Source organism: Bacillus sp. FJAT-49736, from assembly GCF_018343615.1.
GTDB lineage: Bacteria > Bacillota > Bacilli > Bacillales > Bacillaceae_C > Margalitia.
Genome location: NZ_JAGYPI010000001.1, coordinates 631,788 through 862,473 on the forward strand (window position 1 = coordinate 631,788; position 230,686 = coordinate 862,473).

Genomic DNA, 230,686 nt, shown 5'->3' on the forward strand with positions numbered 1-230,686 from the left:
TACAAAAGTACCATTATTCCTTCTAATCTATTTTGGGAGCAAGTAATGAATGAATGGCAGGCGTCCCCTTGGATTGATAAATTGCAACGAAACCTTTTGCTGTTGCTTCAACTGTTGATTTTATTCTGTTTAATGCTTTCTCTAATAAAGCCGTTTTGGCTAGTTAAAGGGGTAGAAGGGGATCATATTATTTTTATTGTTGATACTTCGGCATCCATGTCAGCCCAAGAAGATGGAATAACAAGATTTGATCAGGCAAAACAGGAAATGAATGATATTGTAAACAAGTTAACCGGCCAGGATGTTACCATTATCACGGCTGGAAATACTCCGGTTGTTACTCTAAAAAAAGAGGACTCAAAATCAATCATTAAGTCTCGGTTGAAAAAGCTTCAACTTTCCTATCAATCCGATAATTTAGAGAAAGCAATTCACATGGCTGAATCTCTTGCTAAAAATAATAATACCTCTATCCATATTTATTCTGATTCTGTTAAGAAAAAGGAAATATCGAATTTTGCTTCCTCCATTCCGATTCAAGTACACAACATCGGTCAATCAGGCACTAATGTATCACTTCAGTCGTTTGGGGTTGCAGAACGTAACGGAAAATTAATAGGGATTGCTGTGATTGAAAATCAAGGAAATAAGAAACAGAGCTTTCATTTAAAGATCCGGTTTGAGAAAGAGGAATTATCCAAGCAAAGAGTAGCGATTGGCGCAAATTCACAAAAAATTATCCAAATTCCATCCTTACCCAAAAGAGACTACTATACAGCAAATATTACAGCAAAAGATAATTATCCTGTTGATAACGTAAGGACAGCAGTGTTTAGCCCTACTTACAACAAAATATATGCAATTGGAGAGGTAAACCCTTTTATTATTAAAGGATTTGAAACTGTAGGGGTAAATGTAATTCAACTATCCGAAAAAGATTGGGAAAAAGAATCAAAAGATGGCATCATTTTAACAGAAAGTATCCCAACTGAAAAATGGCATACATCACTGCCAATCTTCGCTGTAAATCCAAATAAAGAAAATCATGTTCTAGTGCAAAAAGAAATTGAAACCAAAAATGACTCATTATTGCAATATGTTAATTTTTCAAAAACATATGTGAAATCAGCAGCAAGTATCAATCCATCGAAAACCATGGATATTATTGCACAAAGCGGATCCGTACCACTGCTGGAAAAGGGAGAAATAAATGGTGTTAGGGTCATTGCATTAAATTTTCGGATTGAAGATACGGATTGGCCATTGCATCCCGGATTTCCCATTTTTTTATACCAATCGTATCAATGGCTTTCTGAAAAACGTAATTTCCAAGGGTTCTTTCAGCCTGGTGAAAGGAAATGGATGAATACGGATACAGAGGCGGAATGGAAAATGTTTGATGCTAATGGAAAATATATTCGTTCCTTCCAGCTTCAAAAGGAAAGCTTTATTGCTCCGAACAAGCCTGGTCTTTATGAAATATTGTCAAATAAAAAAAGCAAATATTTAACCGTACTATTAAATGATTCAGAGAATAATATAGAGGTTTCTCCATCCTTTGCGATTAATCAGACCAAACTGAAAGCTTCAAAGCAAAGCCATGTTCAATCTTTTAGCAATACATGGTACTGGTTTGCAACAGCAGCACTTCTTCTATTATTCATAGAGTGGGAGGTGTATCGACGTGGTAATAGATATTAAGTATCCTATTCTTTTTTTGTTAGTACTTCCGGCAGCATACGTATTGTACCTATTCTATAGAAGAAGTCGCCTACATAATAGATTGGAGAAAAACATTATTACGATCTTGCGGGCTATTATTTTCTTTTTATTTATTTTCGCATTAACCGTTCCGCAAATGCTGCTGCCTGTAAAAGGGGAAAACGTTATCTTTTTAGTGGATCGCTCTGCCAGTATGAGGGGTTCGGATGAAAAAATATTAGCATGGATAGAGAAAAGCATAAAATCAAAGAAACACGCTGACTCTTATTCTATTATTTCTTTAGGAAAAACAGCTGCCATTGAACAGAGTTTGAACAAAAAGTCCGACCTAATACAACAGTTTTCTACAAAGTTGGATGAGGGAGAGACGAATATAGAAGAAGGTATTCAGCTGGCCTCTTCCTTAATTCCTGAAAATCAAAAGGGGAGAATCGTTCTTTTTTCAGATGGAAATGAAACAGCTGGGAATGCAGTAGAGGCTGCACGGCAATTAATTGGCGAAAACACTATACTTTCCTACGTTCCAATGCAAGGAGAAATGGGAGAGGATATGGCATTAACTGAATTTCATGTTCCTTCCTCCATGTATAAAGGTGAAAGGGCAGAGTTAAAGGTTAAAATAGTCAGTGACTATCAAAAGGAAGCGGTTATTCGCATCTCCTTGAATAATCAAGAAATTATCAAGAAAAAGGTGCTGGTAAAGGAAGGGGATAACCTGTTTACCTTCTCCCATCTAGCAAATGAAACCGGAATGTTTGTATACAAGGCAGAAGTAACTGCTTCGGGTGAAACATTTCTTGAAAATAACGAGCTTAATGGAGTCTCCAATGTATCTGGAACACCAAAAATTCTAGTAGTTCAAAATAAGAAGGATAATACATTTTCAAGAATATTAAAATCTTCAAAATTACAAGTGGAAACGATTTTTCCAGAGCAGTTACCGAGTTCCATATCCGGATACTTACCATATCAATCTATTATATTTAATAATGTCCCTGCCACAGCGATTACCGAAAAAAAGATGGAAATGATTGAAAAAACGGTAAAGGACTTTGGAACAGGCTTCATCATGACAGGTGGTGATAATAGCTTCGGCTTAGGCGGTTACTTCAAAACGCCGATTGAAAGGATTCTTCCTGTTGATATGGACATAAAAGGGAAGAAAAAGATGCCATCTCTTGGCTTAGTGATTGTATTGGATAGATCCGGAAGTATGGAAGGTCAAAAATTGAGATTGGCAAAGGAAGCTGCTGCACGCTCGGTCGAACTTTTGCGGGATGAAGATACTCTTGGACTCGTTGCCTTTGATGACCGACCGTGGGAAATTGTTAAAACAGGTCCAATAAAAGACAAGAAAAGTGTCATAAAGAAAATTCGTTCCATAACAGCCGATGGAGGAACAGAAATCTATACTTCCTTGAAATTGGCTTATGAGAAACTGAAGCCATTGAAGCTTCAGCGCAAGCATATAATTTTATTAACTGATGGACAGTCTTCTACGAATTCCAGCTATGAAAGCTTAGTAGAGGCTGGAAAAAAGAATAATATTACAGTCTCCACCGTTGCATTAGGGGAAGATGCAGACCGAAATTTGCTTGAGAGTATAGCAAATTACGGATCCGGCCGTTTTTACTATGTATCTGATTCAACGGTTATCCCAAGTATTTTATCTAGAGAAACAGTAATGGCAACACGAACATATATCGAGGACGATCCGTTTTATCCCAAAATACAGCCTTACCCAGGATGGGGAAATTTGTTTGCAGGTGGCGTACCGAAAATGAATGCCTATATCGCTGTTACCTCTAAATCAGCCGCGCAGGTTTCGATTTTAAGTAAAAAGGATGATCCGGTTCTAGCAGAATGGCAATATGGATTAGGAAGAACAGCGGCTTTTACCTCTGATACCTCTGGAAAATGGTCCGGAGATTGGGCAAGATGGGAAGGTTGGCCAAGCTTTTGGAGCAAGCTGGTAACTCAAACATTCCCGTCCTATGAAAATACCCCATATGAGATAAATGCACAAAGGGATAATGGCGGTACGAAGATAATGCTAAAGTCCGACAAGCTTGAGCTATTACCACTTGAAGCGGTAATTGTTTCACAGGCCGGAGAGGAAATGAAGGTCCAATCGAAGATGACAGCACCAGGTCAGTATGAATTAAATATGGAAGATAAACCTGGAATGTACTTTCTGCGGTTAAAACAGCAAACAGAGGAGGGCAATAGCAAGCTTTATCAAACTGGTTTTTCTGTTCCCTACTCGGATGAGTATTTATTAAATGGCCTTAATAAGTCATTTTTAAAGAAATTAGCCTCTATTACAAATGGCGAGCAATTAAAGAAGGAAAAAGAAGCCTTCGCACCAATAGACAAATCTTCCTTTCAAAAGCAACCATTTAGTGAAGTTTTGCTGCTTATTGCTTTTTTCCTGTTTTTTGTAGAAATCGCCATTCGTCGATTTGGAATACGAAGAATATTATCCTTACTGCCAAAGAAGAAACAAAGGCAGACCAAAGGTAAAGAGGAGATTACACATGTTAACAAGCTTATCCAAACGAAAAATCGGAGTACGAAACCGAAGATGGAGATGACGAAGGAGAAAAAAGAATCATCACCAGATTGGAGAAAGACAGAAAAGTACACTCCTAACGTTTCTTCGGACAAGAAAATAGAAAAAAAACAAGGGAATGAAGACCGCTTGCAACGCTTAATGGACGCAAAAAAGCGAAGAAATCGGTAATATGCTAAAACCCATAGGTGCCTGGCACCTATGGGTTCTTTGTTTTTATGAAGGACAATATAAGCAGATATTCACAGGAAATGTCTTTCATCGCCTGGATGAAGGACAAAACAAGCATGATTTTACAGGAAAATGTCTTTCATCGCCTGGATGAAGGACAAAACAAGCATGTATTCTCAGGAAAATGTCTTTCATCGCCTGGATGAAGGACAAAACAAGCATGTTTTCATAGGAAAATGTCTTTCATCGCCTGGATGAAGGACAAAATAAGCATGTTTTCACAGGAAATGTCTTTCATCGCCTGGATGAAGGACAAAACAAGCATGATTTTACAGGAAAATGTCTTTCATCGCCTGGATGAAGGACAAAACAAGCATGTTTTCATAGGAAAATGTCTTTCATCGCCTGGATGAAGGACAAAATAAGCATGTTTTCACAGGAAAATGTCTTTCATCGCCTGGATGAAGGACAAAACAAGCATGTTTTCACAGGAAAATGTCTTTCATCGCCTGGATGAAGGACAAAACAAGCATGTTTTCACAGGAAAATGTCTTTCATCGCCTGGATGAAGGACAAAACAAGCATGTTTTCACAGGAAAATGTCTTTCATCGCCTGGATGAAGGACAAAACAAGCATGTTTTCACAGGAAAATGTCTTTCATCGCCTGGATGAAGGACAAAACAAGCATGTTTTCACAGGAAAATGTCTTTCATCGCCTGGATGAAGGACAAAACAAGCATGTTTTCACAGGAAAATGTCTTTCATCGCCTGGATGAAGGACAAAACAAGCATGTTTTCACAGGAAAATGTCTTTCATCGCCTGGATGAAGGACAAAACAAGCATGTTTTCACAGGAAAATGTCTTTCATCGCCTGGATGAAGGACAAAACAAGCATGTTTTCACAGGAAAATGTCTTTCATCGCCTGGATGAAGGACAAAATAAGCATGTTTTCACAGGAAAATGTCTTTCATCGCCTGGATGAAGGACAAAACAAGCATGTTTTCACAGGAAAATGTCTTTCATCGCCTGGATGAAGGACAAAACAAGCATGTTTTCATAGGAAAATGTCTTATAAGTAGATTCTACAAGACATTTCTGTTAAAAAGGCAATTAAATTTCCAATAGAAACAGCTTAAACGATTCCGTAAGAGTGCCAGACCATGAGTCACATCTATTCTCTATAATAAATTTACACTCGGAATTAATTTTTTCATCTCCTTCGCCCCATTATCAGTAACCTTAATAGCACGTGTTTTCGGATGGCGTTCGATCCACTTCAATTCCAGCATCCTATTCAAAATAGCATTTCCTAGAGCTCCTCCTAAATGATAGTGTCGCTCGCTCCAATCAATACATTTTAATGAAAATTTTCTTTTTTTGGTTTTTAGTAGCTCTAGGTCTATTTGAAAATCAGAAAAAAATTGTTCCCCTTTTACTGTTACCGCAAACTCCTTATCCCACGCCTCAATGTACCCAATATCAATTAAGCCCTTTGTAAGCTCCACTCCTAATTTTCCTGCCAGATGATCGTAGCAAGTCCTTGCATATTTCAACGCTTTCATTTCTGTGGACTGTTTTAAAGACTTAATCTCAACTGGCGGTGAAAGAGCTAAGAGCGATTCCAGTACTTCCGCAATTTCTGAATTTGCGAGCCGATAATAACGATGCCGGCCTTGATGTTCTATTATAACCATATTTAATTCTGCCAGCTTTGCTAAATGAAAGCTTGCTGTTTGCTGTTTAATTCCAGCTTGATAAGCGAGTTCACTCGCTGTGTGGAAGCGATCGTCAAGTAAAGTAGTTAGGATTGCAGCTCTTGAGGGTTCACTAACAAGTGATGCAACCTTTGCGATATTAGGATTCGTGTTCATACCATCATCCCCTCTAAATATTTCATATTTCGATGATAATGGAAATATTCACGTTTTACAATAATGTTGAAAAGGAGAGGATGGAATTGAATCAAATGGCAACGAAATTAAAGCATAGAACAATTTCCCCAAAAATCTTATATTATGGGACGCCTGTTATTTTACTTAATACGTTAAATGAAGATGGAACAACAAATATCAGCCCTATTTCCTCGTCCTGGGCTTTAGGGGACTGTATTGTATTAGGGATTGGTTTAGGCGGGAAGGCGATGGAGAATCTAAGGCGCCATAAAGAATGTGTATTAAACATTCCGGACTTTTCCTTGTGGAAGCGTGTAGAGGATATTGCTCCTTATACGGGGAAGAATCCGGTTCCAGAGGAAAAACAAAAGCTGGGTTTTTCATATAAAAAGAATAAGTTTCATGCCGGAACATTCACAGAACAACCATCTGAAATGGTTCAGCCATCTAGAATTAATGAATGTTCCATTCAAATTGAAGCAGAAGTGAAAAACATACAAATACCAGAGCACACGCCTTTCTTTTGCATAGTTGAAACCAAGGCATTAAAAATTCATGTTCGAGAGGATCTGGTAGTTGGAGGACATCATATTGACCCTGAAAAGTGGAACCCATTAATTTATAATTTTCGCCATTATTTTGGCTTAGGTGATCCATTAGGAAGAACTTATCGGGCAGAGGTGTAAATAGAAATCACCCTTTCCAAAAATATAGATTGATATATAAATAGAGATTGTTTAATATATTCTATAAATTCATTTGGAGGGGTATATATGATTAAAAAGCTAACATCATCGCACCATGAACAAGTAATGGAATTCTTAATGGAAGAACCATCAATGAATTTATTTATTATTGGTGATATAGAATCTTTCGGATATGATAGTGAGTTTCAAGAATTATGGGGAGATTTTTCTCCCGCGGGGGAATTAAGAGGTGTATTGCTCCGATACTATCATTCTTATATTCCGTACGGAAAAGCCGATTTTGATCTGGAAGGATTTATTGAAATTCTGAAAAAAGATCCTGATTTTAAGCTTTCGGGAATAGAAAAGATTGTGGGGAAATTTGAAGAAGCAATCCAAGATAATCTTGGCAAAAAGCAGGTGACGTATTTTTGTGAATGTACAAAAGAACATTTTTCAGGAGTAAGTGCAGATCTGGCTGCTGTTAAGAAGGCTAAAATCAACGACATTGATAGAATTCTGGAATTACGGGCTGGGATTCAAGAATTTGTTCCAAATCCTCATGCAAAAGAAATGATGGAAAAAGGGATGGAAATTGGGACAGCTCGAACCTATTTTATGGAGGTAAACGGAGAGATGGTAGCTTCGGCATCCACAACTGCCGAAAATTCTTTATCCGCTATGATTGTTGGAGTATGTACTGCTGTAGGTCATCGCAAGAAAGGTTATGCAAGCGTCGTAATGGAAAAATTAATGGAAGACATTTTTACAGAAGGAAAAACCTTATGTTTATTCTATGATAATCCGGAAGCCGGCCGCATATATAAACGACTAGGTTTTAAAGATATTGGAATGTGGACAATGTATCGGTAATGCCGGTTTAGACTGTTAAAATCCAAAGGTCGATTTTAATTTGGTGTTTTTCTTGTCTTGTTATGTATCCAAATATAGAATAGGTTAAGGATATTTGTATTAAGAAGATAATCTAATCTTTCAAGTTATTACAAATATATTCGTTTGCAATAGTAAGTTTCGCTCAATATAAAAACTGTAAATAGATTTCGGATAGTTTTCCGGAGTCTATTTTTATTTGTAAAAAAGACACTATAAAATATGTCTAACTTGTTGGACATTAAATTAAAAAAGTGGTAATTTAACTATATAAATCTATTTGATGGTGAAGGCTATGAAAAATAAAATTAAAGAGCTGAGGCAAAGGCTAGGAATGACACAAGAGGCATTGGCATATCAATGTGGAGTTGTAAGACAAACCATTAATTGCGTGGAAAATGATAAATACGATCCGACGTTAGATTTAGCTTTTAAGATAGCTCAAAACTTACAAGTAAAGGTAGATGAATTATTTATTTATGAGTAAATTTAATGAGACTTATACTATTACAATGAAGGATATTGTCCGGGAAGGCGATCCAATATTACGCCAAGCGACGGAAGAGGTAGCTGTTCCGCCAACAAAGGAAGACCAGGAAACATTAAAATGTATGTTGCAGTATTTGAAAAATAGCCAAGATCCTGAACTACAAACAAAATATAAATTAAGATCCGGAGTCGGGTTATCTGCAAACCAAATAGGTTTGAATAAGAGGATGTTTGCTGCTTATTTTCATGATGAGAAGGGGAATCTTCATGAGTATGCATGGATAAATCCGAAGATTATCAGCCATTCCGTCTCAATGATTTATATTACAAATGGAGAAGGATGCCTGTCAGTGGATAGGGATGTGCCAGGATATGTTCCAAGATATGAACGGATAAAGGTTAAGGCAGTTGATCTGAATGGGGAAGAGGTTACCATAAAACTAAGTGGTTTCGCGGCAATTGTTGCACAGCATGAAATTGATCATTTGAACGGTATTATGTTTTATGATCATATTAACAAGGAAAATCCATTCCAACTTCCTAATAATGTAGAAATTAAAAGCCTATTTTAAAGACGAAACGAAGCTTCCTGCTTCGTTTATTTTTTTTGAATATATTTATTTAGGAAGAACTTTTTGAATAGATTTAGCATAATATCATAATATTTGAGATTGTTTCAAAATGGATATAGAAAATTGAAATTATCTCCTATATGCTGATAAATAAGAAAATGAATAAAATGGAGGTACCGCTTGTGGTAGGTTCTTTTATACCTGCAATATTATCGTTTGCATCTGTTTCTATTCTTTGCCCATTTTTTATTGTATTTTTAAAGAAATTTGGACTGACACAACCTATTAGAAAGGAGCTTCCTGCCGATCATCAATTAAAAAAAGGGACTCCGTTGATGACGGGAAGTATATTTATTTTAGGGGTGTTTATCGCCTTACTTTTTAGCCGTACGCCACTAATGGTGTTTTTATCAACAACTTATATCTTATTTGGTCTTATCGGTTTTTGGGACGATTTTTGGAAGGCATCACGCCAAGATCCAGGTGGAATTTCTGGAAAAACAAAATTAGTTTTTCAATTTCTATTCACAGGTGTGCTGCTTTATTATTTGGTTTCTGTTGCTGGGATTGATACCAATATTCGAATCACAGATTCTTTCGTCATATCGCTACCGATTTTAATTTATATTGCAATCATCGGATTATTTGTGGTAGGGTCTGCAAATGCCATTAATTTTACTGACGGAATGGATGGCCTTTTGGGAATTGTTTGCATACCAACTTATTTTTTCTTTTATTGCATATCAGAAAGTACAGAGGTTCAAGTTTTTTGCCTTATCATGATCGCTTGTGTACTTGCGTTTCTTATTTATAATATTTATCCGGCAAAGGCATTTATGGGGGATACAGGTTCCTTAGCAATCGGAGGTTCTCTTGCCTTTCTCGCTGTGTATGAAAAAGTGGAAATTATCATTCCAATTTTATTTTTTGTTTATTTTGCAGAACAATTAGCTGTGATTATGCAAGTTAGCTATTTTAAGCTTACAGGAAAGAGAATCTTCCGAATGACGCCAATTCATTTTCATTTTGGATTAAAGTATGGATGGTCGGAAAATATGATTGTCATTGTATTTGGTCTAGTCTCTTGGATTTGTACGTTTATATGTTTGCTTTATTGGAGATTTTTTTTACATCAATAAAAGCTGACAACATGGTTCCTAAAAAGAAAAAAGGCAGCCATGCGATACATACAATGGCAAATAGCTTCCACGGATGAAAATCAGCAATTATCATAAGCAGTCCACTGATAACGAAACCAAACAATAAATATATGGTTATGATCTCCATTACACACACCCCTTTTTGATATTATAAGGAGCTGTGGTTAAATTGTTTGGGCGAATGTGGAAAAAGGACTGGGCATATTACCTTGCCCAGTCCTTTTGATTAATTTTCTACCACTGCGACATGTTTATCCAGTGTTTCTTTAATAATTTTCCTTAGCTTTCTTTCCACCTCTGATTGTTTACCATTCTTTGTTTTTGCAATGACACGGAGAACAACAGCAGTTTGGCTAAAGGATTGAACCCCTAATACATTCGGGCCATCCACAATATTTTCATCATCCTGTTTAATAGTGTCGCATGCTTTTTGAATGATATTGATTGCATCATCAATATTAGGGCAGTCATTAATGGAGATATCTACGAGTGCCTGCATATTCCCTCGGGAATGATTACTTAAGCTAGTAATGAGTCGGTTTGGAATATAATGCAGTGTTCCATCCATCGATCGTAATTTCATAGTGCGTAAGCCTACTTGTTCAACTACTCCGGTAAAACTTCCGGTCGTTACATAATCATCGACCTCTACCTGTCTTTCCAGCAATAAAAAGAAACCTGTAACAACATCACTTACTAGTCCTTGTGCACCAAATCCAATCGCCAATCCGGCAATTCCCGCACCGGCAAGTAGCGCAGTAACTTTAATGTCAAATTGTTGTAGCACCGTTACAAAGAAGATGAAAAACAATACATAGGAAAAGATATTTTCACATAAACTTTCCAAAGTTTTCGATCTGCTTGTCGAAACAAGAGGGTTTTTTGCATGATTTACAAAAGCTGTATGAATAATCTTCTTTCCTACTATCTTTATAATGATGTAAATAACATAAGTGACAATTACTTTTAGTAACAGGGTTCCGAGTTTGATCGATAACTCGAGCCAATCAAAGTTCATTATCTTATCTGTAATATAATCCATCCATTTCTTCCTTTCCTTGCTGTACTATAAAGTGATAAAAGAAACTTGTACCTTATTTCATTCCCTTATCTTACACGATAAACCTCTCCATAATTAAATTTTAATCATCATTTAATAAAATTGTTTATTTTTTAATAAAAACGGGAAAAACAAAAAGGGTTGAGTTTAAAGAATATAATTATTTTTTATTTAAATTGATTATTATCAGATTTGACTATAAAATTTTGTGTTACTATAATTAAAGATGTGATATTCAAGAAGTAATTGAGAAAATCCTCATTGCTTTATCAATTATAATACATATGGAGGGATTCTTTATGGCAGAACGCATGGTTGCAAAGCAAGCTCCACGTTTTGAAATGGAAGCAGTATTACCAAACAAAGAATTTGGCAAGGTTAGTTTAGAAGAAAATATGAAAAATGATAAATGGACAGTGTTATTTTTCTATCCAATGGATTTTACATTTGTATGTCCTACTGAAATCACTGCACTATCCGATCGTTATGATGAATTTGAAGACCTTGATGCGGAAGTAATTGGTGTATCAACAGATACGATTCATACTCATTTAGCGTGGATTAAAACAGACCGTAAAGATAATGGTCTTGGTGATTTGAACTATCCGCTTGCTGCTGATACGAATCATACTGTTTCTCGTGAATACGGTGTTTTAATTGAAGAAGAAGGTGTCGCACTTCGCGGGTTATTCATTATTAATCCAGAAGGCGAATTAATGTACCAAGTGGTAAATCACAATAATATTGGACGTTCTGTAGATGAAACTCTTCGTGTTCTTCAAGCTCTACAAACTGGTGGATTATGCCCAGCAAACTGGAAGCCTGGACAAGCTACTTTAAACGCTTAATAGTATTTGAAAAAAGACCTAACAAAGGCTGTTAGGTCTTTTATACAGGTTCTTTCATTAATACTAGCTGCTTTTGTTAACGAAAATATTATACAAACATTCGATCCGAAAAACAGCCTTCATAAATAAAGGAGGAATTAAACATGAAGCTTCGTGAACCAATACCAGAATTAAGCGGTGCAACAGCATGGATTAATGGAGAAGTAACTCGCTCTGACCTTGTTGGGGAAAAACCAACGCTAATTCATTTCTGGTCTATTAGTTGTCATTTATGTAAAGAAGCAATGCCCCAAGTGAATCAATTTCGGGATGAATATAAGGATAAACTAAATGTAGTTGCTGTTCATATGCCGAGGTCAGAGGATGATTTGAATTTGGATGAGATTAAGCGAGTTGCGGAAGAGCATGGCATTTCACAGCCAATTTTTGTTGACAGCGAGCATAAACTAACGGATTCATTTGAAAATCAATATGTACCTGCATATTATGTTTTTGATAAAGACGGAAATCTTCGTCATTTCCAAGCAGGCGGCAGCGGAATGAAGATGCTAGAGAAACGCGTAAACCGGGTCTTGGATGAAATGGAAGCAGCAAAATAACGAACTTAAAAAGACAGATACAGTTTTGTATCTGTCTTTTCTTCTTTCCAGAATCATAATTTTTATTTTCCTGCATAAGGATAGATGTGGTTCCTTTTTGAATTCATTTTAATAAGGATTCATTTTTACTATATTAATTGGAGAACTTGTTTACTGTCGAAAAGGGCTTATCTAATAGCTCTTTTTTCTTTTGGAAAAGCTGGTTAGACTTAAGCAATTAGTACCAAAAGATATTATAATAAACGAAACATAAAAATATCTTATAAATTTTAAAAAATTGGGATAAAAGAGTGGAAAAATATTTCGAAACCCGATATATTTATAATTACGTTCAAATAATTTTTACAGGCAGGGGGGAATTATGTGGAGACATTTAAAAAGCTGAAACAGTTTTATATGCCATATAAGCATTTGTTTATTACGTCCATGGTTTTTTTACTGTTAGTTAATGCTATTACAATTGTTTATCCCATTATTCTGCAAATAACTATCGACGAAGGTGTCATGGGAAAAAAATATAACTGGATACCTTATTTGGCTCTTGGATTTATTGGTATTATGGCCATAAAAGGCGTGGCAACTTTTATCCAGCAATATACAGGTGATATGTTTGGAATTACATCTGTTTACCGCTTACGGAACGAACTGTATAAAAAGCTGCAGTTTTTGCCGTTTAAGTATTATGACAATGCCAAAACCGGTGACTTAATGTCCAGGCTGACTTCTGATGTAGAAGGATTTCGTTTCTTTTTATCTTTTGGATTCAGCGAGTTGCTAAGATTTATTTTTACATTAGCTATTTGTTTTGGTGTTATGTTCTATTACTCTGTTTCTTTAACTCTAATGACCATGATTACGTTACCGTTTCTAGCCGTATCAGTTTATCGCTTCGATAAGCTAATTCATCCAGCTTTCCGTGGAATCAGAAGATCATTTGGCCGTTTGAACACAAATGTTCAAGAAAATATCAGCGGAATCAATACGGTTAAGTCATTATCTCGCGAAGAGTTCCAAAATTCAAAATTCAATGTTTCAAATGAAGACTTTAAGGATAGACAAATTCATACTTCCAATGTTTGGGCAAAATTCTTTCCTCTAATGGAGTTAATCGGGAATGCCTGCATCATTATAATCCTTGCATATGGCGGATATTTGGTTATCCATGAGGATCTAACTCCAGGTAAGCTCGTTGCCTTTTATAGTCTTGTAGGATTTATTATCGAGCCTATCATCAACCTTGGATTTACCATTAATATGTTTTCACAGTCTAAGGCTTCTGGAGAGCGATTATTAGAGATTTTAGAAGCAGACGATGAGATTTTTGATAAGGATAATGCTGTAACAGTGGATCGTCTTAATGGTGATGTTGAGTTTCAGCATGTAACACTTAAATATTTTGGTGATGAAAATGCTGCTATTAGAGACGTAAGCTTTAAAGCAGAAAAAGGAAAAGTTATTGGCCTGATTGGGGCAACAGGTTCAGGAAAGACAAGTATCACACAGCTTATGACACGTTTTTATGAGCCTGTCGAGGGAAAGGTTTTAATAGATGGCCGACCAGTTTCCGAGTATACATTGCAATCCTTACGAAATAATATCGGTTTTGTACTGCAGGAATCCTTTTTATTTTCATCCACTATTCGAGCTAATATTGCTTATGGCCGTCCTGATGCAACAATGGAAGAAATTATTCACGCTGCCAAGCTTGCACAAGCCCATGATTTTATTATGGAATTGCCAGATGGATATGATACGATGCTTGGCGAGCGCGGGCTCGGACTTTCCGGTGGTCAAAAGCAAAGAATTGCCATTGCAAGAGCTATTTGTTTGAATCCAAGTATATTAATCTTGGATGATGCTACCAGTGCGGTGGATATGGATACAGAATTTAAGATTCAAGAGGGTTTTAGGCAGTTAATGAAGGATCGTACTACCTTTATTATTGCCCATCGGATTTCCTCTTTGAAGCATGCGGATGAAATTCTCGTATTCGAGGATGGAAAAATTGTCGAAAGAGGTAAGCATGAAGAACTGCTGTCTAATGGTGGACCATATGAAAGAATCTATACGATTCAGTACAAGGACCAGCAAGCAATACTTCAAGCACAGACAGGGTGAGGTGATATAGATGGAAAATACAAAAAAGCTTAACCCAAAGGTGATGGAAAGATTTCACTATTCATCTGAACAAGTAATAGATAAACCTTTTAACTGGAAGCAAATGATTCGCCTTTTGGGTTATGTCAAACCATATTTAAAAAATTTAGTACTTAAATCGTTTATAACCGTTTTATTAAATACCATAATCCGTCTAATTATTCCTACCTTAATTGGTGTATACGCAATTGGAAAGGGAATTGAAAAAAAGGATGGGTCATTTTTATTCACAATCATAACCATTATCTCTATCTTATTTATTATGTCCTATATAGCAGGTATATTGCGTATTCGCTGGCTAAATAAGCTCGGACAAAATGTTATATTCGATATTCGAAAAGACTTGTTTACTCATGTGCAACGCTTATCCCATAACTTTTTTGATCAGCGCTCTGCTGGGTCCATCCTTGTTCGAATCATGAATGATACAGGCTCGTTACAGGATTTATTTACAAATGGGGTTATCAATCTTTTAATGGATATGCTGATGCTGCTAGGGGTAATTGTCATACTATTTACCCTCAGTCCACAAATGACATTAGCCATTATTATCATTTTGCCAATCATGTTCTTGATTTCTACGAAGCTAAGGAAAAAAATCCGCATGGGCTGGCAATATATGCGCTTAAAGCAATCTAAGCTAAATTCACATTTGAATGAGAGTATTCAAGGGATTCGAGTAACACAAGCATTTACGCAAGAACATGAAAACATGGCATTTTTTGATGGGGTAAATTTGGAGAATTATCACGCATGGAAAGATGCGACAAGAAGATCAGCTATGTTCCGCCCAATGGTAGATTTAACGAATGCAGTAGGATCTGCCATCCTTATTTGGTATGGGGTTCATTTAATTCAAGGTGATCATTTGAAATTGGGAGAATTCGTTTCTTTTGCTTTTTATTTAGGGATGTTTTGGCAGCCGATTTCAAGGATGGGGATGGTATATAACCAGCTTTTACAAGCGATGGCTTCCTCTGAAAGAATCTTTGAATACATGGATGAAACTCCTCTTGTCAACGAAAAAGGAAATGCGGCTACTATTTCAGATATAAAGGGACATATCGTATTTGAAAATGTTGAATTTGCATACGATACAAGACGTAAAGCGTTAAATGGTATTAATCTTGAGATGAAGGCAGGTCAAACTATAGCACTTGTAGGGCATACTGGATCAGGTAAAACAACCATTGCCAATTTAATCAGTCGTTTCTATGATCCAACTAGCGGTTCCGTAAAAATCGATGGCCATGATTTGCGTGATATCACATTAAGAAGCCTTCGGAATCAGATTAGTGTGGTTCTGCAGGATACATTTATCTTTTCAGGTACCATTATGGAAAATATTAAGTTCGGGAGACCGGATGCGACAGACGATGAGGCGATTAGCGCCGCCAAGGCAATTGGTGCCCATCATTTCATTGAAAGGCTGCCTAGCGGCTATGAGACGCAGGTAGAAGAACGTGGAAATATTCTTTCCGTTGGAGAACGTCAATTATTATCGTTTGCTCGGGCCTTACTCGCAGACCCTAAGATTATTATTTTGGATGAAGCAACGGCAAGTATTGATACAGAAACAGAAGTTCAAATTCAAGGAGCGCTTAGGACCTTATTAAAAGGAAGAACATCTGTAATCATCGCTCACCGACTTTCAACGATTCGGGAAGCGGATAAGATCTTTGTACTTGATCATGGTAACATTATTGAAGAAGGAAATCATGATGAGTTGATGAAGCATCAAGGAGAGTACTTCCGACTTGTTAAAGCACAATTTAAAGTATTAGAAGAAAAGTAGTATATGAAAAGAGAATGACTTCGGTTATTCTCTTTTTTCATTTTCCTTATTTTTTAGATACGTCTTAAGTCCTATAAAAAAATAAAGCTTGCGATTGTTATGGATGGAGAGGAATTTTTTTATGATAAGTATATCGAAAGGAGGTAATATCATGAAAAAGGTATTGATATTCGGTTTGGCGGTGATTTTAGCAATAGTGGCACTAGCAAGCTTAGGGCATATTATTGGACTCGCGATTAGCTTAATTGTCGTGTATTTCTCTTTTAAGCAATTTTTAAAATCCCATTCGTTTTGTGGGAAATTGCTGTGGGCGCTTGTCGGAATAGCTGGATTAAGTGCTGTAGTAGCCAGCCTACCAGCATTAGCCGGCATAATAGCAATCTATTTGCTCTATGTTGGTTATAAACATTGGACAGAAGATGAAAAAACAGCTTCAGCTGCAACTAGCAGCAACCCATTTGATAATTTTGATCAACAATGGAATGAAATGAAGAAAAATTTCCATTAATAACGCAGGAGGAGTGAAGAAAATGACTAACTTTTTTGAACGAGTGAAAAATACGGTAATGGCAGATTTGCATGAGGCATTAGATAAGAAGGAACAAAAAAATCCTATATCTCTTTTAAACCAGTATTTAAGAGAAAGTGAAAATGAAACAAAAAAGGTTGCCGGATTAATTGAACGCCAATATATGTTGAAGGAAGAATTCCTTCGTGAATGGAAACAAGCACAATATTTAGCGGATAAACGTAAAAAACAAGCAGAGATAGCGAAACTAGCAAATGAAGAAAACTTGCTTGAGGTTGCTCTAGAAGAGGAAGGACAATACAGAGAACAAGCCAATAATCTTCAGCTGGCATATGAGCAAGCTGTAAAGAACCTGGAAGAATTAGAACGTAAGCATCGCGAAATGAAATTAAGATTAAAGGACATGAACATTAAAAGAATGGAGCTTATGGGGCGTGAAAACGTAATGAAGGCGAATCAGAAAATTCATCATGTTCTGGATGATTCCATCTTAAACGGTGCTGTAACAAGATTCGAGGATACGGAAAGATATATGGAGCATCTGGAAGCTCAAATGAGTACCGGTTATGAGAAAAGCATGTTTGATGCTAAATTAGTCCAATTAGAAAAACAGTTGAAAAACCAAGAAATTGTTGTTAATGAGTAGAACTTACATGGTAAAATAAAAGGTATACATGCTTTAATCCATTATCTCCCTTTACTTAAAGGGAGATTTACGCATATTTTCGATGTACTATTATTTAGCTGTTATAGGCAAAAGGAGGGCAGCATGAGAAATCTATTTGAGCATACATCCATTTCATGGGTTTTCATTGTTGCTATAATTGGAATATTATTTGAAATTTCATTTAGACCAGAATCGTTATTTACTCTTGCTTTTGCTGCGATTTTAATCTATTACGGTAGGAAAAAAGGCAGATCAACATCTGCTATGATTTTCCTGATAATCGGTATTTCTATCGCTGCCATTATCGTTATCTCAACCTTCTTTTTTAAGTTTATCTTATTGTGCTTGTTCATCTATTATTTGTTTCAATATCGCAAAAAGAAAAAGTCATCTAAAACGATTCGCGTTGAGACAGTAGAGCCAGCTTCAGACAAAAAAGCATATAAGAAACAGCCATTCCTCACCAACAAGCTTTTTGGCAATCAGAAATTGATGAATCATATATATGAATGGGACGATATCAATATACAAACCGGTATTGGAGACACCATCATTGATTTGAGTATGACGATGCTTCCTCCTGGTGAATCAGTTATTATGGTACGTGGCCTTGTAGGGAATATACAGCTTCTTGTACCTTATGATATTGGATTTTCCATTAATCATTCATCCCTGTCTGGTTCTCTAATACTTTTTGGCAATAAAGAGAAGTTATTGAATCAAAATGTAATTTGCTATTCTGATAATTATCATGAAGCAACGAGAAAAATAAAAATTATCACTTCTATATCACTTGGAAATATTGAGGTGAAGTATATATGAGTATACAAAGAACATTTTTATTTTACTTTTGCTTCTGTTCTATTATAATAGCCGCTTTTGTAACAACGGTATATTGTATTTCGGTTCAAACGGATTGGTATCATGCCCTTTTTTTTACCCAAATATTCTTAATTCCTGTCGTTGTGTTTATTCTATTAACAAGTTTAATAGTAGGGGGAATTTTCGGGCTTGTGATTGGATATTTTGTAAAAAAGAAAATGGAGGAAGTAGAGACCCATTTAGTGGAATTGCAAACAGGAGAATTTCAGCTACACAAACTTCCAAGAGAGAAAGTAAAGGAAATTTCGGTTTTATACGAACATTTCTCGATTATACAAAACCGGTTTGAAAAACAGGTGAAGGCATCACAAAAATTGGCGAATGAAAAAGCTGATTGGAGTGAGAAATTAAAGCAGGAGGTGCTCTCGCAAGAAAGAAATCGGCTTGCAAGAGAGCTGCACGATTCTGTCAGTCAGCAATTGTTTGCCGCCAATATGCTATTATCTGCCATTAATCAAAATCCTGACCCAGAATCAGCTGTGGCAAGAAAACAATTAAAATTAGTGGAAGAAATTATAAATGATTCACAGTCGGAAATGAGAGCACTTCTATTGCATTTAAGACCTATTCAACTGGAAGGAAAATCATTAAGAGTTGGAATGGAGGAACTTCTGCACGAATTGACGGCAAAGCTTCCTATGAAGGTAACCTGGAAAATTGAAGATGTGAAGCTTGATAAAGGTGTAGAGGACCATCTGTTTAGAATCGTTCAAGAATCCATTTCCAATACGCTTCGTCACGCAAAGGCTAAATTGTTGGAGCTTCATTTGCTTCATCTCGGGCAATTTGTATTGTTAAAAATTATTGATGATGGGATTGGCTTTGAGTTAGAAAAAGAAAAAGCTGGCTCTTATGGATTGCAAAATATCCGTGAAAGAGCAGCTGAAATTGGTGGAACAGTGAAAATGATTAGCTTCCCTCAGAAAGGAACAAGTATAGAAGTTAAGGTACCAATTATGAATATAAAGGATGAGACAGATGATTAAAGTTTTATTAGTGGATGACCATGAAATGGTAAGGATAGGGGTTTCCGCCTTTTTGTCAATTCAGCAGGATATTGAAGTGGTTGGGGAGGCAGAAAGTGGGGAAAAGGGTGTTGAATTAGCATTGTCCTTACGACCGGACATTATCTTAATGGACTTAGTTATGAGCGGAATGGATGGAATTGAGGCAACCAAGGAGATCATTAGGGAGTGGCCAGAAGCTAAAATTATTATTGTTACTAGTTTTCTTGATGATGAAAAAGTATATCCGGCTTTAGAAGCAGGTGCTACGAGTTATATGCTAAAAACCTCTAAAGCAAGCGAAATTGCTGAAGCGGTGCGCTCTACGTATAAGGGGCAATCAGTATTGGAACCACAGGTTACTGGAAAAATGATGATGCGGATGAAACAAGGGAATAAACGACCGCTTCATGAGGATTTAACGAATCGTGAGCTTGAAATATTGCTGTTAATGGCTGAAGGAAAATCAAATCAAGAGATTGCAGATGAATTATTTATTGCTTTAAAAACCGTCAAAACGCATGTTAGTAACATACTAAGTAAGCTGGAAGTTCAGGATAGGACACAAGCTGTTATTTATGCATTTAAACACCAATTAATAAAAGAATCATAACGTACGAGCGGCCATCAACTGGTGCCGAATCTGAATTAGTTCTGCCATTATGCTTACACTTATTTCATCTGGACCTTCTGCCTGAATTTTTAAGCCAATAGGATAATGTATTTTATTTTTAATAGAATCAGGAATGTTAATAAGTAATTTTTCTGCCCTTGTTTTGGAACTTAAGATACCGATATAAGCTGACTGCTCATAGAGTAATTTCTCTAGTATTTGTTTATCTCTTTGGAAATGATGATTCATGATGACAATGTAGGCAGAGTTTTTCAACTTATGGTGTTGAAAGAATGCATCTGGATGCTGGGTAATAAGGATTTCAGCTGTAGGAAAAAAATCTCGATTACAGCGGTTTTCACGAGGATCTACTACAATAACGGAAAAATCCAGACTGGAAGCTAGCCTAACTAAGCTTTCGGCATCATTCCCGGCTCCAAAAACATATAGATAGCTTTTAGGTTCATATTTTTCAATTACATATTTTTCTCCTTTAATATCAGCTACTTTTAATTTTTCACAGGTATGAATTAATTCATGGACCTTTTCCTTCACATCAAATGGAAGCTCAGCTTCCGTTTCCCTATCTAAAGGATTCCCGCTCAAAGTAAAAAGATAATTTTCTGGTAGGTTTCCAGGCTTTATAGGCTTAACCGAGAGTAATGGATTGCCGCTGAATAAATGCTCCTTTAGTTTTAATAGAGTTGGATTAAAAGTTACAGATTCTATTAATACATCAATGGTACCGTTACAACCAACCCCCCATTCGATATCTTCTTCATCTCGTAAATCATAAGTAACAATCTTGCTTATATTATTTTTGATTACATCTATGGAATGAATGAATAAGTCATCCTCTAAACAGCCTGCGCTAATAGTTCCATACCTTTGGCCATTTTCCCAAAATAGCATTTTTGCTCCGGTCTTTCGATAGGATGAGCCATTTATTCGGATTATAGTTGCAAGGGCCATCCTTTGTTTTCTATCTCTGTTTATTTGTTCTAATATTCTACAAATATCGTTCAATCCGTTCACCCCTTAATTTGTTCAAACTTTGTCTTTATCCAGGGATAGCAGTCAGTTGCTGATGGAAGAGCAGGATGCTTTTGCTTTACTTATTAATTATGAATATGCAAGAATGGAAAAGATTATTTTCTTTGGTAAAATAGATATAAATCAAAAAATTTTTTTAGGTACATATATCGCTTTAAGCAGTTGATTTTGGGAAGAGGTGTAAGGCATGAGTCTGGAAGTGATAGGTATTACCGTTCTTTGGATATTTTTATATGGATATTTGATGGTCGCCTCCATTGATTTTGGGGCAGGATTTTTTGCTTTTTATGGGAAACTAACGAAAAAGGATCATATTATGAATTATTTAATCCGCAGGTATATTTCTCCTGTTTGGGAAGTGACAAATGTATTTTTCGTCTTTTTCCTAGTTGGATTAGTTGGCTTTTTTCCGGATACTGCCTATTACTTTGGAACTGCTCTGTTAATTCCGGGAAGCATGGCATTAATATTAATTGTTATTCGCGGTTCTTTTTATGCTTTTGGAAATTATGGATCCAAAGATAATATCGTTTATTTATTTTTGTATGGAGCTACAGGATTATTAATTCCAGCATCTTTATCAACAGCATTAACCATTTCAGAGGGGGGATTCCTAGCTCAAAAAGGTGCAAAAGTGGTATTTTTGGCAGAGAAATTGTTTTGGAGTCCATATTCATGGAGTGTCGTATTGCTAGCAATTGTATCGGTTTTGTTCATTAGCGCTGGTTTTCTTACTTTCTATGCTAACAGAGCAAATGATATCCCATCACGGGAAATATTACGGAAGTTTGCTTTGTTTTGGAGTGCTCCCACCATTATAACAAGTTTGCTTGTATTTATTGCTTTACGGGGACATAACAGCCTCCATTTCGAGAAAGCAATAAATCTATGGTGGATGTTCGGTCTTTCCCTTGTGTTTTTTCTAATAGCTGTTTTTTTAATTTATAAAAGGAAGTTTTTTGGAAAGGCTTTTATCATGATAATGCTCCAATTCTTTTTTGCATTCTTTGGATATGGAGCATCCCATATGCCATATATTCTTTATCCATACGTAACGATTCACACAAGTGTAACAAATCCTTCGATGGGGACTGCTCTTGTTTTTGCGTTTATTGCCAGTCTATGTTTGCTTATTCCATCATTGTATATGTTAATAAAGCTTTTTATTATTGATGCAGATAACACTAAAAGTAAACGGTGAATACAACCAAAGAATATTAGAAGACGGAGTTATAGGATATGTATCCTGTTCTCCGCTTTTCCTTATTAAGGTATGTTTATTTTTTTCAGAATGCTGCATTATGCTAGAATAATAGAAAGAATCTAGGTTGGGGGAATGGTTGTGAAGAAGGAATTTGTCGTCATTGGTTTAGGACGGTTTGGGGGGAGCATTTGTAAAACCTTAATTGAACAAGGCATGGAAGTGTTGGTAATCGACCAGGATGAAGCCAGGATAGATGAGTTTGCCTCGATTGCAACTCATGCCGTAATAGCAGATTCCACCGATGAAACTGTGTTAAAAAGCTTGGGAATTCGTAACTTTGATCATGTCATTGTAGCAATCGGTGCAGATATACAGGCAAGTATTCTAACAACTTTAATATTAAAGGAAATGGGAGTAAAGCGGGTCACTGTTAAGGCACAGAACGATTATCATGCAAAAGTATTACGAAAAATTGGCGCTGACAGTGTTGTCCATCCGGAAAGGGATATGGGGAAAAGGATTGCACATAACATTGTTTCCAATAGTATTCTTGATTATATTGAGCTTTCAGAAAAATATAGTATTGTAGAAATTGCTTCTAATCAGCTTTTAGCAGGAAATTCGATTATCGACCTCAATATTCGCGCAAAATACGGTATAACCATTGTTGCGATTAGAAGAGGTTCATCCATCATCGTATCACCTCAAGCGCGGGATGTTATAGAAAAAGAGGATATACTAATTGTAATTGGAGTTGTAGAGGATATTACACGTTTTGAGAAAGATTTTTTAAATAAATAATATTCTAGAAATCGTTTAGCCGATATTAAACATTTGACTTTTCTTTATATAAAAAAAATTGACCACTTTGGGTCAATTTTTTTTTATATATTATACTTCCATAATAATAGGCATGATCATTGGACGGCGTTTTGTTTTTTCATATAAAAATGGAGCTAGTGTATCCGTGATTTCATTCTTAATTTCCGTCCACTGAGTAGTTTTACGCTCCATAACCTTATTCAAATGCTTCGTGATAAGATGTTGTGCTTCATTGATTAAATCTCCAGATTCACGCATATACACAAAGCCTCTTGAAATAATATCCGGACCTGAGGCAATTTTAAACTCACTCATATTGATTGAGACAACCACAACCACTAGACCTTCTTCAGAAAGAATTCTGCGATCACGTAAAACAATATTACCAATATCTCCTATTCCATTACCATCTATATATACATTGCCTGATGGGATTTTTCCAGCAACCTGCGCAACATCACTGCCAAGTGCTAGAACTTCACCATTATCCATAATGAAGCAATTTTCTTCTGGAACACCGCAATCTACTGCAAGTTGAGTATGCATTCTTTGCATACGATATTCTCCGTGAATAGGCATAAAGAATTTAGGCTTTATTAGTCTAAGCATTAGCTTTTGTTCTTGTTGTCCTCCATGACCGGATGTATGAATATCGTTTAATGGTCCATATATTACATCCGCACCTGCACGATAGAGTAAATTAATCGTTCTATTTACACTGATTGTGTTTCCAGGAATAGGCGATGATGAAAAGACAACCGTATCACCTGGCTGTATTTGAATTTGCCGATGTGTTCCACTGGCAATTCGAGATAAAGCAGCCATCGGCTCTCCTTGACTACCTGTACAAAGAATCGTTACTTTATTTGCTGGCATTCGGTTAATTTGCCCTGCATCAATAAAAGTATCTTTTGGACATTGGATATATCCTAAATCACGACCGATTTCAATCGCAGCTTCCATACTACGTCCAAATACCGCGATTTTTCGGCCATTTGCAACGGCCGCTTCCGCAACCTGCTGCAGACGATGGATATTGGAAGCAAAGGTAGCAAAAATGATTCGTCCATCAACCTTGCGAAAAATATCGTGAATACTTTCGCCAACACGTCTTTCAGACATTGTAAAGTTGGGTACCTCACTATTGGTACTGTCGGATAAAAGGCATAGAACACCTTCTTTTCCGATCTCTGCCATTTTCGTTAAATTGGCAGGCTCACCTACAGGAGTAAAATCAAATTTGAAATCTCCTGTATGGACTATATTTCCTGGCGGAGTTTTTACGACAATCCCGTAGGAATCAGGAATGCTATGAGTGGTTCTGAAAAAAGTTACAGAAGTCTTCCTGAATTTGATAATATCGTCCTCTTTTATTTCATGCAGCGTTGTTTGACGTAATAAACCGTGCTCTTCTAATTTATTTTTCAAGAGGCCAAGGGCTAGCTTTCCGCCATATATAGGGATGTTTACCTGGCGCAGTAGATAAGGAATACCACCGATATGGTCTTCATGACCATGCGTGATAAATAATCCCTTTATTTTTTCTACATTTTTCACTAAGTACGTATAATCAGGTATTACATAATCAATCCCTAATAATTCATCCTCCGGAAATTTAATACCGGCATCAATTAAGATTATTTCATCCTGGAACTGAACGCCATAAGTGTTTTTTCCGATTTCCCCCAAACCGCCAAGGGCGAAAACCGCTGTCTGATCATTTTTTACAAATTTCATATAATTATCTAGTCTCCGTTAATTTAAAGTATTCTTGCTGCTTCTCATATTCTAAATATGGGCCTTTTACAAGCTGTACATATTCAATATTGATTTGGCGGTCTTTTAATAATTGGCGTGCTTCACGCTCCGATTCTGCATCCAAAAAGATTGTTTTCGTCTTTTCTCTCACAGGTACTTCATATTTGTTTTCTTGATAATATACCTTATACATCATCTTTTCTCTCTCCTAACTCCGTTGGTCGATAGTAACTTTTTCTATTATATAAAAAGTTAGCAAGATTTTCATGTTATTTTCTTCATAACTTTTTATATGAACAGTATTTTATAAATAATAATCCCTCCTGTAAGAGGGACAATTTTTATCCGTCTTTATGCGATTTGTTTTTGTCTTAGTAAATCCTTCCATTGTTTAGCAAGCTTTTTTCTAAGCTTCTTTAACAAACGATTCACTCCTACCTTTTATTTTAATGAATTCTCCAGGAAAGTAAAGGCGATCAAAAATTTCTTATAACTAGTATATGTATTTAAACATGCTTCTTACTTGGGTTTTTCTGGATTTAACTAGAAACAAATTCTCAACATCCACCAGTATTTTTTCATACTTAACGACTCTATGATAAACATGTTGCAATTCTATTAAAAAGTCATATCCGATTATATCCTGCATAAATATTAATAGAATCAATTTCACTAATCAAATAAGTTTCCTACTATTGCCAAAGTATTGGTGTACTATTATAGTAAAAATTGCGAGAGGATAAGGGGGATAAATTGTGACAATGTTTCGGTTATTATTCTTATGTATAGGTATGTGCGTTTTGTTGGCAGGTTGTGGGGCAAAGCCAGAAGAAAAAATATATCAAATCCTTGAAGAAACTGTTTCAAAAGAAAAAGGATTTCAAAGTCAACAGTCACCTTTGACAAAACTGGAATCGGAAGAAACGCATATTTTTGAACAAATAATGGGTTTAGGGATGAAAGATTATGAAAAGGTAGTGAAACTTTCTGACAAAGCCCTGTTAAATATAAAGGAAAGAAAAGAAAGAATGGATAAAGAACAAGAATCAATGCTTGCCTCTAAAAATGTCTTTTTAAAAATGCAATCAATAATGCCTGATCTAAAGGATCCGAGCTTGAAGAAAGAGGCAAATGAATTATTTAATCTTATGGAAAAACGGTATGAAACCCATCAAAAACTCTATACTTCATATATGAGTGGATTGGAAGCAGATCAAAAACTTTATGAGCTATTTCAAAAGCAAAACGTTCCAATAAATGATTTGGAATCCCAAATTAATGCAACGAATGAATCGTTTAGTAAGGTAATGGATGCAAATAAAGAATTTAATAAGGATACGAAAACATATAACGAAAAGAAATTAGATTTTTATAAGCATGCAGGGATTAAAAGTCAATCAAAATAGAGGAAGCAGGGATTATTATTATCCCTGTTTTTATTATTTTTAAAATTAGAAGCATTATTATAGTACAGATATGTTATTTGTACTGATACAGATTTCCGTCAATAAAAACGCAAAATCTAAATGTTATGGTAGAAAAGTATTGTTTCTATGGTTTAATTAATTGACTGGCAAAATAAATTGATGTAATCTAATTAATGAATTAATTGTTTGTATTAATGAAAAATGAACCAGCATTAATACAGTTATAAAAATGTAAAGGTTTACTTCTATTATACGTTTTTGTCATAAAAAAGGTTGATTCAAAACATTATTTATAATTGTTTTTGGGTAACCTATTTTTGTATGTTGTCTCCAATAATCGACATAGGATACTCTCTCGGTTTTAACGGGAATTGTAGAAAAACGTAATAATGGAAGGGTTAAAATCAAAAATATTTTTTATAAGAAAGGAAGAGGTGACTTAAAATGGCTTCTACTAAAAAAGCGCCATTAGACCCGACAAAGACGCTTGAAAACATTGAAGGGCAATTTGAAATGTTTCAGATCTTGAATGAAAATGGTGAAGTTGTAAACGAATCAGCAGTGCCTGATTTAACAGACGAACAGCTTCAAGAATTGATGCGCCGCATGGTGTATACTCGTATCCTTGATCAAAGATCCATTTCCCTAAACAGACAAGGACGCCTTGGATTCGTAGCACCTACTGCAGGTCAAGAAGCTTCACAAATAGCATCACATTTTGCATTAGAGCAAGAGGATTTTATTCTTCCAGGATATCGTGATGTACCGCAAATTGTATGGCATGGATTGCCTTTATACCAAGCATTCCTATGGTCTCGCGGTCATTTTGCCGGTATGCAAATACCTGAAGGAGTAAACATTCTTCCTCCACAAATTATCATTGGTGCTCAATATATTCAGGCAGCCGGTGTTGCATTAGGTATTAAAAAACGCGGTAAAAAAGCAGTTGCAATTACATATACAGGTGACGGTGGATCATCTCAAGGTGATTTCTATGAAGGAATCAACTTTGCTGGTGCATACAAGGCTCCTGCTATATTTGTTGTTCAAAATAACCAATTTGCTATTTCCACACCACGTGAAAAGCAAACTTCCGCTAAGACAATTGCTCAAAAAGCAGTTGCGGCTGGTATTCCTGGACAATTAGTAGATGGTATGGATCCATTAGCTGTCTATGTAGCAGTAAGAGAAGCTCGCGTACGTGCAATTAATGGTGAGGGACCAACTTTAATTGAAACTTTATGTTACCGTTATGGGCCACATACAATGGCAGGTGACGACCCTACTCGTTATCGTACTTCAGAGATGGATAATGAATGGGAAAAGAAAGATCCTTTGGTTCGTTTCCGCAAGTATTTAGAAAATAAAGGCTTATGGAATGAAGAAAAGGAAAATGAAATTATTGAACAAGCAAAAGAGGATATTAAAGCAGCGATTAAACAAGCTGATGATACACCTAAACAAAAGGTTACAGATTTAATCAACATTATGTTTGAAGAACTTCCTGCTAACCTTAAAGAACAGAACGATATTTATAAAGCAAAGGAGTCGAAATAAGCCATGGCGCAAATGACAATGATTCAAGCAATTACCGATGCATTACGCACAGAGCTGCGAAATGATGAGAATGTATTGGTATTCGGTGAAGACGTTGGCGTTAACGGCGGCGTATTCCGTGCGACTGAAGGTCTTCAAAAGGAATTTGGGGAAGAAAGAGTATTTGATACACCACTTGCAGAATCCGGAATTGGCGGACTTGCAATCGGATTGACTTTACAAGGTTATCGACCAGTACCAGAAATTCAATTCTTCGGTTTTTTATATGAAGTTATTGATTCTGTAAATGGTCAAATGGCTCGTTGGAGATATCGTACTGGTGGTACTTTGAACGCTCCAATTACCATCCGTTCTCCTTTCGGTGGCGGCGTTCATACTCCTGAGCTTCATGCTGATAGTTTAGAAGGACTAGTTACTTCTCAACCTGGGTTAAAAGTAGTTATTCCTTCTACACCATATGATGCAAAGGGACTATTAATTTCTGCAATACGTGATAACGATCCGGTTATATTCTTAGAGCACATGAAGCTTTATCGTTCCTTCCGTCAAGAAGTGCCAGAAGGAGAGTACACTATTCCAATTGGTAAAGCAGAAGTGAAACGTGAAGGAAAGGATCTATCCATCATTACTTATGGTGCAATGGTTCACGAATCTATTAAAGCTGCTGAAGAGCTTGAAAAAGAAGGATATTCAGTTGAAGTTGTAGATTTACGTACAGTTAGCCCGTTGGATGTTGAAACAATTATTGCTTCTGTAGAGAAGACAAATCGTGCTATCGTAGTTCAAGAAGCTCAAAAACAAGCTGGTATTGCAGCGAATGTAGTAGCTGAAATCAATGAAAGAGCGATTTTAAGTCTAGAAGCACCAGTATTGCGTGTGACAGCACCTGATACAGTCTATCCATTCTCACAAGCAGAATCTGTTTGGCTTCCTAATTATAAAGATATTATGGAAACTGCAAAAAAAGTACTTACTTTCTAATCAATGTCCCTTCTAAACAATGAAGGGCTGGGATATTAAGAATCTAACAATAGGAGGGTGAACAACATTGTCATTTGAATTCAGATTACCAGACATTGGTGAAGGTATTCATGAAGGTGAAATCGTTAAATGGTTTGTTAAGCCTGGCGATAAAGTGAATGAAGATGATGTACTTTGTGAAGTACAAAACGACAAAGCAGTAGTTGAAATTCCATCACCGGTTGCGGGAACAGTGGAAGAGGTTCTTGTAGAAGAGGGAACAGTTGCTATTGTTGGCGATGTTTTAATTAAATTTGATGCCCCAGGCTATGAGGATCTAAAGTTCAAAGGAGATCATGGGGAAGAAGAAAAGAAAGAAGAAGTAAAAGCTGAGGTAAAACCAGAAGCTAAGCAAGCAGAAGCACCTGCTGCAGCGGCTGCTGCTGAGCCTACAAAATCAGCTGATGCTGATCCAAACCGACGGGTTATCGCGATGCCTTCCGTTCGTAAATATGCTCGTGAAAAAGGCGTTGATATTCGACTAGTTACTGGATCGGGAAATAATGGCCGTGTTCAAAAAGAAGATATTGATGTGTATGCAAATGGCGGAAACAAAGCAGCAGTTAGTGAGCAAGTTGAACCTGTTGTTGAAGAAACAAAAGTAGCGGCACAAGTTGTTATCCCTGAAGGTGAATTCCCTGAAACTCGCGAAAAAATGAGCGGAATTCGCAAAGCTATTGCTAAAGCAATGGTTAACTCCAAGCATACAGCTCCACATGTTACATTGATGGATGAAGTAGATGTAACTAAGCTTGTAGCTCATCGTAAGAAATTTAAAGAAGTTGCGGCTGAAAAAGGAATTAAGCTTACTTTCTTGCCTTATGTAGTGAAGGCTCTTGTAAGCGCATTACGTGAATTCCCTACACTCAACACTTCAATTGATGATGAAGCAGGAGAAATTATTCAAAAGCATTATTTTAACATCGGAATCGCTGCAGATACGGAAAAAGGTTTATTAGTTCCTGTTGTTAAAAATGCAGACCGCAAAAGCGTATTTGCTATTTCAGGCGAAATTAATGAGCTAGCTACAAAAGCACGTGAAGGCAAATTAGCACCAAATGAAATGAAGGGCGCTTCTTGTACGATTACTAATATTGGCTCTGCTGGCGGTCAATGGTTTACTCCGGTAATCAATCACCCAGAGGTTGCTATTCTAGGAATTGGTCGTATTGCAGAAAAACCTGTAGTAAAAAATGGTGAAATTGTAGCTGCACCTGTGTTAGCATTATCATTGAGCTTTGATCATCGTATTATCGATGGTGCTACCGCTCAACATGCCCTTAACCAAATTAAGCGCTTGTTGAACGATCCAGAATTATTATTAATGGAGGCGTAATCAAATGGTAGTTGGAGATTTTCCTATTGAAACAGAAACGATAGTAATTGGTGCAGGCCCTGGTGGTTATGTAGCAGCAATTCGTGCTGCTCAGCTAGGACAAAAAGTAACAATCGTTGAAAAAGCAAATCTTGGCGGTGTTTGTTTAAATATCGGCTGTATTCCTTCTAAAGCATTAATTAATGCTGCACATCGTTATGAAAATGCAAAACACTCTGATGATATTGGTATTTCAGCAGAAAACGTTACTGTGGACTTTTCAAAGGTACAAGACTGGAAAGGTTCAGTAGTGAATAAATTAACTAGTGGTGTAGAGGGCTTATTAAAAGGAAACAAAGTAAGCATCGTAAAAGGTGAGGCTTATTTTGTGGATGCAAATACATTACGAGTTATGGATGAAAATTCCGCGCAAACTTATACATTTAAAAATGCTATTATTGCAACTGGTTCTCGTCCAATTGAGATTCCAACATTTAAATATTCTAAGCGCGTAATTGATTCTACTGGTGCGCTAGATCTTCCTGAAATTCCTAAGAAATTAGTAATCATCGGTGGCGGTGTTATCGGTGTCGAGCTAGGTACTGCTTATGCTAATTTTGGAACAGAAGTAACTATTCTAGAAGGTAGCGGAGAACTATTTGCAGGTGCATTTGAAAAACAAATGACAGCAATTGTTTCTAAAAACTTAAAGAAAAAAGGCGCTGAAATTGTTACAAACGCTATGGCAAAAGGCGTTGTAGAAAACGAAGATGGTGTTGTAGTAACATATGAGGCTAAAGGTGAAGAAAAATCAATTGAAGCTGATTATGTATTAGTTACAGTTGGTCGTCGTCCAAATACAGACGAAATGGGTCTTGAGCAAGTTGGTATTGAAATGGCTGAAAGAGGTCTTATTAAAATTGATAAGCAATGCCGTACTAATGTACCAAACATCTATGCTATTGGGGATGTTGTTGCAGGACCTGCTCTAGCACATAAAGCTTCTTATGAGGCAAAAATTGCTGCTGAAGCAATTGCTGGACATCCTTCTGAAATTGATTATCTTGGATTACCTGCGGTTGTATTCTCTGAACCGGAATTGGCAACAGTGGGTTATACAGAAAAACAAGCTAAAGATGAAGGTATTGAAGTTGTAGCTGCTAAATTCCCATTTGCTGCAAATGGTCGTGCACTAGCTTTAAATAGTACAGACGGTTTCTTAAAGCTTGTAACACGTAAGGAAGATGGGTTAGTGATTGGTGGTCAAGTTGCCGGACCTAGCGCATCTGATATGATTGCAGAAATCGGCCTTGCTATTGAAGCAGGTATGACTGCAGAAGATATTGCTATGACTATTCATGCCCATCCAACACTAGGCGAAATCACGATGGAAGCTGCAGAAGTAGCCCTTGGTACGCCTATACACATTATTAAGTAATATAAAAATAAAAGCATCCTTTTGGGTGCTTTTATTTTTTATATGTAAAGATAAATCTTTCTTAAGTTTTAAAATAACCCACTTAGTGCATATAATAGGAATAATAGTAGAATAAACCAATCCTAATGGTGATATTATGAAGAATTATGTAGCCTTTTTATTTCAACTAATCGTGTGGAGCTGCTTTACTTTTGCTGAATGGCTTTCTAACAGGGATCATTTAGTATATAAAGTCCTTATGTTTCTTGTGTTTTTGTATTTGGCATTTTTATTAACAAGAATTATTGTAAAGTCAAATCGTGTTACTATTATTATTACCGTTGCGAGCCTTTCCGCTTATTTTTTGCTTCAGTTTTTCCTACATCAAATGTTACCTTCAAGAATTGCCTTTTTATAATGAAAATCTTCTTTAATAAGAATATCTAATTGTTAAAATGTGTTATACAATTTAGCCTTGAAATCTCCAATGTGATATATTATTATATTCTTAAGAAATAAAGCGTTTTCAAAAGCAACAATCTATATGAATATAGCTTCAAAAAATTCTTGAGAGGAAGAATAATATATGGGGACAATCGTTTGTCAATCTTGTAATACAATAATTGATCATTTTGAAGATGAAAAAGTAAGTATTCTTTACTCAAATTGTTGCGAATGCTGCCACCACGAAGAAAATATTCAGGAATCATAATATAAATCAAAGAGAGTGCATAATGCACTCTCTTATTTTGTAAAGTGTGAGGTATAGTTACCGAATAGCTTTATGCTCTTTTATGACTCTCAATGTTTTTAACTCAAAGTCCTCTGGACCTTGAACTGGCAGGCCAACCTCTATATTTTTTTGAATATATTTTAAATTGTCTTCTGTGATGATTTCTCCTGGAATGAATATTGGTATTCCGGGAGGATAAACCATTATAAATTCAGCACTAATTCTTCCTACAGATTCATCAAAAGGGACAATCTCTGTTTCGGCGTAGAAAGCTTCTCTTGGTGATAATGCAAGTAAAGGAATATCAGGTAACAAAACTTCAATATGAACAGTTCCAGAAAGATGCGAAAATTGCTTGGATAGCTCCTTTAAGGCAGAAACTAATATATTCGCTTCTTTTTCTGTGTCACCTGGGGTAACAAGGCAAAGTATATTGTATAAATCGGATAATTCTACCTCGATGTTATATACCTCACGTAGCCATTTTTCTGCGTCAAAGCCTGTAATTCCTAGATCCTTAACGGAAATAATAAGCTTAGTTGGATCATAATCAAAAGTTGCTTTTGTTCCTAATATTTCTTTTCCAACACAATATAGATGATCAATTTCATTTATTTGATCACGAATAGAGTTTGCCAAACGAATTGTACGGTCGATTAATTCCTTACCTTCTGTGGCTAACCTTCTTCTGGCAACATCTAATGAAGCTAGCAGCAAATAAGATGTGGAGGTTGTTGTTAGCATGCTTAGAATTGTTTGGACTCTATTTGCCGAAACAAGCCCTTCACGTACGTTTAAAACGGAGCTTTGGGTTAAGGAGCCTCCAAGCTTATGTACGCTCGTTGCGGCCATATCTGCCCCAGCTTCCATAGCAGAAATCGGCAAGTCTTCATGAAAATGAATATGAACACCATGTGCCTCATCAACTAATACAGGAACTTGGTATGAATGGGCGATTTCCACTATCTTTTTGAGATCTGCTGCAACACCAAAATAAGTTGGGTTAATAACTAATACTCCTTTTGCATCAGGGTTTTGCTGAAGCGCCTTAGAAACTGACTCCGTTGTAATTCCGTGCGATATTCCTAGCCTTGGATCAATTTCAGGGTGAATAAATACGGGAGTTGCCCCTGAAAAAACAATTGCGGACATTACGGATTTATGAACATTTCTAGGTACAATGATTTTTTCACCTGGTCCACAAACTGCCATTACCATTGTCATAATTGCGCCACTCGTTCCTTGTACAGAGAAAAAAGTATGGTCGGCGCCAAATGCTTCTGCGGCTAACTTTTGCGCTTTTGCAATCATTCCCTTTGGCTGATGTAAATCATCCAGAGGAGTTATATTTATCAAGTCTATGGATAAAGCATTATCACCAATAAATTGCCTAAATTGTGGGTCTATACCATTTCCTTTTTTATGACCTGGTATGTGAAATTGTACCGGGTTCTTTTTGGCATGCTCGACCAGCCCGGTAAATAAAGGAGTTTCCTGTTGTGACAATGTATTCTACACCTCTTTATTAATATTTCTGTTTATTTGTTATTTATAGTTGCAAAGTTTATGAATTGCCTGGACAAATGACATAAAACAAATGAATTATAGCATTTTACTACCTCTTTGCAAATAGTAAAGGTATCATTAAATTTAGATTGTACATTAGCTAAAGCTATTTTCGCAAAGAGAGGTGTTTTTCGTATAAGTTCATTAACGCGTATAACTGGATACCTCCTGGCATCTTTTCGTATCCATTTGCAAAAAACGCCTACAACTTCATTAGACCACTTTATTATGCCCCAAGCGTAACATAGTTTACGAAAAGAGCCTTATCTATGGCTATTTTCGCAAAGAGTGTTGTGCTTTGTATAAGCTCAGGCACCTGTATAACGAAATGCTTGTGGTATTTTTGCGTAACACCATTTGGGAAAATCGCCAACAAACTTCGTTAAACCACTAAATTAAGCCTCAAGCGTAACATAGTTTACGAAAAGAGCCTTATCTATGGCTATTTTCGCAAAGAGTGTTGTGCTTTGTATAAGCTCAGGCACCTGTATAACGAAATGCTTGTGGTATTTTTGCGTAACACCATTTGCGAAAATCGCCAACAAACTTCGTTAAACCAATAAATTAAGCCCCAAGCGTAACATAGTTTACGAAAAGAGCCTTATCTATGGCTATTTTCGCAAAGAGTGTTGTGCTTTGTATAAGCTCAGGCACCTGTATAACGAAATGCTTGTGGTATTTTTGCGTAACACCATTTGCGAAAATCGCCAACAAACTTCGTTAAACCAATAAATTAAGCCCCAAGCGTAACATAGTTTACGAAAAGAGCCTTATCTATGGCTATTTTCGCAAAGAGTGTTGTGCTTTGTATAAGCTCAGGCACCTGTATAACGAAATGCTTGTGGTATTTTTGCGTAACACCATTTGCGAAAATCGCCAACAAACTTCGTTAAACCACTAAAATTAGGCCATAAACGTACATAGTTTAAGAAAATAAACTTATATAAAAGGAATTCATTATTATAATAGAGAAGTAAAAAGTGGAAGGGAGAGGGAAATATGAATTGGGAAACAAGAATTACTAAATTACTTCATATTAAGTTCCCGATAATCCAAGGGGGATTGGCATATCTTGCATACGCAGAGCTTGCAGCCGCAGTTTCAAATGCTGGGGGTCTTGGGCAAATTACAGCAATGTCATTAGAAAGTCCGGAAAAACTGAGAGAAGAAATAAAAAAAGTCAGATCCTTAACCAATAAACCTTTTGGGGTTAATTTTGCTATTGGCCAACACGGTAGACCATTTTCTCATTTCGTAGATGTAGCGATAGAAGAAAAGGTTCCTGTCGTTTCTATCACTGGGGGTAATCCAACTCCTTTTTTTCAGCAACTGGAAGGTGTTAATGTTAAGAAACTGGTTTTAGTAGCGGCGAAAAAACAAGCACAAAAAGCGGAAAGCCTTGGAGCAGATGCAGTAATGGTGGTTGGAAATGAAGGGGGTGGACATTTAGGTAAGGACGAAGTAGGTACCATGGTTCTCATTCCACAAGTGGTGGATTCAGTAAATATACCTGTTATAGCATCAGGCGGTATTGGGGACGGCAGAGGGCTTATGGCAGCACTTAGTTTGGGAGCTGAAGGGGTAGAAATGGGAACTCGATTCATAGCTACAAAAGAATGTGTCCATGCCTCGGATGTATACAAACAGGCATTAATAAATGGAGATGAAACTAGTACAATTGTCATTAAAAAGTCACTAGGAATGCCTGCGCGCGCAATTATGAATAAATGGACAGACCACATTATAAATATCGAGAAGCAAAATGGCGGATATGAGGCATTGAAAAATTACATAAGCGGGACAGCGAATAAAAATTATATCTATAATGGTAATGTTGAAGAAGGCTTTGCTTGGGCTGGCCAAGTAATGGGGCTTATTAAGGATATACCAACGGTAGAGGAGCTAATCAATAGAATGATAAAAGATGCAGAAATAATCTGTGATAATTGGTCAAAATAAATTATGAAGAGTATATCTTTTAAATAAATATACGAAAACAGCTTAGAGTAAAAAGAAGGTTGGTGAAGAAATGGAATATCAATATCCATTTGATACGGATTGGAGCACGAAAGAGGTTGTAGATGTTATTCAGTTTTTTGAAGCAATTGAATTGGCATATGAAAAGGGAATTGAACGGGAAAAATTAATGGAAAAGTATAGGCGCTTCAAGGAAATTGTACCTGGTAAAGCGGAAGAGAAGAAATATTGCAATGAATTTGAGAAGGAAAGCGGCTATTCCTCTTATCAAGTGGTAAAGAAAATGAAAGATTTGGAGCCTGGAAAAATAGTGAAAATGTAAACCGCAGACGAATCTGCGGTTTTTTATATGCCCATTTTAATTAATTTTTGTTTTCTACATTGTATAAAGGGGTACTAACGTACTAAAGGTATCTTGAATATGTTGCAAAAGCTCTTCGCCGGTCCATTTTACAACTTGTTCCCTAGGAATATTAATTCCGCATAGTACCTCTGCTTTTTTAACGGTTTGAACTCTTTTGAAAAGTTGAAGCAGGTCATTCTTACTCATCGATTTTGCATCTGGCTTCATGTGATCACCAGACCAAACGAAAGTGGATGGGATAATACGAACTATTTTATCAATATTTTTTTCGAATTTCTTGCCGTATTCTACTTTAGTCGGTGATTCATATATAATGGCAAACCACACAAATAGATGTGTGTGCCATAATCCGATTTGAAAATGAGGGAGCATTTTGTATCCGCGTTTATTATTTGCAAAAGCAACCCATGAATCATTTGGAGGATTTATAGTTCTTCGGGCATGTTTGGCAACATGCGGGAAGATTTCTTCACCTGCTAATACACTTAAAGTTGGAGCAAAATGATCACCGAGAAATTCTAATTTTGGTCTTAATGTGGAAATGAGCTTATCCATTCTTGCTTCTAGGCCATCTATTAAAAATAAATCAAAATCTTCATTCGTAAGTCCATCAAACTTCATTGTTGCACCTCTCTTCTGTCCACTTTTCATATTTTATCAATATTTGGGAGGACATCAAACAAATTTGCTTATGAAGCAACATTTCTGGGTAATTACACATTTTAGTTGCATCCTTTTAATTAAAACATACTATATCATAAGGTGGCATCACAATATTTTAGGAAATCATAAAATGCATATTAACTTGGAAGTTAAAAAACATTCGATGAGCGAAAATGAAATTAGGAAAGGGAGTGAATAGGATGAAACAAGTAATGAATTCAGCTAAAAAGAAAAAGCATGATCTTGAAAGAATTGCCGTATTGCGATTAGAGCTTGATTATGAATTGGCAGTATTATATGAAGCTATTCAAAATAAAAATGAAGCAGCTAAAACAAAGGCAAAAATCCGATTAGAGAAAATTAGAGATGAATTGCTTAAAATGAAAGCTATTTAAATTAGAGAAGAGTAAAGAGTATTCTTTTCCTCATCTAAGTGGATGGGGTTCGTTTTTGTGAGTTTATTAACCTCGTATCTGAATGAAGAAATGCAGTAAACTTGAAATAGAAATAATTTTCCTTTAAGCTAAATTTACATTTAGGTAAGGCAATATACTTATCCATTTAAAAGATGTAATGTTTATGGTAATAGATGTCTGGAGGATGCAGATGTGATAAATTGGGAGAAGGTAAACTCAGATGTAATGAAGTGGTTAAGAGAAGCGGGTAAGGATATAGTGAACTCGTTTTCGGAAACATTACAAATTCAAACAAAATCTGATAGAAATGATTTAGTTACAAATATCGATAAGCAAACAGAGATGTTCTTTATCGATAAGATTCGTAATACATACCCGGAGCACCATATCTTAGGCGAGGAAGGCTATGGTGAAACATTACATAATACGGATGGAGTTATTTGGATTATTGACCCAATTGATGGGACTGTGAATTTTGTACACCAACAACGTAATTTCTCTATTTCCATTGGAATTTACGAAAATGGCGTAGGAAGGTTAGGGTATATTTATGATGTGGTGCATAATGAGCTATATCACGCTATTGCTGGGGAAGGTGCATATTTTAATGGGAAAAAATTGCCTATGCTTGAGGAACCAGAAGTTTCCGACTCCATTGTAGGGATTAATGCTACTTGGCTTATTTCCAATAGGCATGTACCAGTAGAGAATTTGCATAAGCTAGTGAGGGATGTCCGCTCCACTAGATCCCTAGGCTCTGCGGCTCTAGAGATGGCCTACATTGCAACTGGCCGGTTTGATGCCTATATTGCTATGAGACTGTCCCCGTGGGATTTTGCTGCCGGTAAAATCTTGGTCGAGGAACTAGGTGGAAGCTTGACAACTGTTAAAGGTGAACCGTTGAATATTTTGAAGGGCAGTACTGTTTTTGTTAGTAAACCTGGCCTCCATCATAAAATTTTAGAAGGTTATTTAATAAAGGAAAAGGAGGAAGATTAAATCCCCTCCTTTTTATAATTTGCCCTCTTCACGCCATTTTTTCTTCGTTTTAAAACCAATCCCAAGAATAAATATCAATATGACGATACAAATAAGAAAGCCAAGAATGCTTTGCTCTCCAATTGCTACTCCTATGCCCGCCATTGAGAAAGCAGCGATTATTGCATATATTAGAAATATCCATTTAACATTTTTCACCTATATTGCCTCCGTCATCTTCGTCTCACTCATATCTATTTTACCGAAAATGTTTCTGCTTTTCTAGTCATTGTGATATAATACGTAAGTTGGAGATATACTAAGGCTGTTCTCGTATAAATTGTAGCTTTTCGTAATTTGTTTTAAATCCAAAGTAGGATTTAGCTTTGGGGCATCTTTTCTTAAAAAGGATACCTTTTCTTCAGGTGAATGGAGAAGTTTATAACACTTTATTTTACAAAAGCAACAAGGTTTAAGAAAAGAGCCTTAACTAAATTTGATCGTTTTAAGGTCAGGAGGAACAACTTTGAATAGAAGAGATGATATAAGAAATATAGCCATTATTGCCCACGTTGACCATGGAAAAACTACTCTTGTGGATCAACTGTTAAAGCAATCAGGTACTTTTCGTACAAATGAACAAGTGGCTGAACGTGCAATGGATTCAAATGATTTAGAACGTGAAAGAGGAATTACGATCCTTGCCAAAAATACAGCCATTCAATATAAAGATAAAAAAATTAATATTATGGATACACCGGGACACGCGGACTTCGGCGGTGAAGTAGAGCGTATTATGAAAATGGTTGACGGTGTATTGCTAGTCGTGGATGCATACGAGGGCTGTATGCCGCAAACTCGCTTTGTATTAAAGAAAGCTCTGGAACAAAATTTAACACCAATAGTTGTTGTAAACAAAATTGACCGCGATTTTGCCCGTCCAGAGGAAGTAGTGGATGAAGTGCTTGAATTATTCATTGAGTTGGATGCAAATGAGGATCAATTAGAATTCCCAGTGATCTATGCTTCTGGTATTAATGGAACAGCAAGCAGTACACCTGATAAGCAAGATGAGAATATGGAGGTCCTATTCGATACGATTGTGGAACATATTCCTGCTCCACTCGATAATCGTGACGAGCCATTACAATATCAAGTGGCACTTTTGGATTACAATGATTATGTTGGTCGTATTGGAATTGGTCGTGTTTTCCGTGGAACGATGAAAGTTGGAGAACAAGTTGCATTAATGAAATTGGACGGTTCAGTAAAACAATTTCGTGTAACTAAATTGTTTGGTTTCTTCGGATTAAAGCGTCTAGAAATTGAAGAAGCATATGCAGGAGATCTTGTCGCGGTATCTGGGATGGAGGATATCAATGTAGGTGAAACAGTTTGTCCTGTCGATCATCAAGATGCACTTCCACCATTAAGAATTGATGAACCAACATTACAGATGACTTTCATTGTGAATAATAGTCCATTTGCAGGAAGAGAAGGTAAATACGTAACTGCACGTAAAATTGAAGAAAGACTACAAGCTCAGTTACAGACAGATGTGAGTTTAAAGGTTGAAAATACTGATACACCAGATGCATGGGTAGTATCTGGACGCGGGGAATTACATCTTTCCATCTTGATTGAAAATATGCGACGCGAAGGATTTGAGCTTCAAGTTTCTAAACCTGAAGTTATTGTAAGGGAAATTGATGGAGTCCGCTGTGAACCAATTGAACGTGTTCAAATTGATATTCCTGAGGAAAATACAGGGGCTATTATTGAATCAATGGGAACCCGTAAAGGTGAAATGCTTGACATGATTAATAACGGAAGTGGTCAAGTACGGTTAATTTTTAATGTACCTGCCCGCGGTTTAATCGGATATTCGACAGAATTTATGACTTTAACACGTGGATACGGAATCTTAAATCATACTTTCGACAGCTATCAACCAATGCAACCAGGAAAAGTTGGAGGCCGCCATCAAGGAGTGCTAGTTTCAATGGAAACTGGTAAGGCAACCACTTATGGAATTATGCAGATAGAAGATAGAGGAACTATTTTTGTTGAACCTGGTACGGAAATTTATGAGGGTATGATTGTTGGTGAAAACACCCGTGAAAACGATATTACTGTTAATATTACGAAGGTTAAACATGCAACAAACGTACGTTCAGCAACTAAAGATCAAACTTCTGTTATTAAGAAACCTCGAATTATGTCATTAGAAGAAGCATTAGAGTATCTTAATGATGATGAGTATTGCGAAGTGACACCTGAATCTATTCGCTTACGTAAGAAAATCCTCAACAAGAATGAGCGCGAAAAAGTTGCGAAAAAACAAAAGTTTGCAGAAATGAAATAAATTCAAGGAAATAATAAAACAATAAATGTTATGCTTAGGATGTGAGAAATTTTTCTCACATCTCTATTAGTATGGAAAATACTGTTTCTAACACTATAAACCAATAGGTGGAAAGGAGTAGGGATAATTGCCAAGTACAGATCCTCATGAAAGACTTTCATTCTTTGCTTCCCTTTTTAAAGTAGATCAGCATCCAGAGCTGGGCATGTGGTTACTTTATTTAACCATCATTGCTTTATGTATTTTGGTTTTTAAACTCGGATTTGCCAAGAAACTACCATTACTAAAATCAGCAGTTATTTATATTTTTTTGATTTTAGGATGCACAGTATTAACTTTTTTTGCAATATTTTTGCCAATCGCAGAAGGATTAGTTGTAGCAAGCTTAATATTAATTATTTATAAAATTCGTCGAGTCAATCAAAAGAAAGCTGAAGCACAAGAGGAAATATAAAAGCCCGCCACTGTATTTGGCGGGCTTTTATATTTCCTCTGCTGTTTTCTTAGCAGCTTGATTAGCCAATGTTTTCTCCGAAATTCTATCATGACACTCATCACACATATATGTATGAATAGGCCGGTTTTTTAACCGCTTCGCTATTAAGGAGTCATCATCAATCGTTTCTATTTTATCGCATAATATGCATTGTACTTTCATTCCTGATACACCCCAAGTACTTTTTTCTTAATTTTTACTCCTTTCAGTATAACATGATTATCCATTGTGAATTACTTATTTTTTATGATTTGATTGATTCTCCTGTTGTTTTTCTAAATTACGGTCATTATGCTTGTTTAATTGATCCTTAGGTGCATTTGGTGCTTTATCAGGATTTTTTGCAGGGATAATATTTTTAGGGATTTCAGGCATTAATCTACCAGCAATATCTGCTAATTCTCGGATTATTCCTTGCCCCGGCTTTCCAGCTCGGATATCCGCGGCAATTTCCTTCAACCTGTCATTGATATCTGGGTCTGCGACAACAATTGCCTCTGCTCCATATGGATCATGCTTTAGACTCTCTGCAACAGAGTATTTAATGGTGCCAACTTCTGAGCGTTCTAGGTCACCATTAATATCGATACCAACAATCGCGTATTTTCCAAATACAACGGCAGTGGCCTCATTAACACCCGGTACATCCGTTGCTAATTGAACCAGCCTCTTAGAAATTTCCTGCCCTGATTTTCGGTCGGTATTACCATTATTATTATTTTTCATTGCTACAGGCTGCGGATTATAATTATTGCGGTTATTTTCAGCCACACCATTTCTTTGTGAACAAGAAGTTAACAATAGAAAAAGACCTATGAATAAAAATATTCTTTGCAAATTCAATACCTCCTACGGATATGGCTCCCTACATTTATATATATTGTGCAATTTTCTTCTATCTTTATTCGTTCATTCATATATTTTAGCAATGTCCGTCCACTTCTAATGAACCGGATGATGAGAAAAATCATAAGATAAATTAATCCATGAGGAGCAGGAGGCATCAATTTGAAAAAAATATATGTGTTAGATACGAATGTCTTGTTACAGGACCCATATGCTATTTTTTCCTTTGAGGATAATCAAATTGTTATTCCGGCAGTCGTTCTCGAAGAAGTTGATTCAAAGAAAAGGTATATGGATGAAATTGGACGTAATGCAAGGCAGGTATCCAAATTGATAGACAGCTTTAGACAAGCAGGTAAGCTCCATGAAAAAATACCGCTTGAAAACGGCGGCGAGCTTCGAATTGAATTAAATCATCGCTCGTTTCATCAGCTACAAGATATATTTGTTGAGAAAACTAATGATAATCGAATTTTAGCGGTAGCCAAAAATTTAGCATTAGAAGAAGGTACAAAGGAAAAAGGAAAGCAAGTAATTCTAGTAAGCAAAGATGCTTTGGTGAGAGTGAAAGCGGACGCACTAGGGCTGCAAGCGGAGGATTTCTTGAATGATCGTGTTGTTGAAATAGATCACATATATACAGGCTTTTTAGCAATTCATATAAACATTGAATTGCTTAATCAATTTTATGAAAAAGGTGAAGTGAATTTATCTGAAATAACGAATCATCCGTTCTATCCAAATCAGTTTTTAATTATGAAGGATGCTTTAGGAAGCTCAGCTTCAGCAATCGGAATAGTGGACAAATCGGGCAAAATTGTTAAAAAACTGGTTCACACCTTTGATTCTGTTTGGGGAATAAAGCCGAGAAATGTCCAGCAAACAATGGCGATGGAATTGTTATTTCGTACTGATATACCTCTTGTTACAATGATCGGTAAGGCGGGAACAGGAAAAACTTTGCTGGCACTTGCGGCAGGATTAATGCAAACGGAAGATTTACACACCTTTAAAAAGCTTTTAGTTGCAAGACCAATTGTTCCGGTAGGAAAGGATTTGGGTTATCTTCCAGGTGAGAAACAAGAAAAGCTTCGCCCTTGGATGCAGCCGATTTATGATAACCTAGAGTTTTTATTTAACACAAAAAAACCAGGAGAATTAGATGCAATTCTTGCAGGGATGGGCTCCATTGAAGTAGAAGCTTTGACCTATATAAGGGGGCGCAGTATTCCGGATCAGTTTATTATTATTGATGAAGCTCAAAACTTAACAAAGCATGAGGTTAAGACAATATTAACGAGAGTTGGAGAGAGAAGCAAAATTGTCTTGATGGGGGATCCTGAGCAAATTGACCATCCGTATTTGGATGAATATAACAACGGTTTGACATATGTATTGGAAAAATTTAAAGATGTTACTGTTGCCGGACATATAAAATTGATGAAGGGGGAAAGATCCGGATTAGCACAGCTGGCTGCGGACATTTTGTAAACCCGATACACAGTGTATGAAAATAGCATGAAGGATGTTCATATTTTTTAAAATAAAAAATTATATAACATAACAAAAGCAAAAAGGTATTAGCCTTTTTGCTTTTGTTTAAATGTTATTTATTCGATGCGAAATGCTTTTACATGTTTGATTGGGTTGTCTTTATTGGATCCATCTTCATACAGGATATGAATTGGACCATCTTCTTTTAAAGGTTTGCCTTCCTTTGAAAAGGCAGCAATTAATGTATAAGCCTCTTCTAATGGAATACTTACATCGCCATCTGAAGTTTCAATGACAAATTGGGTGCCAAATGGCTCTGCGTTCTTAATGAATGGTTCTAATTTCATGCCAAATGTTCCAGTTAATAAAATTTCTTTTAAATATCTTTTTGGTTTGGTGGCTGGGGGTGGAGCAGCCCCTTCTTTCAATCCACGATTAAAGGTTTCGGCCATTTTATTCTTATAGATTTCCAATTCATCTGATTCCTCTTGTTTTGCATCAAAATATGTATTTAAATCAATTTTTCGATCATCAAAAATCCATACACCAGCATCAAGTGTAATAGGAAATTTTACTTTACCTTTAAATGGAATTATCATTTTGTTTCCTCCTAACTACTATATTAAAATTATACCTTTTTACAAATTAAATGTCACATTTTGACGAACCTTTGAAAAAACCTAGAACTTCAAGGCAACTAAGTATTTCTTACTTGCATTTAGGGTGATTTCTTAGTAAAATTTTTAAATAGGATTGTCTATTGTAAGGATCGGGGGGATCAATTTGGCGTCTGATATAAAAGTGGACTACCGGGAAAAAGCCTATAATCTATTGAAAATAGACGCGGATAAGATATTGCGTTTAATAAAGGTGCAAATGGATAATTTGACGATGCCCCAATGTCCTTTATATGAAGAGGTGTTGGATACACAAATGTTTGGCCTTTCCCGTGAAATAGATTTCGCAGTAAGATTAGGATTAGTGGATGAAAAGGACGGCAAGGAAATGCTTGATTCTTTAGAGAGAGAACTTACTGCTTTACATGATGCATTCACTAAAAAATAGGCATTTTAAAAACTCAAACAAGTTATCGAATTTGTTTGGGTTTTTTTGATATATAACCCTAATCATATTTTTTACCATTAAAATGACCGTTTTTTAAAGAAGGAAATTTATCATTTTTGAAGAATATCTTTTGTAGACTAAAGGATTGGAAGGTTATTATGTTTAAAAAAATCTTAAAGTCGTTTGACTACTCCATTATCACCGTGTACATACTGCTTTGTTTATTTGGATTAGTAATGGTTTATAGTGCGAGCATGGTAACTGCCATTAGAATAGGACAAAGCAGTGATTTTTTCTATATGAAGCAATTAAAGAATCTTATTCTATCTATAGTTGCATTTGGATTTGCTGCTTTTTTGCCATACAAACTCTACAAATCCAATCGATTTTTAGGGACGATGATGCTTGTATCGATTTTCGGTTTATTAGCTATCTTTGCATGGGGAAGTATTTATAACAATGCAAATAGTTGGTTATCGTTCGGTTCAAGCTCAATACAACCGTCCGAATTTGTTAAATTAAGCGTCATCATATACTTATCAGCAGTATATTCGAAAAAACAAACTTATATCGACCATTTTAATAAAGGGGTCGTTCCACCCATTGCTTTTCTCATCTTTGTTTGTTTCCTAATTGCAATTCAGCCTGATACTGGAACTGCAGGAATAATCTTTTTAATAGGATTGACGATCATTATGTGTTCGGGTATGAAGTTTAAAACATTAATGAAACTATTTGGATTTGGTCTCATTATTATTGGCATACTTTCTCCATTTGTAATCTTAGAAAAAGATAAGATATTTTCACCAACAAAAATGGGGCGCATCACTGGATTTACGGAGCCATTTAAATACGCACAAAAAGAGGGCCATCAGCTGGTTAATTCTTACTTTGCGATTGGTGCAGGCGGATTAAAAGGCCAAGGTCTTGGTCAAAGTATTGAAAAGCTTGGATATCTCCCAGAGCCTCAGACAGACTTTATTATTGCGGTAATTTCAGAGGAGCTTGGAATATTTGGAGTAGCATTTGTCATTGTTGGATTGGCATATTTAGTGTTAAGAGGTATTTACTTAGGACTCAAATGTCAGGATACTTTTGGAAGTCTTTTGTGTATTGGGATATCCAGCATGATTGCAATACAAACGTTTATTAATTTAGGCGGAGCTGTAGGGCTGATTCCAATAACGGGTGTACCACTTCCATTCATTAGTTACGGGGGATCCTCGCTTTTACTATTATCTATTTCTATGGGAATACTAGTAAATATATCGATGTTTATCAATTATGAAGAGAAATATAAAAAGAAAAAGGAAAAACCAGTAACTAGTAAATCAATGAAATATAAAACCTTCAAGGTACAAGGATAAGAAAATTACATCGGAATAATCATGGCAAAGGGGAGAGACATAATGAAAAGAATTGAGAAGATATTGGTAGCGAATCGTGGAGAAATTGCGATACGTGTATTCCGCGCTTGTACGGAGTTAAATATTCGTACAGTTGCTATCTATTCTAAAGAGGATTTGGGCTCTTTCCACCGTTATAAGGCGGATGAGGCTTATTTAGTCGGTGAAGGGAAAAAACCAATTGAGGCTTATTTAGATATAGAAGGTATTATTGAGATTGCTAAACGATCTAATTCAGATGCTATTCATCCGGGATATGGTTTTTTATCAGAGAACATAGAGTTTGCTCGCCGATGTGAAGAGGAAGGAATAATTTTTATTGGGCCAAAAACAGCTCATTTAGATATGTTTGGAGATAAAGTAAAAGCGAAGGAACAAGCTAAATTAGCTAAAATCCCTGTAATTCCTGGGAGTGATGGTCCAGTACAAGATGTGTTGGAAGTACAGGCATTTGCTAATCAGCATGGTTTCCCAATTATTATCAAAGCTTCATTAGGTGGCGGCGGTAGGGGAATGAGAATTGTAAATAGCCTCCAAGAGATAGAAGAAGCTTACCATCGTGCCAAATCAGAGGCTAAAGCAGCTTTTGGGAATGATGAAGTATATGTAGAAAAGTTTGTGCAAAATCCAAAGCATATTGAAGTCCAAATATTAGGAGATAGCGAAGGAACGATTATACATTTATTCGAGCGCGACTGCTCCGTTCAGCGCCGTCATCAAAAAGTCGTTGAAGTAGCACCTTGTGTATCACTATCAGATGACCTTCGCCAAAATATATGTAATGCAGCAGTAAGTTTAATGAAAAATGTTCAATACGTTAATGCGGGTACAGTAGAATTTTTAGTGTCAGAAAATGATTTTTACTTTATTGAAGTAAATCCACGTGTGCAGGTGGAGCATACAATTACGGAAATGATTACAGGTGTGGATATTGTTCAATCTCAAATATTAATTGCTGAGGGGCATCCATTACATGGTGATGTAATTGGGATCCCTGAACAATCCAAACTAACTATTAATGGTTTTGCCATTCAATCGCGTGTTACAACAGAAGATCCTTTAAATAATTTTATGCCGGATACTGGAAAGATCATGGCATATCGTTCTGGGGGCGGGTTTGGGGTACGGCTAGATGCAGGAAATGGATTTCAAGGTGCTGAAATTACACCGTACTATGATTCATTATTAGTGAAGCTGTCGACATGGGGGTTATCTTTTAACCAAGCTGCATCTAAAATGGTCAGAAACTTGCAAGAGTTTCGAATAAGAGGAATCAAAACGAATATCCCATTCCTAATCAATGTTGTAAAGCATGAAAAGTTTATCAATGGACAATATGATACTTCATTTATAGATACAACACCGGAATTATTTAATTTCCCAATCAGCAGAGACCGCGGGACAAAAATGTTGTCTTATATCGGCACTGTAACTATTAATGGTTTCCCGGGCATTGCAAAAAAAGAAAAGCCTATCTTTACAAAGCCCCGCATACCTAAGATTTCCTATTCATCCAGTATTCCGTACGGAACTAAACAGTTATTAGATGAAAAAGGACCATCTGGTGTATTGGATTGGATTAGATCACAGGAACAAGTGTTATTAACCGATACTACTTTTCGAGATGCACATCAATCATTGCTTGCAACGAGAGTCAGAACACATGACCTTAAAAAAATAGCAGAACCAACTTCAAGGCTCATGCCAGAACTTTTTTCGTTAGAAATGTGGGGAGGGGCAACCTTTGATGTTGCATACCGCTTTCTAAAAGAAGATCCGTGGGAGCGATTGGCAGAGCTTAGGGAACGTGTTCCCAATATATTATTTCAAATGCTGTTAAGAGCATCTAATGCAGTAGGATATAAAAACTATCCTGATAATGTCATAAAGGAATTTGTGAGGGAATCGGCATCGAATGGAATCGATGTGTTTCGGATTTTTGACAGCTTAAACTGGGTCAAGGGTATGGAAATCGCCATTGATGCTGTACGGGAAACGGGTAAAATAGCGGAAGCGTCTATCTGTTATACAGGTGATATCGAGGATCCAGCAAGAATAAAATATAATATTCAATACTATAAGGAAATGGCGAAGGAATTAGAGCTTCAAGGTGCACATATTTTAGGCATTAAGGATATGGCAGGGTTATTGAAACCGCAAGCTGCGTACCGTTTAATATCCGAATTAAAAGAAGTTGTTCAAATTCCTATACATCTACACACCCACGACACGAGTGGAAATGGTATATATACATATGCAAAAGCGATTGAAGCCGGTGTCGATATTGTAGATGTTGCTCTGAGCTCTATGGCGGGGCATACATCACAACCAAGCATGAATTCACTTTATTATGCTCTTGAGGGTACAGAAAAAGTCCCGAATATTAATATTCAGGATGTAGAGGAATTATCTCATTACTGGGAAGATGTTAGAAAGTACTATCATGACTTTGAAAGCGGAATGAATGCACCGCATACGGAAATATATCAGCATGAAATGCCTGGTGGCCAATATAGTAATTTGCAGCAACAAGCTAAGGCAGTTGGTCTAGGAGACCGCTGGGAAGAAGTAAAAAATATGTACCGTAGGGTAAACCTTATGTTTGGTGACATTGTGAAAGTAACGCCATCTTCCAAGGTGGTTGGAGATATGGCATTATTCATGGTTCAAAATGATTTGAGCGAGGACGATGTCATTGCGAAAGGATCAAAAATCGATTTTCCAGACTCTGTTATAGAATTATTCGAAGGCTACCTAGGTCAGCCTCATGGCGGTTTTCCGGACAAATTGCAAAAAGCAATATTAAAAGATAAGGAACCAATTACAGTAAGACCTGGAGAATTATTAGCTAATGTCGATTTTAATAGTTTGAGTAATACCTTGAAAAGAGAAACAAATAATAATGAAATTACCATGTTGGACACACTTTCATATGCACTATATCCAAAAGTGTTTTTGGATTATACGAAAACTATAGAACAATATGGAAATGTTTCTGTTATTGATACACCAACCTTCTTCTATGGAATGAATATTGGGGAGATTATAGAAGTAGAGATTGAAACAGGTAAAACCCTTATTGTTCAATTACTTTCTATTGGTCAACCACGTCCGGATGGTACACGAATTATTTATTTTGAACTTAATGGCCAGCCCCGAGAAGTTATTATCCGTGATGAAAGCCTTAAGTCATCGGTTGTCCAGAAGGTAAAAGCGGATCCGAAAAAGGAAGAGCAAATAGGAGCAACTATGCCTGGTACAGTAATAAAAGTGATGGTGAATAAAGGGGATAACATTAAACAGGGTGATCATTTGATGATTACCGAAGCAATGAAAATGGAAACGACGGTGCAAGCACCATTCTCCGGAACTGTAAAAGACATTTATGTCATAAACGGCGATTCCATTCAAACAGGTGATTTATTAATAGAATTGGGAAAAGCATAAAAAAGATGCAGACAATGAAAGTTGTCTGCATCTTTTTACGTTGTTTTGTTAATGTAATTTTGATGTTTAATGTAATAATGATTTCTGTTTACAAGTAAAAGGAAATAACTTAAAAGGCCAAAGAGGCAGGAAATAAATAAAGCATGAAGTAATTCAATATATAGATTTCCTCTGGAAAAAATAATCGATGCACCTGCGATAACCTGAAGTAATACTAGAATAAATGCGATTATTGATCCCCAATATATAACAGGATATTGCTTATAATTTTTTATTGCTATCAGCATGATATATCCAATCCATACGAAAATGAGTGCTGCTGCACAGCGGTGACCCATTTGAATCCATTGATGTATATTCGTTGGGAGCACTGGAGAATTATTAAAGCATAATGGCCAATCTAAACAGGTCATACTTGAATTGGTATGGCGCACAAGTGCACCAGTATAAACAACAAGATAACTATAGATTGTTACTCCAATAAGATGAAACTTCATTCTTCGATCAATGATTAGTGCAGCAGCATTGAATTTTTGATCCACTTCAAAGATTAACAATGTCAATAACAGTACCGAAGCAAAAGATATTAAGGATATTCCGAAATGCAATGCCAGTACGAAACTATTTTGTCCCCAAACAACAGCTGCGGCACCGATTAATGCTTGTAAGATAAGGAAAAACAATGATAGTACTACTAAAAACTTTGTTTCCCTTTTTCCACCGATCGCTTTCCATGACCAAATGGATAAAATTAATAATAGAATTCCAACACTGCCAGAAACAAAACGGTGTGCTAACTCGATGATTGTTTTTATTGTTAGCTGACTAGGGATGATTTCACCGTGGCACAGCGGCCAGGATCTTCCACATCCCATCCCGGAATCCGTTTTTGTCACTAAAGCTCCTCCGATTAATACGAACAGCATTCCGAGCGTTGTTAAGATTGCCAGCCATTTTAAACCTCGATGCAATCTATTCACCTTCTTTTTCTAGAATAATAAAATACTTTAAAGAATGTATATTCTTAACCTTTAGTTTTCTAATAGTAGAAATAAGTACACTTATTGATAGTACATAATCAAGGTGGAAAAAACAAACGAAAATTTTGTTACAGCCTTTTAATTATACGATTTTCATATTTTGTCATTCTCATTTTCATAATGTAGACAAGTAATGGAAAAAATAACAAACAAAACATATCTACAGACACAATATCGACATAATTATGTCAAAAAATATTCACAATAATAATTGCAGTTATGTTTTAATATGAAATTGATGCTTTTTTTGTGAAACCATTGAATATTACAGTCTATTTGTGTTTGTTTTGTGGTAAACTTTAAATGTTGGTTTTTAGGGAGGCACTATTTTCCACTAGAATAACGTTAAAAATGAACAATTAGCGACAATTTGTGGAATTATAGAAATTATATAAGATTTGTTTTATAGTAAATCTATATGTGTATTTAACATGAGGGGAGGGAAAAAAATGTCTAATAGTCGAGTTATCGCAAGTGTTGAAAAAACAGATATTCCGGAGACTACCGCATTAAAAGATTTTTTATCACTAATAAAAATTGGGATTGTTAACTCTAACCTAATTACAACATTTACCGGATTATGGTTAGCGATCGTTTTTACAGAAAAACATTTTTTTCAATCTCTTGATATTGTCCTTCTTACATTAATAGGTTCTGGTTTAATAATTGCTGGTTCGTGTGCATTAAATAATTATATTGATCGAGATATTGATCAAATAATGCATAGTAAGAGATCACGCCCTACTGTAACAGGTAAGATTAGTGCCGGAAAAGTATTGGCACTTGGACTTTTCTTTGTTGTTTTAGGATTGATTTTATTATTTATGACTACGATAACCGCTGGTGTAATTGGAATTATCGGTGTGTTTAGTTATGTAGTTTTATATACTATGTGGTCAAAGCGTCAATTCGTAAGCAATACGGTAATTGGCAGTGTTCCAGGTGCAGTACCTCCGTTAATCGGTTGGGCTGCAGTAGATTCACATTTACATACAGTAGCCTGGATTTTATTCTTATTAATGTTTATATGGCAACCGCCGCATTTCTACGCATTGGCAATGAAACGATGTGAAGAATATCGGGCAGCAGGAATTCCTATGCTTCCGGTTGTAAAAGGATTTAAAACCACGAAAGTTCATATGGTTGTATGGGTAGCATGCTTACTTCCTCTTCCATTTTTCTTATTTTCATTAGGAATCCCTTTTGTTGTTTTGGCAACTGTCTTTAATGTTGGTTGGCTTGCTTTAGGGTTATATGGATATAAGATGAAGGATGATTTAAAATGGGCGAAGCTAATGTTCGTCTACTCGTTAAATTATTTAACAATATTATTCGTGGCAATGGTTATCCTAACTCTTATTAAATAGGGAATTCTTTCTTTAAAGAGAAATCCAAATATATTTTTTGTCCTTGTAAACTTATAAGACATAATAGAAAGAGGGGTTCGAAAAGGCTATGAAACAATGGCTGAAAAACGCGCGTTTAATATCAGTGTTTGCTATGTTTGCTGTATTAGCGCTTGCTCTTTCTGGCTGTGGAAAACCATATTTATCAACATTGGATCCAGCCGGTGAAGTTGCTAAAAAACAATATCATCTGATGCTTCTAAGCACAGGTATCATGGTAATTGTTATTGCAGTAGTTGTAATAATTTATGTTACTGCATTAATTCGTTTCCGTCGCAAAAAAGGAAAGGAAGATTTTATTCCGAAACAAGTTGAAGGAAACCATGTTTTAGAAATTGTTTGGACTGTTATTCCGATTATTTTACTGGTCATTTTAGCAATTCCAGTTGTCGCTACTACCTTTAACTTAGGTGATACGAAGGCGATGGATAAAAAAGATAAAAACGGACATTCCAAAGTGCTTGTTGTAAATGTTCGTGCCAGCCTATACTGGTGGGAATTTGAATATCCGGATGAAGGTATTGTAACAAGTCAAACACTGGTATTGCCGGAAGACCAAAAGGTCTATTTCAATGTGAAAGCATCTGATGTAAAGCACTCTTTCTGGATTCCAGCAGTTGGAGGCAAGATTGACGCAAACGTTGATAATGTCAACAAATTCTGGCTAGAAGTAGACAGCAAAAAAGCAAAGGATGCAAACAATTTATTCTACGGAAAATGTGCGGAGCTTTGCGGTCCGTCCCATGGTTTAATGGATTTCAAAGTGAAAACAATGTCCCAAGCAGATTTTGCTAGCTGGATCGACAAAATGAAAGCTGATACAAATCCTAAACCGACAACAGCATTAGCTACTGATGGTGAAAATGTTTTCAAACAATCATGTGCTGGCTGCCATGCTGTATCTCCAGTAGACAAAAGACCTGAAGCAGCTCGTCAAGCACCTAACTTAGCAACATTCGGTGAGCGTGAGCGAATCGCAGGTATATTAGATCACAATAAAGAAAACTTAAAGAAATGGATTAAAAATCCACAAGCCTATAAACCAGGTAATGAAATGCCTGCTTTTGAAAAATCGTTATCTGATCAAGATTTAGATGCATTAGCAGATTACCTAATGGGCTTAAAAGTGGAATAAATTAATAGTTTTTAGGCACAAAAGGGAGGTTTAACTGTGAGTACTAAAGCTCAAAAGAAAGGTTTTGGTGCTACCATTTGGGATTACTTAACTACAGTAGACCATAAAAAGATCGCCATCTTATACCTTATTGCAGGTGGTCTGTTCTTTTTAATCGGTGGTATTGAAGCCATGATGATTCGTATTCAGCTTGCAATTCCTGACAATAACTTTGTTAGTGCAGGTCTATATAATGAAGTGCTTACTATGCACGGTACGACAATGATCTTCTTAGCGGCAATGCCTTTGGTATTTGCATTTATGAATGCTGTAATGCCGCTACAAATTGGAGCGCGTGATGTTGCATTTCCATTTGTCAATTCTTTAGGTTTTTGGCTCTTCTTTTTCGGAGGGGTTTTCCTAAACTTATCATGGTTCTTAGGTGGAGCACCTGATGCAGGATGGACTTCTTATGCATCGTTGTCAATTGAGTCACCAGGACATGGAATTGATTTCTATTCATTAGGCTTACAGCTATCAGGTTTTGGTACCTTAATGGGAGGGATTAATTTCCTAGTAACCATTATTAATATGCGTGCACCTGGTATGACCTATATGCGTATGCCAATGTTTACTTGGACTACTTTTGTTACATCAGCATTAATTTTATTTGCATTCCCTCCACTTACAGTTGGGTTGTTCTTAATGACATTTGACCGTATGTTCGGAGCACAATTCTTTGATGTTGCCGGCGGAGGAAATACAATTATTTGGGAACACTTATTCTGGATCTTCGGACATCCAGAAGTTTATATCTTGATTTTGCCGGCATTCGGTATTTTTTCAGAAATTATTCCAGTATTCTCAAGAAAAAGACTTTTTGGATATTCATCGATGGTTTTCGCAACCGTATTAATCGGATTTTTAGGTTTCATGGTATGGGCACACCATATGTTTACAGTAGGACTAGGGAATGTTGCTAACGCTATTTTTGCGGTAGCTACTATGACAATTGCTATTCCAACAGGTATGAAGATTTTCAACTGGTTACTTAGTATGTGGGGCGGAAATATTAAATTTACAACTCCAATGCTATGGTCTGCTGCTTTTATCCCATCATTCCTTATGGGTGGTGTAACAGGGGTAATGCTTGCCGCAGCACCAGCTGATTATCAATATCACGATTCCTATTTCGTAGTTGCACACTTCCACTATGTAATTGTTGGTGGGGTTGTATTTGCACTAATTGCAGGAACTCAATTTTATTGGCCAAAAATGTTCGGTACAATGCTGAACGAAACATTAGGAAAGATTACATTCTGGACTTTCTTGATTGGCTTCCATTTAACATTCTTTATTCAGCATTTCCTAGGTCTTTTAGGTATGCCACGTCGTGTATGGAAGTTCTTGCCAAACCAAGGTTGGGATTCTGCGAACTTAATAAGCTCTATCGGGGCAGCGTTCATGGCATTCGGTGTTATTGTCATGTTAATCAATATCGTTATTACAACTGTGAAAAACAAACGTGTTGGAAATGACCCGTGGGGAGACGGACGTACTCTTGAATGGGCATTACCATCACCGCCTCCATTCTATAATTTCAAACAGCTTCCACTTGTTCGCGGTGTCGATACTTGGTGGATTGAAAAAATGGAAGGCAAAAAAGAATTAACGCCAGCGGAGCCACTTGGTGATATACATATGCCAGATGCATCTATATTACCAGTAGTAATTTCAGGAGGCTTATTTATTGCAGCCTTTGGTGCACTTTATCATGGAGATAAAGGTAATACTTGGGGTGTACCAGTACTTATTATCGGAATTGGTATTGCACTATTGGGTATGTTAATTCGTTCCGTAAAAGATTATCATGGATTTCATATTCATAAAGAAGATCTTTTGAAAGAAGATAATGATAAGGGGGTTAAGGCATAATGCATGTAGAAGAACAATTCACGCCTAAAACCTGGCCTGAATCGCCTGAAAAAGCAACCCTCGAAGGAAAAAATAAATTTTTAGGCTTTTGGTTTTTCCTTGGTGGCGAAACAGTACTGTTTGCTTCTCTTTTTGCGACTTATATTGCCTTGAAGGATAAGGTTCCAAATCCTTCAATGGCTCATGCAAAAGACTTGTTTGAATTGCCGCTATCGTTTTTAGCAACGATGCTGCTTTTAACTAGTTCGATTACAAGCGTGTACGCAATGTACCATATGAAAAACTTTGCATTTAAAAAGATGCAAGCTTGGTTACTAATTACCGTTTTATTAGGAGCAGGTTTCCTTGGAACAGAAGTTTATGAATTCCATCATTATGTAACCGAGTTTAATCATACTTTTACTAGTAGTGCTTTCGGTTCTGCATTCTATACATTAGTTGGTTTTCATGGAGGTCACGTTGCTTTTGGACTTCTTTGGATTCTTTCACTAATGCTGAGAAATGCTGGTCGTGGATTAAACCTATATAATGCACCAAAGTTTTATGTTGCAAGCTTGTACTGGCATTTCATCGACGTTGTATGGGTTTTCATTTTCACAGTCGTATACTTAATGGGAATGGTGGGATAAGAATATGACAAATGAACAAGTAAAAACTGGCAACCCAAGAGTTGATTATGAATATCGTCGAAGAAAAAGTGCGGAGGAAATGAAGTATCAAATTGTTTCTTTTGCATTAATGATCTTCTTAACGCTTATTGCATTTGGAGCTGTATATGCTGATTTTTCAAAATGGTTTACAATTCCAATTATTTTATTGCTTGCAATTGTGCAGGTAATCTTTCAATTGTATTATTTCATGCATATGAGTCATAAAGGCCATGAGGCTCCACAATTGTTCATGTATTCGGGAGTTTTCGTAGCATTCCTTACCATCTTGACCTTTAGCACAATTATTTGGTGGTAAGCAAAAAATCCAGTCATTTTTTGGCTGGATTTTTTTTATATAGGAAAAGTTTATGAAACTGTCACGAACTACTCCCTCATCACATTGAAGTCTGGAATGAACAAAAGTATAATGTAAGTTGAGCGTTTAACTAAGTGAGGTGAAAATAGATGGGAGCAATTAGTATTTTTGGCTTTCGCGCGCTATGGAGCCCATTCTTTTTATTAACATTGTTATTTATAACTGCTTTATATTTTCTAATAACAACAGTTTGGAGAAAAGATATTAAAGATAGTGAACCATTACAAATACGTCAGGCATTATATTTTGTCAGTTCGATGGTATTATTATATGCGGTTAAGGGCTCACCAATTGATTTGCTTGGGCATATTATGTTTACAATGCATATGGTTCAGATGTCATTTTTAGTTATGATTATTGCACCATTATTCATATTAGGTATCCCAAACTGGCTCTGGCTCTCCGTGTTGAAGTTACCGGTCATAAAACAACTATTCGGTTTATTTACTAAACCAGTGCTATCCGTTGTTTTATTTAATGTTTTCTTTTCTTTATATCATTTGCCTTTAGTATTTGATACGATAAAGAAAAGTGAAGCCATGCATGGATTGTATACATTATTCTTATTTATCCTGGCTGTTTTTCTATGGTGGCCAATGATTAATAAGGTTCCTGGTCAAAATAAATTATCTGGTGTCAAAAAGGTAGCGTATTTAATTACAAGCGCTATATTACTAACACCAGCCTGTGGTATCATCATATTTGCCAGTCATCCAATTTATCAAACGTATTACAACAGCACAAGCTGGCTGCAGGCGATGTCTCTATGTGTACCGTCAGATACATTGGCAAACTTAAATTTAAGTGGCCCAGAGCTTTTTTCATGGCTCCCTATATTGGAGGATCAGCAATTAGGCGGGGTTATTATGAAAATCGTTCAAGAAATAGTCGATATTATTGTTCTTGGAACCATCCTCTTTGAATGGTTTAAAAAGGATCAAGAGGAAGCAGATAAGATTACAGAAATAATGCTTGCTAATAAACCGGAACCAATAAAATAACTTATAGAAGGAGTTCTTCCTTCTTCATACATACTATTAAAATAATTATTTGAGAGGACGAAATTATGTCAGTACCTATTTTGCCAACTATCAGTACTTCCTGTATCGTTATTAGTGCAATTTTTGTTGCAATCGGTTGGTCATTTATTAAAAAGAAAAAAACAGATCAACATATGAGAATGATGGTATGCGCTGCTATTTTTGCCGTTACGTTTTTTATTATTTATGCAACAAGAACCATTTTTATAGGAAACACCTCATTTGGAGGTCCTGAAAATATAAAGATTTTTTATACCGTTTTTCTTATTTTCCACATCACGTTAGCGACTGTTGGAGCCGTGTTAGGTATTATTTCTTTATGGACGGGCTATAAAAAGAAATATCAATTTCATCGTAAATTAGGTCCAGTTACCAGCAATATTTGGTTTTTTACAGCCATTACAGGTGTAATTGTTTATTTGCTATTATATGTCTTTTATCATGGCGGAGAAACTACTTCAGTGATTAAGGCGATATTGGGCACATAAAAAAAACAGTTCAGGATTCTCACCTGAACTGTTTTTTTTTACTCTGCAAATTCAGCAGCATCTGCTTTAATATCTGCAAGAAGTTTTTCACATTGTTTCACTAAATGTTGTGGATACACTTCATCTTCGCCATATTCCACTCCGTGAGGGTAATAATGTTTTCCTAAGATTGGAACCATTAATTGAATAACTGCGTCGAATGTATCTACATCACCTTCAATAGCATATCCTTGAACTCGAAGATAATAGATGCCTTCTTTGATTTGTAATTTACGGTCATACGATACACGTTCATAATCCCATTGACCAGCACGTACCATCCCATGTCTTGCCATCACATCATCTAATCGATTTAAATCGATTTTTAATGACTGAATACCTGTATTTTCAAATTTCATACTTTTACCTCCTAATCACAGTAAAGCATTTCTATTATTAAAATGCACAATTTGTCTCATGTTTAATAATAGTCCATAATTTACTAACTTTCAATGTATACATTGTGAAAAAAATAAGAAACGAGCACAATGATTTTTAAATAATTTTGTTGAAATTCAAATACGCTTATACTTGATATAAAAATAGGATGAAAGTATGAAATGTATTAAAATAGTGCGGTTTTCTTGATATGACTGAATATTATAGTATAAACTCCTATAAATTCAATGCTATAATAAATTTATTAGCTTTGATAATAAAACAGTATATTTAAAAATATAATCTAATGACAAAGGAGGAACGAAACTGCGAACCGTACTAAAAGTTTTTGTCATACTAGTTATTATATTTGTTATAAGTTTATACTTTCATTTGCGACCGGAAAATAGCAGCGGTATTTTGAATGGAGATAATAGCTCTCAGCAGCCCAAACTAGATCAGAAAAATATATTAAAAAAACAAGAAGATGATAAAAACTATAAACGCCCGTCAATAGGAATATCTACTTTAATAGGAAAAAGTACAAGCGTACTTGTGAAGGAGTTTGGGAAGCCTGCAAGAATTGATCCTTCGGCATATGATTATGACTGGTGGATTTACAATCAAAACGGCCATACATATTTTCAGGCGGGAGTAGAAAACGGCAGAGTAGTTACGATATTTGCTATTGGTAATCAGCTTGATATTAGTCCGTTCAAGCTAGGGGAAAAAATTGAGGATATATATAAATCCATTTTACTAAATACCGAAGTGCTTGTTAATTATAAAAAAGGCTATTATCGGTTTGAATTATCGGAGGAAGATTTAAATATACGACCTCTTGTTAAATTAGGTGATATATTTGCACAGCTTTCACTAGATAAATTTACTGGTACTTTATCTAGTATCCGATTTATGGATAAAGAAACACTTATTAAACAAAGGCAATATGAAATGGTTTATCGTGGAGAGCTCATTAAACCCCAAGATCCTGATGAAGCACAATGGAAGTCCATTGAAAAAGGTAGTGAGCAGCAAATATTTGACTTAACGAATATTATTCGTGAAAGATTTAAATTAAATGAGCTGGAATGGGATAATGATGTAGCGGAAGTTGCTTACCAACATAGTGAGGATATGTTCAAGGAGCAATATTTTTCCCATGAGTCTCCAAAGTATGGGGATTTAGCGAAAAGATTAGAATCTGCACATGTATTTTATCAATTAGCAGGCGAAAACATTGCTGCTCAATATTTGGACGGGCCTGCCGCGGTAGAAGGCTGGTTAAACTCCGAGGGCCATAGAAAATCCTTGTTGGAAAAAAACTTTACACATCTTGGGGTAGGAGTATATCAAAAGTATTATACACAAAACTTTATTGAAAAGAGTTGGAAATAAAAATCCGAGCGAATCTGCTCGGATTTTATTTATGATAGGAGGTTATCCTTTTTTTATAATAAAAAAGGTACCAGTGCAATGTGCAATTTTTTTTCCACCATCACAAAATGCTGAACCTTCCATTACTATGGTTTTGGATCCTTTATGGATAATCTTTGCTGTTGTCTCCAGTATTTCCCCTTTTCCGGGTGCAATATAATGTATCGCCAAATTAGAAGTAACAGCTCCATAGCCTTCAGGCAATACTAAATTAGCTAATGTTCCCATGGCAGTATCTAAAACAGTAGCGGTAATTCCACCGTGTACGATCCCGAGAGAATTATCCGATAACTTATTTATAGGGATAGTAATTTTGTATTCATTATCCAATTCAAGCTTATTCATATTTAGAATGGCAGAAATATAGGAATCATAATTTTGTTGTTTTTTGCTAATTACTCCGCCTAATAATTGATGGATGACTTTTAGGTCCTCATCAGTTGCATCTTTCATGCATTGATCAAATAATTTTTCAACCTCTTGCTTATCCATTTTTGTTAATCCCTCTTGTTCATTAGTTTTCACCTCTACCATGATAGCAAAAAAAACCTTCCATGAAAACTTTTTCACCTTTTCTATGCGCTTATCATATTTTGGTATTAATTACGAATAAAAGTGTGCTTATTTCACATAAGCCTTGACTGATAGAGGTGAAAAAATATGGCTACCAAAAAACTTCACCCTTCTGTTGAAAAATTTAAATCATTTGTGAAAGAACATCCCGGGCTTATTAAGGAAGTTCGCAAGGGTGAACAAACTTGGCAGGATTTATTTGAAGATTGGTACTTACTAGGTGAAGATGATCCACGTTGGGAATCGTATCAAAACGAAAATGCAGAAGGCACGCAAGCAAAAGAAGCAAAATCAAAAAGCTCGTCAAAATCGGAGAAAGGCTGGATGAATCAGATAGGCACTGTCCTGCAAAAAATGGATCCTGACCAAATGCAGCATCATATAAATAATTTAAGTCAGGCAATAGCAGCGGTTCAAGGGGTGTTGGCCCAGTTTCAAAGTCCTTCTTCAAATCAAGTACAAAATCCAGCATCTCCTGAGGCAAAGAATCCATTTTCTTTCCGAAAAGATTAAGAATGGAGCGTTAGTATGCGTTTAGAAATAATAGAATATATCCAGTCTAATAATGAATTAAAACAATTTATTCGTGAACAGCCAATGTGGTATCGTACTCTATGCAGACATCCAGAGGAGATTGAGCGATTTGAAATCGCCTCATTACATTATTATAAAAGGACGATACCACATCGTATGGAGAAATTTTCAAATGGGGTTCAAATGGCCTCCATGATGATGAATATGGTTCAGGCAATGTATACTCAAGGTTAAAAACACATTTTTTAAATGTGTTTTTCTTTTTATCTTTTTTGTGTCCGGAAGCAGATTTTATATTGCTGCATTCGTATATTGTTCTAGGTCCAGATAGACATGAGCTTGGGAATCTTTACTAAGGTAGCTTATTGAATTTTTATGCAAAGTTAGGATTATTATAATGTTTTCCTCATCAAATGCAGAAACATGAATAAATATCATAAAAAAGTTGAGTAAAATTCCTTGATTTGAAGAATTATAAAATCAAGGAGTGATTAGAGATGAGAAAGTTGATAGGACTAGCCATAATATTAGTTATTTTAAGCGGCTGCAGACAAAATATACCGAAACCGGAAACGATAAATGCAAAGGCATCAACAGCCAATTATATAAGTCAAATGAAGCAGGAAGCAACGATTCGTCATTTTGTTAGAGGAAATGATTTATTTGTGGAATGTTTTGTACCATATGTTTCATTTTCAGGACTTAATAAAGGACAGCCAGCAAAAATAAAGGTTTATGTCGACGGTGAGCTAAAGGGAGAATACAACACAGCGGCATTTATCATGAAGGATCTAAAAAATGGTATTCATTATATTAAGGTTGATATTGTAAAACCAAATAATAAGAGTCTAGGGTTGAGCAAGAAGTTTTATATCACTATATAAGCATGTAATTTAAATTCGCTTGCCTAATAAAAACATGGTAATATAGTTTATGGAGGTGAGCTCTTTTGCTTGCAACTATTGAAAGATTGGAAGTAGTGTCAGAGGCAGAAATTTTAGCAAGAATGGTTTTGCAATCAGACACCGCTATAAAATATAGAAAAGCATATTATAGTTTAAAAAATGATCCTGAAACACAAAGAAAGATTGCCGAATTTGTGCGAATGAAGGATCTGTATGAGGATGTACAAAGATTTGGGAGATACCATCCAGATTATAAATATATAAATCAAAAAACACGGGAAGCTAAGCGGGAAATGGATCTAGATGAAAATGTTGCACAGTTTCGGAAAGCCGAGAACGAGCTCCAACAAATCTTAGATGAAATTAGTGTGATTGTTGGTAAATCTGTTTCCGAGTATATCAAGGTACCAACAGGTAATCCTTTCTTTGATTCCGGTTCTTCCTGTTCCGGCGGCTGTGGCTCCGGTGGTGCTTGCGGCTGTTCAGCATAACATACAAATTGGTTATTATAATAATATCGTTTTATTCTACAAGGGATGCATATGTATTCCCTTGTATTTTTATCTTATGAATATTGCTCATATATAATTTTATATGGTAAACTTATGAGAATAAATTAAGGGGATATAGAATATGCGTTCAGATAGACAAGGGCTAATCATTTGGTTAAATAATTTAAAGCATGCTAAATCACTAAGGCGGTTTGGAAATATACATTACTTATCCAAAAAAATGAAATACATTGTTTTATATTGTGATCGGGATGAAATTGAGATGCTGGAGGAAAAAATCGGGTCTCTTCCTTTTGTACGCAAGGTGGAGCAATCATACAAGCCATTTTTGAAGACGGAATTTGAAAATTCAAAACCAGATAAAGCAAAAGAATATGACTATAAAATCGGAATATAAAAACAGGCGGATATTATCCACCTGTTATTTTTCTGTAAAGCATTACTGTAGAGGCTTGATAAAATGGTTCATTCTTAATATTCCAATTAAATATTGATAATATAATTCCTTCTCAGCAAACAGAGTAGAAGGCTTTACATCTAATTCAATAATATTTTTGTTTAATTGTTCTGCAGCTATGTGGAATAGTTCGTATCTTTTGTTCGGCAAAACAGTCGGATTTGGAATTCCCTCCCGGCAAATGTATAAAGCTTGAAAGTCTCCTGGATCCGTTGGTTGCAGAACAGCTACCAAAGATGTGACTTCCTTTCCATTTATAGTGGTATTTAATGCTAGTAAATGTGCTAGCCGATGACGGTTACTTTTTGCTAGTTCTATTAATTCATATATATCGGAAAATCCTTCACCAAGCTCGATAAATCGCTGTATCATTTATGTCCCACACTTTCCATATTCTTATTTTAAATAACTCAATAATCAAGTAGCAAACGAGTTCATTATTAATGTATCATTGAACTATAAAAAAGAGAAGAATTACTACCATATAATTTCTGTAAAAAATGAGGTAAGATAATGCGGAAAACTGGAAACTGGAAACTGTCTGTTTTTATATTAACAGCCGTTTTAGTTAGTGTGATATTTTTTCAATGGAGAAGTTTTTCATCGGAAGAAAACAAAGAAGAACTTCCAAAAGTGGATATCGATTCTTCCATAAAACATCAAAATAATTATTTTACTATTTACCAAACTATACATCAATTATCGCCGAATACTTATGAAGTAATATTTCCGAAGAATATAAAAAATGTAAAATGTTCAAGTGATTCAGGAAAAAAATGTACCTGGTCAGATGCAAAAAAATCAAAAATCAAAATTAATGGCAGAAGTGTAACATTTTCTTATACCATTGATAGAAAAGCCAGCACTGATTTTTATCTTTTGAAAGATTGGTCTATTCAATTAAAAAATGTACAAATGGATAAAGTAAAGATACAACTATCAGAAAGCCAGTTCCAATATGGTACCTGGATAGCAGGTGGTCATACTGTCGCAGTAAAACATCTTGATTTTATCGATTACTACGTTTTTGATAGCAAAGGCGATATTCCGGCATTGCTCTGGAGGAATAAAAAGCTAATGAAAATGGAAGTAAATAATTGGTTCACTATATACCATAGTAAAGACACGAAGATCCCGGATTTTGATTTAAACGTGCTTCAAAAAATGAAAGAATTGCCCGCACAGTTTATTTTTTATACGGATAAATATCCAACGGAACAAATTGGGTCTCTTATCATTTTAAATAAAAGGGATACAGAAAATCTGAATGCTATGATTGTTCAATCCCAAATTAAGAATCAATATCACTTTCCAAAGGGTGAGGAATGGTTTAGAGAGGTTATTGCCGCATGTATTCTGGAAAGACCAATCGGGAGCGAAAAAGCTCAACAAATGTATGAGCAATTAGTGAAAACATTAAGCCAGGAAGAATTAAAGAGGTTGTCAAATGAAATAGTTGGCTGGAGCAAAGCTACATTAAATGATCAGGATCTGGATCTCTTATTACAAAGAATCACCGGATACCGAACAAATTTTTTTCATGAGAATAATAATGAAAAAAGCCCTTTACAAAATTTACTATTACTTGATCCACATTTAGTAAAATGGAAAGACCAAGAGATGGATGATATTAATATTATTCTCCAAAACGGAAAAAGAATGTATCCTCTTGAAAAGATGCTGACTGTACTTGGCTATACTGTCAAACAAAATGGTTCTTTTATTGAAGTTGAAAAACCGAATCAACTTTTTCAATTCCGTCTCAATAGTCATATATTTTATTATAATAATGAAAAATATGGAGTGTTAACGAATCCAATCTCAAGCTTAAATCAACAATATTATATAGAAGAGAACTGGTTAACTCAGCTATTTAACATAAAAATAAAGGTCAGTGACAAAGAAATTCATGTATTGGAATAACAAAATAAAAAACCCTGCAGAATTACTGCAGGGTCCTTCTATATCCTATGTAAAGGACAGAAGGCAAAGGGAGAGGAGAAACCGGAGGAAGAACTTATGGGGAAACGTAAGTCTTCTCCGCGGTTGGCAACAACATCTAAAATGATGTCGCTAATAAAAGTATCACCAACCGCGGTAAAATTATACATCATCGATTAATGGGTTTTTATAGAAGTTTTGCTTTTCCATCTATATTGCATTATGGTAGGATAATAAGGAAAAAAATAAATAAATTATTGTGGTGAATAGCATGAGGGTAATATCGGGAACCCGTAAAGGAAAATCGTTAAAATCAGTGCCTGGCACCCAAACAAGACCGACAACAGATAAAGTGAAGGAAGCCATATTTAACATGATTGGTCCTTATTTTTCCGGCGGGATTGGTTTGGATTTATTTGCAGGTAGTGGCGGACTTGGGATCGAAGGAATAAGCAGGGGATTGGACAAGGTTATTTTTGTTGATCGTGATATCCAAGCCTATCAGACTGTTAAGTCAAATATTAAAGAATGCGGATTTGAGGAGCAAAGCGAAATATTTAGAAATGACTCTGAACGTGCCTTAAAGGCTTTAATAAAGAGAAATATCACTTTTGATGTCATTTTTTTAGATCCTCCATATAAAAAACAAAAGCTAATCAATTTATTACAAATGATTAATGATGCAAACATGTTAAATGAAAACGGTTCCATCGTATGCGAGCATAGCTCTGATTTAGAATTGCCAAATGCGATCGGAAATTTTGCATTAATCAAAAAAGTGAAATATGGAATCATTGGTCTTTCTATTTTTCAAATTGATACATATGAGGGAGAGGAATAAGAATGACAAGTATTGCAGTTTGTCCTGGTAGCTTTGACCCAGTTACAAATGGTCATTTAGATATCATCAAAAGGGGAGCAAGAGTTTTCGACAAGGTATTTGTAGTAATACTAAATAATTCATCTAAAAACCCACTTTTTTCAGTCGAAGAAAGGAAACAATTAATCGAGGAAGTAACAAAGAGTATTCCGAATGTTGTTGTGGATACTTTTCAGGGGCTATTAGTCGATTACGCAGCAAGTGTCAATGCGAACGCTATTATTCGCGGCTTGAGAGCGGTTTCTGACTTTGAATATGAGATGCAAATTACGTCAATGAATAGAGTTCTAGATGAAAAAATTGAAACATTTTTCATCATGACAAATAATCAATACTCTTTTTTAAGCTCCAGTATTGTAAAAGAAGCAGCTAAATATAATGGCCGTATTTCTGATTTAGTTCCGCCGGAAGTGGAGAAGGCTCTCTTATTAAAATACAAAAAATAAATTTTTAAATGCTGCGCATATAGGAAATGCTGCAGCATTTTTTACAATGAAATATGTTTTAACGAAAACTTCTTTTATAATTAATGAAAATGTATAAAATAAGAGCACTAATGGTAATAAGTGGACCATAATGTAAACCCCACTGGTACATTTCCTGTAAATAAGGGTGGTGAAATCCATTTAAAAATACCGGTAGATCTGTCTTCCGATCAGGAGAGAAAAACCTTATATATATCGGCCTCCAAATGAAAAATGTTATGATAGCAGCCGTAAAGCCGTGTAAAATTCTTGCAATAAAGAATGGTTTAAAGCGGATATCTGTTTGAGCAAGAATACTAGCTACTTGTGCTTGGATGCTGAAACCACTAAATCCAAGAATAAAACTCGTCATAATAGCTTGCTGTAAAAGCGTCGAATGGAGAACCTCACTAATTAATTTACTTCCGAGAGTAATTTCAAATAATCCTGCAATATACGGGATGCTCAATGAAGTTGGAAAATGGATCGATAATAAGACGTTTCCTATAATACTTGCTAGAAAAGATGTAATATGAAGATGATATAATAGCCGATTGATAACGGAAAAAAGTATGATAAAACCACCAATCATTAATAGAGTCTGAATGGAGGAATTAACAGCATCTCCTAGCAGCTTACCAATTGGACGCTTGTCTTCTATTCTTGTTTTATGTAAGGCCCTTAAAGCTTCTCTAACTGGTATCCTTCTCATTTCATTCTTCACTTTTTCTTCCCGCGAATACCCATAAAACCTCATGAATAATCCAACCATAATATTACCCGTATAATGTGCAATGGCGAAAATAATACCTAAATCCTTGTTGTGAAAAAAACCAACTGAGACTGCTACGAAAATAAACAAGGGGCTAGAGTAATTTGTAAAGGAAACAAGTCTTTCTGCTTCAATCTGAGAAATTTGTTTTTCTTGGCGAAGACGAGCTGTTATTTTTGCACCTGCCGGATTACCAGAAGCCATCCCCATTGCTAAAGCAAATCCGCCTACACCAGGAACTCGAAACAGCGGTCTCATTAACGGTTCAAGAATTACACCGATAAATTTAACAACTCCAAACCCTATTAGCAATTCCGATATAACGAAAAAGGGAAATAAGGATGGGAACACAACTCCCCACCAAATATTTAATCCGTCCACCGATGCTTCAGATGTAACCTTCGGAAGAACAATCATAGAAATGGCTAATAATGTAGCACTCGATGCTAAAAATACGGTTTTTAATTTTGATTTAAACAAGCATTGTCCCTCCTAATAATGATGATTCAAAATTAATATATTTATAGTTTGCCTATCCAGTCATTGGAACCGAATTTGTCCAATTTTATATTTACTTAATAATAGATTAGCGGATAGATAAAAGTTCAGCTTGATTACTTGTCCCCATATTTATCAATATACTCATAGTTAAATATTTTAGACCATATTATGTATTAAGTTTGAAATTCCAATTTCCAGTAATGAAGGCAGATCTTCTGTTGAAAGGGGTATGAGAATGGACAAACCGAAAATTGGTTTGGCTTTAGGGTCCGGAGGGGCAAGAGGATTTGCACACTTAGGTGTACTTAAGGTATTGGAGGAAAACAACATATCCATTGATTACATAGCTGGGAGCAGTATGGGAGCACTCGTTGCATCTTTTTATGGAATGGGGCATAGTATTGAACAGCTAATCAAGCTTTCTCTTGCTTTTAAAAGAAAGTTTTATTTGGATTTCACTGTTCCGAAGCTTGGATTTATAAATGGAAATCGTATAAAGGAGTTTATTAAGCTTTTTACACATGGAAAAAATATAGAGGATTTGAAAATTCCAATTGCTATTATTGCTACAGATCTTGTTAAGGGGGAGGAGGTTGTCTTCACTAAAGGATCAATCTCTGATGCAGTTCGTGCAAGCATCTCTATTCCGGGTATTTTTGTTCCTGTACATATGAATGGAAAAATACTAGTGGATGGTGGGGTTATTGATCGAATTCCTTCCGCTATTGTTAGGAAAATGGGCGCTGATATTGTTATCGGAGTAGATGTTACTTTCAGTAAAAAAGAGACGGAAATTAACAATATATATGACGTAATTATGAAGAGTATAGATATTTTGCATATGGAGGCAATTTCCAGCAGACAGTTAGGTGCAGATATATTAATTCAACCAGATGTATCGCAATACAGCTCCACTGCATTTACAAATACAGAAGAGATTATCAAGATTGGGGAAGAAGAGACATGGAGGAATTTACAGGGGATAGTAGATTTGCTGGACCAGTGGAAGGAAGGGGAATAATAAAAATGGATCTCAGTAATACCTTCAAGGAAAAAAAATTAATATGATAAAACAGGTGAAAAAATTTCACCTGCTTTTGAATTAAATTCTATAACAAATATAGTTTCAAGCATCTTTTTAGTCATCTATTTTAAACTGTGCAAAGTGAGAAGTCTTTTATAAAAGGATTGGCGGCTGGGAAAATTCCATTTTCATAAGTCTATGTCTTTCCGGCTCCTTTAAGCCTAATGCATATGTCCTTGCTGCTTTAATATCTAAATCCAATGCAGCATTATCGAAAGAAGAAAGCTTTGAAATAATCGGCAAAGAAATATCTTTTTTACGTTCATTTAGATATTTTCTTCCACCTTGACTCATTCCTAGAAGTCTAATATATTCCGGGAGGTTTTTAGCGTTTTTCATGTCTATTTTCTTAGTATTTGTTAAAATATGCACGCACATTCTTTGAATTCTTGTCCATGTGTATCTTTTGGTTTTTACCCTTTTCATAAAATCATAAAAACTGATTGCCTTTTCGGCTTCCCGTAATAGCCTATGCTCAATACCTTCTTCTACCTCATAATAACGAGCAATTTCTTCCGGTTTTGAAGTAAGGAGCTTATATTGCAAAAACGGCCAGTACATTTCCCAGTGATGGAGATCACCAAAATGCTCTTTATAATTAATTAGCCCATTATAAGTAGAGACAGGTACATATTGTTGAATAGCCCCTGTATCCTTTTGCTCAAATATTGCTTTTCGAATCGCGGTAGCGCTCGCAATAGTAGAGGATGAGAAATCTTCATCATGATAATTGGCATTTTTCCTCGGAATTGTTTTAGCTTTCATGTCCGAGTGGATTTGATTGCGCATCTTTATGTATTGGTAGCCCAGAATATTGTTTGGCTTGGAAAGATCCAATAAATCATCTTCAAAAAACAAATCCTGAAAGCTTTTGGATAATGCAGATGGGTAGCTATTACCCTCTTGCATATATTTTTTTATATTTTCATTATAATGCTCCTGATTTCTATCTAAAAAACGAATAGTCTTTTCGAATACTTCTATATTCCCCGACTCACTTCCAAAGCAAAACGATTTACAGCCAAGTGCATCTAAAATAGCAACGGAGCCAAGTGCAAAAATTTCTGCTTGCTGTACAGCAAACTTATATGGTAACTCTACTACTAGATCTACTCCTGCCTCAAGTGCCATTTTTGTACGTGCCCATTTAGAGACAATTGCTGGTTCACCACGCTGCAAAAAGTTACCGCTCATCACCGCGATGACAATATCTGCTCTTGCAGCTTCTTTAGATTGAAGAAAATGGTATAAATGCCCATTATGAAATGGATTGTATTCCACTATAATCCCCGTACTGTTCATAATGTTCCTCCCCATATAGATAACAATAAGGGCTGTTATCAAATTGTTAAAAAAAATCCGATTTTAACTTGTTGCTTTTCGTATATTATAATAGACCCTGATATAGACTTAACTCGGAGCTCTTTTGCTTAAAAAAATATTCATTCATAACAAAAGATTAGGGTGTTACGAAGATTTTAGTCTGAAAAGCAACAAAGTATAAGAAAGAAAAGAGCCATATTAAATATTTTACCATCATTCTTAACAATATTTTTTAAATAATTTCCTCTGTACTCTGATATTTGCATTTTCTGCTAAACAGTATACAATACTAAGAATAGCTCATATATGAAGAATAGAGATTATTAAAGAAATAATAAGCAATTGGATTGGAATAGTTAACTTATAGTATCGGCATTTACGCTTTTGAAATTGTAAAGATAAAATATTGACAAAAGGTATGATGAAAGCTATAATTACCTTTGTTGCCTTGGGGTGATTTACATGAAATGGTCTACCATTCAGTTGCAGAAATATCGTGGTCAAAACATAGAGTTAGATGAAATGGTTGATATTACCGATGATCTTGTCAAAAGAGATCCACAGGTTCGCGGATGTTCTCCGATTCATGTTACGGGGTATGCGAATGTTACATCGGAAAAAGTAACCTTTCAGCTTCACATGACTGGAAATTTAATACTTCCTTGTTCTAGAACACTTAAGGATGTTAATTTACCAATTGATATTGATTCTACTGAAATATTTTTACTGAAGCCGACAGACATATATGAAGATGATGAGGCAGAAGTACATCAACCAATCGGTGAGGTTATTGACTTGAAACCAATTATCACTGAGTTGCTACTGTTGGAAATTCCGATGCAAATATTTAGCGAGGAAGCTCTTGACACGCAGCTCCCATCCGGAAGTGACTGGGAAGTAGTGATAGAAAACCAAGACAATCCAATGGATGGCAAGAAGGAAGAAAAGATTGATCCACGTCTTGCCGAACTAGCAAAATTCTTTGATAAAGAAGAATCTTAAAATTTGGAAGAACCAGCTTTCTGGATCTTATAAAACAGTGATCTCTTTAAGGAGGTGGGAAGAATGGCTGTACCTTTTAGAAGAACATCCAAAACAGCAAAAAGAAAACGCCGTACACACTTTAAATTACAAGTACCTGGCATGGTTCCATGCCCAAGCTGTAATGAAATGAAGCTTGCTCACCGTGTATGTAAAAATTGTGGAACATACAAAGGCAAGGATGTAGTTAATAACTAATATTTGTGTTCGAGCTTTTCTCTGATGTCATAATGACAGTCAGGTGAAAATATTACGCAAAAAAGGTGAAGAGACCATGGCTCTTCACCTTTTTTGTGTTCAAAATTAATTTTTAGAATCATTTTTGATTTTTAATGCTAGAAGAATGCAAAACATATGAGAAAAAAATCTCTCCAATTAAAATAAAATGTGATTTTTGAAATAGTCTATCTTTTCTATCAGTTGCATATGTATGAATAAAGGAATCTTCCTGTAGTAGAGGTTTATGCATAATTATTTTATTTATTAATATTATTGTTTTACTCAAGTGTAGGTCACAACTACTTAAGGGAGTTTATTAGCTTTGCAAAACTGTCGTATGAAGTGAAATTGCAAATGTATACGGTATTTGTATATCGTATGTGCTTATTACTGCTGTTTTTCTTATTATCTGCGACAGTTAGCAAAAATAAAAATGCTAAGGAGGGATAGAGTTGTCATCTACTCGACAAGATGCTTGGTCACATGATGAAGACTTATTATTGGCAGAGGTTGTTTTAAGACACATTCGCGAAGGAAGCACACAGCTTCAAGCATTTGAGGAAGTTGGTAAACAAATGAATCGTACGGCGGCTGCCTGTGGATTTCGCTGGAACTCATATGTTAGAAAACAGTATAAATCTGGAATAGAATTGGCTAAGAAACAAAGAAAAGAAAGAAAAAACAAACAAACGGATCATAGTGAACAGCCCGCACAAGTCCCTCAAGTTGAGGTTAACGATACCCAAGAGAATTTCGCTCCAAAAATCTCTTTACAGGATGTAATTGAGTACTTAAAAGAAATTCAATTATCACATGAACAAGTTCAAAAGGATAGAGTAGCACTATTCAAGGAGACAGATGAGCTTCGCCAAAAGTTGCATCAATTACAGCAAGTATATGATGAACAAAAAAAGGAATACAATGAGCTAGAAAACGAATATGCATCCATGCTTGCTATTATGGAAAAAGCCAGGAAAATGGCCTTAAAATGATAAGCAAGTTGCATCATCTGTTATGTTACATTTATTTTCCATAACAAAAAAACAAACAGCTGCTCAGCTGTTTGTTTTTTGTAGGAGAACACCTTCTGGGCACCATACTAATGGATTTTGGCCTAAATCTCTATCCATATCATAATCCACTGTTTGGAATCCCATCTTTTCCCAGAATTCCTTTGACTTCATTCTTGAATTTGTTTTAATAGGTAGCCCGTAGCCTTTTGCAAAATCTACCAAAGCTTTCCCGAAGCCTTTAAATTGATAATTCGGTAATACTTCTAATTTCCATAATTCCAAAAATGTTTGCTGTGGGTTAAAATATAAATCATATTTTGCATCTCTTTGATACAGGCTCATGCGAGCGACAAGTTTGTCAGCGAAATAAATTCCGTAGAATGGTGATTCAGAATTATCCTCTATAATATTTTCTTGGAGGTCTTCTAGCATGGATAATTCTTGAATTCCATATTCTTTAAACTTTTTAAATTCCTCTAATGTTTTATAGTTAACTTTTAATCTTTCTATTTTCATGGTTGCTTTCCTCCTTATTTTATCTAAATCCTAATCGGATAAATTGACTTTATTGATCTCAAATATATGTGATTATTAGCATATATTATTATTATATAACAAAAGAATAAAAAATTCTGCTTTTACATTCGAAAGCGTTTACAAAAAATGCAGGAAAAAATAATTTTTTGTAGAAATTTATTACTGTGATGCATTTTGTATGTTCAAAAGAGGCAAAAGCATTTCGTTTTCGATTTCACAACTATTGAAAGGGGTTTTGCTATGAAAAAGATTTTGATAGCAAATCGCGGAGAAATTGCATCTCGCATTATTAGAACGTGCAAGCTAATGGGGATCGAAACAGTAGCTATATACTCAGAAGCAGATGCGGACCTTCCATATGTTAAAGAAGCTGATAAAGCTTATTGCATCGGCGCACCGCCCGTGAACCAATCCTATTTAAATATGGATTTAATTATCGATACTGCAATAAAGGAAGGGGTTCAAGGGATTCATCCTGGGTATGGATTGCTTTCCGAAAATAGTACCTTCGCACGTAAGGTAATGGAAAAGGGTATTAAGTTTATCGGTCCAAATCCAGAAACAGTGGAATTAATGGGGGATAAAATTAGTGCACGCAATATCATGACTAAAGCGGGTGTCCCGGTTGTTCCTGGCAGTGTAAATGGTTTAAAAAGTATAGAGGAAGCGTTGGCTTTCGCTGCTACTATTGGCTATCCGGTCATGCTTAAGGCAAGCGGTGGAGGCGGTGGAATCGGAATGATTCGCTGTGAAAATGAGCAAGCGCTCAATCAACATTTTGAATCAACTAAAAATCGTGCAAAAGCTTATTTCGGTTCCGACGGAGTCTTTATAGAAAAATGCATCGACAATGCACGGCATATTGAGGTGCAAATATTTGCTGATCAGCATGATCAAGTAATTCATTTATTTGAAAGAAACTGTTCCGTTCAACGCAGAAATCAAAAGGTAATAGAGGAGGCGGGATCTCCTGCACTATCTGATGCAACAAAAGAAAAAATGTATGAAGCAGCTATTAAAGCCGCTAGAGCAGTAAATTATGAAAATGCGGGAACGGTAGAGTTCATTGTTGATGAGGATGAGAATTTTTACTTTTTAGAAATGAATACACGTTTGCAAGTGGAGCATCCTGTAACTGAAATGATTACATCTCTTGATCTTGTTAAGTGGCAGATAATCGTTGCCAGCGGCGAAAGATTACCGTTATCTCAGAATGAGGTTTTGCATAGGGGGCATGCAATCGAATTACGAATCTATGCGGAAGACCCTAAGACATTTTATCCTTCCCCGGGAACCATTTCTGTTCTGTCTTGGGGGAAAGAGGATGGAGTGCGAATTGATAGCGGCTACGCTGAAGGATTAAAGGTAACACCTTTTTATGATCCGATGATTGCTAAATGTATCATATACTCTGATACAAGGTCAGCTTGTATTCAAAAAGCACTTCAATTTGTAAGGGATACAAAAATTGAAGGAATTAAGACGAATATTCCTTTCATACAAGATGTTTTAGAAAGCGAAGTTTTTCAAAGAGGTTATTATTTTACAAATATCAGCAATAAAATAAAAACTATTAATCTTTAAAATTTGGAGGAAAAAGACATGAGAGAAGTATTGGCTACAATGGCAGGAACTGTATTGAATATTTTGGTAAACAACGGTGACGAAGTATCGGAAGGGCAAACTATTATCATGCTGGAATCCATGAAAATGGAAATTCCAATTGAAGCGGAGGTGTCTGGAAAAGTTTCAGAGGTAAAAATCAATATTGGTGATTTTGTTAACGAAGGAGACATTCTTCTTACAATTGAATAAACAATATACGACGAAGGGAGATGGCATACTTGACGAATACGATAGATCATACTACATTATCTGCCATTAAGGAAAAAATTATGGCAGGTGGCCCGGAAAAATATCATGAGAAATTAAAAAGTCAAAATAAGCTTTTTGTTAGAAAACGATTAACGAGATTATTTGATAACGGAGAATATGAAGAGGATGGCCTCTTTGCTAATTGTCAGGCAGAGGATTTACCTGCTGACGGAGTAGTAACAGCAATTGGAAAGATAAATGGGCAAACCGTTTGTGTGATGGCAAATGACTCTACGGTTAAAGCTGGCTCATGGGGTGCGCGAACAGTTGAGAAAATTATCCGTATTCAAGAAACGGCTGAAAAATTAAAGGTTCCACTATTATACTTAGTTGATTCAGCTGGTGCCCGAATTACCGACCAATTAGATATGTTTCCAAACCGCCGCGGTGCTGGCAGAATTTTTTACAATCAAGTAAAATTATCAGGGATGATTCCGCAGATTTGCTTGTTGTTTGGACCTTCTGCAGCAGGTGGAGCTTATATTCCGGCATTCTGTGATATCGTCATTATGGTGGATAAAAATGCTTCCATGTATCTCGGTTCGCCACGAATGGCCGAAAAGGTTATTGGGGAGAAAGTGACATTAGAGGAGATGGGCGGAGCAAGAATGCATTGCTCTGTCAGTGGATGCGGAGATATGCTAGTCCAATCTGAGGAGGATGCAATAGATGCTGCGCGTAAATATCTGCAGTATTTTCCGGAAAATTTCACGGAGAAGCCAAGCCAGGTTGAATCCATCAATCCTAGAAGTGGAAGAAGCATAGAAGAAATTATTCCGAAGCATCAAAATGCTCCATTTGATATGTACGAATGTATTGACTCCTTAATTGATGACGGCAGCTTTTTTGAAATCAAAAAGCTATTCGCTCCAGAAATTATTACAGGCTTAGCTAGAATTGGCGGAAGAGCAGTTGGTATCATTGCTAATCAGCCTAAAGTTAAAGGCGGTGTATTATTTGTAGATTCAGCAGATAAGGCTGCGAAGTTTATTCAGCTTTGTGATGCTTTTCATATTCCGTTATTATTTTTGGCAGATGTTCCGGGATTCATGATTGGTACAAAAGTAGAGAGAGCAGGAATCATTCGTCATGGTGCCAAACTAATTGCTGCCATGAGCTCTGCTACAGTTCCAAAAATCTCAGTAGTTGTTCGAAAAGCATATGGAGCAGGATTATATGCAATGGCTGGTCCAGCATTTGAGCCTGATTGCTGCATCGCGTTACCGACTGCGCAAATTGCGGTAATGGGACCTGAAGCGGCGGTAAATGCTGTATATTCCAATAAAATTCAAGCAATTGAAGATCCAAAAGATAGAATTCGCTATGTGCAGGAAAAACAAAAGGAATATCAGGAAACTATTGATATTTATAAGCTTGCCTCTGAATTAATAGTGGATGAAATTGTTGCACCAAATGATTTGCGAAAAGTATTAATTAACCGTTTTGATGTGTATGAAACAAAAGAAGTAAACTTTAGTACAAGGAAACATCCTGTATATCCTGTATAATCTAGAAGGCTGTCCTAAAGTGATTTATCGCTTTTGGGGCAACCTTTTTCTTTATTTTTTCACACTATTATCAAAATTTGTTACAATAGTATAAAATTATGCTAAGTCGAGGGATTTTAATGAAAATTGCTATTATCGGTGCAGGTTCAATGGGGCTTTTATTTGGAGGTTATTTAGGAAAGGAAAATATGATTACGATGTTAGCTAGAAGACAGGAGCAATCGGAGCTTCTTGCGCAAAAAGGAATAATCGTAAATTCGGAAAAGGACTGTTTTCATACTAATGTTATTTCCGATCCATTTGGTCATAGTTTAAATGAACAAGACTTAATAATAATTTCTGTTAAGCAATATCATCTTTCCCAAATCTTGCCGATACTTAATAATATTCCATACACTATCCCTGTGTTATTTTTACAAAATGGCATGGGCCATATTAATTTATTAAAGGAATTGAAAAATGAAACCATTGCAGTAGGCACTGTAGAGCATGGCGCATTGAAAACAAGTGAAAATACCGTTAAGCATACTGGAATCGGACAAACCAACATTGCTTTATTTAGAGGGGAAAAATCAAAGGTGAATACACTGATAAATCTGGATATACCTTACTTTCCCATTAATTTTCAAGTTAAATGGGAGGATATGCTGGTGAAGAAATTGCTGATCAATGCAATGATTAATCCTCTGACTGCTATACTAAATGTACGAAATGGAGACTTAATATCAAACTCTCACTACCTTTCTTTATTGAATACTTACTTTAATGAGGTATTTAGAGTATTTTCCTTTATGGACAAACAAATGATTTATGGGGAAATAGTGAAAGTATGCCGAAATACAAGTGAAAATAAGTCATCTATGTTAATGGATATTTTTCATAAACGAAGAACTGAAGTCGATGCAATCTTGGGATATATATTGGAAAGAGCAAAGACAGAAAAAATCCAAGTTCCTATTACAAACGCATTGTTTCAGATGGTTAAGGGAATGGAAGAAGAAAGAGGCGAATAATAATGGGGGTTTTTCTTTCATGGATTGCAGGTATATTAATAATTGCGCCCTTCTTTGCTTATCTTACCGTATTTTTTATTATTAAGATGACAACAAATAATCATCGAAAAGCTGTTTCGCATGCGATTGATATTACTACTTTTTTTCTTATATTATCGGTCAATGAGCTTGCTTTAGTAATTTGGTCGCATTCTTACCTGTGGTTAATTGCATTGGTTATGCTCCTCTCAGCTATTTGTTTTGTCTTCTTATATCGTTATGTGCGCAATGAAATAATATATACTAAAGTATTTAAGGGTTTTTGGCGTTTTAATTTTTTGTTATTTTTTACCAGTTATATTATTTTGATGATTTATGGCTTAACACGTAGTATTGTCGAATCAGTTGCTATGTATTAAAGAAGGGCTGTTCTCGTATTGATTGTTGATTTTCTTATATTGTTATATATGTATCCTAATAGTCTTCTTTTTCATAAGGAAGTTATATGCATTAGTCGTTATGAAGATTTTCTTCTGAAAAAGCAACAAAGTTCAAGAAAAGAGCCTTAAAGAAAGAAAATATTATAAGCAACTTTTTTTTCTTTCTTGCATAATAATGCTATACTCAAACAAGATTGATGAAGAAGATTATTGTTTTATTAAGAAATCGGAAAGGAAGATTCACCATATGGATCTGGAAAATATCTTAATTCCAGCAACGAACCGTTTTGCTTCCCTTTACATAGAGCAAAAGAAACCAGTGAAAGACTTTTTTCATTATGACATAACAGATAAGGAACTTTTTAAAAAGCGTTATAAAGATGTGCAAGCTCGCACATTTGAAAGAGATAAATTAGCTGATTGTATAGAAGCATATATGGAGAAATTCTCTCCCACTGATGAAGTAAAAAAGTCCCTTGCAAAATTAAGACAACCTGAATCGGTTGTGGTTATTGGGGGGCAGCAAGCGGGATTATTGACAGGACCGCTTTATACAGTACATAAACTCATTTCGATTATTCACCTTGCGAGAGAACAAGAGAAAAAATTACAAGTCCCTGTTGTTCCAGTTTTCTGGATTGCGGGGGAAGATCATGATTACTTAGAGGTAAATCATGTTTTTGTTGAAAATAACCGTACTATTAATAAGTTGAGTTATATTGAAGGCCCCATTGAAAAGCGAATGGTTTCTGATGTGGAATTTGATAAACTTCATATGAAAAAATGGGTTAAGAAAGTATTCGAGCATTTCGGTGAAACTGAATACACGAACGAGCTGCTTCACATGATGGACAACACAATTGCCCAATCCAAAACATTTGTAGACTTTTTTGTGAAGCTAATCCTTAATCTATTCTCTAAATATGGTGTATTGCTTATTGATTCTGCAGATAAACAGCTAAGAAGATTAGAGATTCCTTTCTTTAAACAGATTATTGAACAAAGTAGTTCTATTACCGATTTAGTATTAAAACAGCAAGAGATTATCGCTTCTTATGATTTTAACAATACGATTGAGATTGGGAAGAATGCGGTTAATTTATTCTATTATGATGGGAAGGAAAGAATTTTATTAGATTACTTCCCAGAGCAGGGTAACTATATCGGAAAAAATAATAAAGTCCAGTTTACAAAAATGGAATTATTAACAGAGCTTGAAAATCATCCAGAACATTTTAGTAATAATGTAGTTACCCGACCAATGATGGAGGAATGGTTATTTCCAACACTTGCTTTTATTGGAGGTCCTGGTGAAATCGCGTACTGGGCAGAATTAAAGCTGGCTTTTGAACATATGGGATTCGAAATGCCTCCTGTTATTGCAAGATTGAATCTTACAATCTTAGAACGTTCTATTGCCGCGGATATGAAGGAATTACAATTAGATGTTGAAAAGACCGTTCGTGATGGAGTGGAGGATGGAAGAAAGAAGTATTGGGATTCCGTAAAAGATGAAACGTTGGACGGACTAGTGCTAGAAGCAAGAGGTTGGCTGGAAAATCAATATAGTCAAATTTTATCCAAAAGTGATAAAGGGATAGAACCTTTGATCGAGAAAAATTTATCAATCCATCTGCGTCAGCTCGAGTTTTTACAAAGGAAAATCAATTTAAACATAGAACAAAAGCATGACAATGTTTTGGCAGTATATAGTCGTATTGAAAGAAGCTTACGACCAAATAACTCTCCGCAGGAAAGAATTTGGAATATCTTTTACATCATTAATAAGTATGGAACAACCTTTATCGATGATCTTTTATCCCTTTCATATGAGTTTGATGGTACCCATAAATTAATACGAATGTAAACCAGTTTGAGATTTCAAGCTGGTTTTTTTTATGAAAAAAACATGACAAAAAGCAGGAAATATTAAGGATGAAGTATAATTTAAAAAATAGGTGGTGAAAAGTGGGGGAATGTGGTACATTTATTTTAGAAAGTGGGGGCTTGTTCTATGTTCATGGGGGAATACCAACACAACATTGATACGAAGGGACGAATCATCATTCCCGCCAAGTTTCGTGAGCTCTTAGGTGAGACATTTGTTATCACGAGAGGACTTGATCGATGCTTATTTGGTTACCCAATTGAAGAATGGAAACAAGTCGAAGAAAAACTTAAAGCCCTCCCTCTAACAAAAAAAGATGCACGTGCCTTTACGAGGTTTTTCTTTTCTGGTGCTTCCGAGTGTGAATTGGATAAGCAAGGAAGAATCAATATTCCTACTCCGCTTGTAGGCTATGCTCAGTTAGAAAAAGAGTGTGTTGTTTTAGGAGTTTCCAATCGAATAGAGATTTGGAGCAAAGAATTATGGGAAGACTATTTTGAGGAATCGGAAGAATCATTTGCCGAAATTGCTGAAAATATGATTGGATTTGATATTTAAGCTTAAAGAAGCAATTGATTTTTGAAAACACAATTTTTCCTATGATTCGGTTGGAAAGGTGATATGTGAAATGTTTGAACATACAACAGTGCTTTTAAGAGAAACAGTGGATGAATTAAATATTAATCCTGATGGACTGTATGTTGATTGTACTTTGGGTGGTGCTGGTCATAGTAATTATTTATTGTCCAAGCTCTCTCAAAAGGGAAGATTAATTGCTTTTGATCAAGATATGACAGCCATTAATCATGCAAAAGAGAAATTAAAAGCATATGAAAATCAAGTAACTTTTATCAATAATAATTTTCAAAATATAAAGGTAGAGCTTAATCAAAGAGGAATTCATTCAGTGGATGGAATTTTATATGATTTAGGAGTTTCTTCCCCGCAATTGGATGTTCCGGAAAGAGGTTTCAGCTATCATCATGATGCGCCATTAGATATGCGCATGGATTTAGCAGGTGAAATATCCGCATATGACGTAGTCAATTCTTGGCCATACGAGGATCTAGTGAGAATTTTCTTCAAATATGGTGAAGAAAAGTTTTCAAAACAAATTGCCAGAAAGATTGAAGCTGCTCGCGATAATGCCCCAATTCAAACAACCGGACAATTAGTGGAGCTGATTAAAGAAGCAATTCCCGCTCCGGCACGAAGAAAGGGTGGACATCCGGCAAAAAGAGTATTTCAAGCTATACGAATAGCCGTCAATGATGAATTAAATGTCTTTGAAAGCTCTTTGCAAGATGCTATCCAATTATTAAATCCGCAAGGAAGAATCAGTGTAATTACCTTTCATTCCTTAGAGGATCGCATATGCAAAACCATTTTTAAGGAAGCAAGCACTGGACCGCAATTACCGCCTGGCATCCCGTTTGTACCTGATGAATACAAACCTCATTTAAAAATCATCACAAAAAAACCAATTGTGCCAAGTGACGAGGAACTTCAGCAAAATAATCGTGCTAGATCAGCAAAGCTCCGTGTTGCTGAGAAACTATAATCTTTTTTGATACTTGAAAATCTACAAATAATTAAAACCAATTTACGAGTAGAATAAGCTATACGAAAACATAGCGATTATGATAAATAGAAGGAGGAGATTAGCTTGAGTAACTTAGCTAGAAAACAACAATATATTGAACCGCAAAGACAACAAACAACCCAAACCAATCCACAAGTTCAGCCGATACATACTCGGAAATCCATAACATTGGGTGAGAAAATGCTGGGAATATTGTTAGTCGCCTTTATCAGTGTTATGGCCATTAAGGTTATTTCTACTCAAGCTTCAATCTATAAGGTGAATCGAGATATTCAGGATTTACAATCCTCCGTCCAATCACAGAAAAAGATAAATAATGATTTGAAGACACAGGTTAGTGATTTAAGCAGATACGATCGAATTAAGAAAAAGGCTGAAAAGCTAGGTTTGAAGTTAAACGAAAATAACGTCAAGGTTGTTGAAGGAAAATGAACAAGAAGAGAATTAATATCAATAGAGGAGCAGGAGTATTATTTTTAATATTCGGTCTGCTCTTTTTTATCATTATTGTAAGGTTTGTTACTATTCAGGTAACCGGGGAAGCGGATGGTGTAGTACTTGCTGCAAAAGCAGCAAAACAGTATTTGCGTTCCGATGTCATTGAGGCAAAAAGGGGTACTATTTATGATGATAAAGGAGAGGTCATTGCTGAGGATGTTTCCTCTTATTCATTAGCTGCAATCTTAGATAAAAGAATGACGATGGATCCTAAAAATCCACATCATGTGGCAGATCCCCAAATGACTGCTGAAAAATTATCGCAATATATTAATATGCCGCAAGAAGATATTTATAAGCTTCTAACCAAAAAGGGCGTATTTCAAGTTGAATTCGGAAAAGCAGGAAAAGATATTTCCTATAATACAAAGAAAAAAATTGAAGCCCTTAAATTACCGGGGATTATTTTCATTCCGAATTCGAAAAGATTCTATCCAAACGGAATCTTCGCATCTCATCTAATAGGCTATTATGCTCTTAAGAATGGTGACGATCCAAATTCGAAAATGGTTGGTAAAATGGGAGTCGAAAAAAGTCTTGAAAAATATCTTGAAGGTACGAATGGAAAGGCTACTTTTAAAGGAGATTTATGGGGATATTTATTGCCAGGTGCAAAAAAACAAGTCCAAGCTCCGAAAAATGGTGATAATGTCTATTTAACGATAGATAAGAAGATTCAAATCTTCATAGAGGACGCTCTTAATAAAGTCGATAAAAAATATAAACCCAAAAAAATGATGGTGATTGTAGCCGACCCAAAAACTGGTAAGATTCTCGGAATGGGACAAAGACCTACTTTCGAACCGATGACTAGAGAGGGTATTGAAAAAGCTTGGCAAAATGAAGCGGTTGAAACCTCGTATGAGCCTGGATCTGTTATGAAGATCTTTACACTTGCAACGGCTGTTCAGCAAGGTGTATTTAATCCTAATGACACATATAAATCTGGTCGATTTTATGTAAAAGGTGTTCCTAGACCAATAAAGGATTGGAATCAAGGAGCAGGCTGGGGAAACATTACCTTTTTGGAAGGACTGCAAAGATCTTCGAATGTTGCTTTTGCCACTTTACTTGATAAGATTGGTCAGGATACTTTCCGAACATACTTAGATCGTTTCCATTTCGGACAGCCTACCAATATAGGTCTTCCAAATGAAGCGACCGGAAAAATCCTTTATAATTGGCCGATTGAAAAATATACGACGACTTTTGGTCAAGGAACTACCGTTACTGCGGTGCAAATGATTCAAGCCGCCACTGCTATAGCGAATGATGGAAAAATGATGAAGCCATATGTAGTAGATAAATTAGTTAATCCAAATAATGGAGAAGTAAAGGAAACAAAGCCGGAAGTAGTAGGCAATCCTATTAGTGCAACGACAGCAAAGCAAGTCAGAAAGTATCTTCGCAAAGTTGTATCGGGGAAAGAAAATGTTGCAACAGGTACGGTCTATAATATTCCCGGGTACGAAGTAACTGGTAAGACAGGAACTGCTCAAATTCCCGGTCCAAATGGACAATATCTAGAAGGAGCGGAAAATTATTTGTTTTCTTTTCTTGGAATGGCACCAGAGAAGGATCCTAAATTAATTGTTTACGTTGCAATTCAGCAACCAAAATTAGCAGAAAATGAGAGTGGGTCTAAACCGGTTCAAATGATTTTCAATCCGGTAATGAAAAATAGCTTACAATATTTAAATATCAAGCCAACAAAGTCAACTGTGACAAAAACGGCAAAGGTACCGGATGTGAGGAACTTGAATATCACGGATGCACAGACAAAACTGCAAGATAGCGGTTTGCAGGTGGTTGTATTAGGAAATGGCACTACTATTAGTGATCAACTTCCAGTTAAGGGATCAGCTCTTATTGAAGGGGAAAAAATTATTCTGAAAACAGATCGAAATCCGTCCGTTCCCAATATGGTCAATTGGTCGAAAAGGGATGTTTTGAAGGTTGCCAATCTTTTAGATTTAAAGCTAAATATGACTGGTAATGGTTATGTAGCAAAACAAAATCTTACTCCAAATTCACCAATAAAAGAGGGGGACCTTCTGTCCGTAAATCTATTGCCTATGGATAAAATTATCGAGCAAAAAGCTAAAAAAGCAAACCAAAAAAAACTAGATAAAAATAATCCAAGTGAAAATTCGACTTCCCCACCGCTTGATTAATCTACAGTCCTTCCAATTGGAAGGGCTGTTCTTTTTTATTTCGTACAAGCATATATTCTAAGGAATAAATGGCATTCCAATGGGGAGGAAGAGCTAAACTGGAGGAGGATAGCCCTAGTGAAACGAGTGTCCAATGTTACGGTTAGAAAAAGATTAGTCATAACACTACTTATCGGATTATTAATTTTTGGGATAATTGATATGAGACTTGGGTATGTACAATTTTTTTCAGGGGATTGGCTTACTGCTAGAGCAAAGAACTTATGGAGCAGGGATATTACCTTTGAACCGGAAAGAGGAAAAATTGTTGACCGGAACGGTATTGCTATTGCATCGAATCAAAGTGCTCCCACAATATATGTTATCCCAAGACAAATTGAGGACCCTGCAGGTACTGCAGAGAAGCTGGCAGCGGTTTTAAAAGGCTCAAAGGAAAAAATTTATGAACAAATTACGAAAAAGTCCAGTAAGGAAAGACTAAAGGCTGGTCGGAAAATCTCTCCGGAAACAGCCAATAAAGTACGGAAATTAAATTTAAAAGGTGTATATATAGCGGAAGACTCGAAACGATACTACCCTTTTGGTCGTTACTTATCCCAGGTTTTGGGCTTTACTGGAATTGACAATCAAGGTCTCACTGGCCTCGAATTGACATATGACAAGGAATTAGAAGGGAAAAAAGGCTCTGTTCAATTTTATTCTGACGCAAAGGGGAAGAGAATGCCCAATATGTCAGACGATTATGTTCCGCCGGAGAATGGCTTAAATTTAAAATTAACGGTAGATACAAAAATCCAAACCATAATTGAACGAGAATTAAATAATGCAGAAAAAAAATATAATCCAGATGGTATAATAGCAATTGCAATGGACCCAAATACCGGAGAAATCCTTGGAATGTCAAGTCGACCAACATTTAATCCAGCAAACTATAAAAATGTTCCCCAGGAGGTATACAATCGTAATTTACCAATATGGAGCACATATGAACCTGGTTCTACCTTCAAAATTATTACGCTTGCTGCTGCATTGGAGGAAGGGAAAGTAAACTTAGAAAAGGAAAGCTTTTTTGATCCTGGGTATGTAAAAGTTGGAGGAGCTACACTTCACTGCTGGAAGAGGGGTGGACACGGAAGTGAATCCTTTCTCGAAGTTGTTCAAAATTCTTGTAACCCGGGATTTGTAGAATTGGGAGAAAGGTTAGGAAAGACTAAATTATTTGAGTACATTCGAAATTTTGGCTTCGGCCAGAAAACAGGTATAGATCTTTCCGGGGAAAGCTCTGGAATCTTATTTAATTTAAATAAAGTAGGACCGGTGGAATTGGCAACTACTGCTTTCGGACAAGGTGTTTCTGTTACACCAATCCAACAGGTTGCCGCAGTTTCAGCAGCGATTAATGGTGGTACATTGTATCAACCATATATTGCAAAGGAGCTGGATGATCCTGTGACAGGCAAGGTGGTAATGAAAAAAACTCCTGTTGCAAAAGGGAAAGTAATATCAGAAAAAACATCAAAAGAAATTCGCCATGCATTAGAAACAGTAGTTGCTCAAGGGACTGGAAAAAATGCCTTTGTAGATTCGTATCGAATTGGCGGAAAGACGGGGACAGCGCAGAAAGCGAAAAACGGAAGATATTTAGAAAACAATTATGTTTTATCATTCGTTGGTTTTGCCCCGGCGGACGACCCGCAAATCGTTGTGTATTTTGCTATTGATAATCCGAAGAATACAGTCCAATTTGGTGGCCAAGTAGCTGCACCAATAGCTGGAAATATTATTGGGGACAGTTTGCGTGCTATGGGAATCAACCCCCGTAAAAATCAGATTGAAAAGGAAATTACCTATCCACAGGTTCCGCTTGTTGAAGTACCGAACTTAGTTGGTTCTAGTAAAAAGGATTTTCTTGGAGTGGATGTTAATTTGAAGTTGGATATTAGCGGCAAAGGGGATACCGTTTTAAAACAAGATCCCGAACCTGGCAAGAAGGTAGAAATCGGATCTACTATCCGAGTTTATATGCATTAAAAAACAGGCGGCAAATAATTATTGCCGCCTGTTTTTTAAGAGTTAAGAATATAGGAAATTAAAAAACATGAAATTAATCGGAAAGCTGCATAGATTCATCCTCTTTTTTTTAGTAAAATAGAATCGATTGTTATTTTTTGATGGTGATTTCAAAATACATACAGTCAAATAATAAACTTTTGATAAGCTGTGTCTAGCGCAATCAGCCTATCGGCTAGCCGATGGTAAAGGCTCTTACGCTTTTCTAATGGGAGATGAAAAAATGAAATTACATACACTTTTCAATGTATTACCTTTTGTGAAGCTTCCTATAGACAACCCGGAAGTGAACGAATTAGTTCAAGATAATCGTAAGGTGACAACAGGAGATTTATTTATTTGTATAAAGGGACTTACCGTTGACGGACATCAATTTGCTGAAGATGCTGCAAACCGAGGTGCTGTAGCCATTTTAGCGGAAAAACCATTAGATGTTTCAATTCCAGTCATTGTGGTGCCTGACACCAAAAGAGCAATGGCCATTCTCGCTGATTATTTTTATGGTCAGCCGACAAAACAGTTAAAATTAATTGGTATTACCGGGACTAATGGAAAAACAACAACAAGTCATCTGATTGAGCAATTGATTCGTGATGCAAATGAGAAATCAGGATTAATAGGCACGATGTATATGAGAATCGGTGATAGGGTAGTAGAAACAAAAAATACTACACCTGATAGCTTAACTTTGCAAAGCACATTTAAACAAATGGTTGATGAAGATGTGAAAACAGCGATTATGGAAGTATCTTCCCACGCTTTGGATCAAGGTCGGGTGTTTGGATGCGACTATGATGTTGCCGTTTTTACTAATTTAACCCAGGATCATTTGGATTATCATCATACGATGGAGGATTATTTAAGAGCAAAAAGCCTTTTATTTGCTCAGCTTGGAAACTCCTATAACTATAATAATCCCAAATATGCTGTTTTAAATATTGACGACCCAGCCTACAAAAAGATACAAAAGGAAACGGCTGCACATGTGGTTACATACGGCATCGATAATCAAACTGCACAATTTGCAGCAAAGGATATCGAAATGAATTCTAGAGGTACATCCTTTACATTAGTTTCGCCTGAAGGGGAAAATAGGGTGCACCTTCAGTTGATTGGGAAGTTTAGCATATACAATGTTTTAGCGGCTATATCAGTCGGTTACGTGTTCAATATACCTCTTGAATCTATAATTGGTTCTATGGAGAAGGTGAAGGGGGTATCCGGCAGATTTGAATTAGTGAATGCCGGTCAAGCTTTTCCTATTATTGTAGATTACGCCCATACTCCAGATAGCTTGGAAAACGTCTTGAAAACCGTTCAACAATTTGCAAAAAAACGGATTTTTGTTGTCGTTGGCTGTGGGGGAGATAGGGATAAAACAAAACGTCCAATCATGGCGCAAATAGCTTGCAAATACGCAACCGATGCCATTTTTACCTCTGACAATCCAAGAAGTGAGGACCCTGAAGCTATCCTTCAAGATATGGAGGCAGGAGTAAAGGACCAAAAATATGTGAAAATGGTTGACAGAAAAAAAGCAATTCATTATGCTGTTCAGCATGCAGGTGATGGAGATGTAGTACTAATTGCAGGCAAAGGCCACGAAACATACCAAATTATTGGTGATAAAATTAATAATTTCGATGATCGTCTCGTTGCCAGCGAGGCAGTACAGGAGTGTAAAAAATGTTAACGACAGCAGACCTGTATCAGTTATTTGCAAACAATCGCGGAATACAGGATGTTTCTATACATTTTGATACAGTTTCTATTTTTGATAATGGGGATTTAAAAAAAGGATTATTTGTTCCAATAGATAATGAGCATAGACTTGATAAGGCAATTGAGTCGGGTGCCATTGCAGCAATTTGGCCGAGTGAAAAGGAAGTTCCTTTCTTCACTCCTAATCATTTCCCGATATTTCTTGTAGAAAATCCAATATCTGCATTTAAGCAATTATGCGACCATTACATTTACAAAATTAAACAAGAAGAGTGTGAAAAAATGACTAAATTTGTTTTCTTTAGTCCTGAACTTCTTAAAAATCATCCACAAACATATGATTTATCTGAAAAAGGCACAGGACAACAATTACTTGAAACTATTAATAATTTTATGAACAAAGATGGGAGGGGATAAAAATGATGGAACAAGTTATTTTCTTTACGATTTTAATGGGCTTTCTTATAACAGTTTTGCTTTCTCCTATTTTTATTCCCTTTTTAAGAAGGCTGAAATTTGGGCAAAGTATTCGTGAGGAAGGACCGAAATCCCATCAGAAGAAAACGGGAACTCCTACAATGGGTGGAATCGTTATTGTCATTTCCATTATCGTTACATCAATTGTTATGATGAAGAAATTTTTCAATCCAACGGTTCAAACCTATTTATTATTATTTGTAACTTTGGGATTCGGTATCCTTGGTTTTCTGGACGATTTTATTAAAGTAGTATTAAAAAGAAACCTCGGTTTGACATCTAAGCAGAAGCTTTTAGGTCAAATTATTATTTCGGTCATATTTTATATTATTTTAAGAACCGCGCATATCCCGACTGAAATATCCATTCCATTTACTCACGGTACTATTGATTTGGGATGGTTTTATCTGGTCGTTATTATTTTCTGGCTAGTTGGTTTTTCCAATGCCGTTAATTTAACAGACGGGTTGGATGGTTTAGTTTCAGGTACGGCGGCAATTGCTTTTGGAGCTATGGCAATTATCGCATGGCATCAACACCAAATAGATGTTGCAATATTTTCCGTAGCAGTAGCTGGTGCCCTGCTAGGATTTTTAGTATTTAATGCGCATCCAGCAAAAGTATTCATGGGGGATACTGGCTCCTTAGCGTTAGGTGGAGCGTTAGCAACTGTTGCCATTTTAACGAAAATGGAGTTGCTCCTTATTATCATAGGGTTTGTATTTGTAATGGAGACGTTATCTGTAATTTTACAAGTAATTTCTTTTAAGACAACGGGTAAAAGAATTTTTAAAATGAGTCCTTTGCATCACCACTTTGAGCTTGTAGGATGGTCAGAATGGAGAGTAGTGGTTACTTTTTGGACAGTAGGATTAGTATGTGCAATATTAGGAATTTATATTGAGGTGTGGTTGTAATTGAAAAATATAAACGATTATCAGCATAAAAAAATACTTGTATTAGGTTTGGCAAAAAGTGGGGTCAGTGCAGCTTCTTTATTACATAAATTAGGGGCATTTGTAACGGTGAATGATAAGGAACCGCTAGAAAAAAATCCTGCGGCACAAGGGTTGCTTCAAGAGGGGATCAAAGTAATATGCGGAAGTCACCCCGTTGAGCTTTTAGATGAAGGGTTTGAATTAATCGTTAAAAATCCTGGGATTCCATATCACAATCCTTTGGTTTCCGGGGCGATGGAACGCGGAATTCCTGTTATTACAGAGGTGGAATTGGCATATAAAATTTCGGAAGCTGAAATCGTTGCTATTACAGGAACAAATGGGAAGACAACCACCACCACATTAATTTATGAAATATTAAACGCAGATAGTAAAAAGAATCCTCTTATCGCGGGAAATATTGGTACAGTTGCATCAGAGGTTGCTCAAAATGCCACGGAAAATAACCAAATGGTAATTGAATTATCATCTTTTCAATTAATTGGGATTCAAAGCTTTCGACCGCATATTGCTATTATCACAAATATTTATGAAGCCCATTTAGATTATCACGGGACTAAAGAAGAATATGCAAAAGCAAAAGCAAATATAACAAGAAACCAAACGAAGAATGACTTTTTAATTGTAAATGATAATCAGCGTGAATTAATGGAATTGATTTCTTTTTCGAAGGCAAAGATAATTCCGTTTTCTACTGTTAGATATTTAGAAGATGGTTGCTGTGTGAGAAATGGCGATGTAACATTCCTTGGGGAAGCGATTATTCCAGCAAGCGATATTGTTTTACCAGGGGAGCATAATTTGGAAAATGTACTAGCTGCAGTTGCTGCAACAAAGCTCATGGGAGTCAGCAATGAAGCAATCCACCAAGTTTTGACTACCTTTAAGGGGGTAAAGCATCGAACTCAATTTGTTATGGAAATAGAGGGGCGCAAGTTTTACAACGATTCAAAAGCTACTAATATTTTAGCGGCTAGCAGTGCGTTAAAAGGATTTCAACAACCCGTGATTTTACTTGCTGGTGGATTGGACCGTGGTAATGATTTTGATGAGCTAGTTCCATACTTAAATAATGTTAAAGCTCTTATTACATTTGGACAAACGGCCGAAAAAATGGAGGCAGCGGGAAAAGCAGCTGGTATAGAATCCATTAGACGTGTCGATAATGTTGAAGATGCAGTACCTGTTGCATATCAATTATCTAATCCTGGCGATGTAATATTATTGTCGCCTGCTTGTGCAAGCTGGGATCAATATAAAAGTTTTGAAATTCGGGGTGATATTTTTATTGATGCCGTGCATAAGTTAGTATAGGAGCTTGTTCAAAAGATGATGAGCGGTAGCATAACTTCAGCATGAAAGCAGCACCTTTTAGTGTATAGTTAAAGCTCAGGTTAATGGTTTCAACAAAGGAAACTTCTTTAAAGCTCTAATAATTCACTGCCCGAGGTGTTGAAGTTGCCGTTAAAAAAATCTAATCCTGATTTTATATTAATTATTGTCACATTATCATTATTAACAATCGGCTTAATCATGGTTTATAGTGCAAGTGCAATCTGGGCTAATTATAAATTCGACGATTCCTTTTATTTTGCGAAAAGACAGCTTTTATTTGCTGGAATTGGAGTTATTGGCATGTTTTTTATCATGAATGTCGATTATTGGACATGGAGGACATGGGCAAAGCTGCTTTTAATTTTTTGTTTTGCATTATTGGTGCTCGTGTTAATCCCTGGAATTGGTATGGAAAGAAATGGTTCTAGAAGCTGGATAGGAGTCGGCGCTTTTTCCATTCAGCCTTCCGAATTCATAAAACTTGCCATGATCGCCTTTTTAGCCAAATTTTTATCAGAAAATCAAAAATATATTACAACCATAAAAAAAGGCTTAGCACCATCCCTTGCTCTAGTATTTCTCGCATTTGGCATGATTATGTTGCAGCCGGATTTAGGTACAGGAACGGTAATGTTAGGGACTTGTATCATCATGATCTTTATTTCCGGAGCTAGGATTGCCCATTTTGCATTTCTAGGGATAATGGGAGTAGCAGGATTTGTTGGGTTAATTTTATCAGCACCGTATCGAATGGACAGGATTACCTCCTTTATGGATCCGTGGAAAGACCCATTAGGCACCGGATTTCAAATTATACAATCCTTATACGCTATTGGTCCAGGTGGCCTATTTGGATTAGGATTAGGTCAAAGCCGCCAAAAGTTTTTCTATTTACCTGAACCGCAAACGGATTTCATTTTCGCTATTTTAGCAGAAGAACTAGGCTTTATTGGGGGGACATTGGTTTTACTGTTATTTGCCTTACTTTTGTGGAGGGGAATTCGCATAGCTTTAGGTGCTCCAGATCTTTATGGAAGCTTTCTTGCAGTAGGTATAATATCTATGATTGCTATTCAGGTTATGATCAATATTGGAGTTGTGACGGGGCTAATGCCGGTTACAGGGATAACACTTCCGTTTTTAAGCTATGGAGGCTCCTCCTTAACGCTAATGTTATTTGCTGTAGGAGTTCTTTTAAATGTAAGCAGATATTCCAGGATATAAGACCCTTTCAAGGGTTTTCTTTTTTTATGTAGCTCTTTTTTAAATGACTTTGCTATTGTTCATGATATGCTTATAAGAGTTTTATTTAGGTAAACAAAGCAATAATCAAATTAAGAACAGGTCCTTTGAAACAGAGCTTGCACAGGTTTATAACAAGAGAAAAGCAATAATATCTTTCGAAAATAGATTAATCTTCTTTACTTTTAATACAGTTCTATATCAATCATGTAAATACTCTTTTACTGTTCCAGTTTTCTGGTTTAGAATATAGTATGATATGTTAAGCGGAATTTTACCGTCTTAAAAGATGGTTAAAGTATTCCTTAAGGATGATGGAAAAGAAAATTGTTAAGACAACATGAGGTGAAAAAATGAAAGTCATTATTAGTGGAGGCGGTACAGGTGGTCATATATATCCTGCCTTAGCCCTAATTAGAACAATAAAAAAAGAACATCCTAATACTGAATTTTTATATATCGGAACACAAAAAGGTTTGGAATCGTCGATTGTAACCCGCGAAAACATTCCATTTAAGTCCATACATATTACAGGTTTTAAACGTTCTTTATCACTCGAAAATTTCAAAACTATTTTCCGTTTTCTTAAAGGAGTGCGGGAATGTAAAAAAGTAATTAAAAGCTTTAAGCCGGATGTTGTTATAGGAACTGGTGGGTATGTTTGCGGTCCAGTAGTTTATGCTGCAGCAAAACAAAAGATTCCGACCATCATTCATGAGCAAAACAGTGTACCGGGCTTAACAAATAAATTTTTAAGCAGATATGTAAATAAGGTTGCTATATGCTTTGAATCTTCAGGTGAATTTTTTCCAAAGGAAAAAGTCGTTTTGACAGGGAATCCTCGTGCTTCGGAAGTAATAGGGGAAAAAAATACAGAGGTATTGAAAAACTTCCAATTACAAACAGATAAGCCGACTGTACTGATATTTGGAGGTAGCAGGGGAGCACGACCGATTAATGAGGCAGTAATAAGAAATCTTGCACAGTTTTCACAAAAGTCCTATCAGGTTTTATATGTAACAGGAGATGTGCATTTTAACGAGGTGGAAAAGGAAGTATCCCTTATCGGCAGTTCTAAAAATATTTCTATCGTTCCATTTATTCACAATATGCCTGAGGTATTAAGAGCAGTTGATTTAGTTGTGTCAAGAGCAGGAGCGACAACCTTAGCAGAATTAACGGCACTTGGAATACCAAGTATTTTGATACCTAGTCCGTATGTAACAAATAATCACCAAGAAAAGAATGCAAGGGCATTGACGGAGTCAGGAGCTGCTACCCTTGTTTTAGAAAGTGAATTGACAGGTCCAAAGCTTCTACAGGCAATTGATGAAATACTACTCGATACTAACAATATGATGAAAATGAAAGATGCGGCAAAAAAATTAGGCATTCCTGATGCATCCAATAGGTTATTTAAGGTTATGGACGCTTTGGCAAAGTCTAAATAAATACGTACTAAGGAAAAACGTGGTGATAAATTCGCTCTTTCCACATTTCATTTACTATTATAAAATAATGGTAATTAAACTAAAGGGGCTAAACGGTGTGTAATATACCGTTTAGCTTGCTATTTTATAAATATTTATTAGGAATATATATGTGTTTTATGGGAGGGGCGATTTTTACATGGGAAAAGGGAAGGTTGTATCATTAGAAGACCGAATTCCCAAACTGAAGGAACAGAGAAAGCGAAAGACAAACCGCAGGCTAATATTCCTTATTTCTGTTTTCTTTTTACTCGTTATATGTGTTATTTACTTTCAATCGCCCTTAAGTCATGTTGGCAAAATTAGTGTAATGGGGAATTCATCCATTAGCAAAAAAGAAATAATAGAGAAAAGCGGCATTTCAACAAAAGTGAATATTTGGAATATGAAAACTGGCAACATTGAAAAAAAATTATTAAAGTTTCCAGAAATAAAATCGGCTGTGATAAAAAAAGCATTTCCAAACAAAGTATCCATTGAAATAAAGGAGCATAAGCAAATAGCTACACTCTCTTCCGGGACAACCTTTATACCTGTTCTAGAAAATGGTGTGATCCTACATAAACATAATGTTATGGACATGAATGGTCCAATACTTACAAATTTTCAGGAAGGAAAGTATTTGAAGCTAATGGTGGAACAGCTCCAGCAATTACCTGCGGAAATTACCAATTCCATTTCTGAAATTCATTATGAGCCAGATAAAACAGATCATTATCACATCCTATTATACATGAACGATGGGTATGAAGTGTCAGCAACTATGAGGACATTTGCTGATAAAATGGTTCACTATCCATCTATAATTACCCAATTAACTCCAAATGTAAAAGGAATTATTGACTTAGAGGTAGGTTCCTACTTTAAGCCTTTTAAACCGAAAGGGGATCGAAAGGATGAAAAACAAGGCAGTGAAGGGTAAAAATATCATCCTCACACTTGTTTTATTTATATTAGGATTTATGCTCGCATTCTCTTATAATCTTGCAAATAAAAAGGAAATTCCAAGTGAAAAAATTTCTGATCCCCAGTTTGCTAGAGAAACTGAATTGCGCAATGAGCTAATTAGGCAGCAAAAGCAAAATAGTGACCTTCAAAGCGAGCTATATAAAAAGCAAAATAAAGTTCGTACTATAGAGAAAAACTTATCAAAAGAAAAGAAATCTTTTTATCATCTAGCAGAGGACGCAGAAAAATATAGAATGTATCTTGGGAAGATGAAAGTAGAAGGAAAAGGGGTAACGGTGACACTACAAGACGGAGAATATGATCCACACAATGGGAATGTCAATAGCTATCTAGTTCATGATTTTCAGGTATTTAAAGTAATAAACGAGCTATACATTGCGGGGGCTTCAGCTGTTGCCATCAATGGATTAAGAATAAAGCATGATTCTTATATTATTTGCAATGGGCCCGTAATTACAGTTGATGGGGCTCAATTCCCTGCACCATTTAAAATTTCTGCAATTGGTGATCCTAATGTATTAGCTTCTGCACTAACGATTACTGGTGGCATAAAAGATCAGCTTGTTAATGATAATATTTTGTTTTCAATAGAAAAAAAGAATCAAATTATCATGAACCCAATCCTAAGTGAATCTTAGGAAGGAATAGGTGAAAAGGTGTGAACCATAAAGTTAAGATCAGCTTTACAATAATCACGCTAATAATTGGTTTTATGCTGGCAATTCAATTTCAAGCAGTTAAAATGCCGAAGGAACGTGATACTCGCGATATATGGGAGCTGCGTGATGCATTATTAAAGGAGCAAAAACTCCACTCAACACTATTGGATGAAATAAGAATGAATGAAGAACAACTCGAAAAATACGAAACGAAAATGAAAGATAGTAAAGAAGCGGCACTAAAAGAAACCTTACAACAATTAAAGTCAGAGGCAGGGCAAACGGATATAGATGGTCCAGGTCTTCAATTATCCATTGAACCACTTAAAGAGGCTCAATTAATGGGGGAAGTTATTTACGCTGTATCTCCAGACCTGCTAAAAAGGTTAGTAAATGAATTAAACATGTATGGCGCCAAGAACATTTCCATTAATAATGAAAGAATGATAAATACGACTGTTATCAGGGATATAAATGGAGCAACAAAAGTCAATGGCCGCTCTTTGAACAAATATCCTATTGTAATAAGGGTAATAACCGAAGACTATCACGCTGCAGAAAAATTATTCAATCAAATTCAATTTTCACCTACAATTGATGAATTTTTTGTCGATAATCTTAAAGTAAGGGTACTCAAGCCTAGAAAAGACATTCATATACCTGCCTTTGATGATCCTATTATAATACGTTACTTGCAGCCTGCAAGTTAGCCTCACTGCTCCAATCTAATATATGTTATATCCATTTGCGAGGGAAATATTTTATGCGAAAGATTTACATTTGAAGAAGGAGTTGGGAATATGTGGCTGCCTATTCTCGGATTAATCATTGGTATATCATTAGGATTATTAGCAAATATTCAAATTCCGGATGAGTATGCAAATTATCTATCTATTGCTATATTAGCAGGGTTAGATACATTATTTGGCGGAATCAGAGCTTTTTTGCAAAATATATACGATTCAAAAGTTTTTGTCTCTGGTTTCTTTTTTAATATAATTTTAGCAGCAAGTTTAGCTTTTCTAGGTGTCCATCTTGGTGTAGACTTATATTTGGCTGCAGTTTTTGCATTTGGAGTTCGTCTATTTCAAAATATTGCAGTAATAAGAAGAATTATTTTAGCAAAATGGTCCTTGAAGAGTGAAAAAACTAAAAAAAATTAAACAATTTAAAAGGGAAATATTCACTTACGACGAATATTTGTATAGTATATATACTAATAGATGATAAAATAGATAATATGATTAATAGTCTTAACGAATGCTAGATTTGAAATGAGCAGAAACTTTTCAGGCAAAGGGAGGTGCCACTGTATGAACAACAATGAAATATATGTAAGTCTTGACATCGGTACGTCCACCGTTAAAGTAATTATTGGCGAAATGGTTAACGATTCATTAAATATCATCGGTGTGGGCAATGTGAAGTCAGAAGGAATTCGGAAAGGCTCCATTGTCGATATTGATGAAACGGTTCATTCTATCAAAAAGGCGGTAGAACAAGCTGAAAGAATGATTGGTATGAATATCGACCATTGTATTGTCGGTATTGCTGCCAACCATGTAATGCTCCAGCCATCTCACGGGGTTGTAGCTGTAGCTAGCGAAAATCGGGAAATATCTGATGAGGATGTAGCAAGAGTAATGGATGCTGCACAGGTAATTTCTATAGCACCGGAAAGGGAAATTATTAATGTCATTCCTAAACAATTTATTGTTGATGGTTTAGATGAGATAAATGATCCCCGCGGAATGATAGGTGTGCGGTTGGAGATGGAGGGTACAATTGTAACTGGGTCAAAAACTAGCCTACATAATACTCTCAGATGTGTTGAACGAGCAGGTTTAAATATTACCGAAATTGTATTACAGCCATTAGCAGCCGGAGCTGTTTGTTTGTCGAAGGATGAATTAGATTTAGGAGCTATTTTAGTCGATATTGGCGGGGGATCCACTACTCTAGCAGTATTTGAAAATGGCAACATTAAAAATACAAGTGTTATACCAGTTGGTGGGGACCATATAACGAAAGACTTATCGATAGTGTTAAGAACTTCAACAGAAGATGCCGAAAAGATTAAAGTAAAGTATGGACATGCTTTCAGAAATGATGCATCAGAGGATGAGGTTTTCAGTGTACCAATTATCGGTAGTGATCAGCATCAACAATTTAACCAATTGGAAATTTCTGATATTATAGAAGCCAGACTAGAAGAAGTTTTTGATCTTATATGGAAAGAACTCAAGCGTATGAATATTATTGATTTGCCGGGAGGAATTGTATTAACCGGCGGAACGGCAAATATTCCTGGAGTACTGGAACTAGCGCAGTCCGTTTTTCAAAATCGTGTTCGTATTGCAATACCGGATTATATTGGTGTTCGTGAACCTCAATATACGACTGCGATTGGATTAATAAAATATGCTTATCGAAATGCAAGATTACAAGGTCGTAATGTTAGTGCAGCACCTGTTCAAATGGATCAATACGAAAAAAGGCCAGTGAAGAAAACACAGCCAAAACCAAAAAATGAAAAACAACAAGAAGAGAAAATTTCCGCAAAGATGAAAAAATTCTTTGGATACTTTTTTGAGTAATAAGGAGATTATCGACCATTTCAGAGGTTAGTTGTGAATGAAGAATGTTATCTTCATCACAATATCCTTCTATTCTTATTATGGAACCCAGAGTAGAAAATATGTCTTGGTGGAATATCGACGAATTAGGAGGATTTGTCATGTTGGAGTTCGATACGAATTTAGATTCTTTAGCAACAATAAAAGTCATTGGCGTAGGCGGAGGCGGTAATAACGCTGTAAACCGAATGATAGAAAATGATGTTCAAGGTGTAGAATTTATTGCTGTAAACACGGATGCACAAGCGTTGAATTTATCAAAAGCAGAATTAAGGATGCAAATTGGTGCAAAGCTTACAAGAGGATTAGGTGCTGGTGCAAATCCTGAAGTAGGTAAAAAAGCAGCTGAGGAAAGCAAGGAGCAAATTGAAGAAGCATTAAGAGGAGCAGATATGGTGTTTGTTACTGCTGGAATGGGAGGCGGAACAGGAACCGGAGCTGCACCAGTTATTGCTCAAATAGCAAAGGATCTTGGAGCGCTAACTGTTGGGGTAGTAACTCGTCCATTTTCATTTGAAGGTCGCAAACGTTCTTCACAAGCAACAGGTGGAATTGCTGCTATGAAGGAAGCAGTTGACACTCTTATTGTCATTCCAAATGACCGATTGCTAGAAATAGTAGATAAAAGCACTCCAATGCTAGAAGCATTCAGAGAAGCTGATAATGTTCTACGTCAAGGTGTACAAGGTATTTCCGATTTAATTGCAACTCCTGGATTAATTAATCTAGACTTTGCCGATGTAAAAACGATTATGACGAATAAGGGATCGGCATTAATGGGTATTGGTGTAGCTACTGGAGAAAATAGAGCAACCGAAGCTGCTAAAAAGGCAATATCTTCTCCACTTCTTGAAAAATCAATTGATGGTGCTCAAGGGGTCTTAATGAATATAACGGGTGGAGTTAACCTGAGCTTATATGAAGTTCAAGAAGCTGCCGATATAGTTGCTTCTGCATCGGATCAAGAAGTTAATATGATTTTCGGTTCCGTTATTAATGAAGAATTAAAGGATGAAATTGTTGTAACTGTAATAGCTACTGGCTTTAATGAGGAAGTTTCTCAAAATAAGCAGCAGCGTCCAGGTTTTGGACAAGTTAAACCATCACACAATCAACCACTAAAGCGTGAACCAAAACGTGAAGAAATGCAGCAAGAACCTGTTCGAAATACACAGAATGTGGAGGATACACTAGATATCCCTACATTCCTACGAAACAGAAATCGAAGATAACCAGTTGTTTATATTGAAACCAGATGATGAAATCATCTGGTTTTTTTATTGCCTTAATTATTGGCATATTTTTACCTAGTCTTTTCTTGTCGCGTATATTTCACATGACAAAATTCGAATGAAACTTCGAAAAGTTCTTCTTTTTCACATACAAGAAATGACACACTTTTAATAGGGATGTACGATATACTGTCGGTATTATAGTTTCTCGACTGGAATTGGGAGGTGCAATATTGGTCGTCTATATGGATATCGTTTGGCTGCTGAATTTAATGGTAGATAGCACGCTCCTTTGGCTGACAGCTATTATATTAAAGCGAAGAGTTAGAATTTGGAGGATAGTGATAGGAGGATTCATCGGGTCCATTCTAATTATCTTGAGTATTACCCCGATTGCTCCATATGCAGGTAGCCCTTTTGTTAAGCTGGGGTTTTCCGTTTTAATGGTTTTTAGTGTATTTGGTTTTAAACGATTTAAATACTATTTTTCAAACCTGTTAACCTTCTATTTTGTAACTTTTTTAACAGGAGGTATTTTAATTGGAACACACTATTTTTTGAATTTTAATATGCAATTGAATCTTGCTAGTATTAGGGGATTCGGAGATCCGATAAGCTGGTTATTTGTAGTATTTGGATTGCCGGTTGCATGGTATTTTGAAAAACAGAGAGTATCCAACTTCGAAATGACGAATATACAATTTGACCAATTAGTGAAAGTGGAAATACACATAAATGGTTTACATATTTCTATGAACGGACTAGTAGATAGCGGGAATCAGCTACAGGATCCAATTTCAAAAGCGCCAGTAATGATTGTTTCTACACAAGAATTGAATGGAATTCTGCCTAATGAGGTAATTGAATTATCCGAAAACCACGAAAAGTTAATGGATGGATCCATTCAATTAAAACCGGAGTGGTACGATAAAATTCGTCTTATCCCCGCCAAAGCAGTTGGGAAAAATCATCAATTGCTTGTTGCTTATAAACCGGATTCGTTGCAAATTCATAATGAAAAAGGCTGCTACCAAGTGCAAAGATCCTTAATTTCCTTTACAAACCAACAATTATCAAGTGACGATGTTTTTCAAAGTATAGTACATCCAAAAATGTTAACTGGTATTCCTATACAAAATGCTTCCTAAACTTTTTATTTTCCATGTTTGTAATACTACTATACTCTCGAATCATTCAATTTAGAAGGAGGACATCCATTGAAAAATCTAAAAATTAAATTGTCCTATTTTTGGTACAAATTATTAATAAAACTTGGTCTTAAAACCGATGAAATATACTACATTGGGGGAAGTGAAGCTCTTCCTCCTCCATTAACAAAGGATGAAGAGGAGGTTCTGTTAAAAAAACTCCCAAATGGAGACAAAGCCGCAAGATCATTATTAATTGAACGGAATTTAAGATTGGTGGTTTACATAGCACGAAAATTTGAAAATACAGGGATTAATATCGAAGACTTGATTAGTATTGGCACTATTGGACTAATCAAGGCGGTGAATACATTTAATCCTGAGAAGAAAATAAAATTAGCTACCTATGCATCCCGATGTATTGAAAATGAAATTCTTATGTATTTAAGAAGAAATAACAAAATAAGGTCAGAGGTCTCTTTTGATGAGCCATTAAATATTGATTGGGATGGAAATGAATTATTATTATCCGACGTTTTAGGGACGGAGGAGGATATCATTACGAAGGATTTAGAAGCAAATGTTGATAAAAATCTGTTGTTTAATGCTTTGCACCAGTTGACAGACCGTGAAAAGCAAATTATGGAGCTTCGCTTTGGTCTTCAGGGGGGCGAAGAGAAAACTCAAAAGGATGTAGCGGATATGCTTGGTATTTCCCAATCATACATTTCCCGTCTTGAAAAGAGAATTATAAAAAGATTGCGTAAAGAATTTAATAAAATGGTTTAATCATGCGGATCTAGCTACAATGGTTACTCCGACTACCCATCCATATTACGACTTAATTTTAAAGCATCTTTTCTTAAAGGATTATTAATTCAAAATAATATGGATGTTAATAAGCTTTCTATCTTTAAAATATACATGGTTTACGAAAAGAGATGTAGATAAAAAAATTTTTCTGTAAAAAAGTCTTAGAAAATATACCATTTTACAATTGTTTGCCGTTAGTGAGACATTTCTTCAAGTGCATAAATTTCCCACCTAAGGAGATACTTATTTTTGAACAGCAGCTCCTGCAAGGAGGGAATTAACTTGAAGCGTAATAAAGTAGAAATTTGTGGTGTTGATACATCAAAGCTTCCTGTTTTGAAGAATGAGGAAATGAGAGAATTACTGAAGCAAATGCATGCGGGGGATATGCATGCAAGGGAAAAACTTGTAAATGGGAATTTACGATTGGTACTTAGTGTCATACAACGGTTTAATAATCGCGGTGAATATGTGGACGATCTATTTCAGGTTGGCTGCATCGGTCTTATGAAATCCATTGATAATTTTGATTTAAGTCAAAACGTACGATTTTCTACTTATGCCGTTCCGATGATTATCGGTGAAATACGTAGGTATTTGCGGGATAATAATCCAATACGTGTTTCACGTTCACTCCGTGACATTGCTTATAAAGCTCTTCAGGTTCGGGAGCGTTTAATCAGTGAAACCTCCAGAGAACCTACTGCAGAGGAAATTGCAAAGGTCTTGGAAGTTCCGCACGAAGAAATAGTATTTGCACTTGATGCCATTCAAGATCCTGTCTCTTTATTTGAGCCGATTTATAATGATGGAGGAGATCCTATTTTTGTTATGGATCAATTAAGCGATGAAAGGAATCGGGATAGTAATTGGATTGAGGAAATAGCTTTGCAGGAGGGCATGAGAAGACTCAATGATCGAGAAAAATTGATTATCAGAAAAAGATTTTTCCAAGGGAAAACACAAATGGAAGTAGCGGAAGAAATCGGAATATCGCAAGCCCAAGTATCACGCTTAGAAAAAGCGGCTATTAAGTCAATGAATAAAAATATTCAATAACGATCAAGTCGGTCATCCTGTAATAGGCTGACCGACTTTTATTATTATTTTTGTCCTTTACTGCATATATTTTATTAATTGCATATTAGCCTTTTAAGGAGAGGATAACGGTGGTTCGTATATCTGATTTTCAAATAAAGGATGTCGTAAGTATTTCAGATGGGCGCAGATTAGGAAATGTGACCGATATTGATATTAATTTGGACAACGGAAAAATAGAAAGCATTGTAGTAGGTGGGCAAGGGAAAATATTGAGCTTTTTTAGTAAAGAAGAGGAAGTCGTGATCCCTTGGAACAATATTGTAAAGATTGGTGAAGATGTTATTCTAGTGAGATTTCGTGAGCAAAAATATATGGGGCAACAACAGCTTCAAGAACCAAAAAATGAAAAACATTAAACATAAATGTATTTCTGTGTTACACTATTGGAAAGTGAAGGTAAATAGTACCTTCTTTTTTTATTTAGCATCTTTTCGTAAACTTTGTTGCTTTGGGACCTAAATAAGGAGCAAATATTAATGTTACTAGGCAATTTTCGCATATTTTCTTAAGAAAAGACGCCACGAAGCATTTAGATATACGGGTTGATGAACTTATATGTAAAACAACAATCTATGCGAAAATAGCCATTATTTAAGGCTCTTTTCTGCTTTTTTTTAGAGGGGAATATTAGTATCAACCTAACTTGAGTAATGAAGGAATAACGTTCTTAAGAAAAGTTGCCCCGAGCTAAGACTATTCACGTATTTATTACTGAATATGATAAACTACAATCTAAACAAAAATAGCTATATTTCATGATTGAATGGGGTGTTATGTATGAACGAACCATTTATTAAAGAGAATAAGGAATTTTTTTATATAAAAGAATGGTCTAAGTTATCTTCTAAGATTGTTGCTGGATTTACAACTAAAGTTGGAGGATTCAGTGAACAATTTAATGGCACTTTAAATTGCGGATTCCATGTAGGGGATCAAATCGAAGCTGTTAAAAAAAACAGGGAGCTCTTATCTCAAAAGCTTCATTTCCCAACCGACTCATGGGTTGGTTGTGAGCAAACACATGGTGTTCACATTGCTCAAATTAATAAAGCGGATATTGGTAAAGGTGCTCTTAATTATGAAAGCAGCGTGAAAGATACAGATGGTATATACACTAATGTACATAATATTTTATTGACATTATGCTTCGCTGATTGCGTACCGCTTTATTTTTATTCGGAAAAACATAATATGGTGGGAATTGCACATGCCGGATGGAAAGGTACAGCAAAAGGAATTGCCAAGGAAATGATTCATACGTGGACTGAAAAAGGTATAATGCCAAAAGATATTTTGGTAGCCATTGGACCATCCATTTGTGAAAAATGCTATATTGTCGATAATCGTGTGATAGATGAAATTCATCCTTGGTTAATGAATACGGTTGATATACCGTATAATGAAATTTCTACTGGACAATATCAGCTAAATTTAAGAAAATTAAATAAAATAATACTTGAAAAATCAGGCATTCCATCCGAAAATATTTTTGTCACGAAATATTGCACTAGTTGTGAGCGAGATGATTTTTTCTCTCATCGACGTGATCAAGGCAATACAGGAAGAATGATAGGCTTTATAGGTTTGAAAGGAATGGATGATAGTGAAGGTTAGTGATAAGCTGACAATGATTAAGGAAAAGATAGAACAGGCTTGCCAAAAAGCAGGACGGAGTTCTAATGAAATAAAGATTATTGCTGTTACAAAATATGTTTCAACCGAAAGAGCACAGGAAGCCCTCGATTCCGGTATAATCCATCTAGGTGAAAATCGGGATGAAGGATTATTGGATAAATGGAATACATTAGGTAATAGGCCGATATGGCATTTTATTGGAACATTACAAACAAGAAAAGTAAAGAATATTGTTGATAAAGTATCTTATATTCATTCCCTAGACAGGATTTCTTTAGCTCAAGAAATAAATAAACGAGCAACCAAAACGATACCTTGTTTTATCCAAGTGAATGTTTCCAAAGAAGAATCCAAGCATGGACTTCCTGCGGAGTCTGTAGTAGATTTTGTGAAACAATTAATGCCATTTAAACAAATCGAGATTGTTGGTTTGATGACAATGGCGCCATTTACGGAGGATGAATATATTGTTCGAAATACATTTCGCGGTTTAAAACAGCTTCAGCAAGAAGTACAAGCACTTAAACTTCCTCATGCACCATGTAAGGAGCTTTCCATGGGGATGTCAAATGACTATGAAATTGCCATTGAAGAAGGAGCTACATTTATTAGGATTGGTACTGCTTTAGTAGGCTAAAAATTTAGGAGGTGTATTTTTTATGGGATTAAAATCAAAAATTAAAACATTTTTCTTATTAGATGATGAATATGATGATATGGAAGAAGAAAAAATGGGACATGAGACTGATTATGAGCCTGAACCTGCTCCAAGAAATAATCATGCCACTGCAAAACATAATATTGTCAGCCTGCAGAGTGTCAAAAAAGGTTCGAAGGTAGTGCTTATTGAGCCAAGGGTTTATGCGGAAGCTCAAGAAATTGCAGATCATTTAAAGAATAATAGATCTGTTGTAGTGAATCTTCAGCGGATTCAGCATGACCAAGCCAAACGGATAATTGACTTTTTAAGTGGTACTGTATATGCAATTGGCGGAGATATTCAGAGAATCGGAAGCAATATATTTTTATGTACTCCGGACAATGTAGAGGTATCGGGTAACATATCGGAATTCATACAAGATAATAATTTTGATTCGAGGTGGTCCTAATTTAAATGAGTCTTTTATTTAACATTTTAACAAGTATATTAGTGTATTATTCATACGTGTTGATTATTTATATTTTCTTGTCATGGTTTAATGCAAGGCAAACCTCAATAGGACATGTTTTAGGACGCATTTGTGAACCGTATTTGGAGCCTTTCAGACGAATTATTCCTCCAATAGGAATGATCGACATATCTCCTATCGTTGCTTTGTTTGTTTTACGTTTAGCTGGATTAGGACTTGGACAATTATCTTCATGGATTATATAAAGGGCTGCTATTAAGCGCCCTTTTTATGTAGGGTTTTTTCATAAATTCTGCTGCTCTTGTATTGGAAGATCAAATAAACAACCTTAATTTGAGTATGAATATCTAACTTTTTAAGAAATGATGCCACGAAGCTAAACCTATTTTTTAGAATTATTATAATAAATAAAAGGCAATACGAAAACAGCCTTATGTATTAAAGAAAGGATTTGTATGACAAGTATATATCAACATTTTAGACCTGATGAAAAAGAATTTATTGACCAGGTGTTAAACTGGCAACAATTTGTTGAAAATTCCTATTCTCCTAAGTTGAGTGATTTTTTAGATCCACGACAAATACATATTGTTAAATCACTTATTGGAACCCACTCTACAGTTAAATATAGCGAGTTTGGGGGTTATGACAATGCTGAAAGGAAAAGGGTGTTGTTGTACCCGGATTACTTTACGCCAGAATATAATGACTTTCAAATTAAGCTAACGGAAATTGAGTATCCGAGAAAATTTGTAAGCTTAAGCCATCGTCAAATATTAGGATCCTTAATGTCACTCGGTTTAAAAAGGGAAAAATTCGGTGATATCTTGATTCAGGATGACCGTATTCAGGTGGTTATTCCATCAGAAATGATGGATTACATTAGAATGGAATTGAAACAAATTGGAAAAACAAATATCCAACTAGTAGAATTATCTCTTGATGAAATAATTAAAAGTGATGAAGAGTGGAAAGAAGTGACAACAACCGCTAGTTCTTTGCGCTTGGATGCTCTGTTATCTTCCGTATATCCTATCTCTAGACAAAAAGCTCAAACTCTTATTCAGCATGGATTGGTGAAGGTAAATTGGAAAGAGATTGAACAAACCTCATTTCAATGTGAAGAAGGAGATGTTATTTCGGCACGCGGATATGGAAGATGCAAAATAATCTCCATTGAAGGGCAAACGAAAAAGGAAAAATGGCGCTTGAAAGCTGGAATATTAAAATAAAGCTATTTTCGTTAGGTTATCCTATCCATATATTGTGATAAATTCCAATTGATTTAGTTGAGGTAAAAAAGCTATTCAATCATTACAAAAATTAGGTCTTTTTTATAGTTTCGTCTGCAAAAGCAACAAAGTTTAAGAAAAGAGCCCTAAATAATGAAAAATTTGCAGGAATTCCCCCTAATGCTGTCGAAATTCAGTATAATAAAAGAAACTGGTCGCTAAAGAATGATAGATCAATTCATTAAACGACAATATTTGATAACATATGTGGAGGTGGCATATATGCCTTTAACGCCATTAGATATACATAATAAAGAGTTCAGTAGAACCTTTCGTGGCTATGATGAAGATGAAGTAAATGAATTTCTTGATCAGATTATTAAGGATTATGAATTGCTTATCCGTGAAAAGAAGGAATTAGATGAAAAGCTATCTTCCTCCAATGAACGGCTTGGTCATTTCACTAACATTGAGGAAACATTACATAAATCCATTATTGTAGCTCAAGAAGCAGCTGAAGAGGTAAAGGGAAATGCACAAAAGGAAGCGAAATTAATAATTCGGGAAGCGGAAAAAAATGCGGACCGAATTGTTAATGAGGCACTTTCGAAAGCACGTAAAGTTGCAATGGAAATTGAAGAATTAAAAAAACAGTCCAAAGTATTTAGAACAAGATTTAAAATGTTAATTGAAGCTCAACTAGACTTATTGAAAAATGATGATTGGGATAAGCTAATGGAATTTGAAATTGACGCAACTGAATTGAATCTGGAAGAAGAAGTTAAATAAGCTTTGCTCATAAGCATCGAAATGGTATTAACATTGAATTTACCTTGACGGACAGAATTTTTGTCACATATAATAGAATAATAATAGGTAAAACGATGACAGGGACAGTAAAGTTATTAACAACTTATTGAAGCGAGCCAAGGATAGTGGAAGCTTGGTATAAGCAATATACTTGAAAATCACCCTTGAGTTCTTGATTTGAACGCCGCTTGAGGCTAGTAAATGATGGCGTATAGTTCACGTTACGAATGTTAAAGAGGACATATTATAATGTCTATCAGGGTGGTACCGCGGGAAAACCTTCTCGTCCCTATTGGGGATGAGAGGGTTTTTTTGTTGCTTATTTGGAAAGGAATAATAAGAACTAATAATTGTCTCTGTGGTCTTTTATAAGGAGGAAAAATCGTGGAATACAAAGATACGTTATTAATGCCAAAAACCGATTTCCCAATGAGAGGAAATTTACCAAAAAGAGAACCCGAAATTCAAGAAAAATGGGAAAGCATGAATATTTATCAAAAGGTACAGGAGCGAACAAAAGGCAGACCATTGTTTGTGCTTCATGATGGACCACCATATGCAAATGGGGATCTTCATATGGGGCATGCTTTAAACAAAACATTAAAGGATATTATCGTTCGCTTTAAATCCATGACTGGTTACTGTGCACCGTACGTTCCTGGTTGGGATACCCATGGTTTGCCTATCGAACAGGCATTAACCAATAAAGGTGTTAAAAGAAAGGAAATGTCAGTTGCAGAATTTCGCAAGCTGTGTGCGGAATACGCTTACGAACAAGTGGACAATCAACGAACTGCCTTTAAAAGACTTGGTGTTCGCGGGGATTGGGAGAATCCATATCTTACATTAAAACCTGAATACGAAGCACAGCAAATTAAAGTATTTGGTGAGATGGCGAAAAAAGGCTATATTTATAAAGGTCTTAAGCCTGTATATTGGTCTCCGTCTAGTGAATCCGCATTGGCAGAAGCGGAAATTGAATATAAGGATAAACGTTCTGCTTCAATCTATGTGGCATTTGAAGTAAAGGATGGAAAGGGTGTATTAGAAGATGGCACAAAAATTGTTATCTGGACAACAACACCTTGGACAATTCCGGCAAACTTAGGGATTGCTGTTCACCCTGAATTAAAATATGCAGTAGTAAAAGAAGAAAATCAAAAGTATGTAGTTGCGGAAGCTTTATTAGAAGAAGTGGTTTCTGTATTAGAATGGAAAAATCCACAGGTAGAAAAAACAGTTTCTGGTAAAGATTTAGAATATATTGTAGCGAAGCACCCACTTTATGAACGCGATTCGCTTGTTATGCTTGGGGAGCATGTTACAACTGATTCTGGTACAGGATGCGTGCATACTGCTCCTGGCCATGGGGAAGATGATTTTATCGTTGGTAAAAAATATGGTTTAGATGTTTTATGCCCTGTTGATGATAAAGGCTATATGACTTCCGAGGCGCCAGGATTTGAAGGCTTATTCTATGATGAAGCAAATAAACCAATCACCCAAAAGCTCGAAGAAGTGGATGCACTATTAAAATTAAACTTTATTACCCATTCCTATCCACATGATTGGCGTACAAAGAAACCGGTTATTTTCCGTGCAACGGCACAGTGGTTTGCCTCCATTGATTCCTTCCGTGAAGAACTTCTTCAAGCGGTACAAGAGGTTAAATGGGTTCCTGCGTGGGGAGAAACAAGACTATTTAATATGGTTCGTGATCGCGGTGATTGGTGTATTTCACGTCAGCGAGCATGGGGAGTTCCAATCCCTGTATTTTACGCGGAAAATGGCGATCCTATTATCACAGATGAAACAATTTATCATATTTCAAAATTGTTCCGTGAACATGGATCAAATATTTGGTTTGAGAGAGACGCGAAGGAATTATTGCCTGAAGGTTTCTCACACCCAAGTAGTCCAAATGGTAAATTTACTAAAGAAACAGATATTATGGATGTTTGGTTTGATTCTGGTTCCTCCCATCAAGCAGTATTAGAGGAAAGGAAAGAGTTGCAGCGTCCTGCAGATTTATATTTGGAAGGCTCTGATCAATATCGCGGATGGTTTAACTCATCCTTAACTACATCAGTGGCTGTTACAGGCAAAGCTCCATACAAGGGAATTTTAAGCCATGGCTTCACACTTGATGGAGAAGGTAGAAAGATGAGTAAATCTCTTGGAAATGTTATTGTACCGGGCAAAGTAATTAATCAGTTAGGTGCCGATATTGTCCGTCTTTGGGTTGCATCTGTGGATTATCAAGCTGATGTCCGAGTTTCGGATGCTATTTTGAAACAAGTTTCCGAAGTGTATCGTAAAATTCGCAATACATTCCGTTTCTTACTTGGAAACTTATTTGATTTTAATCCAGAGCAAGATAAAATTGCTTACGAACAGTTACGGGAAGTAGATCAATTTCTCTTAGTAAAATTAAATAATCTAGTGAAACAAGTTCGAGGATCTTATGAGCGTTATGAATTTGCCAGTATTTATCATGCCGTTAATAACTTCTGCACACTTGATTTAAGTTCATTCTATCTTGATTTTGCAAAAGATGTTCTTTACATCGAGGCTAAGGATAATTTTGAACGCCGTGCAATGCAAACCGTTCTATATGAATGCTTAACAGCTCTAACAAAGTTATTATCGCCAATTCTTACGCATACAGCTGATGAAGTATGGGCATTTATTCCTGGTGTGGAAGAAGCAAGTGTTCAATTAACTGATATGCCTGAACCTAAAGAGTTTAATAATGCGAAGGAATTAGAAGAAAAGTGGGATAAATTCTTAAAGCTACGTGATGATGTATTAAAGGCATTGGAAGAAGCGAGAAATGAAAAGGTAATTGGCAAGTCATTGTCTGCAAAGATTACACTATATGTGAATCAAGATACGAAAGAATTGTTGGACAGTATTTCAGAAAACATGAAACAGCTATTTATTGTATCTGGGTATGAAGTGGCTGGTGCATATGAACAAGCACCGAATAATGCGGTTAAGTTGGAAAATGCAGCAATTGTTGTTGAAAAAGCCGAGGGTGAAACATGTGAAAGATGTTGGGTAGTAACACCTGAAGTTGGCCAAGATGAAAAACATCCGACATTATGCTTGCGTTGTGCATCCGTAGTCGAAAAAGAATATGCATGAGAATAATCATTAAAATAAGGAGCCTGACACTAATAGTGTCAGGCTCCTTTTCTTTAGTGGTTTTTGGAAATTATTAGTGCTTTTTGCAACAGTTACTCCTTAAATACTTCTCAATCATGGGTAAACTAACATTACCAATACATTGGAGGGATGAATATGACTGATCAAAACGATAAATTATTTTGTTTGTTGCAATCATTAAAAGATGAATTATCTGCATATGAAACAAATAATGAAATGATTCAGACCCTCATTAAGGAGGAATTAAGTGATATTGATTGTGCCTTATCAAAATGGGAAGATGGATATTTTGGAACTTGTGAACAAACTGGAGAAACACTTCCCGAATCATGGCTCTATACAATACCAACATTAAAAAGCACCGATGAATGGTTTGATTTAAGAAATTATGTAAAGGTATCTATTCCATTTAATTAATACAGAAAATAGGTCGTTACTAAGATTTTCGCCGAAAAAGGAACAAAGTATAAGAATAGAGCATTAATGAAATAATAGTATTTCTTTTCTCCATCCATGTAGTATGCTAAAATTCAAAAGAAAAGAATGTTCTTTCGGTATTAGCCGGCAGAACATACTACATATGGATTCGGGGGTTACCTTTGTGGTTATTTATTACATTATCGCAATTTTTATTATCGCATTAGACCAGATAACCAAATGGCTAGTGGTCAAAAATATGGAGTATGGTGAAAGCATCCCCATTATAAAAGATTTCTTTTATTTAACCTCACACCGTAATGAAGGAGCGGCATGGGGAATTTTGCAAGGACAGATGTGGCTATTTTATTTAATAACAGTAGTAGTTGTAATCGGAATTATTTACTATTTACAAAAATATGCAAAGAACAAAGTATTGCTAGGAGTAAGCCTTAGCTTTATGCTTGGCGGGGCAATTGGAAACTTTATCGACCGTATCTTTAGAAAACAGGTTGTAGATTTTATCCACACGTATATTTTTGGCTATGATTTTCCAATTTTTAATATTGCAGATTCAGCTTTAACCATTGGTGTGGTTCTGTTGATTATCTACATGCTGCTCGAAGAGTTTCGTTCAAAGGAGAAAACATATGGAAATAATGGAACACATCATTCAGGAAGATGAAAAAAATGAAAGGCTGGACAAGGTTTTATCTGCTACCAACAAGGAGTGGTCCAGATCACAGGTCCAGCAATGGATTAAAGAAGGTAATGTAACAGTTAATGATAAACAAGTAAAATCAAATTATAAGAGCAACACAGGGGATAGAATCCAAATTCATATTCCGGAACCACAACAATTAGATGTCATTCCGGAACCAATGGACTTAAATATTTACTATGAAGATAGTGATGTATTAGTAGTGAATAAACCTAAAGGCATGGTAGTACATCCTGCACCAGGACATTTAACTGGTACATTAGTAAATGGATTAATGGCTCATTGTAAAGATTTATCTGGAATAAATGGTATCTTAAGACCGGGAATTGTTCATCGTATTGATAAAGATACCTCGGGCCTCTTAATGGTTGCAAAAAATGATTTAGCGCATGAAAAGCTTGTCGATCAATTGGTAGAAAAATCAGTAACTCGAAAATACTTTGCCATTGTTCATGGGGTAATTCCTCATGATTATGGTACGGTGGATGCTCCGATTGGTAGAGATCCAGATGACAGACAGAAAATGACTGTAGTAGATAATGGAAAGCATGCTGTGACTCACTTCCGTGTTATAGAAAGATTTCATCAATATTCGTATATAGAATGCGAATTAGAAACAGGCCGAACCCATCAAATTAGGGTTCATATGAAATATATTGGCTTTCCTCTAGTTGGAGATCCAAAATATGGACCGAAAAAAACGATGGCAATTGATGGACAGGCGCTCCATGCTGGTGTATTAGGATTTGTACATCCACGTTCTGAAGAATATTTAGAATTTGAAGCACCACTACCAGAATATTTTATAAGCCTGCTGCATGAACTTCGCAATAAATGATTGACAAGTTTCGCGGGATTGTTTATTCTATTATTAATCAAATAAGACCTTTAACCCAGTCCAGAGAGGCTGAGAAGGATGCGGATAAGAATACTTTCTAGGAAGTATGCTTAGTTATGGAGTATAACGCGTAAACCCTCTCACCAACTGGTCGAGAGGGTTTTCTAATGTTCGCTTTTCATAAGAGGTGATGAAATGATTCAAAAAGCTGTAGTACTTGATCAACAGGCAATACGGAGATCACTTACAAGAACCGCACACGAAATAATAGAAAGAAACAAGGGAATAGATAATTGTGTCCTTGTGGGAATTCGAACAAGAGGAATTCATATTGCGAAACGTTTGGCTGAAAGAATTGAGCAAATTGAAGGTAAGCAGATTTTGGTTGGCGATCTGGATATAACATTGTATCGGGATGATTTGTCGATTAAGACGATAGACGCTCAGCCGGAAGTAAAAGGCTCGAATATTTCATTTGACATTACCAATAAGAAGGTAATTCTTGTAGATGATGTTTTATACACTGGTCGAACTGTCAGGGCCGCATTGGATGCATTAATGGATATTGGAAGACCCTCACAAATTCAGCTTGCGGTTCTGGTAGATCGAGGACATAGGGAGCTTCCTATTCGAGCGGACTTTATTGGTAAAAGCATACCAACCTCCAGCTCAGAAAAAGTTGTTGTAGAATTGATGGAAGTAGACAACCTTGATAAAGTAAGCATTTATGAAAATTAAATAGAGAATCCTTTTAAAGACAGTCCCGTGAGGCTGGCAAAGGAGGTCAAAGCAGGCAGAAATATGCCCTTTTATACCCTCTTTGTAGCTTCACAGCTATAAAGAGGTTTTTTTTTACAACAAATATTGTTTCAATATTAGAGGAGGAGCAAAAATGGAGAAGAACCAAGATATAATATTAGACATTCAAGACAAGCCAAGGTTGCCACAATGGTTTAGCCTCAGTATCCAGCATTTATTTGCCATGTTTGGTTCGACAATACTTGTTCCGATGCTAGTCGGATTAAGTCCAGCAGTTGCACTTGCATCCAGCGGGCTTGGTACTTTAGCTTATATATTAATAACAAAAGGTAAAGTACCTGCATATTTAGGATCAAGCTTTGCGTTTATTAAACCTTTAAAAACTGCTGGAAGTACAGCAGCAGCTATGATGGGAACATTCATGGCAGGTATTGTATACTGTATAGTTGCTTTGGTTATTAAGAAAGCAGGGTACAAGTGGCTGATGAGGGTACTTCCTCCAGTTGTTGTCGGGCCAGTTATTATTGTTATTGGATTAGGGATAGCAGCCACTGCCTGTGATATGGCAATGTATCAAAATTATGGAGCTTCTCCACAGGAACTAATTTATAGTCCAAAACATATTGGTATTGCACTAGCTACATTAGCAATAACGATAATCAGCTCGTCATTTCTGAAAGGGTTTTTCCGAATTATACCAATATTAATGGGGATTGTTGGAGGTTATATAATTTCGGTAATTGCAGGGATTGTCAATTTTGATCCTGTAATAAAAGCTCACTGGATCGAAATGCCAGATCTAGTATTTCCTTTCATCTCATATAAACCAATTTTTTCTTGGAGTATTTTTTTCCTAATGGTACCAGTGGCCGTTGTAACCTTATCCGAGCATATTGGTCATCAGCTAGTTTTAAGCAAAGTAGTAGGAAAGGATTTAGTTGCAAAACCTGGTTTAGGTCCATCCATTCTTGGAGACGGTGCATCTATCATCATTGCATCGTTAATCGGTGGACCTCCAACAACAACATACGGAGAGAATATTGGGGTTCTAGCTATTACGAAGGCTTATAGCGTGTTTGTTATCGGTGGGGCCGCAGTACTTGCAATTTGCTTTAGTTTTATCGGGAAAATTAGTGCATTATTAAGCACCATTCCAACCTGTGTAATGGGTGGAGTATCCATCCTCCTATTTGGGATCATCGCATCCAGCGGCTTAAGAATGCTGGTAGATAATAAAGTTGATTTTAGTTTAAATCGAAACTTGATCATTTCATCGGTTATCTTGGTTATTGGTATCGGTGGAGCATATTTAAAGCTTACAAAAAACTTAGAGCTTTCAAGTATGGCATTAGCGGCAATTATCGGAGTTATTCTAAATCTTGTTTTACCTGGCAGACCGAAAGAAGAAATAAACATGTTTGAATAAGGCTCTTTTCTTAAACAATGTGCTTTTTGTAACTAAATTCTTATAACAATCATTACATCGATTACGAATCAATTTTCATCTAAGAAAAGATACCCCGACACGAAGTATATATTAGGATGGAGAAATTTTTACGAAAAGCAACATTAGGCTAAAAAAGCTTGAATAAGGCTCTTTTCTTAAACAATGTGCTTTTTGTAACTAAAACCTTTTAACAATCATTACATCGATTAAGAATCAATTTCCAGCTAAGAAAAGATGCCCCGACACGAAGTATATATTAGGATGGAGAAATTTTTACGAAAAGCAACAATAGGCGAAAAAACTTGAATAAGGCTCACCTTTTAACATAAGTCCAGAGAGGCTTATAAGGGTGTTTTAATGTGATGGATTAAGTTCCTCTTAATCTATCACATTAGGATCTATTACACCCTGAATTTTTTATTCAGGGTGTTTTTTATAGGGAGGATTCTAAGTTGAGAAATTTGCTATCTATGTCAGATCTTTCAGTTGCAGAAATTTTAGATATTTTACGAGAAGCTGAATATTTTTCGAAAGGCGCGGGTTGGAAGCCGATGCAGCAAACGTTTGCTGTCAATATGTTTTATGAGCCAAGTACGAGAACAAAGAGCAGCTTTGATGTTGCTGAGAAAAAGTTAGGATTAGAGGTTATACCATTTGATGTGAATTTCTCTAGTGTTACAAAAGGGGAATCACTGTACGATACATTAAAGCTTTTTGAAGTAATTGGGGCAAATATCGCGGTTATCAGGCATCCGGTTGATCTTTACTACAAAGATCTTGTTGGAAAAGTAAATATCCCAATCATTAATGGTGGAGATGGATGTGGACAGCACCCAACTCAATCCCTTCTAGATTTATTTACGATTCAGCAAGAATTTGGTGGCTTTAAGGATCTCAAGGTTGCTATCATCGGGGACATACTCCATAGCCGTGTTGCAAGAAGCAATAAGGATGCATTAAGTAAACTTGGTGCACACGTAGTATTTTCTGGTCCAGAGGAATGGTTCGATGATTCTTTTTTACATACCGGAGATTACGTACAAATTGATAAGGCAGTAGAAGAATCCGATGTTGTGATGCTGTTAAGGATACAAAATGAACGTCATGATGATAAATCTATTTGGAGCACAGAGGAATATCATTCAAAATATGGATTAACCCTCGAAAGAGAGAACCGCATGAAACAGAGTAGCATTATAATGCATCCGGCACCAGTTAATCGAAATGTAGAAATTGCGGATGAACTGGTCGAAGCTACACGTTCAAGAATTTTTAAACAAATGGAAAATGGAGTTTATGTAAGAATGGCTGTATTGAAAAAATTACTCGAGGATGGAGGCTGCTAACATGGATTATTTAATAAAAAATGGAACTATTCTAACGGAATATGGTGAATTGCAAAAAACGGATATCCGGTTAAAAGACGGGTTCATCAATGAGATTGGTATTTCCCTAAAAAACAATGGGGAAAAAGAAATTGAAGCAGATAATTATTTGGTGGCTCCAGGATTCCTCGATTTACATATTCATTTACGAGAGCCAGGCGGAGAGCATAAAGAAACCATTGATACCGGTACATTAGCGGCAGCAAAAGGAGGCTATACAACGGTTGCCCCGATGCCTAATACAAAACCGGTGCCAGACACCCCAGAGCAAATGGAATGGCTTCAAAAGCGTATTCAAGAAACAGCACATGTCCGTGTTCTTCCGTACGCATCGATTACTTTGAATCAAGCGGGGGAAGAGTTAACGAATTTTGCTGGTTTAAAAGAAGCTGGTGCCTTTGCCTTTACAGATGATGGGGTAGGAGTTCAAACTGCTTCTGTTATGTTTGAAGCGATGAAGCGCGCAGCAAAACTAGATATGGCCATTGTTGCTCATTGTGAGGATAATTCCTTGATTTATGGAGGTGCCTACCATGAAGGTGAATTCACTAAAAAGCAAGGGATTCCGGGTATACCTTCCATTTGTGAATCTGTGCAAATAGCAAGGGATGTTCTGATTGCTGAAGCAACAGGCTGTCACTATCATGTCTGCCATATAAGTACAAAGGAATCAGTAAGGGTTGTGAGGGATGCGAAAAAGGCAGGAATACATGTAACGGCAGAGGTTACACCACATCATTTGCTGCTTTGTGACGAAGATATACCAAACATAGATACAAATTATAAAATGAACCCGCCTCTCAGAGGAAAAGCAGATCAGGAAGCATTAATAGAAGGCTTGCTAGATGGAACCATCGATTTTATTGCAACGGATCATGCACCACATGCTGCCGCTGAAAAAGCAAGGGGTTACGAATCAGCTCCATTTGGAATTGTAGGATTAGAAACGGCATTTCCGCTTCTCTATACCCATTTTGTAGAGAAAGGCATCTTTTCATTAAAGCAGTTGGTTGATTGGATGACAATTAAACCAGCGGAAAGCTTTCATCTTCCTTATGGAACTCTAAAGGAAGGCAGCAGTGCAGACATTGTACTACTAGATTTAATGAAGGAAAAAATCATTGATCCACAGGAATTTTTATCAAAAGGTAGAAACACACCATTTTCGAACTGGAACTGTAAGGGCTGGCCAGCAGTAACACTAGTAAATGGCGAAATAAAATGGTCTGTCGGAGGTACATTTGCATGAAGAGACAATTAATCTTAGAAGATGGAACCGTATTTGTAGGAAATTCGTTTGGAAGTGAGATTGAAACTATTGGAGAAGTGGTTTTTACAACAGGAATGACAGGTTATCAGGAAACCATTACAGATCCTTCGTTTTGCGGCCAAATTGTAACACTAACTTATCCTTTAATCGGCAATTACGGTATTAATAGAGAGGACTTTGAATCTATTAAACCAGCTATTAAAGGTCTAATTGTGAAGGAAGCAGCTACGTATCCATCCAACTGGCGAAGTGATCTAAGTATTCATGAATTTCTTCAAGCAAAGGGCATTCCAGGAATTGAGGGAATTGATACTCGAAAGCTTACTCGAATCATTCGTAAATATGGAACGTTAAAGGGTGCTATCTGCTCGATAGACGAGAGTCCGGAGGAAATTATTGAACGCTTGAAAGAGCTGGAATTACCTAACGATCAAGTAAAACAAGTATCCACCAAAAATCCATATCCAAGTCCGGGAAGGGGACATAAGGTAGTACTAGTAGACTTTGGCTCTAAGCATGGTATTTTAAGAGAATTAAATAATCGTGATTGTGATGTAACGGTTGTTCCTTATCATACGACTGCTGAGGAAATTATTTCATTGCATCCAGATGGAGTGATGCTTTCTAACGGACCTGGGGATCCAAAGGATGTACCGGAAGCTATTAAGATGGTTCAAAACATATTAGGCAAGGTACCGTTATTCGGTATTTGTTTAGGGCATCAGCTATTTGCACTGGCATGTGGTGCAGACACCTATAAAATGAAATTCGGTCATCGCGGCGCAAACCACCCTGTGAAGGATTTAAGAACCGGAAAAGTAGTTTTTACTTCCCAAAACCATGGCTATGCAGTGGATGAAGCTTCTATCCAGCAAACAGAGTTAGAAATTACCCAAATTAATTTGAATGATGGAACGATAGAAGGTCTAAAACATAAAAAACATAGTGCATTTACAGTCCAATATCATCCTGAAGCCTCACCAGGTCCGGAAGACTCCAATGAGCTTTTTGATGAATTCTTAAAAACAATGGAACTGTGCAAAGGAAAGGAGAAACAACATGCCTAAGCGTAAAGATATTAACAGTATTCTAGTAATCGGATCAGGTCCAATCATCATCGGTCAAGCAGCAGAGTTTGATTATGCAGGAACCCAAGCCTGTCTTGCATTGAAAGAAGAAGGATACCGTGTAATCCTCATTAACTCCAATCCAGCAACCATTATGACAGACACTGAAATTGCAGATGTAGTCTATATTGAACCAATTACATTGGAATTTGTCAGCAGAATTATTCGCAAAGAACGACCAGATGCTATTTTACCAACACTAGGCGGGCAAACAGGGTTAAATATGGCAATCGAGCTACATAAAGCAGGAATATTGGAAGAATGCAAAGTTGAAATTCTAGGTACAAGGCTGTCTGCAATCGAGAAGGCAGAAGACAGAGAGCTTTTCCGCAAACTTATGAACAATCTGAACGAACCGGTTCCAGAAAGTGAGATTGTTCATAGTTTAGAGGAAGCAAAGGCATTCGTAGAAAAAATCGGCTACCCAATCATTGTCAGACCAGCTTATACATTAGGTGGAACTGGCGGAGGAATATGTGAAAATGAGCAAGACTTAGAAGAAATTGTTACAAGCGGTTTGAAAAACAGTCCCGTTCATCAATGTTTAATTGAAAAAAGCATTGCCGGATATAAAGAAATTGAATATGAAGTAATGCGTGACGCTAATGATAATGCAATTGTAGTATGCAACATGGAAAATATTGATCCAGTAGGGGTGCACACAGGTGATTCCATCGTCGTTGCACCTAGTCAAACATTAAGTGACCGGGAATACCACATGCTCCGAAATGTGTCATTGAAAATTATTAGAGCACTGGGAATTGAAGGTGGTTGTAACGTTCAGCTTGCTCTCGACCCGAATAGCTTCCAATACTATATCATTGAAGTGAACCCGCGTGTGAGTAGATCATCTGCACTTGCTTCGAAAGCAACTGGTTATCCAATTGCCAAGCTAGCGGCAAAAATCGCAGTTGGACTTACACTTGATGAAATTATGAATCCTGTAACTGGAAAAACATATGCGTGCTTTGAACCGGCGCTTGACTATGTTGTTACCAAAATTCCGCGTTTTCCATTCGATAAATTTGAATCGGCAAATCGCCATCTAGGTACACAGATGAAAGCAACAGGAGAAGTGATGGCAATAGGTAGAAATTTTGAAGAATCAATATTAAAAGCGATACGGTCCCTTGAAAGTGGTGTGCATCATTTGGAACTGTCGGATGCTGAAAATTTTGATTTAGAATTGATAGAAAAGCGGATTCGCAAAGCAGGTGACGAAAGAATCTTCTATATTGCTGAAGCAATTCGAAGAGGGGTAACAATTCAACAAATACATGATTGGTGCAAAATTGATTTATTCTTTTTAAATAAAATGGAAAAGTTGATTCGATTAGAAGTTGAATTAGAAAAAGCACCTTTCCATGTAGAGAGGGTAAAAGAAGCAAAAAGGCAAGGATTCTCTGACTATATTCTTGCAAAATTATGGAATACAACCGAAAAAGAAGTGTATGAGTGGAGAAAACAGAATAAGCTTGTCCCTATCTATAAAATGGTGGATACATGTGCAGCGGAATTTGAATCCGAAACCCCATATTATTATGGAACGTATGAGGAAGAAAATGAGTCCATTGTGACAGAGCGTAAGAGCGTTATCGTTCTTGGATCTGGACCAATTCGAATTGGGCAGGGTGTTGAATTTGACTACGCTACAGTACATTCGGTATGGGCCATTCAGGAAGCTGGTTATGAGGCAATTATCATCAATAATAATCCAGAGACTGTTTCTACAGACTTTAGTATTTCCGATAAGTTATATTTCGAGCCACTTACGATAGAGGATGTTATGCATATCGTGGATTTAGAAAAGCCGGAAGGGGTCATTGTCCAATTTGGCGGTCAAACAGCAATTAATCTGGCACAAGCATTAGTGGAACGAGGAGTTAAAATTCTCGGAACCTCATTAGAAAGTTTGGATCAAGCGGAAAATCGCGATAAATTTGAACAGGCATTAATGGAGATGAATATTCCACAGCCACTTGGAAAAACGGCATTTTCTGTTGTAGAGGCAGTGAAAATTGCAGGCGATATAGGCTATCCGGTCTTAGTACGTCCATCCTACGTACTTGGTGGTCGTGCCATGGAAATTGTCTATCATGAAGATGAATTAATTCACTACATGACTAATGCTGTTAAAGTAAATCCTGAACATCCGGTTCTTGTCGACCGCTATTTAATCGGAAAGGAAATTGAGGTAGATGCCATTTCTGATGGACAAAATATCTTGATCCCGGGCATCATGGAACATATTGAACGTGCGGGTGTCCATTCGGGTGATTCTATCGCTGTATATCCTTCACAAAGCATTTCTGAAAAAATGAAGAAGAAGATTGTTGAATATACAACGAAGTTGGCAAGAGGATTAAAAATAATCGGCCTTCTCAATATTCAATACGTTATCTCTAATGATGAACTATATGTCATCGAGGTAAATCCGCGCTCAAGCCGGACTGTTCCATTTTTAAGTAAAATTACAAATGTTCCAATGGCTAATCTTGCAACGAAAGTAATCTTAGGGATACCATTATCTGATTTGCAATACGGAACAGGCATAGTACCGGAAAAAGCAGGAGTATTTGTAAAAGTACCGGTATTCTCGTTTGCAAAGCTTAGAGGTGTAGATATAACCTTAGGACCTGAAATGAAATCTACAGGAGAAGTAATGGGTAAAGACTCAACCTTAGAAAAAGCCTTATACAAAGGTCTTGTTGCATCTGGCATGAAAATACAAAACTATGGTACGGTGCTCTTTACGGTCGCGGATAAGGATAAAATGGAAAGCCTTGAATTAGCAAGACGTTTTACCAATATCGGTTACATGATTCTTGCTACAAGCGGTACAGCCGCATTCATGAATGAGTATGGAATCAAAGTAGATATTGTCGATAAAATTGGCTCCGAAGGAGAGACTCTTCTGGATGTAATCAAAACAGGTAAGGTTCAACTTGTTATTAATACATTAACGAAAGGAAAGCAGCCAGAACGGGATGGTTTTAGAATTCGCAGGGAAGCAGTTGAAAATGGTATTCCTTGTTTAACTTCCCTTGATACAGCAAAAGCAATTTTAGGAGTACTGGAGTCCATGACATTTTCTACAGAGCAAATGTCTTCCGGCAATCAAGTGAAAGAGAGTGTATTTTCATGATTATACAAGAAGACATGAAAATTTTATCTCAAACATCCATTGCAACTAATATTTTTGAGCTCATATTACAAGGTGAGCTCGTAAACGAAATGGAGCAACCGGGCCAATTTGTTCACATAAGAATAGAAAAAACTGTTGTGCCACTCTTAAGAAGACCCATTAGTATTGCTGCTATAAATAAGGAAAAGCAAATGATTACCTTAATTTACCGCGCAGAAGGAGAAGGTACTTCTCTCTTATCGAAAAAAAATGTTGGTGAAACAGTGAATGTGATGGGACCACTAGGAAATGGCTTTCCTACAAATGATTTGGTAAAAGGGCAAAAGGCTTTACTAGTGGGTGGAGGGATTGGCGTCCCGCCTTTATATGAATTATCACTGCAATTAAGGAAAAAAGGCATTGAAGTGATCCATGTTCTTGGTTTTGAATCGCAAGAAAAATCGTTTTATGTAAAGAAATTCTCAGAATTAGGTGGAACCTATATCGCAACAGTGGACGGGACCCTCGGAACAAAAGGCTTTGTTACAGATGTGCTAGACGAAAAAGAACTTGAATTTGATTGCCTTTATGCATGCGGCCCTCTCCCAATGCTTAGAGCGATAGAAGATAGATATGCTTCTAAGAAAGGCTATGTCTCCTTAGAACAAAGAATGGGTTGTGGAATTGGTGCATGCTTTGCATGTGTATGTCACGAGGCAAATGATCCTACCATGAAAAAATATCGAAAGATTTGCAGTGACGGGCCAGTATTTAAGATGGGTGAGGTGATCATATGAGCGGATTACAAATAGAATTACCAGGCTTATCATTGAAAAATCCCATCATGCCTGCTTCGGGATGCTTTGGATTTGGAAAAGAATACAGTCAGTTTTATGACTTGAGTCTCCTTGGTGCCATAATGATTAAAGCGACTACCTATGAGACACGATTTGGAAATCCTACACCAAGAGTAGCAGAAACACCTGCAGGTATGCTCAATGCAATTGGCTTACAAAACCCTGGACTAGAGGGAGTAATTACCAACGAATTGCCTTGGCTTGATCAATTTGATGTCCCGATCATTGCGAATGTTGCCGGTTCACAGACAGAGGATTATGTAGAGGTAGCAAAGGAAATTTCAAAAGTACCAAATGTAAAAGCGCTAGAGCTTAACATATCCTGTCCAAACGTAAAAACAGGCGGTATTGCTTTCGGAACCATTCCGGAAGTAGCGGCGGACTTGACGAAAAAAGTAAAAGAAGTTTCACATGTACCTGTTTACGTAAAATTATCTCCCAATGTCACCAATATTGTAGAAATGGCAAAAGCGGTCGAAAATGCAGGTGCTGACGGCTTAACAATGGTTAATACCTTACTTGGCATGAGGATTGACATACGTACCGGAAAGCCGATACTCGCCAATCGCACAGGTGGTTTATCAGGTCCGGCAATTAAGCCAGTAGCAATAAGAATGATCTATGAGGTAAGCCAACACACTAATATCCCGATTATTGGAATGGGTGGCATACAGAGTGTGGACGATTGCTTAGAATACTTTTATGCAGGAGCAAGTGCTGTAGCTATTGGGACTGCAAATTTTGTCGATCCATATATCTGTCCGACATTAATTGAAGAGCTGTCCAAAAAACTAGCCGAATTAAAAATAGATCATATATCTGAAATCATCGGAAGGAGCTGGAAAAATAATGTCTATTAAGCCAATCATTGCCCTTGATTTTCCAAATACAGAAGAAGCGCTTGCTTTTTTAGAACAGTTTGGGGATGAATCATTATATGTGAAAGTAGGGATGGAGCTTTTTTATCAAACTGGCCCAAAGTTGCTAGAGATTTTAAAAGATAAAGGACATCAGATATTTCTAGATTTAAAGCTTCATGATATTCCAAATACGGTATACAGGGCAATGAAAGGAATAGCTAGCCTTGGAGTAGATATGGTTAACGTACATGCTGCTGGTGGAAAAAATATGATGAAAGCCGCTCTTACCGGATTGGAGGAAGGGACTGGGAATGGTAAGGAGCGTCCATTATTAATCGCTGTTACACAACTAACGAGTACATCTGAAGAACAAATGCAACAAGAGCAACTAGTCCATGCAACTCTCAACGAATCGATTCTTCATTACGCGAGACTTACCTTTGATTCTGGTTTAGATGGTATTGTATGCTCCTCATTGGAAGCAAAATTCATTGATCAGCATATTGCTTACCCATTTTTGAAGGTAACACCAGGTATCAGACTAAGCGGTGAAGACACCCACGATCAAAAACGGGTAGTTACACCGGAAGAAGCACGGGAACTTGGCTCAAGTGCCATTGTCGTTGGAAGGTCCATTACTGAATCAAAATATCCCTTCGAAACTTATAAACAGATAAAAGAAATTTGGGAGGCCAAAAAATAATGAAAAAATATTTAGTGGAGCAATTACTCGATATAGAAGCTGTTTTTCTAAGCCCTAATGCACCTTTTACATGGTCTTCTGGAATTTTATCGCCAATTTATTGCGATAATCGCTTAACATTGACATATCCCTTATTAAGAAAAGAAATTGCAACTGGATTGGCAGAAAAAATTAATACATATTTCTCCGATGTCGATGTTATTGCTGGAACTGCAACAGCTGGAATTCCTCATGCTGCATGGGTAAGTGATCTAATGAATCTTCCGATGTGTTACGTCCGCTCTAAAGCAAAGGGTCACGGTAAAGGCAACCAAATAGAGGGTAAGGTGGAAAATGGACAGCGCGTAGTGGTCATAGAGGATTTAATTTCCACTGGAGGTAGTGTGATAACTGCTGTTGAAGCTTTACGTGATGCCGGATGCGAAGTTCTTGGAGTGGTTTCTATCTTTACTTATGAACTTGAAAAAGGCAAGCAGCAATTAGAAGAGAATAATATAGAATACTATTCTTTAACAAACTATTCTACTCTATTAGAAGTGGCATTAGAAAAAAATATTATAAACGAAAATGACTTGGATACATTAAAGGCTTGGAGGCAAGACCCAAGCTCCTGGAGAAAATAATTTTATTTAAGGATGTTTTCTTAAAATTTGTTGTTTTGTATAGAAAACTATAGGAAATAATCCTATAAAGGTCGAAAATGAACACAATTTAAAGAAAAGATGCCTCTAAACATAAGTTAAGATTAATATCTAAATACTAAATCGCTATATATGGGGAAGGATCCTTAAGAAATAAGAAGCGTAGAAGGCTAGTCAATTACGACTTTTGCCTTCCGAGCTTCTTTTCATTTCCAGTACTTTTTCGCTATCTGGCGTGACAAAAACAGTTTGCTGATACTCATAGGTAACAAATCCTGGTTTTGCTCCTGCAGGTTTTTTGACATAACGAATTTTGGTGAAATCGACCGGAACAGAGCTTGAATCCTTTGCTTTACTATAGTATGCCGCTAAAATTGCTGCCTCTATTATAGTACCGTCAGACGGCTCTTTACTGCGAATGACAACATGTGAGCCTGGGATATCCTTCGTGTGCAGCCAAATTTCATCTCTTCCTGCCACTTTATTAGTTAAATAATCGTTTTGCTTATTATTTTTTCCCACAAGTATTTCAGTACCATCTGCTGAAAAGTATTTTTCAAGTGAGATTTTTCCAGGCTTATTCTTTTGGCCTCTTTTTTGTTTCAGCTTTAAGTAGCCCTCCTCCGCAAGCTCTTGCCGAATTTCTTCAATGTCTCTTGGGGCAGCGGATTCAATCTGTTGCAATAGACTTTCGAAATAGAAAATTTCATGTTCGGCTTTTTCGATTTGCTCCTGAACAACTGCAACCGCGTTTTTCGCTTTTTGATATTTAGAGAAATAGCTTTGGGCATTTTCAGATGGAGTCTTCCTTGGATCTAAAGGAATGATTGCCTTTTTTTCGTTTTCATCATAATAGTTTACGACCTCTGCTTCCACCATGCCTTTTGTCAAGAGATAAAGATTTGCAGTTAATAGCTCTCCAAATAATTGAAAACGGTCTGCATTTTTTGCATCCTCTAGGGTCGTTGTTAACTTTTTGATTTTTAATTCATTTTTGGAAATTTCATTTTTAATAAAACGTTCCAAATCATGTGCCTGTTGTTTAACCCTGTCTCGCTCCGCCTTGCCAAAATAATAATGATCCAGCATAACACTTAAAGAAGGAAAGGTCTTTAATTCCCCCTCTAAATATTTAATAGGAAAAAGATAGAAGCTTTCTTTTGCTTTGCTTGTTATTATAGCAGGTTCATATTGATGGTTTTTGATTTGCAAAATAATATCCAAAAATGCTGGCGGAAGCGTTACCCTATTGGCAATACCAGTTCTATATATGATTTCTGAGCTGAGTAAAGGGGATATTCCTGCAAAATGCTGTACAAGCTGTTTATCGAGTTTGCCACTGTTATAATCAATGACCCTTAGTAAATCCTCTTCTGTTGCATTTAATGGATTTAGTTTGTTTTGTTCGGGAGGAAGTCTATATTCTGCTCCTGGAACCACAATCCGATAGCTGTTAACACTTGCGGACACATGCTTAATACTGTCTAATATCATATTACGCTCTTGATCAACGAGTATAATATTGCTATGTCTTCCCATAATTTCTACATACAATTTTTTATAAGAAATATCACCAATTTCATTTCTTCCCTTAATTTCAAAAACCATTATACGATCTAATCCGATTTGTTCAATTTTTTCAATGGTATAGCCTTCAAGATGCTTTCTTAGTAACATGCAAAACATCGGCGGTTCTGCTGGATTATCGTATTGTTCTTCCGTCAGTTGTACCCTTGCATGGCTAGGGTGAGACGATAGCAATAATTTATAGTTGCTACCTCCTGAACGAATGACCATAATTAGTTCATTTTTATATGGCTGATGAATCTTGTTAATTCTGCCGCCTTGAAGAATTTGTACAAGCTCTTCCGTCATCGCCCGCGTGAATAGACCGTCATAAGACATAATATACATTCCTCTATCTATAATTTTATTAGCTTATTATATCATTTTTTTGGACGAGTCTGAATATGCTTGCAAGGAGAGGTTGTTCAAATTGAAAAACCATAATCTAATTAGCTTGCTAAAATGCTCTAATGCAAGCATCAAAAATAATATTTCTGATATTTATTGAACACGCCGAAGACAACTTCTGTTCGGTTAGGGGAGAGTGTGATTTGAATGATGTTCCATCAAATGAAGGCTAGTGACTTAGAAAAGGTATTGAACACTAATGTAAAACATGGATTAACACAAAAAGAGGTGGAAAAAAAGCGGAAGCAATTTGGGTGGAATGAGCTTGATGAAGGGGAAAAGCAATCTGCTCTTCTGCTTTTTTTCAGTCAATTTAAGGATTTTATGGTTCTCGTATTACTCGGAGCAACATTGGTATCAGGTTTTTTAGGAGAGTATATCGATGCCATCGCTATAATTGCCATCGTGTTAATCAATGGTTTCCTTGGATATTTTCAAGAAAGAAAAGCCGAAAAGTCTTTGCAAGCCTTGAAGGAATTGTCTGCTCCGCAAGTTTACGTCTTACGTGACGGAAAATGGGAGAAAATTATGTCGCGTGAGGTAGTAGTTGGAGATATAATGAAATTTTCTTCAGGCGATCGAATAGGAGCCGATGTTCGAATATTCGAGGCGAATAATTTAGAAATCGAAGAATCGGCCCTAACAGGTGAATCCATTCCATCCGTTAAAAATAGCGGGATAATCCATGAAAAAGACCTCGGTCTTGGGGATATGGACAATATGGCCTTCATGGGAACGATGGTAACAAGAGGAAACGGAATTGGAATAGTTACCGGAATCGGAATGAAAACGGCAATGGGTGAAATTGCACATATGATTCAAAACGCTGATGTAATGGAAACACCATTGCAAAGAAGGCTGGAGCAACTAGGGAAAATCTTAATTACCGTTGCACTAGCACTAACCCTTTTAGTGGTAGTAGTAGGTGTGGTACATGGACATGATTTGTATTCGATGTTTTTAGCTGGTGTCTCTTTAGCGGTTGCGGCCATACCAGAGGGGCTTCCGGCAATAGTAACCGTTGCATTATCACTTGGTGTTCAAAGAATGATCCGAAAAAATGCCATTGTAAGAAAGCTCCCTGCTGTCGAAACATTGGGATGTGCTTCTGTTATTTGCTCCGATAAAACAGGCACGATGACGCAAAATAAAATGACGGTTACTCATATATGGAGCGGCGGTAAGTCATGGAATGTAACAGGGACAGGGTATTATCCGGAGGGTGGATTTTATTACCATGATACCGAAATTAAACCGAAAAATGAGAAAAGCTTATATCAATTATTAACCTTTGGCTTACTTTGTAATAACGCAGAATTAAAGGAAAGGGAAAAAGATTTTTACTTAGACGGAGATCCTACTGACGGAGCACTTTTAGTATCGGCTATGAAAGCAGGATTAACTCGCGAGGCATTACAAGGTCAATTTACTATTGAAAGGGAATTTCCATTTGACTCTAATCGAAAGATGATGAGTGTTGTGGTCAAGGATAAGAATTCTCGAAGATATGTTATTACAAAAGGTGCACCGGATGTCTTGATGGGGCTTTGCGACTTCATCCTCTGGGAAGGAAAGCAAGAAGTATTTGCGGGGGATAGTAAAGAGAAGGCACAAAAAGTTATTGAGGAGCTTGCACAAAAGGCTCTGAGAAATATCGCCATTGCTTTTAAACCAGTGAACGATGGGGAAGAAATACTAAATGAAGAAGAAGCGGAAAGAGAACTGACATTTATCGGTTTGCAGGGAATGATTGACCCGCCAAGACCGGAAGTGAAACAGGCAATTAAAGAATGTAAAGAGGCTGGAATAAAAACGATAATGATTACTGGGGATCATGTTATAACAGCGAAGGCTATTGCGAAACAACTTGGAATCCTTCATGGCAATGCAAAGGTATTGGACGGGCAAGCCCTAAATAATATGAGTATAGAAGAACTGGAGAATATTGTTGAAGAGGTATCTGTTTTTGCCAGAGTATCTCCTGAGCATAAATTAAAAATAGTTAAGGCATTACAAAATCAAGGTCATATTGTCGCAATGACAGGTGACGGTGTTAATGATGCACCTGCTATAAAATCCGCTGATATTGGAATCGCAATGGGTATAACAGGTACAGACGTTGCCAAGGAATCTTCTTCTTTAATTCTTCTAGATGATAATTTCGCTACGATTAAAGCTGCTATAAAAGAAGGAAGAAATATCTATGAAAATATTCGGAAATTTATACGGTACCTACTTGCTTCAAATGTTGGCGAAATTTTGGTGATGCTTTTTGCGATGATATTGTATTTGCCTCTGCCACTAGTTCCCATTCAAATTCTGTGGGTGAATTTAGTAACCGATGGACTTCCGGCAATGGCACTTGGATTAGATCAGCCTGAAGATAATGTAATGAAGCGAAAGCCTCGGCATCCAAAAGAAGGCGTATTTGCAAGAGGATTAGGGTGGAAGGTTATTTCACGGGGATTTTTAATTGGAATTGCCACCATCATTGCCTTTGTTACAGTTTATCGTCAACATCTCGATAATTTGGCATATGCGCAAACTATTGCATTTGCAACTTTAGTTCTTGCCCAGCTAATCCATGTATTTGATTGCAGGAGTGAACGATCCATCTTTTCCAGAAATCCATTTGGAAATTTGTATCTTGTAGGAGCCGTTCTTTCTTCCGTAATATTGATGTTGGCAGTCATCTATATTCCGTCCCTTCAACCAATATTTCATACTGTTCCAATTATACCAAAGGATTGGTTATTAATATTAGGCATGAGCTCGATACCAACATTTATGTTGGCTGGATCACTTTTCATGAGAAAAAAAGAATAAGATATGATACAATAAAAAAAGTAATAGGATTATCCTGTTACTTTTTTTCATGATTTTTATTTATTCTACATATTGACTGGAACTTATTAGATTATTATTATCAATTTATTAGTTCATTACAATTCTGCAATTATTGACTAAGGCTGGAACAGATACATTATCTAAAGCAAAATTGATTATTTCTTATTTGAAAAGGTCAAAATAGATTAATGGTAGTTGGGGGATTATTATGTCTATTAAGCTTATTAATATTGGTTTTGGCAACATTGTTTCAGCTAACCGGATGATTTCCATTGTGAGTCCGGAATCGGCGCCAATCAAAAGGCTGGTTCAAGATGCAAGAGATCGCGGAAATCTAATAGATGCTACATATGGAAGACGGACCAGAGCGGTTATTATTATGGACAGTGATCATGTCATATTATCTGCTGTGCAGCCAGAAACAGTAGCTCATCGCTTAAATAATAAGGATGACAATGGAGAAGAAGGGTAGGATTTTTTTTGATGAAGGAAAAAGGTTTATTAATTGTTCTTTCCGGCCCATCTGGTGTAGGAAAAGGAACTGTCAGAAAAGCGATATTTTCACAAGAGGATACACAATTCGAATACTCTATTTCCATGACAACCAGAAAACCACGTGAAGGCGAAGTAGATGGAGTAGATTATTTTTTTAAATCAAAAGAAGAATTTGAGGAATTAATTGCTCAGGATAAGCTGTTGGAATATGCAGAATATGTTGGTAATTATTATGGCACTCCTATCGATTATGTTAATGAAACATTAGAGGGCGGCAAAGATGTTTTTCTGGAAATTGAAGTTCAAGGTGCAAGACAGGTAAGGGATAAATTTCCAGAAGGATTATTTATTTTTCTTGCTCCGCCAAGCTTAAATGAACTACAATCTAGGATTGTAACAAGGGGCACGGAGACAGATGAATTAATACAAAATAGAATGAAAGAAGCAAGAAAAGAGATTGAACTCATGAGTCTCTATGATTATGTAGTCGAAAATGATGAAGTAGAGGCAGCTTGTAATCGTATAAAGGCGATCGTACAGGCAGAGCACTGTAGAACAAATCGGGTTGCACCAAGATATCAAAAAATGCTGGAGGTTGAATAGAATGTTATATCCATCCATTGACAAATTACTTAAAATAATTGATTCCAAATACTCATTAGTAACAGTTGCTGCAAAAAGAGCACGAAACCTGCAGGAAGAAGAAAACATGTTAATGAGCAACTATGTTTCTCAAAAATATGTTGGAAAAGCTTTGGAAGAAATTTATAAGAAAAAATTAGTCATCCAATCCGAAGAAGCAAATATCCAAGAGTAATCTTAAGACAACCTATTAAAAATAGGTTGTTTTTTCTTTTAACATGACATGAAATACTTCATAATAGAAAGAAAAGCTAAAGGGCCTTGCTAATCTGCTAGCCGTTAGGCGCTGTAGCTGGACAGATAATAAGAATTCCGGAGGTTATTATGCTTAATAAAAATATTTTATTATGTGTAACAGGTGGTATTGCTGTGTATAAAGCAGCAGCATTAACTAGTAAATTAATTCAATCAGGCGCAAAGGTAAAAGTAATCATGTCGAAATCAGCATGCCAATTTGTAACACCATTAACATTTCAAGCTTTATCCAGAAATGATGTTTATATTGATACTTTTGATGAAAAGCACCCTGAGGTGATTGCACATATTGATTTGGCTGATTGGGCTGATCTTGTACTTGTTGCCCCTGCTACTGCCAATGTAATTGGAAAACTCGCTAACGGAATAGCGGATGATATGATTACTACAACATTATTGGCAACAACTGCTCCAGTATGGATTGCACCCGCTATGAATGTTCATATGTATAATCATCCTGCCGTGATGAAAAATATAGCAACACTTGCTAGCTTCCGATATCAGTTCATTGAACCAAATGAAGGATTCTTAGCATGCGGCTATGTTGGAAAAGGACGACTTGAAGAACCCGAGAAAATTGTTTCACTTGTGAAGGATTACTTTCAAACGAAAAGGGATACTTTAGCAGGTCAAACAATTCTTATTACTGCTGGACCTACAAAAGAAATGATGGACCCAGTGAGATATCTAACCAATCGTTCTTCAGGAAAAATGGGATTTGCTTTGGCAGAAGAAGCGATTAAACTTGGTGCAAACGTTATCTTAATCTCAAATATTGAATCACTCCCTGTTCCTGAAGGTGCACAATTTATCAAAATTGTAAGTGCGGAAGATATGTATAATGCTGTGATGGAACATTATCAGAAAGCAAACATTATTATCAAAAGTGCTGCAGTAGCTGATTATCGTCCAAAAGAAGTTTCAAATCAAAAGCTAAAGAAAAAAGATGGAAATCTAATGATAGAATTTGAAAGAACAAAGGATATTCTATTTGAACTTGGACAGAGGGAGGACAAGCCTTTTCTAGTGGGATTTGCAGCTGAAACAGACAAGATCGATGAATATGCCTGGAGTAAATTAGAACGAAAAAATGCAGATATGATTGTTGCAAACGATGTAACAAAGGAAGGCGCCGGATTTGAAGGTGATACCAATATCGTTACTATTTATAAAAAGGATCATTCTAGATTGGAGCTTCCATTGTTAAGTAAGCACGATGCTGCACATAAGATACTAATGGAGATACACAAGGCTTTGAAAGAGGGAGTTTCAGAATGCAAGTAGCCAGCGTAATTGTTGATGTTCCAACAATGCGTACTGATAAGACATATGATTATCTAATACCTGAGGAATGGAAAGACAGTATATATGCAGGCACAAGAGTCGCCGTTCCTTTTGGATCGCGAACGATACAAGGATTTGTAATAGAAATAAAAAATAACTCAGAGACTGACAAATTGAAAGAGATAGTAGAGCCACTGGATCTCTCCCCTGTCCTTAATGAAGAATTGCTGAATCTCGGGCAGTGGTTGACAAATACTACATTATGCCTGAAAGTTTCTGCTTTTCAAGCCATGCTTCCTTCAGCTATGAAGGCAAAGTATAAAAAAATACTTTATTTAATTGGGAACAAACATGACGCCGAATTAACTAAAATCTTCGGGAATAAAAGCGAAATATCCTGGGAAGAGGCTGAAGAGAAAAAGGTTCTCCCACTATTACAAAAAGAAGTGAAAAAGGGGAATGTAGAGGTTCGCTACACGGTTAAAAGCAAGGGTAATAAAAAAATGCTTACAAGTTTTTCACTACTTTTATCCATGGAAGATTTGGAAAAGCTAATTGACTCCTATCCCACAAAAGCAGTTAAACAAAAACAAATACTAGAGTGTTTCTTAAGTAGCGGGAAGAAAATTTTAACTATAAACGAAATATCAAATAATACAGGAGCGTCCCTTTCAACTGTTCGTCCACTGGTTCAAAAAGGTTATTTGCTCGAAAAACAGCAGGAGGTTTACCGTGATCCATATCAGGACAGGATATTCGAACGTACAGAACCTCTCCGATTAACGGAAGAACAAAATCAGGTAATAGGACCAATCATTCGTTCTATTGATGAAGTTCGCCATGAGACATTTCTATTATATGGTGTAACGGGCAGCGGTAAAACGGAAGTGTACCTGCAATCAATCCAAAAGGTTTTGGGTAACGGAAAGGAAGCAATTGTACTCGTCCCAGAAATCTCCCTTACACCACAAATGGTTAGACGCTTTAAGGGTAGGTTTGGAGACGATGTAGCAGTCCTCCATAGTGGGCTATCCGTAGGGGAACATTATGATGAATGGAGAAAAATACAGAGAAAAGAAGTAAAAGTAGTGGTGGGCGCAAGATCGGCAATATTTGCTCCATTTGAAAATCTAGGAATAATTATTATTGATGAGGAACATGAGACTAGCTACAAACAAGAGGAAAATCCACGATATCATGCAAAAGATGTAGCTATTTTTCGCGGGAATTATCATAGCTGTCCAGTTATACTTGGTAGTGCAACTCCTTCGCTAGAGTCTTTTGCAAGAGCACAAAAAGGAGTTTATACACTCTTATCCATGAAAAAAAGGATGAATAACAAGGATCTTCCAAAAGTATCTATTGTTGATATGAGGGAGGAGCTCCGTAGTGGGAATCGGTCCATTTTTTCAAGAGAATTATTTTCCAAGCTGCAAGATCGTCTAGAAAAAAAACAGCAATCCGTTTTATTTTTAAACAGGCGCGGATATTCATCGTTTGTCATGTGCCGAGATTGTGGTTTTGTGATTCAGTGTCCTCATTGTGATATTTCATTAACCTACCATAGTCATTCGAATCAGATGAAATGTCATTATTGCGGCCATGAAGCTACTGTGCCAAATACATGCCCGGAATGTAATAGCGAACATATACGATATTTTGGGACAGGAACCCAAAAGGTGGAAGAGGAAATTGGCAAGCTGATTCCGGAAGCAAGAGTTGTTCGAATGGATGTAGATACAACTAGCAGGAAGGGATCTCACGAAAGATTACTGCAGCAATTTCAAGAAGGAAAAGCGGATATTTTGTTAGGGACACAAATGATTGCAAAGGGTTTGGATTTTCCAAATATTACACTGGTAGGAGTATTAAGTGCAGATACAATGCTGCATTTACCGGATTTTCGTTCTTCAGAAAAGACATTTCAACTGTTAACACAGGTTAGTGGAAGGGCTGGAAGGCATGAGCTAGAAGGCGAAGTTGTCATTCAAACCTATACTCCTGAGCACTATAGCATTGAACTTGCAGGGAAACAGGACTATAACCGTTTTTATAAACAAGAAATGATTATGAGAAAAGTAGGATCCTACCCACCGTTTTATTACTTGGCGCTAATAACGGTTAGCCATGAGGAACTATTGAAGGTTGTTTCGGTAACAGAGAAAATAGCTAAGTTTATTCGCACGAAAATCTCGGAGGAATCTATTATTTTAGGTCCTGTTACCTCACCTATTCCCAGAATAAATAATAGATATCGTTATCAATGTCTGATAAAATACAAGCGGGAACCGGACCTGGCAAGAAATCTGCGTCTGGTACTGGAACACTTTGGACAGCAAAGAAAAACGGATGGACTAACAATCTCCATTGATGTCAATCCTTATATGATGATGTAATATTGAACTTATTAAAAATTGAAAAGAGGAAAAATGGATGGCAATACTCCCAATCGTAAAGCATCCCGCAGAAATATTAGAGATTGAATGCAAGCCTGTTAAACAATTTGATCGCAAATTAAAGGCATTGGTGAAAAATATGTATGAAACTATGCTAGAAGCGGATGGTGTGGGCTTAGCAGCTCCGCAAATTGGTGTCGACTTGCAAATTGCAGTCGTCGATGTTGGGGATGAATTAGGAAAAATAGATTTAATTAATCCTGTCATATTAGAAACCAAAGGTGAACAAACGGATATTGAGGGTTGTTTAAGCTTTCCAGGATTATATGGGACGGTATCACGTCCCAATTATGTAAAGGTGCAGGCACAAGATGTGAAAGGCAGGACATTCATCATCGAAGCAGAAGAATTTCTTGCACGTGCAATCCAACATGAAATTGATCATTTACATGGAATTTTATTTACATCAAAAGTATTGAATTATGTAAAAGAGGAAGAATTAGAGGAGATGGAAAACGGATGACAAAGCTTGTTTTTATGGGAACACCCGATTTTTCGGTTCCAGTTTTAGAGAGATTAATACAAGATGGCTATAATATTGCTGCAGTAGTAACTCAACCTGATCGCCCTGTTGGCAGAAAGCGTTTGTTAACACCTCCTCCAGTAAAGGTAGCAGCTCAAAAATATAATATTCCTGTGTACCAGCCTGAAAAAATAAAGGATCCGGTAGAATTGGATAAGGTCCTTAGCCTGAATCCCGATTTAGTTGTAACCGCTGCATTTGGACAAATCCTTCCGAAACAGCTATTAGATGCACCAAAGTATGGGTGCATCAATGTACATGCATCGCTTCTACCTGAACTAAGAGGCGGAGCGCCTATTCACTATGCTATTTTACAGGGAAAGGAAAAAACAGGGATCACGATTATGTATATGGCAGAAAAATTAGATGCCGGGGATATCATAAGTCAAGTGAAAGTACCAATACTTGATTCGGATCATGTTGGAAGTTTACACGAAAAGCTAAGTGAAGCTGGGGCGAATCTTTTATCGGAAACATTGCCGAAACTTTTAAAGAATGAAATTACTCCAATTAAACAGGAAGAAGAACTTGCCACCTTTGCCTCCAATATAAAACGGGAGCAAGAAAAAATTGATTGGGCAAGAAGCGGCGAAGAGATTTATAATCATATTCGCGGACTTCACCCTTGGCCAGTCGCCTATACAATGTTGGATGGAGAAGTTTTAAAGATTTGGTGGGGCGAAAAAGTTTCTGGAAGCACAAAAAACGGTCCAGGAACTATTATTAATGTATTAAAGGACGGTATTGTGGTTGCTACAGGAAATGGCACAGCTATAAAAATAACCGAGCTGCAGCCTTCAGGAAAGAAGAAAATGTCTGCAGAACAATTTCTTAATGGAATGGATAAGGATGTTTTAAAAGGTAAAATTTTAGGAGATTAAAAAGATGCCAAAAAAAAATGTGCGAGAAGCAGCGCTAGATATACTTGAAGCAATTGACAAACATCAGTCGTACAGCAATTTGTTATTAAATAATGTTATTGAAAAGAATCATATTACAGGTCCTGACGTCGGATTGCTTACAGAAATTACATACGGAACAATACAAAGAAAATTAACATTGGATTTCTTTTTAAAGCCTTTTTTGCAAAAGAAGGTGGAACCTTGGGTGCAGAATCTCCTGAGGATTTCCCTATATCAAATGCAGTATTTAGACAAAGTACCAGATCGTGCGGTTCTTTTTGAGGCAGTGGAAATTGCAAAAAGACGTGGTCATAAGGGCATTTCAGGGATGGTAAACGGTGTCCTTAGGGCAATTCAAAGAAACGGTGTGCCGTCCCTTGAGACGATTAAAGATCCTGTTGAACGTCTCTCTATTGAGACCAGTCATCCAAAATGGCTCGTGCAGAGATGGACTGACCAATTTGGAATGGAGAAAACAAGAGGTATGTGCGAGGAAAATTTAATCGCACCTCTACAAACGGCACGAGTAAACATAACGAAAGCAACTCGGGATGAGGTGCTACGTCTTTTAGAAGAAGAGGGGTTCTTAGTGGAGGCAAGCCCAATACTTCCGGAAGCAATAAGATCGCGAAAAGGAAATCTTGCCCATTCACAGTGCTTCATGAACGGTTATATTACTATTCAGGATGAGAGCTCCATGCTTGTTGCATATGCAATGGAAATTGAACATAATCAAAAGATTTTAGATGCTTGTGCAGCTCCTGGAGGAAAAACAACTCATATTGCAGAAAAGTTAAATGGAACCGGTAAAGTCTTCGCTCATGACCTTCATGAACATAAAGTAAAACTAATTATGGAGAATGCAGATCGACTAGGATTACATAATATTGAAACACATGTGTTGGATAGCCGTAAAATCGGTGAACACTATCAAAATGGAATTTTCGATCGTGTTCTAGTGGATGCACCGTGTTCAGGCTTAGGTGTGTTAAGAAGAAAACCCGATATTAAATATGTAAAAACGATAAAGGATATACATGCCTTGCAAACGATACAACATACTATTTTGACAGAAGCAGCACGATTAGTGAAACCAGGTGGTATTCTAACCTATAGCACTTGTACTGTAGATAAGGATGAAAATGAAGGTACTGTTCAATTCTTCTTGGATCAATTTCCTGATTTCGAACCATATTCCATCAATGTACCATCCACCATAAAACCGTTTGTTAATGGTAACTATTTGCAAATATTCCCTCAAGATATCGGAAGTGATGGTTTCTTTATTGCTTGTTTTAAAAAAAGATCATAGTTGACCTTACTACTGGTTGAGAGGTTAGCAGGAGAATTGTTGATGAAAGTCGTAAAAGTAAGGTAGGTATTTGAGAATCTGTTAAATAATAGCCTTCGAAATGGATCGCAATTTTCGAAAAGAGGTGACAGAATGATGGGATATGTTGTAAAGACAGATAAAGGGAAGGTTCGTCCTAATAATGAAGATAATGGGGATATTTTAATCAGTCAGACTGGTGTTTATCTGGCGATTGTTGCAGATGGTATGGGCGGGCATAACGCTGGGGATATTGCCAGTGATATGGCTATTAGTGAAATGAGAAAGTGTTGGATAAATTCATTCCCAATAGAGAAAATGGATGCTGGCGTTGCTGAAAATTGGCTTCGTAAAACAATAACTGATGTTAATAATATACTTTTTGAGCATTCTAGGACAGATCCTAATCTCGATGGAATGGGGACTACATTGGTAGCTGCAATATGTACAAATGAATTTGTTACAATCGCCAATATAGGAGACAGTCGTGGGTATTTATTAAATGAAAACGGGTTTCAACAATTAACAGAAGACCATACACTAGTAAATGAACTCGTCAAAACTGGACAAATATCAAAAGAAGATGCACAATATCATCCTAGAAAAAATTTAATTCTGAAGGCTATCGGGACAGAAAAAACAGTAGGTGTCGATATTAAAACCATTTTAGTAGAGGATGGAGACTGTTTATTGCTTTGTTCTGATGGCCTCTATGATAAATTATCAGATACGGAAATACAAGAAATGATATGTAAAGAAGGCCTGACCATGGAAGAGAAAGCACAAGCAATGATTGATTTAGCAAACGAAAACGGTGGTGAGGATAACATTACATTAGTTATGATTGATTTCCCCTTGCCTGACGAAAGAGGGTGTCAAGAATGCTGATTGGTAAACGACTTAATGACCGCTATAAAATCATTAATATGATCGGCGGAGGCGGTATGGCAAATGTTTATTTAGCACGGGATATGATACTAGATCGTGATGTTGCCATTAAAATACTACGCTTAGATTTTGCAAATGAACAAGAATTTATACATCGTTTCCAAAGAGAAGCACAATCAGCTACAAGTTTAGCTCACCCTAACATCGTAAATATTTACGATATTGGGGAAGAAAATGATATTTACTATATTGTCATGGAATTTGTGGATGGAATGACCTTAAAACAGTATATTCAACAATATTTTCCTATATCAGTAGAAAAAGCATTGGATATTATGCAGCAGCTGACATCGGCAATTTCCCATGCACACCAGCATCATATCATTCATCGGGATATTAAACCGCAAAATATTTTAATTGATCGGGATGGAGTCGTAAAAATTACAGACTTTGGGATAGCAATGGCTCTATCAGCTACGGCCATTACTCAAACAAATTCTGTTTTAGGCTCTGTACATTATCTGTCGCCAGAACAAGCAAGAGGCGGTATGGCAACTCGCAAGTCCGATATTTATTCGCTTGGAATTGTGATGTTTGAATTGCTTACTGGCCGCTTACCATTTTCCGGTGAGTCTGCTGTTTCGATTGCTCTAAAACATCTGCAGTCCGAAACACCTTCTCCAAAGAGATGGAATCCAGAAATACCGCAAAGTGTTGAAAACATTATCTTGAAGGCTACCGCAAAGGATCCTTTCCATCGCTATAAAAATGTAGAAGAAATGGAAGAGGATATAAGAACTGCTCTAGATCCGGAAAGGATAAACGAACCTAAATTTACTACTCCAGTTGATGATGATGCAACGAAAGTTATCCCAATCCTATCCGATTTAAATTCCGTTCCAAATCGGGATGGTGAAAGAACTGTAGTTCATTCAAAGGTTAATCAAAATCAGGATATGGATGATAGTGATGCTTCATCTAATAATAAGAAAAAAGGTAATAATAATAAGCAAAAGAAGAAAAAAAGAAAATGGCCATGGATTGTTAGCTCTAGTCTGGTATTGTTCATTATACTAGCAGGGTTAGTTTTTGTTTTCTTGCCTGATTTACTCGGACCAAAAGAAATAGATGTTCCTGATGTGACAGATAAACCAATTGAGGATGCCATTAGGATTTTAAAGGACAAAGGCTTTGAAATTGGACAAACAATTAAAACACCAAGTCAGGAAATAGCAGAAAATAATGTTATTAAAACAGATCCTAAATTTGGGGAATCAGTCAAAGAAGGCTCTACTATAAATATTTTTGTAAGTACAGGGAAAGAAAAATATCCTCTTGCTGATTATAAGGGACAACAATTTGACTCGGTTTATCAATTATTAAAGGACCAAGGCTTTAAAGATATACGGAAGAATGAAGTGTACGATGATAGTACGGAAGGAACAATTTTGGATCAGGACCATCCACCGGATCAAGAGGTAGTACCGGGAGATACTATTCTTACATTTACAGTGAGTAAAGGCCAAGAGAAAATAAAATTAAAAGATTTAACGGATTATAATGAAAAAAGTCTAAAAGATTATGCAGAAGAGACCGGGCTCATTATCGATATGTCTCAACAGGACTATTCTGATACAGCTCAAGAAGGTACTGTGATAAGGCAATCACCAGATCCCGGCACTGAGCTTGTAAAAGGGGATAGAGTAAAGGTCGTAATTTCTAAAGGTCCCAAAGAAATTCCGCCAAAAACAGTAGAAATAGAAGTAGATATTCCATATGAACCTACGGAGGATGGCAAGCCTCAAAAGGTACAAATTTATATTGATGACATGGATCATACGATGACAACACCGGTAGATACTTTTGATATTACAGGTAACACGAAGAAGAAACTGGAGTTTAGAATTGAAAAAGGGAAACAGGCGGCCTATAGAATTATGCGTGATAATAGCGTATTCAAGGAAGATACTGTTCCTTATCCTGGTGACTAAATAATAAATAGTTAGGAGTGCTGCAATGCCGAGGGGTAAAATTATTAAGGCATTAAGTGGGTTTTATTATGTTCTACATGACGGCAAAATAACACAATGTCGCGGTAGAGGTGTTTTTCGGAAAAATAAAGTTACACCATTAGTTGGCGATTATGTAGAGTTTCAAGCGGATAATGAGCGAGATGGTTATATAATGGAAATTTTGCCAAGAGAAAATGAGTTAGTACGTCCTCCGATAGCAAACGTAGATCAAGCTGTTTTATTGTTTTCAGCAAAAGAACCTGATTTCAGTACAGCATTGCTGGATCGTTTTTTAGTGTTAGTGGAGGCAAGCGGGATTACACCTATTATTGCTGTTTCAAAGATAGACCTCTTACAAGGGGCTGAGTTAGAGCAGTTAGAGGACTATGTGAAGGATTATAGGTCTATTGGGTATGAAGTATTTCTTACATCCTCGAAAAGGATGAAAGGAATAGAATTCATTCTTGATGCTTTAAGAGGTAAAACCAGCGTGTTTGCAGGGCAATCCGGTGTCGGCAAGTCATCCCTATTAAATGCTATTAATCCCGAACTATCTATTAAAACGGATGAGATTTCTACTCATCTTGGGCGGGGGAGACATACAACAAGACATGTTGAATTAATAGAAATTGAAAATGGGAACGGTCTAGTTGCAGATACACCAGGCTTCAGCTCCTTGGATTTTGAGGAGCTGGAAGCCGAGTATTTGTCTAATTGTTTTCCGGAAATGGAGTCTCGCAGATCCGCTTGTAAATTCCGAGGATGTCTACATCTAAATGAGCCAAAATGTGCAATTAAGCTTGCAGTAGAGAACAATGAAATTGCAGAGTATAGATATCAGCATTATTTGCAGTTTTTACAAGAAATAAAGGATAGAAAGCCGAGGTATTAATTATGTTTAAAATTGCCCCATCCATTTTATCTGCTGACTTTTCAAATTTAGCGACAGAAATTAGAGATGTTGAAAACAGTGGTGCAGATTATCTTCATATCGATGTAATGGACGGACATTTTGTTCCTAATATTACAATGGGGCCACTAGTCGTGGAAGCAATCCGACCGATTACAAAGCTCCCCTTGGACGTTCATTTAATGATTCAGAATCCTGACCAATTTATTGAGGCGTTTGCAAAAGCAGGAGCAGATTATATTTCCGTGCATGTGGAGGCATGTCCCCATCTTCATCGAACTATTCAGCATATAAAATCCTTTGGTGTGAAAGCTGGAGTAGTGATAAACCCGGCAACACCTGTGGAAACTGTGCAACATGTATTAGCAGATGTAGATTTAATTTTACTGATGACCGTAAATCCTGGATTTGGAGGACAAAGCTTTATCCCGTCTGTATTGCCAAAAATAAAAAAGGTAAAGGAATTAGTGGATTCTTATGGGCTTTCTACAGAAATTGAGGTGGATGGAGGAATAAATTCCACCACTGCGAAGCAATGTGTAGAAGCAGGAGCGAATGTATTAGTCGCTGGGTCAGCTATTTATAATGAAAAAAATAGAAAAGAAGCAATCAATGCATTAAAATATTTCAAGTAAAAAATCAGCTTAATGCTGATTTTTTTATTAATTCTAAGGTGGTAGAGGCAATATGAATAAAATAGTATGTATTGTTGCAGGTGGACCGTCTGTATATATACCAAATTTGCAAGAATTCAAGGATCCATGTATTTGGGTTGGGGTTGATTATGGGGTATTTTATTTGTTGGAAAATGGTATAAACCCCGATTTCGCTTTTGGCGATTTTGATTCCGTTTCGGATTCGGAGCGGAGCATTATTCGCAATAAAGTAAAAAATGTAATGGAGTATAATCCCGAGAAAGATGAAACGGATTTAGAATTGGCACTGCAGTGGGCACTACAGACTACCCCTACAAAGATTCTTATTTTCGGTGCGACAGGTGGAAGGGCGGACCATTATTTTGCCAATGCATTTCTGCTAATTCGAGAAGAATTTTTGCAATCTGATTGTGAAATTGAAATAGTGGATTGTCAAAATAAGATAAGTACATATACACCGGGAACGTATAAAATTCATCAATTAAATAGTTTTAAGTATGTATCATTTCTTCCACTTTCAACAGAAGTAACAAATATTAATTTAACAGGCTTTAAATACCCTCTTTCAAATAAATGCATCAAACAAGGCACCACCTTATGTATAAGTAATGAACTTCTTGAAGAAATCGGTACTTTTTCTTTTAGTTCCGGCATATTAATGATGATAAGAAGTAAAGACGTTTAATCCAGCGCCCGTTTTTTCATGGGTGCCGTACTTATTATTTTATTATTGAATATAATATTAACGTTATCTAGACAATGAAATTTGATCCCACGGAATATTAAGAAATGGGTTAGATTTATAAAAAAATTACAAACCGATTATTCTTGGGAACGAAGGGATTTTAAGAGATTCATTGCTTGCTCTAAGATTGACGAGGAGGGAAATATATGAAATTTTATACGATTAAACTGCCTAGATTTTTAGGGGGCATTGTCCGTGCTATGTTAGGTACTTTTAAAAAAGGATAAATTATTAGATGAATAAGCAGATTTTTCATAGCACCCAAAGAGGTGCTTTTGTTTTGTTGTAAGTGATGGATCTTTTCTTAAACTTTATTGCATTTGAATCCGTTACTTTTGTTATGTATTAATATTCATTTTAAGGAAAAATGCCCCGAAACCAATTCTTTCTTAGGCTGGAGAACTAAATCAATAGCAATATGTTATAAGCGGCGTTTGGAATTTAACAATACATGCGAAAAAACAACATAATAAATAAAAAAACATCCATGTAAATCATGGATGTTTTTGGCACGCTTATTATACACGTTCCACTTTTCCGGATCTTAATGCTCTTGCAGAAACCCAAACACGCTTAGGTTTTCCGTCTACAAGGATACGTACCTTTTGAAGATTTGCACCCCAAGTACGTTTATTAGCATTCATCGCATGAGAACGAGAATTTCCAGAACGAGTCTTACGACCAGTAATTACACATTTTTTAGGCATTGAATTCCCCTCCTTACTACTGATGTAACATATCATTCGTTTCATCACTTCAATATTCGTCTTAAAAGATACCTTAATAATTTATCATACAACCCATAATAATGCAATAGCGCCATAGTTTAAAAGAGATTCGACTTTTAAAAACACCTATAGTATAGTAAAATGACTTTAGCTTCAATATTTCGCTATTTTACACTAGGGGGAACGGATAATGTCCATTGAAATGAACACGGTTTATGGTCAAATTGATATTTCAAATGATGTAATCGCAACCATTGCAGGCGGTGCGGCAGTGGACTGTTATGGGATAGTTGGTATGGCCTCAAAGAATCAAATCAAAGATGGCATTACAGACATATTGCGTAAAGATAATTTCTCTCGCGGTGTCATTGTTCGCCAGGAAAACGATGAAGTACATATTGATATGTATATTATTGTAAGCTATGGTACGAAAATTTCGGAAATTGCTCATAATGTACAATCAAAGGTGAAATATACATTGGATAAAACAGTTGGTTTATCCGTTGAATCAATCAATATTTATGTTCAAGGAGTTCGGGTAACAAACCCGTAATAAGGGAGGATATTATTAGTGGTAATAACATCATTGGATGGAAAACGTTTTGCAGAAATGATCATTAGCGGGGCAAATAATCTAACCGCGAATGCAAAAATGGTGGATGCATTGAACGTTTTTCCCGTTCCTGACGGTGATACTGGAACAAATATGAATTTGACTATGACATCAGGTGCAAAAGAAGTGCAAAAAAATGTACAAGACCATATTGGAAATGTTGCATCTTCTCTTGCAAAAGGATTGCTAATGGGGGCACGTGGCAATTCTGGTGTTATTTTATCACAGCTTTTTCGAGGCTTTGGTAAATATATTGAAACCAAAGAGTTTGTTACGAGTACAGAGTTTGCCTCTGCCTTAGAGGCAGGAGTTAATTCTGCCTATAAAGCAGTAATGAAACCAGTAGAGGGAACTATACTAACCGTAGCAAAGGATGCTGCAAAAAAAGCTGTTCAAATTGCAAAAAAACAAGAAAATATTGTGATTGTTATGGAGGAAACAGTGAAGGAAGCAAAAGCTTCACTATCCCGTACTCCAGACCTGCTCCCTGTGTTAAAGGAAGTAGGTGTAGTAGATAGTGGTGGTCAGGGTCTTGTTTGTGTATATGAGGGCTTTTTAGCGGAGCTAAAAGGAGAAACAATTCAAACAAATCCTACAATTACTGCTTCTATGACAGAGCTTGTGAACGCAGAGCATCATAAAAGTGTCCAAGGATTTATGAATACAGAGGATATTAAATATGGCTATTGTACTGAAATAATGGTTAAATTAGAACCTAAAAAGCTCGCAAAACATCCGTTCTCTGAAGATGAATTTCGCAATGATTTAGACAAACATGGTGATTCCTTGTTAGTTATTTCGGATGAAGAACTTGTAAAAGTTCATATCCATACAGAAAAGCCTGGAGATGTCTTGTCTTATGGACAGCAATATGGAAGCTTAATCAAGATTAAAATAGAGAATATGCGGGAACAGCACAGTTCTATTGTCGAGCAAACCCATAATACATTAACGACAGATCCAAAGGAAAAAGAAAAACAGGAATTTGGAATTGTGACTGTATCAATGGGAGAAGGCATAGCAGAGTTATTTAAAAGCATAGGTGCTACTTCTGTCATTGAAGGCGGCCAAACGATGAATCCAAGCACGGAGGATTTAGTTAAAGCCATTAAAGAAGCAAATGGCAAGAAAATATTCGTTTTACCAAATAATAAAAATATAATAATGGCCGCTGAACAAGCTGCAGATGTTGTTGAAGAGGAAGTGATTGTTATCCCTTCAAAAACTGTTCCGCAAGGTATGACAGCATTATTAGCATTTAATCCTTCCTTAAATATGGAGGATAATAGTGATTTGATGACTGATGCAATGCAGCATGTGAAAACGGGTCAAATTACGTATGCGGTTCGTGATACAACGATAGATGGAATACAAATAAATAAAAATGATTTTATGGAAATTGCTGACGGCAAAATCGTTGGTACAAATCCTGATTCATTTGGAGCCGCAAAAGCATTATTACAGCAAATGCTTGATGATAATGCTGAAATCTTAACTGTAATATATGGGGAAGATGTGGAGGAAGAACAGGCAAATAAGCTTGTTGAATATATTAACGAAAATTACGAAGATATAGAAGTCGAGGTTCATAATGGAAAACAACCAATATATTCTTATATCTTTGCGATAGAATAAGTGGTTAAATAAACGTGGAACATTAAAACGGGAACATAAATAGCTGCATAGTATAAAGAGGAATAATCCTTCCGAATAAGAGGGGAGTATTGGCAATGAAGTACAAAAGTGTTTTCGATATAATTGGGCCAGTCATGATTGGTCCATCCAGTTCACATACAGCAGGCGCCGCAAGAATCGGAAGAGTTGCCCGGACCCTTTTTGGAAAAGAACCAAAATGGGCAAAAATATATTTGTATGGTTCCTTTGCTAAAACATATAAAGGGCATGGAACAGATGTTGCTTTAATCGGGGGCCTCTTAGATTTTGATACATTTGATGAACGTATTATTTCTGCAATAGAAATTGCAAAAGAAAAAAATATGACAATTGAATTTATTGAATCTGAAGCGGTTCCTGATCATCCGAATACAGCGAAAATCCAAATTGGTGACGATTCTGGTGAGTTAGAACTTGTGGGGATATCTATTGGCGGCGGTAAGATTGAAATAACGGAATTAAACGGCTTTCCATTAAAATTATCCGGCCACCACCCGGCCATTTTGGTTGTTCATAATGATCGATTTGGTGCTATCGCAGCAGTGGCAAATATCCTATCCAAATATGAGATTAATATTGGACACATGGATGTCTCTCGTAAAGAGAAAGGAAAAATGGCATTGATGACCATTGAAGTCGACCAGAATATTGATCAAAATATTATAGATGAGATACAAGCTTTGCCAATCGTTACACAAGTGGCTAGAATTGTAGATTAATATTTATTTTGCAAAAGGATATTTATGTTAGCGTTTTCAAGCAGGAGCTCCAATATATACTTGAAAAGTATCAAATTAATTTATTTTTAAGAAAGGCTTTTTTCTTAAACATTGTTTCTTTTAGACAAATATCCTAGAAACGACCTTACTTTTGCTAATAGAATCATTCCTAAGAAAAGATGCCCCGAGCGAAGTCTATATTAGGATTAATAACAATATACGAAAAACAACAATTAATACGAAAACAGTTTTAAGAAAATATGTAAAAGGGGGTTCTCCCATGTTTCGGAATGTAGCAGAATTAGTTGAATTAGCGGAATCCCAAAATAAAAAGATATCGGAAATAATGATTGAGCAGGAAATGGAAGTAACGGGAAAAACACGCGAAGAAATTTATGACCAAATGAATAAAAGCCTCAAAGTAATGGAAGATGCTGTTGAGCGCGGAATCCAAGGTGTAACATCACATTCAGGCTTGACAGGCGGAGATGCTGTATTGCTGCAAAAATATATTGAAAAAGGAAACTTCCTTTCCGGTGAGACGATACTGGACGCTGTCAGCAAGGCCGTTGCCACAAATGAAGTAAATGCTGCAATGGGGACGATTTGCGCGACACCAACAGCCGGATCAGCTGGTGTTGTTCCTGGTACATTGTTTGCAGTAAAGAATAAGTTGCATCCAACCAGAGAACAAATGGTAAATTTTCTATTTACATCCGGTGCATTCGGCTTTGTAGTGGCAAATAATGCATTTATTTCCGGGGCTGCAGGTGGTTGCCAAGCTGAAGTAGGTTCTGCAGCAGGAATGGCGGCGGCAGCTATCGTAGAAATGGCTGGCGGAAGCCCCTCACAATGTGCGGAAGCGATGGCAATTACATTGAAAAACATGTTAGGTCTAGTTTGCGATCCGGTTGCAGGTCTTGTAGAGGTTCCTTGTATTAAACGAAATGCGATGGGTGCAGCCAATGCTATGGTTGCAGCAGATATGGCGCTAGCGGGAGTTACGAGCAGGATCCCATGTGACGAAGTAATTGATGCAATGTTTAAAATTGGTCAAAGTATGCCTACAGCGTTAAAGGAAACAGCTGAGGGAGGGTTAGCGGCTACACCAACAGGCCGAAGATTAGAGGCTAAGATTTTTGGTATACCGCTTAAATCGGATGAATAATTCATTACAGGATTCTGTCTCTGTTATAAAAGGTGTAGGTGAGGAAACGGAAAGTACCTTAGCGGTAATGGGAATATTCACCGTTAAAGACTTGCTGGAGCATTTCCCGTATCGATATGAAGACTATCGTTTAAGAGATTTGGAAGATGTTAAGCATGATGAAAAAATAACGATAGAAGGGAAGGTTCATAGTGAACCTTCTCTTGTCTTTTATAATCGAAAACGCTCTAGATTAACCGTTCATTTATTGGTTGGAAGATATTTAATTAAAGCTGTTTTTTTTAATCAAGCATATTTAAAGAAGAAAATAAACATTCACGACACTATTACCGTTTCTGGAAAATGGGATCAGCATCGTCAAACGATTACTGTTCAGGAACTAAAAATAGGGCCATATCAAAAAATCACAGAATTTGAACCAGTTTATTCTGTGAGAGGAAATATTACTGTTAAAACCTTACGAAAGTTAATAAAACAAGCCTATCAAACACACGTTAATAGCATTGAAGAAAATATACCAGAGAATCTCCGGGAAAAGTATAAATTGCTTGGCCGGAAGGAAACTATTTTTTCATTACATTTTCCAAAATCAGATGCAGATGTGAAACAAGCGAGAAGAAGAATGGTGTATGAGGAATTCTTATTTTTTCAATTAAAAATGCAGGCCTTACGGAAGTTTGAACGGGAAAATTCCGGCGGTACATCCTATCATTATGATCTAATAAAACTTAAAGAGTTTATATCTTCTCTGCCATTCTCATTAACAAATGCGCAAAAACGTGTAGTAAACGAAATTTGTGCTGATATAAAATCCCCATATAGAATGAATAGACTTTTGCAAGGAGATGTAGGATCAGGGAAAACTGCAGTGGCGGCTATCTCTCTGTATGCAATGGTTACTGCTGGATTTCAAGGTGCTTTAATGGTGCCAACGGAAATATTAGCCGAGCAGCATGTAGAGTCTTTATTTCAAATGCTCGAGCCGCATGGGGTACAAATTGCCTTGTTAACTAGCTCTATAAAAGGGAAGAGAAGAAAGGAACTGCTTGAAAGATTAAAAAACGGAGAAATTGATGTCCTAATAGGAACACACGCATTAATTCAGCATGATGTTTTTTTTCATAAGCTGGGACTTGTAATAACGGATGAACAGCATCGATTTGGAGTGGAACAGCGCAGAGTTTTAAGGGAAAAAGGGGAAACTCCGGATGTCTTGTTTATGACTGCAACACCTATTCCAAGAACATTAGCCATTACTGCTTTTGGAGAAATGGATGTATCAATCATTGATGAGATGCCAGCGGGAAGAAAAACAATAGAAACATATTGGGTGAAGCATGAAGTATTAGATCGTGTACTGGGTTTTGTTGAAAAGGAATTAGAGAAAGGCAGACAAGCTTATATAATTTGCCCACTAATTGAAGAATCCGATAAGTTAGACGTTCAAAATGCAATTGATGTATATAATATGCTATCAGGACATTATCAAAATCGTTTTCAAGTAGGATTAATGCATGGAAGACTCACAGCGCCGGAAAAAGATGAAGTAATGAAATTATTCACCATAGGAGATGTACAAATCCTTGTTTCAACTACTGTAGTAGAGGTTGGAGTGAATGTCCCAAATGCAACGGTAATGGTGATATATGATGCTGAAAGATTCGGGCTATCCCAGCTTCACCAGCTTCGCGGACGAGTTGGTAGAGGCAGTGAGCAATCCTATTGCATTTTATTAGCTGATCCAAAATCTGATGTTGGAAAAGAAAGAATGAAAATTATGACGGAAACAAATGATGGTTTCGTGTTAAGTGAAAAGGATCTTGTGCTAAGAGGACCAGGTGATTTTTTCGGGAAAAAGCAAAGTGGCTTGCCGGAATTTAAAATTGCCGACATGGTTCATGATTACCGAACATTAGAGACAGCTCGACAGGATGCTATGGAATTGATCAATGACAACGATTTTTGGACAAACCCAGTTTATGAAAGGTTAAGGTTTTTCATTGAGGAATCCGGTATTATGAATGGAGAAAAACTAGATTAGTAGGAATAAAGACAGGGAGATAAGGTGAATCTTGCATTCTTTTCTCCCCTTTTATATACTACTATTAGTACCAAGTCCTAATATCGTGTGGTGTAAATAAATGAGAATGGCAAAAAAGGAACGTCAAAAGCAATTAATCATGACAATTCAGGAAAATCCTTTTGTAACGGATGAAGAGCTTTCAGAAAAATTTAAAGTTAGTGTGCAGACAATTCGACTCGATCGGTTGGAATTATCGATTCCGGAACTTCGGGAAAGAATAAAAAGTGTAGCAGAAAAACAATTTGGAGATCAGGTAAAAGCTCTTCCAATTGAAGAGGTAATCGGTGAAATTATAGATATCGAGCTAGATAAAAGTGCGATATCCATTTTTGATGTTAAAAGAGAACATGTTTTTAAGCGAAATTCGATCGCCCGCGGACATCATCTTTTTGCACAAGCAAACTCTTTAGCTGTTGCGGTAATAAATGATGAATTAGCTTTAACCAGCAAGGCAAATATCCATTTTACCCACTCCGTAAAAGAAGGAGAAAGGGTGATAGCAAAGGCAAGGATTAAGGGCAATCAGGAAATCTCTGATCGTACTATTGTTGAAGTAAATAGTTTTGTAGGAAATAAGCTTGTATTTAAGGGCGATTTTGAAATGTATCGAAATAGTAGTAATGGCGAATAAAGTGAATAGGCCAAATAAAAGGGATGAAGAACGATGAAAATAGCAATTGATGCCATGGGCGGAGATCATGCGCCAAAAGAAATTGTCTTAGGAGTAAATAAGGCAATTGGACAATTTACGGATATTGAAATAATGCTTTACGGAGATGAAAAGCAAATTAATCAATATTTACAGCCAAACGCAAGGATTCAAGTTATACATACAGATGAAGTAATTTCAGGATCGGACGAACCGGTTAGAGCAGTAAGAAGGAAGAAAAATGCATCTATGGTATTAATGGCTCAAGCTGTTGCAGACGGAATGGCAGATGCTTGTATCTCAGCTGGTAATACGGGTGCCTTAATGGCTGCAGGGCTTTTTGTAGTAGGCAGAATGGAAGGTATTGACCGTCCGGCCCTAGCACCAACACTTCCGACCGTTGATGGGAAGGGATTTGTAATGCTCGACCTTGGAGCTAATGCTGATGCAAAACCGGAGCATTTAGTACAATATGCGATTATGGGTTCTATTTATGCAAATAAGGTAAGGGGAATAGCGAATCCCCGAGTAGGGCTTCTGAATATCGGAACGGAAGAAAAAAAAGGAAATGAATTAACGAAAAAAGCTTTTGAATTATTAAAGAATGCGGATATACATTTCGTTGGAAATGTTGAATCACGTGATTTATTAAATGGTCCAGCAGATGTAGTGGTAACGGATGGATTCACTGGCAATATGGTATTAAAGTCAATTGAAGGTACTGCCTCCTCTGTATTTTCTTTATTGAAGAAAACCTTAACTAGCAGTCTTAAAAGTAAATTAGCTGCAGTATTAGTCAAATCTGATTTACTCGAGCTGAAAAACATGATGGATTACTCTGAATATGGAGGTGCCGGTCTTTTCGGAATAAAAGCTCCTGTAATAAAAGCGCATGGTTCCTCTAACGCTAATGCATTATATAATGCTGTTCGCCAAGCACGAGAAATGGTTTTGCATGATGTTACAAAAACGATAAAAGATGCCATACAATAGGCTTCATGAAAAGGAGATTGTAGAATATGAGTAAAATTGCATATGTATTCCCTGGACAAGGATCTCAGACAGTAGGAATGGGAAAATCCGTTGCTGAGGCAAATCAAAAAGCAGGAGAAATGTTCGAATTAGCTGATAATCGTTTAGGATATTCGCTTTCCAATATTATATTTGATGGCCCAATTGAAACGCTTACGTTAACAACAAATGCCCAACCTGCACTTTTGACAACAAGTATAGCTCTTCTCCAATGCTTAGAAAACTCCGGAATCAAACCGGATTATACCGCTGGTCACAGTTTAGGAGAATATACTGCTCTAGTTGCTGCTGGTGCAATTTCATTTGAGGATGCTGTGTATGCAGTACATAAACGTGGAGAGTATATGGAAGAAGCCGTTCCGAACGGGGAAGGCACGATGGCAGCAGTATTAGGCTTAGACAGACAGGTTTTAAAGGAGCTAACAGAGGAGATTACAGCAAACGGAAATTCAGTACAGTTGGCAAATCTTAATTGTCCGGGACAAATTGTTATTTCCGGTACGGTAAGAGGAGTGGAGGAAGCAGGAAAGCTTGCAAAAGAAAAAGGAGCAAAGCGTGTCCTTCCGTTGCAAGTAAGCGGTCCTTTCCATTCTGAATTAATGAAGCCAGCTGCTGAAAAGTTTATTAACGTTTTAAATGAGATAAAAATTGATGATGCGAAAATCCCGGTCATTGCAAATGTCACAGCTGAACCGATGAATAATGCATCAGAAATAAAAGAGAAATTAATTGAGCAATTATATTCTCCTGTACTTTGGGAAGATTCTGTACAAAAAATGATTGATCTTGGAGTGGATACATTTATTGAAATCGGACCTGGAAAGGTTCTATCAGGATTAATTAAAAAAATCAACAAAGAAGTAAGAATATATTCTATTCAAGATATGGAAACTTGCCAAACGGTAATGGAAGAATTAAAAAATTAATCACATAAAGGAGGAAGAGTGATGAAATTAGAGGGGAAAATCGCCTTAGTAACAGGTGCTTCACGTGGTATTGGCCGTGAAATTGCTTTGGAATTTGCCAAAGAGGGGGCTAATGTAATAGTTAATTATGCTGGAAGTGAGGCAAAGGCAAAGGAAGTAGTGGATGAGATACAAGCAATGGGTCGCCAAGCTATTTCTTATCAATGTAATGTAGCTAATAGTGATGATGTGCAAAAAATGATAAAAGATACCATTGATCATTTTGGGAAATTAGATATCCTTGTGAATAATGCAGGCATTACAAGGGATAATTTGCTAATGAGAATGAAAGATGACGAATGGGATGATGTTATCAATACGAATTTAAAAAGTGTATTCTTAACGACAAAGGCAGTTACACGCCAAATGATGAAGCAGCGTTCAGGAAAAATCATCAATGTTGCTTCTGTCGTAGCTGTAAGTGGAAATCCTGGGCAAGCTAATTATGTTGCTGCAAAATCAGGTGTTATCGGTCTTACAAAAACAACAGCAAAAGAGCTTGGTTCAAGAGGAATTACAGCAAATGCAATAGCGCCAGGCTTTATTACAACGGATATGACTGATAAGTTGCCGGAGGATTTGAAAGCGGAAATGCTTAAGCAAATTCCTTTGGCGAGATTAGGCCAGCCTAAAGAAGTTGCAAAAGCAGCAGTCTTTCTAGCATCCGAAGATTCCAATTATATTACTGGTCAAATATTGCATGTTGACGGCGGTATGGTGATGTAGTATTAGCCGTTCAATCGGAGAAAAAATTACTTCAAATCGAAGTTTCACTTTATTATTAGGACAAAATCCTCTATAATGTCTTGAGGGGAGGTGAACCAAATGTCAGATGTTTTAGAACGTGTAACGAAAATTATTGTAGATCGTCTTGGTGTAGAAGAATCTCAAGTAAAACTAGAAGCTTCTTTCAAAGATGATCTTGGAGCAGATTCCCTAGATGTTGTGGAACTTGTAATGGAACTTGAAGATGAGTTTGATATGGAAATTTCAGACGATGATGCTGAGAAAATTGCTACAGTTGGAGACGCTGTTAAATACATAGAAAGTCAGCAATAATCGTTAACATGATTACAGTGTCCCGTTTTTTAAAAACGGGGCTTTTCTATTGTTTTGTATAGATAATTTTTTCCTGTTTCCAATTGTCGCGAAATCAAATAGCGCTTCTAAGCAGAATAAAAAGCTTGGGATCGGCATTTGCTTATCGTGATTAAAATGGAAACTTAATAAAATTTTTTTACGGAACTTTTTGCACTTCCGGATAAATTTTTATAAACTTTAAGATGATCAATGATTTTGATTTTTTATCAAGGTGGAGAATAGAATATATGCGAAAGACAAGTAGAGAAAAAGAAAAAATAGCATTTGCATTAATAACAGAAAAATTTCAGCAGTTTCAAGATAAAGTTAATATTCATTTTTCCAATACAAAGCTCTTAATTCAAGCATTTACCCACTCATCCTATGTGAATGAGCATCGAAAAAAAACACATCAGGATAATGAACGCTTAGAGTTTTTAGGTGATGCAGTACTAGAGTTAACGGTTTCCCAATACCTCTATGTGCATTATCCAACTATTAGCGAGGGAAAGCTTACAAAATTACGGGCAGCTATTGTTTGCGAACCATCCCTTGTTACATTTGCAAATGAATTAAACTTTGGCGAATACATATTGCTTGGAAAGGGAGAAGAAATGACTGGAGGACGTACTAGGCCAGCTCTTTTAGCGGATGTATTTGAGGCCTTTATAGGTGCGTTATTCCTTGATCAAGGGCTCGATGAAGTAATAAAGTTTTTAGAGAAAATTGTATTTCCGAAAATACATGAAGGGGCTTTTTCCCATGTAATGGATTTTAAAAGTCAATTACAGGAATTTGTCCAAAAAGATTCACAGGGAGTTCTTGAATATTGCGTTTTGGATGAAAGAGGACCAGCCCATAATAGAGAATTTGTTTCAAGAGTGTCTTTAAATAATGTTGAGCTAGGAATAGGAACAGGAAGATCTAAGAAGGAAGCGGAGCAGCATGCCGCACAAATTGCTCTTAGCACTTTAAATAAAAAATTATAATCTGGATAAAGAGCAAGTATAGGGAGGGAGAACTTTGTTCCTCAAGCGTTTAGATATAGTCGGTTTTAAGTCGTTTGCTGAAAGAATTTCTGTTGAGTTTGTAACAGGTGTGACAGCAGTTGTGGGACCTAATGGAAGCGGAAAAAGCAATATTATTGATGCTGTAAGATGGGTTTTAGGTGAGCAATCAGCAAAATCCCTTCGTGGTGGTAAAATGGAGGATGTCATTTTTGCAGGAAGTGATACAAGAAAATCATTGAATTTTGCTGAGGTTTCTTTAACATTGGATAATGAAGACCATCAGTTACCCCTAGATTACAATGAAATAAGTGTTACCAGAAGGGTTTACCGTTCTGGTGACAGCGAATTCTTTATTAATAAACAAAGCTGTAGATTAAAGGATATAATTGATCTATTTATGGATTCTGGATTAGGCCGTGAAGCCTTCTCTATCATTAGTCAAGGGAAGGTAGAGGAAATCCTTAATAGCAAGCCTGAGGAACGAAGAACGATTTTTGAAGAAGCGGCTGGCGTATTAAAATATAAGAATCGCAAAAAAAAGGCCGAATCGAAGCTTAATGAAACGAAGGAAAATTTAAATAGGGTTAATGATATTCTTCACGAGCTAGAACATCAAGTTGAGCCATTGAAAATTCAAGCCTCTTTGGCGAAGGATTATTTAGATAAAAAAGAAGAACTTAAAAATGTTGAAGTGGCACTTACAGTGAAAGAAATTGAAGCTACCCATGAACAATGGGAGCAATTAAATAAGCAATTAGAACAGCATCAGGATCAAGAAATGGCATTGTCCGCGAAATTGCAAAAGGAAGAGGCAAGCCTTACCGAAATGCGTGATCAGATTTCGGCTCTCGATGAATCTATTACAGATTTGCAGAATGTCTTAGTGACAGCAACAGAGGAACTTGAAAAGTTAGAGGGCCGTAAAGAGGTTTTAAGAGAAAGAAAGAAAAATGCAAATCAGAATAAGGATCAGCTACAAAGAAATATCGTTGAGACAGAAGAAAAAATTAATAAACTCCAAGAACAATCAAAGGTTCTAAAAGAGGAATATGAAAAAAACGTCCAGGAAGCAGCGTTATTAAAGAATCGCCTCAAAGAAAAAAATGCTCAATTAGAAACTTTTAATATGGATATTGAAGCAATGATAGAATCTTTAAAAGGCGATTATATAGAACTTCTAAATGAACAAGCTTCCGGCAAAAATGAATTATCTTTTTTGGAACAACAATTACAAATCCAATCTACTAAAAAAAGCAAATTGGATGAAGATAATCAAAAATATGTCGAACAACGTAGATTAATTCAAGAAGAAAAGCGGAAGGTCCAAGATCAGCTTAAAGAGACAACAATAAATTTAGAAGAACATATCCATTCCTTTCATGATAAACAAAGAGAAATAGAAAATCTCAAAGATCAATATCAAAAGCAAGAAACAACTCTTTATCAGGCATATCAATATGTACAAAAAGCAAGATCTAGAAAAGAAACATTAGAAGAAATGGAAGAAGATTACACAGGATTTTTCCAAGGTGTTCGTGAGGTACTAAAGGCAAAGAATTCCACACTTCAAGGAATTGAAGGTGCTGTTGCCGAGTTAATTCAAGTTCCAAAGGAGTATGAATCTGCTATTGATACTGCTCTTGGCGGAGCTATGCAGCACATTGTGGTTTTAACGGAAGAGAATGGGCGCAATGCAATAAACTATTTAAAGAAAAATCGCTATGGCCGTGCTACTTTTTTGCCGCTTAATATTATTAAAGGGAAATCCATTCCTTCAGCTCAGCTGGCTGCGATTAGCGGGCACAGTTCTTTTGTTGGTGTTGCTTCTGAACTTATTTTCGTGAATGAAAAATATCAATCTATTATTTCAAACCTTCTTGGAAATGTTGTAATTACAAAGGATCTACAGGGAGCCGGACAAATAGCAAAGCTTCTTCAATATCGTTATCGTCTTGTAACCCTGGATGGCGATGTAGTGAATCCCGGCGGATCGATGTCAGGAGGAACTTCGAAGCAATCAAATAATTCCTTAATAAGCCGAAAAGGTGAATTAGAGGAATTGAAGGTAAAACTTCTTTCGATGGAAGAAAAAACATCACAGCTTGAACAATTTGTTAAAAATCTTAAAGCGGATGTTTCGAAGGAAGAAGCTGCACTTGAAGAGATGCGAAAATCTGGAGAACAGCTTCGCTTTAAGGAACAGGAATGGAAATCAGAGTTAAGGCAAATAGAAGCAGCAGAAAAAAATATGAATGAACGCTTGCAAATGTATGATATGGAAAAATCTGAATCCGTCCAAACAACGGAATCAGTAGAGGGCAGACAACGTGAGCTTACAGAAAAGCTTCAAAAGGTTACGGAAAAAATTAGCCAGCTAGAAAAAGAAATTGAAGAACTGACCCAAAAGAAAAATCAAAATATCACTAGTAAGGATGAATTATTAAGTGAAATTAGTGATTTAAAGGCAGATCTGGCTGTAAAGAATGAACAGCTTGTTACAAGTCGAGAAAACCTTGATCGAATCCAGAAGGAATTGGAAGAAACCTCCGCAAGGCATGATAATTTTAAGAGTGAGCTTAATTGGATTGAAAATGAAATGACCAATAATCATTCAGGTGAAGAAGAATTATCCGTTGCGGCTGAAAAGAAACGGATGGACAAACAGGAAACGACAAAGCTTATCTCTCTTAGAAGAGAAGAACGTTTGCAGCTTCAAACAAAACTAGAAGATATGGAATTGAATCTTAAAGAGCTAAAACGTCAGCATAAAGGACTAGTTGAGGTCTTAAAGGATGAAGAGGTAAAAATAAATCGTCTGGATGTCGATTTGGAAAATCGTCTAGCACGTTTGCGGGAGGAATATTTATTAAGCTTTGAGGCAGCAAAGCAAGAGTTTTCACTCGACATATCCTTAGATGAGGCAAGGAAAAAAGTAAAGCTAATCAAGCTTGCAATAGAAGAGCTTGGAACCGTTAATATTGGAGCAATTGAAGAGTACGATCGTGTCTCCGAACGTTATGAGTTCTTGAAGGAACAACAAACAGATTTATTGGAAGCAAAGGAAACTCTTTTCCAAGTGATTGATGAAATGGATGAAGAAATGAAGCGTAGATTTGAAGAGACATTTGCATCCATTCGTCGTTATTTTGAACCAACCTTCCAAGCATTATTTGGAGGTGGACGTGCAGAGCTAAAACTTACGGACCCATCTGATCTGTTAAATACCGGAGTAGATATAGTTGCTCAGCCACCAGGAAAGAAGCTGCAAAATCTAGGATTATTATCCGGCGGAGAAAGAGCGCTCACTGCAATAGCTCTTTTATTTTCTATTTTAAAAGTTCGACCAGTACCATTCTGTATTCTAGATGAGGTAGAGGCTGCATTGGATGATGCAAATGTATACCGCTTTAGTAAGTACTTGAAACAGTTTAGCCAGGAAACTCAGTTTATCGTGATTACCCATCGAAAAGGAACAATGGAGGAAGCAGATGTTCTTTACGGTATAACCATGCAGGAATCCGGTGTTTCAAAGCTTGTATCTGTTAGATTGGAAGAGACGAATGAACTCATGAGCCCAGCAGCAACTGTTTAGAAGTAAATCGGGTCACCCAAAGTTTTGGATAAAATTTTGGGTCCTTTTTTTTAATATAAAATAATGTTACTCATTAAGAACGAAGTAATTGGCTAAACAGATGTAATTCGTTTATAATTTGTTAGGATAAATAATGCCTTATTTTAATGAAGCGTTTTATGTATAGTTTAAGGAGTGAAATCAATTGAGTTTTTTTCAAAAATTAAAAGATAAGTTTTCAAAATCAACGGATTCTGTTACCGAAAAATTTAAAGATGGTCTATCAAAGACAAGGAATAATTTTGCTAGTAAAGTAAATGATCTTGTAGCACGCTACCGGAAAGTAGATGAAGATTTTTTCGAAGAGCTTGAAGAAATATTAATTCAAGCAGATGTTGGCTTTAATACGGTGATGGAACTGATAGATGAACTGAAAATGGAAGTGAAAAAAAAGAATATTCAAGATCCTGTGGAGGTTCAGTCTGTCATCTCCGAAAAGCTTGTCGAAATCTATGAAGGTGGAGAAAAGACATCTGGAAGTGTGAATATTCAAGAAAACGGCCTTACAGTGGTGCTATTTGTAGGGGTTAACGGGGTTGGAAAAACAACAACCATTGGCAAGCTTGCCCATATGTATAAACAACAAGGGAAGAATGTATTATTAGCTGCGGGAGATACTTTCCGGGCAGGAGCTATTGATCAGCTCGAGGTTTGGGGAAACCGAGTAGGGGTAGACGTGATAAAGCACAGCGAGGGTTCTGACCCCGCCGCTGTAATGTATGATGCAATTCAATCAGCCAAAGCAAGAAAGGCGGATATTCTTTTGTGTGATACAGCAGGTCGTCTGCAAAATAAAGTGAATTTAATGAATGAGTTGGAAAAGGTGAAACGCGTAATCGAAAGAGAAATTCCAGGAGCACCACATGAGGTATTACTCGTATTGGATGCGACAACAGGCCAAAATGCACTATTGCAAGCAAAGACCTTTAAAGAAGTAACCAATGTTTCCGGCATCGTATTAACGAAATTAGATGGAACCGCAAAAGGCGGGATCGTTCTGGCGATCCGAAATGAATTGAATATTCCTGTTAAATTTGTTGGCCTTGGAGAAAAGATGGATGATTTACAAGAATTCGATGCTGAAAAATATGTGTATGGACTTTTTTCCAATATAATTGAAAATCAGGAAGAATAGAATGTAAAGATATTATCTTGACAAACCAAGAAAATCTGTGTATTCTTCATATGTAAAGCTTTTTCACTTAACAAGGGGAGGATAATCATGCTTGAAAAAACAACAAGAATGAATTACTTGTTTGATTTTTATCAATCGTTGTTAACTCCAAAGCAGCGAAGCTATATGTCCTTCTACTATTTAGATGATTTTTCCCTTGGTGAAATTGCCGAAGAATTTGATGTAAGCCGGCAAGCGGTTTTCGATAATATCAAACGTACTGAAGCGATGCTGGAGGAATATGAAGAAAAGCTATTATTATTCCAAAAGTTTAAGGAGCGTACAAAATTATTAGAGGAGATTCGAAAGTGCCTCGGAAATGATGCACTATCAAATGATTTATTGCCTTTAATAGATGCGCTAGAGAAATTAGATTAGGAGGCGGCATGAATGGCATTTGAAGGATTAGCCGACCGACTGCAGAACACGATACAGAAAATACGCGGCAAGGGAAAAGTTTCGGAAAGCGATGTAAAGGAAATGATGAGAGAAGTTCGTCTTGCTTTATTAGAGGCAGACGTTAACTTCAAAGTGGTAAAAGAATTTGTTAAAAAGGTAAGCGAGCGCGCGGTTGGTCAAGAGGTAATGAAAAGCTTAACTCCTGGTCAACAAGTTATTAAGGTTGTTAAAGAAGAATTAACAAACTTAATGGGCGGCGAACAAAGCCAAATAGCTGTTGCAAAACGCCCTCCAACTGTTATTATGATGGTTGGTTTACAAGGTGCCGGTAAAACAACGACAACTGGTAAGCTTGCTAATTTATTAAGAAAAAAGCACAATCGAAATCCTTTACTTGTAGCAGCTGACATTTATCGTCCTGCAGCAATAAAACAATTAGAAACACTTGGAAAGCAGCTTGGTATGCCTGTATTCTCCCTTGGCGATCAGATAAGCCCAGTAGAGATTGCAAGGCAGGCTATAGAAAAAGCAAAAGCAGATCATCATGATTATGTCCTTATCGATACAGCAGGTCGTCTTCACATCGATGGCGAGCTGATGAATGAGCTTAAGGAAATAAAAGAGCTATCGAGTCCTGAAGAAATTTTTCTTGTGGTAGATGCCATGACAGGACAGGATGCCGTGAATGTTGCTGAAAGCTTTGACGAGCAATTAGGCATAACAGGAGTCGTTTTAACTAAGTTGGATGGCGATACCCGAGGCGGTGCTGCCCTTTCTATTCGATCTGTTACTGGCAAACCGATAAAATTTGTCGGTATGGGTGAAAAATTGGATGCACTGGAGGCATTTCATCCAGAAAGAATGGCTTCTAGGATTCTTGGAATGGGAGACGTTTTAACCCTAATTGAAAAGGCCCAAGCTAATGTGGATGAAGAAAAAGCCAAAGAGCTTGAGCAAAAAATGAGAACGGCAAGTTTTACCTTCGATGACTTCTTGGATCAATTAGGTCAAGTCAGAAAGATGGGGCCGTTAGATGAGCTCTTAAAAATGATGCCTGGTGCAAATAAAATCAAAGGGTTAAATAATCTACAGATTGATGATAAGCAAATCAGCCATGTGGAAGCAATTATCAAGTCCATGACGAAAGCTGAAAAGGTGAATCCGGAAATAATTAATTCTGGACGTAGAAAAAGAATTGCAAAGGGTAGCGGAACGACCGTACAAGAGGTAAACCGATTGCTGAAGCAATTCGAAGAAATGAAAAAAATGATGAAACAAATGACCAGTATGACAAAAGGGAAAAAGAAAGGCTTTAAATTCCCTTTTATGTAAGAAAAAGGTTAGTAATAAGGTAACAAAGCAATGCTATTTTTGTCTTGTATATAGCACATGATTTTGTTCCCTTTTACCATATTAAAAAGTGTTAAGAAAAAACACTTTACAAACAAAATACTTTTTTGATATTATACTATCTTGTGTAAAACTATTCGGAGGTGCTATTTAAAATGGCAGTAAAAATTCGTTTAAAACGTATGGGAGCAAAAAAATCTCCTTTCTATCGTATTGTAGTTGCAGATTCTCGTTCACCACGTGATGGACGTTTCATCGAAACAGTTGGAACTTACAATCCAGTTGTACAACCAGCTGAAGTAAAAATTGATGAAGAATTAGCGCTTAAATGGTTACAAACTGGTGCAAAACCATCTGATACAGTACGTAACCTATTCTCTAAACAAGGCATCATGGAAAAATTCCACAACGCTAAGTACAGCAAGTAACATGAGTGACGCGCCATGCAGGAGCTGATTACTCAAATTGTGAAGCCCTTAGTCGATTATCCAGATGCAGTTAAAGTAGAAATGATCGAGGATCCAAATCACATTACTTACAATCTTTCTGTTCACGAAGAAGATATCGGTAAGGTGATTGGGAAGAAGGGCCGTGTTGCGAAAGCAATACGTACGGTTGTCTATGCTTGGGCAGGTTCAAAACAACATAAGAAAATTTATTTGGAAATTGTCGAGTAACATTCCAATAAATTCAGCAGCAAAGATTTGATGTTATTATACATCAGGAGAAAAGGGAGGAGAAATTAGCCTCCCTTTTTCCATATCTAAAATAAATTACATAGTCCTTAAACTGCTTATATGTCTACTTAATGGAGGTAGATGATGAAAATATTGCAGCCCGTAGTGGTTAAACAAGTATTAACCGAAAATAGCAAAGAAAAATTATTATATTCTTATCATGAAAAAAGGCAATTGCTTCAAAAAGAATGTGATCAACTTCGATTTGAACTAAAAAAATTAGAAAGAACAAAAAAATTCCCATCAACCAGTTTAAAAAATCACTTTGAAAAGGAAATTAATAATAGACAGGAAAAAGTAAAATTAATTGAGTTCCAAATCGAGCAACTAAACATATTGCCGTTAGGAAGTGAGATTACGGAGCAAAACATTCAATCTGTCGTCGAAATCAAAGTGGGTGATGATTGGGGTAAGCTTACCAATGAGCGAATGATTATTGTAAAAGACGGATTCATCACAGAAATACGTTAGAGGTGAAAATAATGTGGTTTAATGTTGGAAAAATAGTAAATACTCACGGTTTAAACGGTGAGGTACGTGTAATATCCATTACTGATTTTAAGGAAGAAAGATTTAAAAAAGGCAATACGTTATATCTATTTCTTAATGGGCAATCACAGCCAATGGAATTAGTGGTTAAGAGCCATCGTATACATAAAAATTTTGATTTGCTTACCTTTGAAGGCTTTAACAATATTAATGATGTGGAGAAATGGAAAGAGGGCATCTTAAAAGTATCAGAGGAGCAATTAGGAGAACTGGAAGAAGGAGAGTTTTATTTTCACGAAATCGTCGGGTGCCAAGTTTTCACGATAGATAATACATTATTAGGAGTTGTAAAAGAAATTCTTACTCCTGGAGCAAATGATGTATGGGTAGTGAAAGGAGAAAAAGGAAAAGAGTTTTTAATTCCTTATATTAAGCCGGTTGTTAAGCAAATTAATGTGCAAGAGAAGCGGATTATTATAGAGCCAATGGAAGGTTTATTATGATGAAAATAGACATTCTAACCTTGTTTCCAGAAATGTTCACCGGAGTACTCGGAACTTCCATCTTAAAAAAAGCAAGTGAAAAAGGCATTGTAGAATATAATGTTCTAAATTACCGGGAGTTTGCCGACAACAAGCATCAAACAGTGGATGATTATCCTTATGGCGGGGGAGCAGGGATGGTCCTTAAGCCACAACCGATAATTGATGCGGTGGAGAGCTTAAAACAAGAGGATAAAAAAGTCAGGGTTATCCTGCTTTGTCCACAAGGTGAAACCTTTAAGCAATCAAAAGCAGAAGAGCTTTCACGCGAGGATCATTTGATTTTTGTTTGCGGACATTATGAAGGTTATGATGAAAGAATTCGAGAATTTGCAGTAACAGATGAAGTTTCCATAGGAGATTTTGTATTAACAGGTGGAGAGCTTGGTGCGATGATTATGGTAGACAGTATTGTCCGCTTACTTCCAGGGGCACTTGGAAATAATGATTCACCTGTTCTAGATTCATTTTCTACTGGATTATTAGAGCATCCACATTATACGAGACCAGCTGATTTCAGAGGGATGAAAGTTCCTGATGTTCTTCTATCAGGTGATCACCGAAAAATAGAAGAGTGGAGAGAAAGAGAATCCCTCAGAAGAACATTTTTAAGAAGACCAGATCTACTAAAAGAGTATGATTTAAGTGAGAAGCAAAAACAGTGGATATCCGATTGGGAGGATGAAAAATCTTAGCTTTATGTTATTGCAATATTAATAGTGATATGTTAAGATTAATTTTGTGATTTGAGGCCAAATCGCATTAAAACGATGTTCCGCTGCAACCATTTGAGAACTTGTATGAGCATCTGTTGGAAGGAGTTGAAATCGATGCACAATATTATTGAAGAAATTACAAAAGATCAACTTCGCAGTGATCTTCCTGCTTTCCGTCCTGGAGATACAGTACGTGTTCACGTTAAAGTTATCGAGGGTACTCGTGAGCGTATTCAGGTATTTGAAGGTGTTGTTATTAAGCGCCGCGGTGGTGGAATCAGCGAAACTTTCACAGTTCGTAAAGTATCTTATGGTGTAGGTGTTGAGCGTACATTCCCTCTACACACTCCAAAGATTGCGAATCTAGAAGTAGTGCGTCGCGGTAAAGTTCGTCGTGCGAAACTTTACTACCTACGTAATTTACGTGGTAAAGCTGCTCGTATTAAAGAAATCCGCTAATTGTAAGTACGGATGGCTTTCGGTCATTTTATACTTATCAATGAAAAACGTTTTGAAAAGGGGCTTGGAGACAAGCCCCTTTTCTTTCATATAAGCTCCTTTTTTACTTTTTGTTGTTTTTTTAGACAAAATCCTAGTAGCTACCCGATATATTAAAATAAAGCAATAATCTTTTATAAGAAAAGATGCCCGGGTAAAGTCTAAATTAGGATGTATTACATTATACGAAAAAGCAACAAGTTAAAATCGCCATTTGGATTATTAACAATCTATTTGAAAAAGCCTTCATATAAAATAAGATTATTTCAAGGTGAAAATGGATATAAAATAATAGGGAGTCTTTCATTTACGAGAATTAATACTAATAGGTGGTGGTGGAGAAATGGGAAAGCGGAAAAATGAGTTATGGGAATGGACAAAGGCACTACTCATTGCAGTTGGTCTAGCGGTAATAATCCGTTATTTTTTATTTGCTCCAATCGTGGTAGACGGTTTATCAATGATGCCTACCTTACATAATGGGGATCGGATGATTGTCAATAAGCTTGGAAAACCGAATCGGTTCGATATTATTGTTTTTCATGCCCCGGAGAAAAAAGATTATATTAAACGAGTTATTGGCCTGCCTGGTGATAGAATTGAATATAAGGATGATGTTTTATATATTAACGGAAAAGCCTATAAAGAGCCATATCTGAACAAATATAAAAAAATAACACAAGGACCCCTGACGGAGGATTTCACTTTAAAGGATCTAATCGGCAGAGATACTGTTCCAAAGGGAGAAATTTTCGTTATGGGAGATAACCGCAGACAAAGCAAAGACTCAAGAATTATCGGCCCCATTCCACTATCAAAAGTTATTGGTGATACAAGGCTGATTTACTGGCCATTGTCAGACATACGTTTTGTAAAATAAAAGATTTTGGAGTTGAATATTTATGACCATTCAATGGTTTCCCGGTCATATGGCAAAAGCACGCAGGGAGGTATCCGAAAAGCTAAAGCTAGTTGATATTGTATTTGAATTAGTGGATGCAAGGATCCCTATCTCATCGGCAAACCCAATGCTAGATGAGATCGTACAACAAAAGCCAAGATTAACATTATTGAATAAGGCAGATATGGCTGATTCCATTCAGACGAAACAATGGATTGATTATTATGCTGAAAAAGGACAATCTGCTCTTGCGATTAATTCACACGCTGGAACCGGTATGAATGATATCGTAAGAGAGGCACAGCATATTTTGAAGTCCAAATTTGATCGAATGAGAGCAAAGGGTATGAAGCCTAGAGCAATTCGCGCCATGATAATTGGTATCCCAAATGTCGGAAAATCTACTTTAATTAATAGACTTGCAGGTAAAAATATTGCAAAAACAGGTAATACACCTGGAGTAACCAAATCACAACAGTGGATTAAAGTCGGGAAACAATTAGAACTACTTGATACACCTGGAATATTATGGCCGAAATTTGATGATCAAATTGTTGGTTATAAGCTGGCGCTAACAGGAGCCATTAAAGATACGATATTAAATTTACAGGATATCGCTGTTTTTGCTCTTCGGTTTTTAGAGGAACATTATCCTCAGCAATTTAAGGATCGTTATCAGATTGAAAAAATACCTGATGAGCTGGTTGATATATTTAACCATATTGGGAAATTGCGCGGGTGTCTTATGGCAGGCGGAGAAGTTAATTATGATAAAACAGCTGAAACTATTATCCGTGACGTACGTTCATTGAAATTAGGTAGGCTGACCCTTGATTTCCCGCAAGATATGCATGACGATAATGGTGAGGAATGACATGGTAAAGTTAACAATTAAAGAAATCGCTGAACAACTGCAATCAATTAATCATCTTAATCATCCTTTTTTGGAGGAAATGAAAAAGGATACTAGAAAAGGTGTGCAAAGCTTAATTAAGAAAAAATACGAGGCAATAAAAAAGTTGGAGCTCGAGCGTGAACAATTCTTCACCATGATGCAATATGAAAACGCCATGAAACTGGAAGGATTTAACCTCATCGCTGGCATCGATGAGGTCGGAAGAGGACCGTTAGCTGGGCCAGTTGTTGCAGCTGCGGTAATTTTGCCTGAACATTTCTATCTTGGCGGTATTAATGATTCAAAGCAATTAACAGAGCAAAAGCGTGATGAATTTTACAATATTATTTTGGATCAGGCAGCTATAGGAGTTGGAATCATATCAGCAGAAGAAATTGACCGTATAAATATTTATGAAGCTACTAAAAAGGCAATGCTTGCAGCACTAAATGATTTAAGTGTTTTTCCTGATTATTGTTTAATTGATGCTATGAAACTAACCATACCAGTTCCGCAAACCTCCATTATTAAAGGGGATGCAAAAAGTATTTCTATTGCGGCTGCCTCTATCGTTGCCAAAGTTACTAGAGACAGAATGATGAAGAGATACAGTGAGAAGTACCCACAATATCATTTTGAGAGTAATATGGGCTACGGGACGAAGGAACATATAGATGCACTACATACATATGGACCATGCCCAATCCACCGAAAAACGTTTGCGCCGATTAAAGAGATGGTATGAGAAATGCGCAAGTGCCTTGCACACCGGCGTACGGATTTCGTAGTCTTAGACTGAGATAAAGGAAACCATGCTGAGGTAGTTCATGAGCAATTGAAATTCGAAATGATAATTTCACTTGGTGAAATTTGCAGATCCAATTTCACTTGGTGAAATTTGCAGATCCAATTTCACTTGGTGAAATTTGCAGATCCAATTTCACTTGGTGAAATTTGCAGATCCAATTTCACTTGGTGAAATTTGCAGATCCAATTTCACTTAGAGCTAGCCAAGATTTAACTTGTTTATTAATTTTTTCAGTAATAAACTTATACTTTCTTACCTTTTAAGAAAAACTCAACCAATTGGTTGAGTTTTTTTGCTTACAAAGATGCCCTATATATAGCTAGCACATCTTCGCGTTTTAATTTTGTAAAATTCCCAAACTCTCCGTTAGCCATCGCGCGGTCAGCCATTACATCAAGCTTGCTGTCATCAATATCATAGTCTGCTAATTGTGACGGCGCACCAATGCTATTCCAGAAATCACGGAGTTTCTGAATGCCTTCCAAACCTATTTCTTCATCCGTTTTTCCATCTGGATTTACATCAAATACCCGAATGGCAAGCTGCTTAAAACGAGATGGTTTAACCTGTATATTATGCTTCATCCAATTTGGAAATAAAATAGCAAGGCCTCCGCCATGTGGAATATCATAAACAGCCGAAACCGCATGCTCAAGATTATGGGTTGCCCAATCGCCATGATATCCCATATTCAATACACCGTTCAAGGCCATTGTGCCACAATAAAGGATTGTCGCACGATATTCATAGTTTTCAAGATCATTTAGAAGCTTTGGAGCTGTTTCCATTACGGTTTTTAGCAGTCCTTCACACATACGGTCCTGAAATAATGTATTTTCTGTGAGATGAAAATAATGCTCCAATACATGTGACATCATATCTACTATGCCATAAACAGTTTGATCTCTAGGAACAGTATATGTATTTACAGGGTCTAGTATAGAGAACTTAGGAAATGTATAAGGGCTTCCCCAACCATATTTTTCATTTGTGTCCCAATTTGTGATAACGGATCCGGAATTCATTTCAGAGCCGGTTGCTGCTAGAGTAAGTACTGTACCAAAAGGAAGTGCCTCTTTTGCGAATACCTTTTTTATTACTAAATCCCATGCATCTCCATCATATTTTGCTGCTGCCGCGATAAGCTTTGTACAGTCAATAACACTGCCGCCTCCTACAGCCAATAAAAATTCAATGCCTTCCTTTTTGCAGATTTCTACGCCTTTTCGTACTGTGGAAACGCGAGGATTAGGTTCAACACCAGGAAGCTCATATACGGATGCATCAATATCCTTTAATTGCTGTAGAACATTGTCGTATAGACCGCTTCTTTTTATGCTTCCACCGCCATATACTAAAAGCACTTTTTTTCCGAATGGAGGAATTTCTGCTTTTAGCTGCTCGAGCTGTCCCTTTCCAAATATTAATTTTGTTGGGTTTGAAAATGTAAAGTTATCCAATAGTTTCAGCCTCCTTCTGGTCTTTATTATGATAAACAAAACATGAAAAAGCAAAAATCTTGCCTATAATCTATCTTATCCACAGGCAATTTTCGCATACATTGTGTTTTTCGTATAAGTTCATCAACCTGTATAATTAAATGCTTCGTGGCATCTTTTCGTAAGAGAGTATGCGAAAATTGCCTAGAAACTTAGTAAGCATCCCTTAAAAAGGTCCAAAAATAACAAAGTTCACGGATATTGCCTTTCCAACTGAGAAATTATCATGAATTTATCGATACTCCTTTTATATGCGGAATATGTATTTATTAGAGTAGGAAAAAGGAGGGACGATACATGGCATTAAAACAAAATGTACTGATGGAAATGAATCGTTATATTAATCGTTTAATAAAGGATCAATTATCGGATGGTTCTTGGGATTATGCTTTTGATACAGGTATTAAAACAGACAGTTATATGATAATTCTTCTTAGGATGCTGGAACTAGAAGATGAGGAGTTAATTAAGGGGCTAGTTGCGCGCATTTCAAGTAAACAAGAACAAAATGGGTCATGGAAGCTATTTCACGATGAAGAGAGGGGTAATTTAACGACAACAGTAGAAGCCTATTATGCCCTCCTTTACTCCGGTTATGTAGCAAAAGATTCTGCAAATATGCTGGCTGCAAAAAAATTTATAATAGAAAATGGCGGGCTTGAAAAAACAGAAATGTTTACCAAGATTTTATTAGCATTGGGAGGACATGTGAAGTGGCCTAGCCAATTTCCGATACCGGTAGAAGCCATTCTTCTTCCTGCTAAATTTCCGATTAATTTTTTTGATATCTCCGTATTTGGCAGATCCAACATTGCTCCTATTTTAATACTTAGCGACGTTGAATTTACTTTAATAACTAAGATGAGCCCAGATTTATCCGAACTTTTGCCGGAAAGAACAGCAATTGAATTGTTTAGAGAAGAATCCCCAGAATCCCGTTCCTTATTCGACTACATCAAACAAGGCGTTGAGAGCTTAGTTGGAATGAAGGAGGAAATACATGAAAAAGCATTGCAGCAGCTCGAAGATTATATGATTAAGAGAATAGAAGAGGACGGTACTTTTTATAGTTATTTTAGTGCAACCTTTCTTATGATCTTTGCCTTAATGGCTCGCGGCAGAAAGAAAGACGACAAATCAATATGGAAGGCTGTAGACGGGTTAAAATCAATGATTTGTGAGATAAATGGGCATCCGCATTGTCAATATACTACCGCTAACGTTTGGAACACTACTTTAATTAGTTATGTACTTCAAGAAGCCGGTGTAAGAATAAATTCTGATACTATTAGGCGGGCAAATCAATACCTTCTTTCAAAGCAGCATTATAAATTTGGTGACTGGATTATTCATAATTCGTCAGCAAAGCCCGGTGGCTGGGGTTTTTCAAATATTAACTCCATTAATCCAGATGTTGATGATACAACTGCAGCATTAAGGGCTATTCGGAGACAGACATTTGAAAGTAAAAGTTTTCGAGCTTCTTGGGAACTTGGAGTTGAGTGGGTTCTATCTATGCAAAATGATGATGGTGGATGGCCTGCATTTGAGCGAAATATTGATAACCCGCTGTTAAATATTTTACCTGGAGGTGAGGATTTGCTATTGGATGCTTCCGCTGCTGATTTAACTGGGAGAACCTTGGAATTCCTAGGGTTGCATACGAATTTAAATAATAATCACTCGAAAATAAAAAATGGGGTAAGATGGCTTTTAAAAAATCAAGAGAGTAATGGTTCCTGGAATAGTAGATGGGGGATTTGTTATATTTATGGAACATGGGCTGCCATTACAGGATTGCGTGCTGTTGGAGTGGATGCAGAGCATCCAGCCATTCAAAAAGCTGTAGAATGGCTTTATACGATACAAAATAATGATGGAGGCTGGGGAGAATCCTGCAACAGCGATATTTTGAAACAGTATGTCCCTTTGAACAGCAGCACTTTAACACATACAGCATGGGCGACAGATGCATTGATAGCCGCATCCGAGAATATAACACCACCAATTCAAAAAGGGATTAACTTTTTATATAATTATGCCGATACAAAAGATTGGAGGACTAATTATCCAATGGGTCAAGGAGCAGCAGGTCTGTTCTATATTCATTACCATAGCTATAACTATATTTGGCCATTACTCGCTTATGCTCATTTTATTCGAAAGTTCTATTAATAAAGGCCTTTTTCTTAAACTAAGTTGCTTTTTGTAATGGGAGTTCTTCAACACATCTTCATTCGTCATACGAATAGGGATACTTTTTAAGAAAAGATGCCTCAAAGCTACGTCTAAATTAGTATTTAAAACAAATGATGAAAAGTAACAGGTTAATATCGGCTTTTGGATTTAAACAATTTATACGAAAACAGTCTAAATAATTTAAAAGAGGCAATTATATGCTGACTTCTATTATGAATACTTTGCAACAATTAAATATAAACCAACCAACAGCTGCACTCTCCTTTCAAAAAGGGAAGATTTTTTTTGGTACGGTAAAAAATATCTATCCGAATGATTTTGCACTAGTGCAAATCGGAAAACAAAATCTCCTTGCTCAATTGGAGGCAGCTATAACAAATGGGGAATCCTACTGGTTTCAAGTTGATTCAGATGAAGGGGATATACAATTGAAGCTTCTTTCAAAGCAAGATCAGGGAGGAAGCAATATTTCTGCCATATTGAAACATCTCGCACTTCCTCCTACGAAAGAAAATACGGAAATTACAAGCTTCCTTTCCAAAGAGCAGTTACCATTTAATAAAGATACCATTTTAAAAATTAACAACTTACTCGCACACAACAACAATACGAAACAAAGTTTGAATGTAATAAGGATAATGCTTACAAAAGGCTTTCCCCTTACTGAATCGGTATTTAAATCTTTATTAGCAGCAGATAACCCTGAACGAATTCAAAATAAAATACAGCTGCTTGAGCATCAGCTAATTAAAGAGGAACAAACTCCAGCTGTTCAAGCATTGCAGAAATCAATATTTTCCTTGAAGGAAAGTGCATTAAAGCCGTTGGCAATAAAATTAATCCAATTATTAACGGAAGAAACCCACTCGAACAACGAAGTGAGGCAACCCCTTGCTATCAATATCTTACAAAAAATGGGTGTAAAACTTGAGGAGCCTTCTTTTTCACAATCCAATCCAAATGAAAATCAAAAGCAGCAGTTACCTGTACCACAACATTTACCAGAAATGAAGCCGATAGTATTAGAGGAAAATAGAAAGAATCAGGAATTATTTGGACAGAGGACAATATCTCCAAAGTTGGTGGATGCTGCAGTAGACTTGCTGGAAAAATATATGTCTAAAGATATGAAGCAAGATTTTCGATTGTTCACAGAGCAAGAAAAAGATTTTTTTAAAGGGATTCTGGAGTCCATAAAACAATCTTTTAGTGGAAAAGAATCATTATATCAATTTAAGGAGATAACAAAATCACTCGGCATTTTTTATGAATCTCAAATTTTACAGCCGTTAGCAGAGCATAATCAGGTAGAGGAATCATTAAAACCATCTTTAATCAAATTTTTACAGGAATCCAACCATTCCTCACCTATACGTGACACGGCTGAAGCTTTAGTAAATAAAATGAATGGTCAGCAAATCCAATCTTATGATAATGGGCCGATGCAGCATTTGCATTATGAAATTCCAATCAACTTGTTCGGATATCATACAAACGTTAAGATGCAATGGTCGGGAAAGAAGACGGAGGATGGCAAAATAGATCCTAATTATTGTCATGTCTTATTTTTTCTGGATTTAGAGCATATTCATGAAACTGTTGTAGAAATGAAGGTCCAAAATCGAGTGATAACAGTTAATGTTTATAATGAGTCAACAGCTATTAAAGATAAAGCTAACGAGCTAACCTCCCTCTTAAAAGGCGGATTGGAAAAGATTCATTACCAACTTTCTGCAGTTCATTTCATTAAGAAAGATAACAATCCATTAACAGCTAACAGGGAAAAAATGAATACATTAAATAAATCGTATACTGGGGTGGATATCCGGGTATGAAAAACAAAGATGAGTTAAAGGATAGAAAGGAAGCTATAGCTTTAAGCTATCAATCCGAAAAAAACACTGCCCCTATAATTACTGCAAAGGGGAAAGGATATGTTGCAGATAATATTATAGATAAAGCAAAGGAGAATGGAATTCCGATACAGGAGGACCCAAATTTAATTCAATTACTTGGAAACCTTGATATCAACCAAATGATTCCGGAGGAATTGTACGAAGCAGTGGCTGAAGTCTTTGCTTTTATATATAAAGTAGATCAAAGAATGGGAGAAGGGCATTAATCCATATCTATTGATATGTTCAATGTCTTTTATCCTTTCTATAGATGCATGGAATAGGTATATTATTTTGATTGTTTAAAATTAATTGGAAACTCATTTAAATGTTTCATAAAGCTAGACATCTATTCTGCCTTTTTATACAATTAAAGCGCAGTTAATTTATGATTTGTTTGATTGGAGGATGGAAAATGAATATCCATGAGTATCAAGGTAAAGAAATCCTCAGAAAATACGGGGTTGCGGTACCAAATGGAAAGGTAGCTTTTACAGTGGAAGAAGCAGTAGAAGCAGCGAAGGAACTTGGCACGCAGGTTTGTGTAGTAAAAGCGCAAATTCATGCAGGTGGCCGCGGAAAAGCTGGCGGTGTTAAGGTTGCTAAGAACTTGGACGAGGTTCGTACATATGCAAACGAAATCTTAGGAAAAACGTTAGTAACACACCAAACAGGTCCTGAAGGTAAAGAAGTTAAGCGTCTTCTTATTGAAGAAGGGTGCGACATTAAAAAAGAATACTATGTTGGTTTAGTATTGGATCGTGCAACATCACGTGTTACTTTAATGGCTTCAGAAGAAGGCGGAACAGAAATTGAAGAGGTGGCAGAAAAAACGCCTGAAAAAATCTTCAAAGAAATAATTGATCCAGTTGTAGGCTTGACTGCTTTCCAAGCTCGTCGAATCGCATTTAATATCAATATTCCTGCAGAGCTAGTAAATAAAGCAGTGAAATTCATGATGGGCTTATATACAGCTTTTGTTGAAAAAGATTGTTCCATTGCTGAAATAAACCCACTTGTTGTAACAGGTGATGGAAATGTTATGGCTCTTGATGCAAAGCTTAACTTCGACTCAAATGCTCTATATCGTCATAAAGACATTGTAGAATATCGTGATTTGGAAGAAGAAGATCCAAAAGAAATCGAAGCATCCAAGTATGATCTAAGCTACATCGCTCTTGATGGTAAAATTGGATGTATGGTAAATGGTGCGGGTCTTGCAATGGCTACAATGGACATCATTAAGCATTATGGTGGAGATCCGGCTAACTTCCTTGATGTTGGTGGCGGTGCTACTGCTGAGAAAGTTACGGAAGCATTCAAAATTATTCTTTCTGACAAAAATGTAAAAGGTATTTTCGTTAATATCTTTGGTGGAATTATGAAATGCGACATTATTGCAGAAGGTGTAGTTGAAGCAACTAAACAAGTTGGTCTGGAACTTCCTTTAGTAGTTCGACTTGAAGGTACAAATGTTGAATTAGGAAAGAAAATCCTTAATGAATCAGGATTAAATATCGTTGCTGCTGAATCAATGGCAGATGGCGCACAAAAAATTGTTGAACTAGTAGGCTAAGAAAGGCAGGGGAACATAATGAGCGTTTTTGTTAATAAAGACACAAAAGTAATCGTACAAGGTATTACTGGTAAAACAGCTCTTTTTCATACAAAACAAATGTTAGAATACGGTACAAAAATCGTTGGTGGTACTTCTCCTGGTAAAGGCGGTACGGAAGTAGAAGGTGTACCTGTATTTAATACAGTTAGTGACGCTGTTAAAGCAACAGGTGCAAATGCTTCTGTTATCTATGTACCAGCTCCATTTGCTGCTGATGCTATTTTAGAAGCTGTGGATGCTGAATTAGATTTAGTAATCTGTATTACTGAACATATCCCAGTACTAGATATGGTCAAAGTTAAACGTTATATGGAAGGTAAGAAAACACGTTTAGTTGGTCCTAACTGCCCAGGTGTTATTACACCAGGTGAATGTAAAATCGGTATCATGCCTGGATACATTCATACAAAAGGCCATGTAGGTGTTGTTTCTCGTTCTGGAACTTTAACATATGAGGCTGTTCATCAATTATCACAAGCAGGTGTTGGTCAAACAACTGCTGTTGGTATCGGTGGAGACCCTGTTAACGGTACAGATTTTATTGATGTTCTTAAAGCATTTAACGAAGACCCAGAAACTGAAGCTGTTATTATGATTGGTGAAATCGGTGGAACAGCGGAAGAAGAAGCAGCACGCTGGGTGAAAGCAAATATGACTAAACCAGTTGTTGGATTCATCGGCGGGGTAACTGCACCTCCAGGAAAGCGTATGGGTCATGCAGGTGCGATTATTTCTGGTGGTAAAGGTACTGCAGCAGAAAAAATCCGTGTCATGAATGAATGCGGTATTAAAGTAGCCGAAACACCTTCTGTAATGGGTGAAACACTAATTAGTGTATTGAAGGAAAGAGGCCTTTACGAAAAATGTAAGACACATTAATCAAGTGGAAATAACGGTCCCTCTGTGCTAGAGGGGCTGTTTCCATATATAAAAATCGGAATATTGAAAATATATAGGAGGATTTTATGGAAGAATTTCGAAAAAGACTTATTCATCTCCATCATTGCCGCGGTATTACTTCTAAAGCTATTCTAGCACTTCTAAAAAACGACTCAAGTTTACAGTCACTATATCAATACTCTTTCACTACATTAAAATCCATCATTGCAGGAAAAGGTAACCAGATAGAAAAAATTTATCAGGATCTTCATCATATTCCTATCGATTCACTCCTTTTAAGCTATCAACGATACCAAATTAAATGTATAACTATTTTCGATCAGGAATATCCCAATCTATTAAAGCAAATCTATCAACCTCCCATTGTTCTATACGCGATTGGTAATCTTCGCCTCCTTCATTCCCCATCCATAGCTATAGTCGGATCGAGAAAGGCAGATATATACGCATTACAAGCGATTAGAAGGATTATTCCCCCACTTGTTCAAAAAGAATTTGTTATTGTCAGTGGAGTTGCAAAAGGTGTAGATACAATGGCTCATAAATCTACCATTGAATGTCAAGGGAAGACGATGGGTGTGTTAGGAAGCGGATTTTTTCATATTTATCCGCAGGAAAACATTGGCTTAATAGAGAATATGAAAAAGGACCATCTAATTATTTCGGAATATCCCCCTAATACAAGACCTCAGAGATGGCATTTCCCAATGAGGAACCGAATTATTAGCGGGTTGACAAAAGGGACGGTTATCATTCAGGCGGAACAAAAAAGCGGTTCTTTAATTACAGCAGAATATGCTTTACAGGAAGGTAGAGAGGTATTTGCTGTACCGGGGAATATTTATGAATCTCTTTCACAGGGTACCAATAAACTAATACAACAGGGAGCAAAACTAGTACAAAATGGTGAAGATATTTTAGAGGAATTTATCTACTAAAATTATATGAACAATATTTTTTGGAAAGGCTGATTTCGAATAGTTTGCCCTTTTTTACATTTTTAGATTCTTATACAGATTTCATTTTGGGCATATTTTCTTAAAAAATGATTCATTTATAACCCGAATAAGGATGTTTATAAGATATTCGTCTACAATAGGAGCAAATGAATAAAAATTTAGGGAGGAATTGAATACTTTTGAAAAAACACACCATCTTTGCAATGAATAATTGACAAAAATATAAATCAGGTCTATCATGTACACTTGATTTCCATACATGGAAAAAGAAATTTTGTTATGAACTTCAAGACGGGAAATTTATAACACCTCTGGGGAGGATTATTGATGTCAGATTATTTAGTTATCGTGGAATCGCCGGCAAAGGCGAAAACCATTGAACGCTATCTTGGAAAAAAATATAAAGTGAAAGCATCCATGGGTCATATTAGGGATTTGCCTAGGAGCCAAACGGGTGTTGATGTTGAACATAATTATGAACCGAAATATATTACTATTAGAGGAAAAGGACCAGTTTTAAAGGATTTAAAAACAGCTGCCAAAAAAGCAAAAAAGGTCTATCTTGCAGCCGACCCCGATAGAGAGGGTGAAGCAATTGCATGGCATTTAGCACATAGTTTGGATGTGGATATTCATTCTGACTGCAGAGTTGTTTTTAATGAAATAACAAAGGATGCAATAAAAGAATCGTTTAAACATCCTCGTCCGATTAATATGGATCTGGTTGATTCTCAACAAGCACGAAGAATTTTAGATCGTTTAGTCGGATATAATATCAGCCCGTTGCTTTGGAAAAAGGTTAAAAAAGGACTAAGTGCCGGTCGCGTTCAATCGGTAGCGGTTCGACTAATTATCGATAGGGAAAATGATATTAAAAATTTTAATCCTGAAGAATATTGGACCATTACAACCGACTTTGAGTTTGGCAAAGAAGCATTCCAAGCTGCTTTTTATGGCATGGGTGGAAAAAAATTAGAGCTATCCTCTGAATCAGAAGTGAAAGAGGTTTTAGGCAAATTAAAAGGTGAATATATAGTTTCAGCTGTTACCAAAAAGGAAAGAAAACGAAATCCATCACCTCCGTTTACTACTTCTTCCTTACAGCAAGAAGCTGCAAGAAAGCTAAATTTCAGAGCTAAGAAAACAATGATGCTCGCACAACAGCTTTATGAGGGAATTGACCTTGGCAAAGAGGGCAGTGTTGGATTAATTACTTATATGAGAACAGATTCAACACGTATTTCAGAGGTTGCAAGATCCGAAGCAGCAGATTACATCAACGAAAATTATGGGGTGGAGTTTGCTAGAACAGAGGAAAGAAAAGATAAAAAACAAACAAATGCCCAAGATGCTCATGAGGCGGTTAGACCAACAAGCATATTTCGGGAACCAAACTCCATTAAAGAATTTTTAAGTAAAGATCAGCTACGCTTATATAAGCTAATATGGGAACGTTTTGTAGCTAGTCAAATGGCTTCGGCAATATTGGATACTATGAGTGTAGATATTTTAAATGGTGATGTGACTTTTAGGGCAACTGGATCAAAAATCAAGTTTCCAGGCTTTATGAAGGTATATGTGGAAGGAACAGATGATGGGCAAGAAGAAAAGGAAAATTTATTGCCTGATCTTAAGGTTGGAGATAATGTAAAATCAACGAAAATTGATCCAAAGCAGCATTTTACACAGCCGCCACCGCGTTATACAGAAGCAAGACTTGTAAAAACATTAGAGGAACTAGGAATTGGAAGACCATCCACTTATGCTCCTACTCTTGATACGATACAAAAACGCGGTTATGTTTCGTTAGAAAATAAACGTTTTATTCCAACTGAATTAGGTGAAATAGTAATTGAGCTCATGTTAGAGTTTTTCCCAGAAATCCTCGATGTAGAATTTACTGCAAAGCTGGAAAATAATCTGGATGAAATTGAAGACGGAAAAGTCGAATGGGTGAAAATTATTGATGATTTTTACAAAGATTTCGAGGTAAAATTAAAAGTAGCAGAAGAAGAGATGGAAAAGGTTGAAATTAAAGATGAATATGCCGGTGAGGATTGTGAGAATTGTGGCAGTCCGATGGTCTTTAAAATGGGACGATACGGGAAATTTATGGCTTGCAGCAATTTTCCAGATTGCCGCAATACAAAACCAATTGTAAAAGAAATCGGCGTGAAATGCCCTAGTTGTGGCGAAGGCAATATAATTGAACGTAAAACGAAGAAAAAAAGAACATTCTACGGCTGTGATCGTTATCCAGAGTGTGATTTCATTTCGTGGGATAAACCAATTGAAAGAAAATGTCCGAAATGTGAGCATATTCTTGTGGAACGGAAATTAAAAAAGGGACTACAAGTTCAGTGTACTAATTGCGATTACAAAGAAAATGCGGAGAGCTAAAGGGTAAGCGTATGCTTACTCTTTTACATTTCTTACAGTATAAGTTAAATTTTTGATAGTTTTGTGAACATTTAATTTAAAAATCCCTTTTTCTTTCTTTATTTTCCGTAGTATTGTAAAATGCTTAAGGATATAAACATTTCACACAAAATATTTTATTCAAAAATACACAAGTGACAGGAACAATTCAAAACTTTATGAAAAATTAGTAATATTCATTGCAAGGGTTACTAAATTATGATACTATTTAGTAGCCCTTGTGAGGTGTTAAACATGAACGAAGTCTTAGAAAACTGTTTATTTTCATTTATCGAATATATTCAAATTGAAAAGAACTACTCAGACTATACTATTAAGTTTTATCGTCAAGATATTGAGCACTTCTTTATGTTCATGTCTGAACAAAGTATATCCAATCTAAGTGAAGTTGAATATTTTGATGCGAGGCTTTACTTAACCGGGCTGTATACGAGCGAGTATAGCAGAGCAAGTATGGCACGAAAAATTTCTTCCTTACGCAGTTTTTACAAATTTATGATGCGGGAAAAAATAGTATCAGAAAATCCATTTGCACTTTTAACGCAACCCAAAAAAGAGCTGCGGATTCCAAAATTCTTTTACCAAGAGGAACTAGAAAAATTATTCCAAGCTTGTGAAGGGGAAAGTCCTTTAGATATAAGGAATAAAGCATTGCTTGAAATTTTGTATTCTACTGGGATACGTGTAAGTGAATGTGCAAACATCGAATTAAAGGATATAGATTTTGAATTTGATGCCATTTTAGTGAAGGGAAAAGGAAAGAAGGAACGCTTTGTTCTGTTTGGTTCATTTGCAAATAATGCCCTTCAACATTACATAAATACTGCCAGAAGTCAATTGATGCAAAATACTGCCCCACATTCATTTTTATTTGTAAATTATAAGGGAAATCCGTTAACTGTCCGCGGGATAAGGCATATTCTGAACAGTTTAATCGAAAGGGCAGCACTTACAGGCAAAATGCATCCGCATATGCTGAGGCATACATTTGCTACCCATTTGTTAAACAATGGTGCAGATATTAGGACCGTCCAAGAATTGTTAGGGCACGAGTACTTATCATCTACTCAAGTTTATACACATGTAACGAAAGAGCATCTAAGAAACACATATATGGCACATCATCCAAGAGCGTAGTGATGGTCTTGGAAATGCACTGCCTAGCTCATATAAGCTGAAACTGTAGGTATAAAATAAACAAAAAATATGTATAATTTATGGGAATAAAAGTTGTTTACTGTCACCATATATTTTAAATGTTTAAATTTACCTGTAGGCATAAAATGAATGTGGTAGACAATTTGGAGGTGTTTTAGATGGGTGATTTCCATGCGACAACGATATTTGCAGTTCAACATAAGGGTAAATGTGCCATGGCAGGAGATGGGCAAGTAACATTCGGAAATGCAGTTGTCATGAAGCATACGGCTAAAAAGGTTCGTAAGCTTTTTAGTGGAAAAGTACTTGCTGGATTTGCTGGATCTGTTGCGGATGCTTTTACCCTTTCGGAAATGTTTGAGGGTAAATTGCAAGAATATAACGGGAATCTAACTCGTGCTGCAGTGGAAATGGCTAAGCAATGGAGAAGTGACAAGGTTTTACGGAAACTAGAAGCAATGCTAATTGTAATGGACGATAAAAATCTGTTACTAGTATCAGGAACAGGTGAAGTAATCGAGCCTGATGATGGAATATTAGCTATTGGCTCAGGAGGCAATTATGCCCTTGCTGCTGGACGTGCGCTTAAACAATTTAGTGGAGACCATTTGACCGCAAAAGAAATCGCAGAGGCGTCTTTAAAAATTGCTTCTGATATTTGTGTTTATACGAACTCGAATATAATCGTTGAAGAACTATAATGCTTATCTTCTTTAAAAAACAGGGACTATCTTAGAAGTTGATGCACGTAACGTCATTCATTTCTGAAAGTTTGTCTCATTTTATAAAAAAAGAAGGAGTGAAAATATCTTGGCTTATAAAATAAATAAGGCAATGAGTTTAACGCCTAGACAGATTGTAGAACGTCTGGATCAATACATCATTGGGCAGAAAGAGGCGAAAAGAGCAGTATCTGTTGCATTGCGTAATCGATATCGTAGAAATCTTTTATCAGAAGCACTTCGCGAGGAAATCATTCCTAAAAATATATTAATGATCGGACCGACAGGTGTTGGAAAAACCGAAATTGCTAGGCGAATGGCAAAATTAGTTGGTGCCCCATTTGTAAAAGTAGAAGCTACAAAGTTTACAGAAGTAGGATATGTCGGCCGTGATGTTGAATCTATGGTCCGAGATTTAGTGGAGACATCTGTAAGACTTGTAAAGGAAGAGCGAATTAACGATGTAAAAGAGCGTGCCGAGGAAAATGCTAATCGTCGTTTAGTAGATCTACTTGTACCAGCGAAAAAGAAAGCAAATAATTATAAAAATCCGTTTGAGATGCTTTTCGGAGGCGGAAATGAGAATGACTCTGAAATAGAAGAGGACAGTACGGAGGATTTATCCATAAAGGAAAGAAGGAAGGTTATCGAAGCAAAGCTCGCGAATCACGAGCTAGAGGATGAGCTGGTAACGATAGAAATTGAAGAGCAAGCTCCTTCTATGTTCGATATGCTGCAAGGGTCCGGAATGGAACAAATGGGCATGAATATGCAAGATGCTTTAAGCAATCTTATGCCAAAGAAAAAGAAAAAAAGAAAGTTGCCTGTTAGGGAAGCTCGAAAGGTCTTAACAAATGATGAAGCGCAAAAGTTAATTGATATGGATGATGTGACACAAGAGGCAGTTTATCGTGCGGAACAGACGGGTATTATCTTTATAGATGAAATTGATAAAATTGTGAGCAAATCTGGAAACAATTCATCCGCAGAAGTATCAAGAGAAGGCGTCCAGAGGGATATTCTACCAATAGTTGAGGGTTCAACAGTAGTTACAAAATATGGCTCGGTAAAAACAGATTATATTCTATTCATTGCAGCAGGAGCATTTCATATGACGAAACCGTCTGAGCTCATACCAGAATTACAAGGACGTTTTCCAATCAGAGTGGAACTAACTAAGCTGTCTGTTGACGACTTCCATCGAATTTTGGTGGAGCCTGATAATGCTCTAATCAAACAATATATAGCATTATTGGAAACGGAAGGTATACAAATTGAATTTTCTGACGATGCTATTGTTAGAATTGCCGAAATTGCATTTGAAGTGAACCAAAATACCGATAATATCGGTGCAAGGAGATTGCATACTATTATGGAGAAGCTCCTTGAGGATCTATCATTTGAAGCACCTGATATTACGATGGAAAAAATCAATATTACACCTCAATATGTAAATGAAAAGCTTGGCGCTATTTCAAAAAATAAAGACTTAAGTCAATTTATTTTATAGAAGCGAAGAATTCCGGCAATAGTGTTTCGCAAGTAACAAAAGTAATGAATGAGCAATGTTCGGAGTTTAAGTTGAAGAAAAAATTATTGTATGAAAAACACTAGGAGGAAAAAAATCAATGAATTTATTAGACAAAACAAGAAAAATTAATGCAATGTTACAAAAAGCTGCGGGGAAACCTGTAAACTTTAAAGAGATGGCACAAACACTTAGCGATGTAATTGAGGCAAATATTTTCGTTGTTAGCCGTCGTGGAAAGCTACTGGGATTCGCCATTAATCAACAAATTGAAAATGAGCGTATGTCCAAAATGCTAGAAGAGCGTCAATTTCCTGAAGAGTATACAAATAGCTTATTCAGTATTAATGAAACATCTTCAAATATTGGTATTGAAAGTGCATATACAGCGTTTCCTGTTGAAAATAAAGACTTATTTACAAGTGGTTTAACTACTATTGTTCCGATTATCGGAGGCGGTGAAAGATTAGGTACCCTTATACTTGCTAGACTTCAAGAAAAATTCCATGATGATGATCTAATCTTAGCTGAATATGGTGCAACTGTTGTTGGTATGGAAATTTTACGTGAAAAGTCAGAAGAAATTGAAGAAGAAGCAAGAAGCAAAGCTGTTGTTCAAATGGCAATCAGTTCATTATCCTACAGTGAGCTAGAAGCAATTGAACATATTTTTGAAGAGCTTAATGGAAAAGAAGGCTTGTTAGTAGCATCTAAAATTGCAGATAGAGTAGGAATTACCCGTTCTGTTATTGTAAATGCACTTAGAAAGCTTGAGAGTGCTGGGGTTATTGAATCTCGTTCTTTAGGTATGAAAGGAACTTATATTAAAGTATTAAACGATAAATTCCTTCATGAGCTTGAAAAGTTAAAGTCTAATTAATTTTATATAAGGGAAAAATATACAAAAAGCCGTCAATTGTTGAAAATTGACGGCTTTTCTTTTTTTATCTATAAAAACCCATTAATATCCACTAGTTTGGTACTACTCCCATTGATAAAATAAACTCGTTATAGTTTTCGTCATTAAAGTATTACTATTGTATAAATTGTTGCAATTTCGTAATATTTATAATCCAAAAGAACTAAATTTTGCATTTTTGCGGTTAAAATAGGTAAATTTTAAAATATCTGCATAGACACTAAGTTATTAAAACATTAAAATAGTTGTAGAATATTATGTCGCAATTAATAAAATAATGTCACTTATTAGGTAGAGGTGTAGAATTGTGAAGTTATTCAATAATACATTTTCGACAATCGAAAATGCCTTAAATTATTCTTCCTTAAAGCAAAAGGTTATAGCCGACAATATTGCCAATGTAGATACTCCAAACTATAAAGCTAAGGATGTCTCCTTTAAGGCGATGTTAGACAGTTCTGTAAACCAAGCTATAACAGCTAGGACTACTGACCCAAGACATTTTACCTTCCAAGCAACAACGGAGAATTCAGCAATTATCACACAACAAAATGTTGAGTATAACGATAATGGAAACAGTGTGGATATAGATAAGGAAATGTCCAATTTAGCAACAAATCAAATATACTACAGTGCATTGACCGACAGAATTAATGGAATGTTTTCTACACTACAGACTGTTATTAAAGGTGGAAAATAATTATGTCAATATTTAATAACATGAACATTACAGCCACCGCGCTTACTGCGCAACGCCTTCGAATGGATGTGATTTCGTCGAATATGGCAAATGTGGATACTACTAGAGGAAAATATGTAAATGGCAAATGGCAGCCTTACACTCGTAAAGAAGTTGTCCTGGAACCAATGTCAAACTCCTTCTCATCATTCCTACAAGCTGCATCAGGTTCATCTGTAGGAAATGGAGTAAAGGTTGCAAAAATTGTGGAAGACCAGACACCTTATAAGTTAGTTTACGACCCAGAAAATCCGGATGCTGATGCTGACGGTTACGTGCAAATGCCAAATGTTGATCCATTAAAGGAAATGGTAGATCTTATGAGTGCTACTAGATCATATGAGGCAAACGTAACAGTTTTTAATTCAAATAAAGCAATGTTAATGAAAGCATTAGAAATTGGTAAATAGAAAGAGAGGTATTCAATTTGTCACTTCTTAATATTAATTCGGTGGCGTCAAATATATTACGTCCGTCGGGCCAAATAAATTTTGGCCAAAATAATATAAATCAAATATCTTCAGGTAACCAATCAAAAGTTAGCTTTGCAGATATGCTGAAACAATCCATATCTGAAGTAAATAATGATCAAATACAATCAGATGTTTTAACGCAAAAATTGGCAAATGGTGAAAATGTTGATTTGCATCAAGTAATGATTGCTGCACAAAAAGCTAATGTTACTATGCAGGCAGCGCTTGAAATACGGAATAAGGTTGTAGAAGCATATCAAGAAACAATGAGAATGCAAGTTTAATAATAACGCTTATACCTATTACACCATTACCTTCGATTTAGACAAAAAGATAATAGTGATATGTGACTCGGGGGAAAGAAATGAATGAGAATGTGAAAAACTTCTTTAATAGAATAAAAGAATACTGGCAATCGCGAACAAGTAATCAAAAAAAGATTGGTATTTCAGCAATTATATTTATACTTTTACTTATTTCGATCATTACCTATTTTAGTACTAAAACCACTTTGGTACCTCTCTATAGCAATCTTGAGCCATCCGAAACAGGTTCGATTAAACAAAGCTTGGATGCGAAAGGGATCAAGTCGGAAATTAGTGATAACGGTAAGACGATTAGTGTTCCAAAACAAGATGTTGATAATCTTAAGGTGGAGTTAGCGTCAGAAGGTATTCCGAAAACTGGGAGTATTGATTATTCTTTTTTTAGCCAAAATGCTAGTTTTGGAATGACGGACAATGAGTTTAATGTAATTAAGCTCGATGCAATGCAGACAGAATTGGCAAATTTAATTAAACAAGTGGATGGTGTGGAATCAGCAAAGGTTATGATCAATATGCCTGATAAGGGAATCTTTGTGAATGATCCGAACCAACAAGCATCTGCATCGATTGTTTTAACAACAAAACCTGGATATGACTTTAGTGATAAACAAATTAAATCACTATATAACCTAGTATCCAAAAGTGTTCCGAACTTACCTACCGATAATATCGTCATCATGAACCAGAATTTTGAGTATTTTGATTTAAATAATGACAATAATAATTCGACAGGAAGTTCATTTGCACAGCAAATGGATATCAAGCATCAAATCGAAAGAGATATTCAAAGACAAGTTCAAACGATGCTAGGTACTTTAATGGGCTATAACAAAGTTGTAACAAGCGTGACGGCGGATGTTGATTTCACCCAAGAAAATACGGACGAGCATTTAGTAGAGCCAGTTGATAAGCAGAATATGAAGGGAATTGCGGTCAGCGCACAAAAAATCACGGAAACATATTCCGGAAATGGTAGTGCTGCGGGAGGCATCCCTGGTACAGGAAGTCCTGCTGACTCTGGTTCAGGAACTTATGTACAAAACGGATCAAATGGAAATGGTGACTACGAAAAGATTCAAGAGACAATGAATTATGAAGTAAATAAAATTCATAATCAGATTGTGCAAAGTCCATATAAAATACGTGACTTAGGTATTCAGGTTATGGTTGAACCACCAAACCCTAAAAATCCAAATTCGTTGCCGCAGAGCCGGATTGATGATATCAATAAAATCTTATCTACCATTGTTAGAACTTCTATTGATAAGAGCTATGGAAATAATCTTTCGAACCAAGCAGTTCAAAATAAAATAGCTGTTTCGGTTCAACCATTCAATGGTAAAGCAACTACTAGTCAAGTGAGCAAATCAGGTATTCCTTGGTGGGTTTATGTTATCGGTGGAATATTACTGTTGATCATTATAGTATTAATTTTCTTTATGCTTCGTTCACGACGGAAAGATGAAGATGAAGAAGATGAATCATTTGTTAGATCAGAGCCAATTCATATCGCAGATATTAATGAAGAACATGAAACTGAAACAAGTCTCCGTAAAAAACAATTGGAAAAAATGGCTAAAGATAAGCCGGATGAGTTTGCAAAATTATTACGTACATGGATATCCGAAGAATAGGGGGGGAAGCGATTGGCAAGTAGAGAAAAAGGTTTAACCGGTAAACAAAAAGCTGCTATCCTTCTTATTTCTTTAGGACCTGATGTTTCTGCATCTGTATACAAGCATTTAACAGAAGAAGAGATAGAAAAGTTAACTCTTGAAATTTCCGGCGTAAAAAAAGTAGCTTCTGAAACAAAAGAAGAAATACTGGATGAATTTCATAACATAGCATTAGCTCAGGATTACATTTCCCAAGGTGGTATCGGCTATGCAAAAACTGTACTCGAAAAGGCGCTTGGAGCAGATCAAGCTGCAACGATAATCAATCGATTAACTTCCTCCTTGCAGGTTAAACCGTTTGATTTCGCCAGACGTGCAGAGCCGTCACAAATATTGAATTTCATACAAAATGAGCACCCGCAAACGATAGCGTTAATTCTTTCTTATTTAGAGCCAGAAAAAGCAGGGCAAATATTGTCCGAATTACCGCAAGATGTACAAGCAGATATAGCACGAAGAATTGCTATTATGGACCGTACATCACCGGAAATCATCAGTGAGGTAGAAGCAATTCTAGAGCAAAAATTGTCTTCTACTGTCACACAGGATTACACGCAAACAGGCGGAATTGAGGCTGTAGTGGAAGTGTTAAATGGAGTAGACCGATCTACGGAAAAGACCATTTTAGATTCCTTAGAAATTCAAGACCCAGAGCTTGCGGAAGAAATTAAAAAGCGTATGTTTGTATTCGAAGATATTGTTACGCTTGATAATCGTTCTATTCAAAGAGTTATACGTGAATCTGAAAATGAAGATCTATTATTATCACTTAAAGTATCCAGCGAAGAAGTTAAGGATGTTGTATTCCGAAATATGTCAACTCGTATGGTTGAAACCTTTAAGGAAGAAATGCAATATATGGGACCTGTAAGATTAAGAGATGTTGAAGAAGCTCAATCTAGAATTGTAACCATTATTAGAAGATTAGAAGATGCTGGTGAAATCATCATTGCTCGTGGTGGAGGAGATGACATCATTGTATAAAGTTATTAAGTCTTCTAATGGTGGAGTGCTCCCCGGCAAAGTAATTGGAATAAAAGAAGTAGTTCCTGCAGGCAATCTAGAAACAGATCCAGATCTTGACGATAGGAAGCAAAGAATTCTAGAGCAATTTCAAGATAATGCTGCCAGCATTATTCAAGAAGCAGAACAACAGGCACAAAGATTAAAAGAACAAATCATGCAGGAAAGAGAACAATGGGAACATGAAAAGCAATTGCTAATAGAAGAGGCCAGGAAAGCAGGATTCGAAGAGGGACTTCAGCAAGGGAGAAATCAAGGCTACGAAGAATACGGAAATTTATTAGATGAAGCAAATCAGATAGTCGATCAAACAAAGCATGAATTTGTAAAGTATATTGAGGATTCGGAAAAAGTGATCTTGGATTTGGGGATTAAAACGGCAGAAAAAATATTATGTCAATCCATCGAGGAAAATCCAGAACGATTTTTTCCAATTGTACGAGAAGCTGTCAAAGAAGTAAGAGAAAATCAAGAAATCAAAATTATCATTCATCCATCCAAATATCCATTGATTATATCCAGAAAAGATGAATTGGATGCGTTAATGGCTGGTCATACTCAATGTTATGTTTATGGAAATGAACAATTAAAGGAAAATCAATGCTTAGTGGAAACCGAAAATGGGCGAATTGATGCAAGTACGGACAGTCAGCTTAATATGCTCCATGAAAAGCTATTGGAGCTTTTAGAAGGTGTACATTCATGAAAGCAGTCGAACTTTTATCGCGTATTTCAACTATAGAGACGTATAAGCGTTTTGGGAAGGTAAATCGTGTTGTTGGTCTAATGATTGAATCAGTAGGTCCGGAAAGCTCAATTGGAGAAGTGTGTTACATCCACGTAGGAGGTAAAACACAAGGCAGAAAAATTATGGCAGAGGTAGTTGGTTTTAAAGAAGAAAATGTAATTTTGATGCCTTATACGGATATTCAAGAAATATCTCCTGGTAGCTTAGTGGAGGCTAGCGGACATTCATTAGAAGTAAAAGTCGGAAATTCTTTAATAGGCAAGGTCATTGATTCACTTGGAAATCCGCTCGATAATTCGCCATTGCCTAAAGGTTTAAAAGCGATAAGAACAGAACAGGCACCTCCAAACCCATTGACTCGCCCCCCTATTACGGAGGAAATTGAACTCGGGGTTCGTGCAATCGATAGCCTACTTACGGTTGGAAAAGGCCAACGCGTAGGTATCTTTGCAGGAAGTGGTGTTGGAAAAAGTACTCTTTTAGGAATGATTGCTCGTAATACAAAAGCGGATTTAAATGTAATTGCTCTAATAGGGGAACGTGGCCGTGAGGTTAGGGAATTTATCGAACGAGACCTTGGCCCAGAGGGGCTGGCAAGATCCATCGTCATTTGTGCAACATCGGATCAGCCAGCACTGATGAGGATAAAGGGTGCCTTTACAGCTACTGCCATCGCAGAATATTTTCGGGATAAAGGTCTTAATGTCATGTTTATGATGGACTCTGTAACGCGTGTCGCGATGGCGCAGCGAGAGGTTGGACTAGCAGTAGGGGAACCTCCGGCAACGAAAGGATATACCCCATCTGTATTTGCTATTTTGCCGAAATTATTAGAAAGAACAGGAACGAATCAAAACGGGACCATTACAGGTATTTATACCGTTTTAGTAGATGGCGATGATATGAATGAACCCATTGCAGATACAGTTCGTGGAATACTTGATGGACATTTCGTATTGGATCGTGCTCTAGCTAATAAAGGCCAATATCCAGCTATTAACATCTTAAAGAGTGTTAGCCGTTTAATGAATCAGCTTACAACGGAGATGCATAAGCAGGCATCAGAAAAAGTACGGGATCTTTTGAGTACGTATTTGAATGCGGAAGATCTAATTAATATCGGAGCCTACAAACGCGGGAGCTCACAGGAAATTGACCTAGCGATCGAAATGTATCCACAAATCATTTCCTTTTTAAAACAACGCACGGATGAAAAAATCACGATGAATGAAAGTATAGCTTCTTTAATAAATCTTGCTGAAAACGGTGAATGATGATGAAGTATCATTATAAATTCGAAAAGGTTTTAACCCTTAAAGAACGAGAAAAGGAAGAGGCATTATCAATCTATCAAAATGCTGTTAAAACCTTCGAAGAAGTGGCAGAAGAACTATATCGTTTACTTAAGAAGAAGGAAGATTTGGAACAATTTCAAGCGAAAAAATTGCAGTCAGGCTTTGCAGTCCAAGAAATTAGACACTACCAGCGCTTCATAGTGAATATGGATAAGACTATTTCGTATTACCAGGAACTTGTTCTTAATGCCAGAAACCGCATGAATTGGTGTCAGGCTCAGCTAATAGAAAAAAATGTAGAAGTTAAAAAATACGAAAAAATAAAATTGAAGGACTATGAAAAATTCCTTGAACTTCAAAAGCTTGAAGAGGATAAATTAACGGACGAAATTTCTACAATACAATATTTTCAGCGTTCTTAGAAATTAGGTGATTGCATGGCAAAGGAAGAAGCGTTAACGGAAGAAAAATCAAGTAAATTTCTGTGGTTTGTATATGTCGTAATCATTCCTTTATTATTTGCTATTGTGGTAGCCTTAATCGTTTCCACACTAGCAGGTGTAAATGTATTTGAAAAAGCAAAAGAGCTTGGTGAAAAGACACATTTACTTTCATCTAGTAAAAATGTTACCAGCAGATCAAAAGCAGATGAGGATAAAATTATTAGCTTAAATGCTGAAATACAAAACAAAGACACACAAATTGCAAATTTACAAAAACAATTAGACAGTAAGGATAACGAAAAACAGCAGCTGCTGCTGGAACAACAAAGACTAGAGGAGCAGATAGCCAGCTTGCAAAAAAGTCAGACGAAAAGCACGAAGAATTTTAAGGAAATTGTTAGTTCATATGAAGCGATGAATCCGAAAAGTGCCGCGCCAATTTTGCTGCAAATGAAAGATGAAAATGCTGTAAAAATACTCTCAAAATTGAGCTCTGAGACATTAGCGAGCATTTTGGAAAAGATGCCTGCTGACCGGGCAGCAAAATACACGGAGTTGCTTGGACGCTAATCTAGTTTTAAGCGAAGGCACTTGAAAGGAGGTGAAACAATGAATATCGCAATGCTTCCATTAGGTTCTATTTCACAATCAGCACCTACAGGCAAAAATAATGCACAGGCTGGAGATTTAAAGAACGCATTTTCTACTATTTTGCAAACACAATATAGTAAAACGACTCCAAATGAAAATGATACTGTAGAAAATCTGGCTGATGTCCTTAAAGAAATCTTACAGATTTTAAAAGAAGGTTTACCGAATTCAAATGGGCTGGAATTTACTAATAGTAAAACTATCTCAGATGAACAAATGAGTGGATTGCTAGGCATGACAAAAGAAGATTGGAAAAAACAGTTGGATGATTTAATGGTCAGTTTACAAAGCTTATTTGCAAATTTTCCACCATTCACTGCTCAATTAAAGGAAGTAAATCTTTCTTTGAAGGATAATAATCTTTTGCAAGGTATGTCAGAGTTCGTAGCAGCATTTTCCAAATTACCAGCGGAATTATTACAACAGCTTAAGGGAAATCAACTGCAAACTTTTGCCCAAAATGTGAAAGCTGCTGAAACAATTGCAAAAACCATTGACTTATCGATGGGGGATATTAAACAACTAACTAGATTAAAAGATGGATTGCAAAACATTATTTCAAAAATGGAAGAGTTAGTGAAAAATAGTAAGCTAAGCACTCAAAATTCAATACAAGATAATAGTTTTTCCTCTTTATTAAAGGATCAACAAAGCATCGGTTTTAGACTAAAAGATGTGAATTTTTCCGGCCAGTTAAATCAGTCAAAGGTGCTTACTGAAAATTCCGAACAACAAAGTACAGATTCTGCAGTTCAACCATCTTTGGTTGCAAATATAATGAACCCTGCTTCTAAATTAGAACAATTTGTGATTCACGTTGGGAAAGAAAATGCAACAGCGAACTTAAATTATAATGAGTTTGTTAAGGAACTTTCCAATATTCTTGCGAAATCACAGCTCACAACCGGTTTAAATGGTTCAAATAAGTTATTTATAAAGCTATATCCTGAACATTTAGGTTCCATTAGAATTGAGCTATTGCAAGATAAAGGCATGATAACGGCTAAGATGTTTGCGAGCAACGGAAATGCCAAAGATTTATTAGATTCCGGAATTCATCAGTTGAAAGAAGCTTTTACAATGCAAAATATCCAAGTGGATAAGATTGATGTCATCTATGGTCAGAATGAAGCGCAAAAATTTAGCCAGCAGGATGCAAAACAACAATCCGCAAACCAACAGAATTCTGAAAAGCAAAAGCAAGAAGCTGATGAAGAGAATGAATCACAGTTTTCTAATTTATTGAATGAAAGCATATTAGAAAAAATTGTATAGGTGATGACATGGGAAACACAATTGATCCAAGCTTGTATTATTCCAACAAGCAAGCAACCGATAGAAAAACGGGACAGGATATTTTAGGGAAAGATGACTTTTTAAAAATCCTAATGGTCCAATTACAAAATCAAGATCCATTAAATCCAATGCAGGATAAAGATTTTATTGCCCAAATGGCTACATTTTCTTCACTGGAGCAAATGACCAATATGAATCAAGCGATGCAACAGTTTATTGATTCACAAAAGCAAAGTCAGTTGATTGATTATACACAATTTGTAGGTAAAGAGATTACTTGGCATAAATCTACTCCGAGTGATGATCCAAACGGTCAGCCAACCATTACACAAGGCACGGGGATTGTAACTGGTGTTCGTTTTGTAGACAATGCACCTAAATTTATTATGGATGACGGAACTACTTTAGATCCTGCAAATATCTCACAGGTAAATACCGTTTCAAGAGATAATTCTTTAGTACAAGCTAGTTATTTAATAGGTAAAAAGGTTACCTGGATGGATGATCAAAAGCAAGAAATTTCTGCAACCGTCAAATCAGTATCTTTTAAAGATGGAGATACACTATTGGAATTAGATAATGGTCAAAAAATCAAAACGAATCAATTAACAAAAATCGAAAATTAAAAGGATGTGGTTGAATGGTGAAGCCCTTTATTCAACAGGTACCATTACAGCCAATTACGTCTAGAAATGGTTTGCAAAAGCCGACTAATCAAGGTTTAAAGGTAACAGCACCTTTTGCACAGCATTTTAATGATGCATTAAAAGAAAGTGCTCAGCAATTAACGATAAGCAAACATGCTAGTCAAAGAATGGAGCAAAGAGGCATCAAGATTGATCAGCCCCTTTGGGATAAGATAGCTTCCAGGGTGATGGAAGCAAAGCAAAAAGGCGTGAATGAATCGTTAGTTTTAGTGAAGGATGCTGCCCTTATCGTAAGTGCCAAGAATCAAACAGTAATTACCGCCATGGATAAAAATGAAGCAAGCTCACAAATCTTCACCAATATTTCCGGCGCCATTATTGTCGATTAAATAGCAGCTGGACCCTCTGGGAAGCTGGTACTGTGGAATGACAGAAGCAGTAACTAAAAAAATGTAATCATGAGAGGAGTAAAACAAAATGCTACGTTCAATGTACTCAGGTATTAGCGGAATGAAAAACTTTCAAACAAAATTAGACGTAATTGGGAACAATATCGCAAACGTAAATACATACGGCTTTAAAAAGGGTCGTGTAACCTTCAAAGATACGATGAATCAAACAATTTCAGGTGCAAGTGCAGCGTCAGGAAATTTGGGTGGTAAGAATCCAATGCAAGTTGGACTAGGTTCAACTTTAGCATCTATCGATATTATTGATACCCAATCCAGTTTACAAACAACAGGGCGTCCACTCGATTTGGCTATTGATGGGGATGGGTATTTTGTAGTCAAGCAAGGTAACCAAACACTTTATACACGTGCTGGTAATTTCTATTTAGATAATAATGGAACACTTGTAAATAGTGATGGATTTAAAGTTCAACAATTTGTAAATGGTGTGTTAAAAGATATAAATATTAATGTCAACTCTATACTACCTGCTAAAGCAACAACGCAAATAGATATAGTGGGTAACATTCCAAATAATGCCAATGGTGCTACTAGCAATACACAACAAGTAGAAGTAGTAGATAATAATGGAGTAAGTCACGTTTTAAATATGAATATTGCAAATCAACCAGCACCTAATTCTGATACATGGGATATTACTTTTGCCGATAGTACTAACCCTGGCGTTCCATTAGGTAAATATCAATACAGTGGTGGTGGCTTAACTACTACTACTCCATTAAGTTTACCTTATGGTGGTACGCAGAATGTTGCACTTGATATAACAAAACTAACACATGGTCCGGACAATCTTTCCGCTATGGGAAATCCAAACGGTAATCTTCAAGGTTCACTTGAAAGCTTCAATATTGGATCGGATGGTGTCATTAATGGTGTGTTCTCAAACGGTCTAAATATGTCATTAGGAACTCTTGCAATTGCAAAATTCAGCAATCCAGCTGGTTTACAAAAAGCTGGCAATAACACCTTCATTTCAAGTGTAAACTCAGGTACAGCTAATGTTAATACTGCTGGAAATGGACGTGGTTCTATCGCTTCCGGTTCACTTGAAATGTCCAACGTTGATTTATCTGAAGAATTCACTGACATGATTGTTGCTCAACGTGGATTCCAGGCAAATACAAGAATTATTACAACATCGGATGAAATTCTGCAAGAGCTTGTTAATTTAAAACGTTAAGATAGGGAGGGACAGGACTAAGGCTGCCCTTAGTCCTGATTTTTAGTGATTAATGTTACAAGATTAAATGGCAAGAAATTTCATTTAAATGCTCTATATATAGAAACAATTGAATCCTTTCCTGATACAACTATTACCTTAACAAACGGACATAAATTTGTTGTCCTGGAAAGAGTAGAGGAAATAGTAGAACAGATTAGGTTATTCTACCAATCTATCAATATATTAGGAAGAACCAATATGGGGGGTGCCGATGATGAAAAATAAAATGCTGACGACAATGATGATAATACTTCTAGTAATCTTATTAGCAGGAGCAGTTGCAATTATTGTTATTTATAAATTAGATCATTCAAGTGCTAATAAAGCACCTTCCATTGATGAGGTTGTAAAGCAATCAGTTGATGTGCCTGAGATTACGACAAATTTAAAGTCCAACAATTTTATTAAAATCTCCTTTAAGCTAGAAACAAATAGTACAAAAGCACAAAAGGAACTGGCGAAGAGAGATTTTCAAGTAAAGAATATTATTATTGACCAGTTATCAGAATTAAGCCCAAATGATTTGCAAGGCCAAAGTGGCAAGGATAAATTAAGAATGGACTTAAAAGATGCAATTTCAAAAATTATGCAAGATGGTAAAGTTGTAAATGTATATATCACCTCTTATGTTATTCAATAAAAAATGAACCGCATACTAAAAGGAGGTGGAAACATTGTCTGGTGAAGTATTATCACAGAATGAAATAGATGCTTTGCTTTCCGCTCTTTCAACCGGTGAGATGAATGCCGAGGATATTAAGAAAGAAGAAGAAGCAAAGAAGGTTAAAGTATATGATTTTAAAAGAGCACTACGGTTTTCCAAGGATCAGATACGAAGCCTGACTCGTATCCATGAAAATTTTGCAAGATTATTAACTACTGTGTTCTCTGCACAATTAAGAACATATGTGCAGATAAGTGTGGCATCTGCCGATCAAATTCCTTATGAAGAATTTATTCGTTCGATTCCAAAAATGACGATACTAAATGTATTTGAAGTTCCTCCATTAGAAGGCAGAATATTAATGGAAATTAATCCTAATATCGCATACGCCATGATGGACCGTGTTATGGGCGGAAAAGGAACCAGCGTAAATAAAGTTGAAAATCTAACAGAAATTGAAAAACGGATAATGTCTAATTTATTTGAACGGGCATTTGAAAATTATCAGGAGGCCTGGTCAAATATTGCGGAAATTGAGCCGTATCTCGCCGAATTTGAGGTGAATCCGCAATTTTTGCAAATGGTTTCGCCAAATGAAACAGTAGTAGTAATTTCAATGAACACTACAATCGGTGAAGCAACTGGAATGATTAATTTATGTATACCACATGTCGTTCTGGAACCGGTAATTCCGAATCTATCCGTTCATTATTGGATGCAGGCCAATAATAAGGAAAAAGAACCAATGGAAACAGAATTAATGGAAAAGAAATTGAAAAACGCATCTATTCCATTAGTTGCTCAATTAGGTGGTGCTGAAATTACCATTGAAGATTTCTTAAATCTAGATAATGGGGATATCATCCCGTTGGTTCAGAAAATTGATGATCCAATAAAAGTTAATATAGAAGGAAGCTCTAAGTTTTTAGGACAGCCTGGCATTATTGGAAAAAGAATGGCTATTCAAATTCTTGAAGTACTAAAAGGGGGGGATGATGACTATGAGTAATATGCTTTCACAAGAAGAAATTGATGCCCTATTAAAAGGAACTGCTGATGACAGTAATGAGGAACAAGATATAAATGTGGAAGAGCATTTATCTTTAATGGAACAAGATGCTCTAGGCGAAATTGGCAATATCTCATTTGGAAGCTCGGCAACAGCCCTTTCAACATTGTTATCCCAGAAAGTAGATATTACCACACCAACAGTGTCCATTATTAAAAGGGATAAATTACAGGATGAATTTCCGCATCCTCATGTTGCTATCCAAGTAACATACACAGAAGGTTTTACTGGAATGAATCTTTTAGTAATAAAACAATCAGATGCTGCTATTATTGCCGATTTAATGCTAGGGGGAACTGGTGAAAACCCTGGTGCAATGATGGATGAAATCCAGCTTAGCGCTGTGCAGGAAGCAATGAATCAAATGATGGGTTCAGCAGCAACATCCATGTCTACCGTTTTTAACAAACGTGTTGATATTTCACCGCCACTTGTTGATATAATAGATTTTGCACTTGGATCTGGGACAGACTCCATACCAAACCAAGATCTATTAGTAAAAATATCTTTTAGATTAAAAATTGGTACATTAATAGATTCTTCCATCATGCAGGTAGTGCCTTTAGATTTTGCGAAAAGCTTGGTTTATGATTTGATGAATAATGATCAGTCTGCTAATTCATCATCTGAACAAGTGCAAACAGAACCAAATGTAATGTCTGAACCTGCAATAAATAATGCAATGACAGGAGCAACGGAGTCAAATAGTTATCCGCATCCTGTTCAAAATACGGTTCAACAAGGCGGATCATACTCGCCTCCAACAAATCAAGCGAAGGAAAAACAACAGCCAAACATCAGCGTTCAGCCAGCTGTATTTTCCAGCTTTGAAGAGGTACCTGTTCAAATACCAGAAACAAAGAATCTTAATATGCTTCTAGATATTCCGTTACAGGTAACAGTTGAATTAGGAAGAACAAGCAGAACGGTTAAGGATATATTGGAACTTGGTTCAGGATCCATAATTGAATTAGATAAACTTGCAGGTGAGCCTGTAGATATTTTGCTTAATAATCAATTAATTGCCCAAGGTGAAGTGGTAGTTATTGATGAAAATTTTGGAGTTCGAATTACAGAAATTGTGAGTCAATCAGATCGAATCAAAAAATTAAAATGAGGTTAGCGAGGGAAAGGTAATGGCAAATAGAATTTTAATCGTAGATGATGCAGCATTTATGAGAATGATGATTAAGGATATTTTATCGAAAAATGGCTTTGAAGTAGTTGGGGAAGCTGCAGACGGAGCACAAGCCGTTGAAAAATTTAAGGAATTAAAGCCGGATCTAGTGACAATGGATATTACAATGCCTGAAATGGATGGTATCACTGCTTTAAAAGAAATTAAAGGTATGGACCCTAATGCGAAAGTGATTATGTGCTCTGCAATGGGTCAGCAAGCAATGGTTATCGATGCGATTCAAGCAGGTGCAAAGGATTTTATCGTGAAGCCATTTCAAGCTGACAGGGTAATTGAGGCTATTCAAAAAACACTATCATAATCTAAGGCTTTTATTTGAAGCCTATCAATTTCATAGGCTATTAAAGTATACGGCCTGTTTATAAGAAGGTGTCTAAAGATTGTTTAGAAATACAATAAAAATATTGATGGTCCTCTTTTTATTCATTCCTCTGTGTGGACAACACCAAATTGTCCATGCAGAGTCTATATATGTAAAAGATTATTATGGTAAAGATAAGAATCAAAAGACTACCACTAAATCGAATATTTCACCAAAAGATACCCAGGTAAATAGTGATTCCAGTAGTCCTGTTATCTCGTTCTGGGATGTTACGAAAATGATTTTCGCACTTATTCTAGTCATTGCATTATTATATTATCTATTGAAATTTATTAATAAGAAAAGCCGATCGTATCAGCAAAATCGATTTGTCCAAAATTTTGGGGGCACTTCTTTAGGTGGGAACCGCTCCTTACAAATCGTTAAAGCTGGTAAACGAATATTAATTTTAGGCGTAGGTGAAGATATTCGACTTTTAAAGGAAATAGAAGACCAGCAAGAAATTGATGATTTTATGAAACAATATGAAGAGCAAACGGAACATTCCATAGAACCTAAAGATATTGTCAGTAAAATTGCAAAACGTATTAACGGTTATAAAAAGAATGTTGAAGGATCCCAGCCGTCTTTTCAAAATTTGTTAAAAGAACAACTACTTAACATTAAAAAGGATAGAAAAAACATGATAAAAGAGTTCGATAAGAAGGAGAAAAATTCAGATGAATGAATTCATGAGTTATTTTAATAATAGTTCACCTGACCATGTTTCAACGGCTGTGAAATTATTTCTTCTTTTAACCGTTCTTTCTTTGGCACCGAGCATTCTTATTTTAATGACTTCATTTACGCGGATCGTTATTGTTCTAGGGTTTGTAAGGACGTCACTTGCAACACAGCAAATGCCTCCGAATCAGGTTATTATCGGATTATCCTTATTCTTAACATTTTTTGTTATGGCACCAACCTTTCATCAAGTAAATGATCAAGCGTTGACACCATTATTTAATGATAAAATTACATTAGAAGAAGCTTATGATAAAGCTTCTGTTCCTTTTAAGGAATTTATGAGTAAATATACAAGGCAAAAAGATTTACAGCTATTTTTGGATTATTCCCATGCAAAACAACCGGAAAAAATAGAGGATATTCCGATGACAGCACTTGTCCCTGCTTTTGCAATAAGTGAGATAAAAACAGCTTTTCAAATTGGCTTTATGATTTTTATTCCTTTTCTTGTTATTGATATGGTCGTAGCAAGTGTGCTGATGTCCATGGGGATGATGATGCTGCCGCCTGTAATGATCTCACTGCCCTTTAAAATATTGCTATTTGTGCTTGTAGATGGTTGGTACTTAGTGGTCAAATCATTATTACAAAGCTTTTAGAGTAGGTGAATAAATTGAACCAAGAAATGGTTGTTTCAATAGCGGAAAAGGGAATATACATTACACTCATAACGGTTGGACCATTATTAATCATAGCCCTATTAGTCGGACTAATTGTTAGTATTTTTCAAGCAACAACCCAGATTCAGGAACAAACACTTGCCTTTGTACCGAAAATAGTAGCTGTTTTAATTGGCATTATCTTCTTTGGGCCTTGGATGCTGAGTCATATATTATCTTATGCTAGTGATATATTTTCCAATTTAACAAGGTATATAGGATAGTCAAATGGAACACCTTATTCCGTCTTTTTCGATATTCTTATTAATATTTATGAGATTATCAGCATTTTTTGTAACAATGCCGCTATTCTCTTATCGGACGATTCCTGCGATGCACCGTATCGGTTTTGCAGTAATACTAGCATGGTTAATGTATTATTCTATAGACGCACATTCATTTGTTATCGATGGAAAATATATACTATTAATTATTAAAGAAGCTATGGTAGGGCTCTTCATTGGTTTTATTGCCTATTTAATTGTATCAGCTGTTCAAATAGCAGGAGGCTTTATCGACTTTCAAATGGGTTTTGCGATTGCGAACGTATTGGACCCCATGACAGGGACACAAAGTCCATTAGTTGGGCAATACTTATATAGTTTTGCTATTTTACTTTTACTCGGTATCAATGGTCATCATCTTATTTTAGATGGTATTTTTTACAGCTATCAGTTTATTCCAATTGATAGAATGATCCCATATGGCGATCCAAATTTAGCCGAATTTGTCATCAGGACATTTGGGAAGATGTTCGTTATTGCTTTTCAAATGTCGATTCCTGTCGTGGCCGCGTTGTTTTTAGTCGATGTAGCATTGGGAATTGTAGCGCGAACTGTCCCGCAGCTTAATATATTTGTAGTTGGATTTCCGATTAAAATAGGAATTACCTTTATCATACTAGTCGTGGTAATGGGCGTTATTTTTGGCGTTTGTCAGCACTTATTCCAATATATGTTTTATTCAATGAGAGATTTAATGAAATTAATTGGGGGATCATCATGAATTGGATTCATTTAGATTTGCAATTTTTTTCTGGTGATAAAACAGAGAAGGCCACCCCAAAGAAACGGCAAGACGCGAAACAAAAAGGTCAAGTAGCTAAAAGCCAGGATATAAATACGGCTATCGGTTTACTAGCTGTTTTTATGTTCTTATCATTTGGAACATCTTTTATTGGAACACATCTTTTTGGGATTTTGCGCCATTCCTTTCAAGATTATATGTTAATGGATCTGACAGAAAATAATTTACAGAAAATAACGTTAGATCTTCTGAAAGAGGTTGCCTATATAATTGGGCCCATATTTGGAGTTGCACTTATCGCTGGTGTTGTATCAAATTTTGCCCAAGTGGGTTTTATTTTTACAACCGAATCCCTGCAGCCAAAATTAGAGAAATTAGATCCCATTAAAGGATTTAAACGTATCTTTTCGATGAGGGCAATCGTTGAATTATTAAAATCTGTTTTGAAAATTTTGTTTGTAGGAACAGTAACGTTTATCGTTTTATGGAGACGGATGAATGATGTATTAAGTCTCTCCTATAAATCGATTGGCGATTCCTTAGTAACGATAGGAAGCCTTACTCTTCAAATGGGGTTTGCGGCTTCTATCGCATTATTATTTCTAGCAATTCTTGATTATTTATATCAAAGATTTGATCATGAAAAAAATCTACGAATGTCAAAGCAGGATATCAAGGATGAGTATAAAAATTCTGAAGGGGACCCATTAATAAAATCAAAAATTAAGCAAAGGCAAAGAGAAATGGCAATGCGCCGAATGATGCAAGAGGTCCCAAAGGCAGATGTCATAATTACGAATCCAACTCATTACGCTATTTGTTTAAAATATGATGAAAGTGCAAGAGAAGCACCTTTTGTTATTGCAAAAGGAGTTGACTTTGTTGCTCAGAAAATCAAAATGATTGCCAATGAACATGAGATTATCATGATTGAAAATCGTCCATTGGCAAGGTCGTTATACGATCAAGTTGAAATAGGAGATACCATCCCAGAAGAGTTTTTTAAAGCAGTAGCGGAAATTTTAGCTTATGTATACCGCATTAAAAATAAAATCTGATGCGTTTATGAAATAGATAGATGTTAGGAAGTAGGGGGAAATTTTTATGGCAGCAAGAGATATGTCCGTTCTAATAAGTGTAATAGTTATTGTAGCTATGTTGATAATACCTTTTTCAACATGGATATTAAGTATTTTGATTTTAATTAATATCTCTCTTGCCCTCCTAGTATTATTAACTTCTATGAATATGAAAGAGCCATTGCAATTTTCTGTATTCCCATCTTTATTATTGCTTTTAACTTTGTTTCGATTAGCTCTTAACATTTCTACAACGCGTGCCATCTTAACAAAAGGAGAGGCTGGCGGGGTTGTTGAGACATTTGGAACCTTTGTTGTTGGCGGGAATATATTAGTTGGTCTTGTAGTATTTTTAATCCTTATCATAATTCAGTTCATCGTTATTACAAAAGGTTCGGAACGTGTTTCTGAGGTGGCAGCCAGATTTACCCTAGATGCAATGCCAGGTAAACAAATGAGTATCGATGCTGATTTAAACGCTGGTATGATCTCGGATCAAGAGGCAAGACAACGAAGAGAAAAGGTAGGCCGAGAAGCGGATTTTTATGGAGCGATGGATGGTGCGAGTAAATTTGTTAAAGGAGATGCAATTGCAAGTATTATTATTGTAGCTATCAATCTTATTTTCGGAATTATTATTGGGATGACCCAGCAAGGGCTTGGTATAGCGGAAGCAGCTCATCGCTTTTCGTTATTAACAGTAGGTGACGGTATTGTCAGTCAGGTTCCTGCCCTATTAATCTCAACTGCAACAGGTATTGTGGTGACCCGTGCAGCATCTGATGGCAATCTTGGTAGAGACATCATTTCACAATTAGTTGCATTTCCTAAAATGCTTTATATTGCTGCAGCAACCATTTTTATACTTGGGATCGCGACACCAATTAATGATGTATTAACGATTCCAATTGCTGGTTCCCTTGCTATTGGTGCATATCGATTATCACGTGTACCAAAGCAGAATGAAGAAGAGATAAAAGAAATGGAAGAAGTCATTCAATCCGATGAAATGAAAAGTCCAGAAAGTGTTATTAACCTACTTAATATTGATCCGATAGAATTTGAATTTGGGTACGGCTTAATACCGCTTGCAGATACGAATCAAGGCGGGGATTTATTAGATCGTATTGTCATGATTAGAAGGCAACTTGCTCTAGAGTTGGGAATCGTTATTCCAGTTGTTCGAATTAGAGATAATATTCAACTCGAACCAAATGAATATAGATTAAAAATTAAAGGAAATGAAATGGGACGCGGTGAATTATTGCTGGATCATTACTTGGCCATGAGTCCGGGGATGGATGATGACATGGTTGAGGGCATAGATACAGTTGAACCATCATTCGGCCTTCCTGCAAAGTGGATAACGGAGTCGGCTAAGGAACAAGCTGAAATTTATGGTTATACTGTTGTTGATCCTCCATCTGTAGTATCAACGCATATTACAGAAATATTGAGAACAAACGCTTATGAATTACTGGGAAGACAAGAAACCAAGCAGTTAATAGATCATGTGAAGGAAACTTTCCCTATATTAGTAGAAGAAGTAACTCCGAATCCGCTCTCTGTTGGCGAAATTCAAAAAGTGCTGCAGAAGCTTTTAAAAGAACATGTTTCAATTAGAAATTTAACGATTATTTTTGAGACATTGGCTGACTTTGGAAAAATGACATCTGATACCGATCTACTTACGGAATATGTTAGACAAGCTCTTGCTCGTCAAATTACTAATCAATATGCCGAAGATGGTAATACTTTAAAGGTAATCACATTATCCGGAAAAATTGAAAAAATGATTGCAGATGGGGTACAACAAACAGAGCATGGAAATTATTTGGCTATAGATCCAACAGATTCTCAAAATATGCTGGAAGCCGTTGCGAAGCAGGTGGAACAGCAGTCAGCCATTGGCATACAACCTATTATCTTATGTTCACCAGCAGTCAGAATGTATGTACGTCAAGTTACGGAACGTTATTTTCCACAGGTGCCTATTCTATCATATAACGAATTGGAAGCAAATGTTGAAGTCCAAAGTATAGGGGTAGTGAATATAGAATGAAAGTAAAAAAGTATATTGCTGGTAACATGTCAGAAGCGATGAAACAGATTCGAGCAGAACTTGGTGACGAAGCAGTTATTTTAAATTCAAAAGTGACACATAAGCGCGGATTTATAGGATTATTTAGAAAAAAGCAATTTGAGGTCATTGCCGCTGTAGATCCAGAGTCTAGTGTTTCTCAAATAAAGTATAAAGAAAAACCTTTGATGAAACAAAATACAGGATCACATATCGTCAATGTAAGTGAAAAAGAAAAATTAAATGACGATTTGATTCAAAAAGAAATTCTGGATTTGAAAAAAATGGTAAGGGAACTTTCGAAGAGTACGGCAACAATCTCGCTGGAACATTATCCGACTTTTATACAATCATTTCTAATAATACTGGAAAAACAGGGACTATCTCAAAATTATATTCAGGCAGTTGCCAATCATCTCCTTGAAAAGTGGCGCACCTCTGGAAAAGAACCAGAACAAACAGATGTATGGAATTGGGGAAGAGATTATCTTGAGTCCCTCCTGGCTCCTCTCTATAAGAGAGTAGCTAAATCCAAAAAATATATTAATTTAGTAGGTCCAACAGGAGTCGGCAAAACAACCACATTAGCAAAAATGGCCGCTAATGCAGTTATTGATAAGCAACAAAAGGTTGGATTTATTACGACAGATACTTATCGGATTGCAGCCATCGAACAATTAAAAACATATGCAAATTTGTTAAATGTACCTGTGGAGGTTATCTATAATATGGATGACTTTCATGAAGCTCTCGATAAATTTAACGATTTTGATTTAATTTTTATTGATACTGCTGGTAGAAATTATCGTGAAATGCAATATATAGACGAGCTTAAAAAGGTAATTGATTTTAGAAAAGAAATTAAAACCTATCTCACCATTAGTTTAACAATGAAAGAGGAAGATATTAAAGCTATATTGGAAGGTTTTAGCTCTATTGAGGTGGACCATTTTATTTTCACAAAATTGGACGAAACAACTTCCTATGGCTCAATGTTGAATATTATGATGGATTCTCAAAAAGGGGCTGCTTATTTAACATTTGGTCAGGATGTTCCGGATGACATTGAAGAGGCATCACCAAAAATGATTGTAAATCATTTATTTGAAGGTAAAAGCAAATGAGAGACCAAGCGGAAAAATTACGGGAAAAACTAATGAATAAATATAGGCAATCAGCTAAAACATTGGCCATTGTTAGTGGAAAAGGTGGAGTCGGTAAATCAAATATTGCGATAAATATTGCCTTACTACTAGCGAATCAAGAAAAAAAGGTTTTATTATTTGATTTTGATATCGGTATGGGAAACGTCCATGTTTTACTAGGTGCAGACGGGAATAAATCTATATCCGATTTTTTATATCGCGATATCCCCATAGAAGAGATTATTTACACTGGACCGAATAATGTATCATACATTTCAGCGGGTAATGGATTTTCGAATATTATAGAATTAGACAATGATATGGTTTCACGATTAATTGGAGGATTAGAGCATCTTCAGAATCTTTACGATTATATCATTTTCGATATGGGAGCGGGTGCCACTAGCTCTAACTTGCAAATACTTCTATCCGTTGATGATATTATTGTGATAACAACACCGGAACCAACATCGATAACAGATGCTTACTCCATGATGAAATATATAAGTATTCAGGACTCAGCCAATCGTTTTTTTCTTATCTGCAATCGAGCAGATAATGAAAAGGAAGGAATGTTCGTACTAGAAAAATTGCAATTAACAGTTAATAAATTCCTTGATAAAGAAATTTATCTTTTAGGAGTTTTACCGGAGGATCAGCATGTTAGAAAAGCGGTAAAACTACAGGTTCCTTTTTATCAAGCTTTTCCAGCCTCCAGTATTTCCTTTAAGCTCGAGAAAATTGTCGGGAAGTATTTAGGAAAAGAAGAAAAAATGACAAGTCAGCATAGCACAGCAAACCGATTTATCCGGAAATTCCGTAATTTTTTCTTTGAAAGGCAGGGTCAATAATGGAAAAGATTAGAGTACTTGTAGTAGATGATTCTGCATTTATGAGAAAACTAATTTCCGATATTCTTCAAAGTGATTCCAATATTGAAGTAATTGGTACATCCAGAAATGGATTAGATGCCATTGAAAAGGTGAAAAAATGGAAGCCGAACGTTGTAACCCTTGATATTGAAATGCCTATAATGGACGGCCTTGAAGCACTGCAAAGGATTATGAAAGAAAATCCAACTCCTGTTATCATGCTTTCCAGTACAACTAAATTGGGAGCGGAAAATACGATGACTGCGATGCAGTATGGTGCGATTGATTTCGTAACAAAACCATCTGGTAGTATTTCTCTTGATCTTGAAAAAGTGAAAGAGGATTTGATACAAAAAGTAAAATCAGCCCGTCTCGTAAACATTCAAAAATTGAGGTTTTCGGCGGAAGTAAAAAAAGTGCCTAAGTTAGCTATAAAAAATGATTTTGATTCGATCAAACGAAAAACCAGTGATTGGAACAAGGAAAAAAGTAAATTAGTTTGCATTGGGATATCTACAGGCGGACCTCGAGCATTGCAGCAACTCTTAACAAGCTTGCCAGCGTCTCTAAACGCACCTGTAGTAATCGTCCAGCATATGCCTGCTGGTTTCACAAAATCATTAGCAAACCGCTTAAATGCACTTAGTCAAATCCATGTAAAAGAGGCTGAGGATGGGGAGTTGCTTAGGATGGGAACAGCTTATATTGCTCCCGGTGATTACCATTTACAAGTAAAGCAGCTCGGTACAAACATTGTCATCAGCTTAAATCAATCACCTCCTTTAAATGGACATAGACCATCTGTAGACATTATGTTTCAATCTATCAGTCATTTGTCGAATTATGATAAAATTGCAGTAATTATGACAGGAATGGGTTCAGATGGGGCACAAGGTTTGATAGAATTAAAGAAAAAAGGAAATGTCAAAGCAATAGCTGAATCAAAAAACAGTTGTATTGTTTTTGGAATGCCAAAAGCTGCCATTGCTACTAATCTAGTAGATGATGTAGAAGACTTGGAAAATATTTCGAAAACAATTATGAACTATTTGTCCTAGAAGGGTGTGTAACATATGGAATTGAGCCAATATTTAGAAGTGTTTATTGAGGAAAGCAAAGAACATTTGCAAGCTTGTAATGACCAATTATTATTGCTAGAAAAAAATCCAGAGGATCTTGGGATTGTTAATGAAATTTTTCGTTCTGCCCATACCTTAAAAGGTATGTCCGCTACAATGGGATATGAAGATTTAGCAAATTTAACACATAAAATGGAAAATGTGTTAGATGGGATTAGGAATGGAATCATTTCCGTTACATCTGAAGTACTAGATGTTGTATTTTTAGCTATGGATGATTTGGAGATTATGGTGGAATCCATTGCAGGTGGTGGAGATGGAAAGCACGATGTCAGCAAGGTAATGGATCAGTTGCATAAAATTGAAAAGGGTGAATCCATCGAAGTGAATAAAGCAGCCCAAGAGGTAGCAGCTTCTGTTGCGGTGGAAGCGCCAGATTTAAGGTTGACATATGATGATTTTGAACAGACTGTAATTCAACAATCTAAAGAGCAAGGGTTCGATTGCTTTGAAGTAACCGTAGCCTTAAGAGAGGATTGTTTATTAAAGGCTGCAAGGGTGTTTATGGTTTTTGAAGTATTAGAGAAATGTGGAGAGGTCATTAAATCCAATCCAACCGTGGAAATGTTGGAGGAGGAAAACTTTGACACTCACTTTACCGTTACATTAATTACAAAAGAACCGAGCAATGATATTCAACAAAAGGCAATGAAAGTATCAGAAGTAGAGAATGTATCGGTTATTTCCGTCAATCTACAAGAGCGAACTGTGAAAAATTCAGTAGAAACAATTGAAAATGCAGAAAGTAAAAAATCAACATCGTCTTCCGCAACGGCTAATAAAAAATCTGCTGAAAACAGTAATGCAGCCGGACATGTAAGTCACTCAAACAAAACGATTAGGGTTAATATAGAACGATTAGATGTATTAATGAACCTTTTCGAAGAGCTTGTAATTGATCGTGGCAGATTAGAACAAATTTCAAGGGATCTTAATAATCCGGAATTACACGAAACGGTAGAAAGAATGTCTAGAATTTCTGGTGATTTGCAGAACATTATTCTCAACATGCGTATGGTTCCTGTTGAAACGGTATTTAATCGCTTTCCAAAAATGGTTAGACAATTGGCAAGAGATTTAAATAAAAAGATAAATCTTGAAATCATTGGGGCAGAAACAGAATTAGACAGAACTGTAATTGATGAAATTGGAGATCCATTAGTTCATTTAATAAGAAATGCCTTAGATCACGGGGTAGAGACTCCAGATATTCGTTTGAAAAATGGAAAAAGCGAAGATGGAACTATTACTTTAAAAGCGTACCATAGTGGAAATCACGTGTTCATCGAAATTTCGGATGATGGGGCAGGTATTAATCGTGAAAAGGTATTACAAAAAGCGATTTCAAAAGGAATTGTTCATGAGCATGAAGCTGATTCTCTGTCAGACAAACAAGTATATGAGTTGATACTTTCTTCAGGCTTCTCTACAGCGGATAAAATATCTGATATTTCAGGACGTGGGGTAGGGCTTGATGTTGTAAAATCAACTATTGAATCTCTTGGTGGATCTATTACCATCGATTCCGTGGAAGGTTCAGGATCTGTATTTATTATTCAGCTTCCATTAACTCTTTCCATTATTTCCGTTATGCTGGTAGAGGTAGGCAAGGAAAAGTTTGCAATTCCTTTATCATCTATAATTGAAACGGCTATCATTAAGAACACTGACATTTTAACTGCACATAATCAAAAGGTAATTGATTTCCGTGGGAAAGTAGTTCCTCTAGTATTTTTAAAGGATGTTTTTGAAGTACCAGAGACTATTGATGAAAGTGGTTTTACTTCTGTAATTATTGTTAGAAAAGCAGAAAAAATGGCAGCACTAGTGGTGGATTCTTTTATTGGACAACAAGAAATAGTGCTTAAATCATTAGGAAATTACTTATTGAATGTATTCGCAATATCCGGAGCTACTATTTTAGGTAATGGTCAGGTGGCACTTATTGTGGATTGTAATGCATTGATTAAATAATGGTGTAGTAGTCATAGTTGGATATATTTTAAGGTTCTTATGTAAGTGACTTATAAAATTGTTTGTAATGGAGTGTTATTATGATAGATATAGCTGAGCAAACAGAAAATAAAATGATTGTATTTCAATTAAAGGGTAATGAATATGCAATACCTGTACAGCAAGTACGTGCTATTGAGAAGGTATCGTATATAACACGAGTGCCAAGAACAGCCTCTTTTATTAAGGGAGTTATCAATTTGCGCGGTGTCATTGTTCCTATCATTGATTTGCAAAATCGATTAGGTATTGGTGAAATTGAAATCTCTGAAAAAACAAGGGTCATTATTGTATCTATGGATAATATTGAGGTTGGATTGATGGTAGATCTAGCAAATGATGTATTGGATATTCCCGCAGAGTCCATAGAACCGCAACCTGAAGTAGTGGACTCCATAAAAGCAGAATTTATTTCAAGTGTAGCAAACATGGATAAGCGGCTGATTATGATCATGAGTTTAGAAAAAATAGTAAGTCCATTGATTTAGGGGAACAATAAAAATGGGTCTAGAAGATAGAATTTCAAGCGTACATCTCGACATTCTGAAAGAGATTGGAAATATTGGAGCAGCTCATGCCGCAACATCACTTTCGATCCTTTTACATAGAAAAATCGACATGAATGTTCCAAAGGTTAGCATAGAATCTTTCTCTGAAATGATGGAAATGGCAGGCGGCTCAGAAAATGTTGTAGCAAGTGTGCTACTGCGTATTGAGGGAGATGCTTCCGGTTATATGTTTTTTGTTCTTTCTATACAGCAATGTGAAAGGTTTATAAGACAAATGACTGGAGATACGCATTTTTCATTTGATCGTACACCAATTTCGGAGCTGGGGATATCAGCATTCCAGGAGCTTGGTAATATATTAGCCGGATCATATTTAACAGCATTATCTGACTTTACACATCTGGAATTATATCCATCCGTTCCGCAGTTAAGTATTGATATGTTTGGTGCTATTATAAGTCATGGTTTAATTGAATTATCACAAACAAGCGATTATGCAATTGTTATTGATACAAGTCTTAAAGATGAACAAGCGAAAAATGAGCAGACGATGAATGGACAGTTCTTTCTACTCCCAAACCTTGACTCATTCGAAACTATTTTCGAAGCCTTAGGGGTGAGCTTTAATGAGTGAGGTTGTCAAGGTTGGGATAGCAGATATGAATATCGTATTTTCCCCAAATACGATTAGAACAACAGGACTAGGTTCTTGTGTGGGTGTAATCATTTATGACCCATTTCAATCCATCGCTGGTTTAGCCCATGTGATGCTTCCCGATTCTGGAATAGCAAAAACACAAAAAGAGCTTAATAAGGCTAAATTTGCGGATACAGCAATAAAAGAATTAACGGAGAGACTTTTAAATAAAGGGTGCAAAAAATTTCATTTAAAATCGAAAATTGCTGGCGGCGCAGAGATGTTTTCCTTTTCATCAACAAATGATTTTATGAAAATCGGCCCGCGCAATGTAGAAGCTGTAAAAACAGCTTTAAAGGCGGAAGGAATAGAACTGCTTTCGGAAGAAACTGGAGGCAATTACGGTAGAACTATAGAATTTGATCCAAAAACACTACAGCTTCAGATCAGATCAGTTAACAACGGGATACGCAATATTTAGTTTAGGCTGTTTTCGTTTATAATCTTACTTTTCGAAAATAGTAATAAATCCTGATAAAGTCTTATTCAAGGCATTTTTTCGTGGAAAATTAAGCCAACAGAACAAAAATAGTGATAACAATAAGAATTTCTTATCCAAAACATCTAAGTTTAGAAAAGAGTCTTGATTAATAATTACGAGGAGGGGCCAAATGTCAAAAACAGAAACAATCGAAGAACAAAAATATTGGGAATTATGGATCGGGTCCCGTAATACTCAAGCCGGTGATGTTCTTGTGAAAAAATATATGCCATTAGTTCATTATCATGTTCAAAGGATTGCAGTAGGACTTCCTCGTAATGTATCAAGGGACGATCTGAAAAGCTTTGGTATGCTCGGTCTCCTTGATGCCTTAAATAAATTCGATGCGAAAAGGGATTTAAAATTTGATACGTATGCTTCCTTTCGAATACGAGGAGCAATTCTGGACGGATTAAGGAAAGAGGATTGGCTTCCAAGAAGCACGAGAGAGAAAGCAAAAAAAATTGAAGCTACTTTGGAACGCCTAGAACAAAGGTATATGAGGCATGTAACACCAGAGGAAATTGCTCAAGAATTGAATATTTCTGAGGAAGATGTATATCAAACCATGAATGAACAATTCTTTGCAAATGTTTTGTCTGTTGATGAACATACCCATGATAAAGAAGACAATGATTCTCATTCCTTCGCTATCAAGGACGAGCAAATACCAAGTCCTGAGGATTATTTAATTCATGAAGAAAAAATTCAAGATATGACGAAAGTGATATCTACTTTATCCGAGAAAGAACAGCTGGTGTTAAGTTTGTTTTATCACGAAGAATTGACACTTACAGAAATTGGTGAAGTAATGAGCCTCTCTACATCTAGAATTTCACAAATTCATTCAAAGGCATTATATAAATTGAAAAATATCTTAGAAAAGAAAATGTAAAATTCTAAGAGGTGGATACGGTGGATCTCAAATCAATTGAAATGCAGGTTGCATTGCCTAGGACACATGAGGCTGGTAAAAATTTGCAGCATATTCAACAGAGTAGTCAGGTAATCAATGAAAATGCAATGCATGAAATGGAAAAAGAGCTTATCCAAAAACGACAGCAAGTGTTAAAACAAGAGCAAAAGAATCGGGCAATGTTAAGAGACAAAGGTAATTCGGATTCACAACAAGAGAAAGGTTCAGGCAAAAAACATCAAAATGAAAAAAATACAGAAAAACAATACCACCCATTTAAAGGTAATCACATTGATTTTAGCGGGTAGGGGAATATTATGACAATTTTTATTTTATTCATCTCCATTATTGTAAATGTTGTAACAATATTTAGTATTATTATCCTTTATTTGAGACAGAATCGTTTTTTACAGGCAGAACAAAACCAAACGAAAGCTTTAAAGGATATGGAAGAAATATTTACTTCTTACTTATTGGAAATGAAAGAAGAAAATGATGATTTTATTAAAAAAGTTCAAAGCCTTTATAGCAAGTCCAATATAAATAGTTCGTTGATTGAAAAGGAAATTGCTCCTAAAACAAATACTCTCAATATAAATGAACAGCCGAGTGAACCTCCTCTGCCATCTTTTATTAGAAATCATGCGGAAAAAAGCTATCAAAAAGTCATGACGAAGATGGATGACCAAAGTAAGGAAACCAACCCCAATGATTTGGCAATATTACCGCTGGAAGATCAAGCCGTATTATTACAAAAGGAAGGTCATACCATCGAACAAATTGCCCAAAAGCTGCATAAAGGTAAAACAGAAATTGAGCTTCTGCTAAAATTCCGTCAAAAAATGTAAGATATTCTTGAATATCATATTCATTTGTGATATATTAACTCTTGGTGTTATTACACACGCTTCATGATTTAAATAGATGGTGCTTCCAAAATATATTTATTTTGGTAGTCTCTGTTTAAAAATGATTGAAGCGGAGGAAACTAAAACCATAGGAGGCAATACAATGTCAGTAATTTCAATGAAACAATTGCTTGAAGCAGGTGTACATTTCGGACACCAAACACGCCGTTGGAACCCAAAAATGAAGAAATATATCTTCACAGAGCGTAACGGCATCTATATTATCGATCTTCAAAAAACAGTGAAAAAAGTTGAAGAAGCGTACAACTTTGTAAAAGAACTTGCAGCAAACGGCGGAAATGTTCTTTTCGTTGGTACTAAAAAGCAAGCTCAAGAATCTGTTAAAGAAGAAGCGGAAAGAGTAGGTATGTACTTTGTTAACCATCGCTGGTTAGGTGGTACATTAACTAACTTCGAAACAATTCAAAAACGTATTGACCGCTTAAAAGCAATCGAAAAAATGGAAGAAGACGGTACTTTCGAAGTACTTCCTAAAAAAGAAGTTGTTCAACTTAAGAAAGAGCATGAGCGTCTAGTGAAATTCCTTGGCGGAATCAAAGATATGAAGACTCTTCCAGATGCTTTATTCATTATCGATCCTCGCAAAGAGCGTATTGCAGTTGCAGAAGCACGTAAATTAAATATTCCAATCGTAGGTATTGTAGATACAAACTGCGATCCTGATGAAATTGATTACGTAATTCCTGCAAATGATGATGCAATTCGTGCTGTTAAGCTTTTAACTGGAAAAATGGCTGATGCTATTTTAGAAGCTAGACAAGGCGGAGAAGAAGAAGAAACTGTTGAACCAACAGCTTAATGCTTAAGCACTTAGTTATTTTAGATCCGTTTACAAAAGGTGATAAGAAGGATTACTCCTTATCACCTTTTTTTAAAGAACTTAATATGTAGTATACATAGAAATAAAGGAGGAAATATTCTCATGGCAATTACTGCTCAAATGGTAAAAGAACTTCGTGAAAAAACAGGCGCTGGTATGATGGATTGTAAAAAAGCGCTTACTGAAACAAATGGAGATATGGATAAAGCGATTGATTACTTACGTGAAAAAGGTATCGCAAAAGCTGCGAAAAAAGCAGACCGTATAGCTGCAGAAGGTATCACATATATTTTAAGTGAAGGTAATGATGCAGTTATTCTAGAAGTAAACTCTGAAACAGACTTCGTTGCTAAAAATGAAGGTTTCCAAACATTAGTTGCAGATTTAGCTAAGCATGTTCTTAAAAATAAGCCAGCTACTGTAGAAGAAGCTCTTGATCAAAAAATGGAGAATGGTTCAACTGTAGGAGAAGCGATCAATGCTGCTATTGCGAAAATTGGTGAAAAAATTACTCTTCGCCGTTTCGAAGTGAAAACAAAGAGCGATAATGGTGTTTTTGGTGGATATTTACACATGGGCGGACGCATTGGTGTTCTAACAGTTTTAGAAGGAACAACTGATGAAAGTGTTGCTAAAGATGTTGCTATGCATGCTGCAGCTCTAAATCCAAAATATATTTCACGTGATCAAGTATCACAAGAGGAAGTTGAGCATGAGCGTCAAGTATTGACTCAACAAGCACTAAATGAAGGTAAACCTGAAAATATTGTAGCTAAAATGGTAGAAGGCCGTTTAAGCAAATATTTTGAAGAAATTTGTATTTTAGACCAAACATTTGTTAAAAATCCTGATCAAAAAGTTGGTCAATTTGTAAAAGCAAATAATGCAACTATTACTGGCTTAGTTCGTTATGAAGTTGGCGAAGGTATTGAGAAACGTCAAGATAACTTTGCTGAAGAAGTAATGAGCCAAGTGAAAAATATATAATATATAGGGGAATTCCCAATATATGATAAACTCTAAGGGAGCACATTGTGTGTTCCCTTTCTTTAAAAAGTAATGTGAAACTTCTCAAAAGGTAAGAATGTATAGTTTTTTTACCAATTGAATTATAAACAAGTAAAATTTGTCTAGCGCAAGCAGCCATCGGCTATCGGATTTCTACGTTTCCTTCCTACGATAAGTCAACATTAGGTGTAAATACACTTCACTTTTCACTTGGCGAATTTTTAAGTGCTAATTTCAATAGCTCGTTCGCTGTGTTTCCTTTATCTCAGTCGAAGACAACGAAGGTGAAATTTGAAGAGCTAATTTCACTCATCCGTAGCTAGAGCTGTGGCGCTTGCGCTTTTCTTGTTACATACTAAAAAATTGGAGGTTCATATGAGTACCCCAAAATATAAACGTGTTGTTTTAAAATTAAGCGGTGAAGCATTGGCCGGAGATCAAGGGTTTGGAATTAATCCTGCCGTTATTAAATCAGTAGCTGAACAAGTGAAGGAAATAGCTCAATTAGGCGTCGAGGTTGCTGTTGTAGTTGGCGGCGGAAATATTTGGCGTGGGAAAATTGGCAGTGAGATGGGGATGGATCGCGCTACAGCAGATTATATGGGTATGCTTGCAACCGTGATGAATTCTCTTGCACTTCAAGACAGCTTAGAACAAAATGGAATTGAGACGAGAGTACAAACATCCATTGATATGCGTCAGGTTGCTGAACCATATATTCGCAGACGTGCAATTCGCCACTTAGAAAAGAAACGTGTAGTTATTTTTGCTGCCGGTACCGGAAATCCATATTTCTCTACAGATACAACTGCGGCATTAAGGGCTGCTGAAATTGAGGCAGAGGTTATATTAATGGCGAAAAATAATGTAGATGGTGTATATTCAGCAGATCCGAAATTAGATAAAAATGCCATTAAATATGAAGAACTAACTTATTTAGATGTCATTAAAAACGGACTTGCGGTTATGGATTCTACAGCTTCTTCATTATGTATGGACAATGACATACCTCTTATTGTATTCTCTATTATGGAAAACGGTAATATAAAGCGTGTTGTAATGGGTGAAAATATTGGAACGATTGTAAGGGGGAAGGAATAATGCCAAAACAAATAATTGCTAATGCAAAGGATAAAATGACAAAAGCAATTCAAGCATATACAAGAGAACTTGGAACAATTCGTGCAGGACGTGCAAGTGCTTCGTTACTGGACAATGTTGTCATTGATTACTATGGTGCTCCAACACCGATTAACCAGTTAGCGGGTGTATCGGTTCCGGAAGCACGTCTGTTAGTTATCCAGCCTTACGATAAGTCAATTCTTGGTGAAATTGAAAAGGCTATTTTAAAGTCGGATTTAGGTTTAACACCTAATAATGATGGAAGTTTAATTAGATTAGCGATTCCTGCTTTAACAGAAGAACGACGCAAAGAACTTGTAAAAGTAGTGAAAAAAGAATCTGAAGCTGCAAAGGTTGCCATTCGAAATATTCGTAGAGATGCCAATGACGATTTGAAAAAGCTTGAGAAAAATGGAGATATTTCAGAAGATGATCTTCGTGGATACTCCGATGATGTTCAAAAGCTTACAGATGAACACATCAATAAAATTGACCAAATAACAAAGACAAAAGAACAAGAAATATTAGAGGTATAATTTTTTCTCAGAAAACTCTCTTACCGAGAGTTTTTTTATTTTTAACGGGCAGTTCAAATAAAGTTCATAGCATTCCCTACACAAAATGGCATATTTTATCTATAATAGAAGTCGCACCTTACAATACTAATTTTAAAGAAATTACCTATTTTTTTTGCTATTATAGTAATAGTAGATTTTTCATATACATATGGAAAGCAATCTCTAGTGGAGGTCCAATGATGATAAATAAATTGAAGTTTTGGAAAACTTCCAAGGAAGATAGTGCATTGGAAGATCGAATTCTTGCACTAAAGGAACTCCCGATACCAAAACATATTGCCATAATTATGGACGGGAATGGGAGATGGGCAAAGAAACGGGCATTGCCTCGAATTGCAGGACATCATGAGGGGATGAAAAGAGTAAGAAGAATAACTCGGTTTGCATCTAAGCTCGGTATCGAAGTATTAACTCTTTATGCTTTCTCGACAGAAAATTGGAAGCGACCGAAAAATGAAGTGGAATATTTAATGAAGCTTCCCGGAGAATTTTTAGGAACATTTCTTCCTGAGTTAATGGAAGAAAATGTTCGTGTAAAAATGATGGGATATAAAGATAAACTTCCAGATCATACACAAAATGCAGTGGAAAAAGCAATTCGTGATACTGAACATAATAATGGACTCATTTTAAATTTCGCCTTGAATTACGGTAGCAGGGATGAAATTGTACGAGCTGTAAAGAATATTATTCATGATGTAAAAAATGGCAAAATAAATGAAAAAGCCATAACTGAAGATAATTTTTCAGAGTATTTAATGACACAAGATCTCCGGGACCCGGACTTGTTAATTCGTACAAGTGGTGAAATTCGTTTGAGCAACTTTATGCTTTGGCAGCTGGCATATACGGAATTTTTCTTTTCGGATGTTTTATGGCCAGATTTTAGTGAAGAGCATTTGATTGAGGCAATTGAAGTATACCAACAACGGTCCAGAAGATATGGCGGTTTGAAAGGTGAGGGCGAAGAAGAATGAAACAACGTATTATAACAGCAGTTATCGCTGCTGCAATTTTTATCCCAATCGTTATTTATGGCGGATTTCCATTTACAATTTTAGTATATCTCATGGCTTTCATTGCCTTGGGTGAAGCATTAAGAATGAGTAAGTTAAAATTAATATCTTTTCCTGGAATTATTTCATTTTTAATGTTAGGGATTTTTTTAATTCCACATCAATATATTGATAAAGTAGAGAAGCTTGGACTTGAAAAAATGGACTTTATCTACATAGGATTATTATTGCTTTTATGCTATACTGTCGCTTCTAAAAATCGTTATACAATCATAGATGCATCTTTTATGTTATTGTCCATATTTTATGTGGGATTTGGTTTTTATAATTTTTTATTCATAAGAGAATCAGGATTAACTTTAATTTTATATTCCTTATTTATCATTTGGGCAACTGATTCCGGAGCATATTTTATAGGAAGAGCGATGGGAAAAAGAAAACTGTGGCCTGAAATAAGTCCAAACAAAACAGTTGAAGGATTTTTTGGAGGGATTTTGTGTGCACTAATTGTTGCCATCCTATTCTCCTTATTTTCCAACATCGAAGCTTCTATGTTAAAATTAATAATTATTACCGCAGTTCTGTCCGTATTTGGACAAATGGGGGATTTAGTGGAATCAGCATTAAAACGACACTATAATGTAAAAGATTCTGGGAGAATATTGCCAGGTCATGGAGGAATATTAGATCGATTTGATAGTTTATTATTTGTGTGGCCACTTATTAGTTACTTGTTATTGCATCAATAAGAAAACATTCCATTATAAGAGAAATAAAGTTGGATTTTTGGGAGTGACAGTATGAAAAACATCAGCTTGTTAGGGGCATCAGGATCCATTGGAACACAAACGCTAGATGTGATTAAGAAACATCCGGAAAGTTTCCGGTTAGTTGCCTTTTCCGTTGGGAAAAATATTGATCTAGCCAGAAAAATTATATCTGAGTTTAAACCGGAGCTAGTATCCGTACAATTCAAAAGTGATTATGAGCAATTAAGAATAGAATATGGTTCAAGTCTTCGTTTTTCATATGGAGAAGAAGGGCTTGTAGAGGTAGCCGTCTACGATAAATCAGACATTCTAGTAAATGCGGTATTAGGAAGCATTGGACTATTCCCTACATTACAGGCAATAAAAGAAAATAAAACTATAGCAATTGCAAATAAAGAAACACTTGTAACAGCGGGGCATCTCGTGATGGAGGAAGCTGCTCGGAGAAAGGTAAGTCTTTTACCTGTTGACAGTGAGCATTCAGCTATCTTTCAATGCCTCCAAGGCGAACAAGACAAAAGTATTGAGAGGTTAATTATCACGGCTTCTGGCGGCAGTTTCCGCGATAAAAAAAGAGAAGAATTGGCCGAAGTTACTGTCAAGGATGCACTTAATCATCCTAATTGGTCCATGGGAGCTAAGATTACCATCGACTCAGCAACCATGATGAATAAAGGCTTAGAGGTTATAGAAGCACATTGGTTATTTAATCTTCCTTTTGAAAAAATCGATGTACTATTACACAAGGAAAGCATTATTCATTCCATGGTGGAATTTCAGGATGGAAGTGTGAAGGCACAATTAGGTACGCCGGATATGCGAGTTCCTATACAATATGCTTTAACATACCCGGATCGCTTACCGCTTTCCTCCGAACGATTAGATTTAGCCAAAATAGGTAAGCTCCATTTTGAACCAATGGATTTAGACCGTTTTTATGCGTTAAAGCTTGCTTATGAAGCAGGTAAAATCGGAGGTTCACTTCCAACAGTACTAAATGCTGCCAACGAATCAGCAGTCAGCGCGTTTTTAAGTAATAAGATTTCCTTTTTACAGATTGATGCTTTAGTGGAAAGGGCACTTGAAAGGCATAAGGTGATTGAACATCCTGATTTGGAAACAATTAGAACCATTGATAAAGAAACTAGAGAATATATAAACTCACTTCTATAATAAAGGTGGTTTTTCATTTGACAACATTAATAGCCTTTATCATCATTTTTGGTGCGCTAGTATTTTTCCACGAAGCTGGACATTTTTTCTTTGCTAAGCGGGCTGGAATACTGTGCCGTGAATTTGCTATCGGGTTTGGTCCAAAATTAATTTCCTTTAAAAAGAATGAAACCCAGTATACCATTAGGCTTTTGCCTATTGGCGGCTATGTAAGAATGGCTGGGGAAGACCAAGAGATGCTTGAATTAAAACCTGGTCAACGGGTTGGATTGATTTTTAATAATGATGATAAAGTTAACAAAATAGTTATTAATGGAAAAGAAAGATATTCAAATATCCGTTTTATCGAGGTAGATTCTGCAGACTTAGAACATAAACTTTTCATAAAAGGTTATGAAGAAGGAGAAGATGAAGTTTTAAAAACCTTCTACTTATCAAATGAAACAATGTTAGTGGAAAATCAAACGGAAACACAAATTGCACCATGGAATCGTCAATTTGCATCAAAGTCTCTTGGTAATAGAGCAATGACTATTTTTGCCGGACCGATGATGAACTTTGTACTGGCTATTGTTATATTTACTGCGTTAGCTGCATTTCAGGGTATACCAGTTTCAGACCCAGTTCTGGGAGATTTAACTCCAGACGGGGTTGCAAAACAAGCAGGTCTTCATAAAGGTGATAAGGTAATTAGTATTGATGGTTCTGAAATATCAAATTGGAAGGACATTGTGGAGGTAATACAAAAACATCCCGGGGAAGAACTAGTGTTTACTGTGGAAAGAAATCATAAAACAATGGATATTTCAGTAACTCCAAAAATTGAAAAAGATGAAAACAATAAAGAATATGGAATGATTGGAGTTCATAGTCCGGTTGAAAAATCGCCGCTTAAGATTGCAACATATGGATTTCAACAAACATATGAATGGACTATTAGAATCTTCCAAATGCTCGGGAAGCTAGTTACAGGACATTTTTCCATTAATATGTTATCTGGTCCTGTAGGAATTTATAAATCAACAGAGGTGGTTGCACAATCCGGTATTCCTTACTTAGCTCAATGGGCAGCATTGTTAAGTATTAATTTAGGGATTATGAACTTGCTTCCAATTCCTGCATTAGATGGCGGCCGCTTATTATTCTTTGCTGTAGAAGCACTTAGAGGAAAACCAATTGATCGTCAAAAAGAAGGAATGGTTCATTTTATTGGTTTTGCATTATTAATGCTACTTATGATCATCGTTACATGGAATGATATTCAAAGATTCTTTCTATAGAATAAAGAAGCAATCGGTTCAGAGCCGGTTGCTTCTTCCTATTAATTTACCAGTTTAATTTTTGTCTAGCACGAGTAGCCTATGGGATAGCGGATTTCGCGTCTTGTCCGTATGACAAGTCAACATCGGCTCGTGAGGAACCACACTGTGTTTCATTCATTTAGTTGAAGACTACGAAGTTAAAAAATTGATCAGCTATTTTCAGTCATATGTACGCCGATGAGCAAGGCGCCTAATGCTTTTCTAAATAATTGTAAATGTTTTTGCATTGAAATTCGACCATAGTTTTTTTATGATGGATAAGGTATAGTTGAAATTTTAAAGGATGGGAGAGGGGAAAATGTCAATAAGTCCCACCGAAAAAAAAGAGAGATTCAGGCTATTAATACAACAGCTTGGTTTAACAGAAGATACATTTTTTAAACATTTTACAAATGCTGAGATAGAAAAGCTAGTAGTAGAACGAACATCTAAACGTTGGCATTTTTATTTTGAATTAGAACGTATTCTACCATTTCCAATTTTTAATCGTTTTGCACTTCAATTACAGAATACTTTCCAACATATTGCTAATGTTCATTTTTCCATACATGTAAAAGATCAGTCCTATGAAGAACAAATGATTATGGATTATTGGAAGCATTGCTTAAACGATATTGAAGGAATTTCTCCTATGCTTATTTCTTTGCTCCACAACCAGTATCCAAGCATTAAGGGAAACAAGCTTTTGATTGAAACAAGAAATGACACAGAAGCACGTACATTAAAGCAAAAATATGGTGAAATTATAGCAAATGCTTACCAATCAGTTGGATTTCCATTACTATCCATAGAAACAGTTATTGCTCAAAATCAATCTGATGAAGACTATCAAAGATTCCTGGAAGAAAAGAAAAAGGAAGACGAAGAACGAGCTAAATTGGCTGTTATGGAAATTCAGAAGAAGGCATCAGACAAAACAGACAGTGAGGTTGCCAGCGGTCCATTAGTTATAGGTATGAACATAAAGGATGATGATTCTTATAGGCGAATCGAGGAAATCCTTGATGAGGAAAGGCGCATCTTTGTAGAAGGATATGTTTTCTTTGCTGAGACGAAAGAGCTTCGTAGTGGTAGAACACTATTAACCTTTAAAATTACTGATTACACAAGCTCTATTTTGGTTAAGATGTTTTCTCGTGATAAGGAGGATGCAGAGATCCTTGGCAGGGTAAAAAAAGGTATGTGGCTCCGTGCCCGTGGAAGCATCCAAAATGATACGTTTGTTCGTGACTTGGTTATGATTGCAAATGATTTAAATGAAATCAAACCAGTTGAACGAAAAGACCTTGCACCGGATGATGAAAAACGTGTAGAACTGCATTTGCATACACCGATGAGTCAAATGGATGCTGTTACATCTGTTAGTGATTTAGTTGCACAAGCGAAAAAATGGGGGCACAAAGCGATAGCAGTTACAGACCATGGTGTTGTACAATCCTTTCCAGAGGCGTTCGGTGCGGGCAAGAAAAATGATATTAAAATATTGTATGGTGTGGAAGCTAACTTGGTCGATGATGGGGTTCCTATTGCCTACAATGAGGCACATCGATTGCTTGCAGAAGATACTTTTGTCGTATTTGACGTGGAAACGACCGGTCTTTCAGCTGTGTACGATACCATTATCGAATTAGCTGCCGTCAAAATTAAAAATGGGGACATTGTAGATCGCTTTGAATCCTTCGCAAAAGCACATCGTCCATTATCCAATACCATTATTGAGCTTACTAGTATTACGGATGATATGCTCGAAGATGCACCGGAAGTGGATGAAGTTTTGAAAAAGTTTCAAGAGTGGACTGGTGATGCTATTCTTGTTGCCCACAATGCTTCATTCGATATGGGATTTTTAAATGTCGGCTATAGTAAAATGGGATTTCCAAAAGTAACAAATCCAGTAATAGATACGCTCGAGTTAGCAAGATGGCTATATCCGGAATTTAAAAATCATCGTCTAAATACATTAGCCAAAAAATTTGATGTAGAATTGACCCAGCATCACCGGGCAATTTATGATACAGAAGCTACAGGATACATTTTATTAAAGATGCTTAAAACCTCTTCTGAACGTGGGATAGAATACCATGATCAGTTTAATCAATTTATGGGAGAAGGCGGAGCATATAAACGAGCAAGACCGTCTCATTGTACGCTTATTGCTCAAACAGAAGCGGGATTAAAAAATTTATTTAAGCTAATATCCCTTGCCAATATTGACTATTTCTATCGGGTACCTCGAATACCGCGCTCTAAATTGCAAATGTTGAGAGAAGGAATATTAGTCGGCTCCGGATGTGATAAGGGAGAAGTCTTTGAAGGAATGATGCAAAAAGGCCCAGAAGAGGTAGAGGAAATTGCAAAATTCTATGATTTTCTAGAAGTGCAACCAAAAGAAGTTTATGCCCATTTAATTGAATTGGAGCTCATTCGTGATGATAAATCGCTAGAGGAAATTATTACGAATATTGTAAACTTGGGTGAAAAGTTAAATCTACCGGTTGTCGCAACAGGAAATGTACATTACTTACATCCGCGAGATAAAATTTATCGCAAAATATTAATAAACTCACAGGCGGGTGCGAATCCATTAAATCGCCATAAACTGCCTGATGTTCATTTTCGTACTACCGATGAAATGTTAGAGGCTTTTTCCTTTTTAGGTGAAGAAAAAGCCAAGGAAATAGTTGTAACCAATACAAATAAAATTGCAGATTTAATAGATGATATTAAACCAATAAAGGATGACTTATATACTCCAAAAATAGAAGGTGCCGAAGATGAAATCAAGAATATGAGTTATTCTATGGCAAGGTCTATTTATGGAGATGAGCTGCCGGAAATTGTCGAGGCAAGGCTGGAGAAAGAGCTGAAAAGTATTATTGGTCACGGATTTGCCGTAATTTATTTAATATCTCACAAGCTCGTAAAGAAATCATTGGATGATGGTTACCTGGTCGGCTCACGTGGTTCAGTAGGATCTTCTTTTGTAGCTACTATGACGGAAATTACGGAAGTAAATCCGTTACCACCACATTATATTTGTACCGAATGCAAGCATTCCGAATTTTTTAATGATGGTTCGGTAGGATCCGGTTTTGACCTTCCGGATAAAAACTGCCCAAACTGTGGAGCTAAATATAAAAAGGATGGACATGATATCCCCTTTGAAACGTTCCTAGGGTTTAAGGGTGACAAAGTACCGGATATCGACTTAAACTTTTCAGGCGAATATCAACCAAGAGCACATGCTTATACGAAGGTACTATTTGGTGAAGATTATGTTTACCGTGCGGGTACAATTGGTACGGTTGCCGAAAAAACAGCTTATGGATATGTAAAAGGTTATGCGCAGGATAATAATTTGCATTTGCGTGGTGCAGAAGTTGATCGTCTAGTACAAGGCTGTACTGGTGTTAAGAGAACTACTGGTCAGCACCCTGGAGGAATTATTATTATACCTGATTATATGGATGTGTATGACTTTACACCAATTCAGTATCCCGCGGATGACAATAGCTCTGAATGGAAAACTACCCACTTTGATTTCCATTCCATTCATGATAATGTCTTGAAAATGGATATTCTTGGACACGACGATCCGACCGTCATAAGAATGCTGCAAGATTTAAGCGGTATTGATCCGAAAACCATTCCGACCGACGACCAGGAAGTGATGAAAATATTCAGCGGCACTGAATCATTGGGCGTTACACCAGAGCAAATAATGTGTAATACTGGAACACTTGGTATTCCGGAATTTGGTACACGATTTGTTAGACAAATGCTTGAGGATACAAAACCAACTACATTCTCTGAATTAGTACAAATTTCTGGGTTATCACATGGTACGGATGTATGGCTGGGAAATGCACAAGAGCTAATCCAAAATGGAATATGTACCTTGTCAGAAGTAATTGGTTGCCGTGATGATATTATGGTTTATTTAATTTATCAAGGAATTGAACCATCACTAGCATTTAAGATTATGGAATCAGTTCGAAAAGGAAAAGGTCTTCAACCCGAAATGGAAGAGGAAATGAGGAAACAAAATGTACCAGAATGGTATATTGATTCCTGCAAAAAAATAAAGTATATGTTCCCGAAAGCACACGCGGCCGCATATGTATTAATGGCTGTTAGGATTGCTTATTTCAAAGTTCATCTACCTCTATATTATTATGCTGCTTATTTTACAGTAAGAGCAGAGGATTTTGATTTAGAATCCATGGTCCGGGGCAGTAATGCTATTAAATCCAAAATTGAAGAAATAAATGAAAAAGGCTTGGATGCATCACCAAAGGAAAAAAGCTTGCTAACGGTATTGGAAATCGCTTTGGAAATGGTGGAACGAGGTTTCCATTTTCAGAGAGTTGACCTTTACCGTTCGAGTGCTAAGGAATTTATCATTGATGGCAATTCTCTCATTCCTCCTTTTAATGCGATTCCTGGTTTGGGAACAAACGCTGCTTTAAATATAGTAAAGGCAAGAGAAGAAGGGGAATTCTTATCAAAAGAAGATTTGCAGCAACGTGGAAAAGTTTCCAAAACAATTATTGAATACTTGGACAAGCATGGCTGCTTGGAAGATCTTCCTGAACAAAATCAATTATCCTTATTTTAGTCAAAATAATTGAAGTTCTAGGTTCAGAATATAATCCATCAACGAACAGAACGGTCGAGGCACCTCCACTTTTCTATGTCTAGCTTTGGTGCCTATCGGCTAGCGGATTTCTACGTCTTCTCCCTACGATAAGTCAACATCGGTGAAATTTGAAGTGCTAATTTCCATTGCTCGAGAACGACCTCGCCGTGTTTCCTTTATCTCAGTCGAAGACTCCGAAATCCGTACGTCGATGAGCAAGGCACGACCGCTTTTCTATGTCTAGCTTTGGTGCCTATCGGATTTCTACGTCTTCTCCCTACGATAAGTCAACATCGGTGATATTAGAAGTGCTAATTTCCATTGCTCGTGAACGACCTCGCCGTGTTTCCTTTATCTCAGGCGAAGACTCCGAAATCTCGTACGCCGATGAGCAAGGTACCACCGCTTTTCTTATCATTTGCATTAATTTGCAGGTTATGGTATATTTTTATTGGAAATACTATTGATAGCTCTCGTATTTAAGAGTGGGTCTTACCCGCTCTTTCTTGTTTTTTACTTTAAATAAGTATTAGTGTAAACACAAAAGAACAACAATTAAGAATGAGCCTTTATCAACGATGTAATGTACAATCTGTAGGAGGTATTTATGAGTAAAGTAACGGACGTTATTGAAGAACTCGTTACACCAATCGTAGATGAAATGCAGCTGGATCTTGTAGACATCGAATATGTCAAGGAAGGGAAGAATTGGTTCCTTCGCATTTTTATTGACAAAGAAGATGGTATAGATATTGAGGAATGTGGGATTGTTAGTGAACGTTTAAGTGAAAAGTTGGATGCTATAGACCCTATTCCACATAATTATTTCCTCGAGGTTTCATCACCAGGTGCAGAGCGACCGTTAAAAAAGGAAAAAGATTTTGTCAATGCAGTAGGGAAAAATGTAAGTATAAAAACCTATGAAGCAATTGATGGAGAAAAGAGTTTTGAGGGTAATCTTCTTGACTTTGATGGTCAAACTTTGACCATTGAAGTAAAAATGAAAACTAGGAAAAAGCAAATCAGTATTCCATTTGAAAAAGTGGCGAATGCCCGTCTGGCAATTATTTTTTAATATTTGATTTTTTCGGAAGATGATTGCACAGTAATGTTACTGTGACATGCTTTACTTATTTATTAAGGGGGATGACATTTCCATGAGCACAGAATTATTAGATGCTCTATTAATATTGGAAAAAGAGAAAGGAATTTCTCGCGATGTTATAATTGATGCCATTGAAGCAGCTTTAGTTTCTGCATATAAAAGAAATTTTAACCAAGCGCAAAACGTTCGTATTGATTTGAATTTAGGCAATGGCACCATGAAAGTCTTTGCTCGTAAAGATGTAGTCGAGGAAGTGTTTGATTCACGACTTGAAATTTCTGTTGAAGATGCTCGTAAAATTAACCCTGCATATGAAATTGGTGATGTCGTTGAATTGGAAGTAACACCAAAAGATTTTGGACGTATTGCAGCTCAAACGGCGAAGCAAGTAGTTACTCAACGAGTGCGTGAAGCAGAAAGAGGAATTATTTATTCGGAATTTATTGATCGTGAAGATGATATTATGACAGGTATTGTCCAACGTCAGGATCCTCGATTTATTTATGTAAACTTAGGGAAAATTGAAGCACTGCTTCCACAAAGCGAACAAATGCCAAACGAAACATACAAACCGCATGATCGCATAAAGGTTTATATTACAAAAGTGGAAAAAACAACAAAAGGTCCACAAATCTTTGTTTCCCGTACACATCCTGGTCTATTAAAACGTTTGTTTGAAATTGAAGTTCCAGAAATTTACGATGGTACAGTAGAAATTAAATCCGTTGCCCGTGAGGCTGGCGACAGATCCAAAATATCTGTTCATACAGAACAGACGGAAGTGGATCCAGTGGGAGCATGTGTGGGACCAAAAGGCACAAGGGTTCAAGCCATTGTTAATGAATTAAAGGGTGAAAAAATTGATATTGTAGAATGGTCAGACGATCCGGTTACTTTTGTTGCTAATGCATTAAGTCCATCAAAGGTTTTAGATGTAATCGTGGATGAAAATGAAAAAGCAACAACCGTTGTTGTACCAGATTACCAATTGTCATTAGCAATCGGTAAGCGTGGTCAAAATGCACGCTTGGCAGCAAAACTTACCGGATGGAAAATAGACATTAAAAGTGAAACCGATGCTAGGGATTTAGGGATATATCCGCGCATGAATAATAGCTTATTCGCTGATGACGATGATGACTACGATACATTCGAAGTAACCGAAGATTACGAATAAGAGGTGATCAAAATGGCTACTCGGAGAAAAATTCCATTAAGGAAATGTGTTGCAACAGGTGAAATGAAGCCTAAGAAAGAAATGGTTCGAATTGTGCGCTCCAAAGAAGGCGAAGTTTCTATAGACACTACTGGGAAACAGTCAGGCAGAGGAGCATACCTTTCAAAGGATAAAGAGGCAATATTGCTAGCTAAAAAGAAAAATATTTTAGCTGGCCATCTCGAGGCAAGTGTTAATGAAGAAATATATGATGAGCTGCTTAAGCTTGTGGAGAGAGAGAACTTAAGTAAATGAGTCATTCAAAAGCCATGTCTCTACTAGGATTAGCTAATAGGGCTCGGAAAGTGATATCAGGTGAAGAACTTGTTCTTAAAGATATAAAGTCCGGTCGTGCGAAGCTTGTATTACTTTCAAAGGATGCCTCGCAGAATACCTCTAAGCGAATACAAGACAAGTGTCTGTACTATAAAGTTCCTATTGTACTGGTTGATAATAGGGAGGAGCTTGGTTCCGCAATTGGTAAGGAAGCTAGAGTAGTTGTAGCGATAAATGATGCCGGCTTTGCAAAGAAACTTACAACACTGCTCGCAAGAATTTGATGGGGGTGAACATATGGTTAAAACAAGAGTTTATGAATACGCAAAAAGCCATAATATTTCAAGTAAAGATGTAATTAGTAAGTTAAAAGAAATGAATATAGAAGTTACCAATCATATGTCAACTATAGATGGGAATGCTATTGAGAAATTGGATTCTGTCTATAATTCAACAAAGAAAGAATCTGATGGGAAAAATAGCAAAAGTCAACAAAAACAACCTAATGGACAAAATAGTAAAAACCAATCAGGTAATGATAAACAGAAACAATCTGAAAAAACAAAATCAGCTGCTAGATTAAACCAAATGGAAGATGAAGAGGATATCGTGATAGATAAAGTACAATCAAAACCACAAACTAAACAGAAGCAAAATGTTGAAGGTAAGAAAACAAACAAAGAAGATTCTTTAAAAGAAAATAAAGTATTTAACAAAAACAATAACAATAGCAATAACAATAACAATAACCGCAACAACAATAACAATAACCGTAATAATAACAATAACCGTAACAATAAAAATAAACACAAACAAAAAAACACTCCACCGCAACAGCCAGTTCAAAAACAGAAAGAGCTGCCAAAGAAAATTGTCTTTAGTGAATCATTAACAGTAGCAGAACTAGCGAAAAAACTCCATCGTGAGCCATCCGAAATTATTAAAAAGCTTTTTATGTTAGGTGTAGTTGCTACGATTAACAAAGAGCTTGATAAAGATGCAATAGAACTAATTGCGACAGATTACGGCGTTGAAGTAGAAGAAGAGATCAAAGTGGACGTAACAGATCTTGAGGTGTATTTTACAGAGGACGCTCCGGAAGACTTAGTAGAACGTCCGTCAGTTGTTACCATTATGGGGCATGTAGACCACGGAAAAACAACTACTTTGGACTCCATTCGTAATACTAAAGTAACTGCCGGTGAGGCAGGCGGTATAACACAACATATTGGTGCCTACCAAGTAGAGGTAAACGGAAAGAAAATTACATTCCTAGATACTCCGGGTCATGCTGCATTTACTACTATGCGTGCACGTGGTGCGCAAATTACGGACATAACTATCTTAGTCGTCGCTGCTGATGATGGTGTAATGCCACAAACAGTGGAAGCTATTAATCATGCTAAGGCTGCAGGCGTTCCGATTATCGTTGCTGTCAATAAAATGGATAAACCAAGTGCAAATCCAGACCGTGTAATGCAGGAATTAACAGAATATGGTCTTATCCCTGAAGATTGGGGTGGAGATACTATTTTTGTTCCAATTTCTGCTTTAACGGGTGAAGGTATCGATAGCTTGCTTGAAATGATTCTACTCGTTTCAGAGGTAGAAGAATATAAGGCAAATCCTAGCCGTAATGCACTTGGTACTGTAATTGAAGCTCAGCTTGATAAAGGGCGCGGGTCGGTAGCAACATTGCTTGTTCAAAACGGTACATTAAGGGTAGGAGATCCAATCGTTGTTGGTAGCACATTTGGTCGTGTTCGGGCAATGGTGAATGATTTAGGACGTCGTGTGAAGGAAGCAAAGCCTTCTACACCTGTTGAAATTACTGGGTTGAATGATGTTCCTCAAGCCGGGGATCGATTTGTTGTCTTTGCTGACGAGAAAACAGCCCGTCAAGTTGGGGAAGCAAGATCCCAACAAGCTATAATGGCTCAAAGAAATGATACCGCCCGCATTAGCTTGGATACATTATTTGAACAAATGAAGCAAGGCGAAATGAAGGATTTAAATATTATTATTAAAGCAGATGTACAAGGTTCTGTTGAAGCACTTGCAGCAGCACTACAGAAATTAGATGTGGAAGGTGTAAATGTAAGAATCATTCATACTGCCGTAGGGGCAATTAATGAATCAGATATTACATTGGCAGCTGCATCAAATGCGATTGTCATTGGCTTCAACGTACGCCCAGATGTAAATGCTAAGCGTGCTGCAGAAGCTGAAAAAGTAGATGTTCGTCTACACAGAATTATTTATAAAGTAATTGAAGAAATTGAATCCGCAATGAAAGGGATGCTTGACCCAGAATTCGAGGAAAAAATCATTGGGCAAGCAGAAGTGCGTACAACCTTTAAAGTATCTAAAATCGGTACGATTGCAGGTTCTTATGTTACGGACGGCAAAATTACCCGTGATAGCGGTGTAAGGGTAATCCGCGACGGAGTCGTTATTTTCGAAGGCGAAATCGATACGTTAAAACGTTTTAAAGATGATGCCAAAGAAGTAAGTCAAGGTTACGAATGTGGTATTACCGTTAAAAACTTTAATGATGTTAAAGATGGAGATGTCATCGAAGCATATATCATGCAAGAAGTGGAAAGAAAATGATTGGAAGTTTGGAATGCGAATTCCGAATTTATGATGCCGCTTCATTAAAAGAGAAGCGGGCAGTTCTGCAGCGTGTATTAACTCGTTTGAAGCAAAAATACAATGTTTCCTGTGCAGAGGTAGGACACCAGGATGTATGGCAACGCACCAAAATTGCCATCGTGACGGTTGCCTCCTCGCAAAAGGCTGCGGAAAGAGAATTGGAAAATTCACTTAAGTTTCTGGACTCATTTCCAGAATGGGAAAGATTAGAAACAATTTTTGAGTGGTTGTAAAATTGTGAGGTGGTAAGGAATGAGCCTGCGTGCTAATCGAGTCGGCGAACAAATGAAAAAAGAGCTTAGTGACATTATCGGTCGAAAAATAAAAGACCCACGTATTGGCTTTGTAACTGTAACCGGGGTTGAGGTTACAGGTGACCTTCAACAAGCAAAAGTATTTATTACTGTTCTTGGAGATGAAAAACAAAGGGAAAATACATTAAGCGGTTTGGAAAAAGCAAAGGGCTTTATCCGCTCTGAAGTTGGACACCGAATTCGTTTAAGAAAAACTCCGGAATTGTTTTTCGAAATCGATGAATCTATTGACTATGGAAATAAAATCGAAACATTGTTAAAAGAAATTCATCGCGATGAATAAATTTTAAAAAAAGATAGACATGACCCAAGTGTCTATCTTTTTTGTATTAATATTTCCAATATGAAAAGAAAAACTAAATGTAGTATTGATAAAGGAGTTATAAAATGGATGGTATTCTACCTCTTTGGAAGCCTCAAGGAATGACGTCACATGATTGTGTTTTTAAAGTTCGTAAATTGCTGAAAATGAAAAAAGTGGGACATACCGGTACTTTGGATCCAGATGTAACTGGGGTATTGCCAATTTGCTTAGGAAGAGCAACAAAGGTTGCGGAATATATAACAAATGCCGGAAAGGAATATGAGGGGGAGGTCACGCTAGGTTTTTCAACTACTACGGAGGATTCCTCAGGGGAAGTAGTGGAAGAAAAAACAATTAACAAGGCAATTTTAAGATCAGAAATAATGGATGTGTTGATGGAATTAACGGGAGAAATTACACAGACACCACCGATGTATTCTGCTGTTAAAGTAGGGGGAAAAAGGTTGTATGAATATGCAAGGAAAGGAATCTCGGTAGAACGTCCTTCCAGAACGGTACAAATATATAGAATAGACCTTTTAGATGATAGAACTCAATTCGAAGGAGAGACAATTTCCTTTCGTTTTCGAGTTCAATGCAGTAAAGGGACATATATTAGGACATTGGCCGTTACGATTGGCGAACGTCTTGGTTATCCTGCACATATGTCTTTCTTAACAAGAATTTCATCTGGATCTTTTACAAAGGAAGATTGCGTTACCTTTGCAGAGCTAGAAGAACATATCCATTCTAATTCATTGGAAACAGTTATCTTACCTTTAGAAAGAGGTCTAAATAGTTTGCCGAAAATTGAAATTAGTGATAAATTAGCAGAGAAAGTGAAAAATGGCGCCGTATTACCAAAGGATAGCTTACCTTGGAATGAATCTTTTACAGAAGCAGCTATTTTTCATGATCATCAAGCAATCGCTATTTATAGACCGCATCAAGATAAACCAGGTTTATTAAAACCAGTGAAAGTATTATATACGTAATAGAAACAGGTGAGATATTATATGAAGGTTATGACATTACATCATCCGCATTCTTATTCCAAGACAGACTTTCCTCCATTAGTAATGGCGTTAGGGTATTTTGATGGCATTCATTTAGGACATAAAAAAGTTATTACTACTGCTAAAAACATTGCGGAAGAACATATTTGGAAAAGTGCTGTAATGACATTTGATCCACATCCATCAGTAGTATTAAGTGCACAGAATAAGCATGTAGAATTAATAACACCATTAGATGAGAAAATACGCCTGATGGAAGAACTGGGAATTGATTATTTGATCATTGTTCGTTTTACATCCAGCTTTGCAAGTTTAGATCCGCAAGAATTTGTCAATCAATATATAATAGGCTTAAATGTAAAACATGTTGTAGCCGGTTTTGATTTTACATATGGAAAGTTTGGAAAAGGGACGATTGATACAATGCCTCTTCATTCCAAAAACGAATTTGGCTGTACGAAAGTAGAGAAGCTTAATTCTCCAAATGGTGATGAAAAAGTAGGCTCTACTTTAATACGAAAATTGTTACACGAAGGTGATGTAACGGGGGCTTATTCATTATTAGGCCGTTTTTACCGAACCGATGGTATTGTTGTCCATGGTGAAAAAAGAGGAAGACAAATAGGCTTTCCAACAGCAAATATTAAACTAAATAGTGACTATATAGTTCCTCAAAACGGAGTCTATGCTGTAAAAATATATGTAAATAATCAATGGCATCAAGGGGTTTGTAATATTGGAGTAAAACCAACCTTTAAAAATCCTGATGAATTTACAAGATCAATTGAAGTCCATATTATTGATTTTGATCATTCTATCTATGGAGAAGAGGTCACCATTGAATGGCATAAAAGAATGCGTGATGAACAAAAATTTGACGGAATTGAAGCGTTGAAATCACAAATTGCCAAAGATAAGCAAACAACTATTGACTATTTTAAACAATTAGACAAATAAGTCGGGTATCCTAGGGAGTATAAATATTTGACTTGTATTTTTATAGTAAAAGTAGTATTCTTAAATAGTATTGAACCATTGCTTGGCATGGCGAGTCACCGACGCATGCTAGGGAATTGGGGATTTCATTAATTTTTTAGGAGGTGAAAAGGATGGCGATTTCACAAGAACGTAAAAACGAAATCATCAACCAATTTAAAGTTCATGAGAACGATACAGGCTCTGCTGAGGTTCAAATTGCAGTCCTTACTGAGGATATCAATAATTTGAATGAACATTTACGTACTCATAAAAAAGATCACCACTCTCGTCGTGGTCTTATGAAAATGGTAGGTAAACGTCGTAATCTACTTACTTATCTTCGTAATAAAGATGTTCAACGTTATCGTGAATTGATTAACAAGCTTGGTTTACGTCGTTAATGAAGTAGAAAAACATGCAAAGCGGGATTTTTCCCGCTTTTTTGTTAGCACAAAAATTTTAATGTGTTACTGTTTTACAAAGTGTTTAGACAGTACTTAACACTTTACTCCCAATAACTACCCAGACAAAATTTTTTCACTTTGGTGAACAATACATATTATATTAGAACTACAACGAAAAAATTCTGAATCCATTCTATATATTCGAAAACAATGAAAGGAGTTTATACATGGAACAAGCAAAACAAATTTTTACCATGGATTGGGCTGGACGCAAGCTTTCTGTTGAAATTGGCCAATTAGCCAAGCAAGCAAACGGCGCCGTTCTTGTCCGTTATGGAGATTCTGGTGTATTAAGCACCGCTACAGCTTCAAAAGAGCCAAAAACAGTGGATTTCTTTCCGTTAACTGTAAATTATGAAGAAAGATTATATGCAGTAGGAAAAATA

At 36.4% G+C, this 230,686-nt stretch carries 229 protein-coding genes and 1 other annotated feature (2 of these 230 only partly in view); of the genes, 207 read left to right on the forward strand and 22 right to left on the reverse strand.

Features of this window, described 5'->3' with window-relative positions:
* Both KHA87_RS03515 and KHA87_RS03520 read left to right on the forward strand, forming a co-directional pair.
* Window positions 1-1,701, forward strand: partial view of a vWA domain-containing protein gene (locus KHA87_RS03515; RefSeq protein ID WP_213092718.1) — the 3' portion only. It extends 81 nt beyond the left edge of the window; the window shows 1,701 of its 1,782 coding nt (coding positions 82-1,782); its start codon lies beyond the left edge, outside the window; its stop codon occupies window positions 1,699-1,701.
* Window positions 1,685-4,465, forward strand: a complete 2,781-nt coding sequence (locus KHA87_RS03520) for a VWA domain-containing protein (protein ID WP_213092719.1) — start codon at window positions 1,685-1,687, stop codon at window positions 4,463-4,465. The genes KHA87_RS03515 and KHA87_RS03520 overlap by 17 nt, the downstream gene beginning before the upstream one ends.
* A 1,181-nt stretch (window positions 4,466-5,646) precedes the next feature.
* Here KHA87_RS03520 and KHA87_RS03525 read toward each other — a convergent pair.
* On the reverse strand, window positions 5,647-6,339 hold the full coding sequence (locus KHA87_RS03525; protein WP_213092720.1) for an ArsR/SmtB family transcription factor: 693 nt from the start codon (window positions 6,337-6,339) through the stop codon (window positions 5,647-5,649).
* A gap of 80 nt (window positions 6,340-6,419) precedes the next feature.
* Here KHA87_RS03525 and KHA87_RS03530 point away from each other — a divergent pair, with 80 nt between their 5' ends.
* The 5 genes from KHA87_RS03530 (at window position 6,420) to mraY (KHA87_RS03550) (ending at window position 10,137) form a co-directional block, all read left to right on the forward strand.
* Window positions 6,420-7,046, forward strand: a complete 627-nt coding sequence (locus tag KHA87_RS03530; RefSeq protein ID WP_213092721.1) for a flavin reductase family protein — start codon at window positions 6,420-6,422, stop codon at window positions 7,044-7,046.
* 87 nt (window positions 7,047-7,133) lie between these two features.
* Entirely contained in the window at window positions 7,134-7,919 is a 786-nt protein-coding gene (locus KHA87_RS03535) for a GNAT family N-acetyltransferase (protein ID WP_213092722.1), read from the forward strand.
* A gap of 313 nt (window positions 7,920-8,232) precedes the next feature.
* Window positions 8,233-8,424: a helix-turn-helix transcriptional regulator gene (locus tag KHA87_RS03540; protein WP_213092723.1), complete on the forward strand. Its 192-nt coding sequence runs from the start codon at window positions 8,233-8,235 to the stop codon at window positions 8,422-8,424.
* Window positions 8,417-8,998 carry a peptide deformylase gene (gene def / locus KHA87_RS03545; RefSeq protein WP_213092724.1) on the forward strand — a complete coding sequence of 194 codons (582 nt, stop codon included), beginning with the start codon at window positions 8,417-8,419 and terminating at the stop codon, window positions 8,996-8,998. Before KHA87_RS03540 ends, def (KHA87_RS03545) begins: the two co-directional genes overlap by 8 nt.
* 182 nt (window positions 8,999-9,180) lie before the next feature.
* Window positions 9,181-10,137, forward strand: a complete 957-nt coding sequence (mraY, locus tag KHA87_RS03550; protein ID WP_349305552.1) for a phospho-N-acetylmuramoyl-pentapeptide-transferase — start codon at window positions 9,181-9,183, stop codon at window positions 10,135-10,137.
* Here mraY (KHA87_RS03550) and KHA87_RS03555 read toward each other — a convergent pair.
* Together KHA87_RS03555 and KHA87_RS03560 are read right to left on the reverse strand one after the other, a co-directional pair.
* Window positions 10,097-10,285 carry a hypothetical protein gene (locus KHA87_RS03555; RefSeq protein ID WP_213092726.1) on the reverse strand — a complete coding sequence of 63 codons (189 nt, stop codon included), beginning with the start codon at window positions 10,283-10,285 and terminating at the stop codon, window positions 10,097-10,099. The genes mraY (KHA87_RS03550) and KHA87_RS03555 overlap by 41 nt on opposite strands.
* Window positions 10,286-10,384: 99 nt before the next feature.
* Window positions 10,385-11,200 (reverse strand): mechanosensitive ion channel family protein, encoded by an 816-nt coding sequence (locus KHA87_RS03560; protein ID WP_213092727.1) that lies wholly within the window; start codon window positions 11,198-11,200, stop codon window positions 10,385-10,387.
* A gap of 317 nt (window positions 11,201-11,517) precedes the next feature.
* On the opposite strand from KHA87_RS03560, the gene KHA87_RS03565 reads away from it, so the two are divergent.
* From KHA87_RS03565 to KHA87_RS03605, 9 genes are all read left to right on the forward strand, one after another.
* Window positions 11,518-12,066 (forward strand): peroxiredoxin, encoded by a 549-nt coding sequence (locus KHA87_RS03565; RefSeq protein ID WP_213092728.1) that lies wholly within the window; start codon window positions 11,518-11,520, stop codon window positions 12,064-12,066.
* Window positions 12,067-12,209: 143 nt separating this feature from the next.
* The gene (locus tag KHA87_RS03570; protein WP_213092729.1) at window positions 12,210-12,665 is read left to right on the forward strand and encodes a TlpA disulfide reductase family protein; all 456 of its coding nucleotides are present in this window, start codon (window positions 12,210-12,212) and stop codon (window positions 12,663-12,665) included.
* 363 nt (window positions 12,666-13,028) lie between these two features.
* On the forward strand, window positions 13,029-14,783 hold the full coding sequence (locus tag KHA87_RS03575; RefSeq protein ID WP_213092730.1) for an ABC transporter ATP-binding protein: 1,755 nt from the start codon (window positions 13,029-13,031) through the stop codon (window positions 14,781-14,783).
* A gap of 10 nt (window positions 14,784-14,793) precedes the next feature.
* Window positions 14,794-16,617 (forward strand): ABC transporter ATP-binding protein, encoded by a 1,824-nt coding sequence (locus tag KHA87_RS03580; RefSeq protein ID WP_213092731.1) that lies wholly within the window; start codon window positions 14,794-14,796, stop codon window positions 16,615-16,617.
* 151 nt (window positions 16,618-16,768) lie between these two features.
* A complete protein-coding gene (locus KHA87_RS03585; protein ID WP_213092732.1) occupies window positions 16,769-17,125 on the forward strand; it encodes a lmo0954 family membrane protein in 357 nt (118 codons plus the stop codon).
* Window positions 17,126-17,147: 22 nt separating this feature from the next.
* On the forward strand, window positions 17,148-17,792 hold the full coding sequence (locus KHA87_RS03590) for a PspA/IM30 family protein (protein ID WP_213092733.1): 645 nt from the start codon (window positions 17,148-17,150) through the stop codon (window positions 17,790-17,792).
* Window positions 17,793-17,915: 123 nt separating this feature from the next.
* Complete coding sequence (gene liaF / locus KHA87_RS03595) at window positions 17,916-18,635, forward strand: cell wall-active antibiotics response protein LiaF (protein ID WP_213092734.1); 720 nt, start codon at window positions 17,916-17,918, stop codon at window positions 18,633-18,635.
* The gene (locus tag KHA87_RS03600) at window positions 18,632-19,681 is read left to right on the forward strand and encodes a sensor histidine kinase (protein WP_213092735.1); all 1,050 of its coding nucleotides are present in this window, start codon (window positions 18,632-18,634) and stop codon (window positions 19,679-19,681) included. Before liaF ends, KHA87_RS03600 begins: the two co-directional genes overlap by 4 nt.
* Complete coding sequence (locus tag KHA87_RS03605) at window positions 19,674-20,312, forward strand: response regulator transcription factor (protein ID WP_213092736.1); 639 nt, start codon at window positions 19,674-19,676, stop codon at window positions 20,310-20,312. The genes KHA87_RS03600 and KHA87_RS03605 overlap by 8 nt, the downstream gene beginning before the upstream one ends.
* Here the strand turns inward: KHA87_RS03605 and KHA87_RS03610 are convergent.
* The gene (locus KHA87_RS03610; protein ID WP_213092737.1) at window positions 20,307-21,338 is read right to left on the reverse strand and encodes an XdhC family protein; all 1,032 of its coding nucleotides are present in this window, start codon (window positions 21,336-21,338) and stop codon (window positions 20,307-20,309) included. The two genes, KHA87_RS03605 and KHA87_RS03610, sit on opposite strands and share 6 nt — an antisense overlap.
* Before the next feature lie 61 nt (window positions 21,339-21,399).
* On the opposite strand from KHA87_RS03610, the gene KHA87_RS22360 reads away from it, so the two are divergent.
* The 3 genes from KHA87_RS22360 (at window position 21,400) to KHA87_RS03620 (ending at window position 23,370) form a co-directional block, all read left to right on the forward strand.
* Window positions 21,400-21,531 (forward strand): hypothetical protein, encoded by a 132-nt coding sequence (locus tag KHA87_RS22360; RefSeq protein WP_283249410.1) that lies wholly within the window; start codon window positions 21,400-21,402, stop codon window positions 21,529-21,531.
* A gap of 21 nt (window positions 21,532-21,552) precedes the next feature.
* Complete coding sequence (locus KHA87_RS03615; RefSeq protein ID WP_213092738.1) at window positions 21,553-22,566, forward strand: cytochrome d ubiquinol oxidase subunit II; 1,014 nt, start codon at window positions 21,553-21,555, stop codon at window positions 22,564-22,566.
* 141 nt (window positions 22,567-22,707) lie between these two features.
* On the forward strand, window positions 22,708-23,370 hold the full coding sequence (locus tag KHA87_RS03620) for a potassium channel family protein (protein WP_213092739.1): 663 nt from the start codon (window positions 22,708-22,710) through the stop codon (window positions 23,368-23,370).
* 90 nt (window positions 23,371-23,460) lie between these two features.
* On the opposite strand, the gene rnjA is transcribed toward KHA87_RS03620, so the two are convergent.
* Window positions 23,461-25,128: a ribonuclease J1 gene (rnjA, locus tag KHA87_RS03625; protein WP_213092740.1), complete on the reverse strand. Its 1,668-nt coding sequence runs from the start codon at window positions 25,126-25,128 to the stop codon at window positions 23,461-23,463.
* Between the two features lie 4 nt (window positions 25,129-25,132).
* Window positions 25,133-25,345: a DNA-dependent RNA polymerase subunit epsilon gene (locus tag KHA87_RS03630; RefSeq protein WP_213092741.1), complete on the reverse strand. Its 213-nt coding sequence runs from the start codon at window positions 25,343-25,345 to the stop codon at window positions 25,133-25,135.
* A gap of 565 nt (window positions 25,346-25,910) precedes the next feature.
* Here KHA87_RS03630 and KHA87_RS03635 point away from each other — a divergent pair.
* From KHA87_RS03635 to KHA87_RS03665, 7 genes are all read left to right on the forward strand, one after another.
* Window positions 25,911-26,555, forward strand: a complete 645-nt coding sequence (locus tag KHA87_RS03635) for a YkyA family protein (RefSeq protein ID WP_249310299.1) — start codon at window positions 25,911-25,913, stop codon at window positions 26,553-26,555.
* Between the two features lie 465 nt (window positions 26,556-27,020).
* On the forward strand, window positions 27,021-28,133 hold the full coding sequence (gene pdhA / locus KHA87_RS03640) for a pyruvate dehydrogenase (acetyl-transferring) E1 component subunit alpha (RefSeq protein ID WP_213092743.1): 1,113 nt from the start codon (window positions 27,021-27,023) through the stop codon (window positions 28,131-28,133).
* Window positions 28,134-28,136: 3 nt separating this feature from the next.
* Complete coding sequence (locus KHA87_RS03645; protein ID WP_213092744.1) at window positions 28,137-29,114, forward strand: alpha-ketoacid dehydrogenase subunit beta; 978 nt, start codon at window positions 28,137-28,139, stop codon at window positions 29,112-29,114.
* Between the two features lie 67 nt (window positions 29,115-29,181).
* Window positions 29,182-30,489, forward strand: coding sequence for a dihydrolipoamide acetyltransferase family protein (locus KHA87_RS03650; protein WP_213092745.1), 1,308 nt, complete (start codon window positions 29,182-29,184; stop codon window positions 30,487-30,489).
* Between the two features lie 4 nt (window positions 30,490-30,493).
* Window positions 30,494-31,906, forward strand: coding sequence for a dihydrolipoyl dehydrogenase (gene lpdA, locus KHA87_RS03655; protein ID WP_213092746.1), 1,413 nt, complete (start codon window positions 30,494-30,496; stop codon window positions 31,904-31,906).
* 136 nt (window positions 31,907-32,042) lie between these two features.
* Window positions 32,043-32,303 carry a hypothetical protein gene (locus KHA87_RS03660; protein WP_213092747.1) on the forward strand — a complete coding sequence of 87 codons (261 nt, stop codon included), beginning with the start codon at window positions 32,043-32,045 and terminating at the stop codon, window positions 32,301-32,303.
* A 168-nt stretch (window positions 32,304-32,471) separates the two neighbouring features.
* Complete coding sequence (locus KHA87_RS03665; protein ID WP_213092748.1) at window positions 32,472-32,597, forward strand: GapA-binding peptide SR1P; 126 nt, start codon at window positions 32,472-32,474, stop codon at window positions 32,595-32,597.
* Between the two features lie 57 nt (window positions 32,598-32,654).
* Here KHA87_RS03665 and KHA87_RS03670 read toward each other — a convergent pair whose 3' ends face one another.
* Entirely contained in the window at window positions 32,655-34,124 is a 1,470-nt protein-coding gene (locus KHA87_RS03670; RefSeq protein ID WP_213092749.1) for an aminotransferase class I/II-fold pyridoxal phosphate-dependent enzyme, read from the reverse strand.
* Between the two features lie 1,059 nt (window positions 34,125-35,183).
* Between KHA87_RS03670 and KHA87_RS03675 the strand changes: the two genes are divergently transcribed.
* Both KHA87_RS03675 and KHA87_RS03680 read left to right on the forward strand, forming a co-directional pair.
* Window positions 35,184-36,143: an NAD(P)H-dependent flavin oxidoreductase gene (locus tag KHA87_RS03675; RefSeq protein WP_213092750.1), complete on the forward strand. Its 960-nt coding sequence runs from the start codon at window positions 35,184-35,186 to the stop codon at window positions 36,141-36,143.
* 70 nt (window positions 36,144-36,213) lie between these two features.
* A complete protein-coding gene (locus KHA87_RS03680) occupies window positions 36,214-36,483 on the forward strand; it encodes a UPF0223 family protein (RefSeq protein ID WP_213092751.1) in 270 nt (89 codons plus the stop codon).
* Window positions 36,484-36,537: 54 nt separating this feature from the next.
* Here the strand turns inward: KHA87_RS03680 and KHA87_RS03685 are convergent, their stop codons facing one another.
* A complete protein-coding gene (locus KHA87_RS03685; RefSeq protein ID WP_213092752.1) occupies window positions 36,538-37,146 on the reverse strand; it encodes a DUF1054 domain-containing protein in 609 nt (202 codons plus the stop codon).
* Between the two features lie 242 nt (window positions 37,147-37,388).
* On the opposite strand from KHA87_RS03685, the gene KHA87_RS03690 reads away from it, so the two are divergent.
* Both KHA87_RS03690 and KHA87_RS03695 read left to right on the forward strand, forming a co-directional pair.
* Window positions 37,389-37,583 (forward strand): hypothetical protein, encoded by a 195-nt coding sequence (locus tag KHA87_RS03690; RefSeq protein WP_213092753.1) that lies wholly within the window; start codon window positions 37,389-37,391, stop codon window positions 37,581-37,583.
* Between the two features lie 213 nt (window positions 37,584-37,796).
* The gene (locus KHA87_RS03695) at window positions 37,797-38,603 is read left to right on the forward strand and encodes an inositol monophosphatase family protein (RefSeq protein ID WP_213092754.1); all 807 of its coding nucleotides are present in this window, start codon (window positions 37,797-37,799) and stop codon (window positions 38,601-38,603) included.
* A 12-nt stretch (window positions 38,604-38,615) separates the two neighbouring features.
* Here the strand turns inward: KHA87_RS03695 and KHA87_RS03700 are convergent, their stop codons facing one another.
* The gene (locus KHA87_RS03700; protein ID WP_213092755.1) at window positions 38,616-38,801 is read right to left on the reverse strand and encodes a YlaF family protein; all 186 of its coding nucleotides are present in this window, start codon (window positions 38,799-38,801) and stop codon (window positions 38,616-38,618) included.
* A gap of 307 nt (window positions 38,802-39,108) precedes the next feature.
* On the opposite strand from KHA87_RS03700, the gene typA reads away from it, so the two are divergent.
* Window positions 39,109-40,947 carry a translational GTPase TypA gene (gene typA / locus KHA87_RS03705; RefSeq protein WP_213092756.1) on the forward strand — a complete coding sequence of 613 codons (1,839 nt, stop codon included), beginning with the start codon at window positions 39,109-39,111 and terminating at the stop codon, window positions 40,945-40,947.
* Window positions 40,948-41,074: 127 nt separating this feature from the next.
* Window positions 41,075-41,401 (forward strand): YlaH-like family protein, encoded by a 327-nt coding sequence (locus tag KHA87_RS03710; RefSeq protein ID WP_249310109.1) that lies wholly within the window; start codon window positions 41,075-41,077, stop codon window positions 41,399-41,401.
* 27 nt (window positions 41,402-41,428) lie between these two features.
* Here the strand turns inward: KHA87_RS03710 and KHA87_RS03715 are convergent, their stop codons facing one another.
* Both KHA87_RS03715 and KHA87_RS03720 read right to left on the reverse strand, forming a co-directional pair.
* Window positions 41,429-41,605 (reverse strand): YlaI family protein, encoded by a 177-nt coding sequence (locus tag KHA87_RS03715; RefSeq protein ID WP_213092757.1) that lies wholly within the window; start codon window positions 41,603-41,605, stop codon window positions 41,429-41,431.
* A gap of 75 nt (window positions 41,606-41,680) precedes the next feature.
* A complete protein-coding gene (locus tag KHA87_RS03720) occupies window positions 41,681-42,280 on the reverse strand; it encodes a YhcN/YlaJ family sporulation lipoprotein (protein WP_213092758.1) in 600 nt (199 codons plus the stop codon).
* 171 nt (window positions 42,281-42,451) lie between these two features.
* Between KHA87_RS03720 and KHA87_RS03725 the strand changes: the two genes are divergently transcribed.
* The gene (locus tag KHA87_RS03725; RefSeq protein WP_213092759.1) at window positions 42,452-43,780 is read left to right on the forward strand and encodes a PhoH family protein; all 1,329 of its coding nucleotides are present in this window, start codon (window positions 42,452-42,454) and stop codon (window positions 43,778-43,780) included.
* Between the two features lie 119 nt (window positions 43,781-43,899).
* On the opposite strand, the gene KHA87_RS03730 is transcribed toward KHA87_RS03725, so the two are convergent.
* Window positions 43,900-44,382, reverse strand: coding sequence for a peptidyl-prolyl cis-trans isomerase (locus KHA87_RS03730; protein ID WP_213092760.1), 483 nt, complete (start codon window positions 44,380-44,382; stop codon window positions 43,900-43,902).
* Between the two features lie 184 nt (window positions 44,383-44,566).
* On the opposite strand from KHA87_RS03730, the gene KHA87_RS03735 reads away from it, so the two are divergent.
* The 3 genes from KHA87_RS03735 to pyc all read left to right on the forward strand — a co-directional run bounded on the left by KHA87_RS03735 (window position 44,567) and on the right by pyc (window position 49,701).
* Window positions 44,567-44,848 carry an Fpa/YlaN family protein gene (locus tag KHA87_RS03735; protein WP_213092761.1) on the forward strand — a complete coding sequence of 94 codons (282 nt, stop codon included), beginning with the start codon at window positions 44,567-44,569 and terminating at the stop codon, window positions 44,846-44,848.
* A 158-nt stretch (window positions 44,849-45,006) separates the two neighbouring features.
* Window positions 45,007-46,215: an FtsW/RodA/SpoVE family cell cycle protein gene (locus KHA87_RS03740; RefSeq protein ID WP_213092762.1), complete on the forward strand. Its 1,209-nt coding sequence runs from the start codon at window positions 45,007-45,009 to the stop codon at window positions 46,213-46,215.
* A 42-nt stretch (window positions 46,216-46,257) separates the two neighbouring features.
* Window positions 46,258-49,701, forward strand: a complete 3,444-nt coding sequence (gene pyc, locus KHA87_RS03745; protein WP_213092763.1) for a pyruvate carboxylase — start codon at window positions 46,258-46,260, stop codon at window positions 49,699-49,701.
* A 35-nt stretch (window positions 49,702-49,736) separates the two neighbouring features.
* Here the strand turns inward: pyc and KHA87_RS03750 are convergent, their stop codons facing one another.
* Complete coding sequence (locus KHA87_RS03750; RefSeq protein ID WP_213092764.1) at window positions 49,737-50,672, reverse strand: COX15/CtaA family protein; 936 nt, start codon at window positions 50,670-50,672, stop codon at window positions 49,737-49,739.
* Window positions 50,673-51,190: 518 nt separating this feature from the next.
* Here KHA87_RS03750 and cyoE point away from each other — a divergent pair.
* From cyoE to KHA87_RS03785, 7 genes are all read left to right on the forward strand, one after another.
* Window positions 51,191-52,108, forward strand: coding sequence for a heme o synthase (cyoE, locus tag KHA87_RS03755; protein WP_213092765.1), 918 nt, complete (start codon window positions 51,191-51,193; stop codon window positions 52,106-52,108).
* A gap of 88 nt (window positions 52,109-52,196) precedes the next feature.
* A complete protein-coding gene (gene coxB / locus KHA87_RS03760; RefSeq protein WP_213092766.1) occupies window positions 52,197-53,282 on the forward strand; it encodes a cytochrome c oxidase subunit II in 1,086 nt (361 codons plus the stop codon).
* A gap of 36 nt (window positions 53,283-53,318) precedes the next feature.
* Window positions 53,319-55,196, forward strand: a complete 1,878-nt coding sequence (ctaD, locus tag KHA87_RS03765; protein ID WP_213092767.1) for a cytochrome c oxidase subunit I — start codon at window positions 53,319-53,321, stop codon at window positions 55,194-55,196.
* A complete protein-coding gene (locus KHA87_RS03770; protein WP_213092768.1) occupies window positions 55,196-55,825 on the forward strand; it encodes a cytochrome (ubi)quinol oxidase subunit III in 630 nt (209 codons plus the stop codon). Before ctaD ends, KHA87_RS03770 begins: the two co-directional genes overlap by 1 nt.
* A 4-nt stretch (window positions 55,826-55,829) precedes the next feature.
* The gene (gene ctaF / locus KHA87_RS03775; RefSeq protein WP_213092769.1) at window positions 55,830-56,162 is read left to right on the forward strand and encodes a cytochrome c oxidase subunit IVB; all 333 of its coding nucleotides are present in this window, start codon (window positions 55,830-55,832) and stop codon (window positions 56,160-56,162) included.
* A gap of 149 nt (window positions 56,163-56,311) precedes the next feature.
* Entirely contained in the window at window positions 56,312-57,223 is a 912-nt protein-coding gene (gene ctaG, locus KHA87_RS03780) for a cytochrome c oxidase assembly factor CtaG (protein ID WP_213092770.1), read from the forward strand.
* A gap of 65 nt (window positions 57,224-57,288) precedes the next feature.
* Entirely contained in the window at window positions 57,289-57,750 is a 462-nt protein-coding gene (locus KHA87_RS03785) for a DUF420 domain-containing protein (RefSeq protein WP_213092771.1), read from the forward strand.
* A 38-nt stretch (window positions 57,751-57,788) separates the two neighbouring features.
* Here the strand turns inward: KHA87_RS03785 and KHA87_RS03790 are convergent, their stop codons facing one another.
* The gene (locus KHA87_RS03790; protein WP_213092772.1) at window positions 57,789-58,148 is read right to left on the reverse strand and encodes a YugN family protein; all 360 of its coding nucleotides are present in this window, start codon (window positions 58,146-58,148) and stop codon (window positions 57,789-57,791) included.
* A 346-nt stretch (window positions 58,149-58,494) separates the two neighbouring features.
* Between KHA87_RS03790 and KHA87_RS03795 the strand changes: the two genes are divergently transcribed.
* Entirely contained in the window at window positions 58,495-59,565 is a 1,071-nt protein-coding gene (locus KHA87_RS03795; RefSeq protein WP_213094234.1) for a CAP domain-containing protein, read from the forward strand.
* A gap of 42 nt (window positions 59,566-59,607) precedes the next feature.
* Here KHA87_RS03795 and KHA87_RS03800 read toward each other — a convergent pair whose 3' ends face one another.
* A complete protein-coding gene (locus tag KHA87_RS03800) occupies window positions 59,608-60,138 on the reverse strand; it encodes a PaaI family thioesterase (RefSeq protein WP_249310114.1) in 531 nt (176 codons plus the stop codon).
* Between the two features lie 126 nt (window positions 60,139-60,264).
* On the opposite strand from KHA87_RS03800, the gene KHA87_RS03805 reads away from it, so the two are divergent.
* The 5 genes from KHA87_RS03805 to KHA87_RS03825 all read left to right on the forward strand — a co-directional run bounded on the left by KHA87_RS03805 (window position 60,265) and on the right by KHA87_RS03825 (window position 62,525).
* Window positions 60,265-60,690 carry a YlbD family protein gene (locus KHA87_RS03805; protein WP_213092773.1) on the forward strand — a complete coding sequence of 142 codons (426 nt, stop codon included), beginning with the start codon at window positions 60,265-60,267 and terminating at the stop codon, window positions 60,688-60,690.
* Between the two features lie 15 nt (window positions 60,691-60,705).
* The gene (locus KHA87_RS03810; RefSeq protein ID WP_213092774.1) at window positions 60,706-60,945 is read left to right on the forward strand and encodes a YlbE-like family protein; all 240 of its coding nucleotides are present in this window, start codon (window positions 60,706-60,708) and stop codon (window positions 60,943-60,945) included.
* Window positions 60,946-61,208: 263 nt separating this feature from the next.
* Window positions 61,209-61,595, forward strand: coding sequence for a hypothetical protein (locus tag KHA87_RS03815; RefSeq protein ID WP_213092775.1), 387 nt, complete (start codon window positions 61,209-61,211; stop codon window positions 61,593-61,595).
* Window positions 61,596-61,660: 65 nt separating this feature from the next.
* On the forward strand, window positions 61,661-62,107 hold the full coding sequence (locus tag KHA87_RS03820; protein ID WP_213092776.1) for a YlbF/YmcA family competence regulator: 447 nt from the start codon (window positions 61,661-61,663) through the stop codon (window positions 62,105-62,107).
* Window positions 62,108-62,249: 142 nt separating this feature from the next.
* Window positions 62,250-62,525: a YlbG family protein gene (locus tag KHA87_RS03825; protein WP_213092777.1), complete on the forward strand. Its 276-nt coding sequence runs from the start codon at window positions 62,250-62,252 to the stop codon at window positions 62,523-62,525.
* Window positions 62,526-62,567: 42 nt separating this feature from the next.
* On the opposite strand, the gene KHA87_RS03830 is transcribed toward KHA87_RS03825, so the two are convergent.
* Window positions 62,568-62,957 carry a DUF7147 family protein gene (locus KHA87_RS03830; RefSeq protein WP_213092778.1) on the reverse strand — a complete coding sequence of 130 codons (390 nt, stop codon included), beginning with the start codon at window positions 62,955-62,957 and terminating at the stop codon, window positions 62,568-62,570.
* Window positions 62,958-63,098: 141 nt separating this feature from the next.
* On the opposite strand from KHA87_RS03830, the gene KHA87_RS03835 reads away from it, so the two are divergent.
* The 3 genes from KHA87_RS03835 to coaD all read left to right on the forward strand — a co-directional run bounded on the left by KHA87_RS03835 (window position 63,099) and on the right by coaD (window position 65,852).
* A complete protein-coding gene (locus tag KHA87_RS03835; RefSeq protein ID WP_213092779.1) occupies window positions 63,099-64,508 on the forward strand; it encodes a stalk domain-containing protein in 1,410 nt (469 codons plus the stop codon).
* Between the two features lie 289 nt (window positions 64,509-64,797).
* A complete protein-coding gene (rsmD, locus tag KHA87_RS03840) occupies window positions 64,798-65,367 on the forward strand; it encodes a 16S rRNA (guanine(966)-N(2))-methyltransferase RsmD (RefSeq protein ID WP_213092780.1) in 570 nt (189 codons plus the stop codon).
* 2 nt (window positions 65,368-65,369) lie between these two features.
* Window positions 65,370-65,852 (forward strand): pantetheine-phosphate adenylyltransferase, encoded by a 483-nt coding sequence (gene coaD, locus KHA87_RS03845; protein ID WP_213092781.1) that lies wholly within the window; start codon window positions 65,370-65,372, stop codon window positions 65,850-65,852.
* 58 nt (window positions 65,853-65,910) lie between these two features.
* On the opposite strand, the gene ylbJ is transcribed toward coaD, so the two are convergent.
* Complete coding sequence (gene ylbJ / locus KHA87_RS03850; RefSeq protein WP_213092782.1) at window positions 65,911-67,122, reverse strand: sporulation integral membrane protein YlbJ; 1,212 nt, start codon at window positions 67,120-67,122, stop codon at window positions 65,911-65,913.
* A gap of 256 nt (window positions 67,123-67,378) precedes the next feature.
* Here ylbJ and KHA87_RS03855 point away from each other — a divergent pair, with 256 nt between their 5' ends.
* On the forward strand, window positions 67,379-68,164 hold the full coding sequence (locus KHA87_RS03855) for a patatin-like phospholipase family protein (protein WP_213092783.1): 786 nt from the start codon (window positions 67,379-67,381) through the stop codon (window positions 68,162-68,164).
* A 156-nt stretch (window positions 68,165-68,320) separates the two neighbouring features.
* On the opposite strand, the gene KHA87_RS03860 is transcribed toward KHA87_RS03855, so the two are convergent.
* On the reverse strand, window positions 68,321-69,529 hold the full coding sequence (locus tag KHA87_RS03860; RefSeq protein ID WP_213092784.1) for a nucleotidyltransferase: 1,209 nt from the start codon (window positions 69,527-69,529) through the stop codon (window positions 68,321-68,323).
* Between the two features lie 483 nt (window positions 69,530-70,012).
* Between KHA87_RS03860 and KHA87_RS03865 the strand changes: the two genes are divergently transcribed.
* The 3 genes from KHA87_RS03865 (at window position 70,013) to KHA87_RS03875 (ending at window position 71,802) form a co-directional block, all read left to right on the forward strand.
* Window positions 70,013-70,552: a YceD family protein gene (locus KHA87_RS03865; protein WP_213092785.1), complete on the forward strand. Its 540-nt coding sequence runs from the start codon at window positions 70,013-70,015 to the stop codon at window positions 70,550-70,552.
* Window positions 70,553-70,615: 63 nt separating this feature from the next.
* Window positions 70,616-70,789, forward strand: a complete 174-nt coding sequence (gene rpmF / locus KHA87_RS03870; RefSeq protein WP_213092786.1) for a 50S ribosomal protein L32 — start codon at window positions 70,616-70,618, stop codon at window positions 70,787-70,789.
* A 473-nt stretch (window positions 70,790-71,262) separates the two neighbouring features.
* The gene (locus tag KHA87_RS03875) at window positions 71,263-71,802 is read left to right on the forward strand and encodes an RsfA family transcriptional regulator (protein ID WP_213092787.1); all 540 of its coding nucleotides are present in this window, start codon (window positions 71,263-71,265) and stop codon (window positions 71,800-71,802) included.
* Between the two features lie 63 nt (window positions 71,803-71,865).
* Here the strand turns inward: KHA87_RS03875 and KHA87_RS03880 are convergent, their stop codons facing one another.
* Window positions 71,866-72,339, reverse strand: a complete 474-nt coding sequence (locus tag KHA87_RS03880; RefSeq protein ID WP_213092788.1) for an N-acetyltransferase — start codon at window positions 72,337-72,339, stop codon at window positions 71,866-71,868.
* Window positions 72,340-72,600: 261 nt separating this feature from the next.
* Between KHA87_RS03880 and KHA87_RS03885 the strand changes: the two genes are divergently transcribed.
* From KHA87_RS03885 to pyrE, 47 genes are all read left to right on the forward strand, one after another.
* Complete coding sequence (locus tag KHA87_RS03885) at window positions 72,601-73,944, forward strand: acetyl-CoA carboxylase biotin carboxylase subunit (protein ID WP_213092789.1); 1,344 nt, start codon at window positions 72,601-72,603, stop codon at window positions 73,942-73,944.
* Window positions 73,945-73,962: 18 nt separating this feature from the next.
* Window positions 73,963-74,175, forward strand: a complete 213-nt coding sequence (locus KHA87_RS03890) for an acetyl-CoA carboxylase biotin carboxyl carrier protein subunit (protein WP_213092790.1) — start codon at window positions 73,963-73,965, stop codon at window positions 74,173-74,175.
* Between the two features lie 80 nt (window positions 74,176-74,255).
* Window positions 74,256-75,743 carry an acyl-CoA carboxylase subunit beta gene (locus KHA87_RS03895; protein ID WP_249310302.1) on the forward strand — a complete coding sequence of 496 codons (1,488 nt, stop codon included), beginning with the start codon at window positions 74,256-74,258 and terminating at the stop codon, window positions 75,741-75,743.
* Window positions 75,744-75,862: 119 nt separating this feature from the next.
* Window positions 75,863-76,756, forward strand: a complete 894-nt coding sequence (locus KHA87_RS03900; RefSeq protein WP_213092792.1) for a 2-dehydropantoate 2-reductase — start codon at window positions 75,863-75,865, stop codon at window positions 76,754-76,756.
* Between the two features lie 2 nt (window positions 76,757-76,758).
* The gene (locus tag KHA87_RS03905) at window positions 76,759-77,154 is read left to right on the forward strand and encodes a DUF3397 domain-containing protein (protein WP_213092793.1); all 396 of its coding nucleotides are present in this window, start codon (window positions 76,759-76,761) and stop codon (window positions 77,152-77,154) included.
* Between the two features lie 268 nt (window positions 77,155-77,422).
* Window positions 77,423-79,042: a bacillithiol biosynthesis cysteine-adding enzyme BshC gene (bshC, locus tag KHA87_RS03910; RefSeq protein ID WP_213092794.1), complete on the forward strand. Its 1,620-nt coding sequence runs from the start codon at window positions 77,423-77,425 to the stop codon at window positions 79,040-79,042.
* A 147-nt stretch (window positions 79,043-79,189) separates the two neighbouring features.
* Entirely contained in the window at window positions 79,190-79,621 is a 432-nt protein-coding gene (mraZ, locus tag KHA87_RS03915) for a division/cell wall cluster transcriptional repressor MraZ (RefSeq protein WP_213092795.1), read from the forward strand.
* A 70-nt stretch (window positions 79,622-79,691) separates the two neighbouring features.
* Window positions 79,692-80,624, forward strand: a complete 933-nt coding sequence (gene rsmH / locus KHA87_RS03920; RefSeq protein ID WP_213092796.1) for a 16S rRNA (cytosine(1402)-N(4))-methyltransferase RsmH — start codon at window positions 79,692-79,694, stop codon at window positions 80,622-80,624.
* 105 nt (window positions 80,625-80,729) lie between these two features.
* A complete protein-coding gene (ftsL, locus tag KHA87_RS03925) occupies window positions 80,730-81,098 on the forward strand; it encodes a cell division protein FtsL (protein ID WP_213092797.1) in 369 nt (122 codons plus the stop codon).
* Window positions 81,095-83,338: a penicillin-binding protein gene (locus KHA87_RS03930; RefSeq protein WP_213092798.1), complete on the forward strand. Its 2,244-nt coding sequence runs from the start codon at window positions 81,095-81,097 to the stop codon at window positions 83,336-83,338. Before ftsL ends, KHA87_RS03930 begins: the two co-directional genes overlap by 4 nt.
* Window positions 83,339-83,455: 117 nt before the next feature.
* Window positions 83,456-85,369, forward strand: a complete 1,914-nt coding sequence (locus tag KHA87_RS03935) for a stage V sporulation protein D (RefSeq protein WP_213092799.1) — start codon at window positions 83,456-83,458, stop codon at window positions 85,367-85,369.
* Window positions 85,370-85,631: 262 nt separating this feature from the next.
* Window positions 85,632-87,101 (forward strand): UDP-N-acetylmuramoyl-L-alanyl-D-glutamate--2,6-diaminopimelate ligase, encoded by a 1,470-nt coding sequence (locus KHA87_RS03940; RefSeq protein WP_213092800.1) that lies wholly within the window; start codon window positions 85,632-85,634, stop codon window positions 87,099-87,101.
* Window positions 87,095-87,547, forward strand: coding sequence for a hypothetical protein (locus KHA87_RS03945; protein ID WP_213092801.1), 453 nt, complete (start codon window positions 87,095-87,097; stop codon window positions 87,545-87,547). The genes KHA87_RS03940 and KHA87_RS03945 overlap by 7 nt, the downstream gene beginning before the upstream one ends.
* Before the next feature lie 2 nt (window positions 87,548-87,549).
* Window positions 87,550-88,524: a phospho-N-acetylmuramoyl-pentapeptide-transferase gene (gene mraY, locus KHA87_RS03950; protein ID WP_213092802.1), complete on the forward strand. Its 975-nt coding sequence runs from the start codon at window positions 87,550-87,552 to the stop codon at window positions 88,522-88,524.
* Window positions 88,525-89,880, forward strand: a complete 1,356-nt coding sequence (gene murD, locus KHA87_RS03955) for a UDP-N-acetylmuramoyl-L-alanine--D-glutamate ligase (protein ID WP_213092803.1) — start codon at window positions 88,525-88,527, stop codon at window positions 89,878-89,880.
* Window positions 89,881-90,024: 144 nt separating this feature from the next.
* Window positions 90,025-91,125: a stage V sporulation protein E gene (gene spoVE, locus KHA87_RS03960; RefSeq protein WP_213092804.1), complete on the forward strand. Its 1,101-nt coding sequence runs from the start codon at window positions 90,025-90,027 to the stop codon at window positions 91,123-91,125.
* 371 nt (window positions 91,126-91,496) lie between these two features.
* Complete coding sequence (murG, locus tag KHA87_RS03965; protein ID WP_213092805.1) at window positions 91,497-92,594, forward strand: undecaprenyldiphospho-muramoylpentapeptide beta-N-acetylglucosaminyltransferase; 1,098 nt, start codon at window positions 91,497-91,499, stop codon at window positions 92,592-92,594.
* A gap of 178 nt (window positions 92,595-92,772) precedes the next feature.
* On the forward strand, window positions 92,773-93,555 hold the full coding sequence (locus KHA87_RS03970; protein WP_213092806.1) for a cell division protein FtsQ/DivIB: 783 nt from the start codon (window positions 92,773-92,775) through the stop codon (window positions 93,553-93,555).
* On the forward strand, window positions 93,530-94,240 hold the full coding sequence (locus KHA87_RS03975; protein WP_213092807.1) for a DUF881 domain-containing protein: 711 nt from the start codon (window positions 93,530-93,532) through the stop codon (window positions 94,238-94,240). The genes KHA87_RS03970 and KHA87_RS03975 overlap by 26 nt, the downstream gene beginning before the upstream one ends.
* Before the next feature lie 20 nt (window positions 94,241-94,260).
* Window positions 94,261-94,971, forward strand: coding sequence for a DUF881 domain-containing protein (locus KHA87_RS03980; RefSeq protein WP_213092808.1), 711 nt, complete (start codon window positions 94,261-94,263; stop codon window positions 94,969-94,971).
* Window positions 94,972-95,061: 90 nt separating this feature from the next.
* Window positions 95,062-95,424, forward strand: coding sequence for a small basic family protein (locus KHA87_RS03985; RefSeq protein ID WP_213092809.1), 363 nt, complete (start codon window positions 95,062-95,064; stop codon window positions 95,422-95,424).
* A 150-nt stretch (window positions 95,425-95,574) separates the two neighbouring features.
* Entirely contained in the window at window positions 95,575-96,858 is a 1,284-nt protein-coding gene (gene ftsA / locus KHA87_RS03990) for a cell division protein FtsA (RefSeq protein WP_213092810.1), read from the forward strand.
* A gap of 140 nt (window positions 96,859-96,998) precedes the next feature.
* Window positions 96,999-98,129: a cell division protein FtsZ gene (gene ftsZ / locus KHA87_RS03995; protein WP_213092811.1), complete on the forward strand. Its 1,131-nt coding sequence runs from the start codon at window positions 96,999-97,001 to the stop codon at window positions 98,127-98,129.
* A gap of 233 nt (window positions 98,130-98,362) precedes the next feature.
* Window positions 98,363-99,277, forward strand: coding sequence for a sigma-E processing peptidase SpoIIGA (spoIIGA, locus tag KHA87_RS04000; protein ID WP_213092812.1), 915 nt, complete (start codon window positions 98,363-98,365; stop codon window positions 99,275-99,277).
* A gap of 69 nt (window positions 99,278-99,346) precedes the next feature.
* Window positions 99,347-100,066 carry an RNA polymerase sporulation sigma factor SigE gene (gene sigE, locus KHA87_RS04005; protein WP_213092813.1) on the forward strand — a complete coding sequence of 240 codons (720 nt, stop codon included), beginning with the start codon at window positions 99,347-99,349 and terminating at the stop codon, window positions 100,064-100,066.
* A gap of 306 nt (window positions 100,067-100,372) precedes the next feature.
* On the forward strand, window positions 100,373-101,149 hold the full coding sequence (gene sigG, locus KHA87_RS04010; protein ID WP_213092814.1) for an RNA polymerase sporulation sigma factor SigG: 777 nt from the start codon (window positions 100,373-100,375) through the stop codon (window positions 101,147-101,149).
* A 110-nt stretch (window positions 101,150-101,259) separates the two neighbouring features.
* Window positions 101,260-101,547: a YlmC/YmxH family sporulation protein gene (locus tag KHA87_RS04015; protein WP_213092815.1), complete on the forward strand. Its 288-nt coding sequence runs from the start codon at window positions 101,260-101,262 to the stop codon at window positions 101,545-101,547.
* Between the two features lie 421 nt (window positions 101,548-101,968).
* Window positions 101,969-102,805: a peptidoglycan editing factor PgeF gene (gene pgeF, locus KHA87_RS04020; protein ID WP_213092816.1), complete on the forward strand. Its 837-nt coding sequence runs from the start codon at window positions 101,969-101,971 to the stop codon at window positions 102,803-102,805.
* The gene (locus KHA87_RS04025; RefSeq protein ID WP_213092817.1) at window positions 102,795-103,463 is read left to right on the forward strand and encodes a YggS family pyridoxal phosphate-dependent enzyme; all 669 of its coding nucleotides are present in this window, start codon (window positions 102,795-102,797) and stop codon (window positions 103,461-103,463) included. Before pgeF ends, KHA87_RS04025 begins: the two co-directional genes overlap by 11 nt.
* Window positions 103,464-103,485: 22 nt before the next feature.
* Entirely contained in the window at window positions 103,486-103,935 is a 450-nt protein-coding gene (locus KHA87_RS04030; protein ID WP_213092818.1) for a cell division protein SepF, read from the forward strand.
* A 5-nt stretch (window positions 103,936-103,940) separates the two neighbouring features.
* Window positions 103,941-104,201, forward strand: coding sequence for a YggT family protein (locus KHA87_RS04035; RefSeq protein WP_213092819.1), 261 nt, complete (start codon window positions 103,941-103,943; stop codon window positions 104,199-104,201).
* A 210-nt stretch (window positions 104,202-104,411) separates the two neighbouring features.
* Window positions 104,412-105,188: a YlmH family RNA-binding protein gene (locus tag KHA87_RS04040; protein WP_213092820.1), complete on the forward strand. Its 777-nt coding sequence runs from the start codon at window positions 104,412-104,414 to the stop codon at window positions 105,186-105,188.
* A gap of 282 nt (window positions 105,189-105,470) precedes the next feature.
* The gene (locus tag KHA87_RS04045; protein ID WP_213092821.1) at window positions 105,471-105,977 is read left to right on the forward strand and encodes a DivIVA domain-containing protein; all 507 of its coding nucleotides are present in this window, start codon (window positions 105,471-105,473) and stop codon (window positions 105,975-105,977) included.
* 86 nt (window positions 105,978-106,063) lie between these two features.
* Window positions 106,064-106,292 (forward strand) — a binding site (T-box leader).
* A gap of 90 nt (window positions 106,293-106,382) precedes the next feature.
* Complete coding sequence (gene ileS / locus KHA87_RS04050) at window positions 106,383-109,145, forward strand: isoleucine--tRNA ligase (protein ID WP_213092822.1); 2,763 nt, start codon at window positions 106,383-106,385, stop codon at window positions 109,143-109,145.
* A 156-nt stretch (window positions 109,146-109,301) separates the two neighbouring features.
* Window positions 109,302-109,583: a hypothetical protein gene (locus KHA87_RS04055; protein WP_213092823.1), complete on the forward strand. Its 282-nt coding sequence runs from the start codon at window positions 109,302-109,304 to the stop codon at window positions 109,581-109,583.
* Window positions 109,584-109,746: 163 nt separating this feature from the next.
* Entirely contained in the window at window positions 109,747-110,268 is a 522-nt protein-coding gene (gene lspA, locus KHA87_RS04060) for a signal peptidase II (protein WP_213092824.1), read from the forward strand.
* Complete coding sequence (locus KHA87_RS04065) at window positions 110,234-111,142, forward strand: RluA family pseudouridine synthase (protein ID WP_213092825.1); 909 nt, start codon at window positions 110,234-110,236, stop codon at window positions 111,140-111,142. The genes lspA and KHA87_RS04065 overlap by 35 nt, the downstream gene beginning before the upstream one ends.
* A gap of 195 nt (window positions 111,143-111,337) precedes the next feature.
* Window positions 111,338-111,880: a bifunctional pyr operon transcriptional regulator/uracil phosphoribosyltransferase PyrR gene (pyrR, locus tag KHA87_RS04070; RefSeq protein ID WP_213092827.1), complete on the forward strand. Its 543-nt coding sequence runs from the start codon at window positions 111,338-111,340 to the stop codon at window positions 111,878-111,880.
* 154 nt (window positions 111,881-112,034) lie between these two features.
* Window positions 112,035-113,327 (forward strand): solute carrier family 23 protein, encoded by a 1,293-nt coding sequence (locus KHA87_RS04075; RefSeq protein ID WP_213092828.1) that lies wholly within the window; start codon window positions 112,035-112,037, stop codon window positions 113,325-113,327.
* 473 nt (window positions 113,328-113,800) lie between these two features.
* Window positions 113,801-114,694 (forward strand): aspartate carbamoyltransferase catalytic subunit, encoded by an 894-nt coding sequence (locus tag KHA87_RS04080; RefSeq protein ID WP_213092829.1) that lies wholly within the window; start codon window positions 113,801-113,803, stop codon window positions 114,692-114,694.
* Between the two features lies 1 nt (window position 114,695).
* Entirely contained in the window at window positions 114,696-115,982 is a 1,287-nt protein-coding gene (locus KHA87_RS04085; RefSeq protein ID WP_213092830.1) for a dihydroorotase, read from the forward strand.
* A complete protein-coding gene (locus KHA87_RS04090; RefSeq protein WP_213092831.1) occupies window positions 115,979-117,070 on the forward strand; it encodes a carbamoyl phosphate synthase small subunit in 1,092 nt (363 codons plus the stop codon). The genes KHA87_RS04085 and KHA87_RS04090 overlap by 4 nt, the downstream gene beginning before the upstream one ends.
* The gene (carB, locus tag KHA87_RS04095; protein WP_213092832.1) at window positions 117,063-120,275 is read left to right on the forward strand and encodes a carbamoyl-phosphate synthase large subunit; all 3,213 of its coding nucleotides are present in this window, start codon (window positions 117,063-117,065) and stop codon (window positions 120,273-120,275) included. The genes KHA87_RS04090 and carB overlap by 8 nt, the downstream gene beginning before the upstream one ends.
* The gene (locus KHA87_RS04100) at window positions 120,272-121,051 is read left to right on the forward strand and encodes a dihydroorotate dehydrogenase electron transfer subunit (protein WP_213092833.1); all 780 of its coding nucleotides are present in this window, start codon (window positions 120,272-120,274) and stop codon (window positions 121,049-121,051) included. The genes carB and KHA87_RS04100 overlap by 4 nt, the downstream gene beginning before the upstream one ends.
* Entirely contained in the window at window positions 121,048-121,971 is a 924-nt protein-coding gene (locus KHA87_RS04105) for a dihydroorotate dehydrogenase (RefSeq protein ID WP_213092834.1), read from the forward strand. Before KHA87_RS04100 ends, KHA87_RS04105 begins: the two co-directional genes overlap by 4 nt.
* Window positions 121,961-122,674, forward strand: a complete 714-nt coding sequence (gene pyrF, locus KHA87_RS04110) for an orotidine-5'-phosphate decarboxylase (protein ID WP_213092835.1) — start codon at window positions 121,961-121,963, stop codon at window positions 122,672-122,674. The genes KHA87_RS04105 and pyrF overlap by 11 nt, the downstream gene beginning before the upstream one ends.
* Window positions 122,674-123,297 (forward strand): orotate phosphoribosyltransferase, encoded by a 624-nt coding sequence (gene pyrE / locus KHA87_RS04115; RefSeq protein WP_213092836.1) that lies wholly within the window; start codon window positions 122,674-122,676, stop codon window positions 123,295-123,297. The genes pyrF and pyrE overlap by 1 nt, the downstream gene beginning before the upstream one ends.
* Window positions 123,298-123,489: 192 nt before the next feature.
* On the opposite strand, the gene KHA87_RS04120 is transcribed toward pyrE, so the two are convergent.
* A complete protein-coding gene (locus KHA87_RS04120) occupies window positions 123,490-125,220 on the reverse strand; it encodes an Rqc2 family fibronectin-binding protein (protein WP_213092837.1) in 1,731 nt (576 codons plus the stop codon).
* Between the two features lie 216 nt (window positions 125,221-125,436).
* On the opposite strand from KHA87_RS04120, the gene KHA87_RS04125 reads away from it, so the two are divergent.
* The 15 genes from KHA87_RS04125 to spoVM all read left to right on the forward strand — a co-directional run bounded on the left by KHA87_RS04125 (window position 125,437) and on the right by spoVM (window position 141,461).
* Window positions 125,437-128,115: a cation-translocating P-type ATPase gene (locus tag KHA87_RS04125; RefSeq protein ID WP_213092838.1), complete on the forward strand. Its 2,679-nt coding sequence runs from the start codon at window positions 125,437-125,439 to the stop codon at window positions 128,113-128,115.
* A gap of 229 nt (window positions 128,116-128,344) precedes the next feature.
* On the forward strand, window positions 128,345-128,608 hold the full coding sequence (gene remA, locus KHA87_RS04130; protein ID WP_213092839.1) for an extracellular matrix/biofilm regulator RemA: 264 nt from the start codon (window positions 128,345-128,347) through the stop codon (window positions 128,606-128,608).
* Between the two features lie 11 nt (window positions 128,609-128,619).
* Entirely contained in the window at window positions 128,620-129,234 is a 615-nt protein-coding gene (gene gmk / locus KHA87_RS04135; protein ID WP_213092840.1) for a guanylate kinase, read from the forward strand.
* Between the two features lies 1 nt (window position 129,235).
* Window positions 129,236-129,448, forward strand: a complete 213-nt coding sequence (rpoZ, locus tag KHA87_RS04140) for a DNA-directed RNA polymerase subunit omega (protein ID WP_213092841.1) — start codon at window positions 129,236-129,238, stop codon at window positions 129,446-129,448.
* A 149-nt stretch (window positions 129,449-129,597) separates the two neighbouring features.
* Window positions 129,598-130,812 (forward strand): bifunctional phosphopantothenoylcysteine decarboxylase/phosphopantothenate--cysteine ligase CoaBC, encoded by a 1,215-nt coding sequence (gene coaBC, locus KHA87_RS04145; RefSeq protein ID WP_213092842.1) that lies wholly within the window; start codon window positions 129,598-129,600, stop codon window positions 130,810-130,812.
* Window positions 130,803-133,208, forward strand: coding sequence for a primosomal protein N' (gene priA / locus KHA87_RS04150; RefSeq protein WP_213092843.1), 2,406 nt, complete (start codon window positions 130,803-130,805; stop codon window positions 133,206-133,208). Before coaBC ends, priA begins: the two co-directional genes overlap by 10 nt.
* 37 nt (window positions 133,209-133,245) lie before the next feature.
* Complete coding sequence (def, locus tag KHA87_RS04155) at window positions 133,246-133,731, forward strand: peptide deformylase (RefSeq protein ID WP_213092844.1); 486 nt, start codon at window positions 133,246-133,248, stop codon at window positions 133,729-133,731.
* Window positions 133,728-134,672, forward strand: coding sequence for a methionyl-tRNA formyltransferase (fmt, locus tag KHA87_RS04160; RefSeq protein WP_213092845.1), 945 nt, complete (start codon window positions 133,728-133,730; stop codon window positions 134,670-134,672). Before def (KHA87_RS04155) ends, fmt begins: the two co-directional genes overlap by 4 nt.
* A 4-nt stretch (window positions 134,673-134,676) precedes the next feature.
* Window positions 134,677-136,005 (forward strand): 16S rRNA (cytosine(967)-C(5))-methyltransferase RsmB, encoded by a 1,329-nt coding sequence (gene rsmB / locus KHA87_RS04165; RefSeq protein ID WP_213092846.1) that lies wholly within the window; start codon window positions 134,677-134,679, stop codon window positions 136,003-136,005.
* A gap of 135 nt (window positions 136,006-136,140) precedes the next feature.
* A complete protein-coding gene (locus tag KHA87_RS04170; RefSeq protein ID WP_213094236.1) occupies window positions 136,141-136,911 on the forward strand; it encodes a Stp1/IreP family PP2C-type Ser/Thr phosphatase in 771 nt (256 codons plus the stop codon).
* A complete protein-coding gene (gene pknB, locus KHA87_RS04175) occupies window positions 136,905-138,902 on the forward strand; it encodes a Stk1 family PASTA domain-containing Ser/Thr kinase (protein ID WP_213092847.1) in 1,998 nt (665 codons plus the stop codon). The genes KHA87_RS04170 and pknB overlap by 7 nt, the downstream gene beginning before the upstream one ends.
* Window positions 138,903-138,927: 25 nt before the next feature.
* Window positions 138,928-139,815, forward strand: a complete 888-nt coding sequence (gene rsgA, locus KHA87_RS04180; RefSeq protein WP_213092848.1) for a ribosome small subunit-dependent GTPase A — start codon at window positions 138,928-138,930, stop codon at window positions 139,813-139,815.
* A gap of 2 nt (window positions 139,816-139,817) precedes the next feature.
* A complete protein-coding gene (rpe, locus tag KHA87_RS04185; protein ID WP_213092849.1) occupies window positions 139,818-140,468 on the forward strand; it encodes a ribulose-phosphate 3-epimerase in 651 nt (216 codons plus the stop codon).
* A 52-nt stretch (window positions 140,469-140,520) separates the two neighbouring features.
* Window positions 140,521-141,174: a thiamine diphosphokinase gene (locus KHA87_RS04190; RefSeq protein ID WP_213092850.1), complete on the forward strand. Its 654-nt coding sequence runs from the start codon at window positions 140,521-140,523 to the stop codon at window positions 141,172-141,174.
* Between the two features lie 206 nt (window positions 141,175-141,380).
* Window positions 141,381-141,461: a stage V sporulation protein SpoVM gene (gene spoVM / locus KHA87_RS04195; protein WP_040341495.1), complete on the forward strand. Its 81-nt coding sequence runs from the start codon at window positions 141,381-141,383 to the stop codon at window positions 141,459-141,461.
* A 291-nt stretch (window positions 141,462-141,752) separates the two neighbouring features.
* On the opposite strand, the gene rpmB is transcribed toward spoVM, so the two are convergent.
* Entirely contained in the window at window positions 141,753-141,941 is a 189-nt protein-coding gene (gene rpmB / locus KHA87_RS04200; RefSeq protein ID WP_055740455.1) for a 50S ribosomal protein L28, read from the reverse strand.
* A 211-nt stretch (window positions 141,942-142,152) separates the two neighbouring features.
* Between rpmB and KHA87_RS04205 the strand changes: the two genes are divergently transcribed.
* The 24 genes from KHA87_RS04205 to KHA87_RS04320 all read left to right on the forward strand — a co-directional run bounded on the left by KHA87_RS04205 (window position 142,153) and on the right by KHA87_RS04320 (window position 165,032).
* Window positions 142,153-142,515, forward strand: coding sequence for an Asp23/Gls24 family envelope stress response protein (locus tag KHA87_RS04205; protein ID WP_213092851.1), 363 nt, complete (start codon window positions 142,153-142,155; stop codon window positions 142,513-142,515).
* Window positions 142,516-142,533: 18 nt separating this feature from the next.
* Window positions 142,534-144,210 (forward strand): DAK2 domain-containing protein, encoded by a 1,677-nt coding sequence (locus tag KHA87_RS04210; RefSeq protein WP_213092852.1) that lies wholly within the window; start codon window positions 142,534-142,536, stop codon window positions 144,208-144,210.
* Window positions 144,211-144,305: 95 nt separating this feature from the next.
* Window positions 144,306-144,968: an L-serine ammonia-lyase, iron-sulfur-dependent subunit beta gene (gene sdaAB / locus KHA87_RS04215; protein ID WP_213092853.1), complete on the forward strand. Its 663-nt coding sequence runs from the start codon at window positions 144,306-144,308 to the stop codon at window positions 144,966-144,968.
* 280 nt (window positions 144,969-145,248) lie between these two features.
* Window positions 145,249-146,136, forward strand: coding sequence for an L-serine ammonia-lyase, iron-sulfur-dependent, subunit alpha (gene sdaAA / locus KHA87_RS04220; RefSeq protein WP_213092854.1), 888 nt, complete (start codon window positions 145,249-145,251; stop codon window positions 146,134-146,136).
* Window positions 146,129-148,177 carry an ATP-dependent DNA helicase RecG gene (gene recG, locus KHA87_RS04225; RefSeq protein ID WP_213094237.1) on the forward strand — a complete coding sequence of 683 codons (2,049 nt, stop codon included), beginning with the start codon at window positions 146,129-146,131 and terminating at the stop codon, window positions 148,175-148,177. Before sdaAA ends, recG begins: the two co-directional genes overlap by 8 nt.
* Before the next feature lie 100 nt (window positions 148,178-148,277).
* A complete protein-coding gene (gene fapR, locus KHA87_RS04230; RefSeq protein ID WP_213092855.1) occupies window positions 148,278-148,850 on the forward strand; it encodes a transcription factor FapR in 573 nt (190 codons plus the stop codon).
* A gap of 33 nt (window positions 148,851-148,883) precedes the next feature.
* The gene (gene plsX / locus KHA87_RS04235) at window positions 148,884-149,861 is read left to right on the forward strand and encodes a phosphate acyltransferase PlsX (RefSeq protein WP_213092856.1); all 978 of its coding nucleotides are present in this window, start codon (window positions 148,884-148,886) and stop codon (window positions 149,859-149,861) included.
* A 26-nt stretch (window positions 149,862-149,887) separates the two neighbouring features.
* Complete coding sequence (gene fabD, locus KHA87_RS04240; RefSeq protein WP_213092857.1) at window positions 149,888-150,826, forward strand: ACP S-malonyltransferase; 939 nt, start codon at window positions 149,888-149,890, stop codon at window positions 150,824-150,826.
* A gap of 21 nt (window positions 150,827-150,847) precedes the next feature.
* Window positions 150,848-151,591 carry a 3-oxoacyl-[acyl-carrier-protein] reductase gene (gene fabG, locus KHA87_RS04245; RefSeq protein WP_213092858.1) on the forward strand — a complete coding sequence of 248 codons (744 nt, stop codon included), beginning with the start codon at window positions 150,848-150,850 and terminating at the stop codon, window positions 151,589-151,591.
* Between the two features lie 99 nt (window positions 151,592-151,690).
* Window positions 151,691-151,924, forward strand: coding sequence for an acyl carrier protein (locus tag KHA87_RS04250; protein ID WP_213092859.1), 234 nt, complete (start codon window positions 151,691-151,693; stop codon window positions 151,922-151,924).
* A 269-nt stretch (window positions 151,925-152,193) separates the two neighbouring features.
* Complete coding sequence (gene rnc, locus KHA87_RS04255; protein WP_213092860.1) at window positions 152,194-152,934, forward strand: ribonuclease III; 741 nt, start codon at window positions 152,194-152,196, stop codon at window positions 152,932-152,934.
* 34 nt (window positions 152,935-152,968) lie between these two features.
* A complete protein-coding gene (smc, locus tag KHA87_RS04260; RefSeq protein WP_213092861.1) occupies window positions 152,969-156,547 on the forward strand; it encodes a chromosome segregation protein SMC in 3,579 nt (1,192 codons plus the stop codon).
* 184 nt (window positions 156,548-156,731) lie between these two features.
* Window positions 156,732-157,721: a signal recognition particle-docking protein FtsY gene (gene ftsY / locus KHA87_RS04265; RefSeq protein WP_213092862.1), complete on the forward strand. Its 990-nt coding sequence runs from the start codon at window positions 156,732-156,734 to the stop codon at window positions 157,719-157,721.
* A gap of 84 nt (window positions 157,722-157,805) precedes the next feature.
* Window positions 157,806-158,138, forward strand: a complete 333-nt coding sequence (locus KHA87_RS04270; RefSeq protein ID WP_213094238.1) for a putative DNA-binding protein — start codon at window positions 157,806-157,808, stop codon at window positions 158,136-158,138.
* 12 nt (window positions 158,139-158,150) lie between these two features.
* On the forward strand, window positions 158,151-159,491 hold the full coding sequence (gene ffh / locus KHA87_RS04275; protein WP_213092863.1) for a signal recognition particle protein: 1,341 nt from the start codon (window positions 158,151-158,153) through the stop codon (window positions 159,489-159,491).
* A gap of 173 nt (window positions 159,492-159,664) precedes the next feature.
* Window positions 159,665-159,937: a 30S ribosomal protein S16 gene (gene rpsP / locus KHA87_RS04280; RefSeq protein WP_213092864.1), complete on the forward strand. Its 273-nt coding sequence runs from the start codon at window positions 159,665-159,667 to the stop codon at window positions 159,935-159,937.
* Window positions 159,938-159,952: 15 nt separating this feature from the next.
* On the forward strand, window positions 159,953-160,186 hold the full coding sequence (locus KHA87_RS04285; protein ID WP_213092865.1) for a KH domain-containing protein: 234 nt from the start codon (window positions 159,953-159,955) through the stop codon (window positions 160,184-160,186).
* Between the two features lie 144 nt (window positions 160,187-160,330).
* Window positions 160,331-160,717, forward strand: coding sequence for a YlqD family protein (locus tag KHA87_RS04290; protein ID WP_213092866.1), 387 nt, complete (start codon window positions 160,331-160,333; stop codon window positions 160,715-160,717).
* 11 nt (window positions 160,718-160,728) lie between these two features.
* Window positions 160,729-161,238 (forward strand): ribosome maturation factor RimM, encoded by a 510-nt coding sequence (rimM, locus tag KHA87_RS04295; RefSeq protein ID WP_213092867.1) that lies wholly within the window; start codon window positions 160,729-160,731, stop codon window positions 161,236-161,238.
* On the forward strand, window positions 161,238-161,972 hold the full coding sequence (gene trmD, locus KHA87_RS04300) for a tRNA (guanosine(37)-N1)-methyltransferase TrmD (RefSeq protein WP_213094239.1): 735 nt from the start codon (window positions 161,238-161,240) through the stop codon (window positions 161,970-161,972). The genes rimM and trmD overlap by 1 nt, the downstream gene beginning before the upstream one ends.
* Window positions 161,973-162,107: 135 nt before the next feature.
* The gene (rplS, locus tag KHA87_RS04305; protein WP_213092868.1) at window positions 162,108-162,452 is read left to right on the forward strand and encodes a 50S ribosomal protein L19; all 345 of its coding nucleotides are present in this window, start codon (window positions 162,108-162,110) and stop codon (window positions 162,450-162,452) included.
* Window positions 162,453-162,834: 382 nt separating this feature from the next.
* Window positions 162,835-163,371 (forward strand): signal peptidase I, encoded by a 537-nt coding sequence (gene lepB, locus KHA87_RS04310; protein ID WP_213092869.1) that lies wholly within the window; start codon window positions 162,835-162,837, stop codon window positions 163,369-163,371.
* 22 nt (window positions 163,372-163,393) lie between these two features.
* Complete coding sequence (gene ylqF, locus KHA87_RS04315; RefSeq protein WP_213092870.1) at window positions 163,394-164,266, forward strand: ribosome biogenesis GTPase YlqF; 873 nt, start codon at window positions 163,394-163,396, stop codon at window positions 164,264-164,266.
* A gap of 1 nt (window position 164,267) precedes the next feature.
* Window positions 164,268-165,032, forward strand: coding sequence for a ribonuclease HII (locus KHA87_RS04320; protein ID WP_213092871.1), 765 nt, complete (start codon window positions 164,268-164,270; stop codon window positions 165,030-165,032).
* Between the two features lie 359 nt (window positions 165,033-165,391).
* Here the strand turns inward: KHA87_RS04320 and KHA87_RS04325 are convergent, their stop codons facing one another.
* A complete protein-coding gene (locus KHA87_RS04325; protein ID WP_213092872.1) occupies window positions 165,392-166,555 on the reverse strand; it encodes an iron-containing alcohol dehydrogenase in 1,164 nt (387 codons plus the stop codon).
* A gap of 336 nt (window positions 166,556-166,891) precedes the next feature.
* Here KHA87_RS04325 and KHA87_RS04330 point away from each other — a divergent pair, with 336 nt between their 5' ends.
* From KHA87_RS04330 to pnp, 65 genes are all read left to right on the forward strand, one after another.
* The gene (locus KHA87_RS04330; RefSeq protein WP_213092873.1) at window positions 166,892-168,769 is read left to right on the forward strand and encodes a terpene cyclase/mutase family protein; all 1,878 of its coding nucleotides are present in this window, start codon (window positions 166,892-166,894) and stop codon (window positions 168,767-168,769) included.
* Window positions 168,770-168,990: 221 nt separating this feature from the next.
* Window positions 168,991-170,628 carry a hypothetical protein gene (locus KHA87_RS04335; protein ID WP_213092874.1) on the forward strand — a complete coding sequence of 546 codons (1,638 nt, stop codon included), beginning with the start codon at window positions 168,991-168,993 and terminating at the stop codon, window positions 170,626-170,628.
* A complete protein-coding gene (locus tag KHA87_RS04340) occupies window positions 170,625-170,915 on the forward strand; it encodes an EscU/YscU/HrcU family type III secretion system export apparatus switch protein (protein WP_213092875.1) in 291 nt (96 codons plus the stop codon). The genes KHA87_RS04335 and KHA87_RS04340 overlap by 4 nt, the downstream gene beginning before the upstream one ends.
* Before the next feature lie 188 nt (window positions 170,916-171,103).
* Window positions 171,104-172,264 (forward strand): ADP-forming succinate--CoA ligase subunit beta, encoded by a 1,161-nt coding sequence (sucC, locus tag KHA87_RS04345; RefSeq protein ID WP_213092876.1) that lies wholly within the window; start codon window positions 171,104-171,106, stop codon window positions 172,262-172,264.
* A gap of 18 nt (window positions 172,265-172,282) precedes the next feature.
* The gene (sucD, locus tag KHA87_RS04350) at window positions 172,283-173,185 is read left to right on the forward strand and encodes a succinate--CoA ligase subunit alpha (RefSeq protein ID WP_213092877.1); all 903 of its coding nucleotides are present in this window, start codon (window positions 172,283-172,285) and stop codon (window positions 173,183-173,185) included.
* Between the two features lie 86 nt (window positions 173,186-173,271).
* Window positions 173,272-174,144, forward strand: coding sequence for a DNA-processing protein DprA (dprA, locus tag KHA87_RS04355; RefSeq protein WP_213092878.1), 873 nt, complete (start codon window positions 173,272-173,274; stop codon window positions 174,142-174,144).
* Between the two features lie 348 nt (window positions 174,145-174,492).
* The gene (gene topA, locus KHA87_RS04360; RefSeq protein WP_213092879.1) at window positions 174,493-176,565 is read left to right on the forward strand and encodes a type I DNA topoisomerase; all 2,073 of its coding nucleotides are present in this window, start codon (window positions 174,493-174,495) and stop codon (window positions 176,563-176,565) included.
* A gap of 273 nt (window positions 176,566-176,838) precedes the next feature.
* Entirely contained in the window at window positions 176,839-177,741 is a 903-nt protein-coding gene (xerC, locus tag KHA87_RS04365; protein WP_213092880.1) for a tyrosine recombinase XerC, read from the forward strand.
* Window positions 177,742-177,920: 179 nt separating this feature from the next.
* A complete protein-coding gene (hslV, locus tag KHA87_RS04370; protein WP_213092881.1) occupies window positions 177,921-178,463 on the forward strand; it encodes an ATP-dependent protease subunit HslV in 543 nt (180 codons plus the stop codon).
* Window positions 178,464-178,596: 133 nt separating this feature from the next.
* Window positions 178,597-179,994: an HslU--HslV peptidase ATPase subunit gene (gene hslU, locus KHA87_RS04375; protein WP_213094240.1), complete on the forward strand. Its 1,398-nt coding sequence runs from the start codon at window positions 178,597-178,599 to the stop codon at window positions 179,992-179,994.
* A gap of 118 nt (window positions 179,995-180,112) precedes the next feature.
* The gene (codY, locus tag KHA87_RS04380) at window positions 180,113-180,892 is read left to right on the forward strand and encodes a GTP-sensing pleiotropic transcriptional regulator CodY (RefSeq protein ID WP_213092882.1); all 780 of its coding nucleotides are present in this window, start codon (window positions 180,113-180,115) and stop codon (window positions 180,890-180,892) included.
* A 346-nt stretch (window positions 180,893-181,238) separates the two neighbouring features.
* Window positions 181,239-181,631, forward strand: coding sequence for a flagellar basal body rod protein FlgB (gene flgB, locus KHA87_RS04385; RefSeq protein WP_213092883.1), 393 nt, complete (start codon window positions 181,239-181,241; stop codon window positions 181,629-181,631).
* A 2-nt stretch (window positions 181,632-181,633) separates the two neighbouring features.
* Window positions 181,634-182,080 carry a flagellar basal body rod protein FlgC gene (gene flgC, locus KHA87_RS04390; RefSeq protein WP_213092884.1) on the forward strand — a complete coding sequence of 149 codons (447 nt, stop codon included), beginning with the start codon at window positions 181,634-181,636 and terminating at the stop codon, window positions 182,078-182,080.
* Window positions 182,081-182,175: 95 nt separating this feature from the next.
* Entirely contained in the window at window positions 182,176-182,427 is a 252-nt protein-coding gene (gene fliE / locus KHA87_RS04395; protein ID WP_481748349.1) for a flagellar hook-basal body complex protein FliE, read from the forward strand.
* Window positions 182,428-182,507: 80 nt separating this feature from the next.
* On the forward strand, window positions 182,508-184,103 hold the full coding sequence (fliF, locus tag KHA87_RS04400) for a flagellar basal-body MS-ring/collar protein FliF (protein WP_213092885.1): 1,596 nt from the start codon (window positions 182,508-182,510) through the stop codon (window positions 184,101-184,103).
* A 12-nt stretch (window positions 184,104-184,115) separates the two neighbouring features.
* A complete protein-coding gene (gene fliG, locus KHA87_RS04405) occupies window positions 184,116-185,129 on the forward strand; it encodes a flagellar motor switch protein FliG (RefSeq protein ID WP_213092886.1) in 1,014 nt (337 codons plus the stop codon).
* Complete coding sequence (gene fliH, locus KHA87_RS04410) at window positions 185,122-185,874, forward strand: flagellar assembly protein FliH (RefSeq protein ID WP_213092887.1); 753 nt, start codon at window positions 185,122-185,124, stop codon at window positions 185,872-185,874. Before fliG ends, fliH begins: the two co-directional genes overlap by 8 nt.
* The gene (gene fliI / locus KHA87_RS04415; RefSeq protein WP_213092888.1) at window positions 185,871-187,190 is read left to right on the forward strand and encodes a flagellar protein export ATPase FliI; all 1,320 of its coding nucleotides are present in this window, start codon (window positions 185,871-185,873) and stop codon (window positions 187,188-187,190) included. The genes fliH and fliI overlap by 4 nt, the downstream gene beginning before the upstream one ends.
* Window positions 187,191-187,192: 2 nt before the next feature.
* Window positions 187,193-187,633, forward strand: coding sequence for a flagellar export protein FliJ (gene fliJ / locus KHA87_RS04420; protein WP_213092889.1), 441 nt, complete (start codon window positions 187,193-187,195; stop codon window positions 187,631-187,633).
* A 15-nt stretch (window positions 187,634-187,648) separates the two neighbouring features.
* Window positions 187,649-188,224, forward strand: coding sequence for a MotE family protein (locus KHA87_RS04425; RefSeq protein WP_213092890.1), 576 nt, complete (start codon window positions 187,649-187,651; stop codon window positions 188,222-188,224).
* A gap of 39 nt (window positions 188,225-188,263) precedes the next feature.
* A complete protein-coding gene (locus tag KHA87_RS04430; protein WP_213092891.1) occupies window positions 188,264-189,580 on the forward strand; it encodes a flagellar hook-length control protein FliK in 1,317 nt (438 codons plus the stop codon).
* 8 nt (window positions 189,581-189,588) lie between these two features.
* Window positions 189,589-190,227, forward strand: a complete 639-nt coding sequence (flgD, locus tag KHA87_RS04435) for a flagellar hook assembly protein FlgD (protein WP_213092892.1) — start codon at window positions 189,589-189,591, stop codon at window positions 190,225-190,227.
* Between the two features lie 14 nt (window positions 190,228-190,241).
* Entirely contained in the window at window positions 190,242-190,637 is a 396-nt protein-coding gene (locus KHA87_RS04440; RefSeq protein WP_213092893.1) for a TIGR02530 family flagellar biosynthesis protein, read from the forward strand.
* An 88-nt stretch (window positions 190,638-190,725) separates the two neighbouring features.
* Window positions 190,726-191,898, forward strand: a complete 1,173-nt coding sequence (locus KHA87_RS04445) for a flagellar hook protein FlgE (protein WP_213092894.1) — start codon at window positions 190,726-190,728, stop codon at window positions 191,896-191,898.
* Window positions 191,899-191,943: 45 nt separating this feature from the next.
* Window positions 191,944-192,165, forward strand: coding sequence for a flagellar FlbD family protein (locus KHA87_RS04450; RefSeq protein ID WP_213092895.1), 222 nt, complete (start codon window positions 191,944-191,946; stop codon window positions 192,163-192,165).
* Window positions 192,152-192,580 carry a flagellar basal body-associated protein FliL gene (fliL, locus tag KHA87_RS04455; RefSeq protein ID WP_213092896.1) on the forward strand — a complete coding sequence of 143 codons (429 nt, stop codon included), beginning with the start codon at window positions 192,152-192,154 and terminating at the stop codon, window positions 192,578-192,580. Before KHA87_RS04450 ends, fliL begins: the two co-directional genes overlap by 14 nt.
* Before the next feature lie 34 nt (window positions 192,581-192,614).
* Window positions 192,615-193,613 (forward strand): flagellar motor switch protein FliM, encoded by a 999-nt coding sequence (fliM, locus tag KHA87_RS04460; protein ID WP_213092897.1) that lies wholly within the window; start codon window positions 192,615-192,617, stop codon window positions 193,611-193,613.
* Window positions 193,600-194,790: a flagellar motor switch phosphatase FliY gene (gene fliY / locus KHA87_RS04465; protein ID WP_213092898.1), complete on the forward strand. Its 1,191-nt coding sequence runs from the start codon at window positions 193,600-193,602 to the stop codon at window positions 194,788-194,790. The genes fliM and fliY overlap by 14 nt, the downstream gene beginning before the upstream one ends.
* A gap of 19 nt (window positions 194,791-194,809) precedes the next feature.
* On the forward strand, window positions 194,810-195,172 hold the full coding sequence (locus KHA87_RS04470) for a response regulator (protein WP_213092899.1): 363 nt from the start codon (window positions 194,810-194,812) through the stop codon (window positions 195,170-195,172).
* Window positions 195,173-195,251: 79 nt separating this feature from the next.
* Window positions 195,252-195,920 carry a flagellar biosynthetic protein FliO gene (locus tag KHA87_RS04475; RefSeq protein WP_249310122.1) on the forward strand — a complete coding sequence of 223 codons (669 nt, stop codon included), beginning with the start codon at window positions 195,252-195,254 and terminating at the stop codon, window positions 195,918-195,920.
* Window positions 195,913-196,578: a flagellar type III secretion system pore protein FliP gene (gene fliP / locus KHA87_RS04480; RefSeq protein ID WP_213092900.1), complete on the forward strand. Its 666-nt coding sequence runs from the start codon at window positions 195,913-195,915 to the stop codon at window positions 196,576-196,578. Before KHA87_RS04475 ends, fliP begins: the two co-directional genes overlap by 8 nt.
* A 14-nt stretch (window positions 196,579-196,592) precedes the next feature.
* Window positions 196,593-196,862 carry a flagellar biosynthesis protein FliQ gene (gene fliQ / locus KHA87_RS04485; RefSeq protein ID WP_213092901.1) on the forward strand — a complete coding sequence of 90 codons (270 nt, stop codon included), beginning with the start codon at window positions 196,593-196,595 and terminating at the stop codon, window positions 196,860-196,862.
* 4 nt (window positions 196,863-196,866) lie between these two features.
* Complete coding sequence (gene fliR / locus KHA87_RS04490) at window positions 196,867-197,643, forward strand: flagellar biosynthetic protein FliR (protein WP_213092902.1); 777 nt, start codon at window positions 196,867-196,869, stop codon at window positions 197,641-197,643.
* A complete protein-coding gene (flhB, locus tag KHA87_RS04495) occupies window positions 197,640-198,722 on the forward strand; it encodes a flagellar biosynthesis protein FlhB (RefSeq protein ID WP_213092903.1) in 1,083 nt (360 codons plus the stop codon). Before fliR ends, flhB begins: the two co-directional genes overlap by 4 nt.
* Before the next feature lie 46 nt (window positions 198,723-198,768).
* Complete coding sequence (gene flhA / locus KHA87_RS04500; RefSeq protein ID WP_213092904.1) at window positions 198,769-200,805, forward strand: flagellar biosynthesis protein FlhA; 2,037 nt, start codon at window positions 198,769-198,771, stop codon at window positions 200,803-200,805.
* Complete coding sequence (gene flhF / locus KHA87_RS04505) at window positions 200,802-201,947, forward strand: flagellar biosynthesis GTPase FlhF (protein WP_213092905.1); 1,146 nt, start codon at window positions 200,802-200,804, stop codon at window positions 201,945-201,947. The genes flhA and flhF overlap by 4 nt, the downstream gene beginning before the upstream one ends.
* Window positions 201,944-202,819, forward strand: a complete 876-nt coding sequence (locus KHA87_RS04510; RefSeq protein WP_213092906.1) for a MinD/ParA family protein — start codon at window positions 201,944-201,946, stop codon at window positions 202,817-202,819. Before flhF ends, KHA87_RS04510 begins: the two co-directional genes overlap by 4 nt.
* Window positions 202,819-203,898 carry a protein-glutamate methylesterase/protein-glutamine glutaminase gene (locus KHA87_RS04515; protein ID WP_213092907.1) on the forward strand — a complete coding sequence of 360 codons (1,080 nt, stop codon included), beginning with the start codon at window positions 202,819-202,821 and terminating at the stop codon, window positions 203,896-203,898. Before KHA87_RS04510 ends, KHA87_RS04515 begins: the two co-directional genes overlap by 1 nt.
* 15 nt (window positions 203,899-203,913) lie before the next feature.
* Window positions 203,914-205,953, forward strand: a complete 2,040-nt coding sequence (locus KHA87_RS04520) for a chemotaxis protein CheA (RefSeq protein ID WP_213092908.1) — start codon at window positions 203,914-203,916, stop codon at window positions 205,951-205,953.
* Window positions 205,954-206,033: 80 nt separating this feature from the next.
* Entirely contained in the window at window positions 206,034-206,480 is a 447-nt protein-coding gene (locus KHA87_RS04525) for a chemotaxis protein CheW (protein ID WP_213092909.1), read from the forward strand.
* A 13-nt stretch (window positions 206,481-206,493) separates the two neighbouring features.
* Window positions 206,494-207,135, forward strand: coding sequence for a chemotaxis protein CheC (locus KHA87_RS04530; protein ID WP_213092910.1), 642 nt, complete (start codon window positions 206,494-206,496; stop codon window positions 207,133-207,135).
* Complete coding sequence (locus KHA87_RS04535) at window positions 207,128-207,619, forward strand: chemotaxis protein CheD (protein ID WP_213092911.1); 492 nt, start codon at window positions 207,128-207,130, stop codon at window positions 207,617-207,619. The genes KHA87_RS04530 and KHA87_RS04535 overlap by 8 nt, the downstream gene beginning before the upstream one ends.
* Window positions 207,620-207,809: 190 nt before the next feature.
* Window positions 207,810-208,574, forward strand: coding sequence for a FliA/WhiG family RNA polymerase sigma factor (locus KHA87_RS04540; RefSeq protein ID WP_213092912.1), 765 nt, complete (start codon window positions 207,810-207,812; stop codon window positions 208,572-208,574).
* Between the two features lie 20 nt (window positions 208,575-208,594).
* Window positions 208,595-208,903 (forward strand): hypothetical protein, encoded by a 309-nt coding sequence (locus KHA87_RS04545; protein WP_213092913.1) that lies wholly within the window; start codon window positions 208,595-208,597, stop codon window positions 208,901-208,903.
* A gap of 9 nt (window positions 208,904-208,912) precedes the next feature.
* Window positions 208,913-209,443, forward strand: coding sequence for a hypothetical protein (locus KHA87_RS04550; RefSeq protein ID WP_213092914.1), 531 nt, complete (start codon window positions 208,913-208,915; stop codon window positions 209,441-209,443).
* Window positions 209,444-209,606: 163 nt separating this feature from the next.
* On the forward strand, window positions 209,607-210,323 hold the full coding sequence (gene rpsB / locus KHA87_RS04555; protein WP_213092915.1) for a 30S ribosomal protein S2: 717 nt from the start codon (window positions 209,607-209,609) through the stop codon (window positions 210,321-210,323).
* A gap of 123 nt (window positions 210,324-210,446) precedes the next feature.
* Window positions 210,447-211,331: a translation elongation factor Ts gene (gene tsf, locus KHA87_RS04560; protein ID WP_213092916.1), complete on the forward strand. Its 885-nt coding sequence runs from the start codon at window positions 210,447-210,449 to the stop codon at window positions 211,329-211,331.
* A 396-nt stretch (window positions 211,332-211,727) separates the two neighbouring features.
* Window positions 211,728-212,453, forward strand: coding sequence for a UMP kinase (gene pyrH / locus KHA87_RS04565; protein ID WP_213092917.1), 726 nt, complete (start codon window positions 211,728-211,730; stop codon window positions 212,451-212,453).
* Complete coding sequence (gene frr, locus KHA87_RS04570; RefSeq protein WP_213092918.1) at window positions 212,453-213,010, forward strand: ribosome recycling factor; 558 nt, start codon at window positions 212,453-212,455, stop codon at window positions 213,008-213,010. Before pyrH ends, frr begins: the two co-directional genes overlap by 1 nt.
* A gap of 221 nt (window positions 213,011-213,231) precedes the next feature.
* Complete coding sequence (locus KHA87_RS04575; protein WP_213092919.1) at window positions 213,232-214,029, forward strand: isoprenyl transferase; 798 nt, start codon at window positions 213,232-213,234, stop codon at window positions 214,027-214,029.
* Window positions 214,026-214,817, forward strand: coding sequence for a phosphatidate cytidylyltransferase (locus KHA87_RS04580; RefSeq protein ID WP_213092920.1), 792 nt, complete (start codon window positions 214,026-214,028; stop codon window positions 214,815-214,817). The genes KHA87_RS04575 and KHA87_RS04580 overlap by 4 nt, the downstream gene beginning before the upstream one ends.
* Window positions 214,818-214,868: 51 nt before the next feature.
* Entirely contained in the window at window positions 214,869-216,011 is a 1,143-nt protein-coding gene (gene dxr, locus KHA87_RS04585; RefSeq protein ID WP_213092921.1) for a 1-deoxy-D-xylulose-5-phosphate reductoisomerase, read from the forward strand.
* A 17-nt stretch (window positions 216,012-216,028) separates the two neighbouring features.
* Entirely contained in the window at window positions 216,029-217,291 is a 1,263-nt protein-coding gene (rseP, locus tag KHA87_RS04590; RefSeq protein ID WP_213092922.1) for an RIP metalloprotease RseP, read from the forward strand.
* Between the two features lie 340 nt (window positions 217,292-217,631).
* Window positions 217,632-221,951 (forward strand): PolC-type DNA polymerase III, encoded by a 4,320-nt coding sequence (locus tag KHA87_RS04595; RefSeq protein ID WP_213092923.1) that lies wholly within the window; start codon window positions 217,632-217,634, stop codon window positions 221,949-221,951.
* Between the two features lie 628 nt (window positions 221,952-222,579).
* Window positions 222,580-223,047: a ribosome maturation factor RimP gene (gene rimP / locus KHA87_RS04600; protein ID WP_213092924.1), complete on the forward strand. Its 468-nt coding sequence runs from the start codon at window positions 222,580-222,582 to the stop codon at window positions 223,045-223,047.
* A gap of 82 nt (window positions 223,048-223,129) precedes the next feature.
* Window positions 223,130-224,254, forward strand: a complete 1,125-nt coding sequence (gene nusA / locus KHA87_RS04605; protein ID WP_213092925.1) for a transcription termination factor NusA — start codon at window positions 223,130-223,132, stop codon at window positions 224,252-224,254.
* Between the two features lie 12 nt (window positions 224,255-224,266).
* On the forward strand, window positions 224,267-224,548 hold the full coding sequence (rnpM, locus tag KHA87_RS04610; RefSeq protein ID WP_213092926.1) for an RNase P modulator RnpM: 282 nt from the start codon (window positions 224,267-224,269) through the stop codon (window positions 224,546-224,548).
* Window positions 224,545-224,853, forward strand: a complete 309-nt coding sequence (locus KHA87_RS04615) for a YlxQ family RNA-binding protein (protein ID WP_213092927.1) — start codon at window positions 224,545-224,547, stop codon at window positions 224,851-224,853. Before rnpM ends, KHA87_RS04615 begins: the two co-directional genes overlap by 4 nt.
* Window positions 224,854-224,866: 13 nt before the next feature.
* Window positions 224,867-227,182, forward strand: a complete 2,316-nt coding sequence (infB, locus tag KHA87_RS04620; RefSeq protein ID WP_213092928.1) for a translation initiation factor IF-2 — start codon at window positions 224,867-224,869, stop codon at window positions 227,180-227,182.
* The gene (locus KHA87_RS04625; protein WP_213092929.1) at window positions 227,179-227,457 is read left to right on the forward strand and encodes a DUF503 domain-containing protein; all 279 of its coding nucleotides are present in this window, start codon (window positions 227,179-227,181) and stop codon (window positions 227,455-227,457) included. The genes infB and KHA87_RS04625 overlap by 4 nt, the downstream gene beginning before the upstream one ends.
* Before the next feature lie 19 nt (window positions 227,458-227,476).
* A complete protein-coding gene (gene rbfA / locus KHA87_RS04630; RefSeq protein ID WP_213092930.1) occupies window positions 227,477-227,821 on the forward strand; it encodes a 30S ribosome-binding factor RbfA in 345 nt (114 codons plus the stop codon).
* 104 nt (window positions 227,822-227,925) lie between these two features.
* Window positions 227,926-228,837, forward strand: coding sequence for a tRNA pseudouridine(55) synthase TruB (truB, locus tag KHA87_RS04635; protein WP_213092931.1), 912 nt, complete (start codon window positions 227,926-227,928; stop codon window positions 228,835-228,837).
* 21 nt (window positions 228,838-228,858) lie between these two features.
* Complete coding sequence (ribF, locus tag KHA87_RS04640) at window positions 228,859-229,815, forward strand: bifunctional riboflavin kinase/FAD synthetase (RefSeq protein WP_213092932.1); 957 nt, start codon at window positions 228,859-228,861, stop codon at window positions 229,813-229,815.
* Window positions 229,816-229,967: 152 nt separating this feature from the next.
* The gene (rpsO, locus tag KHA87_RS04645; RefSeq protein WP_213092933.1) at window positions 229,968-230,237 is read left to right on the forward strand and encodes a 30S ribosomal protein S15; all 270 of its coding nucleotides are present in this window, start codon (window positions 229,968-229,970) and stop codon (window positions 230,235-230,237) included.
* A gap of 230 nt (window positions 230,238-230,467) precedes the next feature.
* Window positions 230,468-230,686, forward strand: the beginning of a protein-coding gene (gene pnp, locus KHA87_RS04650) for a polyribonucleotide nucleotidyltransferase (RefSeq protein ID WP_213092934.1). 1,899 nt of this gene lie beyond the right edge of the window; only the first 219 of its 2,118 coding nucleotides appear in the window; its start codon is at window positions 230,468-230,470; its stop codon lies off the right edge, out of view.

What these genes read in the sequence shown, in the direction of transcription:
- rsmB (WP_213092846.1), top strand. Translation starts at nt 134,677, where the DNA reads ATGCCAAAAAAAAATGTGCGAGAAGCAGCGCTAGATATACTTGAAGCA.
- KHA87_RS04525 (WP_213092909.1), top strand. Translation starts at nt 206,034, where the DNA reads ATGATAGATATAGCTGAGCAAACAGAAAATAAAATGATTGTATTTCAA.
- KHA87_RS03530 (WP_213092721.1), top strand. Translation starts at nt 6,420, where the DNA reads ATGGAATTGAATCAAATGGCAACGAAATTAAAGCATAGAACAATTTCC.
- rplS (WP_213092868.1), top strand. Translation starts at nt 162,108, where the DNA reads ATGCACAATATTATTGAAGAAATTACAAAAGATCAACTTCGCAGTGAT.
- KHA87_RS03605 (WP_213092736.1), top strand. Translation starts at nt 19,674, where the DNA reads ATGATTAAAGTTTTATTAGTGGATGACCATGAAATGGTAAGGATAGGG.
- KHA87_RS03675 (WP_213092750.1), top strand. Translation starts at nt 35,184, where the DNA reads ATGAATTGGGAAACAAGAATTACTAAATTACTTCATATTAAGTTCCCG.
- KHA87_RS04445 (WP_213092894.1), top strand. Translation starts at nt 190,726, where the DNA reads ATGCTACGTTCAATGTACTCAGGTATTAGCGGAATGAAAAACTTTCAA.
- KHA87_RS04340 (WP_213092875.1), top strand. Translation starts at nt 170,625, where the DNA reads ATGAAAAACAAAGATGAGTTAAAGGATAGAAAGGAAGCTATAGCTTTA.
- KHA87_RS04250 (WP_213092859.1), top strand. Translation starts at nt 151,691, where the DNA reads ATGTCAGATGTTTTAGAACGTGTAACGAAAATTATTGTAGATCGTCTT.
- KHA87_RS03615 (WP_213092738.1), top strand. Translation starts at nt 21,553, where the DNA reads ATGAGTCTGGAAGTGATAGGTATTACCGTTCTTTGGATATTTTTATAT.
- mraY (WP_213092802.1), top strand. Translation starts at nt 87,550, where the DNA reads ATGATGGAACAAGTTATTTTCTTTACGATTTTAATGGGCTTTCTTATA.
- ctaF (WP_213092769.1), top strand. Translation starts at nt 55,830, where the DNA reads ATGACAAATGAACAAGTAAAAACTGGCAACCCAAGAGTTGATTATGAA.
- KHA87_RS04090 (WP_213092831.1), top strand. Translation starts at nt 115,979, where the DNA reads ATGAAGAGACAATTAATCTTAGAAGATGGAACCGTATTTGTAGGAAAT.
- KHA87_RS04510 (WP_213092906.1), top strand. Translation starts at nt 201,944, where the DNA reads ATGAGAGACCAAGCGGAAAAATTACGGGAAAAACTAATGAATAAATAT.
- sdaAB (WP_213092853.1), top strand. Translation starts at nt 144,306, where the DNA reads ATGAAGTACAAAAGTGTTTTCGATATAATTGGGCCAGTCATGATTGGT.
- tsf (WP_213092916.1), top strand. Translation starts at nt 210,447, where the DNA reads ATGGCAATTACTGCTCAAATGGTAAAAGAACTTCGTGAAAAAACAGGC.
- KHA87_RS04530 (WP_213092910.1), top strand. Translation starts at nt 206,494, where the DNA reads ATGGGTCTAGAAGATAGAATTTCAAGCGTACATCTCGACATTCTGAAA.
- KHA87_RS03740 (WP_213092762.1), top strand. Translation starts at nt 45,007, where the DNA reads ATGTTTAAAAAAATCTTAAAGTCGTTTGACTACTCCATTATCACCGTG.
- rpmB (WP_055740455.1), bottom strand. Translation starts at nt 141,941, where the DNA reads ATGCCTAAAAAATGTGTAATTACTGGTCGTAAGACTCGTTCTGGAAAT.
- KHA87_RS03945 (WP_213092801.1), top strand. Translation starts at nt 87,095, where the DNA reads ATGTTAACGACAGCAGACCTGTATCAGTTATTTGCAAACAATCGCGGA.
- KHA87_RS03815 (WP_213092775.1), top strand. Translation starts at nt 61,209, where the DNA reads ATGAGAAAGTTGATAGGACTAGCCATAATATTAGTTATTTTAAGCGGC.
- truB (WP_213092931.1), top strand. Translation starts at nt 227,926, where the DNA reads ATGGATGGTATTCTACCTCTTTGGAAGCCTCAAGGAATGACGTCACAT.
- KHA87_RS03940 (WP_213092800.1), top strand. Translation starts at nt 85,632, where the DNA reads ATGAAATTACATACACTTTTCAATGTATTACCTTTTGTGAAGCTTCCT.
- pyrE (WP_213092836.1), top strand. Translation starts at nt 122,674, where the DNA reads ATGAAAAAATATTTAGTGGAGCAATTACTCGATATAGAAGCTGTTTTT.
- KHA87_RS03790 (WP_213092772.1), bottom strand. Translation starts at nt 58,148, where the DNA reads ATGAAATTTGAAAATACAGGTATTCAGTCATTAAAAATCGATTTAAAT.
- KHA87_RS04540 (WP_213092912.1), top strand. Translation starts at nt 207,810, where the DNA reads ATGTCAAAAACAGAAACAATCGAAGAACAAAAATATTGGGAATTATGG.
- fliY (WP_213092898.1), top strand. Translation starts at nt 193,600, where the DNA reads ATGACTATGAGTAATATGCTTTCACAAGAAGAAATTGATGCCCTATTA.
- KHA87_RS04520 (WP_213092908.1), top strand. Translation starts at nt 203,914, where the DNA reads ATGGAATTGAGCCAATATTTAGAAGTGTTTATTGAGGAAAGCAAAGAA.
- KHA87_RS04100 (WP_213092833.1), top strand. Translation starts at nt 120,272, where the DNA reads ATGATTATACAAGAAGACATGAAAATTTTATCTCAAACATCCATTGCA.
- KHA87_RS22360 (WP_283249410.1), top strand. Translation starts at nt 21,400, where the DNA reads ATGGAAGAGCAGGATGCTTTTGCTTTACTTATTAATTATGAATATGCA.
- KHA87_RS03525 (WP_213092720.1), bottom strand. Translation starts at nt 6,339, where the DNA reads ATGAACACGAATCCTAATATCGCAAAGGTTGCATCACTTGTTAGTGAA.
- fabD (WP_213092857.1), top strand. Translation starts at nt 149,888, where the DNA reads ATGAGTAAAATTGCATATGTATTCCCTGGACAAGGATCTCAGACAGTA.
- KHA87_RS04440 (WP_213092893.1), top strand. Translation starts at nt 190,242, where the DNA reads ATGGTGAAGCCCTTTATTCAACAGGTACCATTACAGCCAATTACGTCT.
- KHA87_RS04430 (WP_213092891.1), top strand. Translation starts at nt 188,264, where the DNA reads ATGAATATCGCAATGCTTCCATTAGGTTCTATTTCACAATCAGCACCT.
- flgD (WP_213092892.1), top strand. Translation starts at nt 189,589, where the DNA reads ATGGGAAACACAATTGATCCAAGCTTGTATTATTCCAACAAGCAAGCA.
- KHA87_RS03885 (WP_213092789.1), top strand. Translation starts at nt 72,601, where the DNA reads ATGAAAAAGATTTTGATAGCAAATCGCGGAGAAATTGCATCTCGCATT.
- def (WP_213092844.1), top strand. Translation starts at nt 133,246, where the DNA reads ATGGCAATACTCCCAATCGTAAAGCATCCCGCAGAAATATTAGAGATT.
- coaBC (WP_213092842.1), top strand. Translation starts at nt 129,598, where the DNA reads ATGCTTAATAAAAATATTTTATTATGTGTAACAGGTGGTATTGCTGTG.
- pyrH (WP_213092917.1), top strand. Translation starts at nt 211,728, where the DNA reads ATGAGTACCCCAAAATATAAACGTGTTGTTTTAAAATTAAGCGGTGAA.
- KHA87_RS03860 (WP_213092784.1), bottom strand. Translation starts at nt 69,529, where the DNA reads ATGAACAGTACGGGGATTATAGTGGAATACAATCCATTTCATAATGGG.
- ftsZ (WP_213092811.1), top strand. Translation starts at nt 96,999, where the DNA reads ATGTTGGAGTTCGATACGAATTTAGATTCTTTAGCAACAATAAAAGTC.
- KHA87_RS03660 (WP_213092747.1), top strand. Translation starts at nt 32,043, where the DNA reads ATGAAGAATTATGTAGCCTTTTTATTTCAACTAATCGTGTGGAGCTGC.
- KHA87_RS03560 (WP_213092727.1), bottom strand. Translation starts at nt 11,200, where the DNA reads ATGGATTATATTACAGATAAGATAATGAACTTTGATTGGCTCGAGTTA.
- fliJ (WP_213092889.1), top strand. Translation starts at nt 187,193, where the DNA reads ATGAAGTATCATTATAAATTCGAAAAGGTTTTAACCCTTAAAGAACGA.
- KHA87_RS03690 (WP_213092753.1), top strand. Translation starts at nt 37,389, where the DNA reads ATGAAACAAGTAATGAATTCAGCTAAAAAGAAAAAGCATGATCTTGAA.
- KHA87_RS03970 (WP_213092806.1), top strand. Translation starts at nt 92,773, where the DNA reads ATGGGAAAAGGGAAGGTTGTATCATTAGAAGACCGAATTCCCAAACTG.
- fapR (WP_213092855.1), top strand. Translation starts at nt 148,278, where the DNA reads ATGAGAATGGCAAAAAAGGAACGTCAAAAGCAATTAATCATGACAATT.
- dxr (WP_213092921.1), top strand. Translation starts at nt 214,869, where the DNA reads ATGAAAAACATCAGCTTGTTAGGGGCATCAGGATCCATTGGAACACAA.
- gmk (WP_213092840.1), top strand. Translation starts at nt 128,620, where the DNA reads ATGAAGGAAAAAGGTTTATTAATTGTTCTTTCCGGCCCATCTGGTGTA.
- KHA87_RS04425 (WP_213092890.1), top strand. Translation starts at nt 187,649, where the DNA reads ATGGCAAAGGAAGAAGCGTTAACGGAAGAAAAATCAAGTAAATTTCTG.
- topA (WP_213092879.1), top strand. Translation starts at nt 174,493, where the DNA reads ATGTCAGATTATTTAGTTATCGTGGAATCGCCGGCAAAGGCGAAAACC.
- KHA87_RS04045 (WP_213092821.1), top strand. Translation starts at nt 105,471, where the DNA reads ATGCCTTTAACGCCATTAGATATACATAATAAAGAGTTCAGTAGAACC.
- dprA (WP_213092878.1), top strand. Translation starts at nt 173,272, where the DNA reads ATGGAAGAATTTCGAAAAAGACTTATTCATCTCCATCATTGCCGCGGT.
- KHA87_RS03630 (WP_213092741.1), bottom strand. Translation starts at nt 25,345, where the DNA reads ATGATGTATAAGGTATATTATCAAGAAAACAAATATGAAGTACCTGTG.
- sucD (WP_213092877.1), top strand. Translation starts at nt 172,283, where the DNA reads ATGAGCGTTTTTGTTAATAAAGACACAAAAGTAATCGTACAAGGTATT.
- KHA87_RS03585 (WP_213092732.1), top strand. Translation starts at nt 16,769, where the DNA reads ATGAAAAAGGTATTGATATTCGGTTTGGCGGTGATTTTAGCAATAGTG.
- def (WP_213092724.1), top strand. Translation starts at nt 8,417, where the DNA reads ATGAGTAAATTTAATGAGACTTATACTATTACAATGAAGGATATTGTC.
- sdaAA (WP_213092854.1), top strand. Translation starts at nt 145,249, where the DNA reads ATGTTTCGGAATGTAGCAGAATTAGTTGAATTAGCGGAATCCCAAAAT.
- rpmF (WP_213092786.1), top strand. Translation starts at nt 70,616, where the DNA reads ATGGCTGTACCTTTTAGAAGAACATCCAAAACAGCAAAAAGAAAACGC.
- carB (WP_213092832.1), top strand. Translation starts at nt 117,063, where the DNA reads ATGCCTAAGCGTAAAGATATTAACAGTATTCTAGTAATCGGATCAGGT.
- KHA87_RS03540 (WP_213092723.1), top strand. Translation starts at nt 8,233, where the DNA reads ATGAAAAATAAAATTAAAGAGCTGAGGCAAAGGCTAGGAATGACACAA.
- KHA87_RS04075 (WP_213092828.1), top strand. Translation starts at nt 112,035, where the DNA reads ATGGAGAAGAACCAAGATATAATATTAGACATTCAAGACAAGCCAAGG.
- rpsO (WP_213092933.1), top strand. Translation starts at nt 229,968, where the DNA reads ATGGCGATTTCACAAGAACGTAAAAACGAAATCATCAACCAATTTAAA.
- KHA87_RS03855 (WP_213092783.1), top strand. Translation starts at nt 67,379, where the DNA reads ATGGACAAACCGAAAATTGGTTTGGCTTTAGGGTCCGGAGGGGCAAGA.
- ffh (WP_213092863.1), top strand. Translation starts at nt 158,151, where the DNA reads ATGGCATTTGAAGGATTAGCCGACCGACTGCAGAACACGATACAGAAA.
- coaD (WP_213092781.1), top strand. Translation starts at nt 65,370, where the DNA reads ATGACAAGTATTGCAGTTTGTCCTGGTAGCTTTGACCCAGTTACAAAT.
- KHA87_RS04575 (WP_213092919.1), top strand. Translation starts at nt 213,232, where the DNA reads ATGATAAATAAATTGAAGTTTTGGAAAACTTCCAAGGAAGATAGTGCA.
- KHA87_RS04580 (WP_213092920.1), top strand. Translation starts at nt 214,026, where the DNA reads ATGAAACAACGTATTATAACAGCAGTTATCGCTGCTGCAATTTTTATC.
- rnpM (WP_213092926.1), top strand. Translation starts at nt 224,267, where the DNA reads ATGGCTACTCGGAGAAAAATTCCATTAAGGAAATGTGTTGCAACAGGT.
- remA (WP_213092839.1), top strand. Translation starts at nt 128,345, where the DNA reads ATGTCTATTAAGCTTATTAATATTGGTTTTGGCAACATTGTTTCAGCT.
- KHA87_RS03985 (WP_213092809.1), top strand. Translation starts at nt 95,062, where the DNA reads ATGTGGCTGCCTATTCTCGGATTAATCATTGGTATATCATTAGGATTA.
- KHA87_RS04035 (WP_213092819.1), top strand. Translation starts at nt 103,941, where the DNA reads ATGAGTCTTTTATTTAACATTTTAACAAGTATATTAGTGTATTATTCA.
- flhA (WP_213092904.1), top strand. Translation starts at nt 198,769, where the DNA reads ATGGCAGCAAGAGATATGTCCGTTCTAATAAGTGTAATAGTTATTGTA.
- KHA87_RS03890 (WP_213092790.1), top strand. Translation starts at nt 73,963, where the DNA reads ATGAGAGAAGTATTGGCTACAATGGCAGGAACTGTATTGAATATTTTG.
- recG (WP_213094237.1), top strand. Translation starts at nt 146,129, where the DNA reads ATGAATAATTCATTACAGGATTCTGTCTCTGTTATAAAAGGTGTAGGT.
- pyc (WP_213092763.1), top strand. Translation starts at nt 46,258, where the DNA reads ATGAAAAGAATTGAGAAGATATTGGTAGCGAATCGTGGAGAAATTGCG.
- pyrF (WP_213092835.1), top strand. Translation starts at nt 121,961, where the DNA reads ATGTCTATTAAGCCAATCATTGCCCTTGATTTTCCAAATACAGAAGAA.
- lspA (WP_213092824.1), top strand. Translation starts at nt 109,747, where the DNA reads ATGGATTCGGGGGTTACCTTTGTGGTTATTTATTACATTATCGCAATT.
- KHA87_RS03730 (WP_213092760.1), bottom strand. Translation starts at nt 44,382, where the DNA reads ATGATAATTCCATTTAAAGGTAAAGTAAAATTTCCTATTACACTTGAT.
- spoVM (WP_040341495.1), top strand. Translation starts at nt 141,381, where the DNA reads ATGAAATTTTATACGATTAAACTGCCTAGATTTTTAGGGGGCATTGTC.
- pgeF (WP_213092816.1), top strand. Translation starts at nt 101,969, where the DNA reads ATGAACGAACCATTTATTAAAGAGAATAAGGAATTTTTTTATATAAAA.
- KHA87_RS03635 (WP_249310299.1), top strand. Translation starts at nt 25,911, where the DNA reads ATGTTTCGGTTATTATTCTTATGTATAGGTATGTGCGTTTTGTTGGCA.
- KHA87_RS03905 (WP_213092793.1), top strand. Translation starts at nt 76,759, where the DNA reads ATGGGGGTTTTTCTTTCATGGATTGCAGGTATATTAATAATTGCGCCC.
- rpe (WP_213092849.1), top strand. Translation starts at nt 139,818, where the DNA reads ATGTTTAAAATTGCCCCATCCATTTTATCTGCTGACTTTTCAAATTTA.
- KHA87_RS04030 (WP_213092818.1), top strand. Translation starts at nt 103,486, where the DNA reads ATGGGATTAAAATCAAAAATTAAAACATTTTTCTTATTAGATGATGAA.
- KHA87_RS03570 (WP_213092729.1), top strand. Translation starts at nt 12,210, where the DNA reads ATGAAGCTTCGTGAACCAATACCAGAATTAAGCGGTGCAACAGCATGG.
- KHA87_RS04535 (WP_213092911.1), top strand. Translation starts at nt 207,128, where the DNA reads ATGAGTGAGGTTGTCAAGGTTGGGATAGCAGATATGAATATCGTATTT.
- lpdA (WP_213092746.1), top strand. Translation starts at nt 30,494, where the DNA reads ATGGTAGTTGGAGATTTTCCTATTGAAACAGAAACGATAGTAATTGGT.
- KHA87_RS03930 (WP_213092798.1), top strand. Translation starts at nt 81,095, where the DNA reads ATGAACAAGAAGAGAATTAATATCAATAGAGGAGCAGGAGTATTATTT.
- KHA87_RS04515 (WP_213092907.1), top strand. Translation starts at nt 202,819, where the DNA reads ATGGAAAAGATTAGAGTACTTGTAGTAGATGATTCTGCATTTATGAGA.
- KHA87_RS03805 (WP_213092773.1), top strand. Translation starts at nt 60,265, where the DNA reads ATGGCTACCAAAAAACTTCACCCTTCTGTTGAAAAATTTAAATCATTT.
- liaF (WP_213092734.1), top strand. Translation starts at nt 17,916, where the DNA reads ATGAGAAATCTATTTGAGCATACATCCATTTCATGGGTTTTCATTGTT.
- KHA87_RS04625 (WP_213092929.1), top strand. Translation starts at nt 227,179, where the DNA reads ATGATTGGAAGTTTGGAATGCGAATTCCGAATTTATGATGCCGCTTCA.
- pknB (WP_213092847.1), top strand. Translation starts at nt 136,905, where the DNA reads ATGCTGATTGGTAAACGACTTAATGACCGCTATAAAATCATTAATATG.
- flgC (WP_213092884.1), top strand. Translation starts at nt 181,634, where the DNA reads ATGTCAATATTTAATAACATGAACATTACAGCCACCGCGCTTACTGCG.
- KHA87_RS03810 (WP_213092774.1), top strand. Translation starts at nt 60,706, where the DNA reads ATGCGTTTAGAAATAATAGAATATATCCAGTCTAATAATGAATTAAAA.
- ftsA (WP_213092810.1), top strand. Translation starts at nt 95,575, where the DNA reads ATGAACAACAATGAAATATATGTAAGTCTTGACATCGGTACGTCCACC.
- KHA87_RS04320 (WP_213092871.1), top strand. Translation starts at nt 164,268, where the DNA reads ATGGTAAAGTTAACAATTAAAGAAATCGCTGAACAACTGCAATCAATT.
- KHA87_RS03685 (WP_213092752.1), bottom strand. Translation starts at nt 37,146, where the DNA reads ATGAAGTTTGATGGACTTACGAATGAAGATTTTGATTTATTTTTAATA.
- KHA87_RS04040 (WP_213092820.1), top strand. Translation starts at nt 104,412, where the DNA reads ATGACAAGTATATATCAACATTTTAGACCTGATGAAAAAGAATTTATT.
- KHA87_RS04615 (WP_213092927.1), top strand. Translation starts at nt 224,545, where the DNA reads ATGAGTCATTCAAAAGCCATGTCTCTACTAGGATTAGCTAATAGGGCT.
- KHA87_RS03830 (WP_213092778.1), bottom strand. Translation starts at nt 62,957, where the DNA reads ATGATACAGCGATTTATCGAGCTTGGTGAAGGATTTTCCGATATATAT.
- fliL (WP_213092896.1), top strand. Translation starts at nt 192,152, where the DNA reads ATGATGAAAAATAAAATGCTGACGACAATGATGATAATACTTCTAGTA.
- KHA87_RS04125 (WP_213092838.1), top strand. Translation starts at nt 125,437, where the DNA reads ATGATGTTCCATCAAATGAAGGCTAGTGACTTAGAAAAGGTATTGAAC.
- KHA87_RS03580 (WP_213092731.1), top strand. Translation starts at nt 14,794, where the DNA reads ATGGAAAATACAAAAAAGCTTAACCCAAAGGTGATGGAAAGATTTCAC.
- pdhA (WP_213092743.1), top strand. Translation starts at nt 27,021, where the DNA reads ATGGCTTCTACTAAAAAAGCGCCATTAGACCCGACAAAGACGCTTGAA.
- KHA87_RS04595 (WP_213092923.1), top strand. Translation starts at nt 217,632, where the DNA reads ATGTCAATAAGTCCCACCGAAAAAAAAGAGAGATTCAGGCTATTAATA.
- fabG (WP_213092858.1), top strand. Translation starts at nt 150,848, where the DNA reads ATGAAATTAGAGGGGAAAATCGCCTTAGTAACAGGTGCTTCACGTGGT.
- nusA (WP_213092925.1), top strand. Translation starts at nt 223,130, where the DNA reads ATGAGCACAGAATTATTAGATGCTCTATTAATATTGGAAAAAGAGAAA.
- hslU (WP_213094240.1), top strand. Translation starts at nt 178,597, where the DNA reads ATGAGTTTAACGCCTAGACAGATTGTAGAACGTCTGGATCAATACATC.
- KHA87_RS03865 (WP_213092785.1), top strand. Translation starts at nt 70,013, where the DNA reads ATGAAATGGTCTACCATTCAGTTGCAGAAATATCGTGGTCAAAACATA.
- KHA87_RS03715 (WP_213092757.1), bottom strand. Translation starts at nt 41,605, where the DNA reads ATGAAAGTACAATGCATATTATGCGATAAAATAGAAACGATTGATGAT.
- frr (WP_213092918.1), top strand. Translation starts at nt 212,453, where the DNA reads ATGCCAAAACAAATAATTGCTAATGCAAAGGATAAAATGACAAAAGCA.
- KHA87_RS04205 (WP_213092851.1), top strand. Translation starts at nt 142,153, where the DNA reads ATGTCCATTGAAATGAACACGGTTTATGGTCAAATTGATATTTCAAAT.
- rpoZ (WP_213092841.1), top strand. Translation starts at nt 129,236, where the DNA reads ATGTTATATCCATCCATTGACAAATTACTTAAAATAATTGATTCCAAA.
- rpsP (WP_213092864.1), top strand. Translation starts at nt 159,665, where the DNA reads ATGGCAGTAAAAATTCGTTTAAAACGTATGGGAGCAAAAAAATCTCCT.
- flhB (WP_213092903.1), top strand. Translation starts at nt 197,640, where the DNA reads ATGAATTGGATTCATTTAGATTTGCAATTTTTTTCTGGTGATAAAACA.
- murG (WP_213092805.1), top strand. Translation starts at nt 91,497, where the DNA reads ATGAAAGTCATTATTAGTGGAGGCGGTACAGGTGGTCATATATATCCT.
- KHA87_RS03975 (WP_213092807.1), top strand. Translation starts at nt 93,530, where the DNA reads ATGAAAAACAAGGCAGTGAAGGGTAAAAATATCATCCTCACACTTGTT.
- priA (WP_213092843.1), top strand. Translation starts at nt 130,803, where the DNA reads ATGCAAGTAGCCAGCGTAATTGTTGATGTTCCAACAATGCGTACTGAT.
- mraZ (WP_213092795.1), top strand. Translation starts at nt 79,190, where the DNA reads ATGTTCATGGGGGAATACCAACACAACATTGATACGAAGGGACGAATC.
- rbfA (WP_213092930.1), top strand. Translation starts at nt 227,477, where the DNA reads ATGAGCCTGCGTGCTAATCGAGTCGGCGAACAAATGAAAAAAGAGCTT.
- KHA87_RS03555 (WP_213092726.1), bottom strand. Translation starts at nt 10,285, where the DNA reads ATGGAGATCATAACCATATATTTATTGTTTGGTTTCGTTATCAGTGGA.
- KHA87_RS04170 (WP_213094236.1), top strand. Translation starts at nt 136,141, where the DNA reads ATGGGATATGTTGTAAAGACAGATAAAGGGAAGGTTCGTCCTAATAAT.
- KHA87_RS03825 (WP_213092777.1), top strand. Translation starts at nt 62,250, where the DNA reads ATGCGTTCAGATAGACAAGGGCTAATCATTTGGTTAAATAATTTAAAG.
- coxB (WP_213092766.1), top strand. Translation starts at nt 52,197, where the DNA reads ATGAAACAATGGCTGAAAAACGCGCGTTTAATATCAGTGTTTGCTATG.
- ctaG (WP_213092770.1), top strand. Translation starts at nt 56,312, where the DNA reads ATGGGAGCAATTAGTATTTTTGGCTTTCGCGCGCTATGGAGCCCATTC.
- KHA87_RS04550 (WP_213092914.1), top strand. Translation starts at nt 208,913, where the DNA reads ATGACAATTTTTATTTTATTCATCTCCATTATTGTAAATGTTGTAACA.
- KHA87_RS04330 (WP_213092873.1), top strand. Translation starts at nt 166,892, where the DNA reads ATGGCATTAAAACAAAATGTACTGATGGAAATGAATCGTTATATTAAT.
- lepB (WP_213092869.1), top strand. Translation starts at nt 162,835, where the DNA reads ATGGGAAAGCGGAAAAATGAGTTATGGGAATGGACAAAGGCACTACTC.
- KHA87_RS03800 (WP_249310114.1), bottom strand. Translation starts at nt 60,138, where the DNA reads ATGGTAGAGGTGAAAACTAATGAACAAGAGGGATTAACAAAAATGGAT.
- KHA87_RS04085 (WP_213092830.1), top strand. Translation starts at nt 114,696, where the DNA reads ATGGATTATTTAATAAAAAATGGAACTATTCTAACGGAATATGGTGAA.
- KHA87_RS04335 (WP_213092874.1), top strand. Translation starts at nt 168,991, where the DNA reads ATGCTGACTTCTATTATGAATACTTTGCAACAATTAAATATAAACCAA.
- codY (WP_213092882.1), top strand. Translation starts at nt 180,113, where the DNA reads ATGAATTTATTAGACAAAACAAGAAAAATTAATGCAATGTTACAAAAA.
- pyrR (WP_213092827.1), top strand. Translation starts at nt 111,338, where the DNA reads ATGATTCAAAAAGCTGTAGTACTTGATCAACAGGCAATACGGAGATCA.
- xerC (WP_213092880.1), top strand. Translation starts at nt 176,839, where the DNA reads ATGAACGAAGTCTTAGAAAACTGTTTATTTTCATTTATCGAATATATT.
- sucC (WP_213092876.1), top strand. Translation starts at nt 171,104, where the DNA reads ATGAATATCCATGAGTATCAAGGTAAAGAAATCCTCAGAAAATACGGG.
- KHA87_RS03535 (WP_213092722.1), top strand. Translation starts at nt 7,134, where the DNA reads ATGATTAAAAAGCTAACATCATCGCACCATGAACAAGTAATGGAATTC.
- plsX (WP_213092856.1), top strand. Translation starts at nt 148,884, where the DNA reads ATGAAAATAGCAATTGATGCCATGGGCGGAGATCATGCGCCAAAAGAA.
- KHA87_RS03665 (WP_213092748.1), top strand. Translation starts at nt 32,472, where the DNA reads ATGGGGACAATCGTTTGTCAATCTTGTAATACAATAATTGATCATTTT.
- KHA87_RS04105 (WP_213092834.1), top strand. Translation starts at nt 121,048, where the DNA reads ATGAGCGGATTACAAATAGAATTACCAGGCTTATCATTGAAAAATCCC.
- KHA87_RS03785 (WP_213092771.1), top strand. Translation starts at nt 57,289, where the DNA reads ATGTCAGTACCTATTTTGCCAACTATCAGTACTTCCTGTATCGTTATT.
- rimP (WP_213092924.1), top strand. Translation starts at nt 222,580, where the DNA reads ATGAGTAAAGTAACGGACGTTATTGAAGAACTCGTTACACCAATCGTA.
- KHA87_RS03590 (WP_213092733.1), top strand. Translation starts at nt 17,148, where the DNA reads ATGACTAACTTTTTTGAACGAGTGAAAAATACGGTAATGGCAGATTTG.
- ylqF (WP_213092870.1), top strand. Translation starts at nt 163,394, where the DNA reads ATGACCATTCAATGGTTTCCCGGTCATATGGCAAAAGCACGCAGGGAG.
- fliI (WP_213092888.1), top strand. Translation starts at nt 185,871, where the DNA reads ATGAAAGCAGTCGAACTTTTATCGCGTATTTCAACTATAGAGACGTAT.
- KHA87_RS03900 (WP_213092792.1), top strand. Translation starts at nt 75,863, where the DNA reads ATGAAAATTGCTATTATCGGTGCAGGTTCAATGGGGCTTTTATTTGGA.
- KHA87_RS04470 (WP_213092899.1), top strand. Translation starts at nt 194,810, where the DNA reads ATGGCAAATAGAATTTTAATCGTAGATGATGCAGCATTTATGAGAATG.
- KHA87_RS04190 (WP_213092850.1), top strand. Translation starts at nt 140,521, where the DNA reads ATGAATAAAATAGTATGTATTGTTGCAGGTGGACCGTCTGTATATATA.
- fliP (WP_213092900.1), top strand. Translation starts at nt 195,913, where the DNA reads ATGAATGAATTCATGAGTTATTTTAATAATAGTTCACCTGACCATGTT.
- KHA87_RS04285 (WP_213092865.1), top strand. Translation starts at nt 159,953, where the DNA reads ATGCAGGAGCTGATTACTCAAATTGTGAAGCCCTTAGTCGATTATCCA.
- trmD (WP_213094239.1), top strand. Translation starts at nt 161,238, where the DNA reads ATGAAAATAGACATTCTAACCTTGTTTCCAGAAATGTTCACCGGAGTA.
- infB (WP_213092928.1), top strand. Translation starts at nt 224,867, where the DNA reads ATGGTTAAAACAAGAGTTTATGAATACGCAAAAAGCCATAATATTTCA.
- rsmD (WP_213092780.1), top strand. Translation starts at nt 64,798, where the DNA reads ATGAGGGTAATATCGGGAACCCGTAAAGGAAAATCGTTAAAATCAGTG.
- KHA87_RS03770 (WP_213092768.1), top strand. Translation starts at nt 55,196, where the DNA reads ATGCATGTAGAAGAACAATTCACGCCTAAAACCTGGCCTGAATCGCCT.
- KHA87_RS04290 (WP_213092866.1), top strand. Translation starts at nt 160,331, where the DNA reads ATGAAAATATTGCAGCCCGTAGTGGTTAAACAAGTATTAACCGAAAAT.
- rnjA (WP_213092740.1), bottom strand. Translation starts at nt 25,128, where the DNA reads ATGAAATTTGTAAAAAATGATCAGACAGCGGTTTTCGCCCTTGGCGGT.
- KHA87_RS04120 (WP_213092837.1), bottom strand. Translation starts at nt 125,220, where the DNA reads ATGTCTTATGACGGTCTATTCACGCGGGCGATGACGGAAGAGCTTGTA.
- KHA87_RS03895 (WP_249310302.1), top strand. Translation starts at nt 74,256, where the DNA reads ATGGCAGGTGGCCCGGAAAAATATCATGAGAAATTAAAAAGTCAAAAT.
- ribF (WP_213092932.1), top strand. Translation starts at nt 228,859, where the DNA reads ATGAAGGTTATGACATTACATCATCCGCATTCTTATTCCAAGACAGAC.
- KHA87_RS03880 (WP_213092788.1), bottom strand. Translation starts at nt 72,339, where the DNA reads ATGAAAATAGAAAGATTAAAAGTTAACTATAAAACATTAGAGGAATTT.
- KHA87_RS04065 (WP_213092825.1), top strand. Translation starts at nt 110,234, where the DNA reads ATGGAAATAATGGAACACATCATTCAGGAAGATGAAAAAAATGAAAGG.
- KHA87_RS03565 (WP_213092728.1), top strand. Translation starts at nt 11,518, where the DNA reads ATGGCAGAACGCATGGTTGCAAAGCAAGCTCCACGTTTTGAAATGGAA.
- rsmH (WP_213092796.1), top strand. Translation starts at nt 79,692, where the DNA reads ATGTTTGAACATACAACAGTGCTTTTAAGAGAAACAGTGGATGAATTA.
- KHA87_RS03835 (WP_213092779.1), top strand. Translation starts at nt 63,099, where the DNA reads ATGCGGAAAACTGGAAACTGGAAACTGTCTGTTTTTATATTAACAGCC.
- KHA87_RS03680 (WP_213092751.1), top strand. Translation starts at nt 36,214, where the DNA reads ATGGAATATCAATATCCATTTGATACGGATTGGAGCACGAAAGAGGTT.
- bshC (WP_213092794.1), top strand. Translation starts at nt 77,423, where the DNA reads ATGGATCTGGAAAATATCTTAATTCCAGCAACGAACCGTTTTGCTTCC.
- rimM (WP_213092867.1), top strand. Translation starts at nt 160,729, where the DNA reads ATGTGGTTTAATGTTGGAAAAATAGTAAATACTCACGGTTTAAACGGT.
- flhF (WP_213092905.1), top strand. Translation starts at nt 200,802, where the DNA reads ATGAAAGTAAAAAAGTATATTGCTGGTAACATGTCAGAAGCGATGAAA.
- KHA87_RS03645 (WP_213092744.1), top strand. Translation starts at nt 28,137, where the DNA reads ATGGCGCAAATGACAATGATTCAAGCAATTACCGATGCATTACGCACA.
- fliF (WP_213092885.1), top strand. Translation starts at nt 182,508, where the DNA reads ATGAATGAGAATGTGAAAAACTTCTTTAATAGAATAAAAGAATACTGG.
- fmt (WP_213092845.1), top strand. Translation starts at nt 133,728, where the DNA reads ATGACAAAGCTTGTTTTTATGGGAACACCCGATTTTTCGGTTCCAGTT.
- hslV (WP_213092881.1), top strand. Translation starts at nt 177,921, where the DNA reads ATGGGTGATTTCCATGCGACAACGATATTTGCAGTTCAACATAAGGGT.
- rpsB (WP_213092915.1), top strand. Translation starts at nt 209,607, where the DNA reads ATGTCAGTAATTTCAATGAAACAATTGCTTGAAGCAGGTGTACATTTC.
- rsgA (WP_213092848.1), top strand. Translation starts at nt 138,928, where the DNA reads ATGCCGAGGGGTAAAATTATTAAGGCATTAAGTGGGTTTTATTATGTT.
- fliR (WP_213092902.1), top strand. Translation starts at nt 196,867, where the DNA reads ATGGAACACCTTATTCCGTCTTTTTCGATATTCTTATTAATATTTATG.
- KHA87_RS03600 (WP_213092735.1), top strand. Translation starts at nt 18,632, where the DNA reads ATGAGTATACAAAGAACATTTTTATTTTACTTTTGCTTCTGTTCTATT.
- cyoE (WP_213092765.1), top strand. Translation starts at nt 51,191, where the DNA reads ATGTCTAATAGTCGAGTTATCGCAAGTGTTGAAAAAACAGATATTCCG.
- KHA87_RS04055 (WP_213092823.1), top strand. Translation starts at nt 109,302, where the DNA reads ATGACTGATCAAAACGATAAATTATTTTGTTTGTTGCAATCATTAAAA.
- rnc (WP_213092860.1), top strand. Translation starts at nt 152,194, where the DNA reads ATGCGAAAGACAAGTAGAGAAAAAGAAAAAATAGCATTTGCATTAATA.